The following is a 223,487-nucleotide window of genomic DNA, read 5'->3' on the forward strand; positions in this document are numbered from 1 at the left end:
ATAGCCTGACCTGCGACTTCATCGCCGGCTGCGACGCCGATCACGGGGTCAGCCGCGCCTCGATCCCCGCCGACGTATTGACGACAGTCAGCCACGAATTCGGTTACGCATGGCTGGCGTCGCTGGTCGAGGCCCCGGCCGCCGGCCCTGCGATCATGGGAACGAGCGACAGGGGCTTCGTCTCCCAGATCCCGCGCGGGCCCGAGCGTAGCCGCTACTATCTGCAATGCCCGGTGAGCGATGGGCCCGAAGACTGGCCTGATGAGCGGATCTGGGACGAAATCCGCCTGCGGCTGAATGACGACACCATCAAGACCGCTCCGGTGCTGACGAAGGAGGTCGTGCCGCTACGCTCGGTGATTCATTACCCGATGCAGTATCGCAACCTCTTCCTGGCCGGCGATGCCGCGCATCTCGTCCCTCCCACCGGCGGCAAGGGCATGAACATGGCCCTGTACGACGTGGACGTGCTCGCAGATGCCCTGACCAACGCTGTGAAGGGCGCAAACACCTCCGGGATCGAATGCTACTCGGACACGGTCATGCCGCGCGTCTGGCGGTATCAGGAATTCAGCGCCTGGCTCACCGACACCATGCATGATGGCGGCGATCCCGCGCAGCACGGGGCGTTCCGGCAGATGACGGCTCGCGCTCGACTGGACGAGCTGTTCACCTCACCCGCCGCCGCTCGCCTCCACAGCGATTACCTGCGCGGGCTCGCGTGATCCGGCGGTCGCCAACCTCCTCATACGAATGAGCGCCGGCCAGGCTGGCTCCGGATTGGCCTCATCGCCCATCGGCAGAAGGATAGCGAAATGAGCGAAACCCGAACCAGCGTCATCTTCGGCGGCAGCCTCGGGATCGGCGAGGCCACCGCAGCACTTCTCGCCAAGCAGGGCGACGCGGTGACGATCGTCGGCCGCGATGCCGGCCGCCTCGCCGCCGCGGCAGAGCGGATCGGTGGGGTCAAGACTGCCGTCGCGGACGCGCGCGATCGCGATGCCGTCTCGCGGGTGTTTGAAGCCACTGGGTCGGTTGATACGGTGGTTGTCTGCGTCGGTGGAAGCAAAGGCATCGGCCGCTTCCTCGACATCGACCTGCATGACGTGATGGCGGCGTTCGAGGAGAAGGCGTTCGCCCAGCTCCTAGTGACGCAGGTCGCCGCCAATCATATGAAGCCGAAAGGCTCCATCACCCTCGTCACGGCCGGCTCGGCACGTTCCGTCACGCCGGGTGCCGTTGGTCCCGCCACGGTCAACGGTGCCCTGGAAAGCGCGATCCCGACGCTTGCGGCCGAGTTGGCGCCGATTCGCGTCAACGCGGTCAGTCCCGGCCTGATCGACACTCCTCTGTGGGATTTTATGCCGGACGATGCACGCCAGGCGTTTTTCGATGATGTCGGGTCCAGGCTGCCGGTGGGCCGAGTCGGACGGCCGCAGGAGGTGGCCGACGTGATCGCGCTGGTTGCAAGGAACGCCTTCGTTTCCGGTGCGACCTATGTTGTGGACGGCGGAACCGGGGCTGGATGATCCTCCGTGGCAATGTTGGGTCGTACCTGACAGGCCTCGTGACGGCTGTCTGGGGCGATAGTTTTCGCCCGGCCTGCCCCGCAACGCCCCCGCAGCGCAGTTGGTCAGTGTGGCCTGGGCGCTACAGCGCCGGCCGCGATTTAGGCTAATGTGTGACACGTTCAATCGCGACCCGGGGAGATCACGGTGCGGCAGGCAATCAAATCATTGGTGTTGGGACTGGCCGCGGCATCCGCGCTGGGACTGGCCTCGCCCTCATTCGCCGCCGATCTCGCCGCGCGTCCCTACACCAAAGCGCCGCCGATGCTGGCTGCGGTCTACGACTGGAGCGGCTTCTATATCGGCGCCAATGGCGGCTGGGCCTCGAGCCGGAGCTGCTGGGATTATGTCGGCAGCCCCACCGCGCGCGTCGCGGCGGTTTCCGAAGGTTGTCACGATGCCGACGGCGGCACCGCAGGCGGCCAGATCGGCTATAATTGGCAGACCGGCTCCTGGGTGTTCGGTGTCGATGCCCAGGGCAACTGGGCCGACCTGAAAGGCTCCAACGATCCGGCGGCGCCGCTGCCTGGCACCACCAATCGCTCCAAGGTCGATTCCTTCGGCATGTTCACCGGCCGCATCGGCTATGCCTGGAACAACGCCCTGCTCTATGTGCGAGGCGGCGCCGCGGTGGTGCACGACAAATATGATTTCGGCTTTACCGGAGCTGCTGCGCCGCTGAGCACCGGATCGGAAACCCGCTGGGGCGGCACCGTGGGCGCCGGCGTGGAATATGGCTTCACCCCGAACTGGTCGGCCGCGATCGACTATCAGCATGCCTTCATGGGCAGCCGCGACGTGACCTTCGGCGGGTTCTTCCTGGCGCCGACCGGTGTGGTCGAAAACGTCAAGCAGGACCTCGATGTCGTCACCGCCCGGATCAATTATCGCTGGGGCGGTCCGGCGGTCGCGCGCTACTGAGCGGCTTTGATCTGATTTGAGTGCAGCAGGCCGGCCTCGTGCCGGCTTTGTTGTGTGTGGGGGGCCGAGCGCGCTGGCTCGCGGCTGCCGCTCTGCCCTCGCTTGCGTTCCGCCCAGCCGTCTTGCCAAGAAATGGTTGATGGCTGCGACGCAGCACTGGCAATCGCCTCACGTTCTTCCTATGTTCCAGACTTGAGCCAATTGGCGTCAGCCCCGGTTATCCGGCGATGCGCCCGAATGCGGCGCGTCGTTCGCGTCTGGGAATTCTCATGGACGAAATCATCAAGGCGAAGCGGCAGGCCACTGCGTTGCGCGCGATCACCATCCGCGGCGCCCGCGAGCACAATCTCAAAAATGTCGATCTGGAGATCCCGCGCGACAAGCTCGTGGTGTTCACCGGCCTGTCCGGCTCCGGCAAATCCTCGCTGGCCTTCGACACCATCTATGCCGAGGGCCAGCGCCGCTACGTCGAATCGCTGTCGGCCTATGCCAGGCAATTCCTCGAAATGATGCAGAAGCCCGACGTCGACCAGATCGACGGGCTGTCGCCGGCGATCTCGATCGAACAGAAGACCACCTCGAAGAATCCGCGCTCCACGGTCGGTACCGTCACCGAGATCTACGATTACATGCGCCTCTTGTGGGCCCGCGTCGGCGTGCCCTATTCGCCCGCCACCGGCCTGCCGATCGAAAGCCAGACCGTATCCATGATGGTCGATCGGGTGCTGGCGCTGCCGGAGGGCACAAGGCTCTATCTGCTGGCGCCGGTGGTGCGCGGCCGCAAGGGCGAATACCGCAAGGAACTGGCGGAATGGCTGAAGAAGGGCTTCCAGCGGGTCAAGATCGACGGCGCCTTCCATGAGCTGGCCGAGGCGCCGGTGCTGGACAAGAAATTCCCCCACGACATCGACGTCGTGGTCGACCGCATCGTGGTCCGCCCCGATATCGGCCAGCGCCTGGCCGAAAGCTTCGAGACCGCGCTGAAACTCGCCGAGGGCCTCGCGGTGATCGAATATGCCGACGCGCCGGCGGCTCTTGCTTCACCTCCCCCTGGAGGGGGGAGGTCGACCGCGAAGCGGTCGGGAGGGGGTGAAGCCGCGAGTGCTGCGCACCCCACCCCGGCGCTGCGCGCCGACCCTCCCCCTCAAGGGGAGGGTAACAAGAAGAAGGTCGCCAAGATCCACGACAAGACCGGCGCCGAACGCATCCTGTTTTCGGAGAAATTCGCCTGCCCGGTGTCCGGCTTCACCATTCCGGAGATCGAGCCGCGACTTTTCTCCTTCAACAATCCCTATGGCGCCTGCCCGGCCTGTGGCGGGCTCGGCATCGAGCAGCATATCGACGCCGATCTGGTGATCCCCGACAAGGAGTTGACGCTGCGCAAGGGCGCGATCGCCCCCTGGGCGAAATCGTCGTCGCCCTATTACATCCAGACCCTGACGGCGCTGGCGAAATTCTACAAATTCACCCTCGACACCAAGTGGAAGGACCTGCCCAAGAAAACTCAGAACGCCCTGCTCCATGGCTCCGGCGATGACGAGATCAAATTCTCCTATCAGGACGGTGTGCGCTCTTACGACACCAAGAAGCCGTTCGAGGGCGTCGTCACCAATATCGATCGGCGCTTTCACGAGACCGAAAGCGAATGGGCGCGCGAGGAGCTCGGCAAATATTTCTCCGACGTGCCCTGCGAGGCCTGCCACGGCTTCCGGCTGAAGCCCGAGGCGCTCAGCGTCAAGATCGGCGGCAAGCATATCGGCGAGGTCTCCGAACTGTCGGTGCGCCGCGCCGGCGAATGGTTCGAGGCGGTGCCGAAGGCGCTGAACAAGCAGCAGAACGAAATCGCCGTCCGCATCCTCAAGGAGATCCGCGACCGGCTCTCCTTCCTGCTCGATGTCGGCCTCAACTATCTGACGCTGGCGCGCGCCGCCGGCACATTGAGCGGCGGCGAGAGCCAGCGGATTCGGCTGGCCTCGCAGATCGGCTCGGGCCTCACTGGCGTGCTCTATGTGCTGGACGAGCCCTCGATCGGCCTGCACCAGCGCGACAACGCCCGCCTGCTGGATACGCTGCGCCGGCTGCGCGACCTCGGCAATACGGTGATCGTGGTCGAGCATGACGAGGACGCGGTGCTGGCGGCGGACTATGTCGTCGATGTCGGCCCCGGCGCCGGCACCCATGGCGGCCATATCGTGGCGCAGGGCACGCCGCGCGAGGTGATGGCCAATCCGAAATCGCTGACCGGAAAATATCTCACCGGCGAATTGTTCGTGCCGGTGCCGGATCGGCGGCCGCCGAACCATCGCCGCACCATCAAGGTGATCAACGCCCGCGGCAACAATCTGAAAAACGTCTCGGCCGAAATCCCGCTCGGCCTGTTCACCTGCATCACCGGCGTCTCGGGCGGCGGCAAGTCGACGCTCTTGATCGACACGCTGTACAAGGCGATCGCGCGCAAACTCAACAATGCCAGCGAGGGCGCCGCCCCGCACGACCGCATCGAAGGCCTGGAGCATATCGACAAGATCATCGATATCGATCAGTCCCCGATCGGCCGCACCCCGCGCTCCAACCCCGCGACCTACACCGGCGCCTTCACGCCGATCCGCGAATGGTTCGCCGGCCTGCCGGAATCGAAAGCGCGCGGCTACGAGCCCGGCCGCTTCTCCTTCAACGTCAAGGGCGGCCGCTGCGAGGCCTGCCAGGGCGACGGCGTCATCAAGATCGAGATGCACTTCCTGCCCGACGTCTACGTCACCTGCGACACTTGCAAGGGCAAGCGCTACAACCGCGAAACGCTCGAGGTGCTGTTCAAGGGCAAGTCGATCGCCGACGTGCTCGACATGACGGTGGAAGAAGCCGCCGAATTCTTCAAGGCGGTGCCGCGCGTGCGCGAGACCTTCAAGACTCTGCACCGCGTTGGCCTCGACTACATCCATGTCGGCCAGCAGGCCACGACGCTGTCCGGCGGCGAAGCCCAGCGCGTCAAGCTGGCGAAAGAACTCAGCAAGCGCGCCACCGGCCGCACCCTCTACATCCTCGACGAGCCGACCACCGGCCTGCACTTCCACGACGTCGCCAAGCTCCTGGAAGTGCTGCACGAGCTGGTGGCGCAGGGCAATTCCGTGGTGGTGATCGAGCACAATCTCGAAGTCATCAAGACCGCCGACTGGGTGATCGACCTCGGCCCCGAAGGCGGCGACGGCGGCGGCGAAATCGTCGCCTGGGGCCCCCCGGAGGATATCGTCAAGGCGCCGCGGAGCTACACGGGCAAGTTTCTGGCGCCGGTGCTGGCGAAGGCGGCGGGCGCGGCGAAGAAGAAGCGGAAGGCGGATGCGGCGGCGGAGTGATGCTCACGTCGCAATATTTAATGTGGGATCATCGCGTGTTGAAAATTTACCAACGGTGAATTGCTCGTGGTCCAGATCGGGAGAAATCATTGCCGTCGCGTAGATGATTTGGTGTTCGACCTTGGCACTCTCGGAGATGCGTAATATCTGATTTTGGAAATTGTGACTTCGCTCAGGCTCCATTCCCTTATCCTCTATCGTGTCGATCATTACGAAGCGTGGATGGCGGAATAGAGGGTCTTTGGTCGCTGCAGAAAAGAAGCCGAGGAAGAAGCTACTCTTCAGGACAACGCGCGAGCTGGCAGAAAAATAGGAATGCCCATCTACGCTTATCTTATTGGATGCAAAATCGAACTGAATAGATTGCGCTGCTTCGAACGTATCCTGACGGCGCAGATCATTGTGAAGTAGCTCACGTATTTCATCAGCAATGATCGTATAGGCCTGACTTTTTCGCTTTTCTTGCGATGCCTTTAGGCGATCTGTGTCTGTTTTAAGTCGGTTGATCGTGTCGTTTAACTCGTCCTTCCTGCTGGATAGTTGGTCAATCAGGCCAATGATTTCGGCCTTCTGATTCAGGTCTTCTAGCTGTCGATCTAGGTAACCCGTCTGTCGGTGGAGACTGCGTAGAGCTTCTCGCGCTTCGCTGGATGGAAGTCGTTGCAAAGTAACGAGCCGATCTGACGCGGCCTTCCATTCGCGCTCAAGCATAAGAAGTTTGCGATTCAGATCCCCTGTTCGACTTTCTCGATTCTGTTGCAGTAGCCTCGACTGCTTTAGCTGGAGGGCCACGTCATTGATCATTGCGACGATACGCGCTTTCAACCGTTCGGTGTCAAACGGTGATTTGCAGAGATGGCATATATGTCGATCCAATCTTTCGTCGGCCTCGATCGTTGCGTAGCATGCCGGACATGTTTCGAACTTCACGTCTCCCAGATGCGATGCAACGGATGAGGAGTCGTTTAACGCAGTAAGCTTGTTTTCGAGGGCAGATATAAAGGCGCTCGAATCTGCGATCGATAAATTGAGTGCGTCGCGCTCTTGGCGGACTGTGCCAAGCGCAATCTGTAAGCGCTGCACATCGTCATAAACAGCCTGCTGATTCCTTAGGGTTAACTCGTCTTGGGCTGATTGGGTGAAAAGAGCTTCCTCGGCGGCGTCAATTTTCGCCTGAATGGCGACTGCATCTTGTTCCAGTGATCGCCGCTGCTCAGCTATCCAGTCCAGTGTTAGGCTGTGACCCGTCTTCCCTAAAACAGAGAAAAGACTCTTCAGTTCGCCGCTTTTCGCGTCAAATTCGCGCGTCAACTCTCGAATCTTAACCTCGTTATCGTAGATGGCCGCCTCGTAAGCCCCGCAGAGCAGTCGGCCAATCGCGTCCCGGAGTTGTGGTGGATCGAAGCGGCTTTCAAATCGAAAGAGATCCTCCACGGGGCTCAGTTGATCTGCATATAACAACCTCAGGATTTGATGGATCGTCAAATTGCCAGAAACGTCTGCGGCGACCTCTGGGATCCCTAAGAGGCGAAATAAGGCCTGAGAGAAACTTTCAAAGTTGGCAGAGCGCCGATATGGATAGCGCAGCCAATCGGCATGAGGAGCAAACTTCGCGCTCTCATAGTCGCCACCGAAAATCTCCATCGGTTGACCGGCTTGGCTAGAAATGTCGCGACTTAGAGTGGCCGGATTGCCGTTGATGCGGACTTCAACGACTACACGTGAACACAGCAAGGCCGTCTCGCTCCAAGCTGCCAAGTCGCCGCCAAGGCCGTAAAATATGAAGTTGAGAATTGTGGATTTTCCAGACGAATTCTCACCGCGTATGACGTTCACGCCCTGGTGAAACGTCTCATCGTAGGCGATGAACGAGTTACGCTCGACTACGAGGCGCGTAACCAAAAGCGTGGGCTCATACCGGATCATAGCGATACTCCAGAAGCCCAGTTCGATCTTTCAGACCATCCTTTCCTAAGAGCGTGTAGGTCGATCCCAGCACGGACAGAAAGTTGATGAGATTGGAATCAGCTTGATTGACATCGCTAATTCGTTCGGCGATCCGTAATGGCGGCTCCTTGACCATCGTCATCACTTCGCCCATCGACCAACGTTCGCGAGCTATGAAGTTTTGATCCGCCAATGTGTCCAAGGCCGCAATTTGCATGGGCTCCATACGCGAAAATAGGATGCGGTCCTCTGGTTGTTCACCATAGGGCTTTGAGGCGGCATATGCCTTGGAGAGAGATTTATACTTTCGGTCCTGAGGTTTGAGACGGATGCCTTCGATTCGGAAGGGAAAGAGGAGATAAAAATCCAGCATCCGAGCGAGGTCACGGGGAACGGGGCCAATGCACTCAAAGACATCGCGTAGCCGCAGAAATCGGAATATGGCGTGGAAGGGGTCGAGGGCTGGTTCAAAGGTCAGCTGAATCATTTGTGCCACCGGATAAAGCACTGTTCCGCGAGCCAATAGATCATGCCCATCGCCGTGCTATGATTGATGGTGAAAACTGCTCCTCCACACTCGCCCACGGTAGGAACTACGATGTGTTCTTTCACGATTTGATTAATCTGAATCCTGGTCAGCAACTCGATCTGAGGATGGACGAACTGATTGAATTCATAGTCTGTCTTAGCCAAAAGGTATGCGAATATTTCTTGGGCCGAGGCATAAAGCGACCACTTCTCTAGTAGCTTTGCGAACAGCTCCTTCTTTTCTAGTGCGTCATAATATTCATCGTCGCGGTTCCCGGCCTTAAGCTTGGCCTCCAGACCGTCAATTCCATCCCTAGAGCGGCGCGTATGGAAATGAGCCAAGGCCTCGACGGTGTGGCGGATCTGGCAATTTTGCTCAATTTCGGCCTGCAACTTGGTCAGCAATTCCTCAACGACGCCAAGCCTACGATCCCCATGAAAGTGGTTCTCAATCTTATCCCTGCCGACAATATCGCCGTCCGCTGAAGCATCGCGTTGATCGACGAAAGGTCCCATGATTAAAAGCCAGTTGGAATTAGTCGCGACGTGTAGTGGTGGTCGTCGTTTTGTCTCGGCCCACGAGATCCCCACCTGCGGATGATCTGCGCTGATCAACGTTATTACCGCTGCCGCTAACCCGAATCTTACGAGTTATCCGGAGAGTTAGCAGTGACCCTCCAACTGCACCGCCCACCAAGCCACCTAGGAAACTCCATATTTCAGATGCGTGATTTGTTAAAAGGTCGCCCATTGCCCAACCGATTCGTTAAATAATTTAGAGTGTCGCCATGATGCACTCATGCCCCGGAGCAAGCAAGAGTTCTCCAGCATCTGTCTGCGCAGCCGCGGGTTGCAGATGCTCATTCCGCCGCGATGATCGGATGGTTCGCCTGCCGCGCGGCGAAGGCCAGCACAGCGTCAATGTCGGCATTCTCCAGATAGGGATAGTCGCGCAGGATTTCGTCGCGCGACGCGCCCGCGGAAAGCTGGCCGAGAATGTCGGCGACGCTGATCCGTAGGCCGCGAATGCAGGGGCGGCCGTGGAGCACGTCCGGATCGATCATGATGCGCGAGAGCAGGTCCGACATCGAACACCTCTAAACCAAATACAGCATTTGTCGGCGTGGTTGTCAGCCGGGCCCGGCAGAGCCCAGTCCGCCGGCCTCACCCGCTTCGCGATCTCCGCGCCCTTCTCCCGCTCCACCACGCGGATGCCGTATGAGATGCCGTGGGTTTCGCTGCGCTCAACCCACGCCACCAGCCTGCTTCCACGGACAGGTGAACCAATGCAGGGGCATTGACGACCAAGGTTGCATGGACGGTGGAAAATCTCCGCAGTCCGGGCAAGGTGAATTGCATGGCATTGATGAAAGAGGTCGTCATCCAAACGCCATTGCCCCACGTTTCCCCTCACACCAGCCGTCCGGTTCTACCGCCACGTCCGTCTGACCGTCTCGCCGGGCCTCATTCGCTCGCGCCGGTGTTGCGTTCCATATTGTCGATGCGCCGACCGGAGATCCCCCAATGAAGCTCAAACTTGCCGTCGTGATGCTCGCCGCAAGCCTGCCGCTCGCATCGATGGCGTTGGCCCAGGGCGCCCCGCGAGCCGACGTTGCGGTGATCGATGCCTGTCTGCAGACCGCGGAGGAAACCGGCGGTTTCGGCGGCGCGTGCGTCGGGCTCGTCGCCGACCCCTGTATCAAAGCCGCAGAGGGCGCAAATGACGACGTCGCCAAATGGAAAGCCTGCGCGGCGCGCGAACTCGCCATCTGGACGCAGAAGACCAAAGCTGCGCTCAAGCAGGTTCAGGCCGGCGGGTTCGCCGACGTGACCCAGGCGGTCAAGGAATCCGAGAAAAATTTCGCCGCGTCGCGTGATCGGTTCTGCACGGCCTTCGACAAGATCGAGCCCGGCATGTACCGGGGAAGCGCGAGCTACTGCCGCCTGCGCGAAACCGCGAACCGCGCGCTAAGCCTGATCAAGCTCGGCGCCGCGGTCAACGAGCACTGATCCCTTTGGCGAGCGCGCAGCGCGTAGGATGGGTTGAGCGCTTGCGAAACCCATGCTGCGCAAGCAAACGTAGCAAGCATCAGCGCAGCGACATGCGGGGTTTGGTGGCGCGACGCGGTCCCGCCTATCGCTGCGCTCATGCGGGCTACCGCGCCCCACCAATCGATCTCATCAAAAATCCTGTTTGACAAATCGTCACCATTGATTATATTCCTAGTCGTCCTGTCCGTGAGGGGCGCTGCTCGAGGGCGCTTGGCAAGCGGGACAGAGCGGCGGCCTGGGCAACCAGGCGGGCCGCTGCCCGGCGTAGCCATTTGGCGAAGCCGGGTCGACGCGGCGTCCCGCGCCGGCGTCTCGCAAGCGCCGCCCGGGAGGCTTGGGGTCCCCGTCCGAGCCCACTACGAGGCTCTGCGACTTGTTAGTTCGCTGGACGCGGGGCGGGTGAACGGCGGGAAACCGTCGGGATCAGGCGGTGCAAAGCATCGCGCCCGTCCCCGGAAGCACGGGCCTGAGGCCGAAAATCGCCGCGGTGGGCGCGCCGATCGGGCGACGCGCGGTCGGCTTCGTCGAAGCGGATCGCGAGACACCACCACACCCAGCGCCGGACGGCGCGCCCCCGCCCCTCCTCGCGCAGGGGGTGCAAAACTCGGACTCGATCGAGTCGCGAGATGGCGCAGGCCTGTCCGGAACGGCTTTTGGCGCATCGGGATTTGCCATTGCGGCGGCGGCGCGAAACAGGCCTATTGGCACCATGACGTTGCAGAATCTCACAGCCACCATCCGCGAACTCTATGAAGGCGCCAGTTCGCGCGGCGTCGTATTCCGCTATGCGCTGCTCGGCTTCGACATCGTCACCGTGCTGTTCATCGTCGGCACCTCGTTCCTGCCGTCGCACGACACCGTGGAGGCGCTGGATCTGGTGTTCGGGGCGCTGATCCTGATCGATTTCGCCGCGCGGATGCTGATCAGCCGGCAGCGCTGGCGCGAATTCACCAAGCTGGCGACCTGGACCGATGTGGTGGCGATCATCTCGTTCCTGGCGCCTTTGGCCGGCGAAGGCGGCGGCTTCCTGCGCATCCTGCGCACGCTGCGGGCACTGCGCGACTATCAGATGCTGGTGCGGCTGCGCTCGGACAGCCAGTTCTTCCGGCGCAACGAGGAAGTCATCATCGCCGTCACCAATCTGGCGGTATTCATTTTCGTGATGACGGCGATCGTCTACGAGACCCAGAAATTCCGCAACGGGCAGATCGGCAATTATGCCGACGCGCTGTATTTCACCGTCACCGCGCTGACCACGACCGGCTTCGGCGACATCACCCTGCCCGGCACAACGGGGCGGCTGATCAGCGTGGTGATCATGATCTTCGGCGTCACGCTGTTCTTCAATCTCGCCCGCGCTTTGCTGAGCCCCAGCAAGGTGCGGTTTCCCTGCCCGGTCTGCGGCCTGCAGCGCCACGATTCCGACGCGGTGCATTGCAAGGCCTGCGGCACCCTGATCAATATTCCCGACGAGGGGCTGGATTAGCCGCGGATCGGTCCGGCGTTGCGCGCCGTGGATCAGCGGCCATGATCAACGGCCTTGGGTCAATTGCATGACCGCTGCGTCTTCACGGCAGACACGGCATCAACGCCCTTCTCCCGATTGCTGGTGGTGCTGAATTTCAGGCACAGCTTGGCGACCTTCATGAAACTATACGCCACGCAGGCGCGGTCCGACCCGCAGGAGATCTCGCAGGCTCGCGGCGACGGCACGGAAAACGCCGGCTGTCCCTCGCCGGTAAGCAAGCTGTTGTTATACGCGCAAAACCGTTCGGTGGCGGGGACGCTGCCGGGCGTCTGCTGGTCGGCGCGGATCATCGTCACCGAATGCGGATCGAGCGTCAGGGGAATGACGGTGTCCTTGAGATAGCAGGAATTATTCCAGCGGTCGAAGCTTACCGCAACGCAGTCGCGACGCGCCCGGCATCGTGCCTCGCACTCGCCCTGGCTCGTGTCGCGAAGCATCAGCAGGGATCCAGCCTCGATAATGTCGCCGCCGTCCATGTCGCGGTTGGCGATCGCCATGAAGCTGTTGCGACGGGCCAATTGCGCCAGTTCGCTCGATGTCTCAGTCTTGAATTTGCAGACCACGCAGGTCCGCAGATACGCCTGAAGGCGCGCGGGATCGCCGCGCGCGGCCTGGTAGGACGTCTTTTCCCGCCCGATCACGGAGATCCGGCGTTCGGCCTCCGCCTTCGCCGCGTCGGACCGGCAACTGCGGATACAATGCGTCAGGAGGGCTTCGTCGTAACCGCCCAGCGTCAGCTGCGTCAATTCGATTTGCGACGTCAGCTCCGCCGAGTCGCGTTGAGACGTCGGCGCTTCGGGTTGAGGCAGCGGTGTCGCCGGTTGTGACGCAACCTGCGTCGGCTGCTTGCTGGGGAGTGCATTCGCCGCCGGCAAGATCGGCGGGTCGGGCGGCTGCGGCGTCCGGTTGCCGAAGACGATCCACGCCGCAGCGAGCAAGGCTCCGGAAAACGCTATGGCGGACGGCACAAGCATTCGCCCCGGCCATCGACCACGCCGCGCGCCATCCGATCCCGGGTCTTCCTGAACCTGCGCCGGCGGCTGTTTCGCACTGTCATCCGCCGTCTTGACCGCCGAAGGTTCTGACTCGGGAGGCGGCGCGCCGGATCCCTGCTTCGTCTCCGCGGCGATCGGTGGTGGCGCCTGGGCGGCCGGCGTCTCGGCGAAACCGGGCGGGGTCGCTCTGCCGATCGCGCTTTGCTTAGAGTCCTCGCAATTCAGCACCATCAGCCGGGTCACGATTCGGCCTCGGGCGACGGAGGCCTGATAATCGCGCAGATGCTGCTCCAGCGCCGGCGCGCTCATCCGATCGATCTGCCGCTCCAACAGCAATCGGGCGAGCGGCGCGAAGGTGCCGTCGGGAAATTTCGCCAGGAAGTCCTCGAGCAGCACCGCAGGACAATCATCCGAATTCGAGATGCTCTTCCAATACAAGTGCTCGCTTGCCTTCTGGTCCGGGCTGGAAAGCCAGCCGCCGCCGACCGAGGCCTGGGCGACATAGGCACGGTTGACGAAAAACGCCAGCCGTGTGAGGTCTCCCGGATCGTCGCTCAAATTGGTCAATTTCGGAACCGGCGCGTCGGGACCCAGACGGTCGCGCGTCATCCGCACGATCTCGTCTTTCACATCGAGCCAGGACAGCATCGGCGAATGGCTCTTGTGGTAAACTCCCTCTTTGAGACAGCGGACCAACGCGCCTGTGAACAGCGATAGCCTATCGTCCTTTTTGGCCAGCGCGACGCCGCGACTGCCGGATGAGCTAAGTACCGCGGTGCCGCTCTGGGTTGCCTCAGTCAGGCTGCGATCGATCAGCGCCTCTGTGCAGCCGGCATCCATGGTTTCCTGAAGCTCGGCCACGGCCGTTCCCGAGAAGCAACAATCCAACACGAAATAGACGCGCTTCTGCGCAGCGTTCACCTGCAGATCCCGGATCAATCCCACGATATCGAGCAAAGAGCCGTTCCGGCGGTCGCGTCTGCTGGAGCGCAGGAATATCCGGTAGTCGCCTTCGCGGCGGCCGACGTCGCCATGACCGCAGTAGTAGACGACGTAATCGTGCTTGTCCTGGGCGACAAAATCGTGGATGCGGATTTCCACTTCGCCGGGATTGAGCGGCTGATCGAACAGGTTGAGAACCTCGACCTCGCGATCCGCGACGATCGTCGGATCCGCCAGAATACTTGCCACCTCGCGGGCCGAATTGGCGAACCGCTCGTTGAACAGCTCAGGATGGAATTCATAGGTACTCGCACCAAAAACAACGACCCCCAATTTTGACATGGTCGAATGCTCCCGGGTTGATGGCTTGTATGTCTGGCGTCCTTGCTCTGATAAGTACCTGAATCGATAGATTAGCTACGACCGCTCGGGTCCGGCGACGTCGTCACGAGGTTTCGCCAGGCTGACCTGCAATGCGTTCGCGATGATCTCTGGGTCGATTTTCGACGCCGGGAATTTGGACGTGCCATGCTCCGTGACGATGACGATCGTGCTGTTGTGCTTTGTCACGATTTCGTAGATGCAATTGGCAAAGCAGGCGATGTAGCCAAGTCCGCCGAGAGCATGCGCGACCGCATCGAGGTTGACCGAAAGAATGCTGCCAAGGTCCATGTTCTCTGGCGATGACCGCTTGAGAGCCATGGCGTTTTGTGGGATTCCGTTCCTCTGCAGCAGGAGCTCGAGCTCCTTCGCGAGGAAACTGGCATCTGCGCTATCTCTTTCAGCAAAGGAAAGATCCATTTCCGCCCCCTGCAATTGTTTTATTGAAACGCGATGAGACTAATAACTCTGAGACTAATAGCTCTCCGGCAAGGCATCAAGTAACTATCCGCGCCACAGCGCCCCTCAGTTTCGATTGGCGGCCCATTGCGCGTGTCTGCGTGTCGAACAGCATCGGCCGCGCCGGCAATTGCAAAGGGCAGCAATGTTGCCCTTGTTGCTACGCCGTGCCGGAGCGAGGCCGTGATACGTGCCGGTCATCCGCAGCGGCCTCGTCGGACGGATCAACCGATGATCAGATTACGTCATCGCCGGTGCCGACGGTGTATCGGATTGGACAGCGCGGCGCGGCGACGCTGTGAGGCAAGATGCGCTTTGCAACAGGTCCGGGGCGCAACGTGGCAGCCTGTTGGCGCGCCGCCGCAGCGCCTGGCCGGATGTCGCGGCGTGGAGCACTAGCGCAGCCCGGTGCCCTTGCAGCGCTGGCACTTCACCACCTTGTCGCCCTTCTTCAACAGGCCCTTGCCCTCGCAGTTCTTGCACTTTTGCTTCTTCTTGACGTTGGGGCCTTTTTCGTTGGCCATGGCGGTCTCCAATCGGTGAAGTGAGGGCATCGTTGCGAACGCCGTCGCTGTTGGGGCTGTGGCACGACGCGTGGCGATGTCATAGCATCAATTGTCGCTGGCGCGCGCCAATCGGGCGTACCGGATGGCGTGGATGGCGTGAATCGATCGAGATCACCAAATTGAGGTCTATTATGCTCACCCGACGAAGCTTTGCCGCCGGCGCACTTGTCGCCGTGACCCTGCCGGCGCTGGCCGCGCCGATCGCAGCCGATCCGGTGGCGATCCTCAACGCCATCTATGCCCGCGTCGCGCATGGCAAGGGCGAGGATGGCGGCTTCGTCACTGCCAAGCCGACCCGCGCGAAATATCTGTCGAAATCGCTGGTGGCGCTGTGGGCCAAGGCCGAGGTCCGAACGCCGAAGGACGAGGCCGGGCCGATCGATTTCGATCCGGTGACCAATTCGCAGGATCCCGACGTGACGTCCTTTGACATCGTCGCCGAGAAGCAGGATTCCGGCAGCGCCACCCTCGCGGTGACGTTGACGGGCGCGCGAACGTCCCGCGAAAACCGCGCCGACAATGTGGTGCGCTATGACTTCACACGCGACGGCGGCCATTGGCGCATCGACGACATCCGCTCCACCGTCGACGGCAAGCCATGGTCGCTGCGCGACCTGCTCACGACATCTTTGAAACGCTGAGGCGTGACACGGTTGACGCTGCCGGCGTCATTGGCTCTAAGGTCCGACCGATGCGAGGCCGCGTACCGGCCCCAAGCCAGATAGGAGCCGAACAGCCATGCCCAATGCCACTTCGCAGGTGAGCGACAACAAGGCACAGCAACGCTTCGAATTGGCAGTCGAGGGCAGCATGGTCTTTGCAAAGTATCGCCGCGACGGCGACAAGGTGATCATCACCCACACCGAAACCCCGCCGAGCCTACGCGGCCGCGGCCTCGCCTCGCAGCTGATCGAAGGCGCATTGGCGCTGATCCGCGCCGAGAAGCTCAAGGTGGTGGCGGATTGCAGTTTCGTCGTCGATTATCTCGAAACCCATCCTGAATACGCCGATCTGGTCGGCTGAGCGAGCGGCGACCGCGGCCGCGCGGCGGCATGAAAAAGGCCCCGAGATGCCGGGGCCTTTGATGTGTCGCACGAGCCGGCTGGGCGGGGTGGCGCCTGATCGGGTTAGTGCGCGATCTCCGGCGGCAGCTTGCCGCCATTGGCGGCGAGCTTGGCCATCATCTGCTTGTGCAGCCAGATGTTCATCGTGGCGGAATCGCTGGTGTCACCGGTGTAGCCGAGCTCCTTCGCCAGTTCCTTGCGGGCCGACAGGCTGGAATCGACATCAAGCGCCTTCATCAGGTCGACGATCGAGGTGCGCCATTCCAGCTTCTCGCCCTTGGCGGCGACGGCCTTGTCAAGGATCGGCGCGACGTCGACGGTCTGCGCCGGCGCGCCGGCTGCGGGAGCCGAACCGCCTGCGGGGGCTGCGCCGCCGGCCGGGCTGGCGCCGGGCGTCGCGGCTTCGGCATGGCTGCCAAAAATCGCACCCATCATCTTGCTAAAAATGCTCATTGAATTCTCCAGTGCGTGGAAACGGAGTTAAGGAATCGGGTCGGCGTGAAGGTGACTCGGCACTATCAATCGGCGGGACCGATCGGGCAACACAGCCGAGCTTAGCCGGCGATAACGCCAATAGCCAAATAAGGTTGCAACGCCATCCTCGCCGTGGCGTTTGCTGCGATGCAAGCGCCTAACGCTCGTCATGCCCCGCCGGACCCAACAAGGGCGGACCGCCCCGCCGCGACATATCGCCTCTCACCGAAGCGTGAGCAACCGCATCGGCCATTCAGCGTTAGGCTGAGCTAACAGGTCGCGGCATGTCCAGTTTGTCGGTTTGCTTTCGCGTCTGGCTTGATCGTGATCGTTTCCGCAAAGGACCAGCCTCCGCTCCGATCGGCGAAGGACTCAAGGTCCACCACGAGGGAGAACGACCATGGCGACCCCATATTCTTCTGCCGAGAGCGAGTTTCTTCATTCCGCCGCGCGCCCACGGCATCAAGATGATGCCCCTAGAGACGCGGATGTTGCGGCGCAGCAAATAGCGCCTCCGGTTCCGGCGCCGGTGGTCCGCCACATCACACTATCGGATCTGCGCGACGCGCTGCGGCGCGGCTGGGACGATTTCAAGGCGGTGCCGAGCCACGCCATCATGCTTTGCGTGATCTATCCGGTCGTCGGTCTGGCGCTGGCGCGCGCCGCGTTCGGCTATTCGGTGCTGCCGCTGCTGTTCCCGCTCGCCGCGGGATTCGCCCTGCTCGGCCCGTTCGCTGCGCTGGGGCTCTACGAGCTCAGTCGCCGCCGGGAGACCGGCGAAGACACCTCCGCCTGGCACGCGGTCGAGGTGCTGCGTTCGCCCTCGTTCGGCGCGATGCTGGGACTGGGGGCGATCCTGCTGGCGATCTTCGTGGTCTGGATCGCGGTGGCGCAGTCGGTCTATGTGTCGACCTTCGGCAACGCGCCGGCCGCCGCGATGCCGGATTTCATCCAAAGGGTGCTGACCACGCCGGAAGGCTGGAGCCTGATTGTGATCGGCTGCGGCGCCGGCTTCCTGTTCGCGGTGGCCGCGCTTTGCCTCAGCGTGGTGTCGTTCCCGATGATGCTCGACCGCCGCGCCGGCATGGCCGAAGCGGTGATGACCTCGCTGCGCGCCGTGGCCCGCAATCCGCTGCAGATGGCCGCCTGGGGCCTGATCGTGGCGGCATTCCTCATCCTCGGCTCGTTGCCGGCGTTTCTCGGGCTGGCGGTGGTGATTCCGCTGCTGGGCCACGCCACCTGGCACCTCTACCGCAAGGTGGTGGAGCCCAACCCGAATCCGCCGGTGATTCCCCCCGCGACCAAGATCAAGCGCTCCGCTGCGGATTTTCCTGCCGCCTTGTTCCAGTGGAAGAGCGATAAGAAGTAGCCCCCGGGCCGCGCGTCAGCCCCCGCCATCTTTAGCTCGGGTCTGCCGCGCGCCCATCGTGCTGCGATGCAACAGGTCACTGCACTGAATAATAATTCATATGGCTTCGCATGCGCTCCGCACATGCGAAACTCTCTTATCTATTGTTCAGAAAAGCCAAGCTAAACGTTCGCCCTGGTCTCTACGGCAAAAGACCAACGATGCCGGCTGGCCAAATATTGGCATTATACTGCCAAATCGGCGGATATTCGGCAGTTGAGAGGCAATGGCAATGAATGCCGATGGGTGAGCGCGCCCAACACGGATACAGAAAGCGTTACTCATTCCTTGGGGAAGCTATGCAATGAAGGTCGAGCTGCAGTGCAGCATTTGATGTGCATATCAGCATGAGATTGGCGTATATCCATTTCAACGATTCATCTCGGGCAAGAGATGAATCTGATCTAAGGAGACTTCCCATGTTGCTTTCGCTCATCCGCGCTTTCCGCTCTTTCCGGGATTATCAGCGCAACGTCAGTGAGCTGTCCCAGCTCAGCGATCGCGAACTCGCCGATATTGGCCTCGACCGCTCGGACATTCCGCGCGTTGCGTCCGGTCATTACAACGGCTGATCCCATCAGCACCGACTTGTTCACGGATGTCGCCCGCTTCGCAGCGGGCGCTGTCGTATCAGGGCCTTGCTTCTCGCCATTTTAGGCGGCCGGCCCCACAGCGATACGGATTTCGCCCGGCGCAAAAACGCGCTAGCAGTGGCGCATGATCAACATATCGCAATCGACCCCCATCCATATCATCGGCGCCGGCCTCGCCGGCTCGGAAGCCGCCTGGCAGATCGCCAATGCCGGCCAGCGCGTGGTGCTGCATGAGATGCGCCCCGTCCGGATGACCGAGGCGCATCGCACCGACGGCCTCGCCGAACTGGTGTGTTCCAATTCATTTCGCTCCGACGACGCCGCCAATAATGCGGTGGGGCTGCTGCATGCCGAGATGCGCCGACTGGGCTCGCTGGTGATGCGCGCCGCCGACGCCAATCAGGTGCCGGCGGGCGGCGCGCTGGCGGTGGATCGCGACGGCTTCTCCGCCGCCGTCACCAAGGCGCTGACCGAGCATCCGCTGATCGAGATCAGCCGCGACGAGGTCGCCGGGCTGCCGCCGGCTGATTGGGACAATGTCATCATCGCGACCGGCCCGCTCACCTCGGCGCCGCTGGCCGAGGCGATCCACGAACTCTCGGGCGAAGACGCGCTGGCGTTTTTCGATGCGATCGCGCCGATCGTCCACAAGGACTCGATCGACATGTCGGTGGCGTGGTTTCAGTCGCGCTACGACAAGGTCGGGCCCGGCGGCACCGGCGCCGACTACATCAATTGCCCGATGACCGAGGCGCAGTATCACGGCTTCATCGAAGCGCTGCTGGAAGGCGACAAAATCGACTTCAAGGAGTGGGAGACCAACACGCCGTATTTCGACGGCTGCCTGCCGATCGAGGTGATGGCCGAGCGCGGCCACGAGACGCTGCGGTTCGGCCCGATGAAGCCGGTCGGGCTGACCAATCCGAACGATCCGCAGGTCAAGGCCTATGCGATCGTGCAGCTGCGTCAGGACAACAAACTGGGCACGCTCTACAACATGGTGGGTTTCCAGACCAAATTGAAGCACGGCGCGCAGACGCGGATTTTCCGCAGCATTCCGGGCCTGGAGAACGCCGAATTCGCGCGGCTCGGCGGGCTGCACCGCAATACGTTCCTGAACTCGCCGAAACTGCTCGATGCGCAATTGCGGTTGCGGGCGCAGCCGCGGCTGCGCTTCGCCGGACAGATGACGGGCTGCGAGGGCTATGTCGAATCCGCCTCGATCGGGCTGATCGCCGGGCTCTATGCCGCCGCGGAAGCGCGCGGCACGCAACTTGCGCCGCCGCCAGCGACCACCGCGCTCGGCGCCCTGCTCGGCCACATCACCGGCGGCCATCTCGAGACCATCGATGCCGGGCCGCGCTCGTTCCAGCCGATGAACGTCAATTTCGGACTGTTTCCACCGCTCGCGCAAGCGCCGACCAAAGATGCTGACGGCAAGCGGCTGCGCGGCACCGACAAGACCGTCGCCAAGAAACAGGCGATGAGCGCGCGGGCGCTATCCGACATGGATTCATGGATCGCCGACAATGTGAAGAAGGTCGCCGACGCGGCCTAATCGGGGCTCCGCGTCAGAGCGATGCATTGCCCAACCATGCGGCGCGTCATTCCAGGGCGCGAGGCCGCAGGCCGAGCGAACCCGGAATCTTGCTGAATGGTTTGGCGCTGAGGCTTTAACCGCGAGATTCCGGGTTCGCTCGCCGCTTACGCGGCTCGCGCCCCGGAATGACCGGGTATGATTTCAACGAAACACGCGGGATCTCGACCCGCGCCACAGCGTCCACAGCGTCGCCAGCCGCGAGCGCTGATATGGCGCGAACAGTTTGGTGTCGGCGCGTCCCAGCCGCGCCAGGTCGCGCCGCACCAGCGCCAGTGGCAGGAACGCCGGCCTAGCCGCGGCCGGAATGTCCGCCAGCAAGGTCAGCGCCGCATCGAGATGCGTCTGCGCCGTGCCGCAGAGTTCGTTGAGCGCCGTGCGCAGCGTCGGCGTCTCGGTGCCCGCATAGGCTTCGGCCTCGCCGCTGCCGTGGCTCTGCAGCACTTGCAGCGGCACGAATAATTGCCGCCGTGCGGAGTCGAACGGCAGATTGGCGATCACTTGGGCGATGCCCTGGGCCAGGCCGGCATGGCGGGCGGCGTGATCAATCAGCGGCGAGCGTTGTCCCAGAATTTGTGCCGCCAGGGCGAACAGCGTCGCGACGGTATCGTCGAGATGCGTCTCGAGCGCCGTCAGGCTCGGCATCGGATCGTTATACAGATCGAACAGATGCGCCTCGATCAGCCGCGCCAGCGGCGCCACCGGCAGCGCATGGGATTTGATCGCGCGTTGGAGTTCGACGGCAACCGGATTGCCCTCGACCCCGCCATGCGAGGTGCCGGCCAGCATGTCGCTCCACCATTGCAGCCGGAGCTCGCCTGGTAGCGGCAGGCTCACCTGCTCGCGCACCCGGACGATCTCGACATTGAAGGCGTATAGCGCCAGTAGCGCGCGGCGGCTCGCCGGATCGACGAACAGCGTCGCAGCGTAGCGGTCGAAATCATGGTTGCGCACCAGTTCGGCGCAGAATGCGGCGGCGGCCGATTCGGATCCCGCGTCGCTCATGGCACCGCGATCAGAGCGGCGGCGACCCGCCGGCGTTCGCCGATCATGATGTTGTAGGTGCGGATCGCCGGGCCGGTCTGCATCGGATCCATCACGACGCCGACAGCGCGCAGCGCCTCGCGCAGACGCGGCGTTGGCCGCCAGATCCCGTTCCCGGTGCCGATGATCAGCGTATCGATCTTGGCGGCGGCGTCGAACACCCGCGCCAACGACGTCCGGTCGATCTGCTCAGGGCTGGCCACCGGCCAGGCCCAAACCGCGTCGGGCAGAAACAGCAGCGAGCCCTGATGCGACATCTCGTCGAAATAGAAACCGCCCTTGCCATAGGCCTCGATCGACGCCGATCTGGGAAGATGCGGGGTGTCGGGGCCTAGCGCCAAGGTCAGCCTTTTTTCGACGGCTTGTCCGAGCCGTCCTCGCGGTGCGCACCGACACCGAGATAGATCAGGATCGGGGCTGCGATGAAGATCGAGGTGTAGGTGCCGACCAGCACCACGCCGAACATCATCACCGCGGTAAAGCTGTGGATGGCATTGCCGCCGAACAGCAGCAGCGCCAGCAGTGCCAACGTCACCGTGACGTGAGTGATGATCGAACGCGACAGCGTCGAATTGATCGATTCATTGAGCAATTCCGGCATCGGCATTTTCTTGTAGCGCCGCAGCATCTCGCGGATCCGGTCGTAGATCACTACGGTATCGTTCAAGGAATAGCCGAGAATCGTCAACAGCGCGGCGATCGAGGTCAGATCGAATTCGACCTGGGTGATCGACATGAAGCCGATCGTCAGCACGATGTCGTGGACGTTGGAAATCATCGCCCCGAGCGCGAATTGCCATTCGAAGCGGAACCAGAGGTAAACCAGAATACCGAAGATCGCCAGCATCAGGCCGAGCATGCCGTAGGCCAGCAATTCGCTGGAGACCCGCGGGCCGACCACTTCGACGCGGCGGTAAATGACATTGTCGCCGAGCGCGCCGCGAACCTTCTGCACCGCTTCCTGCTGCGCGGCGTCGCCGCCGGGCTGTTCGGCAACCCGGATCAGCACCTCGGCGGGCCCGCCGAATTGCTGCAGCTGCACGTCGCCGAGCCCCAGCCCGCTGAGCGTTTTGCGCATCCCGGGAATATCGGCATCGCCGGTCTTGGCCTTGACCTCGAGCAGCGTGCCGCCCTTGAAATCGATGCCGAAATTCAGCCCGTGGGTGAAGAACAGCGTAATCGCCAGGATCGACAGCAGCGCCGAGATCGGGAAGCTGATACGGCGAAACTGAGTGAAGTCGAAATGCGTATCATCGGGGACGATGCGCAGCGACGGCAGCCAGCCCATGATGCTGACCACCGTCAGCGCCACGACCACGATACCCAGCCCAATCAATATCCAGTGAGTCACAGCCGGTTCTTTCGGATTGGGGTCATTAGATCGGCACGTGTTGCGGCCGCTTCCACCGTACCCATGTCGCGACGATCAGGCGCGTCAGGGTGAAGGCGGTGAAGACCGTGGTGAGGATGCCGATACCCAGCGTCACAGCGAAGCCGCGCACCGGGCCGGTGCCGATATAGAACAACACGGCGGCGGCGATAAAGGTGGTGATGTTGGAATCCAGGATGGTCGACAGCGCGCGCTTGAAGCCGGCGTCGATCGCCGAGATCGCATTGCGTCCGCCGCGCAATTCCTCGCGGATGCGCTCATAGATCAGCACGTTGGAATCGACCGCGATGCCGACCGTGAGCACGATGCCGGCGATGCCGGGCAGCGTCAGCGTCGCGTTCAACAGCGACAGCACGCCGAAGATCATCGCCACGTTGATCGCAACCGCGATGTTGGCGAACACGCCGAACAGCCGGTAGGTCAGCAGCATGAACACGATCACCAGGATCGATCCGACATAGGCCGCAAGCTCGCCCTTCTCGATCGAATCCTGGCCGAGACCGGGGCCGACCGTGCGTTCCTCGATGATGGTCAGGGGCGCCGGCAGCGCGCCGGCCCGCATCAGGATCGACAGGTCATTGGCCTGCTGCACCGTGAAATTGCCGGAGATCTGCCCGGAGCCGCTGACGATCGGTTCGCGGATCACCGGCGCCGAGATCACCTCATTGTCGAGCACGATCGCGAATGGCTGGCCGACATTGTCGGTGGTGGCGCGGGCGAATTTGCGCGCGCCAAAGCTGTTGAAACGGAAGCTGACGATCGGTTCGCCGGAACGCTGGTCGAAGCCCGGCTGGGCATCGGTCAGGTCGGCGCCGGAGACCAGCACCTGCTTCTTGATCACATAGGGGATTTTCGGGCTTTGCGAACTCATCAGCACTTCTGAATCCGGCGGCACGCCGCCGCGCATCGCCTGGTCGGCCGGCACCGTCGGGTCGACCATGCGGAAATCGAGTTTCGCGGTCTTGCCGAGCAGTTCCTTCAGCCGGGTCGGATCCTGCAGACCCGGGACCTGCACCAGAATACGATCGGAACCCTGGCGCTGGATCAGCGGCTCGACGGTGCCCAACTCGTTGACGCGGCGCTCGACGATCTGGATCGACTGGTCGACCGACTGGCGGATCCGATCGGCGATCGCGGCCGGCGGCACGGTGAGACGGATCAGGCCGTCGCCGGCGTCGGACACATCGAGGCTGCGCTGGCCATTGGCGCCGAGCAAGCCGCCGAGCGGTTGCGACAGTTCGCGCAGCTTGGTCAGCGCGGTCGGCCGTTCATCGTCTTTGCTGATGCGGACCTCGACATAGTCGCCGCGCGCGGTGAGCCCCGTATAGGGAATCTTGTTCTCGCGCAGCACGCGGCGAACGTCGTCGCGGACCTGATCGAGCTTGTCCTTCTTGACCGAATTGGCATCGACTTCGAGCAGGATGTGCGAGCCGCCCTGCAGATCGAGGCCGAGCACCAGATGGCGCTGGGCCCATTTCGGCCAAGTCTTGACGGTATGCTCGGGGAAGAAATTCGGAACGGCGCAAAGGCACACCACCAGCGCAGACAGAATGATCGCCAGCGCCTTCCACCGCGTGAAATAAAGCATCGAGTTGTCCCGTCAGAATCCGATAATGGCGGCGCTTGCAGCGCCGCGAGGCGAACGCGCCGACCGCGTCAGCTTGCGGCTGGATCGTCCTTGGACGGCTCGGCCTTGGCGGCGTCCTTGTCCTTGGCGATCTCCTTGACGGCTTCCTTGGACTTTTCTTTGTCCTTCTCGCGGTCCTTGACAGTCTCCTTGGCGGGCTCACCCTTGGCGCGGACGCCAGTGATCATCTGGCGCATCTGCCGCACCCGCACGCCGTCGGAGACCTCGAACTCGATCTGGTCGTCATCGACCACCTTGGTCACCTTGCCGACCAGGCCGCCCGAGGTGATGATGGTGTCGCCGCGCCGGATGTTCTTCACCAGTTCGGCATGCTCCTTCACCTTCTTCTGCTGCGGCCGCAGGATCAGGAAATACATGATGACAAAGATCAGCGCGAACGGCAGAAGCGACATCAACATCGATTGGGTGTCGCCGCCGGCGCCGGCGGCCTGAGCAAACGCAGGAGTCACAAACATCGAATAATCCTCGTGAAATAGAGCGCGCCGGGCGACGAGGTGATCGTCGGCCGGCCTGGCAAATTCGCGCGGACTATAGCGGCCGCGGTCTCAATTGCAACGTCGCCACCCCCGCTCATTTTTGCCGCTTGCGGCTCCCGCCGGAGCGCAATAAGGCTGCACCTTCAGGAAGTTAAATGATGCCCAAAAAACCCAGCAAAACCGCGTCCCGCGCGGTCGGTAAGGCCGCGCCGTCGAAATCCCGCACCGCCGCGACAAAACGTCCCCGCAAGGCGGCAAAACCCGGCACGCAAGAGCGAATCGCCCAGGCTCTCGAGGCCATTCTGGCGCAGCTGTCCGCGTCGGCCGCGGATCGGCCCGGCGCCTCGCCGCTGGGCAGTGCCGACGCCTTCATCTGGCACCCGGAGGGACGGCTGGCGGGCGTTCCGAAAGTCAGCCGGGTCGACCTTGACCTGCTCCAGGGCATCGACCGGATGCGCGACATCCTGATCGAGAACACCGAGCGTTTCGCCACCGGCCTGCCCGCCAACAACGCGCTGTTGTGGGGCGCGCGCGGGATGGGCAAATCCAGCCTGGTCAAGGCGGCGCATGCCAGTGTCAATGCCCGGCCGGACGTCGCCGGACGGCTGAAGCTGATCGAGATCCATCGCGAGGACATTGAAAGCCTGCCGCTGCTGATGACGCAGCTGCGCGCCTCGAAATTCCGCTTCATCGTGTTCTGCGACGATCTGTCGTTCGACGGTAACGACGCCTCCTACAAATCGCTGAAGGCGGTGCTGGAAGGCGGCATCGAAGGCCGTCCCGACAATGTCATTCTGTACGCGACCTCGAACCGCCGCCATCTGCTGGCGCGCGAAATGGTCGAGAACGAGCGCTCCACCGCGATCAATCCGGGCGAAGCCGTCGAGGAGAAGGTGTCGCTGTCGGATCGATTCGGGCTGTGGCTCGGCTTCCACCGCTGCAGCCAGGATGAGTATCTGGCGATGGTGAAGGGCTATTGCGGCCATTTTGACATCAAGATCGATCAGGCCGAGCTTGAGCGCGAGGCGCTGGAATGGGCCACCACCCGCGGCTCCCGCTCCGGCCGCGTCGCCTGGCAATTTACCCAGGAGCTGGCCGGCCGGCTCGGCGTGCGGATCGGCGCCAAGTAGCGCGGTTTGATCCGCCGAGCCGGCATAGTCAGCCTGCCCGCACTGTGAGCCGCATCGCGACCGGGACGCGTACTACGCGCCGCGCAAACGAAAATGCCCGGCGCGAGGCCGGGCATCGTCGACGGTGATGGGTGAACTCAGCGGCGCTCAGGCGCCGTTGAGGAATTGCAGCGGGTCGACCGGCGACGATCCCTTGCGGATTTCAAAGTGCAGCTGGGGTGAGCCGACTTCGCCGGATTGGCCGGACTTGGCGATGGTCTGGCCACGCTTGACGGTCTCGCCGCGCTTCACCAGCAGCTCTTTGGCATGGGCATAAGCGGTGACGTAGCCGTTGGAATGCCGCACCAGAACCAGATTGCCGTAGCCCTTCAGCTCATTGCCGGCGTAAGCGACCACGCCGTCCTCGGCGGCCTTGACCGGCGTTCCCTCGGGTACCGCGACATTGATCCCGTCATTGGATTTGCCGTTGGTTTTGGCGCCGTAGCTGGTGATCACCCGGCCGCGCACCGGCCAGCGGAAGGTCGGCAACGCGCCGGTGGCTTCGGCGGTTTTCACTGCGGACTTGGTTGCGGTCGTCGCAGCTTCGGGAGTCGCTGTGGCGGTCGCCATGCGCACCTTCTGAACCGGTTCGGGAGCAGCCGCAGCCACCTTTACGGGCGTGCCGGTCGCTGGCGCCGCGGCGGCCTGCGTCGGCGCGGGCGCAGCGGAAGCCGTAGCGGTGCGCCCGGACGGCACCATGATCTTGGTGCCGATCCGCAGCTTGGTCTTGGTGTCCATGCCATTGGCGCGGGCAAGTTCGGAGAGCGGCAGGTGATTGCGGCGCGCAATGCTCATCAGCGTCTCACCGGGATTGACGTAGTGGACACGATTCGCCGCGGCGGGCTGGGCCGCAGCCACAGCGACCGGACGGCTGGCAGGGGCGGCAATCGGAACCGGCGGCTCCGCACTCGCCTGGCGCTGCGGAATGATCAGCGACTGGCCCGGCTGTAGCGAGCGCGGCCCGCGATAGCCGTTGGCGTGCAGAATCTCCGCCGTGCTTACATGATAGCGGCGCGCCAACCCGTCCAGCGTATCGCTGGTGCCGACGATGATCGTGGTGCCGGAGGCGCGAGGCGCTGGTTTGACCGCAGCGACCGAGCGCGGCGCCACGGCGCCGGTGGATTCCATCGGCGCCCTGGCCGGCGGCACATAGGAGCCGACTCCGCGTCCCCCGCCCGACACGCTGCCAGCGCTTGCAACCGGATAGCTGCGCGGCGCCGAGATCGGCGGCGGCAATGCTTGCGACTGATATTGCGGCTGGTATTGGGGCTGATACTGCGGCCGGTTATATTGCGGCAGCTGACGCTGCTCGTCATACACCGGACGCGCAGCCACCGAGCCGGTGGCCTCGCGGGTCGCGAACGGGTTTTCCTGGAAGCGCGTCTGCATATCGGCGCTGCAGCCGCTGAAACCGATCGACATCAACGCCAGCGCCGCGATCTGCGGCGCCCGGCGTGAGCTTAGTAACTCGATTACGCGGGACATGGTTACTCACTCATACGCAACATCAACTGTGATTTGAGTAAACACGTCTCCAGTAAACAAGGCTTTAACCCTGTCGCTCATTCGCCGCAGGAATTAATCGTTAACCATCAATTGGTTACCGGCTTGACGATGGGACAGAATGAGAACATGAGACATCCGGGAAAGTCTCACGTGAGACATTCTTCGTAAACCGACAGCCGCAGCTCCAAAGCTTTTCGCGCCTTTCATAGTCATCGGTGTCATGCCTATCCGGTTTGGACATACGGCCCTAGATGTTGTGGTCATGGCTTCGGCCTCCGTTTTCCTTTTATGGCGCGCGCGGCCTCCGCTTGGATATTCTCGTAGGACATTTCGATTTCTTCGGCGGCGTCCAGGCCGTATTGACCACCACGCTTTCGAAGCTGATCGACGGTCTGATACCCGCGAGCGATCTTCTTTAGCGCATCAAAATAAGACTGCTCGTTGCTCATCGGCGCACCGCTCGAATTGTGTCGCGGTATTCGATGACTGCACCCATCGCTCCAGCGCCGGGAATGTGATCGTGACGCTCTTGGTCGCTCGCTGGATTGATTTGCTCGTGAAGGCCAGCGGCGCGCTCCGTCGCCGCGTTAAAACCAGCCATAAAAGCTGCCCAGAGTGTTCCCTGCGCGCGCCGTTCACGTTGCTCAATGGGGTCCACGCGATTTGCTTCGGGCGCGCTGGCCTCTGCGGCAATCAGAATGGCGCTGGTCGCCCATTTGAACGTGTTCTTGAACTCGTCAGTCTGCTGGTAGGCGGTCCACTCGATCATCAGCGGGTGATCGGCGGGCACAGGTGACATGGCATTCATTGTGATTTCTCCCGTCTACATCTAGTAGGGTTTAGCGTTTGTGTGTGTTAACCGGATAAGCATGATCGGTGTTAAACGACTGTTCGTTGGTTACTCTGCCACACGCAACACACCGGCAGGCGATCGTTGCTGGTCCGCTGTAGCTCATACCGCCAGCCCTTCCCGCTCCATGTAATCCACAAGTTTTTTCACCGCGTTGTCGGCCAACTCGCCGTCCAGCGCGAGGTAATGCTTGAGGATGCCGTAGATCGAGGCCAGCGAGTGGCCGGTGATGCTGGCGATTTCCGGCACGGTGCAGCCGGCGCGGGCGTACCAGGTGACGGCGGTGTCGCGCAGATCCGGAAAGGTGAAGTCCGCCACGCTGGCGCAGCCGGCCTCGACGGCGGCGGCGCGCACCTGCTGGAAGTGGTCGGCGAAGGTGGCGCCGTTATAGGGCAGGCCGAGTCCCTCATTGATCACGATATTGGCGGCGGTGACGCGATAGCCCGCGCGGGCGCGCCGGGCCCTGCCCTGCTCGATCCGCTCCAGCAGCCGCGGCGCCATCGGGATCGACACCCGGGCGCCGGTCTTGCTCTGCACCAGCTCGATCCTGCTGTTGCTCGCGCTGCCCGGGATGAAGTTCAACACGTCCTTCTTGCGCTGCCCGGAAAACAGCCCGGTCAGCACGCCGTCGCCGATCGCCGACAGCACGACGCCGTTGCAGGCGACGGCGTCCGATGCGGCGACCAGCGCGACGATTTCGACGTCGCTGCCGATGCGCAGCCGCACCGGGGCCTGCGGCAGTTTGAGCCGGTTGGCGGGGTTTTCGATGGTGTGGCCCTGCACCTTGGGCAGCCAGCCGCGCAACCGGCCCCAGCTCAGCATCGACTGCAGCACCGCCATCATGCCCTTGGCCATGGCCAGCCCGCGGGCGGCCTGGACGCGCTCGTGCAGCGCCTTGAGGATGATCGGATCGAGGCTGCCGACCGGCGCGTGCCACAGCGGCTCGGCCTGCAGCGGGCGCACCCATTTGCGATAGGTCGCCTGCGAGCTCGGAGCGAGGCCCTTGACGCCGAGGGCGGCATTGCCGCGAAATTCATTGGAGCGGATATAGGCTTCCCACAGATCGGCGACGGTGCGGCCGCGCGGCACCGGCGGGGTTTTCAGCCTGCGCCCGGTGGCGCGCTGGGTGGCGATCTCCTGCTGCCGGGTCAGCGCGAAGCCGCGGGCTTCGTCCAGCGAAAACCAGCGGCCATCATCGTGGCGCAGATCCTGGCCCTTGAAGCCAAGCGCCCGCTCCCGAGCGCCCGGCACGAAGCGCGGTCGCCCGTCGCGCCAGGCGACATAGGGCAGTGAGATTTTCGCCATCGGTCCCTCAACCATCTAGCGACGCGAAGCGGGCAAGCCCGCCGCGCGGTGGTGGAACCGCCAGCCGATCACCGGCTGGCGGGCGGTGTCAAGATGCGTCGTAGTCTTCAAATGTCGGCCAGGCGGTGCTTTCGTAGACCTCCTGGGCCTTTCGCAAGGCAACCTCAGCAGCGCGCATGGCATGGCGCACGCCGCGTGGATCTGCGAAGACCCCGGCGCCGTTGCCCGGGGCCAGCGAGCGCAGCAATTGGTTGAGAGGCGAAACCAGCAGATGGTCGATCTGATTGGTGGCGGCCTGAGCGGTGAGGATTTTGTCGCTCGTGCTCATGCGTCCGCCCCGTAGTGCTGATGCAGGAAACTATTCCACTCGCCGTCGCTGGACGGCGCCGGCGGGGCGATGGCGTCGTTGGCGGCGGCGGGCGGCCGGCGCGGATCGTGGCGGGTCAGCCAGGCTTCCATCCCTGCCCGGTCATAGGCCTGCTTGCCCGTGCGGCTGATCGGCCGCGGCATGCCCTCGATCAGGCTGAGCTTGTGTCGGTTGCGATAAAAGGTGTTGACGTCCTTGTAGCCGAGCCGGGTGGCGATTTCCTCGGCACACATCGGCAGGTTGCGTTCGATTGCCTCGGGGGTCCAGATCACGATCGGCACTCCTTGCAGTTGGGGCAAGCGTGGTTCCAATGGCCGAGCGCGAGATAAGGCTGCCAGCCCTCGCTCTTGGCCTCGCTCAGCGCGGCCTCGAAGCCGCGTTCATTGGTGTCGAGATGTTCGGTGCAGCTGTCGCACTGGAACGACCAGGCGCCGCCATTGCGTTCGGCGCTCATCGCCGGCACCCCGCTTTCAGGGCAAACAGCATCATGGAGATGATGAACAGACCGAACAGAGCGTCGCCGACCGGCACTGAAACACTCATGGCCGCCTCTCAATAGGCGTCGGCGCGGCCGCCTTCTTTGCCGGCCACAGCGCGGCGGCGACGCCGGCGGATAGCGCCAGCGTGGTGAGAATCTGGATCGAGATCAGGATTGATACCATCGACATCGCCGCTACTCCGCGGCCTGTAGCGCCGGCTTGGCCAGCGCGACATTTTCGTCGATCTCGAGGATCAATTCGGCCTGGCGCAGCACCATCAGGCGCAATGTCGGGCTCAAGATGCGGTTGAAGACGCGCGCCAGTTTGACGCCATCCTTGGTTGCCAGCATTGGAACCGAGGCTGGATTGGCGATTTCAGTGGCGCCGCACTCCAGCAGGTCGGTGACAGGGCAATCCAACGCGCGCGCGATCATCACAATCCGGCCAGCGCTGACGCGATTGGCGCCCGTCTCGTATTTCTGGATCTGCTGGAATGTGATGCCGAGGGCTTCGGCGACATTTTCCTGGCTGACGCCCTGCTGCAACCGCGCCGACTTGATGCGGCGGGCGACGGCGAGATCTTCGGGGGTGGTCCGTTTAGGTGATGACATGCTCGGCTCCGTGCAAATCAGTGGAGCCACCACTACTATCTTGCATATAGAAAAATGCAAGCTTGCATTTTTAATCCGGCATCGTTTCACATGAAACGACCTACCGGAAGATTTATCCCCTGCTAGGATAGCCGGATGTTGATCGCGGCTGCGCTTCTCGTCATCAGCGGGGGATTGATCGGGGTCGCGGTTGCGCTCGACGCGCTCGCTCACCCACGGGTTGCCGTGGGTCTCATCACATTTGCTAATGCGGTGACCTGCGGCGCGGTCGCCATTTACCGCGAGCGCTACGATGATTTTTCAGATTTCGTGACGGGAGCGGCCGTTGCCCTGCTGGCCGGCGCAACCTTGAATTATCTGACGGTCAAGATCGGCACGGCAGTGGCAAAAGGCAGCAATCAGCGCATCGTCGACAGAGCGTGCGGCCGATAGCTTTGCTCGATGACACCGGCGATTTTCACCCGATCGCCATCGACCAGCACCGGCTTATAGGCCGTGCGATCATTGGCGGCGCCGACGAGAAACGGAGGGTCGAACACCCGCCATACCGTCTCTGCCGCTCCGTGCTGATAGTCGGTTATATGGGCACAAACGGCGTCTTGCGGCCTTGGCGACTGGCCTTCTTCCAGCATGCGAACGAAGACGATATCGCCGGAAAGATAGCCGACGCCCTCCAAAGCCATAGTTTTCAGGCGCCAGGCATACATATTCGCATGTCCGTGCAGGATAGCTGCGACAATGCGCCCAAGTTCGCCCTTCTCCCTGTGAACATCAAAGCGCGCGGCTTCTGTAAAGCCAATCAGGGGAGACCTACCACTTCGCGAGAACTCCTCCGGGCCCGGAACCTTATAGGCTCCCTTGATCCTCTCGATTGTCTCTGGCGAGAGAGTTCCCGAATAATCCTCGTTATTTAGCATCCGCGTCAAGGTCGTACTGGTGATGTTGGCACCAGCCGCCAGCTGCGTGGGCTTGAGCTGGGTTTTTTCCAGGACCTCGACCAGCCACGCGCGCTGACGTGTCTGCACGGCTTTTTTGGTCTCGCTGCGGCTGTTTTTGGTCGGCAATGTCCGGCTCCGGACGGCGTAAGTGCCTGCCGGAATATGCACGGAGTCGATCGCTGTGCCTTCGAAGAACATTTCGCTTGCCGATGTGCCGCAAATCAGATTTCGGTGTGCAAGTATGCACATTAAGCGGGATCGGTACCCTTGTCCAATCGGCTCCAGGATTTGACCAATCGCATCGCCGCCATCCGGCTGCAACGCAAAGCGATCGCGGCGAAAAGCGGGCTCGATGAAAGCACGATCGGGCGCACGCTCAACGTCGCCACGGTGCCGCTATCGTCGACCCTCGACAGGATCGAGAGCGTGCTGTCAGCCGAGGAAATCCGGCTCGCCCGCCATCTTGCCACCCTGCCCCATGTGCAGGCGGCATTGGCCGCCGATCGAGACGCATCGGAGGCCGCATGAGACCCGATGCCTCATTTGGCCCGCCCAAGGTCAACAGCCGGCCGACGTGGCGCGATGGCGCCGCCGATGAGGCGTTGATCATCATTGCCGGGGACATGTTCGCCGCCGGCTTCGATACGCGCGCGATCGCGGCGCGGCTGATCACCTCCGAGGCCGCGGTAGAGGCGGCGCTGCACCGCGCCCGCGAACGACAGAGGATCGGCGCATGAGCAATAGCGACATCATCAATCTCGGGTCGGTGCGCGCTGATCGAAAAGGCGACGCCCTGGCGTGGACGCCGCTGGAAGCGCTGCGCGACACCGTGGCACGGATCGAGCGCGGCGAGCTCAACCCGACCATGTTGTATATCGCCATGCGCGAATCATCCGGCGATGGCGGGGCAGATCATCCCTTCGTTAACGCTGGCACGAGCAATCTGGATTGTGTCGGCCTGCTGACGCAGCACCTGCATTTCAGGTGTGCTCCATGAGCGACGACGCAACCCTTTTCGGCGATACGCCCCACACCCAGCTCGACGCCGCGACGCGGCGCCAGCGCGGCGATATCGAGCGCGCATGCGGGCTGGATTTTGCCGGCTGCAACGTGGCGACCGCGGTGCTGGCGCTCAACGAATTCGACCTCGCCGCGCTGGGCCGCGGCGAGATCGGCCATCGCAGCGTCACCTGGCCAGCCGAGGCCAACGCCGCGATGGCGCGGGTGGTGGCGGATTTTTCGAGGCGCAATGGCGGCGCCAAGATCGTCGCCGTCACCGAGGCGATCGGCGGCGAGCCGGCCTGTTTCATCATGGCGATCCATTGGAGGGCGAAGTGATGATTGTGGTTCGCGTCGAGCTTCATAGCGCGATCTCTGGAAAGGTGACGGAGATTGCCCGAATGCTGATTTGCAATATCGGCGGTACAAACCGACGCGGCAACTATCAAGTGGAGACATTGCGCGGTCGGGACAAGGAAGCCTTGGATCGCCGCAGCGTCAACCGCAAGGCCGTTGTAACCAACTACCCACGACTTGATCTTCATGTGTGGCACCTGGTTGCAAGAGCATTACTCAACATGAGTTATGCCGATGAAAAATCAGCACTGACAGAGAGCCAAGAACCATGAGCGCGAGCGAACATATCCCGCTGCTGCGGCGGCTGCTGACGATCGCCGACAAGATGGTGGATGACCGCACCATCGACATCAGCGACGCGACGCTGCGGCAATTAAAAGGCGAGATCAAGCTGCAGCGCTTGCGGGTCGACGTGACGCATGGGCTGATCGATTACGAGGCGACCTGCCTGATCGAGACCATCGCCGAACTGGCCTATGCCCGCAGCGAACGCAGCGAGCGGCGGGAACAGCGCGCGATCATGTATATCAACTCGCTGACCTGCTTCATGTGGAGCGATCTTCGTGCCGCCGAAAAACGGTTGGCAGCATCATGATCGGGCAACTCGATCTGATCCGCGATACAGCACTCCGCGCCGATCCGCGGCTGACGACGCACCGGTCGCCCGCGCCAAACACACAATGTCAGGAGCGGATTTTGCGTCCGGATTGCCAAGGCCAAAGCCAACGCGCCTTCGCAGCGACGCGTGATGACGACACACTGGCCTCGACGGCGTTCTGCGGGTTTCTCGCCCTGGTGTGCCATCGCCGCGGGCTCGATTTTTCGCAGGTGATGATGCAATTGGCGCGGGTCGGCGAGCTGACGCGAGATCCCAACTGGCGCCAGGCCAGTCAGGCGCGCGAGATCGCGATCTATCTGACATCGATCATCTGCAACATTCGCAATGCCTCGCTGCATCGCGCGCTCGGCCTATCGCGCGCCGCGGTCTGCCTGGCGCTGCGCCGCGTCGAAGACCACCGCGACGACGCGGCTTTCGACGACGAAATCCGCGCCATCGTGCGCATGATGACAGGGAGGGACGAATGACATTCCGTCACCCGCTGCGCAACGAATGGGATCAGCATCGGGCGGCCTTCGCCGCGATGGCGCCGCAGGGCAATGCGGACGGCGCAATGGCGCGGTGCATGCTCGCTTTGGTGCCGCCATTCCTCGACGTGCTGGAAGTCGAGCGCGACAATCGCACCGATCCCGCGGCGATGTTTCAGGCAGTCGCCGCGGTGTCCGGCCTGCTGATCGAGAACGTGATCGAAACGCAAAACGCCCAGATGCCGCCGCGTGCCGCGCTGGAACGGATGCTGACAACCATTCATCGCGTCGTGGCGCCGAAGGTGACGCGGGCGCGGCGATCACCATTGATCCTGCCGGGGGATGTGTGATGGGCAACGCAACTGCCGAGACACTGCACCGCGTCCGTGTCGCCGCCTCGCGCGATGGCAGCGTGATGATCGTCGGCTACGGCCAGGAGGACGCCAAGATCATGCTGGATTGCCCCGAGGAGATCGCGCGGCAACTCACGCTTGATCTGATCGCAGCGGGTTACGGCCCGTCGCAACGCGGAGGCCAGGCATGAGCACCGCGCAGCTGATTTTGCTTACCACCTCTGACTGCGGGCCGCCAAAATGACCGTCCGCATCGAACCACGCGAGATCCGAGGGCTGCTGCAGCGCGATCTGACGCGGTTGCTCGGTGTGCTGTTTCCGCGGTGGCCGGTGACAACACCGATTTTCACGCCGCTCAATCCGACGCGCGACGACAAGCGGCCGGGCTCCTTTGTGATCTGGACGTCTGGCCCCGCCGCCGGCGGCTTCAATGAATATTCGCCTAGCGGGCCGATCTGCCATGGCGATGTGATCGACCTGATTTCATACGTCAACAAATGCCCCGGAGACCGACGCTTTGCGCTGCGCTGGGCGCGCGATTTTCTCGGGCTGGAAAAGATGGATCCTGCCGAGCTCGGTCGCATCAAGGCGAGCGCGCGCAATCAGGTATCCATCAGCAACGCCGCCGCGTCGCAGACATCCGCCGATCGGCGCAAAAAGGCAATTGCGATATGGCGGCGAACTTTGCCGATCGCAGGCACCGCGGCCGAGATCTATCTGGCTTCGCGGCGGATCGCCTATCAGCTGATCCCTAATCCGGAAGCCGATCTGCGCTTCATTCCGCGGCTCGAACATTGGAAAAGCGCGCAGTGGGATCGCTCGACGACGCCATGGACCAAGCTGCAGGACGGCTATCAAGGGCCGGCGATGGTTGCGGCGATGCGCAACCTGGCCGGCGATATTACGGCGGTGCATTGTACGTTTCTACGCGCCGACGGCAGCGGCAAGGCTGATGTGAGCGAACCGAAATTGATGCGCGGCGACGCCAAGGGATCGGCGATCCGGCTGACGCGCGGATCATCCAACCTGCCATTGGAGGAAGCACTGGCAGACGGCTTGATCGAAGGCCTCGGCACCGGCGAAGGTATCGAGAATTGCCTGAGTTGCGCTTTCGATATCAAGGACAGGATCTGGGCAGCCGGATCATTCGACCTGATGATGGCGCTGCCCGTCGACCACGCGGCATTCGATCCGATCTACTACCTGCTCGACAACGACAACAACGCCCAAGCCCGAGACAAGGTGCAGGACAGGATCGACGAGCTGAACAATCTCGGCAAGGCCGCAACTGCGATCCGCCCGCCGAATGGCGTCAAGGATTTCAACGATCTGATCAAGGGGGATGATGACGATGGCAAATAAACGCGACGCGATCCGCGCTCAACAGCGTAGCGGCTTGAGCAAGGGACTGGAACGGACATTTTCCGACACCGATCCGGCGATCGATGAGATGCAGACCGGCATGGGCAAGCGCTCGGCAATCGTCCGGGCAAAAAAGCAAAGCGACGCCAACAGCATGCCTGCGCTTAACACGCGATCGGAAAGCCCGACCGAAGCGATGAAAAGGCAGTTTTTGGCCCAGAATTCCACCGACCTTCGCGCCAAAAACGGTGCGCCGACGCTGGCACAGCGCGTCGCGGCCGAAGGCGTGCGCGCCTATGGCATCACCCCGCGCAAGAAATCAGATTTGAAATCAAAGAAATGATCGCAGCGGCCCTTTGGGTTGCTTGAGGTAGTACGGCTTTGGCAAAACGACCTGGCGGCAACCGCATTCGCGCGGCCTTTGCGGATGCACGGCAAGATATTGGCCAGCGGCAGGCGGCGGAAGATCCGGCGCCGCTGGAGCCGCGCGATGGCTATGCGGCGGGACATTGGCCCGGCGCTCCGTTCGACAAGCTGCCGCCGCAATGCCCGGTAATTCCGCTTGGTGTCGACGGCAAGACCACATTTTTCATCGACAGCATGGGACAGCTGATCTCCTTCGAGAGCATGAAGGAAGAAGGCCTGATGAAGCTATTCCGGGCCACGCCAAACTACGTCTATTGGGCGTGGCCTCGGTTCGACGCCAAGGCCGCGGCCAAGGGAGCGGTGCGGATCAACGGTTCTGAAGTCAAAAAGGCGATTGCCTGTCTGGAAAAGGGCGCCTCGACGCGCGGGCTTTTCGATCCTGCTAATCGGGTACGCGGCCGCGGCGCCTGGACCGACAAGAGCGGTCGGTTGATCTGGCATAGCGGCGACGCGCTTTACCGTGTCGACGGCCCCGCGCTCGTATCGTCGGCACCGGGAGAGGTCGACGGGGTATTCTATCCGCGGCGGGCCTCGATCCTGACACCATGGCCGGATGCGATCGCGCCTGAACAAAGCCCTGCCCGCGAGATCCTCGCGATGCTGCAGAGCTGGACGTGGGAACGGCCGAAGCTCGATCCGATGATTGTGCTGGGAGGCATCGGCACCATGTTGATCGGCGGCGCGCTGCCCTGGCGCCCGCATGTCGCTGCGATGGGCGACAAGGGCGTCGGCAAATCCGAAATGAACGCGCTGATCAAGGCGATCATGAGTAGCGGGCTGATCGACGCCGCCAACACCACGGAGGCCGGCGTGCGCCAACATATGGGGCTCGACGCGCTGCCGGTCGCGATCGACGAATTTGAGGCTGCTGAAGACAACCGCCGCGTGGTGGCGATTATCGAACTGGCGCGCATCGCCTGCTCGGGCGGCCGGCTGCTGCGCGGCGGCCAGGACCACAAGGGCGTGGAATTCATCGCGCGCAACGCCTTCTTCTGCAGCGGCATCAATCTACCGCCGATGAAGCCGCAGGATTTAAGCCGGTTCGCGGTGTTGAACCTGGGCAAGCTCGAGGTCGGCGACAAGCCGCCGCCGGTGATACAGGAAGAATGGGGCCGCATGCTGCTGCGCGGCCTGATGGATGCATGGCCGCGATTTCACAGCGTGCATGCCGACTGGAAGAACGTGTTGCGATCGGCCGGGATCGACGGCCGCGGCCAGGACACCTATGGCACGCTGTTTGCCATCGCGCAGCTGATGCTGGGCGTCGCCGACATGGAAGATTGCGGGCTGCCTGTGACTGATGAAGCCAGGCTCGGCAAATTGATTGCCGATGCAACGGCCGATGAGCGCGCTGAAAGCGTCGACAACTGGCGGCTGGCCTTTGAGCAATTGATAGCGTCGCCTGTCGAGCTGACGCGCTCCGGCGCCCGCGTAACGCTGGGCGGCGCGATCGAGGACGCGCAGAAGAACGGCGCCAACGGCTTCGACATTGAGAACGCCGATGAAGCCGCACGGCTGGCTGGCTGCAAGTTGATCCGCGAAGCCGATAGCGATGCGCCGCATGGCGCGGTGCGCTGGCTGCTCGCCGTGCCTCCAAAGGGACCGATGCTTGAACGGATGTTCAACCAGACGCGATGGTCACAAGGCGGATGGTTTCGCGCGCTGAAACAGGCACCACCCGATCTGGTGATCCGCGACCGCGGCAATAAGCAGGTGCACAAGATCAGCGGCGCGACGATGCGCTGCGTGCTGGTCGATTTGAAGGCTTACGACGACTACATGGGAGCCAGGTGATGAAGATACGGAGCAGGATTGCGTTGGTTGAAATGGCAAGACATGCAATGCATGAAGCCGCCGCTGATTTTGATCGCGCAGTAAAGGAGTATTTCCCGGTCGGAATAAAGATCGCCTGGCGCATCGGAGGATGCACCGGGAAATGCTGCCATGGAGAGGTGACGGGCGTCGGCTATCAAGATCGGATCAAAGTTCGAAACAGTAAAACAGGAAAAGAGCGTTGGATCAGGGGTTATGATCTCTATGACCCGGACCAAACGTCTTGAGCCGCCGTCGCCAGCCGACCACGATCGAAGACCTACTCGCACCGGACCGCGTGTGGGTGACGCCATGCGGTTGCTGGCTATGGCTCGGTGGTGACGATGGCTCGGGGAATTGGTGGGGTCGCGGCGCCTATGGTCGCATTCTGCGACCCGGCACCCGTCGGGTAATGCCGGTGCACCGCTACGTGTATGAGACCTTCAAAGGGCCGATACCGCCCGGCTACGACGTCGACCACATGTGCGCGCGCTGGGCGCTGGATGTGGCGGTGATCCGCAAATGCGTCAACCCGGACCATCTACAAGCGATCCCGCCGCACCTTAACCAACAACTAAAGTTGCTGCGCCGGCTCGGCTACGGCACCGAGGAAATGGAATTCGACAAAGAAGCCTATGAGGGACTAGAGCCGGCGGCACATCCTGATCCGCTGCTGGCGCCTGGTGAATGCGAAGCTGACGTTGTTTTCTGATCGCGTAGCGCGCGCCGCGCATCGGCGCTGACTTTGAGAGGGCAATAGCCATGAGCGACACCGCAACAGCCCAATTTGCGAAAGATCAGCTGAGGGCGATTATCGAACGCATCGAGCGGCTGGAGGAAAAAAAGAAGACAATTTCTGACGACATCCGCGAGGTCTATGGCGAGGCCAAAGGCAACGGCTATGACGTCGCCGCCCTGCGCGCAGTCGTGAGGATGCGCAAGCAGGACGCCAACGAGCGGGCCGAACAGGAAACCGTGCTCGAGACCTACATGCAAGCGCTTGGCATGCTGTGAGGTGATTGACACCAGCCACAAGCACTGGCTGCCGATCGCGCCCGCGCTCTTGCGCGGATCAGCGCGACGGCATGTCACGCGCTCCGCGCGTGTCCGTAATTTCTACTTCAGAGAGGAAACTACTAATGACAAAGACAGAGCACTCTGATGAAGATAAAGCACATATTGCGCTGGTCGACAGGTATCTAAGACCCGGCGACCTCCTGACCTATACGGTCTGCATGGGGCGGCTACGCGAAGCAATCTATGAGTACCGCGAGGGATATTGGATCATCGGCAAGCCAACACGCGAAACGCGCGACGCCGAGGGTTGGAAAGGTCGAGAATTCAGCGATCACCTAGAGGACATTTCACCGAGACACGTCACCCACATCAACCGCGACCCGGTGGAGGCAATCCCGATGCTGATCGAAATCGATCCCAAGTGGCAACATCGAGCCGAAGCGTAACCGGCCTCGGACGGATCTTTCTCCACTGTGCCACGTAGTTGGGGCCCCAGCTCCTCTAACCCACCGCTTAAGGTCTGACCCATGGCTCACGCGCTTTATCCCGCCACCCGCACCCTCGCGCCCGCGTTCCGCCTTACCCTCGCCCCTTACCCAATTAGCTGCGCGCTTAACACGCGCGGCGATGTGAGAAGGATCAGACATGAGAAGACGCCAAACGCGGCGGTTACAGCGGTTACACAGGGTTACAGGGGCTGTAACCGTGAAATATCAGCAAAATCAAACACTTACGCAAAAAATTACAAGGTTACAGCGTTACGCATCATACGCACATGCGCGCGCGCGCGCGTGTGGTGAGTGTTGTAACCTTGTAACTTTGTAACGGGCATATATAAATGATTGATATTATTGACGAATTGGCGGTTACAGCACGGTTACAAACGGCAAAGCCGTGTAACCGCCGCGGTTCTGTGAGCTCGATCTGCGTGAAAACGCCAATAAACAATGGGGATTTCCGCTCATGAGCGCCGACCGCGAAGCCGATAGGACCGCTAAAGCCGCGGTTGAGGGCACACACGCCGGGTCTGGCTGTGGCAAATCCGCGGCCGCCTCGAGCCGCGCCGACCTGCCTGATGCTGACGCTGGGCTGTTCGGTGGCGCGATCCAAGCTGTGGCGCCACGGGCTCCGGGGAGACCTGAAGGGTCGCAGAACGTCCGCACCAACAAAACCTGGCAGATTGCGGTCAATCGCTACGGCGATCCGCTGATCACCTCGGTCGCGCTCGGCCAGATGAACACGCTGGATCTGATCCGCGAGCTGCGAAAGATCGCCAGCGACGCCGGGATCAAGCTTGGCATGACGGTTGGCGACGTGCTGGCGTTCCAGCGCGCGTGCCGCGTCGATGCGCTGCCTTACGGGCATGCGAAGCGGGTGGCGGTGACCGAAAATGGCGAGGACGCGCTGCCGATGATCGTGATGGGCCACTATCGGCCGACCGCGAATGTGCAGGTCAATGCGCCAGGCGTGAGCCTTGAGGAGGCGCTGGCGGCCCGAACAAATACGCAGATGGATCAATCGCTTAGCCAGATCGATGGCCGCGTGTCTCACGACGGAAAGTCTCACGATGACGCAACCGATTGATATCATACAGCAATCCAGCCACGCGCAGTTAATCGGAACTTACCTCTGCGCGACCGCGCCGCGCGCTGCCTCGGCCGCGCCGATCGCCTGGCCGCGCGCGACCCCCCGGGGGGCCTTCGCCCGCGCCCGCGCCGCCCGGCGGCCCTTAAAATTCAATTCGCCCATCCCCCCCTGGGGGGCAGGTCCTCACACCCGCCGGTCTGCCAGCACTCACTTGTCGCGGAGAAAAAGTTCTGGCGACGGAGGCGCAGGGCGCGGGCCTGGGCCGCGCGTGGGATACGGGATCGGGGGGGCGCGATGACCGACGCTCCGATCGACTGGTCGATCCCGAATGAATTCGAGCTGCCGCCCGGCACCACGCTGCCGCAGATGGCGGGCGCCGAGATCAATCCGATGATGTTCGATCCGCCCGGGTTGGTCGGTGAGAGCTACATGTTCGCGATGGATGAGATCGCCTACATCATGGGGCCGATCGGTTCGGCGAAGACCACCTGCTCGATCTTCAAGATCCTGCTGTTCGCAATGCGGATGCCGGCCTGCGCCGACGGCGTGATCCGGGTTCGCGGCATGGTGCTGCATGCTAATTTCCGCGCGCTGTACCGCACCGCCAAGCCGTCGATCGATCAGTTCTTCAAGCCGGGCTCGCCGGGCGTCAGCTACAGCGGCGGGCAGGATCGGCCGTTTCAATACGTGCTGCGCTTTGCGACGCCGTCCGGCAAGAGCCTGCAGATCGTCCTCGACGGCTTCGGTATCACCAAGGACACCGCCGAAGAATTGCTGCGCGGCTATCAGGCCAATTTCGCCTGGTGCGTCGAGGCCGATCTGCTCGATCCGGAAGTTCCGGAAATGGCCTATTCCCGCGTCGCGCAGGGCCGCTATCCCGGCCGCCATCTGCTCGCCGAACCGGACGCGGATATTCCCGGCGGCGTGTGGGGCGATCTCAATCCGCCGAACATCACCAACTACGTCTACACCGACTTTGTCGAGGCGCCCCGCGCCGGCTACAAATTCTATTGGCAGCCGTCAGGCCTCGCCGAGAACGCCGAGAACCGCAAGTACACGCGGCTTGAGGACTACCAGAAGCTCGACCGCACGCTGAAAAAGGACAAGGCGCGCCGGCTGGTGCGCTCGCAATTCGGCGTGCAGGGCGACGGCGCGCTGGTCTATGGCGAGGAATACGATCACGACATCCACTGCGCCAAGCAGAAGCTCGCGCCGCTCGATCTGCCGCTGGTGCTCGGCGCCGACGCCGGCGGCTCGCCCGCGCTGATCATCGGCCAGGTCACGCCGAAAGGCCACATGCGCTGGATCGACGAGCTGGTGACAGATCCCGGCACCGGCGCCGGCCGCTTCGCCGAAATGCTGATCAACCTGTTGCAGGCGAACTATCGCGGCCTGCCGATCCGCGCCGGATGGGGCGATCCATCAGCGTTTCACGGCGCCGACCGGCTAGCCGGCGAATTGTCGTTCATGGAGATCGTCGGCAAGTCGATCGGCATCCAGATGTTGCCGACCGTGACCAACGAGCCAAGCGTGCGGCAGGAAAGCGTCGCCTGGTTTTTGCGCCAGCGTTGCGACAGCGACGGCGTGCCGTGGTTTCTCTACTCGCCGCACATGAAGGTCACGATGGGTGGCTTCCAGGGCGGCTTCATCATCCGCAAGAACGCGCAGGGCTCGGCCGATACCACGGCCTTCGTCAAGAACAAATTCAGCCACGTGCACGAAGGCGGCCAATATCTCTGCTACGGTTTCCGCGGCCATGCCGGCGTGATCAACGACGCCGCCCGCGCCGGAAGGCCGGGCGACAACGTCATCCCGATCCGCGCGGTGCGGGTCAACAGCAATTTTAGCGCTTACGATACGTGACGGGTCATGATCCGCGCCGTTACGCCCTGCCCGTTCGTCGATGTGGTCGACCTGTATCAAGCGGCCACGCCGATGAAGCCGCGATCCACGGCTGCGGTGCTGTTGCAGGCGGCGCGGTCGGAATCGATCGGCTGGTATGCCGGCGACCGGCTGATCGCCGCCGCGCTGTTTTACCCGATCGATCCGGAGCGACCGGGCGAGGATCTGCGCGAGCTCGTCTTCGTCTGCCTACCCGATCTCGCCCGCCATCTGACGGCCTTCATACGCACCGCGCGCTTAACACGATCCCGGCTCGGGCAGGATGCATCCATTCGGATCAGGGCTCATGTCCGGTCCGGCCACCTTCCCGGCGCTCGCCTGGCGCGGCTATGCGGGTTGAGGTTGGTCGGACCCGCCGGTCGCTTTGATTGCTGGGAAGCCGAGGGACCATTCGATGAACGCATTCGTCAAAGGCGTGCAGAGCCTGTTTAGCGGACCGGACACATCCGCGGCGAAAAAGCAAAGCGAGGAACAATCGCTGGTTTTGGCGAAACAGGCCGAAACCTTGCAAAATCAAGATCAGGAACAGCAAAGCCAGCTTGCCAAGGTGACGCGCGTGCCGCGCGGGCGACGGTTGTTGCTGGCCGCGACCGGCGAACAGGGCGTGTCGTCCACGCTTGGCGGCTGATCAGTGGCGAAGAAACCCCGCAATACCCCGCCGACGACGTCCGATGTGCGGGCTGCTGACAGATCTGGTCAGCAGCCCGCGGCTAGCCCGCCGCGAATTGACCTGGCCAGCCACAAGAAGCGGGCGCAACGGGCGTGGTCCAACCGCGCGTTCTGGGATGGGTTGTATAACGACGCCTACGAATTTGCGATCCCCTACCGCCAGCCGGCGTCCAAAGTCGGCAAGGGATCGCAGCGGGTCGAGCGGGTCTATGATGCGACCGCGATCAAGTCAGCATTTCAGTCCGCGGGGCAGTTACATCAAGATCTGTTTCCGCCCGGTTTTTTCAAGCTCGCGCCCGGCCCGATTGCTAATCTGCGGCTCGACAAGGAAGGCAAGGCGGCGATGGCCGCCAAGCTTGAGGAGATCACCAGCGTCGTTTCGGCGTTCTTCCAGTCCGGCGAATTCGATATGGCGTCGGCGGAAACCTGCCTCGATCTCCTGGTCGGAACTGGCGTGTTATTTCCGCTGGAAGGCGACGACGACAACCCGGTCCGCTTCATCTGCATCCCGTTCGACGAAATTGCAGTGGACAACGACGCCTATGGCAAGGTCAACGCGATATTCTGGCAAACGCGGCTGACGCGCCGGGCAATCTATGATGCTTTTCCTGACGGCACCTTTCCGGCCGACTTCATGGGGCAGCACAATTCCGCACCTGATGAGGAAATGGACCTCGCTCAGGATTTCATCTTTGACCCCAAAGCCAAGCGCTGGATCTTCTGTGCCTACCTCACATCGTCAGAGGTGCCGATCACCGAGGAGGATTATCGCACCCAGCCGATGGCGGTTGGCCGTTATCATCGCGTGCCTGGCGAACCCTATGGCCGTGGTCCGATCCTGCTCGCACTGCCGACGATCAAGACGTTGAATAAGGCCGTCGAGCTGACATTGAAGGCCGCGGCGATCCAGATGCTCGGCATCTGGGGTTATCGTCCCGGCGGCGCGTTCAATCCGGACACGGTGCGGCTCGGCCCCGGCGAGTTCTGGCCGATGCAGGCGACCGGCGGCGTGCTCGGCCCGGATGTCACCCGCCTCGACGTCGCCGCCGGCCGCATCGACGTGTCGCAGCTCGTCATGCAGGAGCTGCGGATGCAGGTGCAGGCGATGCTCGGCGACGACAGCCTGCCCGACAAGGGCGCGACGCCGATCAGCGCCTCGGAAGTCATGGCGCGGATGAAGCGCATTTCGCAGAACTATCTCGGCGCCTATGGCCGGCTGGTCAACGAGATTGTGCCGGTGATCGTGCGCCGCGTCATCGAGATCCTGTACCGCCGCAAGCTGATCGACGTTGATATCGAGATCGACGCGCTGCTGGTCAAGATCGACGTGCTGTCGCCGATCGCCAGCGCCGTGAAGGCGGCGGCGCACAGCCGGATCATCGAATTCATTCAGCTGGTTGTCGCCGTCAAGGGCTCGCCGATGGCTGCGGACCTAATCGTCAAGATCGACGACGCGCTGCGGGCGATCGGCGAAGAACAATTGCCGGCCTCGCTGATCCGCACGCCAGCCGAACAGAAGGCCCTTGAACAGCAAATGGCGGCCGCCGCCGCCCAGATCGCCGCCGCGCAGGCCGGCGGCGGCCAGCAACAACCAGCTGGAGCCGCCGCCGCATGAGTGGACCCGCCGTCAATCCCGCCCATTTTGGGCCGCGCCAGGCGCAGCCGCTCGACGGCCTTTCGCTCGACGCCAAGAGCATCCTCGAAGGCCTGTTCGACGCGCCGAACGCGAAGGACATGCCGGCCTTCGCCCGCGCCGCGATCGAGCAGAACGAGCGCATCCGCAACCTCGCCGCCCGGCTGCTCGGCGAGGGCGACGGCGAAGAACTGATGGAGGCTTTGTGCGACGTTACACTTCGGCGCGCGACCTTTATCACCCAAATGGGAATGCCGTCGGATCAGGTGCTTGCGATGGGCCAGTTCCGCGAAGGCATGGCCGCTACCGTCTACCTGCTGCTGGCATGGATCGCCGAGGGGCGAAGCGAGCAGCAGCCAAACCGAGAGGGAACGATCGATGTCTCGAGAGCCAAGCGCCGCCGCCAGTCCAAGCCCCAGCCTGCAAAACCGCCCGCGAAGCGCGTGGCCCGCAAGCGCTAGCCATATCTCGACGCTGCAGCGGCCCTATGGCGCGCCGCGATTTCTTCTGGATGAGAACGCGCCGTCCGCGTCGCCGCCCGCAGCACCGCCCGTCACGCCGCCGGCCGCGCCGCCGCCGGTCGCCCCCCCTCCGGCGCCAAGTCCCTCTGGCGGCCCGAGCGGGCAGCCCTCCGGCCCGTATCGGCCGGAAGGGCTGCCCGATCACTACGTTGGCAAGGATGAGCGCGAGACGATTGACAAGCTGTTCCGGGCAGTCGACGGCTTCCGCCGCACCGAGGGCGACCGCGGCGTGGTGCCGAAGACGGCAGCGGAATACCAGTTCGAGGCTTCCGACAAACTCAAGCCGTTTATCGGCAATCTCGACAAGGACCCCGTGTTCAACAGCACCCGCGAACTGGCGTTGAAAGCCGGCATTACCGACAAGCAGTTCAAGGCCTTCCTGCCCGCCGTGCTGGAACACTTCGTTGATGGCGGACTGGTCGATCAGCCGATCGACGCCAAGGCCCAGCTGCGCGCCATGGCAGGCCCCAATGCCGCCAATCTCGACGAAGCAGCGAAGGAAGCGGCCGGCGCCAAGCGCGTCAGCAGCAACGTCGCATGGGTCGACGGCGCCAAAGCGCAGGGGATGTTTCCCGATCCTGTCGCGGAGTTTTTTGCCGCTTCGCTGGCGTCAGATCCTCGCGCCCACGAGGCCATCGAATGGCTGCGCGGCAAGAGCGCGGAACCCAAGCCGGCGCTCGGCGGCGCCTCGGGTGGATCTGCGGCGGGCGCCGAAGCGTTGCAGCAGCGCAATCTCGATCCGCGCAACAACCCCAATAGCGCAACCTTCGATCGTGGCTTCGCAGCCGAAACCGATCGGCTGTTTCAGGCGCAATACGGCGCCTAATCGCGAGCCCCGCGCTTAACACGGCTCCACTGGCTGCATGTTCGAAGGCGACCGCGAGGGATGGACCTCCGGTCGCCTTCTGCAATTCGGGGCCGTCTTATGGCGTGCCGGCCGGACCGGACAGGCGACGGGGCAATCGGCCGGCAGCGGATGACCTTGAAACCCTCATCCAGGATTTACGCCATGAGCATCAACGCCCCGAACTGGTATACCATCCAGTACGATCAGAAAGTGAACCACCTGCTGCAGTCGGAAGGCTTCCTGCTGCGCGGCACCACGCAGGCGCCGGTCAATGTGGTCGGAAACACCTTGCAGTTCTTTTTCATCGGTCGCGGCGAAGCGACCGAGATGAGCCAGGCGATCGAAATGATCACCCCGGCCAATCTCGACAAGACCACCAAAGATGTGACGATGAAGGACTACCAGTTCGCCGAATTCATTCGTCACGGCGAAGTGGAGCGCATCAGCGTTGAATTCAAGTCGGCCATTCAGGAGGCCGGCTCGATGGCGCTTGGCCGCAAGTTCGATCGTGTGATCCTGCAGGCAATGGACAATGAAGACACCGCAATCGACACCATCGGCGACGGCTCCGCGGCGATCTCGCCGATCGACGTCTCGACCGGCAAGGCCGAGATCAACGCGCTCGGCATGATGAAGATGAACGAGTTCTATCTGCCGGTGCCGTCGATGAGCTGGGAACAGCTGAAGCTCTACAAGGTGTTCAACAACTCCGACTACACCGGCCCTGACCTCAACTTCAAGAACGGCGTTGAGGCCAAGACGTGGAATGGCGTCCACTTCTTCCAGCTCCCCGATGAGGCATTCACCTCGCCGTCCGCCGGCGTGGTCGACACCTATCTGTGGAACAAGCGGACGGTTGGTTTCGGGTCGAACTACGCGATCAAGACCAACATCACCTACGAGAACCTGTTCACCGCGTGGCTGTACAACTCGACGATGTCGGGCGCCGCCAAGGTGCTGCAGACCGAGGGCGTCAAGCGCCTGCGCATCAAGATCAACGATCCGCTGACGATTGACGGCGGCGCGTAGCCCGCGCCGTCGCTGCCAGCGTCCGTCTTCCGCTCAACAGATCAAGGATCAACGATCATGCCTCTCACCACCGCAAATCCCGAGGTCGCGCGCAATGCGCTGGCGCGGCAGAATGTCGGCTCGCCGTCGGCGGCCGGCGTTCGCAACATCACCCACGAGTTCCTTTACCGCACCACCCACACCCGCGCCCAGGTCGAAGCCGCGGGCTATTTCAACGACACGCGCGACCGGCTGAACAAGGGCACGATCATTCGCGCCGTGCTCGACGTGTCGAATACTCCGATTGTGGTGGACTACGTCGTCACCGATCCGGGCTCGGCGTCGGCCGATACCGTCGTCGGTCGCAGCGACCGCGGCGGCGGCGTCGTCAACCTGACCGCCGGCGCGACGCTGACGGCCGGCGCGCATGCCGACCGTCTCGTGACGCTGAACGCCGCGGCCGGTCAGGCAATCGTCCTGCCCGCCGCGACCGGAACCGGCGACAAGTACGAGTTTTTCGTTGGCACCACGATCACCTCGAACTCGACCACCATCAAGGTCGCTAATGCCACGGACATCATGTCCGGCCTGGCGATCGTAGCGCAGGATGGCGGCGACACCATCGTAGCATTCGAGACGGCGGCCGACAGCGACACCATCACGCTCAACGGTTCGACAACCGGCGGCATCAAGGGCCAGCGGATCGAGCTGCAGGACGTCGCGGCCGGCCTGTGGTCGGTGCGCTCGAGCGGCGCCGCGACCGGCACCGAGGCGACGCCGTTCTCTGCGACTGTGGCGTAACCGCCAACGCGATCGGAACCGCCGCGGTTTCCGGTGTCCTCGCCAGCGGCGGACGTCATCAACCTGCAGGGCGCACGCGCCCTGCCTTTCTTCCGGAGGATGCATGACGACGCCGATCAACCACCTCAACATCATGAACAATGCGCTTGCCCGGATTGGCGGTGGTGCCCTCATGGATGAGGATGAGGACACTGATCTGGCCGCGCAGGTCAAGGCGGTCTATTACGATCGCGTCGATGCAATTTTCGGGCTGCACCATTGGAGTTTCTCCAGCAAAACCTTCAAGCTGGATGCATTGGCCGCGATCTCCGAAAACGGCTATGACGCGACTGCGTCAAAATTCATCACCGGATGGAAATACGCTTTCCAGATGCCGGGCACGCGGCTGTCGGAACCGCGCAAGGTGATGACCGATCCACGCCGGCCGGATGACCCGTTCCGCGATTTTTTCGTCGAAGCCGGCGTGTTGTATGCCGACCGGGCGCCGATATGGGCCTCGTTCACAGTGCGGTCCGATCCGGCAATCTGGCCGCCGCTGTTTCGCCTTGCCGTCACCACGGCAATTGCGGCCGATCTTTGCGTGCCGGTGACCCATGACAAGACCTTGGCGCAGGCGCTACAGGCGGATGCCGAGGGCATGCCCTCCGAAGGCGGCCGCGGCGGCCTGCTCGGCCGTGCCATGGGCAAGGATCTGGCCGGCGCGCCGGTGTCGTCACCGCTCTCAGTCGATCCCCTCACCTCGGCCCGTCACAATGGCGGCGCCTGGCACGGGCGGTTCTGATGGTCGCGCGCCCCGGTACCTATCAGGCTTCGAACAATGCCGGAGAGCTCAAACCGGAATTGCATGGGCGCACCGATATCAAGCAATTCTATGCTGGCCTGGCACGCGCTGAAAATATAGAGCCGGTTCCCCAAGGTGGCTCGCGGTTGGCGCCGCGCACGCGCCACATCGGGGTCATCCGCAACGTGCTGGCGCCGATCGCCGCGGCATCGGCGAGCTCCAACCTCGGTCCCCACACGGTCGGCAATGTCGTAATCGTGCAGGTCAATTTTTCCGGCGCGCCGTTGATTTCGGCAATCACCTGCGCGTCGCTACAATCGACCATCACGATCGGGCAAATTCTTCAATTTGAACGGTTCGATGGCACGGACTGGCATGCATTCGGCGCGGCGTTCTCTTGCGATCCAACGGGGGCCGACCGGGTCGTGGCGATGCCACCGCGAACAACGGTTCAGGCCCGGGCGGTGCGCCTGCGGATGATCTCAGCGCCGCCTGCCACCATCTCCTTTGCGACAACAGGCTGTGTCGCCTCCTACGAAACAGATGCATTATCGGCCGTCAAATTACGGCCATTCACCTTCGCAATCGATCAGAGTTATGTTTCTGTCTATACAAACGGCGTCACTGATTTTTATCGTGGTAATAACTTTTCAGGGATGGCGACAACAGGCATCGTGCAAAGTCAGCTGGCGCTGCTCGACGTCCAGCAGCGTTTCGACACCGTCTTGGCGTTTCATGAGGATATCATCCCGCGGAGGATCAAGCGCAACGGGGCCGACAATGAATGGATCTCCGACACGATCCCGTTGATTGCGATCCCGTCGGTCGATCTAGGCGGAACTTACACCAACGCGGTCGTTGATGTCTGGCAGATCTACCTTCGTTTTCCAAAGTCGACCGAAGACGATTTTGCATCTGGTGTCGGCATCTACCTTTCGATATCGGTCAATGGCGAGGAAACATCGGCGGCTGGACTGCCGACCGGGCCTGACTGGGTATCATTCGTTGCTGCGTTAAAAGCTTTCATTGAGGCCCTCCCGAGCGTCGAGCCCGGCATCACCCTTACCGAAGATCACTCGGTCGACGGTTCAGCAACGCTGAACCTATCCTTCACCGGCGCCGGTAATGTCGGTAATCGCTTTGCGGTAACGGCGCAGGTCGTCAACACCAACAGCGCCGCCGCAACGACCGTACATTCGGTGCTTGGAAGCCCGGGCGGCGAACCGATTATCAGTGTCGGTCGCGGCTGGCCGGCCTGCGCTAATTACTACCAGGAACGGCTTATTCTCGGCGGCTTCAAAGCCAAGCGCGGCGCTTGGATGGCCAGCGTTTCCGGCGAATATTTTACCTTCAACACCGAACAGGTTGCGGCATCAGGCGGCATTCTGGTCAATCTCGACACCGACGGGGCCGAGCGCATCCAACACATCGCCCGATCAAGACACCTGTTATTTTTCACCTCCGATGCAGAATACTTCGTCGCCGATCGGGCATTGTCGCGGGCGGTGGTGCCAACCGTCGTGAACACGTCGCGCAATGGTAGCGCGCCAGGCATCCCGATTGTCGATGCGGACGGTCAGCTGATCTATATCTCGCGCAACAATGCGCTGATCTATTCCGCCAGCTATAACGATGTTTCTCAGGCCTACATCTCCGAGCCGATCTCACTGCTCGCATCGCACATCGCCAGCGATATTGCCGATATGGCAATTCAGAAAGCATCCACTGCGACCGACGCGGCACGGTTATGGATGCCACGCAATGACGGCACGGCGACGCTCGGCATCATGCTGCGCAATCAGGACGTCGTGGCTTTTACCCGTTGGACCACCGACGGCAAGGTCAAGGCCGTCTGCGTTGACGGAACCAACCAAACCTATCTCGCCGTCGAGCGCCAGGTGGGCGGCGCCGCGCAATTGCATCTTGAACGGGCGGAACTCGGCCTGCTGTTTGATGGCACAATCGAGCAGTCCTTCGATGAGGCGGTGACGCACATTCCGAACCTCGGTCCGCACGATGGCTCGGAAGTGTGGGCACAGGCCGATGGCTATATCGTCGGCCCGTTTACCGTCGCGGATAGCGCCATCACGCTGGCGGTCGCTGCAACCCATGTGCTGGTTGGCCGCTGGACGCCGCCGCGAGCTCGCACGCTGCCGCTGCCCTCGGAGGTTGCCGAGCGCATCGTCGTGAAGAAGCCGAAGCGAGTTCATACCGTGCGCCTCGATCTGGTCGACACAAGCTCGGTGGCGATTGGCGCAAATGGCTTTGCGGCAAAGAATGTCGGCCTGGCCCGTGCAGGAGATCAGATCGACGCGCCGCAGGCCGCGATCAGCCGAACCATTGTCGTTTCCGGCCTGTCCGGTTTCACCGATGACGGCCAGGTCGAGATCACCCAAACCAAGCCGGGAACGCTGGCCTGGCGCGGCCTCACGATCGAAGCAACGAGGTAGGAGATGGAATTTGCAGCGGCGGCCTTGAGCGCGATCGGATCGACCTTTGCGGGCGCCGGCACGGTTGCCAATGGCGCGATCGTGCTCGGCGGCGCTGCCGGGCCTGGCGTGTTTGGCGCAAGCGCAGGCCTTGGCGCGAGCCTTGGCGGATTGTCCACAGCCGCGTCCATTCTGTCCGGCGGCGCCACGGTCGCCTCCGTATTGATGGCCAATCAGGCCGGACAGCAACAGGCCGCGGCATTGAACATGCAGGCCAGCGACGCAGAGATGAGCGCGCGGTTGGAACAGGTGCAGGGCTTGCAGCGCCGAAACTCGATCAAGGCGGCGCTGGTCGACGCCATCGGCGAACGCGATGTGGCGGCCGCAGCATCGGGCGTCGACCTGTCATTCGGAACGCCGGCCATCGCCCGCGATCAGGCCCAGATTGAAGGCAGCCGGGCTCTGACGGTCGACCAAAACACCGAAAGTTTTAACAGGTCGCGATTATTCGAGCGCGCCGCCAACTATCGGACAATGGCAAAGCAGGCGTCGGCGGGCGGTCTCGGCAAGGCCGCAACCCTTGCGCTCGAAGGTGGCGCCAAGTTGGCGCGGAGGGGATAATGCCGAACAAATTCGGACGCAGTGTCGGCGCCGTCGATCAACCGAAATTCCGCGGGTTGCTGCCTGAGGGCCTGATCCCGGTGGCGCGCCCTGATGGCTCAATCCAATCGGAAATGTCAGCCGCTAGCGGCAGGATCGCCAACACGTTTGGCGCAATTGCCGACGAAGCGGCAATTGCTGAAGGCGCCGCTGCTGGAAACACCGCCGGACTGCAGTCGGATTATCGGCCCGATGGAGCGTTGACCCTGCGCGGCAAGGCGTTCAATAGCGCCGCCACCAAGACCTATCTGAACAATCTCGACGCCAATCTGCGCAACGATATGCAGGCGACCTTCGAGGGCTCCAAGAATAATCCTGCCGAGTTGAAACAGAACTTCGACGCTCTGCAACAGGACTACCGTGCCAAGCATGTGTTTCCGGAAATCGAGGGGGACTTCGTGGCTTCCTTCGCCCGGCTGCGCATGCCCTACCAGAACAAGGCTCTATCGAATTTCGAAGAAGCGCAGCGGGATCAGGAGCGGGCCTCGACCGTCGACAATCTGTCGGCGACGCAGACGACCATTGCGCGGATTTCTGCTCTCGATCCGACCAATCCGCAGACCGCGCAGACCGTCGCAATCGAACTGGATCGCGCCGACCGTTTGATCGATGCCAGGATTTCATCGCAAGCGATCACTGCGGAGGCCGGCGCAAAGCTAAAGATCAGGTCCCGCGATGACGGATTGACAAACGCAGCACTCGCGCAGGCCTCAACACTGAAAACGCCGGAGGAGATCGCGGCCTATCGCGCCAACGTCAAAGCCAAATTCGCCAAGGGTGAATTCAATGGGTTGAGCGGCGATGGCTATCAATCGCTCGATGCCGGCCTGCATGCGCTGCAGAATGCCCGCCGCACCGAAATCGGCAGCGGCGTCTCTCAATTGACCAAAAACATCGATGATTATGTGGAGCGGGTCGCCAGCGGCTTGCCGACGCCGCCAGACGAGTGGACCCGCTACGCCACATCGGACGCTGCCAAAACTCCGGCCGGCGCCGTCGCGCTGCGGGTCGGAGAGACCAAGGCCAAGATCGCCACGGTGATGAGCAAGATCTCGATCGACGACGCCAGCCGGCTTGTGTCCGGCATGCGCAGTGAAGCCGCCAAGGGCGGCGCCACGGCGCCGGACGCGGCCATCATTGATTTTGCCGAAAAGCAATTGTCGAAACAGCGGACGGCGATCAACACTGATCAGCTCGGGTTCGCAGAACAAAAGCGGTTGATCCAGCAGGTCGCGCCGATCGATTTTCAGGGGTTTGCAACATCGAACGATCCCGCCGCCGCTGGCGCCGTCGCAGCACAATTTCGAGACCGCACGGCTCAGGCCCGCGCGGTCGGCGCTGAACTGTCTCGTGCTCCGCAGTTTCTGCGGCCCGAGGAGAAGGATCGGCTCAAAGACATCGTCAGCCGTGGCGGTCCGAAGGCGCTCGAATTGGCGGCGGCGATCGTCAAGGGAGCCGATTACGACGCCCCGGCGATCTTGCGTGAAATCTCCGGTGATGCGCCGCTGTTGGCACAGGCCGGCAACATCATTGCCAATGGCGGATCACTGGCGGCCGCGCGCGACGCCTTCAATGCCGCCAAGGTCAAGGCTGAAACCGGCAAGGAATTGCCGGGCATATCGTCGACGATCAGCAGCAAGGCAATGCGTGACAGTTTTGGATCTGCATTCATGATGCAGGGAGAGGACGCCGGCAGAATACGCAGCATGGCTGATGCAATTGCCCGAACAAGGTTGGCCTCGGGGAGCGTCGACCCTACCGGATCGGAAGCTGAAACCATCTATAAACGCGCGCTGCAAGAGGCGGCCGGCGCCAGCTTCGTTGGTGGCGTGCAATATGGCGGTGTCGCTGGTTACAAGCCTGGCTATTGGACGAGCTATAAGGTTGCGGTGCCGCCATCTATCAAGGCAGATGCTTTTCGAGATGTCATTCGGGCGATCCGTGATGATGATCTCAGAACCTTGCCAACACCGCCGCTGACGGCTGACGGCAGGCCATATCCGGCGCGCGATATCGCGGCGGCGATCCCGATCGCGGTGCGTGGTGGCTATCGTTTTGCAATGGGCGAGCCGACGTCGGATGATCCGAAGTACATCCGCGGTGCTGACGGCGCGCCGTTCGTGCTGCCGTTTGATGCGCTGCAGCGGATCGCGCCGCGGGTGTCCGGCGCGTTGCTCGGGGGCCGATAGATGTTTCTGTCCGAGCCCCGCGAAACCACTCTGACATTTGGTGAGCCCGGGGGAGATGACGGGTTTGCTACCGTGCTGCGTTCGCTCAGTGACAAGCTTGACGCCTATGGGCGCCGCACCATCGCCGAAGATGACGCGATGGGAGTAGCCTATGCGGCGGATCTGGCAAAGGCCGCGGCCGCCGCCGAACGCCAGACCCGGCTGGTCGACACCATCAACGCCAGGGAAAACGCGCTGGCCGAGGCCGCCGATCACCGCATCCGCACCGTGCGCGAGCAGACCGGGCTGGTGTTGGAAAACCCGTTTTCCGGCGGCTATCTGATTGACGCCAATCGGCGCGTCGATGATGCGCGCGCCAGGGGCGAGACGATCGACAACCGATCCGCGGCGGTGCAAGAACAACAACGCGCGATCTTTACCGAAAAGATTGATGAAGCGGCGCAGAATTTCCCCGACAAGGCGCCGGCGCTCAGTTTCGGGCAATCGCTCGAGGACCAGGCCAGGGCGATTTCGGCTGGCGCCGCCTATGACGGAGAACATGCGCCGGGCGGCGTCGGGCCGTTTCTGGCGTCGATCGCCGGCGGATTGTGGGGATCGCGGCGCGATCCGCTATTCGTCGGTTCGCTGTTCATCGGTCCCGGCCTGTCCGCCGCGCGGAGCGCGCTTGGCGCGATCGGCATGGGAGCCTTGAAACAGGGCCTGTTCAATGCCGGCCTGCAGGCCGCCGCGCAGCCGGCGGTGCAGGATTGGCGCCGCGCGATCGGCGAGAAATCCGGCGTGGTGCCGGCGCTGGAAAATGTCGGACTGGCGTTCCTGTTCGGCGCCATCCCCGGCGCAGCGATCGAAGGCGCGCGGGTGCTGACCGGCGCCCATAAGGCGGCGATCGGCCGGTTGGCCGACGGCACGGCGAACCCTGGCGACGCCGCATTGGCCGCGCAAGGGCTTGGCGTCAAACTCGACGATGAGACGGCGCGCAGCATCAGGACCGGCGAAGCCGACCAGGCCCATGCCGTGGCTGCGGCGGCTGACCGCCCGGCCGATGTCCCGCCGCAGCAGCATGACGAAATTGTCGCGCAGGCGATCCGCCATGCCGAAGATCCTGCCGTCAATCCACCTCCGGACCTGCCGACCGCGGCGCCGCCGCGCGCGGCCGATCAGGCTGCCGTGGTCGACGAAACGATCGCCGCCCGGCTCGGCGATCGTCACACCATCGACGGCAAGCCGGTCACCTTTGCGCGGTTCGACCCGGCGCAACTGACAACCGATGCCGCGGCGTTCCAGTACAAGGGCGGCGGCGACGCCGCCGGCGTCACCGACCGGCTGAAAAACGTCAGCACCTATGACCCTCTGGCCAGCGGCAAGACGCTGGTGTTCGAGCGGCGCGACGGCAGCCAGGTGATCGCCGACGGTCACCAGCGTCTCGGCCTGGCCAAGCGGCTTGGCGCCGACGATGCCAGTATCAAGCTCGACGGCTTCCTGTTTCGCGAGCGCGACGGCTGGACCGCGGAAGACGTCCGCGCGATGGCGGCGAAAAAGAACATGCAGGAAGGATCTGGCGATGCGCTCGACGCCGCCCGCATCCTGCGCGACCGGCCCGACCTGCTCGATGGCTCGATGCCGCTGTCATCGCCGATGATGAAAAACGCCATCGCGCTGTCTCGGCTGTCCGATGAAGCCTTCGGGATGGCGATCAACGGCGTGGTGCCGCCGAATTATGCGGCCGCGGTCGGCGCCATGGTTCCGGACCGGCTGCAGCATGGCAGCGTCGTGGCCGACCTGGCGCGGCTGGCGCCGGAAACCGAGCGCGAGGCCCGGCTGCTGATCGGCGAAATCATGGCGTCTGGGTTCCGCGCCGAGGAACAGATCAATCTGTTCGGCGCCGCGGAGGCGACGCGGTCGCTGATGGGCGAGCGCGTCAAGGTACTGGACGCGGCACTGGTCGGCCTGTCGCGCGACAAGAAGCTTTTCGGGACGCTGGCCGCCAAGGCGGACGCGATCGAGGCCGCCGGCAACCAGCTCGCCCGCGAGGGCAACGACGCGCGCGCCCGCGACGCCGCCCAGCTGCAGGACATGCTGACCAGGCTGGCGCGCCGCACCGGGCCGGTGTCGGACGCGCTCAACCGCGCCGCCGCCCAGATGGCGGACGGCATGAAGCCCGGCAAGGCGGCTGACGGCTTTCTCGAGGACGTCCGCGCCCTGCTCGACCGCGACGGCCTGGCCGGCCTGCTGGCCGATCCTGAGCTGAAACCGCGGCTGACGGTTGAGCCTGGCACCCCTGATGCCCTGGCGGCGGCGGAAACGGCGAATACCGAGCGTCAGGATGGCCCAGATTTGTTTGGCGGCACCGGTCGGACGGCAGAGCCCGCATCGACCAAAACCTCTCCTGAGCCTTCTGTGGCCCGGGAAACGGCCATTCAGGACCAAGGCCGCCAGGCGGTCTTTGAGGATGTGGCATCGCAGCTGCGGGCGGCCGGCATCCAGGCGGACCAGATCGACGCCAATGCGGCGGTATTTGCCGCCCGCTATGCCACAAGGGCGCAGCGATTGGGCGAAGCCTCGGCCTGGGAGGCCTATGTTGCGGACGGGCTGACCATCCGGCGCGGTGAGACCGGCACGGCTAAAGGTGTTGGGGTCTTCCAGCAATCCGACTGGACGCCGCGAATCGTGTCGTCAAAAGAGATGCAGCTGGCGGTGCTGAGGAATGAGTGGCAACGCCACGGTCCCGATCTCGACTATGAGGACGTGCTGGCCGGGCGTAGCGGCGACAAGCTATGGCGCGACGAGGTCAACGCCTGGAACGAGGCGCACGGCACCTCGATCGATCCCGACCCGAACGCAACCTACAAATTCGGCAGCTACCCGGATTTCGAAAAGCATTTCGAGGCAAAGCACCTCGATGGCAAAAAGGCGCCATTCCCTGGCGTCAAGAAAGCCAACGATTATTTCGAATTCAACGGCAACATCGAGCACACCGCCTATCTGCGCGGCCAGGAACCGACCGATTATCAACAGGCTGCCGGCGCGGCGGCGGCGCGCGGCAAGATCACCGTCTTCCGCGACAACAGCGCGATCATCGACCTGTTCGCCCGCGCCGACCAGTCGACCTTCATGCACGAGGCCGGCCATCTGTGGCTGGGCGAACTGGTGCGCGACGCGGAAAAAGCCCCGGCGCTGGCCCGCGATCTCGACGCGGTGCTGCAATGGTTCGGGATCGACGATGCCGGAAAGATCGAATTGAAGCATCACGAGCAATGGGCGCGCGGCTTCGAGGAATATCTGCGCGAGGGCAAGGCGCCCTCTTCCGCGCTGGCCCGGGCGTTCGATGCGTTCAAATCCTGGCTGACGACGATCTATCGCAGCCTGAGCGATCTCGGTCCCGATCGCGCGCCACTGAGCGACGACGTTCGCGGCGTGATGGACCGGCTGCTGGCGAGCGATGCGGAGATCTCCGCGCGGAAGCCGGCCACTCTGTTCGAGGCTCTGGCGGTATCGGAGCGCCCGGATGGCCGCGACACCCGGTTCATCAGCCGCGACGCCGCCCTTGCGGAAGCGGATAAATCCGCCGAACATGCCGATCTGGTGGCGAGCTGTAAGGGCTGAACATGAGCTTTCGCGATTGCCTGTTGTCCGCCGTCGATCAAGGCGCGATTTCCAAGGATGAGGCGGCCGAGCTGCAGCGCCGGTTCGACGACGAATTCGCGCAGGCGCGCCTGGCGCTGGGCGATGACGGCGCCGCGGCAGCGGCCAAGATCAAGCTGGAAAAGGATCTGCGCGCCGAAGGCTTCGAGCGGCGACGACGGGTGTTGCTGCAGGATGCCGTGCAGGATCGGCTGGCCGGATATGTGGCGAGCTATCGCGACCTCAAGGGCGGTCCGGACGTGTTCGGCGCAGTGCTCAATCTGATCGAAAACCACGGCTTCGCCGGCACCTCATCGCTGGCCGGCCGACAGAAGGCGATCGTCTCGCTGGTCCATGGCGAGCTGGCCGACGTGCTGGAGACGTTCCGCAAATCGGCGATCAGCGGCCGCCGCTTCAACAAGCCGATGCTGGATGATGTGGTACGTGACGCGCTGGGGTCGCCCTCCGGAAAGCCCGAAGCCAAGGCGATGGCGGATGCCATCCAAAGCGTGTTCGAGACGCTACGGCAGCGCTTCAACGCCGCGGGCGGCGCGATCGGCAAGATCGAGGGCGGCTATCTGCCTCAGTTTCACGATCCTCGCGCGCTGCTCAATGCGGGCCGTGACCAGTGGAAAGGTTTCATCCGGCCGCTGCTCGATACCGAACGGATGAAAGATCCGCTGACCGGCGACAGACTGACCGCGTCGCGACTCGATCAGGTGCTCGATGCCTCGTTTGATCTGGTGACGACGGATGGCTGGTCGAACCGCCAGGCGCTGCGCACGCCGCAGGGCGGCAAGGGCATGTTGGCGTCGCAGCGGGCCGAGCATCGGTTCCTGCACTTCAAGGATGCCGACGGCTGGCTGAAATATAACGAGCAGTTCGGCAAGGGCGATCCGCTGAAGGCGATCTTCGAACACATCAACGGCATGGCGCGCGACATCGCCGCGATGGAACAATTCGGGCCGAACCCGAACGCGACGGTCGAATGGTTGAAACAAATCGTGCAGGTCGAAGCCGCCAAGTCGATCGCCGGCAAGCCGTCGCTCTACGCCGCCGGAAGCAAGACGGCTGACAGCATCCGCGACAAGATCGACTATCTGCCGTATCGGATCGATGGCGTTTATCAATACGTCCGCGGCCGCAGCGTGGTTTCGGGCAATATGGCGATCGGCTTCGGCAATGTCCGCAACCTGCTGACCTCGGCACTGCTCGGTTCGGCGTCGATCACCGCGGCGATGACCGATCCCTTCGTCGACGCCTCGACCCGCTACCTCAGCGGTCTGCCGATTACCAAGGCGCTGTGGGGCCTGACCAAGACGTTTTCCGAAGGCACCAAGCGACAGGCGGTGCGCAGCGGCATTGTGATGGACGATTTCCTGCACATCCTTGGCGACGAAGCCCGCTTTGCCGGTCAGGTCTGCGGCTCGGAATGGTCGAAATGGCTGGCCGAACGCACCCTGGCGCTAAGCGGTCTGGAGCCGATGACGCAGGCGCGCAAGCACGTCTTCGCGCTGGATTTTCAGGCGGCGATCGCCGATCGCACCGACCGGATATTCGACGCACTCGACCCCTATCTCAAACGCGCGCTGGAAGGTTATGGGATCGATCGCACCGCATGGGATGTGATCCGCGCCACGCCGGCGCATGCGCCAGAGGGCGGCGCCGGCTTCATCCGGCCGATCGATGTGGCCGGCCTAGCTGATGGTCCGGCGCTGCCCAAGGTGCAGCAGCTGCTCGGCATCGACAGCACCGATCAGGCTGTGGCGGCCGCGCAGACGGCGGCGGGCGTGCGGCGGATTGCCGAACAATATCTCGAAGTCATCCTGCAGCAGACCGAGCGCGCGGTGCCGACCTCAACGGCGCGGTCGCGCTCTTTCTTCGTCGGCACTCAGCCGAAGGGCTCGTTCTGGGGGGAGATCGTCGAAAGCGGCTTGCTGTTCAAATCCTTCACGCTGTCGTTCACGACGCTGCAGCTGCAGGCGATCCAACAGGAACTACACCAGAGCGGCGCGCGCGGCGCGGCCTATGCGGGATCGATGGCGCTGGCGCTAACGCTGGGTGGCGGCATGGCGCTGCAGATCAAGAACGTGATCAACGGCAAGGACCCGATGCCGATGGACGATCCGCGGTTCTGGCTGCAGGCGCTGCAGACCGGCGGCGGCGTCGGCCTGCTCGGGGATTTCATGTTCGCCGATGCCAGCCGGCAAAACCAGTCGCTGGCCTCCACCATAGCGGGGCCGACCGTGGGCGCCGCCAACGATCTGATGAAGCTGACGGTCGGCAATGCGCAAGAGCTGCTGCGCGGCAAGGACACCCATGCCGGCCGCGAAGCCGTCAATACGCTGGGCCGCTATATGCCGGTGGCGTCGTCGCTGTGGTATATGCGCACCGCATACCGGCGGGTGATGCTGGATCAGTTGCAATATCTGGCCGACCCGGAGGCGCACAAGAATTTCCGCCAGCAGGAGCAACGGCTGCAGTCGGAAAGTCATCAGGAATTTTGGTGGCGCCCCGGCAACACCAGCCCTAGCCGGGCGCCTCAGATGGCGCGCTAGGGTTCGCCACCACGAGATTATTTCAGCGGCGGCGCTCCGCACCGCTTCTGCTCGGCCAGCATCGCCAGATATTGCTGGCGGTTTTGCAGTGCGGTGATCTCAGTATCGGCGGTGCCCTGAAAATCCATGCCGAACCACAGCACCGGCACAACGAGCCCCGCAACGCCGGCGGCGATATTCTGGGCGACCTTGAGGCCCTTGTCGGAGGCAAGCTGCTGCACTTTGGCGTTATTGGCCTCGACCTCGGACAGGATCGCCGAGCAATCCATATAGCGATCGGTTGGCTGCACCACGGCAACCGGAGCGGGCGCCCGCCCGGCGCATCCTGCAACAGCGACGGCCATCAGCGTTGCCGACCAGATCGTTTTCATCCCAGCCCCCATTCGTGGCCGCAATATTGACGAAATCCGTCAGGCCTGCAATCGCCGAGCGGAAACTATCCCCCGCGCTTAACATGCCCTGCCCTGCCGCACTCTAGCGGACATGAGCACCATTTTTGAAATTCCCCGCGGCACCCGCCAGCAGACGCTGATCACCAGCGGCGCGCAGACCGTTTTTGGCCCGTTCGATTTCATCCTGTTTGATGAGCGCGATCTTGAATTGCGCCAGATGGCCCCGAACAGCACGGCGTTCGCGCTCATTTCACAGGATCAGTACAGCGCGGCACCGGTCGCGCCGGCGACGGGATGGCCTGCATATTTCACCATCACGCTGGCAGCGGCGCTGCCGTCCGGAACTATACTGTCGGTCAAGGGCACCAGGCTCGGATCGCGTACCAGCAATGTGACGCAGGGAGGCGTGGTGCGCTCGGTACCGCTCGAAAAGGAGCTCGACACCCAGGTTGCACAGCTACAGGAATTGCGCCGCGACATTGACGCGATGGTCGCCAGTGGGGCGACTGGCGACCTGATCGCTTCCGGCATTGCCAACAACTCGCCAGCTCCTGGCGGCACCGTTGCCGATGCACTGGAAGATCTCGACATTCGCGCCAGCGAAGCCGAAGCCAAGTTGCTGGCATTACGCGCCGATGTTGATCAGCTCTCGGTTGATGCGGCGCAATTTCCGAATACGGCACGGGTCACCGCGGCCTTCATCGCGGAGAATGCGACCTATCTACGCACCGCAGGTTATGCCACACCCGGCGATTGGGGCGGCGCTCTGTACAAGAAAGTCGCGAGCGAACCGACAACGCTGGACAAGGTCCAATCTGCTGATGGTGCCTGGTGGCAAATCGCCGAACCGGTGCTCGATCCCCGCATGTTCGGCGCGGTCGGAAATGGCATTTATCCCGATATGGCGGCGCTTAACGCATGGTATGCGGCGCTTCGATCGGACGGTCCAGACTTGCGTGTGGGCAGGCTGTCGCCTGGCCGCTACACATTCAGCGCGCCGTTGGTCTGGGCAGGAAAGGATAATATTCAGATCGTCGGCGCCGGCCGCGGCGCATCTGTGCTGGTCTATAATGGCGCCGCAACCGATGTTGATCTGATCACCTTTGGTGATAATTCCGGCAACTACACCAACAACATCTTTTCAGATTTCAGCGTGTCATCGGACACGATGATGACAGGCGGCTACGCATTCCGGCTCAAGGGATTGTCGAATTCGATCGTCAAGCGCGTCAATATGGATGGTCAGCACGGCAGCGGAAAGCTGTGGCACGGGATCTATTTCGACGGCATCCAGATCTGCCGATATGAGGACTACGAGACATATTGCCAGCGCGATGGCGTGTCGGTGTCAGGCACGGTCGGCGCTGGACCAAAAGCCTTGATGCACCTTAAGGAGGGCTGGCAGCTCGGGACCAACTACACCGACGCGGTCGGCATCCGCATCGGTGGGGCATTCGGAGGCGTCTATATCGACGCCGTCGACGTTTCTGGTGCGATGTACGCGGCCTGCATTGTCGACGAAACGTTGAAGGCCGAGCAGAACCGGGAGATTTTTTTCTGGAATGCCGACTTTGATGCTGGCCATACCTATAGCTTGATCGTGCGACATTCGGACACTGAGGCTGGCGTCTACCGCTACAATGGCAGCTTTTTCTTTTCGCCGGTCTTGATCGAGACGGGAGACGTGACAAACCACGTCTTCAACGCCTGTACGTTCTCGCCTAACCTCGGCGGTGACGGCCTGCGGGTCGATGCTGAGGGACTGGTGCTTATAGACGGCTGCCTGTTTGCGTCGGTGGATGGCTACGATCTCAACATCACCACGGCCGCGCACAATGTCATCGAAGGAAATAATTTTTTAGTAGGAGCCGGCCTCGGCGCCCACAGTGCCATCAAGCCGCGCTATCTCGACCGCAAGGAAGTTATGGCGTCGATTGCGAGTGCGACGACGACAGACCTTGGGTCGACCACGTCGCAGTCGATTACGATCTCGGGAACAACGACGATTTCCTCTTTCGGGTCTTCTGCCCCGGCCGGCGCGCTCAAGACGGTGGCGTTCTCTGGCGACATGACGTTGACCCACAATGCAACCTCGCTGATCCTGCCAGGCGCCGCGAACATCGCCGTCATGTCGGGATCTGTCGGCATCTTCCGGCATGAAGGTTCCGGAAACTGGCGTTGCCTGTCATTCACGCCATACGGAACGAAGTATGTAGATAGCGCGGTGACGTTTGATAGTCCGCTCGCACTGACAACCGCAACACCCATCGATATGGCATCGCTTTCCCTTCCGCCAGGCACGTGGGAAATTCGCCTACATATAAACTTTGCTCTCGCCGCGAGCACGAATATCACTCGGCTTGCGGCGTCGATATCGCTTGTGTCGGCGACGCCGGATGGAGCTCCTGGCCACTTTGCGGAAGCCTGCATTCCGGCTGCTGGCGTCGTTCCGAGCAACGGCCCAAGTCTTTCGCTACCGTCCGTCGAGATGACGTTTTCGGAGACCACCTCTGTTTTCGCCATCGCGTTCGCACAGTTCACTGTCAGCACGTGTAGCGCTTGGGGCCTGTTCAGTGCTCGGCGCGTTCCATGATCCGCGCTTAACACTTCTGCGATGCGGGCATTATGAGGCCTTCACAAGTGAGGGCTGACAGATGGCACGGATCAAGTTGACGGCTTCGGACTGGCGCGCAATCTGGCCGCGGGCGCCGCAGCAGCTGATTGACGCCTTCGCCGCCAAACAAGCCGTGCTCGACGCTGCCGGCATCACCGCGAGCAAAGTCCGCCTTGCTTATTTCTGCGCGAACATCGAGCACGAATGCTGCGGCTTCACCATCTCGAACCTGACGGAAAATATCAACTACAGCGCGGCGCGCATGGCAGTGGTGTGGCCGAACCGTTTCAAAAACGCAGGCGACGTCGTCGCCAAATACGGCACCGCTCCTGGATGGCAGCGCCGCGCGTTCGATGAAATTTATGGCAACCGCATGGGAAACCGCGCCGGCACGTCCGACGGCTCGCGCTATATCGGCCGCGGTGGCCCGCAATGGACCGGCCGCGACGGCTACGCGGCGCTGCAGCGGATCACGACGCTGCCGGCTGTCGACAATCCGAATATCGTCTCGCGGCTCGATCTGCAGCCCGAAATCTGCGCTGCGTTTTGGCAGTGGAAAAACCTCAACCGCTTCGCCGATGCAGGTGACTTCAAGGGCTGCGTCCGGGCATGGAACGGCGGCAACAACGGCATGGCAGACCGCCTCGCGCAGATGGCCGGCAACGATCCGATCATCCAGCGCCTGGCGCTGGTCGAGGGCAAGGCCTCGCAAATTCCGGAGCCGGCCAATCCCATGGTGACGGCGGGTGGCGCGGCCAAGGGTGGCGCCGTCGTCGTAGTCGCGGCCGGCGTCGCCGAGGGCGTGCGGCAAGGCTGGGGCGCGCAGCAATGGGTGGTCGCCGTCGTCGCCGTTGCAGGCGCGCTGCTGATCGCGCTGGGCATCTGGCTGGCCCGCAAATATTCGAAGCGCGCCGCCTGAGTGCGGCAACAGGAGGCTACCCATGTGGAATATCGTTTCGTGGACCTTGTCGATCGTGCTGGTCGTGGCCGGCATTTATCTGGTGATCCGGCCGGTGCTGCGCGCGTCGCCGCGCTTTGCAGAGTTTTACGCCGAAGCGGACACCTTCTGGCAGAAGGTTGCGGCCTTCGGCTACAATTCGGCAACTGTGGCTTTGTCCTACGCGCTGTCGGCGATCGGTTTTCTAACGTCGCAGATCGACACGCTGGCAACGCTGCTCGGAGATCCGCAGATTAAGCAGCAGATTGCGGACATGCTGGGCGCCAGCCCGACCGTGCTAGGCTATGTCATGATGGCGATCGGCGTCGTTACCTTCGTGGCGCGGATGCGTTCGATCGTGAGGGGTTGACATGCTGGCCCTCGTTTCCGCGATTGCACCGCTTCTGATCGGCAGGCTCGCCGACGCCTTCACCGCCTATAACAACAAGCAGATCAGCCTTGCGGAACTCAACGCCAAGGTGCAGCAGGCGCTTATGGAGTGCTTCTCCGAGGTGATGAAATCGCAATCCGACGCGCTAGCGAAGACCTTCGCCACGTTCGGGCAGGTGCTGATCAATTCACGCCTGGTCCGCATTGTGTGGGCGATCGTGGTGCTGTCGCAGCTCTGCGTGCTGTTGTGGCTGCAGGTCGGGATCTCCGCGCTGGTCTACGCCTATGGCGGATCATGGCCGAGCGCCGGCGCGACAGGCGATTGGGCCTATCTGCTGATCGCCGGCCTGCTCGGCCTCGGTCCCGTGGTGCTCAATGGCGGCCCCGGCAAAGTCAATCTCGACAGTCTCAAACCGCCAGGGAAATGAGCATGTCCGACGTGTCGACGTCGGAGCGGCTGCAGCTCGACATCCTGCAGACGCTCGGAACCCTGCAACAACAAGTCGGCGTGCTGCAGGCGCAATGCGCCCACATCATCAAATCGCAGGATGAAGCGGATGTGCGCCGCCGCGACATGTACGGCAAGCTCAACCGCATCGACGGCATCCAAGCCGATCTGAACCGGATCACGCCGCTGGTCGAAGCGCACGAACGCAAGCATCAACGCAATATCGGCGCGGTCTGGTTGATGCGCGCGCTGTGGACGATCGGCGGCGGCGCCGCCGGCGCTACGATGGTGTCATGGATCTCGAAACTGTTCGGTGCGCCGCCGCCGCATCCGTGAGACTTTTGCCGGAAAAAGCCTGAAAAAGCACGCCGTGAGACTTGTAAGTTATTGAAATATCATAAGTAAAAGGTATCAAGGCTTTAACCCTGTCGCTCATTCGCCGCAGGAATTAATCGTTAACCATCAATTGGTTACTGCCTTGCGGGTTCCCGAAAAAGTTCCCGTCGAGGAGCCCGGCCGGGCCCGAAGCGCAACCACGAAGACGCCGTCCCCGCCGATCTCGTGCATGGATGGATTGCCGCGCTCAAAGCTCGCGCGCGATGCCGGGCAGCGCCGGCACGAATCGAACATCGACCAGCGGCTTGCGGACGAATCCCGCTTCGGTTCGATTGACCCGAATCAGGGTCTGGGCCTGATGCGGCGGCCCGACCGGCGCGATCAAGATGCCGCCCGGCTCCAGAAGGTTGAGCAGAGCCTCGGGGATTTCCCGCATCGCCGCGGTGACGATGATCCGATCGAACTGCCCTGCCCCGGCCGGCACGTCGAAGCCGTCGCCGAGCAACACCTCAACATTGTCGAAGCGCAGCTGTTCGAGCCGGGCCCGGGCGCTGTCGGCCAAGGTCTTGAACCGCTCCATGGTGATGACCTGCCGGCACAGTCTGGACAGGATGGCTGCCTGGTAACCCGAGCCGGTGCCGATCTCGAGCGTGCGATCGCTGCTGCGGAGCTGGAGTTGCTCGGTCATATAGGCGACCACGAAGGGCTGGCTGATGGTCTGGCCGCAGGCGATTGCCAGCGCGGTATCGCGCCAGGCATGGTCGCGGTCGGTGGCCAGAACGAACTGTTCGCGCGGGATCGCTTCCATCGCCTGCAACACCGCCCGGTCGCTGATGCCGCGCCGCCGCAGACTGAGTTGAAACAGCATTTTCTCGGGCGGCGGCATGATGGCGCTCTGCATAGGTCCTCGCTCCGATGGCAACTTCGCTCCCGATTTCCGGCGCGCCGCTGCCGCTTGCTTGCTTTGAATATCAGCAAATTTCAATAAATTGTTGTTCCAGGGCTGGAACTTGGCAACCTTTGACCGTCACCGCGCTGTGACCCGCCAAGGATAGGATTGCGTCGGGTCAACATTTTTGCGAATTTGATTGTGAAAGCGTCGAACCTGTGTTCGAGCTGCCATGCTTTAGCTTTGGCAAGGACTCCGACAATGACGATAATGCAGCCAACCGGCGGCTCCGTATTCCTGGTCGAAGACGAAGCGATGATCAGGATGATGGTCGCCGACATGCTCGAGGAGTTAGGCTACAGCGTCGCCGCCGAAACCGGCGAGATCAACGAGGCAATCCGGCTCGCCGAAACCACCGAATTCGACATCGCCATCCTCGACGTCAATGTCAACGGCAAGGTGATTTCGCCGGTCGCCGATCTGCTGAAGTCGCGCAACCGGCCGTTCATCTTTGCCACCGGCTACGGCGCGCAGGGCGTGCCGGAAGATCATCGCGACCGCCCGGCCCTGCAGAAGCCGTTCCAGATCGAATCCCTGAAGCAGATGATCAACGCCACGCTGAAGCGCGCGACGGTGTAGAGCAAATCCGGTTCTGATAGATCAGAACCGGACTGCTAAATTCTTGTTTTGACGCGCTTGCTTCACGCGAACCGGCACTCACTTCGCTCGAAACACTCTCGCCGACTATTTCAACGTCGCGGTCAGAGCCGCGGAGAAAGCCTCGTCGGTGCGGTCGAGCCGCAGCGGCGTCACCGAGATGTGGCGCGCCGCCAACGCGGCCAGATCGGTGCCCTCCGCCGGCATGTCGACCACGGCGATGCGCTCGAAGCCGATCCAGAAATACGGATTGCCGCGGCCGTCCTGGCGCTCGTCGACGCGCAAAAACCCCTGATTGCGCTTGCCCTGCCGCGTCACCCTCACGCCTTCGACTTGGTCCGGCGCGCAGGCCGGAAAATTGATGTTGATCACGGTGTTTTTCGGCACCCCGGCGGCGATCACCTTGCGCAAGATGTCGGGTCCGAACTTCACCGCGGTATCCCACAGCGGCAGTTCGCGGGTCGCGGGTGAAAATTCCTGCGACAACGCAAAGGACGGCAGGCCCAGAATGGTGCCCTCGAGCGCGCCGGCGATGGTGCCGGAATAGACCACGTCCTCGGCGACGTTGCGGCCCTTGTTGACGCCGGACAGCACCAGATCCGGCTGCTTGTCGAGCAGGATGTGGCGGGCCCCCATGATCACGCAGTCGGTCGGGGTGCCGCGCACCGCGAAATGCCGTGGCCCGACTTCGCGCAGCCGCAGCGGATCGTTCAGCGACAGCGAATGCGACACGCCGGACTGATCGAGCTCCGGCGCCACAACCCAGACGTCGTCCGACAGCGCCCGCGCAATCTTCTCGACGATCTTCAGGCCGGGAGCGTGGATGCCATCGTCATTGGTGCAAAGAATCCGCATTCGCTCAAACGCCTTTTCGGTCAATCGAGGGGTGAGAGATGCCGTCTTATCCGCCCGGCGCCGCGGAGGCAAATCGCCGCGCGAGCGATGGCCGAAGGGGTTCGTTACATTCGCAGATATTCTGAGTGAGGCCGGTCACAGTCGATTGAACCGGTTTTGGGCATGCTTGGCCATCAACAGCCGCACGGGGCGGCCGATCAGGGAGCCGAACATGACCGCTATCAGCATCAAGCCAGTTCGCCAGATTGGGTTCGCGTTGATCGCCGCCGCCACGCTATTATCGATGGCCTCGACCGCAAGCCACGCCTACAGCGCCGAGGCCGCGCAGCTGTGCACCAACGACGCGTTCCGGCTGTGCAGCTCGGAAATTCCCAACATCTCGCGGATCACCGCCTGCATGCGCCAGCACCGCAAGGATCTTAGCGCCGGCTGCCGCGGCGTGATGGATCGCGATGCCGCCGCCGCCCGCCGTCACAAGGTCGCCGCGGAATAAAGCGACGTCGCCGCTTCAGTGATGAGAGCGGCCGTCATTGCCGCGATCCATCGTCACATGCACAGGCCGAGCAGCTTGATGTGGCAGTCCGGCTTGTGCCTCGGCTTCGATCCCTTGGTCGATCCCTTGGTCGATCCTTTGGCCGAGCCCTTCTGCGCCCCCTTGGCCGGCTTGGCGACCGACGGCTGCGATTGCCGCTTCTTGCCGCGGTCATAGGCGCCGGCGATCACCATCGCCCAATAGGTTTGGCCGTTGGCGCTTTTGGCGCTGGCGACCCCGATCCGCGACGCATCGTGCAACAGCAGGTTGCTGCGGTGGCCCGGCGAGTTGATCCATTGCTGCAGCGTCTTCGGAAAGCTGGCGTAGCCATAGGCGATATTTTCCGCGGCCGCGCCGGCCCTCGCCGGCGCCACTCGCGACGGGAATGATCCCAGCACCTCGTGGTCGAGGACGGCCTTGGCAGCCATCGCATCGGCCTGGGCGCGGGCAATCTGGTTCAGCGTCGGGTCCATGGTGACCCGGCTCTCATGGTGCTGCTGGCGGAACTGCGAAATCATCTCGGCGGGACCGGCCGGCTTCAGCTGTGCCAGCGCCGGAGCTGCGATGATCAGCAAGCCAAGCGCAAGCAGCGCCGCCATTGTGATCGATGCTGGGGTTCGGTTTTTCATCGGCCGCTACGAATTGCCGACCACTTTCAGGCCGCCCATATAGGGCAGCAACACGTCCGGCACGGCGATCGAGCCGTCCTCCTGCTGATAGGTTTCCATCACGGCGATCAGCGCGCGACCGACGGCGGTGCCGGAGCCGTTGAGCGTATGGACGAAGCGCGGCTTGCCGTCCGGGCCGCGATAGCGCGCATCCATCCGCCGCGCCTGGAAATCGCCGCACACCGAGCAGGACGAGATTTCCCGATAGGCGCCGCCCTCGCCTTGCCCCGGCATCCAGACCTCGATGTCGTAGGTCTTCTGCGAGGCAAAGCCCATATCGCCGGTGCACAGCGTCATCACCCGGTAGTGCAGCCCGAGCCGGCGCAGCACTTCCTCCGCGCAAGACAGCATCCGCTCATGCTCGTTCTTGCTCTCCTCCGGCGTGACGATCGAGACCAACTCAACCTTGGTGAACTGATGCTGCCGGATCATGCCGCGTGTATCACGCCCGGCGGCGCCGGCCTCGGCCCGAAAACACTGGGTCAATGCGGTCAGCCGCATCGGCAGTTCTTTCTCGTCGAGGATGCTTTCGCGGACGAGATTGGTCAGCGGGACTTCGGCGGTGGGGATCAACCAAAGATTCTCGAACCTCGGGACGCCAGTTGATTCAATAGATATGTGCTCAAAGTTGCCAACTTGCTCAACGACCTCCTTATTCCCCTGTGCGATCGACCGATCGATCCGGTCTTGAATTTCAAGCTCACGCCAAGCGGAAAATTGATCCTCTTTGAACTTCGGCAACTGCGCCGTGCCGAACATCGCGTCGTCGCGCACCAGCAGCGGCGGATTGATTTCGGTGTAGCCGTGCTCGCCGGTGTGGACGTCCAGAAAGAACTGGCCGATCGCGCGTTCGAGACGCGCCAGGCCCTTTTTCAGCACCACGAAGCGCGCGCCTGACAATTTCGCGGCGGCTTCGAAATCCATCATCTTCAGCGCGGTGCCGAGATCGTCATGCGGCTTCGGCGCAAAGGCGTAGTCGCGCTTGGCGCCGAAATGGTGCCGCACGATATTGCCGTGTTCGTCGGCGCCTTCGGGCACCTCGTCGAGCGGCAGGTTGGGAATTTCCGCCAGCGCCGTCTTCAATGCCTCGTCGGCCTGCTTGGCGGCGGCTTCGAGCTGCGGCATCGTCGCCTTGATTTCGGCCACCTCGGCCATCAACGCGGCGGCGCGGGCCTCGTCCTTGGCCTTCTTGGCGTCGCCGATGTCCTTCGAGGCCGCGTTGCGCCGCGCCTGCGCCTGCTCGGAGGCCAGGATCGCCGCACGGCGGGTCTCGTCGAGATCGATCAGGCTGCCGGCGATCGGCGCCAGCCCACGTCGCGTATAGGCGGCGTCGAACGCTTGCGGATTGTCGCGGATCGCTTTGATGTCGTGCATGATCAGATTCCCGGGAGCTGGCCTGCAAAGGCGGGGATGCTGTACCCCGAAAAGCCGCGATTTGAAATGCCGAGAATCCGTCCGTGACGGTGGGAAATGCAGAGCCCGCCGTTCAAGGCCGTTCAGCCCATCAGCACAGGTCAATGCTGCCGGAGCACCAGTGCCAATACCGCGATGGCAGCCGCCAGCACTCCGACCCCAACCGCGACGATGCCGCCCAGACGCACTGTCAGCCGCAAGGTCTGCGTGTCGATGGCCGCCTGCAACTCCGACTTCACCAGCAGTAGATCCGATCGCACTGCCTGCAGATCAGGTTTGGTCACAAGCTCGGTCATGATGAACTCGCGTGCGGCCTCGGCATGAGCCTCGGCCTGATCGTTCGGTACGCCCGCAATCTTCAAACGTTTGGCATACCCAAAGTATCAAATGCGTAAGCCACCGAGACGCCCCCACGCCCGAACCACAACCCAGGATAGATTGATTTATGGCTCGGCCGGAAGATCGTCGATCAGAGCGGTCGGATTCCACCCTACTCCGCCGGCTTGTCTTCCGGCGGCGCGCTGGCGGCCGAGGCGCTCGCCGCAGCGGCAGCGGCGGCCGTCTTCTTCTGCACCATGCTGACCGCGATGATCGAGCCTTCGTAGAGCAGCAGCAGCGGCAGCGCCAGCGAGGCCTGGCTGATCACATCCGGCGGCGTCAGCACCGCGGCGATGATGAAGGCGACCACGATAAAATAGCGGCGCTTTTCGCGCAGCTGCTTGGCGGTGATGATCCCGATCCGGCCCAGCAGAGTCAAGATGACCGGCAGCTGGAACGCCAGGCCGAAGGCGAAGATCAGCGACATCATCAGCGACAGATACTCGCCGACCTTGGGCAACAGCTGGATCTGCGCGGTTTCGCTGCCGCCGACCTGCTGCATGCCGAGCGAGAACCGCACCAGCATCGGCAGTACGACGAAATAGACCAGCAGCGAGCCCATCACGAAGAACACCGGGGTTGCGATCAGATAGGGCAAGAAGGCGCCGCGCTCGTGCTTGTAGAGACCGGGGGCGACGAATTTGTAGATCTGGGTGGCGATGATCGGAAACGAGATGAAGCCGGCGCCGAACATCGCCAGCTTCAGCTGGGTCAGGAAATATTCCAGCAGCGCGGTGTAGATGAATTTCGAGTTCTCCGCACCCGCGATCCAGACGAAGGGCCAGACCAGGATGTTGTAGATCTGCTTGGCGAAGAAGAAACAGAAGATGAAGGCGACGCCGAACGCCAACAGCGCCTTGATCAGCCGCGAGCGCAGCTCGATCAGGTGATCCATCAGCGGAGCTTTGCTGGCCTCGATGTCGTCGACGCTCATGACGCTTTGGCGTCCTTGATCTGATCCGGGGTGAGGTCGACCGGCGCGGAGGGCGCTGGCTGGTCGGAGGGCGGAGTTTCAGGGGCCGGCAGCGCTGCGCGGTTTTCCTGGGTGACCGCCAGCGGCTCGTTCGCCGTCTCGGTCGGCACGCCGTGGCGCTCGGCCTCGACGAAGGTTTCCGGGGTTGGCGGCTCCGGCGTGGTTGGCGTCACGGGAGGCGTGTCGATGCTCTCGACCTTGTCGATGTTCATCGCCGCGCTGACGTCCTTCTGCAGCGAGGTCATGACGTTGTCGCTGCCGAATTTGGTGGCGGATTCCTTGACCTCGTCGAAGGTCTGTTTGAGGTCGCTCAGCTCGGCCTCGCGCATCGCTTCGTTGAACTGGCCCTGGAAATCCGAGGCCATCCGGCGGGCCTTGCCAACCCATTGGCCGACCATGCGCAGCACGCCGGGAAGTTCCTTCGGGCCAATCGCAATCAATGCGACCACCGCGATCAGGACCAGCTCACTCCACCCGAAGTCGAACATGAATATTTCCGCTCACGCGCTGACGTCACCCGAGCATCGAGCGCGCTGCGTCTGCCTGGGCCGATTGCCACTTGTAGCAGTCCGCCTTTGAGTCGTCGCCAGCCCGCCGCAAAGCCTGATGGTTGTCAAACCACCTTGCTGCCGACGTCGGAACGGTTCTGGGCTTCGGCGGGATTTGCCGTATGATCAATCGACTTGACCGGCTCGGGTGGCTTTTCGGCAGGCTTTTCATCGTCCTGCATGCCTTTCTTGAAGGCCTTGATGCCTTGGGCGACATCGCCCATCAGGTCGGAAATCTTGCCACGACCGAACAGCAGGAGGACGACGCCGATCACGACGATCCAATGCCAAATGCTGAGTGAACCCATCCTGCAACCTCCAAACGTGAGCCCGGCGAACCGATCTCAATCTGCTCGAGAAACTAGGCGCAGGGGGCGGCAAAAACAAGGACTTACCCCGCACCATCCTGCGACTAAAGCATCCGTGCGCGGGCACGGACATGTCGAAGCCGTCTCAGGCGGCGCTGCCGCCGCCATCCTCGGCATCGACCGGCGGCGACAGCGCCAGCTCCAGGTCGCCAATTTCGAGCGGATCCTCGTCCTCGCGCAGCGTCGGATCGTCCGACGGGTTGGGAACGCTGAATCCGGTGGGCAGCCGCGAATCGAGCAAGCCGGTGCCCTTGAGTTCCTCCAGGCCGGGCAGATCACCCAATGCCTCGAGGCTGAATTGCGACAGGAACGCCTCCGTGGTTCCAAAGGTCAGCGGCCGGCCCGGGGTCTTGCGGCGGCCGCGCGGGCGCACCCAGCCGGTCTCCAGCAGGACATCGAGCGTCCCCTTCGAGGTCACCACGCCACGGATGTCCTCGATCTCGGCGCGGGTCACCGGCTGGTGATAGGCGATGATCGCCAGCATTTCGATCGCGGCGCGCGACAGCCGCCTTGTCTCGGTGGTCTCCTTGGTCATCAGCCAGGCCAGATCGCCAGCGGTGCGGAAGGTCCATTTATTGGCAACCCGCACCAGATTGACGCCGCGACAGGCGTAATCGGCCTGCAGCTGCGCCAATGCCGCCTTGATATCGATGCCGTCCGGCATGCGCTTGGCAAGCGCGGCCTGATCGAGCGGCTCGGCGGAGGCGAACAGCAGCGCTTCCAGCAGCCGCAATTCTTCCGGCCGGGCCTGCGGTTGCGCGACGTCCTGGGGGGCGTCCTGGGGGGCGGCTGGCTCGACGATTGCGGCTTCGCTCTGTTCGACGATGTCCTCGAGTTCCACGAGGCGTTTTTCCGCCAGACTGGCCATGGCTCGATCTCCTTCTTCCACTACTCTGCCGGAACGTTCGGCACGGCCGCCGCATCGCTAGTCGGATGCGACGGTCGTTTACGAAAAAACAGCGGCGCAAACGCTTCTGACTGGTGCAGCTCGACCGTCCCCTCGCGCACCAGCTCCAGCGCCGCGGCGAAGCTCGAGGCGAACACCGTGGCCCGCTGCGACGGTTCGAGCACATAGCTGATCAGATAGTCGTCGAGCCGGCTCCAGCCCTCGGCGATCCCGACCAGCCGCTCCAGCGATGCCCGCGCCTCGGCCAACGACCAGACCGTGCGCTTGGCCAGATGCACCGTGGCCAGCACGCCCTGCTGGCGCTGCGCCGCATAGGCGCTGAGCAGGTCGAACAGCGTCGCGGTGAAACGCGGGTGGCGGATCTCGTCGATCGCCTCGGGAATCCCGCGCGGAAAGATGTCGCGCTGCAATTGCGGCCGGGTCATCAGCCGATTTGCCGCCTCGCGGATCGCCTCGAGCCGACGCAGCCGGTTAGCCAGCGAGGTCGCCATCTCCTCGGCGCTCGGTCCATCCGGCGTCGGCGGTTCAGGCAGCAGCAGCCGCGATTTGAGAAAGGCCAGCCACGCCGCCATCACCAGATAATCGGCGGCCAATTCAAGCCGGATTTTGCGCGCCGCCTCGATGAACAGCAGATATTGGTCGGCCAGAGCCAGGATCGAGATTTTGTGCAGGTCTACCTTCTGTTGCCGCGCCAAAGCCAACAGCAGGTCGAGCGGGCCTTCATAGCCCTCGACGTCGACCACCAGCGCCGCTTCCTCGTCGAGCAGTTCGGCGGGGCGGCCGGTTTCGAACGACAATATTTCCGCGCTCATGCGTTCATCCCTGCCCGGCCGATCAGATCGTCGAGTTCGCGCCGCGCCGCGACCCGGTCGAATGGCTGTGGCAGCTTGCGGCTGGCCAGCGCGGCGTCGGCCCGCGCCAGCGCCTTGCCGGCCAGTTCCGGCGTGTTCGCCGCGACGTCGCGCATTTCGCCGAGCTTGCCGTTGCAATGAAGGACGATGTCGCAACCGGCCGCGACGATCGCGCGGGTGCGTTCGGCGATCGTTCCGGCCAATGCATTCATCGAGACGTCATCGCTCATCAATAGTCCTTGGAACCCGATTGCCTTGCGAATCACCTGTTCGATCATTGTCGCAGAAGTGGTCGCGGGTTGGGCGGCGTCGAGCGCGCTAAACACAACATGTGCGGTCATCGCCATCGGCAGGTCAGCCAGCGGCCGGAATGCGGCGAAATCGGTGCGGTCGAGTTCCGCCGCATCGGTATCGACCACCGGCAGCCGGATATGGGTGTCGGCGGTGGCGCGACCATGTCCCGGAATATGCTTGAGCACCGGCAGCACGCCGCCCTGCGCCAAGCCGTCGGACACCGCGCGGGCGATCGCCGCGACCTTGACCGGCTCGGTTCCATAGGCCCGGTTGCCGATCACCGCGTCGGCGCCGGCAACCGGAACGTCGGCCAGCGGCAGGCAGTCGACATCGATGCCGAGTTCGGTCAGATCGGAAGCAATCAGCCGCGCACTCAGTCGCGCCGCGGTCAGGCCCAGCTGCGAATCGATATCGTAGAGCGTGGAGAACACCGCGCCCGGCGGATAGGATGGCCAATCGGGCGGCCCCAGCCGCTGCACCCGTCCGCCCTCCTGGTCAATCAGGACCGGAGCGTCCGCCCGGCCCACGCTGTCGCGCAAATCTGCAACAAGGTGAGAGACTTGTGCGCGATCTTGAATATTTCTCTTGAATAGAATGAAGCCCCAGGGCTGCTCCGCGCGCAGGAAGGCGCGTTCCGGATCAGACAGGCTCAGGCCGGATATTCCAGTGATGAAGGCGCGAATGCTCATAGCGGCCGATTAGCCCGCGCCGACCTCCAGGGTCAAGGAAACCGCCGTTAATTCCTCTGGACGACGCACTGCCCGCCGGCGCTTTTCAGATTACCGCACAGCCGCGAGGCCTCGTCGGAGGATCCGAATGGCCCCACCATGGCACGGTAGTAGACGCCGCGTTGTCCGAGGTCAGCACGCTTGATCACCGCCGATTGCGAGCCCAGCACCGAGGGGAACTTGCCTTGCAACACCCTGAATGAGGTTCGGGCATCGGCTTCGCTGCGTTGCGACGATACCTGAACCAGATACCCCCCGCTCGCGCCCGCGGATTGCAGCGAGGTTGGCGCCGAGGCCATCCGCGTCCGTGGCGACTCGGCGGCCGGTGACAGTGAAAGTGGCGCATTGGCGGAGGCGTTGGCGTTGGCCGTGGCGCTCTGCGCAGGAGGCGTGTGGGACGCAGCGTTATGCGCCGAGGTCGGCCTGGCGGTGGGCGCGGCCGTGGGGGTCGCTGCCGGGTCGGCGCGATCCGGCCGAACCGCGAAAGTCCGGATCTTGCGCGGTTCGTCGCCCGCCAGCGTCCCGTTATTGGGTCGTGCGACGAGTGGCTGCGCGTTCGGAGCCACCGCTGACGGCGACGGCGGATTGGGATTTTGATTCAATTGCTGCAACACCACCCGCGGGCTCGATGTCGCCGGATCGATCGGCTGCTCCTCACGCGACACCAGCATCTCGGTGCCGTTGCCGCCGCCGAGACGATCCTGGATCTGTTTGCTGGAGGCTTCCGCCGACGGCGCCGGCACCACCTTGGTCGGCCCGGCATCGGCCCTGATCACCGGCGGTTCGCCGCTGCGGGTCGATCCCATCAAGGTTCGATAGCCGAACGCCGCCCCGGTTCCGACCACAGCAAGCGCCAGCACGGCGACCACCGTGATCATTCCGCCGCCGCGGCGCGGCTTCTGCTCCTGCGCCCCATCGCCATAGGGGTCCTGGTAGTCATAGGGGTCGTTGGAATAGGCGCCGGGAGGCGGAAAGCCCGACGGATCGAGCGCCGGGTCAATGCGGCCGTAGAGCGTTTCGTCGTAGCGGTCCTGTTCGGCGTATTGCTCGGCATATTGCGGTGGATTGGAGACCGCAAAGGCCGGCGGCTCGCTGTAAGGCGGCTCATTATAGGTTGGCTCGCTATAAGCCGGCGCACTGTAAGGCGGCGCGCTGTAAGGCGGCTCCGGATCGGGCACAGGATCACTCAATCGCCGATGCTGCATCCAGGATGGCAGCGGCGCGATCGGCGGATCGTCATCGAAGGCGGCTGGCGGCAATGGCTCAGCGATCGGCAAGCGAAAGCGGTCATTGTCACGCGGTGGGTCTTGGTCACGCGATCGGTCTTGCTGATGCAATGGCTCGTGGGCGTTGGACGAATCCTGATGGCGCGGCTGCGCAACCACATTGGCTCGGCCAATAGTAGTGAACGGGTCGGTCTGACCGATCAGCCGTGCCAGCTCAGCAAGGGGATCACTCTCGCGTGGCGCATGCTGGTCCGCGTGGTCATACGCGTCGTCCGCAGGGAAAGGTCGGTCCTGATATCGGTTCGTCATCGTGATGTCGCTTCCCCTTCGGGATAGCAGCCAACCCGCCCTTGCAAAGCAAACTTGCAAACGAAATGGCCGCTGTCAAAAGCCGCCGCAGATCCCCATCTGTCCGGCCGTCCGCTATCGCATCTCGTCCGGTGCCTGGACGCCAAGAACGGCGAGCCCAGATGCCAGAACCGAGACGACGCCCTGGACCATCGCCAATCGCGCCTTTGTTATTCCTGCATCATTATTGATAATGAAGCGTAAATGAGGCGCATCCCGGCCCTTGGTCCACAGCGCGTGAAATTCGCTGGCGAGATCATAGAGATAGAAGGCGATGCGGTGCGGCTCATGGGCCAGCGCCGCGGCCTCGACGGTGCGTGGATACAATGCCAGGCGGCGCAGCAGATCGAGCTCGACGGCGTCGGTCAGCCGCTCCACCGGCGCGTCCCGCAGATAAGCGACCCGCGCCTGCGTTTCCTCCGGCAGATCCGGCACCACCTCGCGGGCGTTGCGGAAGATCGAATGGCCGCGGGCGTGGCCATACTGAACGTAGAACACCGGATTGTCCTTGGACTGCTCGATCACCTTGGCGAGGTCGAAATCGAGCACCGCGTCGTTCTTGCGGAACAGCATCATGAAGCGAACGGCGTCGGATCCGACTTCATCCACCACTTCACGTAATGTGACGAAGTCGCCGGAGCGCTTCGACATTTTGACCGGCTCGCCATTGCGCAGCAATTTCACCAGCTGCACGATCTTGACGTCGAGCGCGGCCTGCCCCTCGGTCACCGCCTTGATGGCGGCCTGCATTCGCTTGATGTAGCCGCCATGATCGGAACCCCAGACGTCGACCATGTGGCGAAAGCCTGAGTCGAACTTGGTCTTGTGATAGGCGATGTCGGAGGCGAAATAGGTGTACGAGCCGTCCGATTTCAGCAGCGGCCGGTCGACGTCGTCGCCATAGGCGGTGGCGCGGAACAGGGTCTGTTCGCGGTCCTCATAATCCTCGACCGGGGCGCCCTTCGGCGGCGGCAGCCGTCCCTGATAGACGTCACCCTTGGCGCGCAGGAAATCGATGGTGGCGGCGACGCGGTTGGTTCCGCCGTCGTTCAGCGAGCGCTCGGAGAAGAACACCTCATGGCTGATGTTGAGCGCGGCGAGATCGCTCTTGATCATCTCCATCATCATGGCGATGGCCTTGGCACGGACCAGCGGCAACCATTCCGGTTCGGGCAAGCTCAGCAACCTGTCGCCGTGCTCGGCGGCCAGCGCCTGCCCGACCGGCACCAGATAATCGCCCGGATAAAGTCCCTCGGGGATGGCGCCGATGGCGTCGCCAAGCGCTTCGCGGTAGCGCAGGAAGGCCGAGCGCGCCAACACGTCGACCTGGGCGCCGGCGTCGTTGATGTAATATTCGCGGGTGACGTCGTAGCCGGCAAAATCCAGCAGGCTCGCCAGCGCGTCGCCGAACACCGCGCCGCGGCAATGGCCGACATGCATCGGCCCGGTTGGGTTGGCCGAGACATATTCGACATTGACCTTTTCCCGTGCGCCGACGCCGCTGCGGCCATAGCCCGCGCCGGCATCGAGGATCATCCGCAACGAATCCGCCCAGACCTGCGGCTTCAGCGTGAGATTGATGAAGCCCGGCCCGGCGATCTCGACCGCTTCGATCAGCGGATCGGCGCGCAGCTTCTCGGCGATCTTCTCGGCGAGGTCGCGCGGCTTGGCCTTGGCCTCCTTGGCCAGCACCATCGCGGCATTGCTGGCCATGTCGCCATGCGAGGCGTCCTTCGGCGGTTCCACCACCACGCGCGCCAGATCGATGCCGGCGGGCAGCGCGCCCTCGGCGATCATCGCGGTGCAGACGGCATGGACGCGCGCGAGCACGTTGGCGAACGGATGCAGAGACTGGTTTGAATTGATCATCGACCTAATGGGACCGGGATTGCGCCGAAGCTGCGGCCTTCGGCCGCCGCCTAACGCAAATCCGGGGTCGAGTCAAAAAGCCGCTGGTGTTCGGTGATCGCGAAACGGTCGGTCATGCCGGCGATGAAATTACAGATCCGGCGCAGCCGGTCGGTTTCGGGCTCGGCATCGGCGCCCGGCGCCGGCAGCCATTCCGCCGGCAGATCCGCCGGACAGGCGCGGTAGCGCGCGAACAGGTCGACGACGATCTGCTCGGCATCGCGCATCACCGCCATTACCCGCTCATGACGGTACATCCGCTTTTTAAGGAATGCCTTGATCTGCGCCTCGGCCGCTTCCGCGTCGGGGGGAAAGGCGATCAGCGCCCGGCTGTGGTGGCGGACCTCCTCGACCGATTTCGGACCGGCCTGATCGAGGCGCTGGTGCGCTTCGGCAATCACCGCGCCGATCAGATGGGAGATCAGCTCGCGCACCAATTCGGCGCCGCACCGGCTTGGGTCGAGCACCGGATAGCGCTGAGCGATTCTGTCGATGATGCCCGCGGTCAGCGGCATCGACCTGAGGTCATCGAGGTCGAACAGGCCGGCGCGCAGGCCGTCATCGATGTCGTGGGCGTCGTAGGCGATATCGTCGGCGATCGCCGCCACCTGGGCCTCGAGCGAGGCGAAGCTCCACAATTCGAGATCGAAGCTCTGATTGAACTCCGCAATTCCCAGCGGCACCCCACGGTCGCGATAGTGCGCAAGTGGGGCGCCGTCGCGGTCGGTGAGCGGCCCGTTATGCTTGACCACGCCCTCGAGCGTCTCCCAGCTCAGATTCAGCCCGTCGAACTCCGGGTAGCGGTGCTCCATCGCCGTCAGCACCCGCAGGGTCTGGGCATTGTGGTCGAAGCCGCCATGATCGGTCAGGCAGCGGTCCAGCGCGCGTTCGCCGGCATGGCCGAATGGCGGGTGGCCTAGGTCATGCGCGAGCGCCAGCGCCTCTGTCAGATCCTCGTCGAGGCCGAGCTGGCGGGAGATGGCGCGGGCGATCTGTGCCACTTCGAGCGAGTGGGTCAGCCGCGTGCGGTAATGGTCGCCTTCGTGAAACACGAAGACCTGGGTCTTGTACTTCAGCCGGCGGAACGCGGTGCAATGGATCACCCGGTCGCAATCGCGGCGAAAAGCGCTGCGGGTCTTGCTCGGCTTCTCGTCAAACAGCCGGCCGCGGCTACGGTCCGGGTCGCAGCCAAAGACCGCACGGGGGGCTGCCATTCCAACCGACACGCTGACTTTATCCCCTCTCCAATTGATTCTAGCGTCCGGTGCACTTAACTATGGGTTGCGGGGAATTCAAACCTTCGAGCCACCACCCGCCCGGTTACGGAGCGACCTCATGACCGACAACGTCACCATCATGGACAATGTCACCATCAGCGAGCGGGCGGCGCGCCGGATCGCCGAGATCCTCAAAAGCGAGGGCGACGGCGCAATGTTGCGGATAAGCGTCGAGGGCGGCGGCTGTTCCGGCTTCCAGTATAAGTTCGACGTCGAGCGGGCGAAAGCCGATGACGACCTGGTGATCGCGCGCGACGCCGCCGTGGTGCTGGTCGATCCTGCCTCGGTGCCGTTTTTGGCGGGCTCGGAAGTCGACTTCGTCGACGATCTGATCGGCGCCTCGTTCCGGGTCAACAATCCCAACGCCACCGCGTCCTGCGGCTGCGGCACCAGCTTCTCGATCTAAACCAGCGCAGCGCCGGCCTACTCCGCCGCCACCGCGCGCGGGCGCTCGCCGTCGCCGATCTCGTCGAACTGCGGCTCGAGCCGACGCTTCAAGCGGCGGTCGATCTTGTCGAGATAGATATAGATCACCGGGGTGATGAACAGCGTCAGCAATTGCGAGACGCACAGCCCGCCGACCACGGCGACGCCGAGCGGCTGGCGCAGTTCGGCGCCGGCGCCGGCGCCCAGCGCAATCGGCAGCGTGCCGAAGATCGCCGCGAAGGTCGTCATCATGATCGGGCGGAACCGGAGCAGCGCCGCCTCGCGAATGGCGTGCTCGGCGCTCAGACCGACGCGGCGGCGCTCCAGCGCGAAGTCGACCATCATGATGGCGTTCTTCTTGACGATGCCGACCAGCATCACGATGCCGATCATCGCGATCACCGACAATTCCATGTTGAACAGCATCAAGGTCAGGATCGCGCCGATGCCGGCCGATGGCAGGCCGGAAATGATGGTGATCGGGTGGATGAAGCTCTCATAGAGAATCCCGAGGATCACGAAGGCGGCGAACACCGCGGCGAGGATCAGCACGCCCTGCCCGCGCAAACTGTCCTGGAACACTTGCGCGGTGCCGGAGAAGCCGGTGGCGATCGTCGCCGGCAGGTTGGACTCGGCCTCGATCTTGGTGATGGCGTCGACCGCATAGCCCAGCGAATTGCCGGGCGCCAGGTTGAACGAAATCGTCACCGCCGGCTGCTGGCCCTGATGGTTGATCTGCAGCGGCCCGACGCTCGGCACCAGCTTGGCCACCGCGTCCATCGGAATGGTGCGGTTGTCGGAGGTCTTCAGATAGAGCTTGGAAATGTCCGAGGGGTCGACGCGGAACTGCGGCTGCGCCTCCAGGATGATCTGGTAGTCGTTCGACGGCATGTAGATGGTGCCGATTTGGCGTCCGCCATAGGCGTTGTAGAGCTGGTTGCGAACCTGATCGACGGTGATGCCGTAGACCGCGGCCTTCTCGCGGTCGATATCGACCGTCATCTGCGGGTTCTTGATGTAGAGGTCGGTGGTGACGTCGAGCAGCCCCGGCACCTTGGCGATCTTCTCGCGGATCTGCGGCGCCAGGCGATACAGCGCCTCGGTGTCGCCGCTCTGCATCACATATTGATACTGGCTCTTCGAGATCCGGCCGCCGATATTCAGGTTCTGGATGCTCTGGAAGAAGGCCTGCATCCCCGGCACCTGGGTCGCCTTCTGCCGCAGCCGCGTCACCACCGCGGCGACGCCCTCGCGCTGATCGCGCGGTTTCAGCGCGATGAACAGCCTGGCGTAATTGCCGGTGGGATTGGGACCGCCGGCGCCGACCGTGCTGTTGATGTACTCGACCGCGGGATCCTCCTTGAGAATGTCGGTCAGCGCGTTCTGGCGGGCTTTCATGGCCTCGAACGAGGTGTCGGTCGCGGCCTCGGTGACGCCGATCAGGAAGCCGGTGTCTTCCTGCGGGAAAAACCCCTTCGGCACGATCATGTAGAGATAGATGGTGCCGCCGAGCGTCGCCAGCGTCACCAGCAGCATCAGGAATTTGTGCGCCAGCACATGGTCCAGTGCCCATTCATAGCCGCGGTGCCAGGCGCCGAACATCGCCTCGAACACCCGCAGAACCACATTCTCCTTCTTGTCGGGATCATGCGCCTTCAGCACGCGGGCGCACAGCATCGGGGTCAGGGTCAGCGAGACGAAACCGGACACCAGGATCGCGACCGCGATGGTGACGGCGAATTCGCGAAACACCCGGCCGACGATGCCGCCCATCAGCAGCACCGGGATGAACACCGCGATCAGCGAAAAGGTGATCGAGATAATTGTGAAGCCGATCTCGCGCGCGCCTTTCAGCGCCGCCTCGAACGGCCGCATGCCGTGCTCGATATGCCGCACGATGTTCTCGAGCATGACGATGGCGTCGTCGACCACAAAGCCGACCGACAGCGTCAGCGCCAGCAGCGTCATGTTGTTGATCGAGAAGTCGAGCATATACATCACCGCGCAGGTGCCGAGCAGCGAGATCGGCACCGCCAGCGCCGGAATGAAGGTCGCCGACGCCGAGCGCAGGAACAGGAAGATCACCATGATCACCAGCGCCACGGCGATCAGCAAAGTTTCCTCGACGTCGCTGACCGCCTGGCGGACCGAGGTCGAGCGATCCATCAGCACCTGCATGCTGACCGAGGGCGGAACCTGGGCGCGCAGCGACGGCAGCTTGGCCCGCACGCCGTCGACCACCGCCACGGTGTTGGCGTCGGGCTGCTTCTGGATCGCCAGCACGATCGAGCGTTCGCCATTGAACCAGGTGGCGATCTTGTCGTTCTCGACGCTGTCGTAGATCCGGGCGACCTCGTCGAGCTTGACCGGCGAGCCGTTGCGCCAGGCCACCACGATGTGGCGATAATCGGCGGCCTTGTCCATCTGGCCGGAGGCCTGCAGCGAAATGTCCTGCTTCGGCCCGTTCATGGTGCCGACCGGCGTCGACGAATTGGCCCGCGCCACCGCGGTGCGGATATCTTCGAGCGACAAGCCGCGCGCCGCGGCAGCCTCCGGATCGGCCTGGACTCGGATTGCGAATTTCTGCGCACCGTAGATCGTCACCTGGGCGACGCCCGGGATCTGCGACAACGTCTGGCCGATGGTGATGTCGCCATATTCGTTGACCGCGGACAGCGGCAGCGTCGCCGAACTCAGCGCGATGAACAGCACCGGGAACTCGGCCGGGTTCACCTTGCGGAAACTCGGCGGAGTGGTCATCTCGGTCGGCAGTCGGCGCTGCGCGATGGTCAGCGCGGTCTGGACGTCGAGCGCGGCGGCGTCGATGTTGCGGTTGAGATCGAACTGGATGGTGATGACCGAGATGCCCTGTGAGGAGCTCGACGACATCGACGAGATCCCCGCGATGGTCGACAGCTGACGCTCGATGATGCCGGCGACCGAGGCCGCCATGGTGCTGGCGCTGGCGCCCGGCAGCGTCGCGCTGACCGCGATGGTCGGGAAATCAACCTTGGGAAGCGCCGAGACCGGCAGCAGCCGAAACCCGAAAATGCCAAACGCGATGATCGACGCCGTGATCAGCGTCGTCATTACCGGGCGCCGAATACACAGCTCGGACAGTGTCATGGCTCAGGCCCCGGCCTTGACCGCGCGGGGCTGCACCTCGCTGCCCTCCGACAGCAGCAACTGGCCATCGACCACGACGTCCTCGCCGCCCGACAGCCCGTCAGCGATCACCGACTGGCCGTCGAAGGTGCGCTCGACCTTGACGGCCTGCACATGCGCGGCGCCATCCCTGACCACGAACACGAAATTGCCGGTCTGGCTGCGTTGCACCGCGACCGTCGGCACCACCACGGCATCTTCAGTGCGGATGATCAGTTTGGTGTGGACCAGAATGCCCGGCCACAGCGTCTCGTTGGCGTTGTCCATGATGCCGCGGACGGTGACCATGCCGGTGGTCGAATCCACCGAATTCTCCACCATCGCCACCTTGCCGCGCTCCGATCGGCCGCTGCCCGGAATGGTGGCGACCACCTGGGTTGTTCCGGCCGCGATGGCGTCGCGCAAATCGGCCAGCACCTGCTGCGGCACCGCGAAGGAGATATAGACCGGCGCCATCTGGTTGATGGTCGCCATCGGCACGGTGTCGGCCGGCCGGACGAAATTCCCGATCTTCACATTGGCCGCACTGATCCGTCCGGCGAACGGCGCGCGGATGGTCGCATAGCTTTTCTGAACCTGGAGATTTTCCAGCGCCGACTGATCCGCCTTGATGGTTCCGGTCAGGATGTCGGCCTGGGTCTGGGCATTGTCGAGATTGACCTGGGTGGTGGCGCCTTTGCCGATCAATTCGCTGTAGCGTTTGAGGTCGCGTTCGGCGCCGGCGAGCTGGGCGCGGTCGCGGGCCAGATTGCCTTCGGCCTGGGCGAGCTGGGCGTCGATCTGGCGGGAATCAAGAGTGAACAGCAGATCGCCCTCCTTGACCTTGGCGCCGTCCTGAAAGTGCACGGCCGAGATGGTGGTTTCGATCCGCGACTTCAGCGCGACGCTGGAGATCGGCGTGACCGTACCGATCGAATCGACCTCGACAGGCACCGGCTTGCGCTCGGCCTTGGCCATATCGACGGATACGACCCGAGGACGTTGCGATCCCTTGGCGCCGGGGTCCTTGCCGCTCCATGATGAGCGCGTCACCAGACCCGCCACCACGGCGACACCTAGCAGGCCGGCGAGAACGATAGCGTTGCGCTTTTTCATGTCATCTCACGACGACCGGTCCGGAACCCGGACTGACCGCTTGCTCGCCAGGACGACGTTGCGCCCAACCGCAATGATTTATCACAGCTGCGCCGATCATGGTATGCCACCCATACGAAATTTAAGTAAGCGAGACATGCCATGCGGATTGCAACCTGGAACGTCAATTCGGTCCGACAACGGCTCGACCATCTGTTGACCTGGCTGCGCGACAGTGCCCCCGACGTGGTCTGTCTGCAGGAGATCAAATGCGTCGACGAGGCGTTCCCGCGCGAGGCGATCGAGGCGCTGGGTTACAACGTCGTCACCCACGGCCAGAAGACATTCAATGGCGTGGCGCTGCTGTCGAAATATCCGCTCGAGGAAGCCACCCCCCGGCTGGCCGGCGACGACGACGATGCCCATGCCCGCTTCCTCGAAGGCGTGGTGTCGCTGAAGACCGGCGTGGTCCGCGTGGCCTGCCTTTATCTGCCCAATGGCAACCCGGTCGAGACGGAGAAATATCCCTACAAGCTCAATTGGATGTCGCGGCTTGTTGAATATTCAAAACAGCGCCTGAAGACCGAAGAGCCGCTGATCCTGGCGGGTGATTTCAACGTCATCCCGGCCCCCGAGGATGTCCACAATCCCGCCGCCTGGGCCAATGACGCGCTGTTCAAGCCGCAGACCCGCGAGAGCTTTCAGACCCTGCTCGGGCTCGGCCTCACCGACGCACTGCGCGCCACCACCGATGCGCCGGGGCAATACACGTTCTGGGATTATCAGGCCGGAGCCTGGCAGAAGAACCACGGCATCCGGATCGATCACCTGCTGCTGTCGCCGCAGGCCGCCGACCGGCTGGTCGGCGTCGGCATCGACAAGCATGTCCGGGCCTGGGAAAAGCCGTCCGACCACGTGCCGGTGTGGATAGATCTGGATCTCGAGGCGGCGTGAGGCCGGCCTAGGACGCCGGGCTGAGCCGGCGCAGGGTCTGCGCAAGGTCCTCGGGAAACACGGTTTCATTGGTCTGCGCGAGCTCGTCCGCGGTCCACCACCGGATCGACCGCATCGCCGCGCGCTCGGTCTCGGTGACGCCGCGCAGACAAACCGCTTCGGCTTCGCAACGGCCAACAAAGAAGATGTCGCGGGTTTCGATCACCGCGCCTTCATGCTCGAAACGGTTGGTCGCCGTGTGCACCGGCCCCTGCAGAGGCGTTTGAAGCTGGAGTTCCTCGATCAGCTCGCGCTGCGCCGCAGCCAAAGCAGTCTCGCCGGGTTCGACACCGCCGCCCGGCGTGGCCCAAAAAATGAACTCACCCGAGGCTCGATTAACCACAAAGCGGATCAGCAGAACCCGATCGGTCGGAGATAGCAGAATGACGCGAGCCGACACCCGGCCATTCGGCTCGCCTTGCGCCTCAACCATGGTTAGCCCCTGCGCCAGCCTGGGAAGCAGGAGGCCACGAGGCGACACGGGGCGAGCGCTCAGTCCCGCCTGCCCTGCACCCAATGCTCGAGCATCTGCAGAGCCATGGCGCGGTCGTCTTCTGTGGCCTTGGCGATCGCCTTGTTGTAGCTGTCCTTGATCCAGGTCTCGTCCGGCGTGGCACTGTCGCGTGCCAGCGTCAGCCACATCAGGCCGCGCGCGGCCTGCCGCGGCAGATGGTCGCCGTTGAACAGCATTTCACCCAGCAGGGCCTGGGCCTGATGCTGGCCCTTTTGCGCCGCGAGGCCGAGCCAGCGCGCGCCGTAGCGGGAATCCTGCCGCGCCCCGACGCCGTTCAGATAGAGCCGCGCCAGATCATATTGGGCGTCGGCATTGCCGAAATATGATGCCGCATAGGAGAACATCTCCCGCGCCCGCTCGGTGTCGGCCTTGATTCGCGAATTCGGGATGCCTTCGAGATAATAGCGGCCGAGCGCCACGAAGGCATTGGCGACGATCGCCGCCTGCGGCGCCGACGGACTGTCCTCGGCATGGGCGTTGGCGATCCGGCTGAAATATTCGAAGGCGCGCAGATCGTTCTGGGCGACGCCGTTGCCGTCGGCATACATCCGCCCGAGGCGCCACTGCGCCACCGGGTGGCCGCCTTCGGCGGCATATTGCAATGCAGTCAAAGAGGTTGTCGTGGTCGAAGGCGGGATCGCCTTCTTCAGCGCCGAGGCGGTTCCGGGCTGAGCCGAAGCGACCGGAATCGCCGTCGTTTCCGGGTCGACCGGGGTGCCTTCGAAGGCAAGCGAAGTCCCGGCCGCCGAGGTCACGACCGCAAGCAAAGCAACGAAGATGATACGCTCAGATATCCGCATAATACTGTTTCTCGTAGGCGCCGTCCTGATGTCCAAAGTCGGCAACCGCCGACCCGACCTGCTGGGCGTAGTTCCAAGACTTGTCTGACCTGTCATGGGTCGCGCGCGGGCGGTCTTCAGTCTTGCGCTTGGCCCATTCGGGGTCGGTCAAATTTTCGTAAAGTGTGCCGGCCACGGCATCGATCCCGTTGCTGTCGCCCACCTGCTGCGAAGTGGAAATCGCGCGCGTCAGGTTTGGGGTGATCGTCAGAAATGGTATTTTTGCAGAGTTGATCAGGTCTTTGGCGACAACACGGCCAGCTGGTTTCAAATCCGCGACACAGGGTGTCTTTTTGAAGACATCGTGAGCGAGCAGGCCTAATATTTCATAGACTTGCCGCAAACCGTCAGCCGTCAGATCGCGGCCGGGCGATGTCACCCTGATGCTGGTTCCGATGCTGGCCTTGACGTCCGACAAATTCGTGTCCTGCTCACTGCGTGCTGCGAGAGGAATCCGAAGATAATCCCGCTTCTTTGCACGCGTCACGATCCAGAGTGGATCGACCTTACCGACCGGTAATGATTTCAGGGAGCGGTGTGGCTAAAAAGCGGCGCAGGCAAGAGCCTCCCAAGGTGAGGGGTAAATCTTGAGGAACTGTTGCTGGCACGCAACATTCGTTGCTGCAAGGCACCAGCGTCCTGCCAGATTCCAAGCTCCTGGTAGGTCATGACGTGCTTGTCAGTCGTCGGTGACGCGTTGCGGCACGAGCAAACAGCCTGCTCCAGGTCGCCTTCCGAGGCGCGAGGGGCAGCGAAAGCGGCGAAGTCGTTCGCCGCCGCTCAGGCGTTCAGTACCTGGCCATAGGCGTCCAGCACGGCTTCCTTCATCATCTCCGACAGGGTCGGATGCGGGAAGACGGTGTGCATCAGCTCGGCCTCGGTGGTCTCCAGGTTCATCGCCACCACATAGCCCTGGATCAGTTCGGTGACCTCGGCGCCGACCATATGGGCTCCGAGCAGCTGGCCGGTTGTCTTGTCGAAGATCACCTTGACCAGGCCCTGATCCTCGCCGAGCGCAATCGCCTTGCCGTTGCCGGCGAAGGGGAAGCGGCCGACCCGGATCTCGCGGCCGCCGTCCTTTGCCTTGGCCTCGGTGAGACCGACCGAGGCGACCTGCGGGTTGCAATAGGTGCAGCCCGGAATCAGCAATTTGTCCATCGGGTGCGGATGCAGGCCCTTGATCGCCTCGACGCAGATCACGCCCTCATGCTCGGCCTTATGCGCCAGCATTGGCGGCCCCGCGACGTCGCCGATGGCGTAGATCCCGGGGATATTGGTCTTGCCGAACCCGTCGATCACCACGCAGCCGCGGTCGGTCTTGATGCCGAGCTTGTCCAGCCCAAGGTTTTCGATATTGCCGACCACGCCGACCGCGGAAATCACCCGGTCGAATTCCACCGGCTCGGGCTTGCCCTTACCATCGTCGATGGTGGCGACGACGCTGTCGGCCTTCTTGTCAAGTTTCGTCACCTTGGTGCTGGTGCGGATGGTGATGCCCTGCTTCTCCAGCCGCTTGCGGGCGAGGCCGGCGATCTCGGCGTCCTCGACCGGCAGGATCTGCGGCAGCACCTCGACCACGGTGACCTTGGTGCCCATGGTGTGGAAGAACGAGGCGAATTCGATCCCGATCGCCCCGGAGCCGACCACCAGCAGCGATTTCGGCATCTTCTCCGGAACCATCGCCTCGAAATAGGTCCAGACCAGCTTCTTGTCGGGTTCGAGCCCCGGCAGCACCCGCGGCCGCGCGCCGGTGGCGATGATGATGTGCTTGGCCTGATAGGCGCCGACGCCCAGCGCGCCCTTCGGCGCCTCGGTCTTGGACGCAGTCACCGTCAGCTTGCCGGGTGCATCGATCGTCGCCGCGCCCCAGATGATCGAAATCTTGTTCTTCTTCATCAGGAAGCCGACGCCGTCGGCGAGCCGTTTGGAGACGCCGCGCGAACGCGCCACCACGGCCTTCGGATCATAGCTGATATTGTCGGCCGACAGCCCGAAATCCTTGGCGTGCTGCATGTAGTGATAGATCTCGGCCGAGCGTAACAGCGCCTTGGTCGGGATGCAGCCCCAGTTCAGGCAGATGCCGCCGAGATAGGATTTCTCCACGATTGCGGTCTTGAAGCCGAGCTGGGCGGCGCGGATCGCCGCCACATAGCCGCCGGGGCCGGAGCCGATGATGATGACGTCGAAGGAGGTGTCGGGCATGGGTTAGTCGCTCTTTGCGTCCTTACCCTCTCCCCTTGTGGGAGAGGGTGGCGAGCGTAGCTCGCCGGGTGAGGGGGAAAGCGTTGCAGTGTCGGCAATGACTTCGATGACCGACTGCGACTGCATCAGGATGTCGTTGTTCCAAAAGCGAAGAACCTGGAAGCCTCGACTGGCGAGATCCCGATCCCGCATTCGGTCGTCGTTGCTTTCTGCATGTTGACTGCCATCGGCCTCCACGATCAAACGCCGTTCAAAACAAACAAAATCGACGATCCATGGACCGATCGGCACTTGTCGCCGAAATTTCAACTGCGCCAACCGTCGCGATCTGAGCAGACGCCATAGTGCTACTTCCGCGTCGGTGGCATTGGCGCGGAGGGACTTGGCGAATGACCTCTTCTGACGCGAAACAGGCTGGCGCATACCCCCTCACCCGGCCGCCTGCGGCGGCCACCCTCTCCCACGAGGGGAGAGGGAAGAAACTCACCTACACCACCATCATCACGGGATTTTCGATCAGCAGCTTGGGCACACTGTCGATAGAAACGCGCACCAAGAGAGCTTCCGCCCCATAATCATCTCATTTTGTCTTTGGGACATCTTCCATCAGCTGGGAAAAACGTTTCCAGCTCACATGATGATGCGAGCCCTTGGAGTTCTTTGGATACCATCGGAAACCACCTTGGCTTACGTGTAGATCGCCAAGCTTCGATGTTCCGTCTGTAGCAACAAACACTAAAGCTCGCTCTTCTCTTCCTAGCTCGTGCTCACTCAACGAAACCTTGACTGTCTTCTTTGCCATTGCTTGCTTCCTTACACCACCATCATCACGGGATTTTCGATCAGCAGCTTGAACGCGCCGATCAGTTCGGCGCCGAGCGCACCGTCGACGGCGCGGTGGTCGCAGCCCAAGGTGACGCTCATCATCGTGGCGATCTCGATCTTGCCGTTGACGACGACGGCACGTTGCTCGCCAGTGCCGACCGCCAGAATCGTGGCGTGCGGTGGATTGATCACCGCGGTGAAATCCTTGATGCCGTACATGCCGAGATTCGACACCGCGGTGGTGCCGCCCTGATATTCCTCGGGCTTCAGCTTGCGTGCCCGGGCGCGGGCGGCAAAATCCTTCATCTGCGCGGAAATCGTCGACAGCGGCAAGGTCTCGACGCTGCGGATGATCGGGGTAATCAGTCCGCCCGGCATCGCCACCGCGACGCCGACGTCGGAATGTTTGTGTTTGAGCATGCCGCTCTCGGTCCACGACACGTTGGCGTTGGGAATTCGCTGCAGCGCCACCGCCAGCGCCTTGACGACGAAATCATTGACCGACAGCTTATAGGTCGGCTTACCGTCCTTGTCTTTTGGTGCGGCGGCGTTGATCTGGTCGCGCGCGGCCAACAGCCTCTCGATGTTGCAGTCCATCGTCAGAAAGAAATGCGGAACGGCCTGCGCCGCCTGCGTCAGCCTTTGTGCGATGGTGCGGCGCATGCCGTCATGCGGAATCACCTCGTAGCTGTCCTCGGCAAAGAGCGCGCGGATCTGCTGATCCGACATCGACGGTGCCGTCTGCGGCGCGGTCGACGCAGCTGCGGCCGGTACTTTCAGCCCGCCGCCGGATTTGGCCTGCTCGACGTCGCGGGCAATCACCCGGCCATGCGGGCCGGTGCCGTTGACGCGGGCGAGTTCGATCCCGGCGTCCTTGGCCAGCCGGCGCGCCAGCGGCGAGGCGAACACCCGACCGTTGGACTGCGCCCCCTCACCCGCCCGATCACGCTGCGCGTCGCCGGGCGACCTCTCCCCGGTGGGGGGAGGTGAAGCGGGCTGCGGCGCTGGCTTTGTCTCGGTCGCGGGCTTGTCGGGTTCAGCACTCCCCTTGCCGGCGGCACTGCCGGCTCCCTCTCCCCGTTGGGGAGTGGGTTGGGGGCTCTCGGAGCCAGCCGCCTTCTTGGCGCTTGCCCCCCCTCCTGCGCTCGCACCCGCAGCCTTCACGTCCTCGCCGTCGCTGGCCAGCACCGCGATGATGTCATTGACCGGCACGTCCTGGGTGCCTTCCGGCACCAGGATTTTGGCGATGGTGCCCTCGTCGACCGCCTCGACCTCCATGGTCGCCTTGTCGGTCTCGATCTCGGCGATGACGTCGCCGGACTTGACCGTGTCGCCCTCCTTCTTCAGCCATTTCGAAAGGTTGCCCTTTTCCATGGTCGGCGACAAAGCGGGCATCAGAATATTGATCGGCATTATCAGTGACCTTGTTGCGACCGCGGCGTGGTGCTGCCCGGATCGGTCGAGCGCTCGATCTCGGCCTCGAACATCTCGACGATGCGGCCCAGTGCCTCTTCCTCAGTGTAATTCGTTTCCCGCGCATAGGCGCGCGCGGCGTGTCGGGCGACGTCAACCAGCAGGACGCCCCACATGTCGGGCTCCTCGAAGGCGCGCATGAAGGCGATCGACAAACCGCCGTCGAGCACGAAGGCGCGCAACACCTCGACGGCGTCCTCGCTCGCCATCACATCGGGCGGCAATGGCTGCTGTTTGGGTCCTGTCATGAGCTACCTGTAGCAAACGGCTTTGGCGGCCTCGACCACCTCGGCGACGCTGGGAAGCGCCAGTTTCTCAAGATTGGCGGCATAGGGCATCGGCACGTCCTTGCCGGATACCCGCGCCACCGGCGCATCGAGATAGTCGAAGGCGTGCTCCATGATCCGGGACGCCACTTCGGCACCGACGCCGCTTTGCTTCCAGCCCTCTTCGACCGTCACCGCGCGGCCGGTCTTCTTCACCGAGGCGATGATGGTGTCGGTATCGAGCGGGCGCAGCGTGCGCAGGTCGATCACTTCGGCCTCGATCCCCTCCTTGGCCAATTCCTCGGCGGCCTTCAGCGCATAGCTCATGCCGTTCGACCAGGAAATCAGCGTCACGTCGGAGCCGGCGCGCGCGATCCTGGCCTTGCCGATCGGGATGACGTAGTCGTCGAGCTTCGGCACCTCGCCGGAATGGCCGTACAGCATTTCGTTTTCGAGGAAGATCACCGGATTGGGATCGCGGATCGCGGCCTTCAGCAGCCCCTTGTAGTCGGCGGCGTTGGACGGCGAGATCACCTTCAGGCCCGGGATCTGCGAGTACCACGCCGAATAGTCCTGGCTGTGCTGGGCGCCGACTCTCGCGGCGGCGCCGTTCGGGCCGCGGAACACGATCTGGCAGGTCATCTGGCCGCCCGACATGTACAGCGTCTTGGCGGCGGAATTGATGATCTGGTCGATCGCCTGCATGGCGAAATTGAAGGTCATGAATTCGACGATCGGCTTCAAACCCGCCATCGCGGCGCCGACGCCGACGCCGGCAAACCCATGCTCGGTGATCGGGGTGTCGATCACCCGCTTGTCGCCGAATTCCTGCAGCAAGCCCTGCGTCACCTTGTAGGCGCCCTGATATTCGGCGACCTCCTCGCCCATCACGAACACGTCGGGATCGCGGCGCATTTCCTCGGCCATGGCATCGCGCAGCGCCTCGCGGATCGTCATCGTCACCATCTCGGTGCCGGCGGGGATGTCGGGATCGGCCGCAACCGCGACGTCGGCCTTGGTGTCATGCTCGGCGGATTGATGCGATGGCTCGCGCGGCGGCTCGGCAGCTTTCGCCGGCGGCGCCTCGGCGGGTTTGTCTTGCGCCGTGGGTGGCGGCGCCTTGTCGAGATCGGCGGCGGTTTCGCCGTCGCTCAGGATGGTGGCGATCGGGGTATTGACCGCGACGTCATTGGTGCCTTCGGCGATCAGGATCTTGCCGAGTGTGCCCTCGTCGGTGGCCTCGACTTCCATCGTGGCCTTGTCGGTCTCGATCTCGGCGATGACGTCGCCGGATTTAATCGCCTCGCCTTCCTTTTTCAGCCATTTCGACAGGTTGCCCTTCTCCATGGTCGGCGACAGCGCGGGCATCAGCACTTGAATGGGCATTTTGGCTCCGGAATCATTCCATCAGTTACGCGTCAGGCGTCGTTCGGCGCTCGCGCGTCTAGCGATAGACATCGGTGTAAAGTTCGGAGGCGTCGGGCTCCGAATCGTGCTGCGCGAATTCGGCTGCGCCATTGACGATCTCGCGGACCTCGGCATCGACCGCCTTGAGATCCTGCTCGGTCATCTTCAGCGCCAGCAGCCGGTTGCGCACCTGTTCGATCGGATCCTGATCGTTGCGGACCTTGTCGACTTCCTCGCGGGTGCGATACTTCGCCGGGTCCGACATCGAATGGCCGCGATAGCGATAGGTCTGCATCTCCAGGATGAACGGCCCCTTGCCGGCGCGACACCACGCCACCGCCTTGTCGCCCGCGGCCTTCACCGCGCGGACGTCCATGCCGTCGATCTGCTCGCCCGGAATGTTGAAGGAGATGCCGCGCTTGGAAAAATCGGTCTGCGCCGAGGAGCGCAACACCGAGGTCCCCATGGCGTAGCGGTTGTTCTCGATGACATAGACCACCGGCAGCTTCCACAGCTCCGCCATGTTGAAGCTCTCATAGACCTGGCCCTGGTTCGACGCGCCGTCGCCGAAATAGGCCAGGCTGACATTGTCGTTACCGCGATAGCGGTTGGCGAAGGCCAGCCCGGTGCCGAGCGACACCTGGGCGCCGACGATGCCGTGGCCGCCGAAGAAATTCTTCTCCTTGCTGAACATGTGCATGGAGCCACCCTTGCCCTTGGAATAGCCGCCATGGCGTCCGGTCAGCTCGGCCATCACGCCCTTGGCGTCCATGCCGCAGGCCAGCATGTGGCCGTGGTCACGATAGCCGGTGATGACCTGATCGCCGTCCTTCAACGCCATCTGCATGCCGACGACGATGGCTTCCTGACCGATATACAGATGGCAGAACCCGCCGATCGCGCCCATGCCGTAGAGCTGGCCGGCCTTTTCCTCGAACCGGCGGATCAGCAGCATGTCGCGGAACGCGCGCAGCTCCTGATCCTTGGTGAAGTCAGGGACCGGCGGATGCGCGCCGTTTCCCTTGTCGGGTGCATTCTCTTTCGCGGCGGTCTTCTTCGATGCGGCCATGGCTAGTCCGATGAGAGGATGGGTCAGCCTGTCTACCGCAACTCAAATCGCCATGAAAGGACTGCGTGGTGTCACACAGAAATCGCTATGCCGCAGTGCAATGCGACGCGCAATTTTCGCAATTGTTTCCGTCGGATTTTGGAATTTGCGGGATCAGCGCGGCAGCACGCGCACCAAGTCGGCGGGGCTGACATAATCGAGCTGATAGCGCGCCCGCTCGTCGAGCATGTCGGGATCGATGCGGCTCGAGCGCAGCAGCGAAACCCGCTGCTCGCCGAGGGCGCGCTCCTGCTTCAACCGCGCCAATTCGGAGGTCAGCGAGACGATCTCCTGATCGAGCTCCTGGCGCGCGGTCAGCCCGTATTTTCCGGTGTAAGCGTTGACGCTGAAATAGCCGACCATAGCCGCGGCAATCGCATAGAGGGCGATTCCGGTGAGAATGGATTTGAGTCGGCTGCGGGAGACCATGCCGGATCATGCGGCAGCGCGGTTAAGAGAAACTTAAACGGTGGCTCGACAGCGGACCTGTCAAGCCCCCGTGACGATCAGGCCTTGATGCGCGCGACCCAGACGGCGAAGGCGTCGATATATTGCTGCAACACCGGCCGCAGCGACTCCTTGGTCAGCTCGCCGGCCTCGTCGAAGGCGTCGCCGATCCCGTTGAGATAGGTTTCCGGCTGCTGCATGATCGGCCCGCAGATGCCCGGCAGGATCTGCTGCAGGTGCTTGGCGGCACTGACGCCGCCGAGCGGTCCGGGCGAGTTGCTGATGATGCCTGTCGGCTTGCCGAGGAACGAGCTCTTGCCATAGGGCCTGGAGCCGACGTCGATGGCGTTTTTCAGCACGCCCGGGATCGAGCGGTTGTATTCGGGCGCCACAAAGAGCACCGCATCGGATGCCTGCACCAATTCGCGAAACTTCAGCCAGTCGGCCGGCGGATTGGCTTCCAAATCCTGGTTGAACATCGAGATGTCATGCAGCGTCACGACATTCAACTTCAGCGAGGGCGGCGCCAGCTTGGCCAGGGCTTGGGCGATTCGCAGCGAGAATGCCTGCTTGCGCAGGCTGCCGACGATGACGGCGACGTTGAGCGGGGTGGTCATAGCGATAATTCCTGACAAAGATGAGGCCGAAAGGCTGGGCGGCGGGACGTTACCCCATGGCGGGATAGATGCAAATGCATCAATTGCCTCGCCCGCGCCGCAGTGACGGGATCTTGATCGATTCCGCAGTGTTTGGCTGTGACGTCTCCAACGCCCTGCGGGCGTCGCGCCCGAGTCGCGGCCAGTTCACCGATGCGGGCGATCAGGGGCGCGTCATCTTTCTCGTCAACCGGATCAGCCGGACCACCCTGCCATCGATGACCAGCAGCGCGCTGGCAATAATCAGCCCGCCTGCAATTTCGCGTCCCCGCAGCGTCTCGCCGAGCACGAAATGTCCGAGCAGGATCGCCGTGATGGGAATCAGCAGCGTCACCAACATGACGTTACTCGCGCCGGAGCGGACCAGGATTTGGAAGAAGACCAGATAGGCGAGCGCGGTCGAGAGCAACGCGAAAGCCAGCAGCGCAATCCAGCTCGCCGCCCCCGGCATCGACAGGCCATGCGGCCACTCGATCGATCCGGCGAGAACCAGCATCACCAGGCTGGAGCACGACAACTGACAAGTTGCCGATGTGAGCGGCGAAATCCCCGCCAGCTTGCGGCGTCCCCACAGGCCGGCAAAACCGTAACTAAGTGCGGCGCCAAGGCAGAGCAGAATGCCGAGCGTCGGCCTGTACGATGCATCAATCCCCTGGCCGCGCAGGACAACAACTCCGAACACCCCGAGCAATGCGCCGGCAACGCGACGGGCGCTGAGCGCCTCCTCCCTGAACGCCGCCATGACCAATATGGTGAACAAAGGCGTGGTGGCGTTGAGCACCGAGGCCAGTCCGCTCGGGATCAGCGTCTGGCCGATCACCAGCAGTGTGAACGGTATCACATTGTTCAGCACAGCCATCACCAGGAACGGCCACCAGTCGCGCAGCCGTGGGGGAAAGCCCGCGCCGTAAATCCACATGACCGGAATCAGCACGGCCGCCGCCAGGGCGACCCGCACCAGCACGATCGTCAGCGGCGGCGTGTCTCTCACGGCAACGCCGGTAAAGAAGAACGAGCCACCCCACAATACCGACAATAGCACCAGCAGCAGCCAGTCGCGGGGATCGATTGCCGTCTTGGTGGTCGCCATGCGCTACTCCGATCGCGTGGCAAAGTGGCTCGTTCGGCGTAACCGGACCACCCGATTTCCGGATCGCCTCGCCACCATCGATGGTCGAGCTTGCCGGGGCGACCGCGGGACGGCATTCTGACCGCATTCGGTTCAACGGGAATGTCGATATGAGCCTGGAATTTCTGATCACGTCGCTGATTGTCGTCGCCGCGCCCGGGACCGGCGTGTTGTACACCCTGGCCGCAGGGCTTTCGCGCGGGGGCCGGGCCAGCGCGGTGGCGGCCTTCGGCTGCACCCTCGGCATCGTGCCGCATATGCTGGCGGCGATCCTGGGATTGGCGGCGCTGCTGCACACCAGCGCGCTGGCGTTCCAGACCTTCAAATATCTCGGCGTCGCATATCTGCTCTACATGGCGTGGAATACGCTACGCGAGCGCGGCGCGCTCAAGGTCGACAATGAGGTGAGCGCGCGCTCGGACGTCCAGCTCGCCGTCACCGGCATCCTGGTCAACATCCTCAATCCGAAACTGTCGATCTTCTTCCTGGCGTTCCTGCCGCAATTCGTCAGCGCCGATGAAACCCATCCATTGGGACGGATGTTCGCGCTCAGCTTCGTTTTCATGCTGATGACATTCGTGGTGTTCGTCGGCTACGGGCTGTTCGCCGCCGCGGTCCGCGAGCATGTCATCTCGCGGCCGCGGGTGCTGGCCTGGATGCGCCGCAGCTTTGCCGCGGCGTTCGTCGCGCTCGGCGCCAAGCTGGCACTCGCCGAGCGCTAACGCTCAGCCCTTGCTCGGATCGATCAAGAACTTCTCGCCGGTCGCGCGCTTGTTGTAGATCGCGATATTGTCGAGCGACAAGACCTCCTGCAACGAAACGACGCGCGTGTAGTGGCTGGCGAAGGTGGTCTTGATTTCGGCGGCGACGCGCGCGCGCAGCTTGGCGGCTTCATCCGCACCGATCTTCTGCAGGAAGTTGAACAGCAGCCAGCCGCCGACGCCCCAGGCCATGCCGAAGGCGCGGTTGAGCTCGATCGGCCCGGGATCGAGGCTGCCATAGATATAGACCTGCTTGTGTACGCTGGACCCGTAGCGGCTGTAGATCTTGGCCGATTTGTTGGCGGCGATCTCCATGCCGGTCAGGATCTGGCCGGCCAGCCTGCCGCCGCCGATCGCGTCGAACGCGATAGTGGCGCCGGTCTGCTCCAGCGCCGCGGTGAGGTCGTCGGTGAAGTTCGGCGCGGTCGAGTTGACGACGTATTTGGCGCCGATCTTGCGCAGGATCTCGGCCTGCGCGTCGCTGCGCACGATGTTGACCAGATCGATGCCGTCCTTGAGGCAGATCTTGTTGAGCATCTGGCCGAGATTCGACGCCGCCGCAGTATGCACCAGCGCCTTGTGATCCTCGCGCCGCATCGTCTCGACCATGCCGAGCGCGGTCAGCGGATTGACGAAGCAGGATGCGCCTTCGGCCGGGGTGGTGCCGACCGGCAGCAGCAGGCAGTCGGCGGCATTCATCAGCCGATATTGCGCATACATCGCGCCGCCGATCATCGCCACGGTCTTGCCGAGCAGCTGTTGTGCGGCGACCGACGACCCGGCCTTGATCACGGTGCCGGCGCCCTCATTGCCGACCGGCATCGGCTCGTCGAGCCGGCCGGCCATCGCCTTCATCGCAGCGTCCGGGACCTTTGCGCTGATCACCGGCGCGCCAGCGGTGCCGGACGCCTTCGCGGTGCTCATGTCGGCGGCCCCGAACAGCAGGCCGAGATCGGACGGATTGAGCGGCGTGGCCTCGACTCGCACCAGCACCTCGTCGGCGCCGGGCTCGGGAATTGGCACGGGCGTCAGCGACACTTCGAGTTCGCCGCTCGCCTTGATCAGCGAGCGCAGTTGAAGTCCAGTGTTGCTGTCGGTGCCCACGCGCAATCTCCCTATCGTTGTTCGCGGCCGCACCTTGGTGCAACCGCGCGCAGGGTTCAAGCGGGCGCGATCAATTGATCGTGCGTCAGCGAAACGCCTTCAAGGCCCCTCGCCCGGCGAAGATCGCCTGGCTGCCGAGTTCCTGCTCGATCCGCAGCAACTGGTTGTATTTCGCGGTGCGGTCGGAACGCGCCAGTGAGCCGGTCTTGATCTGCCCGCAATTGCTGGCGACTGCGAGGTCGGCGATGGTGGAATCCTCGGTCTCGCCGGAGCGATGCGACATCACCGCGGTATAGCCGGCCTTGTAGGCCATTTCGATGGCGCTCAGCGTTTCGGTCAGGGTGCCGATCTGGTTGACCTTGATCAGGATCGAATTGGCACGGCCGTTCTTGATGCCGTCGGCCAGCCGCTCGACATTGGTGACGAACAGGTCGTCGCCGACCAGCTGGCACTTGTTGCCAATCAGATCGGTGACCTGCTTCCAGCCGTCGAAATCGTCCTCGGCCATGCCGTCCTCGATCGAGACGATCGGATAGCGCGCCGCCAGCTCGCCGAGATATTTCGCCTGCTCCTCGATCGAGCGGGTCTTGTTCTCGCCCTCATACACATAGGCGCCGTTCTTGAAGAATTCGCTGGATGCCGGATCGAGCGCCAGCGCGATATCCTCGCCGGGCCGATAGCCGGCCTTCTCGATCGCCTTCATCACATAGCTGAGCGCCTCGTCGGCCGATTTCAGGTTCGGCGCGAAACCGCCCTCGTCGCCCACATTGGTGTTGTGGCCTTCGTCGTGCAGCGATTTCTTTAAAGTGTGGAACACTTCGACGCCCATCCGCAGCGCTTCCGAGAAGCTCGGCGCGCCGATCGGCATGATCATGAATTCCTGGAAATCGATCGGATTGTCGGCATGCGCGCCGCCATTGATGATGTTCATCATCGGCACCGGCAACGTGCGGGCCGAGGTGCCGCCGACATAGCGGTACAGCGGCATGTCGAAGGATTCCGCCGCCGCCTTGGCGACCGCCAGCGACACGCCCAGAATCGCGTTGGCGCCGAGCCGGCTCTTGTTCGGGGTGCCGTCGAGTTCGATCATCACCTGGTCGATCTGGACCTGCTGCTCGGCATCCATGCCGCCCAGCGCATCGAACAATTCGCCATTGACGGCCTCGACCGCCTTCAGCACGCCCTTGCCGAAATAGCGGCCCTTGTCGCCGTCGCGCAATTCGACGGCTTCATGCACGCCGGTGGAGGCGCCGGACGGCACCGCGGCGCGGCCCATCGATCCGTCCTCCAGCACCACATCGACCTCGACGGTCGGATTGCCGCGGCTGTCAAGGATTTCGCGGCCGATGATGTCGACGATGGCGGTCATGGGAGCCTCATGGGGAGTTGGGGAAGACGGTTGGCGCTGCTTCTACAGCAAGGCTTCCGGCGGGAAAAGGCCGAGACCGGACCGCGTGACGCGGCCATGACTATTGGCTAAGACGGCAGCAACGGAGACCACGATGTCGAAAACGCCCAGCAAAACCCCGAAACCCGCCAATCTTCAGCTCGGCCGCGCGGTCGAATGGCCCGCCACGCCGGAGGCCGCCCGGCTCGACCGGGTCCCCAACCCGCAGGCCGACACCAATTATCTGGTGCGCTTCACCGCGCCGGAATTCACCTCGCTGTGCCCGGTCACCGGCCAGCCCGACTTCGCCCATCTGATGATCGATTACGTGCCCGGCGCCTGGCTGTTGGAGTCGAAATCGCTGAAGCTCTATATCGCCAGCTTCCGCAACCACGGCGCCTTCCACGAGGACTGCACGGTGGCGATCGGCAAGCGGATCGCCGCGGAGATCAAGCCGAAATGGCTGCGGATCGGCGGCTACTGGTATCCGCGCGGCGGCATTCCGATCGACGTGTTCTGGCAGACCGGCAAATTGCCCAAGGGCATGTGGATTCCCGAACAGGGCGTGGCGCCCTATCGCGGGCGGGGCTAGGCCGCATCCACCGGCCGGGTCGACCGCAGGAAGCGGGCGCAGAACGGGCCCAGCATCGCGATCACGGCGGCCGCCAGCAGCAGCGTCGGCAGCTTGCCCAGATTGGATATTCCCACGCCGTAGGCGATCGGGCCCACGGTCTGGCCCATGAAGAAAAAGAACGAATGCAGCGACATCGCGGTGGCGCGGGCTTCCTGCGACAATTCGCTGGAGAACACCTGCAGTGACCCGTGCAACATGTAGAAGCCCCACCCCATCAGCAGGAAGCTCAGGCACTGGACCTGCCATGGCGGGCCGAAAGCGACGAACGCCACTTGCGCGGCCATCAGCGTGCCGCCTGCAATCATCATCCCGTTGACGCCGATCCGCGGCAGCATCCTGGTGATCGACGCGGTGTAGAACAATCCGCCAAAGGCAAAACACGCCAGCACCAGGCCGGCGATCGACAGGCTGCTGACGCCGAGGTCGAACAGAAACGAGGCAACGTAGGGAAACAGGCCGAGCACGCAGCAGCCCTCGACGAACACCGCCGAGAACACGATCAGCGCATTCGGATTGGCGAAGATGGTGCGATAGCCGTGGCGGAGCACGCCAAGATTGACCTTGCCCGCGGGCTTCGCCAGCGCGGCGCCCTTGAAGCCGACCGACACCGCGACCGAGGCCACGATCGCCAGCCCGCCCATCACCGCCAGCACACCGCGCCAGCCGAGAAAATCGCCGATGATCCCGGACGCCGTGGCGCCGAGCAGCGTTCCGGTCATCGCCCCCGCCATCACCCGGCTGATCGCGACCTGCCGGCGGTCCGGGCCGACCAGATCGCTGGTCAGGCTCAGCGTCACCGGAAACACCCCGCCCGCGCCGATCCCGCCGAGCACCCGGGTCGCCAGCAGCAGCGTATAGGACGACGTCATCGCGCCGAGAATGTTGGCGATCCCGAGCAGGACCAGACAGAACACCATCAGCCGCGCTTTGCCGAACAGATCGGCGGCAGCGCCCAGCACCGGCTGAGTGATCGCAAAGGTGAAGGCCAGCGCCGCCGACAGCCCGGCCGCGGTGGCAATGCTGACCTGAAAATCCTCGGCGACATGGGGCAGCACCGGGTCGAGCGACCGGGTCGAGAGCGACGCCGCAAAAGAAGCCAGGGCGATGATGTAGAGAACCGGCGGCAGGTTTGGCTGGGCGCTGGCGCTTTGCGCCATTACGCCACCCCGAGGCCGGTCGCGTCCTTGGCGATCCGATCGAATGCCATCAGCGTCCGCAGCAGGCCCTCGAATTCGCGCAGCGGCACCATGTTGGGGCCGTCGGAGGGCGCGTGGTCCGGATCGGGATGGGTTTCGATGAATACCCCGGCGACGCCGACCGCCACCGCGGCGCGCGCCAGCACCGGCACGAATTCGCGCTCGCCGCCGGACGAAGTGCCCTTGCCGCCGGGCTGCTGCACCGAATGGGTGGCGTCGAAGATCACCGGCGCGCCGGTGGTGCGCGCCAGGATCGGCAGCGCCCGCATGTCGGACACCAGCGTGTTGTAGCCGAACGAGGCGCCGCGTTCGGTCACCAGCACGTTGCGATTGCCGCTTCCAGTCAGCTTGGCCACCACATTGGCCATGTCCCACGGCGCCAGGAACTGACCCTTCTTGACATTGACCACCTTGCCGGTGGCGGCGGCGGCCAGCAGCAGATCGGTCTGCCGGCACAGAAAAGCCGGGATCTGCAGGATGTCGACGGCCTGCGCGGCGCGGGCACATTGCGCGCTCTCGTGGACGTCGGTCAGCACCGGCAGACCATAGGTCTCGCGGATTTCGGCGAAGATCGGCAATGCCTGGTCGATGCCGATGCCGCGTGCCGCGGCGGCGCTGGTGCGGTTGGCCTTGTCGAACGAGGTTTTGTAGACGAGGCCGATGCCGAGGCGGTCGGCGATCTCCTTCAGCGCCGCGGCGACTTCCAGCGCATGCGCCCGGCTCTCGAGCTGGCACGGCCCGGCGATCACCGCCAGCGGCAGCGCGTTTCCGAACCTGACCTGTCCGGCTTCCACGATCGGTGCCGCGTGCGTGTCGTTCAACTGATCATTCCTTGCTGGCTCGGGCTTCAAAGCGCCAGACCATGCCGGTCGGGCCGCACCGGATCAAGCCTTGCGCATCATGTCTTTGAAGTTTCTCGGCCAGGTTCCCCGGCCGCCCGTTCGAAGATCAACGTCGCGCCGAATGCATCGCAGGGCAACACTACCAGCCGGTCCAGCCGGCTTTGCGCGGCGATCGCACCGCGCGCCAAGGCGCTTTCGACCACGCCCAGATCATCGACCGCGATCCGCAATCCGACGAAGCTGGCGCCCTCGCCCTGCGGCGTGACCACGACGCCGAAGCGGTCGCGAAAGGCGACGGCCTCGTTGATCTCGATGTCGCCGCGGGCGGTGCGTGCGGTGATGCCGGTCGAGGTCGAATGCAGGTCGCGGGAACCGGTGAAGGCTTCGACAAAGACGTGGTGATCGGTGGGATTGTCAGCGACCATCACCACGCCGGCCGCGGCCCGCGCCCCGTTCGGGTGATTCTGAAAATCGGCGTTCCAGAAATTCTGCGGAAAGCGATGCTGGCAGACCGCGAATCCGGCGTCGGGCGACAGCAGGTCGACCGCAAAGGCCAGCGAGAATGCCAGCTCGACCGCGACGCCGTCGGGGCGGCGACCTTCGCGGGCAAAATCGAACACCTTGAAATCGCCGATGCCGGCCGCGGCAAAGCCGCGCGCATCGGCATCGGCGTCGCGGCTGCTCAGCAGCAGCATCGACAGGCCCTGGCGCCGCGCGAGATAATCGCGTTGAAACGCGCCGAATGAGAACGAACCCGGCGCATGCGGCGCGATCTTCTCGGGCTCCGCCACGGTGAGAAGCTCGACAAAGAAATCCTGCAACTGGACGATGCGGTTATGCGTGCCCCAGGGATGGCGGTTGCGGGCGCCGACGGTGAAGCCGGCGCGGCGATAGAACTCCGCGGCGGCATCGAGATCGTGGACCGCATGCACGATGTGGTCGAGTCCGCGCGGAATCATGCTGGGGCTTTCACTGTCGGGGCTTGCAATGCGGCGCGGTGTCACTTCAGCGCGGAGAACGACGTCGGCTGCAGCAGCTGGTTGACGATATTGTCGACGATCTGGCCATCTGCCTCGGTCTTGGCGCGAGCCGCCAGCCATTCCGGATCGGTCGCGAAGGCATTCCACTTCTGCTCGCGCTCGGCCAGCGATTCCCACGCCAGGATGTAGGTCAGCTCCTGGTTCGAGGCGCCGACCAGCGTGGTGAAGAAGCCGACCGGTCTGATTCCGCGCTTCTCCCACAGTTTCAGCGTGATGGTCTCGAAGCGATTGAGCAGCGCCGGCAGCCGCCCCGGCAGGCAGCGATAGACGCGGGTCTCGTAGATCATCGGTTTCCTCCGGTTTGTCGTTGCGGCCGGCTTATAGCCGGTGATTGCACCGCTGTCTTGGTCGCATCGTCGGCTCTCGCGAGGCTTGGCTTGCCCCTTAACCGAACAAATTGTATATACATCAACGGCTGATTTCGATCCGGCCGACGGCGACCGATCAGCCTGCGGCGCGCCCATGCGAAGGAGATGGAACGCCATGCCCCGTAAAATCAAAGAGCCGGTGTTCGACGACGACAATCCGGAATGGACCGAAGCGGATTTTGCCAAGGCGACGCGCCTCGACGGCATTAAGGCCAAGGATCTCACGCCCGAAATACTTGCTCGAATTCCCGGCAGTCGCGGCCCGCAGAAGGCCCCAACCAAGGTCGCGGTCTCGATCCGGCTGAGCCCCGAAGTGATTGCCTTCTTCAAGGCCAAGGGTCCGGGCTGGCAGTCCCGGATCGACGACGCGCTGCCCAAGATTGCCAAGGTCAAGGCCAGTTGAGCTGTCGCGCGAAGCCGCCCGCTCGGTCGGCAAGCCTGCTGGCATCTGTCCTGGCCGTCAGCCTTTGCAGCATCGCCCCTGCCCTGGCGCAGAGCGGCAGTGCCGACACGCTGATCGGCGGCCAGCCGGCGGCTCGGCAAGGTGACACCACCGCGGCCGGATCGGCGTTGGTCGGCGGTTCGCCAAACGTGTTCATCAATGGCAGGCCGGCGGCTGTTCAGGGCGATCGCTCGGGCTGCGGCGGCGTGGTGATCGGCGGCAGCAGCAACGTCTTCATCAACGGCAAGCCCGCCGCCCGCGCCGGCGATTCCGGCTCGGCTTGTCCGGGCAAGTAATCGCCGACTCAGAGCCGCTCGCTCAGCACAGCCGCGCTCAACAAACACTCAAGCGACCGCCCAAATTTGAGGCGATGAACATTGATGACGATCAACACAGTTGGGGCGATTCCCGGTCTGTATCTCCTCAGCAAATAATCAATTACCTTGGCGGTTCCCGTGACTCATCCTCCCGTGTCCAATTCTGCTCTGACCGATCTCGACCAGCGGGTCGCGCGCGTCAAAGCCGCGCAATTGACCTATGCCACCTACTCGCAGGAACAGGTCGACCTCATCTTCCGCAGCGCCGCGCTCGCCGCCTCCGACGCCCGGATCTCGCTGGCGCAGCTCGCCACCGAAGAAACCGGGATGGGCGTGGTCGAAGACAAAGTGATCAAGAACCACTTCGCCTCCGAATACATCTACAACGCCTATAAGGACGACAAGACCTGCGGCATTATCGAGGTCAATGAAGAAGCCGGCATCATGACGGTCGCCGAACCGGTCGGCCTGATCTGCGGCATCGTGCCGACCACCAACCCGACCTCGACCGCGATCTTCAAGGCGCTGATCTCGCTGAAGACCCGCAACGGCATCATCTTCAGCCCACATCCGCGCGCCGCGCGCGCGACCTGCGCCGCCGCCAAGCTGGTGCTGGACGCCGCCGTCGCCGCCGGCGCCCCGCCCGATATCATCGGCTGGATCGACACCCCGACGATGCAGCTGTCCGACGCGCTGATGCATCACCCCGACGTCAATCTGATCCTGGCCACCGGAGGCCCGGCGATGGTGAAGGCGGCCTATTCCTCCGGCAAACCGGCGATCGGCGTCGGCGCCGGCAACACCCCCGTGGTGATCGACGAGACCGCCGACATCAAGCGCGCTGTGGCGTCGATCCTGATGTCGAAGACCTTCGACAACGGCGTGGTCTGCGCCTCCGAGCAATCGATCATCGTCGTCGATGCGGTCTACGACGCGGTGCGCGCGCGGTTCGCCAGCCATGGCGGCTACATGCTCAAGCCTGCGGAACTGAACGCGGTGCGCGGGGTGTTGCTGGTGAACGGCAATGTCAACGTCAACATCGTCGGGCAATCGGCCGCCCGGATCGCCGAACTGGCCGGCATCGCCGTGCCGCACGACACCAAGATCCTGATCGGCGAAGTCGAAAGCACCGACACCGCCGAACCCTTCGCCCACGAGAAACTGTCGCCGACGCTGGCGATGTATCGGCGGGCCGACTACGCGCAGGCGGTGCAGGCGGCCGTGGAACTGGTGGCGCTGGGCGGCATCGGCCACACTTCGGCACTGTACACCGACCAGGATCTGCAGCCCGAGCGCGTGATCGATTTCGGCACCCGGATGAAGACCGCCCGTATCCTGATCAACACCCCCTCGTCGCATGGCGGGCTCGGCGATCTCTATAATTTCAGCCTGGCGCCGTCGCTGACGCTCGGCTGCGGATCGTGGGGCGGCAATTCGATCTCCGAAAATGTCGGTCCCAAGCATTTGATCAACAAGAAGACCGTGGCGAAGCGAGCCGAGAACATGCTGTGGCACAAGCTGCCGAAATCGATCTATTTCCGTCGCGGCGCCACCTCCGAGGCGATCAAGGATCTGGCCGGCAAGAAGCGGGCGCTGATCGTCACCGACGGCTTCCTGTTCAGCAAGGGCTACACCGACGACATCATCCGGCTGTTGAAGAAGAACGGCATGGAGGTCGAGACCTTCTTCCAGGTCGAGGCCGATCCGACGCTGTCGATCATCAACAAGGGCGTCGAGATCGCGCAGGCGTTCAAGCCCGACGTCATCGTGGCGTTCGGCGGCGGCTCACCGATGGATGCGGCCAAGCTGATCTGGGTGCTGTATGAGCATCCCGACGTGCAATTCGCCGATCTGGCGCTGCGCTTCATGGACATCCGCAAGCGGATCTACAAATTCCCCAAGCTCGGCCTCAAGGCGGATCTGGTGGCGATTCCCACCACCTCGGGCACCGGCTCGGAAGTGACGCCGTTCGCGGTCGTCACCGACGACGCCACCGGCGTCAAATATCCGATCGCCGACTACGAACTGACCCCCAGCATGGCGATCGTCGACGCCAATTACGTGATGAACCTGCCGAAATCCTTGACCGCCTTCGGCGGCATCGATGCGGTGGTGCACGCGCTGGAGGCCTATGTGTCGATCATGGCCAGCGAATTCACCGACGGCCAGGCGCTGCAAGCGCTGCGGCTGCTGAAAGACAATCTGCCCGCAGCCTATACAAAGGGCGCCAAGGATCCGGTCGCGCGCGAGCGGGTCCACAGCGGCGCCACCATCGCCGGCATCGCCTTCGCCAACGCCTTCCTCGGCGTCTGCCATTCGATGGCGCACAAGCTCGGCGCGGCGTTCCACGTCCCGCACGGCCTGTCCAACGCGCTGCTGATCTGCAACGTGATCCGGTACAATGCCAACGACAACCCGACCAAGCAGACCGCGTTCTCGCAATATGACCGGCCGAAATCACGCCACCGCTATGGCGAGATCGCAATCGCGCTGGGGCTGCAGGGCGTCAACACCGCCGCGCGGATCGACGCCCTGCTGGAATGGCTCGAGGGGCTGAAGCGCGACTTGGACATCCCGGCCTCGATCCGGGAAGCTGGCGTGTCCGAGGCCGATTTCCTGGCCAAGCTGGATAGCATTGCGGTCGAGGCGTTCGACGATCAGTGCACCGGCGCCAATCCGCGCTTCCCGCTGGTGTCGGAACTCAAAACCATCCTGCTTGACAGCTATTACGGCCGCGCCTTCAGCGAGCGGCACGAGGAGGACGTCCGAATGCTGCCGCCTGCCCCGACGGTGCGGGCAGCGGAGTAACCGCGGTCGGGGCGGGCCACTCCCCGCCCCGGGACTGCGTCGAATGAGTTGAGCTAGACCAGCCGGCTCTGCACCACGGCCGCCTGAACGAACGAGGCGAACAGCGGATGCGGCTCGAACGGCCGCGACTTCAGTTCGGGGTGGAATTGCACCCCGATGAACCAGGGATGGTCCTCATATTCGACAATCTCCGGCAACACGCCATCGGGTGACATGCCGGAGAAGCGCAGGCCGTGCTGCTCGAGTCGGTCCTTATAGGCGGTGTTGACCTCGTAGCGATGGCGGTGGCGTTCGAAGATCTCCAGCGCGCCGCCATAGACCTCGGAAACGCGGCTACCGCGCTTGAGCTCGGCCGGATAGGCGCCCAGCCGCATGGTGCCACCGAGATCGCCGGCCTGCGAGCGTTGCTCGCGTTCATTGCCGCGCAGCCATTCGGTCATCAACCCGACCAGCGGTTCGGCGGTCGGTCCGAACTCGGTCGAATTGGCGTTCTCGATACCGGCGAGATTGCGCGCCGCCTCGATCACCGCCATCTGCATTCCGAAGCAGATGCCGAAATACGGGACGTTGCGTTCGCGGGCGAACCGCGCCGCCTCGATCTTGCCCTCGGCGCCGCGCTGGCCGAAGCCGCCGGGCACCAGGATGCCATTGACGTGCTCCAGGAACGGCGCCGGGTCCTCGTTCTCGAACACCTCGCTCTCGATCCAGTCGAGATTGACCTTGACCTTGTTGGCGATGCCGCCATGCGACAGCGCCTCGGTGAGCGATTTGTAGGCGTCCTTCATCCCGGTATATTTGCCGACGATCGCGATCGTCACCGCGCCCTCGGGATTGCGCACCCGCTCATTGATGACGTGCCAGCTTTGCAGCGCCGGCGTCGCCTTCGGGGTGATGCCGAATGCCGCCAGCACCTCGTCGTCGAGGCCGGCATCGTGATAGGCCTCCGGCACCGCATAGATGTTGTCGACGTCACGCGCCTCGATCACCGCGCTTTCGCGGACGTTGCAGAACAGCCCGAGCTTGCGGCGCTCTTCCTTGGGGATCTCGCGGTCGGTGCGGCACAGCAGGATGTCAGGCTGGATGCCGATCGAGCGCAATTCCTTGACCGAATGCTGGGTCGGCTTGGTCTTCAATTCGCCCGCGCTGGGGATGTAAGGCAGCAGCGTCAGATGCACGTAAATGGCGTCGCCGCGCGGCAGATCGTTCTTGATCTGGCGAATCGCCTCGAAGAACGGCAGGCCCTCGATGTCGCCGACGGTGCCGCCGATCTCGCACAGCACGAAATCATAATCGTCATTGCTGTCGAGAATGAATTCCTTGATCGCATTGGTGACGTGTGGGATCACCTGGATGGTGGCGCCGAGATAATCGCCGCGGCGCTCCTTGGTCAGGATGTCCTGATAGATCCGGCCGGTGGTGATGTTGTCGGCCTTGGTCGCCGGGCGCCCGGTGAAGCGCTCGTAATGGCCGAGGTCGAGGTCGGTCTCGGCGCCGTCATCGGTGACGAACACTTCGCCATGCTGATAGGGCGACATCGTTCCGGGGTCGAGATTGAGATAGGGATCGAGCTTGCGCAGCCGGACCTTATAGCCGCGCGCCTGCAGCAGCGCGCCGAGTGCCGCCGATGCCAAACCCTTGCCAAGCGAGGAGACCACGCCGCCGGTGATGAAGATATACCGCGCCATGGGACTTAACCTTTAAGGCCCCCGGCACCGATTCGCAAAACGAATCGGTGCGGACGGCCGGATGAAGAGATGTCTATGGGTGACTTTGAAACGATATCAGTTTCAAACGGTTGCAAACGAAACCTGATGTAACCCATCAGGTTTCGCAATGCATAGCCGCAAAGTTTATTGCGAACGTGGCGCCTGCGGGACCGCCGGGGCCTGCTGATTCTGTTGCTGATCGGCCTTCTTCAGCGAGTCGAGCAAGCCGCCGCCTTCGGACAGCGGCGGCGCCGGCGTGGCGGGCTGCGATTGCGTCGTCGGGCTCGAGGTGGGGAGAATTGACGTGGGCTTGCGGTCGTAGCTCGCCAGCCATGACAGCAACAGGCTGGTGATGAAAAAGCCGACCGCCAGAACCGCGGTGGTGCGGGTGAGCAGGTTCGCCGTGCCTCGGCTCGACATGAAGCCGCCACCGCCGCCGCCGCCGACGCCCAGGCCGCCGCCTTCGGATTTTTGCACCAGCACCGCGCCGATCAACGTCGCGACGAACATCAGGTGGATCACGGTAATGACAGTCTGCATTGTACCCTTCCGTCGCAAACCCAAGGCCACCAAGGTCCACGCCGGCGGGTGGCTGCTCGACAGGCTTGCGGGATGTTGAAGTCGCGCGGTGTCTACACGATCCAACGGGGGATTGTCACCCCCGCAGGTTCGGCACCGGCTGCCTGTTGTGGTTAATCGCCTCGATACCGAAGGCCAACAGTTAAGGGCACCCGGTGGCGATCGCAAGGAAGTCGACCGCTTTCAGGCTGGCGCCGCCGACCAGCGCGCCGTTGACATGCGGCACCGCCATCAATTCCTTGGCATTGGAGGGCTTGACCGAGCCGCCATACAGGATGCGGATCGCAGTGCCCGCGGCGCCAAACCGCTGTTCCAGACCCGCGCGGATAAAGCCATGGACTTCGGCGACGTCAGCCGTCGTGGGCGTTCGGCCGGTGCCGATCGCCCAAACCGGCTCATAGGCCACCACGACATTGCTGGCAGTGGCGCTATCCGGCAACGATCCGGCAAGCTGGCCCGCGACGACGTCCAGCGTGTGGCCGGCGTCGCGCTCGCCCTGGGTCTCGCCGACGCAGACGATCGCCACCAGGCCGGCCCGCCACGCCGCCTGCGCCTTCAGCCTGACGATGGCGTCGGTCTCGTTATGGTCGGCGCGGCGTTCGGAATGTCCGACGATAATGGTGCTGGCACCGGCATCCGCCAGCATTTCGGCGGAAATATCGCCGGTATGCGCGCCGGAGGCATCGGCATGACAATCTTGCGCGCCGATCGAAAACGGTACCGCACGGGGTTGCGCCAGGCTCGCCAGCTTCTGGGCGAAGCTGGTGACCAGGGTCGCCGGCGGGCAAACCAGCAGTTCGACCGTGTCGGGCAACAGCTTGGCCCCGGTCATCATCGCGTCGAATTCCGACAGCGAGGCGCGCAGGCCATTCATCTTCCAGTTTCCGGCAATCAGCGGACGAATGGCGGGCATGGGATCAACTCTCACTGGGAATGGAACTGCTGCGCTAGCAGAGCCGCTGACGATGCTCAAGGGCGCGGCGCGCGGATATCCCCTTCCCCCAGGCCGAATCAGCGCAGACTTGGTTCGCGCTCTTTCCGGGCTTGGGACGAATCGGGGGTCGCGGGCGCGTCACCATCCCTGCCCTTCGATTTCTCGGCAGCCGGATCAAGCACCGCTTCATAGCGGCGCCTGTCCGACCTTTCCACGCGGACGCTGACCAGGCTACCGCCGCGGCGAATGCTCTTGGCGCAGATTTCAGCCTGATTGGTCGCGATTCCAGCCTCGGCGACGATCCCGATCAAGCCGCCCGCGACACCAACAACCAATGCCCCCGTCGCAGCGGCGGCAAACCAGCCCGCCTCAACCACAGCCTCGAAGCCCGGCACCAGCAGCATCCCCAACCCGGCAAGCATTCCGCCGAACCCGCCGAAAGCGGCTCCCACCGCCGCACCCTTGCCGGCCGCCGAGCCATAATCCGGCGCGAAATATTTCTCGGAATTGTTGGCGACCAGACTAATGTCGGCCTCATCGACACCGGCCTGCTCCAGCCGAAAAATTGCGTGCTGTGCGTCGACGACATTGTCGAACAGGCGCGAAATAGTCACCTTCATCGTCAAATCCTGGGTCTTACCTGATGGCGCGGAAGAAGATTGTGGCGAACCAAGGTTCGCGCGGCAACCAAGGTGGGCGCTGCGAGACAAGGGTCAAGCCACGGAAATAGTTCCGCGATTCGTGCGACGCATTGGCAACTGAACCCATCGGCGGTCGCCGCGCAGGTTGCGACCTGACGGTTGCCACTTTATGATGGTTCCTCAAGCCGGCGACGCCAACTTGCACACTCCGCTTTGGGCGCGGCCGGTTCCCTCCTGCAAAAAAGTGACTCCATGCTTCGAGGAATCCGCAAAGCCTCATCCAATTGGGTTGGCAAGATCATAATGGGCACCGTGATGGGGGTGTTGATCCTCAGCTTCGCGGTGTGGGGAATCGCGGATATTTTCCGCGGCTTCGGGCAGTCGACGCTGGCCAAAGTCGGCGATACGGAGATTTCGACCGAGCAGTTCCGTCAGATCTACACCGATCGGCTGCAGCAGATCGGCCGCCAGTTCGGTCGCCCCCTGACCCAGGATCAGGCGCGCGCCTTCGGTCTGGACCGTCAGGTCCTGCAGCAGGTGATCGCCGAGGCGGCGTTGGACGAGAACGCCCGCAGGCTGGGATTAGGCCAATCCGACGCCGACACCATGCGGACGATTCTGAGCGACCCGAATTTCAAGGGCACCAACGGGGCCTTCGATCCGGCGCGGTTCCAGCAGGCGATTCGGCAATTCGGCTATTCCGAGCAGCGCTATCTCGCCGAGCAGCACAAGGTGGCGCTGCGGCGGCAAATCGCCGGCACCATTCTGGACGGGCTGGAGCCGAGCAAGACCCAGCTTGAAGCGATGAGCCGGTACCAGGACGAACAGCGCAGCATCGCCTATCTGAAGCTTGGCGCCGCCCAGGTCGGTACCATCGAGCCACCGTCGTCAGAGGCGCTGGCCGGCTATTACGACGAGCACAAGGCTCAGTTCCGGGCGCCCGAATACCGCAAGGTGTCCTTCGTCGCCGTGACACCGGAAGCCATCGCGACATGGAGCGACGTGTCCGACGCCGATGCCAAGAAAGTATTTGAGGAGCGTCGCGAGCAGCTGGCAACCCCCGAGAAGCGCGAGATTTCGCAGATCGTGTTTCCGAATGGCGAAGAGGCGCAGGCGGCCCGCACCCGGCTTGATGGCGGCCTGTCATTCGCCGATCTGGCGAAAGAGCGCGGCCTGAAGCCGTCCGACGTCGACCTCGGATTGATCAGCAAGTCCGAAATGCTCGATCCGGCGGTTGCCAATGCGGCCTTCGCGCTTCCCGCCGACGGCATCAGCCAGCCGATCAAGGGTCGCTTCGGCACCGTCCTGGTGAAGATCGGCAAGATCGAGCCGGGCATCCAGCCGAGCTATGAGAGCGTGGCGCAGAAGATCAAGCGCGAGATCGCGATCGATCGGGCGCGCGCCAAAGTCCAGGATCTCCACAACAAGATGGAAGACGCCCGCGGCGGCGGCGCCAGCGTGATCGAAGCCGCAAAGCAATTGGGCCTGACGCCGGTCACCATCGATGCCATCGACCGTTCCGGTCGCGGCCCCGACGGCCAGCCGGTTGCCGCCATTCCGAAGGGGCTTGACCTCGCCACCGCGGCGTTCGCCAGCGATGTCGGCGTCGACAACGAAACGCTGGCGCTGAACGGCGGCTATGTCTGGTTCGACGTGCTCGGCGTGACGCCGTCCCGCGAGCGGCCCCTTGACGAGGTCAAGGACCAGGTCGAGGCGCGCTGGCGCGAAGCCCAGGTGACCAGCCGGCTGCGTACCAAGGCCGCCGAGATCGTGCAAAAGCTCGGCCCGAACGGCAAGCTCGCCGACGCGGCGACCGCCGCCGGCGTCAAGCTCGAGACCGCCACCGGCCTGAAGCGCGAAACCACCGCACCTGGAGTCCCCGCCAGCGTCATCGCGGCCGCATTCCGTACCGCCAAGGACGGCATCAGCCAGACCCAGGGCGATGGTGGCGAGGAGTGGTTCGTATTCCAGGTGACCGACATCGTCGTGCCGCAGGTCGACATGGCCTCCGAAGAGGTGAAGAAGTTGAAAGAGACGTTGATCCGCCGGATGGGCGATGAACAGGTCGGTCAGTATATTGCCCGACTGGAAAACCAGATCGGCACGACGATCAACGAGACCGCGGTGGCACAGGTGACGGGGGCGGCGACCAATTGACGACGGATTGGGTCGTCGTTCCGGTTGCCGAAAGTGGGACATGAAAGACTTCAAAGCGATTATCGGAAAAGTCGCCACCGGGGCGACGCTGTCGCGCGACGAGGCGGCGGGCGCCTTCGACGCGATGATGTCGGGTGAAGCCACCCCATCGCAGATGGGCGCGCTGCTGATGGGGCTGCGGGTGCGCGGCGAGACCGTCGACGAGATCACCGGGGCGGTGTCGGCGATGCGCGCCAAGATGCTGACCGTGGACGCGCCACCCGATGCGGTGGATGTGGTCGGCACCGGCGGCGACGGCTCCGGCTCGGTCAATGTCTCGACCTGCGCCGCCTTCATCCTCGCAGGCTGCGGCGTGACGGTCGCCAAGCACGGCAACCGTGCGCTGTCATCGAAATCCGGCGCCGCGGACGTGCTGAACGCGCTCGGCGTCAAGATCGACATTAACCCGGACCAGGTCGGGCGCTGCGTCGCCGAAGCCGGGATCGGCTTCATGTTCGCACCGACCCATCATCCGGCGATGAAGAATGTCGGCCCGACAAGAGTCGAACTCGCCACCCGCACGATCTTCAATCTGCTCGGTCCGCTGTCCAATCCGGCCGGCGTCAGGCACCAGATGGTCGGGGTGTTTTCGCGCCAATGGGTGCAGCCGCTGGCGCAGGTGCTGAAAAATCTCGGTTCCGAGGCCGCCTGGGTGGTTCACGGCTCCGACGGGCTCGACGAAATCACCCTCTCCGGCCCGACCTTCGTGGCGGCACTTGAGAACGGCAATATCCGCACCTTCGAGGTGACGCCGGAAGACGCCGGGCTGCCGCGCGCCGGCGCCGACGCGCTCAAGGGCGGCGATGCCGAAGCCAATGCGGCGGCATTGCGCGGCGTGCTCGAGGGCAAGCCCAGCGCCTATCGGGACGTCGCGCTATTGAATGCCGCGGCGGCGCTGATCGTGGCCGGACGGGCCAGCGATCTCAAGCAAGGCGTGGCGCTCGGCACCGCGGCGCTCGATGGTGGTGCGGCGGCGGCGCGGCTGCAGCAATTGATCGCGGTCTCCAACGCGCCGGCCTGAGGAGATTGCCTTGTCTGACATCCTGACCCGGATCGAAGCCTATAAGCGCGAGGAAATCGCCGCCGCCAAACGCGCGCGCCCGCTCGCCGAACTCGAGGCCGCGGCAAAGACCGCGTCGCCGCCGCGCGGTTTTGTCAGCGCGATCCGGCAAAAGCTCGCCGCCGGCGACAGCGCTTTGATCGCCGAGATCAAGAAGGCGTCGCCGTCGAAGGGATTGATCCGGGCCGATTTCGATCCGCCGACATTGGCGCGCGCTTACGAGCAAGGCGGCGCAGCCTGCCTGTCGGTGCTGACCGACACGCCGTCGTTTCAGGGCCATCTCGACTTCATGGTGGCGGCGCGCGCGGCCGTCTCGCTGCCGGTGCTGCGCAAGGATTTCATCTACGACACCTACCAGGTGGTCGAAGCCCGCGCCCATGGCGCCGACTGCATCCTGATCATCATGGCGGCACTCGATGATGCCGCCGCGCGCGACATCGAGGATACGGCGATCGCGCTCGGCATGGATGTGCTGCTCGAGATCCATGACCGCGACGAGTTGCAGCGGGCGCTGCAACTTCGCTCGCCGATGATCGGCGTCAACAACCGCAATCTGCGCAGCTTCGAGGTGACGCTCGCCACCAGCGAGGCGCTGGCGCCGTTGATCCCCAAGGATCGGCTGATGGTCGGCGAGAGCGGCGTGTTCACGCCCGACGATCTGGCGCGGCTCGGCCGCGTCGGAATCAACACCTTTCTGGTCGGCGAAAGCCTGATGCGCCAGCAAGACGTCGCGGCGGCGACCCGGGCGCTGCTGGCGCGCCGCGACGGCGTCCGCGCAACCGGAACCTGATAGGCCCATGAGCAAGAAATCCAAGACGACATCCTCGAAAAAATCCTCGAAGACACCCACGCCCGCCCTCACCCATATCGCCAATTCGGGCGAAGCCTGGATGGTCGACGTGTCGGAGAAAGCCGCGACCGAACGGATCGCGGTGGCCGAAGGCCGCGTGGTGATGAGCAAGGCGACGCTGGCCTTGATCGTCAAGGGCAACGCCAAGAAGGGCGACGTGCTGGGAACGGCGCGGATCGCCGGCATCATGGCGTCGAAACGCACCGCCGACCTGATTCCGCTGTGCCATCCGCTGGCGCTGTCGAAGGTCACCGTCGACATTACCACCGACGCCAAGCTGCCGGGCTGCATCGTCCGCGCCACCGCCAAGCTCTCCGGCCAGACCGGCGTGGAAATGGAAGCCCTGACCGCGGTGTCGGTGGCGTGCCTGACGATCTACGACATGATCAAGGCGGTCGAGCGCGGCGTGCGGATCGAAGGCATTCATCTGGTCGAGAAGAAGGGCGGCAAGTCCGGCCACTACATCGCCGACTTGGCCTAGCCGGAGGACATGACGTGAAGGGAACCGGGTTTTTCGCCGACGCGACGCCGTTGAGCGTCGCAGACATCATTGCCATCACCGGCGCGGAAGCGCTGGGCGACGCCGACCTCGGCCGGGTTTTCACCGACGTCGCCCCGGTCGATCTGGCCGGGCCCGACGACCTCACCTTCATCGCGGATTCCAAATTCGCCACTCAACTGCCGGCGAGCAAGGCCGGCGCGGTGCTGACCACGCAACGCTTCGCCGGTCAGGCACCCGCCGGCGCCGTGGTGCTGCAGGTCCGCAAGCCCTATGAGGCCTTCGTCGCGGTGGCGCGCAAACTCTATCCGTCGTCGCTGCGTCCGACCTCGGTGTTCGGCACCGTCGGCATCGCGCCCGGCGCCCATGTGCATCCGTCCGCCAAGCTCGGCGCCGGCGTCACCGTCGACCCCGGTGCGGTGATCGGCCCGCGCGCCGAGATCGGCGCCGGCACGCTGATCGGCGCCAATGCGGTGATCGGGCCGCATGTCCGGATCGGCGTCGACTGCGCCATCGGCCCCTGCTCCACCGTGATCCATTCCGAAATCGGCGATCGCGTCATCCTGCATCCCGGCACCCAGATCGGCCAGGACGGTTTCGGCTACGTCTCCGGCGCCAGCGGCCACGTCAAGGTGCCGCAGGTCGGCATGGTGGTGATCCACAACGACGTCGAAATCGGCTCGGGCACAAGAGTCGATCGCGGCGGCATTCGCGACACCGTGATCGGCGAAGGCACCAAGATCGATAATCTTTGCCAGATCGGCCACAATTGCGTGATCGGCCGCTACTGCATCATCGTTTCGCAGACGGGTCTCAGCGGCAGTGTCACGCTGGAGGATTTCGTCGTGCTCGGCGGCCGCGTCGCGGCGATTCCCCACGTCACCATCGGCAAGGGCGCCAAGCTTGCGGCGCGTGCGTCGGTGATGAACGACGTTCCGCCCGGTTCGGTCTGGGGCGGCTTTCCGGCCCATTCCAAGCGGCAATGGATCAAGGAGATCATCGCGGTGCAGCGACTGGCTCTGGACATGCCGGCACGCGCCGCAGCCGGCGAGTCGACCGAAGCCCCCTCGCCGGCCACGCCGGAGGTCTGATATCCGGGCGGCCGGCGCTACGCCGAGCGCCGTTCCGCCCAGCTCTGCTTGTCGATTACGAAGCGGCTGATATTGGCGCAATCATCGCAACGATAGATGTGGCGTTCGAACTCCTCGAAGCGCCGCACCGGCCGCGCATCTATCCGCGCGAGCCGCATCCGCGCGCCGCAATTCGGGCAGCACAATGGATCGAACGGGATGTCGACGTTTCGCCAGACCATGGCCTCTCCTCGGATACTGATGGATCATCGTCGGCGCGGTGAACTCCTCCGCGCCGGGGTTCGCGCTGCGCAGCCGGATCGCGGCGCCGCCGCGGGGCGGCGGATCGCGCTCGTCGAGGCGCCGCAATGCGTCGAGGATCGCACTCAGCGGCACCGCCTTGCCGGCCCCCGGTATCAACCGCAGCCAGGGCTGCGACTCCACCGCGTTGGCATCACAGGCCCATGAGGCGAGGATGCCGCGCTTCTGCGTAATGGTCAACGCGTCGTCGCGTAGTACCTGATCCGGATGGTCATAAGCCGACACGGCTGGGTCAAGCACGGCATGATCAATCGGTCGTTGCGTCGTCATGATATCCATAGCGGCCTCCCGAACTACTCCTTTCCAAGGGGACGGCGGCAAATTAGGAAGCCGGTTTTTGCGTTTCAAGAGTCGCCGTGAAAATTTTTCACCGCCACGGCTGATCCCGCCACAACGGATCTTGACGGCGCGCCGGTCGCTCCCAAATCAACGGGCGCGCCCGCATGGCGCGGGCCCGCTTTGCAATTTTAACGATTGGAGTTGGAGGCTTCCATGAACATGCGTGACATCATCCCCTGGAGCCGGAATACGCAACCGCTCGCCCGTTATGGCGAAAGCAGCGATCCGTTCCTGTCGCTACACCGCGAAATGAACCGTCTGTTCGACGACGTGTTTCGCGGCTTCGACGTGCCCACCCCGCTTACTCGGCTGGCGCCGCTCGGCACCGGCTGGCCGAAGCTGGAGATCACCGACAACGACAAGGAGCTGCAGGTCTCCGCCGAGGTCCCGGGCCTCGAGGACAAGGATATCGAGGTCCTGCTCGATGACGGATATCTGACGCTACGCGGCGAGAAGAGCTCCGAGACCAGCGACAAGGACCGGCAGTTCAGCGAACGGTTCTATGGCCGGTTCGAACGCCGGATTCCGCTGGACTACCAGGTCGCCGAGGACAAGGTCAGCGCGACCTTCAAGAACGGCGTGCTCACCGTAACCCTGCCCAAGGTCGAGCAGGCGGCCAGCAAGGCGAAGCGGATCGCGGTCGAGAGCAAAGCGTAATCGCGCGTTGACGTGACGTCGCTTCGGGCGTGGGCCGCCGGCCCGCGCCCGAATGCTGCCGGCCATGATATGAGCGCTTCGTATGACTGCTGGTATTACGGCTTCAGGTCGGGCGGCAGCGGCGGATTTTCCCGCATCAGACTGATCGTAACCCGGCGGTTCGCCGCCAGCATCGGCGCGTCGGGAAACAGCGGTTCGCCATCGGCCTTGCCGGCCACCGACAGAATATGACTGGCCGGCAACCCCTCGCGTTTCAAAATCTGGCGCACCGCATTGGCGCGGTTGGTCGATAGATCGAAGCCGTCGTAATCGCTATAGGCGGGCACCAGACCGGCCGCAGTATGCCCGGTGATCGATATCCGCAACGCCGTCGCCCGCAACGGCGCGGCCAGTTTCTGGATCAGCAACGTGGTGCGCGGATAGGGCACGAACGAGCCGTCCGGAAACATCGGACGCCCGTCCTGATCTGTGAGTTCCAGATTAAGCCCGAGCGGGGTTTCCTCGAACATGACGTTCTTGGAGATCTCCGCCAATTCAGGCAGGTCCTGCAAGGCCTGACGCAATGAGGCCGATGCCAGCGCGAATTCGCGGTCCGCTTTCACCTGCGAGGTTGCGCCGGCCGAGCCGCCGCCCTCCTCGAGCCGCGGCGTGTTGCTGGCCTGATCCGGCGAGACCTGAAGCTTGCTCTTGATCGCGCCCTGGACCGGGACGCCGTCGGTCTCGACAACGCCGGCGAACCGCGATTCCTGCTGGACGCCGAACGCGTCCCGCATCGAGCCCGCGACGATCTGCAGCTTCTTCAGATCCTGGGTCGAGAACGATACCAGCATCACAAAGAAGCTGACCAGCAGACCCATCAGATCGGCGAAGGTGACGAACCAGCCATGCGTGGCGTGCTCCTCCTCCGGCTTTCGTTTCGATCTCGATTTCACGATCCCGTTCAGCACCGGATCGTGCCCGGATGTCGACCAGGCCGCAGCGCCATGCCAGCGCGCCGCCGCAGCCACGCCATCGCCGTCATCATGGCGACGGCTGTGCCGAGGAAATTTATCGCTGAGTCGTGATTGACGGACATGGGCGGATCGGCGCTGATGAAACGTGGCGTCGCGGTCCGGCGCATTCGCATGTTGGTCGCACCGCGGCGCTTGCTGTCTTAACCCGTCGGCCATTACCAGCGGTTTAATCAACTTGGTAAGTTCTTTGTCACCATCCGCGCTTCGTCGGTGTCATAGTCTTCGCCGGTTGATCGATACCTTTGATGCAGGATTTATGATGACAATGGATCTCAAGATCGGGGCGGCCGACGCATTGCTGTTCGATCTCGGCCGCGTCGTGATCGATATCGATTTCGAGCGGACGCTGGCGCGATGGGCGCATCATGCCGGCTGTCGTCCGGAAGACCTCGCCATCCGATTTTCCCGCGACGATGTCTATCAGCGTCACGAGCGCGGCGAATTGGACGACGCCGAATTCTTCGCACGGCTGCGCGAGGCGCTCGGACTGACGCTGTCCGACGCACAACTGCTGGACGGCTGGAATGCAACCTTCATCGGCGCAATGCCGGGCATCGTGCCGCTCTTGATGCGCGCGGCCAAGCATGTCCCGCTCTATGCGCTGTCAAACACCAATCCGGCCCATGTCGCGCATTTCTCGCAGCATTTCGCCGATCTGTTGGGACATTTTCGCGACGTGTTCTTGTCGTCCAACATCGGGCTGCGAAAGCCCGATGCGGCGGCCTTCGCCCATGTGGTGGCGGCCATCGGCATCGAGGCCGAGCGCATTGTATTCTTCGACGATCTGATCGAGAACATTGAGGGCGCGCGGGCCTGCGGATTGATCGCCGTGCAGGTCAGGTCGAGCGACGACGTGGCGCGCGCACTGGATGCGTTGGGGTTGTAACCGCCCGGCGACGCTCCGTAGTCGAGACGTGAATGAAGGATCTCATGAGCAGCCCTGCTACCGAATATGACTGGGATTACCCGACCCCCTTCACATTGACGCTGACGCCCGGCGTCGCCGATATCGACGGGCTCAACCACACCAATAATTCGGTCTATGTGCGCTGGTGTGACAGCGTCGGCTGGGCGCATTCGGAAGCACTCGGCCTGAATTTGGCCGACTGGCAGCGGCTCGATCGGGCGATGGCGATCCGTCGCGGCGAATATGACTATCTGCTGCCCAGCGTGCTCGGTGACGAATTGCTGCTCAGCACCTGGATCACGCGCAGCGACGGCCGGCTGATCATGGAACGGCGGTTTCAAATGATCCGGCCGCGCGATCGCGCCACGGTGATGCGCGGCCGCTGGGAATTGGTCTGCATCGAGATCAGCAGCGGCAAGCCGCGTCGGCTGCCGCCGGCGTTCAACGACATCTATCTGCCAGCGATGGTCGCGGTGCCGCCCACGGACCATGCGCCTGACTGAGTGTCCGATCGGCCGCAGCGCGGCTGGCGTCCTGGTATCAAGCCCCCCTGTTATGGGGTCGGCAGACGCTGGCAATCCATCGAATAGACCAATTCGCCCTTGGCGGTGCGTCCGATCGGCTGGCACGGGGCTTGGCCCTGACCGCCGGCACTGGACGTTGCGGCAGGCGCCGTGCCGGCATTCGGCGACGCCGCCACGTCCGCTGGCGCGGCGGCGCTTGCGGCGCGAGGCGCCGCCGCGGGTGCGGCGACAGGCGCCGTCGCGGCGCTGGGCGGCGCGCTGCTTTCCGGCGGGCGATAATCATCGCTGAAGCTCGGCATGGCGCCCTTGCTCCAGTCGTGCCGGATCGAATAGGCGGTGATAAAACCGATCGCCCCGAGGGTGGCGACGATCCGAAACAGCCACTTCGCAAAATTGTCCTGCATCTATGCGCTCCCAATCTTTGCCCGAGAGTTTCAACAGCCGCCGTGACGCTGCTAGAGGGGGCACGCGCCGATCACAATAATGATTTCGTTGGGGATGCGCGACCGCCTCACCATCAGCGCGCGGCGCCTTGCGCAAAGTGCGGCATCGACATAAGCCGGACACCGCGTTACCGCGCCCCACACCATCGTCCCGCAGGCGCGCGAATCCAAACCGGAGACTGACATGGCCCTGATGCCGGTTGCCGACGCCCTGTCGGCGGTGCTCGACGGCGCGCTGCCGCTGCCCGAGGAAAGCGTCGCGCTCGACACCGCGCATCGCCGGGTTCTGGCGCGCGATCTTGCCGCCCTGCGGACCCAGCCGCCACAGCCGATGTCGGCGATGGACGGCTATGCGGTGCGGGCGGCGGATGTCGCCACCGCCGGCGCCAGGCTGCGGGTGATCGGCGAGGTCGCGGCCGGCCGGCCGGCCGATGTGGCACTGCGTGACGGCGAGGCGCTGCGGATCTTCACGGGCGGGGTGATCCCCGCCGGCGCCGACACGGTGGTGATCCAGGAAGACACGCTGCGCGACGGCGACATCGTCACCATCACCGAAGCGGCGCAGCCCGGCCGGCATATCCGCCCGGCCGGAATCGATTTTGAGACGGGCCAGGTGCTGCTGCGCCGCGGAACCAGGCTCAGCGACCGTGATCTATCGCTGGCCGCCGGGATGAACCATCCGATGCTGCCGGTGCATCGGCGCCCATTGGTGGCGATGCTCGCCACCGGCGACGAATTGGTGATGCCGGGCACCGAGCCGGGTCCTGGACAGATCGTCTATTCCAACGGCTATGCGCTGCGGGCATTGGCGCGTGATGAGGGCGCCGAGATCACCGATCTCGGCATCGCCGCCGATACGATGGAGGCCACCACCTCGGCGATCCGGCGGGCACGCGATGCCGGCGCCGATCTGTTGGTCACCACCGGCGGCGCCTCGGCCGGCGACCACGACATGGTCAAACGCGCGCTGGAGGCCGAAGGCGTCGATCTGGCATTCTGGAAGATCGCAATGCGGCCGGGCAAACCGATGATGCATGGCCGGCGCGGGGCGATGGCGGTGATCGGCCTGCCCGGCAATCCGGTGTCGTCCTATGTCTGCGCCTTCCTGTTCATGGTGCCGCTGATCCGGGCGCTGGCGGGACGCCACGAGGTGCACCACGTACCCCAGCCGGCCAAGCTTGGCGGCGACCTTCCCGCCAATGACCAGCGCCAGGACTATGTCCGCGCCCGGCTCGAGATCGACCCGGACGGACAATTGCTGGCGACGCCGGTGCAACGCCAGGATTCCTCGCTGCTGGGCAAGCTCGCCGCGGCGCAGGCCCTGGTGATCCGTTCACCATTCGCCCCGGCGGCCAGCGCCGGTTCGGCCTGTACCATCCTGAAGCTCCCCTTGTAGCAAAAGCTCAAATTGTTACCGGCAAATTATGGGGTTGCAGAACACATATGGAACATATAGTGTTCGTTCATGATTTGTTTCTGGCCGTGCGGTTCTGGCAATCTGCATTTGGGGGCTCTTGTGGCGCCTTGCGGAACATGCGGCGACAGACTGGGGATTGGTCGAGATGCTCACGCGCAAACAATATGAATTGCTGCGATTCATCAACGAGCGGCTGAAGGAAGCCGGCGTCCCCCCCTCGTTCGACGAGATGAAGGATGCGCTGGATTTACGCTCCAAATCCGGCATTCACCGGCTGATCACCGCGCTGGAAGAGCGCGGCTTCATCCGCCGGCTGCCCAATCGCGCCCGCGCCATCGAAGTCATCAAGTTGCCGGAGATGGGCATCAATCCCGGCGGCAACGGCCGTCGCGGCTTCACTCCGAGCGTAATCGAAGGCAATCTGGGCAAGGTTCGCCCCGCCAGCTCCAACCCCGCCGAGGATGATTCCAGCCGCAACGTCTCGGTGCCGGTGATGGGCCGGATCGCCGCCGGCACGCCGATCGAGGCGTTGCAGACCCGCAGCCACACCATCAGCGTGCCGCCCGACATGCTCGGCGCCGGCGAGCACTACGCGCTGGAAGTGCGCGGCGATTCGATGGTCGATGCCGGCATCCTCGACGGCGACATGGCGCTGATCCAGCGCCATGAGAGTGCCGAGACCGGCGACATCGTGGTGGCGCTGATCGACGAGGAGGAAGCCACGCTGAAGCGGTTCCGCCGACGCGGCGCCTCGATCGCGCTGGAGCCAGCCAACGCCTCCTACGAAGTTCGGATCCTGCCGCCGAACCGGGTGCGGATTCAGGGCAAGCTGGTCGGGCTGTATCGTAAATACTGAGGCTGTTCGCGCTCAGTCGGTGTCGCGCTGATCGGTTGGCGCGGGCGTTGCGTCGACCGGCGCCGCGCCCCGCGACGAAGTGCTGATCCGGGCCGTCGTGGCGTTCGGATCGGCCGGCGCCCAGGGCCGATCGGTGCCGCGCGGGCGGACCGCGTCGATTGCCCATCCATCGCCCCCATCGCGGCCGCGCCGCAAGGCCAGCGCGCCGCCGCGGCGCCATTGCTCCGGACCGATCAGCCGCGCCGCGCAATCGTCCGGCGCAGGCAGCGCGCTGACGATCACGGCCGCGCGCGTGCAATCATCGTCCAGCGCCTCCGGGCGCTTCGCCAGCGCCACCAGCGCGCCGTCCGCCAGCGCCGTGACGCAGCCGTCGGCGTCGCAGGATACGTCTTGCGTCAGCGACCCATCGCCGCCCTGGCGCGAATCGCCATCCGCCGCCAGCCATTCCTTGAGCAGGAAGGCGTCGTTGCCGCTCTGCATCAGCCGTAGCCGGCCGTCGGCGCCCCGTACCGCGACTTGCCGGCCGTCATCCGACACCCGCATCGCAGGCTGCGGCTTCAGCAGCGCCCAGCCCGCCGCCACGGCGATCGCCAGCGCACCGGCAAAGCGCAGCGGCGTGCGCAACAGGGCGAGCGCAATCATCCCGATGGTGGCGAGCAGGAGCGCTCCGGTGCCGAACGCCGCGACCCGGCCGATCGCGCCGGGCAGTGCCGCGACCCATTGCGCCACCACGATCATCCAGTCGATGCCGATTTCCATCAGCCGCCAGAACACGCCGTCGAAGCCGAACGGCATCGCCACCAGCCCCAGCAGGCCCGCCGGCATCACCAGGGCCGAGACCACGGGCATTGCCGCCAGATTGGCCAGCACCCCATAGGGGGTGGCGCGGTGGAAGTGAAACGCCGCATAGGGCGTGGTGGCCAGGCCCGCGACCAGCGACGCCAGCGCCAGCATGGCGATCTCGCGGCCGCCCCACAGCGCCGCGCGCGCGGTCGCCGAGTGGTCGGGCGCGGCCAACAGCGCCGGCATCCCAATCTGGACCAGCGCCACCAGCCCCAACGTGGCGGCGAACGACATCTGGAAGCTCGGATGCACCAGGGCTTCCGGCGCGATCAGCAGCACCACTAACGCGGCCACCGCCAGCGTCCGGAAGGTGATGGCGCGGCGATCGACCATCACGGCGATCAGCACCACGGCGGTCATCAAAAACGAGCGCTGCGTCGCCACCTCGGCGCCGGACAGCAGCAGATAGAACGCCGCGGCCGCCAGCGCCGCCGCGGCAGCCGCTTTCTTGATCGGAAACGTCACCGTCAGCGCCGGGATCAGCGCCAGCAGCGCGCGCACCACGAAGAACACCACGCCGGCCACCACCGCCATGTGATAGCCCGAGATCGACAGCACATGGCCGAGCCCGGAGATGAACATCGCGTCGTTGACCGGCGTCGAGATCGCGTCGCGCCGCCCGGTCAGCAAGGCGGTGGCGATCGCGCGCGTGTCGCCGTCCAGCGTCAATCGGATCCTGGCATCGATGGCGTCGCGCAGATTCTGCATCAGGGCGGCGTAGCGCAGCCGCCAGCCGCCATCGCCCGGCGGGTCGCGTGGTGTGATGGCGCCCATCACGAAGCCGGACGCCGCGATGCCCTGGAAATACAGGTCGCGGCCGAAATCGTAGCCGCCCGGTCGCAACGGCGCCAGCGGCGGCTGCAGCCGGGCCTTCAAGGCGACGAAGCTGCCGACCGCGGGCGCGGCTCCCTTCTTCACCGACAGCCGCACCCGTTCGAGTTTGATCGGCCGGCGCGGGCTGTCCATGGTCGCGACCCGCAGCACGAAGCGATCGCTGCGCGTGCGATCCTCACGGGTCTCGACATAGCCCTGCAGCGAAACCGAATAGAGTGGCCTCGACAGCACCTGATGGGCGATCCAGGCGGCCTTGAGGCAGGCGGTGGCAAAGCCGGCGGCGAGCGCCGCGATCAGCACCGCAAGCGGAAAGATCCGCTGCCGGCGCAGCAGCACCGCCGCCGTACCAAAGGCCGCCGCAGTCAGTGCGGCGACCCAGGCGATCGGTTCGTGGTCGGCGGCAAAATACACCGCGATGCCGGCGCCGAACGCGACCGGCACCCATGGCAATAGCCGCCCTGCCCCGGCCTCGGCCCGCACCCAGTTGCTCAGCCGCGCCAGCGCCGGCCACGCAGTGAGGTCCGCCGCGAACCCGCCCGCTGGCGCCGCGTCCCGCACGGGCCAGGTTCTGGCTTTGCTGTCGGTGTCCCGCTTCGCCACCGCGCTCGCTCCTCGACAGGCGCGGCAGCAAGCCTAACCGGAAACCGATCGGGAGCAACTGCCCGAGCTGGCGGCGTGCGCTCAGGCCTTGCCGCCGACCTCCTTGGCGAAAGTGTCGCGCAGCCCGATGGTGCGGTTGAAGATCGGCTTGGCGGCGGTCGAGTCCCGGTCGCGGGTAAAATAGCCCTGCCGCTCGAACTGGATCGGCTCCGACGAATTGGTCTGGGCGATCGCCGGCTCGACCCTGGCGTCGGTCAGCACTTCGAGCGATTGCGGGTTGAGGTCGGCTTTGAAATTGCCGGCGTCCGGCGACGGCGTCGCAAACAGCTGATTGTAGATCCGGATCTCGGCCGGCACCGACTGCGCCGCCGGCAGCCAGTGCATCGTCGCCTTCACCTTGCGGCCATCTAGAGCGTTGCCACCACGGGTTTCGGGATCGTAGGTGCAGCGCAGCTCGACCACCTCGCCCGCATCGTTCTTCACCACCTCGCGGCAGGTGATGAAATAGGCGTAGCGCAGCCGGACCTCGCGGCCGGGCGACAGCCGGAAGAATTTCTTCGGCGGATTCTCCATAAAGTCCTCTTGCTCGACATAGAGCTCGCGGCCGAACGTGATCTTGCGGGTTCCCGCCTCCGGATTGTCCGGATGGTTGATCGCCTCGAGCTCTTCGCTCCGGCCTTCCGGATAATTCTCGATCACCACTTTGAGCGGCCGCAGCACCGCCATCCGGCGCAGCGCGCTCTTGTTGAGCTCTTCGCGAATGCAGAATTCCAGCATGCCGACATCGACGACGCTGTTGGCCTTCGCCACGCCGATGCGCTTGATGAATTCGCGGATCGCCGCCGGCGGCACGCCGCGCCGCTTCAGCCCGGCGATGGTCGGCATCCGCGGATCGTCCCAGCCGGTGACATGGCCGCCGCGCACCAACTCGGTCAGCACCCGCTTCGACAGCAAGGTGTAGGTGATATTGAGCCTGGCGAATTCATATTGCCGCGGCTTCGACGGCACCGGCAGCTTGTCGAGCAGCCATTCATACAGCGGCCGGTGATCCTCGAATTCCAGCGTGCAGATCGAATGGGTAACGCCTTCGATCGCGTCGGACTGGCCGTGGGCATAGTCGTAGCTCGGATAGATCGACCAGGCGTCGCCGGTGCGCGGATGGATGGCGTGCAGGATGCGGTACAGCACCGGGTCGCGCAGATTGATGTTGCCCGCCGCCATGTCGATCTTGGCCCGCAGCACCCGCGCGCCGTTGGGGAATTCGCCGGCTTTCATGCGGGCAAACAGGTCGAGATTGTCGTTCACGGAACGGTCGCGGAACGGGCTGTTCATGCCCGGCTCGGTCAGCGTGCCGCGGGCGATCCGGATTTCCTCCTGGGACTGGTCGTCGACATAAGCGTGGCCGTCGCGGATCAGCTGTTCGGCCCAGCCATACAGGCGCTCGAAATAATCCGAGGCATAGAACAGGTCGGTCCCCCAATCGTAGCCGAGCCAGTGCACGTCGGCCTGAATCGAATCGATATATTCCTGCTCTTCCTTGGTCGGATTGGTGTCGTCGAACCGCAGATGACAACGTCCGCCGAATTCCTGGGCGATGCCGAAATTCAGCGCGATCGACTTGGCGTGGCCGATATGAAGGTAGCCGTTCGGCTCCGGCGGGAACCGGGTCACGATCTGGCTGTGCCTGCCCGAATCGAGATCGGCCTGCACGATGTCGCGAATGAAGTCGCGCCCTGCTTCGGCCGTTGCTGCGTCTACCGTCGTCATAAGATGATTTTCCTGCCTGTCGGAACCGCTGGCGTATCTGCCAAATCCGGCGCCCGCCGCCAAGCCCTGGCTGCGCCAAGGAAGACTTTAGTTATGCGCCGTTCCTGCTATACACCCTCCGCGCCGCTGCGGCGCGCCAATCGTCCGGGCGCCACCGTGGCGCGCCAATCATCCAGGTATCGAATCCCGATCGCATGACCCGTCCCGTCGTCACACGCTTTGCGCCCTCGCCGACCGGCTTCCTCCATATCGGAGGCGCCCGTACCGCTTTGTTCAATTGGCTCTATGCGAAGAAGCATGGCGGCCGGATGCTGCTGCGCATTGAGGACACCGACCGGCAGCGTTCCACAGAGCCGGCGATTGCGGCGATTCTCGACGGGCTGAAATGGCTCGGCATCGACTGGGACGGCGACACCATCTACCAGTTTGAGCGCGCCGCGCGACACCGCGAGGTCGCCGAGCAATTGCTGGCCGCCGGCAAGGCCTACCGCTGTTACGCGACGGCCGAGGAATTGACCCGGATGCGCGAAAGCGCCCGCGCCGAGGGCCGCTCCAAGCTCTATGACGGCAGCTGGCGCGATCGCGATGCCTCCGAAGCGCCACCCGACGTCAAGCCGACGATCCGGCTCAAGGCGCCGCTGACCGGCGAGACCGTGATCGAGGATCAGGTCCAGGGGCGCGTGGTGTGGCAGAACGAGAATCTCGACGACCTGGTGCTGCTGCGCGGCGACGGCAACCCGACCTATATGCTCGCGGTGGTGGTCGACGATCACGACATGGGCGTGACCCACATCATTCGCGGCGACGACCATCTGATCAACGCCGCGCGGCAGAGCCAGATCTACGATGCGCTGGGCTGGGAACTGCCGAGCATGTCGCACATTCCGCTGATCCACGGCCCGGACGGATCGAAGCTGTCGAAGCGTCACGGCGCGCTCGGCGTCGACGCCTACCGGGCATTGGGTTATCTGCCGGAGGCGCTGCGCAACTATCTGGTCCGGCTCGGCTGGAGCCATGGCGACCAGGAAATCTTCTCGACGCAGGAAATGATCGACGCCTTCGAGTTGTCGGCGATCGGACGTTCGGCGGCGCGGTTCGATTTCGCCAAGCTGGAAAACCTCAACGGCCATTACATCCGCCAGGCCGACGATCAATCCCTCGTGACCATGCTGGAAGATCTGCTGCGCTATATCCCACACGGTTCCGAGATCGCCGCCAAGCTCAATGACACCACGCGCGCGCAATTGTTGCGGGCGATGCCGGGGCTCAAGGAGCGCGCCAAGACCCTGATCGAACTGCTCGACAATGCCGGATTCATCATCGCCGACCGCCCGCTGGTGATCGAACCGAAGGGATTGGCGGTGCTGACGCCGCCAACCCGGCAATTGATCGGCCAGTTGCATGACGCGCTCGAAAGCGTCGCGACGTGGACCTCGGAAACCACAGAGGCGGCGATGCGGGCCTTCGCCGAGCAGAGCGGGTTGAAACTCGGCGCGGTGGCCCAGCCGTTGCGCGTCGCCTTGACCGGTCGCACCACTTCACCAGGTATTTTCGACGTTCTGGCGGTACTGGGGCGCGAGGAATGCCTGTCCAGGCTTGCCGATCAGGCGCAGCGCTAGGCTACCGCCGGCCGGTCGGCCCGCCTTGCAGTGCACACGGCAATAAGCTACCCATTTGGCCTGTAGTTCTAATTCATTCCAGCTTCGCTCGGCGTGTCGTCAGGCTGTCGCGCGCGCACTGGTTTCGGCAACGATCTCATCGGGGACCACACGATGGACGCAACAACAACCACTAAATCAGCCACACTCACGGTTGGAAACAACAGCTACGACCTGCCGATCCTGACCGGGACGATCGGGCCCGACGTGATCGACATCGGCAAATTATACGCCCAGGCCGGAATGTTCACCTACGATCCCGGCTTCACCTCCACCGGCAGCTGCCAGTCGAAGATCACCTATATCGACGGCGATGCCGGCATTCTGGAATATCGCGGCTATCCGATCGAGCAGCTCGCCAACAATGGCGACTTCCTCGAAACCTGCTATCTGCTGCTTTACGGCGAACTGCCCAACAAGGCCCAGAAGGAAGATTTCGACGAGCGCATCACGCACCACACCATGGTGCATGAACAGATGGCGCGGTTCTTCCATGGCTTCCGTCGCGACGCCCATCCGATGGCGGTGATGGTAGCGTCGGTCGGTGCGCTGGCGGCGTTTTATCACGACTCCACCGACATCAACGATCCCAAGCAGCGCATGATCGCCTCGATGCGCATGATCGCCAAGATCCCGACGCTGGCGGCGATGGCCTACAAATATTCGGCCGGTCAGCCGTTCGTGTATCCGAAGAACTCGCTCGACTTCGCCGCCAACTTCCTGCGGATGTGCTTCGCGGTGCCGTGCGAGGAATATGTCGTCAACCCGGTGCTGGCCAAAGCGCTCGACAAGATCTTCACCCTGCACGCCGACCATGAGCAGAATGCCTCGACCTCGACGGTGCGGATCGCCGGCTCGTCGGGCGCCAATCCGTTCGCCTGCATCGCCGCCGGCATCGCCTGCCTGTGGGGCCCGGCGCATGGCGGCGCCAACGAAGCCGCGCTGGCGATGTTGTCCGAGATCGGTTCGGTGGAGAACATTCCCGAATTCATCAAGCAGGTGAAGGATAAGAACAGCACCGTCCGCCTGATGGGCTTCGGCCATCGGGTCTACAAGAACTACGATCCGCGCGCCAAGATCATGCAGGATGTCTGCCACCAGGTGCTGGCGGAAACCGGCCATCATGGCGACCCGCTGTTGAAGATCGCCATGGAGCTGGAGAAGATCGCGCTCAGCGATCCGTACTTCATCGACCGCAAGCTGTATCCGAATGTCGATTTCTATTCGGGCATCACGCTGAAGGCGATGGGCTTCCCGACCGACATGTTCACCGTGCTGTTCGCGGTGGCGCGCACCGTCGGCTGGATCAGCCAGTGGAGCGAGATGATCGAGGATCCGCAGCAGAAGATCGGCCGGCCGCGCCAGCTCTATACCGGCGCCGCACGCCGCGACTATGTGGACATCTCGAAGCGCGGTTAATCGGCGCCCGAGTCCAACACACCATCAATCGGCGAACCGCCCCGCGGTTCGCCGATTTGCTCTGAGGCCTGCCGCGCCGCGACGAAGCGGCTCGAACATCAAGTGGACAACAGCCCCAGGACGATGTCGGCGGCGCGGGCGCTCGGCGATTGCTCGCCGGTGGACATGATCACGTCGATCCGCGCAAAGCCGTCGAGCTGGCGCTGCCGCTGCGGGGTGTCGGCGAGCACATCCTGCAACGCCGCCGCCAGCGCTTCGGGCGTACAGGCCTCCTGCAGCAATTCCGGCACCACATTGTCGCCGACCACGAGGTTGGCGAGGATCACCGAGGCCGAGCGGATCACCCGCTTGGCGATCCATGCCTCGATCGCGCCGCCCCGATACGCCGCCACCATCGGAACCCCGGCAATCGCCACTTCGAGCGTGACGGTGCCGGATTTCGCCAGCGCGGCGCGCGCGATCCGAAACGCCGCCTTCTTGTCGTGGTCGCCGACGACGATTCTGGGCTGCACCGGCCAGGTCTTCACCGCGGCAGTGACCGCGTCCTGCAGATGCGGCAGCGTCGCCAGCACCAGATCGATCGGTTGGCTCTTCGCCAGCAGCAGGCCGAGCGCCTCACCGAACACCGGCATCAAATGCGCGATCTCGCTGCGCCGGCTGCCCGGCAGCACCACCAGCACCGGTGGCTGCGCCGCGCGCCGCGCTTGCTCCTGCGAGTTCGGCCGCAACGTATCGATCTGCTCGACCAGCGGATGTCCGACATAGCTGCAAGGCGGACCGCGCAGCTCGCGATAGGCCTGCGGCTCGAACGGCAGCAGCGCCAGCACGTGGTCGATATAACCGCGCATCTTGCGGGCGCGTCCGGGGCGCCATGCCCACACCGTCGGCGACACATAATTGACGATCTGTATCGACGGATCGCGGGCGCGGACGCGGCGCGCCACCCGATGGGTGAAATCCGGACTGTCGATAATCACCAGGATGTCGGGCGCCGCCTGATGGACCGCATCGGTGGTCTCGGCAATCCGGCGCAGGATCATCGGCAGTTGCCGGACCACCGCCGACAGGCCCATGATCGACAATTCCTCGATCGGAAACAGCGAGACCAGTCCCTCGCGCGCCATCGCCTGCCCGCCGACACCCTCGAACCGCACCGCATCGCCCAATCGCTGCCTCACCTCCGTCATCAGCGCCGCCCCAAGCCGGTCGCCGGATTCCTCGGTCGCGATCAGGAACAGCTTACGAACGCCCTCGGGCTTGGTCGGTGCCCCGGCGTCGGATGCGGATGTCGGCGATGTCATGCGGTCAGGCCTGTAATGAACAGGCCTGCTCTGTCGGCGGCCTCGATCGTCATCTGGGAGTCGGCGACCAGCGTATTGCCGGCGACAACGGCGATGCCGGCAAGGCCGGCGGCCGCGACGCCCTCGATGGTCCGCGGCCCCAGTGTCGGCAGATCGAAGCGCAGATCCTGGCCGCTCTTGGGCGCCTTGACCAATACGCCACGGCGTATCCTGGCCTGGATCGCCCCGGATGCACGCAGCCGCGCCACATTGGCCAGCAGCGCGTCGGTGCCGCCAATATCCTCGAGCGCCACCACATGCCCGTCGATCACCACCGCCCCCTGCCCGATATCGAACGGACCCAGCGCCGCCAGCACCGCTCGCGCCTTGGCGATGTCGGCCAGTTGACCGGCATCGGGTGTGGTGTGCGTGAGGCTGCCTGGCGGCATCAGCAAATCGGGAGCGACGTCCTTGATGCCGACCAAGCGAAAACCATCGCGTTCGAAAATCCGGCCGATGCTGGACAGCAGATGATCGTCACCGCCCCGATAGGCCGCCAGAATGCCGCTCAGGACCCGAACCGTTCCCCAGTCGAACCGCACATGCAGCAGCGACGGCCGCACCAGGGAGCCGATGAACACCAGATCGCGGCAGTTTTCGGCGCGCAGCAGCCGTTTCAGCCGACCGAACTGGCCGAGCGAAATCCAGTGGTGCCGAAATCGCGCGACCCGCTCGGGATCGCAAAAGCCGCGCAGCGCGAACAGCGTCGGGGTGATGTCGCGCGCCAACAACGAATCGGCGACCGCGAATGGCAGCACGCCGCCGCCGGCGATCACACCGACCGGCGAGCTTATCGTGCAAACTTGATCGATCATCGGCCGCCTTGCGTTGCGAGGTCAGGCGTCGGCGGCGCCATCCGCCGCCATGCACAGCGGACGCTTGCCGCCACTGATGAAGGTCAATATCTCGGCGATTGCCGGATCCTCGTCGCCGCGATGCTGCACGCTTTGCAGCCGATCCGCAAACAATCCGGGACGGTGGAACAGCTCGTCGAAAAACGCCCTGATCAGCGTCAGCCGCTCGCGGCTGATCTTGCGGCGTCGCATCCCGACAATGTTCAGCCCCTCCAGACGCGCCGGCGCGCCGCGCGCCAGCGCATAGGGGATGACGTCGTCGCGCACACCGCTCAGCCCGCCGATCATCACCTGCGGCCCGATCCGGACGAATTGCTGCAGCGCCGTGACGCCGCCGATAAAGGTGTAATCGCCGACCTCGCAATGCCCGGCCAGCGTCGCGGTATTGGCGAAGATCACGTCATTGCCGACGATGCAGTCGTGGCCGATATGGCTGCCGGTCATGATGAAGGCGCGGTCGCCGAGCCGGGTCACGCCACGGCCGCTGGCGGTACCGAGATTCATCGTCACGGATTCGCGAATGGTGCAGTCATTGCCGATGGTCAGTTTGGTCGGCTCGCCCTTGTAGCCCAAGGATTGCGGCGGCGTGCCGAGCGAGGCGAACGGGTAGATCGTGCAACCATCGCCGATGCTGGTGTGGCCGGTGATGTGGACATGGCCGATCAGCTTGCAATTGGCGCCGATCACGACGTCGCGCCCGATCATGCAATAGGGGCCGACCGATGTGCCGTCGCCGATCGTGGCGCCGTCTTCAACCCGCGCGGTGGGATCAATCTTGCTCATGGCTGCGATCAGTCCGTCAACATTGCGCCGACGTCGGCTTCCGCGACGACCACGCCATTGACCTTGGCTTCGCCGTGAAACCACCACATGTCCTTGCGGCGACCGATATTGCGCATGTGGTACTCGACCGTGTCGCCGGGCAGCACCGGCTTGCGGAACTTGCATTTGTCGATGGTGAGAAAATACACCGCGCCCGGTTTTTCGGTGCCCGACACCGAAAGGATGACGATCACACCGGCGGTCTGCGCCATGCCCTCGACGATCAGGACGCCCGGAAACACCGGGCGTTCCGGAAAGTGCCCCATGAAGGGAGGCTCGTTGACGGTCACGTTCTTGATGCCGATTCCGCTGTAATCACTGCGGACATTCACGATCTTGTCGATCATCAGGAACGGATAGCGATGCGGCAACGCTTTCATGATTGCGTTGATATCGACCGTCTCGAAAGTAACCGCTGCATCCATCAGTTTGATTCCTTGCCTGCCGGATTGCTCCGTGCCGCTACGGCCCCCTGCGGCAGAGGCTGATCGGCGGCTATGTCTTCGTCGATAATGCGTGCCGGCACAACCTTGGCGCCGTCACCAATTCGAACGTGACTGCGGATTTGTGAGGCGGCTCCCAGCTCGACCCCGTCGCCGAGGGTCGTCGAGCCGGCCAGGCTCGCCTGTGCGCCGAGACGGCACAGCCGCCCGATGGCGGCATCGTGCCCGATCCGGACCTGGCTGTCGATCTTGCTGCCTTCCCCGATCACGGTATCCCGCATGCTCCCGCGCTCGATCGTCGCGCCGGCGCCGATCTCGACGTCATTCTGGATCAGCACCCGTCCGAGATGCGGCAACCGCGCCGCGACCTCCGGGGCGAACGCAAATCCGTAGCCGTCCTGGCCGATATGGCATCCCGGCTGCAGCACGACATTGTTGCCGATCAAGGCGGATTGAACGGTGCAGGCCGGTCCGATCCGGCAGCCCCTGCCGATCCGAACATTGGCGCCAATGATCACTCCGGAGCCGATCACACTGTCGGCGCCGATCTCGACGCCCGGTCCAACCACCGCCAACGGATCGATCGCCACGCCGTCTTCCAACCGCGCGGTCGGATCCACCACCGCGGAGGCCGCGATGCCGACAATGCCGAACCAAGATTGCGGTGAAAGCCGCTCGCGATACAGTTCGCCCGCCACGGTGACGAAGGCCAGCAGCGGATCGGCGACGCGCAGCACCGCGACGTGTGGCGGCACAGCCGCCTCGAAGCGCTCGTTGACCAGACAGGCGCCGGCCAGGGTCGCGGCCAGCTGTGCGGCGTATTTGGCGTTATCGAAGAAGGTTAGGTGGATCGGTCCGGCCTCGTCGAGCGAGGCCAGCCCGGTGATGCGCTGACCGCCGCGGGACGCATCGATCAGATGCGCCCCTGCAATCTTGGCCAAATCAGCAAGGCTCATCGGTGGCGGAGGCTTCAAGAAACTCGGCTGTGCCATACCGTCCGTCGCGGCCCGGCCCATCGCCGAGACCTCAGAACGAGGTCCCGCCGCCGAACTTGAACTCCTGCACCCGGTCGTACTTACCCTTGGTGATCGGGATCGCGTAGTCGAACCGCAGCGGGCCGAACGGCGAGGCCCAGATCAGACCGACACCCACCGAGGTCCGAACCACATTGCTGTTGTCATACTGCAAGCCTGCGCAGGTCCCGACCGAGCTCTGGTTGGCCGGAACGCAGCCCGGCGCATTGACTTCGTTGGTGAGCCCCCAGGAGGTCGGGCCCTTGTAGTCGAACAGCGAGCCGGCGTCGGCATAGACCGCGCCCTTTAAGCCGACTTCCTTGGGCAGGAACCAGAACGGCATCTGCAATTCGGCCGATGCTCCCCAATAATTGGTGCCGCCCAGCGCGTCGCCGCCCTCGCCGTTCAGCGCATAGATGCCGATGTCACGCGGGCCGATGCCATTGGGTGCAAAGCCGCGAACCAGGTTCGGCCCCATCTGGAAATGGTCCAGCATGCGCAGCTGATTGCCACCATAGGTCGACAGGTTGCCGCCCTGCAGATGGACCAGGCCGACAATGTCGGACACCAGCGGCGCATAGTATTTCGCGTCGAAGGCCGACTTGATGAACTTCACGTCGCCGCCAAGGCCGGCGAAGTCCTGTTTGAAGTCGATCAACAGGCCGTCGGTCGGGTTCTTGGTGTTGTCGAGCGTGTTGTAGGTCAGGGTATAGCCGATCGACGAGGTCCAGACCGTGCCACCGGCCAGGCCGATGCGAACCGGCAGAGAGGCTTCGCCGTCGCCGTAACAGCCGTAGGCTCCGTAACCGGTGTTGTTCGGATTGCCCGAATTGATGAAAGCGGGGGTCGGGAAGTAGGACGAGCTACCCAGATTGTTGTTACAATTGTTGAGGTAGTTCGGCAGCTCGATGTCCTGCTTGTAGATCGAATAGCGGATCTGCAAGGCCAGATCCTCGCGCAGACCGAAGCCGAGGCGCGGGCTGAAGCCGAGGGTCTTGGTCGTATAGGAAATGTAGCTGTTGGCCTTCTGCTCGCGCTGGTACAGGTCGAGCCCGAGCGCGACCCGATAGTCGAGCAGATAGGGTTCGACCACCGACAGCGAATAGCCGCGGGCATATTGGCCATACTGCACCGTCGCCTTGGCGAACAGGCCGGTTCCCAACAGGTTGCGCTCGGAGATGCTGACTTCGGCCAGCGCACCGTCGCTGGTGGAGTAGCCACCCGAGACCGAGAAGTCGCCGGTGGATTTCTCCTCGAGGTCGACGACCAGGATGACGCGGTCGGTCGACGAGCCGGGCTCGGTGACGATCTTCACAGATTTGAAGAAGTCGAGATTCTTCAGCCGGCGCTCGGCGCGGTCGACCAGCGCCCGGTTATAGGCATCGCCTTCCGAAATATCGAATTCGCGGCGGATCACATAGTCGCGTGTCCGGGTATTGCCGCGGATATTGATGCGCTCGATATAGGTGCGTGCGCCCTCCTCGATCGAATACACGATCGACACGGTATGATCTTGGAAATTCCGGTCGCCGCGCGGGCGCACCGTGGCGAAGGCGTAGCCTCGCCGCGATGCCTCGACGGTCATCTCCTCGACGGACTTCTCCAGCGCTTCGGCGTTGTACAGCGAGCCGACGCTGACGCGCGAGAAGCTGCTCAGCGAATTGCCGTCCAACGTCGGAATGCTCGACTGGAACTCCACCGAACCGACCCGGTACTGCTGACCTTCCTCGATCTTGAAGGTGACCAGGAAGCCCTTGCGCTCGGGATCATATTCGGTCAGCGCGGCGACCACCTGCACATCGGCATAGCCATGCTTGAGATAGAAGCGGCGGATCAGGTCGCGATCAGCCTCGACGCGATCGGGATCATAGAGATCGCCCGACGCCAGGAAGCTGAGGAAATTGGATTCGTGGGTGCGGATGACGTCCTTGAGCCGATAGGACGAATAGGCATTGTTGCCGATGAACTGGATCGACTTGACGCCGGTCTTGGCACCTTCGACGACCGTGAAGACCAGATCGACACGGTTGTTGGGCCGCTCGATCACCTCGGGGGTGACCTGGACGTCGTAACGTCCCGAGCGGCGATAGATTTCGGCGATCCGCAGGGTGTCGGACTGCACCATCGGGCGCGACAGCGTCCCGCGCGGCTTGGACTGGATCTCAGCCGAGAGCTGCTCGTCCTTGATCTTCTTGTTGCCTTCGAACGCCACGCGTCCGATCACCGGGTTTTCCACCACGGAGACGATCAGCCGGCCACCGACCTGGTTGATCTTGACGTCACGGAACAGGCCGGTCTCGATCAAGGCCTTGAGGCCATCATCGATCCGCCCCTTGTCGAGGCGACCGCCCGGACCTGGCTTGAAATAAGAGCGAATGGTCTCGACCTCGACCCGCCGGTTGCCCTCAACCTGGATCGAAGCCGCGGTTTGCGCGGCAGCGGGCGAAGTCACCATCGACGCGGTCGCGGTAACGGCGACCGGAATGGCGAAACCCATCAGAGCGGCAACGAGGCCCCTCTTTAACACTCGCAATCTCACATTCATGCGCCAAGCGCCCTTGTCATTCCAGTGCCGAAGCGAAGCCTGTGCCTCGACAGAATCCCATTCATTGCATTGCTTGTAGACAATTTCGCCGGGAGGGCAAACGACCATTCGCAATGCGATTTCAATTTCATTCCAATACGTTGCCTATCGGCCACGTTCGCCATCAAAGTCACGACGACGCCAGGTGCAAGATGTCATTGTAGGTCGCGAACACCATCAGCATCAGCACCAGTCCGAGGCCGATTCGGAAGCCCATTTCTTGCGCCCGCTCCGACAGCGGCCGGCCGCGCGCGGCTTCGACCGCATAGAACAAAAGATGACCGCCATCGAGCAAGGGCACCGGAAACAGGTTCAACAATCCGATCGAGATCGACAGCACCGCAGCCAGATGCAGCAGCGGGGTGAATCCGATGGTCGCGACCTGGCCGGAAATCTGGGCGATTCGCAGCGGCCCGCCGAGCTGATCGGCGGCCTCACGGCCGGTGAAGATGCCGCCAATATAGGACAGCGTGCGGTCGACCACGAACCACGTCTCCTTAACGCCCATCACGAAGGCCGTGGCTGGATCGACCCGCTCGGTGGTGACTTCGCCGGCCGCGGTGGAGCGGCTGATGCCGAGCACGCCCTGCCGGTGGACATTGCCGAAACTATCCTTGAGTTCCCGCATTTCGGGAGTCGCCCGCAAAGTGACGGTGGAATCGCCACGCTTGACGGTGAAGGTCAGCGGCTCCCCGGCCTCGACGCTGACGGCGCGCTGCATCTCGGTGAAGTTGCGAATCGGATTGCCTTCGATCGCCACGACGACGTCGCCGCTCTGGAACCCGGCGGTCGCGGCCGGACTGCCGGCCTGCACCTTGTCGACCCGCGCCGAGGTGTTCGGCACCCCGAAAAACGTGAACAGGCAGGTGAAAATCACGATCGCCAGGATGAAATTCGCGATTGGGCCGGCGGCGACGATCGCCGCGCGCGGCGCCACCGGCTTGTGGTGGAAGCTGCCGGCACGTTCTTCGGCGGTCATTTTCGCCAGCGATTCGCCGGACGGCGTGCTGGCCTCGCTGTCATCGCCGAAGAACTTGACGTAGCCGCCGAGCGGCACCGCGGAGATCTTCCAGCGGGTGCCGTGGGAATCGTTGAAGCCGATCAGTTCCGGGCCGAAGCCGAGCGAAAAGGTCAGGATCTTGACGCCATTCCAGCGCGCCACCAGGAAATGGCCGAGTTCGTGGAAGAACACCACGATCGTCAGCACGAACAGGAACGGCACCACGTAACCCACGATTCCGTGGCTTAACGTATTGAAACCGTTTAGAAAAATATCGGCCATCCCATTCCCCTCAAGCAGAACCGACGGCTCTGTTCCCCATGCTCTAGGATGCCTTTGCGGCAATTTGAGGCAATAGGGTGGCGGCCATTTTTCTCGCCGCATGGTCAACGCCGATGGCGTCGTCGGCCGAATTCAGGGGCGCGAGATTTCCGGCCCTGATCCAGGCGTTCAACGTGTCTTCCACCAGCCTGGTGATCGCGCCGAAGCGGATCTTCTGGGCGATGAACGCCGCCACGGCGATTTCATTGGCGGCGTTATAGACCGTGGTGGCGCCCTGCCCGGTGCGCAGCGCCTCATAGGCCAGGCGCAGCGCCGGGAACCGGTCGAAATCCGGCGCTTCGAAGGTCAGCTGGCCGATCTTGGCAAGGTCGAGTGTCGCGGCGCGGCCGACGATCCGGTCCGGCCAGCCCAGGCAATGCGCGATCGGAATCCGCATGTCCGGCGCGCCGAGCTGCGCCACCACCGAACGATCGGAAAACTCCACCATGCCGTGGATGATCGACTGCGGGTGCACCAGCACCTCGATCTGCTCGGGCGACAGCGCGAAAAGATACGCCGCCTCGATCACTTCCAGCCCCTTGTTCATCATCGAGGCCGAATCGATGGTGATCTTCTGCCCCATGCTCCAGTTCGGATGCTTCAGCGCCTGCGCCAAAGTGGCCTGTTCGATATCGGCGGCGGCCCAGGTGCGGAACGGGCCGCCCGAGGCGGTGATGATCACCTTGGTCAGCTCGTGACGGTTGCCGGAACTCAAGGCCTGGAACAGGGCGTTATGCTCGGAATCCGCGGGCAGGATATTGGCGCCGGCGGCAAGCGCGCGGGTCATGAAGAAATCGCCGGCGCACACCAGGCATTCCTTGTTGGCCAGCGCGATGGTGGTGCCGCGGTCGACCGCCGCCAATGCGGGCTTCAACCCGGCGGCGCCGCTGATCGCGGCCATGATCCAATCCGCAGGGCGCTCGGCCGCCTCGATGATGGCGCTTTCGCCGGCACCGCAGGCGATGCCGGTGCCATCCAGCGCGTCGCGCAGCTCGCCGAGCAGCGACTCGTCGGCCACCGCCGCGAACTGCGCGCCGAACTCCTTGGCCAGCTTGGCGAGCCCCTCGACGTTGCGATTGGCGGTCAGCGCCTCGACTTGATAACGCTCGGGCGCGGCGCGCAGCAGATCCATCGTGCTGTCGCCGATCGACCCGGTGGCGCCCAGCACGGTGATGGAGCGGACGCCGGCCGCGGTGCTCTTGGCGTTACGTAAAGGGACTGCGCTCATATTTTCACCAAACCATAAGACCGTGACCGACGCCATCCACCCCGCCCCGCAGCGCGCCGAACAGGACGGCGAACACCGCCGCCGCGACGTAGCCGTCGAGCCGATCGAGCAGTCCACCATGGCCGGGAATGATGTGACTGGAATCCTTGACGCCGAACTGCCGCTTTACCGCCGATTCGAACAGGTCGCCGAGCTGTGACACGGTCGAGAGAACCGCGGCAAGTATCAGAAGCGGCGCGAATTTTCCGAATCCGAAGGCGGCGAAGCCGGCCCCGATCGCCAGGCTGGCGACAAATCCGCCAATGGCACCGGCCCAGGTCTTCTTCGGGCTGACCCGGGGCCACAATTTCGGGCCGCCAATGCCGCGGCCAGCAAAGTAGCCGCCGATATCGGTGACCCACACCACCAACAGGATCAGCATCAGCGCGACAAAACCATGGTCCGGATCGTTGCGCAGCAGAATTGAGGCAAACAGCGCCGCAGCGGCGTAGCAAAAGCCGGTCACGGCCCAGCGCCGCGGCGCCGGGGTCGACAATCCGACCGCCACCAGTCCGATGGCGATTGCGGCAAGCGAGGCATCGAGCCGGGCCAGCGCGAGACCGATCCCGCCCCCCGCCAGCGCAAGACTCCCGGTACCGATCAAAGGCCAGTTTTTGCCGGCACCGACCACGGTCAGCCATTCGACATAGAGCCCGATCGCCACCAGCGTCACCAGGATCGCCCAGGGCCAGCCTCCGATATAGGCCAAAGCGACCGACCCCGGCGCCAGCACCAGGGCGGTGCCCACGCGCATCAACAGGTTTCGCGAACCTTGCTCGGCCGCCGGCGCTGGCGCCGCGTTGTCCTGGTTCACGCCCGTCACGATCCTGTTTTCGCGGCCAGCCCGCCGAATCGGCGCTCCCGCCTTGCATATTCGGCGATCGCGCTTTCCAGCGCGGCCTTGTCGAAATCCGGCCAATGAATCGGCACGAACACCAGTTCACTGTACGCCGCCTGCCACATCAGGAAATTCGACAATCGTTGCTCGCCGCTGGTGCGGATGATCAGGTCAGGATCCGGAATCTCCGGCGCATCGAGATATCGCCCCAGGGTTTCGACGTCGATGCTGGCGGGATCGCGCGTTCCCGCCGCGACCTCCCGCGCCAGACGCTGCGCGGCGTTGGCGATCTCCTGCCGCGAGCCGTAATTGAAGGCGACGACGAGATTGAGCTTGGTGTTGTTGCGGGTCAGCTCCTGCGCTTCGTCGAGCAAGGCGCACAAATCGCGCTCCAGCCCCTCGCGTTCGCCGATCACCCGGACTCGCACCCCGTCGCGATGCAACGACGCCAGATCGTTGCGGATGAAGCGCCGCAGCAGGCCGAACAGGTCGCCGATCTCGGTCGCCGGCCGCGACCAGTTTTCCGAACTGAACGAGAAGATCGTCAAATAGCGGATGCCGAGCTCATTGGCGCCGCGGACCACGCGGCGCAGCGCCTCGACGCCGCGGCGGTGCCCCTCGGCCCGCGGAAGACCTCTGGCTGCCGCCCAGCGTCCATTGCCGTCCATGATAATGGCGACATGCGCGGGCGTCTCGGACAGGTCCGATCGGTCAGGCGCGGGCGCGGCAGCGTTCGACATAGGTCAATTCCCAAAGCGTGTTCCCGCGAAGAGGCTTCCCAATGGCCGCAAGAAATAGTCCAGATCAACGGGTTACGGAACTTGTCAGCGCGCCCCATCAGCGCCTTGATGGGCCTGTGAGCCACCCCGCGCGGCCAAGTCTGATTCCAGGCACGCTTAGACTGTATCGATTTCAAATTGCCCAAGCATGCCTTTTTGGGACGAATCGCGCCGCCGTGGCCGATCCCGTCAGTCGCCCAACCTAAACCGTCAGAATTTCCTTTTCCTTGCTCGCGAGCAATTGGTCAATTTCGGAGATCGTGCTGTCGGTCGCCTTCTGCACCTCGCCGTCCAGCCGCTTCTGGTCGTCCTCGGAAATTTCGTGGGCCTTTTCGAGCTTCTTGATGGTGTCCAGACCGTCACGGCGCACATGACGCACCGCAACGCGGGCGGCCTCGGCGTATTTATGGGCGACCTTGACCAGTTCCTTGCGGCGCTCCTCGTTGAGTTCCGGAATCCGCAGCCGCAGCACGGTGCCTTCGGTGGCCGGGCTGAGGCCGAGATTGGAATCGACGATCGCCTTCTCCACCGCCTTCACCATCGACTTGTCCCAGACCTGGACCGACAGCAGCCGCGGCTCCGGCACGCTCACGGTCGCCAGCTGATTCAGCGGCATATGGCTGCCATAGGCCTCGACCTGAACCGGCTCCAGCATCGAGGACGCCGCGCGGCCGGTTCGCAGGCCGCCGAGCTCATGCTTCAGCGCCGATGTGGCGCCGTCCATCCGGCGCTTCAAATCATTGATGTCGAATGGCATCCTACTCTCCTTCACAATTCTTATTCATTGATCGGGGCACGCGGCCACCGATGTCAGCCCGCCACGACGGTCGCGCGGCCTGCTCCACCGAGCACCGCGCCAATCGAACCAGGCTCGGCGATCGAGAACACGATGATAGGCAGCGACGTCTCGCGGGCAAGCGCGAAAGCGGTCGCGTCCATGACCTTGTAGCCGCCTTGCAGCGCCTGGGAATGAGTCAGACTGTCGAACCGCGTCGCGGCGGGATCGAGCTTCGGATCGGCGCTGTAGACGCCATCGACATTGGTGGCCTTGAGCACCGCCTGGGCGCCGATTTCCGCGGCACGCAAGACCGCGGTGGTATCAGTCGTAAAGAATGGATTTCCGGTGCCGCCGGCGAGCAGGACGATCCGGCCCTCGGCGAGATAGCGCGCGGCCGCAGCCTGGGTGAACAATTCGCAGACTTCCGGCATCGACAGCGCCGACAAAGTCCGCGCCGATTGACCGTGCCGCTCCAGCGCTTCGGCGAGCGCCAGGCAATTCATCACCGTGGCGAGCATGCCCATGGTGTCGCCGGTGGTCCGCGAGACGCCACGCGACGAGACTTCGACGCCGCGAAAAATATTCCCGCCGCCGACCACAACGGCGATGTCGACGCCGAGCTGCCGGGCCGCAATCAGATCGCCGGCGACGCGGTCGATGGTGGGCTGGTCGATGCCGTAGGACTGAGCCCCGGCGAAATATTCGCCCGACAGCTTGACCACGACGCGACGATAGACCGGCTCACCCATGATGCGATCGGTTCCGTTCGAAGAGTGCAACTCCCGGCCGCAGCGGCCGGGAGATCGTTTCCGCGATTACTTCTGGCCGCTGACAGCCGCAACTTCGGCGGCGAAGTCGGAGGTCTGCTTTTCGATGCCCTCACCGAGCGCGTAGCGCACGAAGCCGGTCAGCTTGATCGGCGCGCCGACCCTGCCTTCGGCTTCCTTCACCGCCTGCGCGACCGACTTGCCCTTTTCGTCATGGATGAACGCCTGCTCCATCAGGCAGACTTCCTTGAAGTAGGTCTTCAGGCCGTTCTCGACGATCTTTTCGATCATCGCCTCGGGCTTGCCCTGCTGCCGATACTTGTCGGCCATGACGTCCTTCTCGCGGCGCACCAGCTCCGGATCGAGGCCGGACGGATCGAGCGCCTGCGGGTTGGTGGCGGCGACATGCATCGCCAGCTGCTTGCCGAGCGCGTTCAGCTCGTCGGTCTTGCCGGTGGATTCCAGCGCGACGATCACGCCCATCTTGCCGGCGCCATCGATCACCGCGTTATGCACGTAGCTCGCCACCACGCCATGCGTGACTTCGAGTTGGGCGGCGCGGCGCAGCGTCATGTTCTCGCCGATGGTGGCGATCGCGTCGGCGATCGCGGCCGCGACGGTCGACGAGCCGACCGGTGCGGCATTGATCTTGTCGACGTCGGCGCCGACCTTCAGCGCCACCTGCGAGATCATCTTGACCAGGCCCTGGAACTGCTCGTTGCGGGCGACGAAATCGGTCTCGGAATTGACTTCCACGACGACGCCCTTGGTGCGCTCGGTCAGCGCGCCGATGAGGCCCTCGGCGGCGACGCGGCCGGCCTTCTTGGCGGCCTTCGACAGGCCCTTCTTGCGCAGCCAGTCGATCGCGGCATCCATGTTGCCGTCATTTTCGGTCAGCGCCTGCTTGCAATCCATCATGCCGACGCCAGTGGTCTCGCGAAGGTCCTTGACCATCGCAGCGGTAATCGTTGCCATCGCTAATACGTCCTTTGCCTGTCAGGGCGAACCCGGCGCAGCCACGGCCCGCGGTCCACCATCAGGAATTTATAGGAGATTTTGAAGACGGAACGTTGCGGCCGGGGCCCGGCCGCAACGTCGAGCGTTATTCCGCTTCGGCGGTCATCGCCTTGGCCTGGGCAACCCAGGCATCGGCGCGGCTCGGCAGGCCGACCTCTTCGCCGATCTTCTGCGCATTGTCGTGATCCAGTTCGGCCAGCTGCCAGAAATGGAAGATGCCAAGATCGTTGAACTTCTTCTCGATCTCGCCGGACACACCGGTCAGCTTCTTGAGGTCATCGGCGGTGCCGCGCGGACCCGCAAGACCCTGGAACGCGACCGGCTCGGTCGCAACCACCACCGGGACGTCCTCGCGCAGCGGCTGCATCGCCGCGCCGAGATCCATGCCGGAATCGCCCTGGGCGCGCGAAATGCCGTCGATCACCGCGCGGGCGATCAGATCGCAATACAGCGTGATGGCGCGACCGGCATCGTCATTGCCGGGGACCAGATAGGTGATGCCCTTGGGGTCGCAATTGGTGTCGACGATCGCCGCCACCGGAATGCCGAGCCGCTGGGCCTCCTGGATCGCGATGTCTTCCTTGTTGGTATCGATCACGAAGATCAGATCCGGCAGGCCGCCCATGTCCTTGATGCCGCCGAGCGAGCGATCGAGCTTGTCGCGCTCGCGCTGCAACGTCAGTCGCTCTTTTTTGGTGTAGGCGTTGGCGTCGCCGGAATTGAGCACCTCGTCGAGATGACGCAGCCGCTTGATCGATCCGGAAATCGTCTTCCAATTGGTCAGCGTGCCGCCGAGCCAGCGCGAATTGACGAAGTACTGCGCCGAGCGCTTGGCGGCTTCGGCGACGCCGTCCTGCGCCTGACGCTTGGTGCCGACGAACAGCACCCGGCCGCCCTTGGCGACGGTGTCACTGATCGCCTGCAGCGCGCGGTGCAGCAAAGGCACGGTCTGCGCCAGATCGATGATGTGAATGTTGTTGCGGGCGCCGAAGATGTACTCTGCCATCTTCGGATTCCAGCGGTGCGATTGGTGACCAAAGTGAACGCCAGCTTCGAGAAGCTGACGCATTGAAAATTCGGGTAGCGCCATCGTGATATTCTCCGGTTGGTTCCTCCGGAAGCGTGTGAGCAAACAAGCCTTGCTGCAGATAAGCCTGCAGCGCGGCCCGGATGCCACCGGACGGCGGTTAAGCCATGCTTCCGTGTGAGATGGCGCGGTATATAGCTGGATTCTGCGCAGAAGCAAGGCAATCCGGCGTCTGCGCGGGCCGCAGACTCGACATTCACCCTGCCCGGCCGCTCACAGCGATTCGACGTGCTCGACGCCGCTGACCGCCTTGATCGCCCCGGCCACCTGCGGGGAGACCTGGAAGCGGCCCTTGAGCTCGAATTCGACTTCGGTCAGCGGATCGAGCCGCAGCACGATCGCGACATTGCCGCCGGCCCCCATCGCGTCCGGCGCCTGCAAGCGTTTGGCTAGCGAATCCAACGGCTTGGTGTCGCGCAGGAAGATCCGCAACCCCTTCTGGGTCTTGGCCGCGGCAGCATCCAGCGGCTCGGCATGCAGCACCCGGGCGCGAACATCCTCGCCCTGCAATTCGGCGCCGAGCTGCAGCAGCACCGCGGCACCGGGCTCCAGCACGTCGCGATATTGCGCCAGCCCTTCCGAGAACAGCACCGCCTCGAAATGCCCGGTCGGGTCGGACAGGCCCATAATGCCCATCTTATTGCCGGTCTTGGTGCGCCGCTCCATCCGCGACACCACGGTGGCGGCGACCTTGCCGGCGGTGGCGCCGCTTTTCACCGCGCGGCAGAATTCGGCCCAGGACTGCACCCGCAGCCGCTTCAGCGCGGTGGCGTAATCGTCGAGCGGGTGGCCGGATAGAAAGAAACCGATGGCGTCATATTCGCGGCGCAGCTTCTCCGCCGGCAGCCAGGCCTCGATCTGCGGCAGCATGATGGTGGGCGCGTCGGCCATGCCGCCGAACATGTCGTTCTGCCCCATGGTGGCGGCCTGGTGGCCGCGCTGGCAGGCCGCCAGGATCGCCTCGGCGCCGCCAAATACCCGGGCGCGGTTGGAATCCAGCGTGTCGAACGCACCCGCCGCCGCCAGGCTCTCGATCACCCGCTTGTTGATGGCGCGCGGATTCACCCGGGCGGCGAAATCCGCCAGCGAGGTAAAGGCCCCCTTCTCGCGCGCCGCGACGATCAGTTCGACCGCCTGGGCGCCGACGCCCTTCAGGCCGGCCAGCGCGTAATAGATGGTGCCGTTGCTGACCTCGAAGGTGGGGCCCGAATGGCTGACCGAGGGCGGCTCGACCTTGATGCCCAGCCGCTGCGCCTCGGCGCGGAATTCCGACAGCTTGTCGGTGTTGTGAATGTCGAGCGTCATCGACGCGGCGATGAATTCGACCGGATAATGCGCCTTCATATAGGCGGTCTGGTACGACACTAGCGCATAGGCCGCGGCGTGGCTCTTGTTGAAGCCGTAATCGGCGAATTTGGCCAACAGGTCGAAGATGGTATCGGCCTGGGCCTTGGTGACGTCATTCTTCATCGCGCCGGCGACGAAGATGGCGCGCTGCTTCTCCATCTCGGCGCGGATCTTCTTGCCCATCGCGCGGCGCAGCAAATCGGCTTCGCCGAGCGAGTAGCCGGCCATCACCTGGGCGATCTGCATCACCTGTTCCTGGTAGATGATGACGCCGAAGGTTTCCTTCAGAATCGGCTCCAGCATCGGATGCAGATATTCCGGCTCCTCGTCGCCGTGCTTGCGGGCGCAATAGGTCGGAATATTCGCCATCGGGCCCGGCCGATACAGCGCCACCAGCGCGATGATGTCCTCGAAACGGTCGGGCCGCATGTCGACCAGGGCCCGGCGCATGCCCTGGCTTTCCACCTGGAACACGCCGACCACGTCGCCCTTGGCCAGCATCTGGAAGCTCGTCGCGTCGTCGAGCGGCAGTGTCGGCAGATCGACCACGACGCCGCGCTGCTTCAACAGCTTCACAGCGACGTCGAGCACGGTCAGCGTCTTCAGGCCAAGGAAGTCGAATTTGACCAGCCCCGCGGGCTCGACCCATTTCATGTTGAACTGGGTCACCGGCATGTCGGATTTCGGATCGCGATACAGCGGCACCAGCTCGCTCAGCGGCCGGTCGCCGATGACGATGCCGGCGGCGTGGGTCGAGGCGTGGCGGGTCAGGCCCTCGAGCCGCTGCGCGATGTCGAAGGCCCGCGCCACCACCGCGTCCTCGTCGCGAAACGCCTGCAGCTTCGGTTCGCTTTCGATCGCCTGCTTCAGCGACACCGGCGCCGCAGGATTTTGCGGCACCAGCTTGGTCAATTTATCGACCTGGCCATAGGGCATCTGCAGCACGCGGCCGACGTCGCGCAGCACACCGCGGGCCTGCAGCGTGCCGAAGGTGATGATCTGCGCCACCTGGTCGCGGCCGTAGCGCTCCTGCACGTAAGTAATGACTTCGCCGCGGCGGTCCTGACAGAAATCGATGTCGAAATCCGGCATCGAGACGCGTTCCGGATTGAGGAAGCGCTCGAACAGCAGGCCGAAGCGGATTGGATCGAGATCGGTGATGGTCAGCACATAGGCGACCAGCGATCCGGCGCCGGAGCCGCGGCCCGGGCCGACCGGAATGCCCTGGGCCTTGGCCCATTTGATGAAGTCGGACACGATCAGGAAGTAGCCGGCGTAGTTCATCCGGGTGATGACGTCGAGTTCGAACGCCAGCCGGGCGCGGTAGTCCTCCTCGGTCATGCCTTGCGACACGCCATGCACCTTGAGCCGGTTGCGCAGCCCCTCCTCGGCCTGGGCCCGCAACACATCGACTTCGCCGCTCGCGGCAGCCGCGGCGTCGGAATCGGCGCCGACGGTGAAGCGCGGCAGGATCGGCTTGTGGGTGCGCGGCCGGAATGCGCAGCGTTCGGCGATCTCCACCGTGGAGGCCAGCGCCTCCGGCAGGTCGGCGAACAGCACCGCCATTTCGGCCCGGGTCTTGAAGCGATGATCGGGCGTGAGCTGCGGCCGATCGGATTCGGCGACCAGCCGCCCGGCCGCGATGCAGAGCAAGGCGTCATGGGCCTCGAAATCGTCGGCGGCGGCAAAATGCGGCTCGTTGGTCGCGACCAGCGGCAGGCCCTTGGCATAGGCCAGATCGATCAGGCCGGCTTCGGCGCGGCGCTCATTGTCGGTGCCGTGGCGCTGCAACTCGACATAGAGCCGGTCGCCGAACATCTGCGCCAGCCGGTCGCAGCGCAGCGCCGCCAACCCCGCCTGATCGGCATTGAGCGCGAGCGCGATCGGCCCTTCCGGACCGCCGGTCAGCGCGATCACGTCTTCGGCCTCGCCTTGCAGCCACTCGAATTTGATATGCGGCGCCTGATGGATCGGCGTCTCCAGAAACGCCCGCGAATTCAGCTTCATCAGGCTGCGATAGCCACGCTCGCGGGTCGCCAGCAGCACGATGCGCGCCGGTGCCAGCGCATTGCGGGCATTGGGGTCCTGGTCGCCGAAATCGATCGCCAATTCGCAGCCGACGATCGGCTGAATGCCGTAACCGGCGAGCTTTTCAGAAAATTCCAGCGCGCCGAACATGTTGTCGGTATCGGTCAAGGCCAGCGCCGGCTGCCGATCGGCCTTGGCCAATTCAGCCAGCCGCTGAACTTTCATCGAGCCCTTCAGCAGCGAATAGGCTGAATGAACGTGCAGATGGACGAATCCGGCATTGGTCATTGGCGCGACAACGATTTCACGGGATCAGGTTATGGGACCGGCCGGCGCGGAACCCGCAACCGACTCGGCCCCATGGTGCGTCTGACAGCCGGCACTGTCCATGCAGAACTGGCCCGGCGGCCGAACGCGCCGGCTTATCCCCAAGGGGACGCGCCGGGACCTTCCGTCACCTCGCGCTCGAGCGACGGACTTTAGAGCTGTGGAATGACTTGCGCCCAGACTGCGATCATTCCGACGAAAAGCACGATCGACGCCAGCGCCGCCGCTTCTTCCACGAACGTCTTCAACATCTTCCACCTCCCTGGCCTAGAACATAAAGAGAACATTGTTCTCTCTTCGTTCTGGAGTCAAGCGGGCTTTTGGTGCGCGCCGAGAATGGCTGACAAAGTGTAAATCCGGCCGGCGCCAGGCCGATGGCTCCTGCGCGGCGAAGTGAGTTGACGCGGCGCATCAGGCGCGGCTTGGTCGGGTTTGGACGTCAGATTCGGCGATAGCCGAGCGGAGGATAAGATGCGTGCTGCACTTTTTGCGTTGCTGGCGCTCGGCGCCGTTTCGGCGCTGGACACGACGCCGGCCGAAGCAAGGGACTACCCGTTCTGCATCAAGGGACAGAACTATGACCAGACGCTGGGCGACTGCAGCTTCATGACCTATGCGCAGTGTCAGGCGACGGCCTCGGGACGGCTGGCCTATTGCGATGCCAATCCGTATTTTGAGGCTTATGTTGAGCCGGCGCCGCGGATTCGCCACCAGCGTCGGCACCGCCGCGACTGATCCGCAGGATAGTTTGCTTGCGGTTGCGGTTTTCCGGAACGGTGCTGGTTTGTTGGCGTTGCGTCGAGGCGGTGGCCCGACCGAATTGGTCGAATGGAGGTATCAATGCGTATCGCTTTTGTGGTTTTGCTCGGGGTGCTTGCCTTCCCCTCGGCGCTGCTGGCGCGGGACTATCCGGTCTGTCTGCGGATCTATCAGGGCTTCGCCGATTATTACGACGAGTGCGCCTATACCTCGATTCCGCAATGCCAGGCGTCGGCATCCGGGCGAGCGGCGGAGTGCTTGGTCAACCCGTTTTATGCCGGACCCGCGGCACGTTCGCATCGACCGCGGGCGCATCGCTCACGGGCGCATCGGCGAAATCGCCATCATTAAGGGGATGGATGGTCGATCTTCGATCGATCGTTCCGGCCATTCCGGCTGCCCCACTTGATCAGACTCGCGATTATTCCGGGGCACGCAGCGCGGTTCAAGTTCCAGCGTAACGGCGGGCTTCGCCAGCAGCGCGCAAATCGCGAACTATTCCGCGCTTTGCCTAATACAGCCCGCGGCCGGTCAGCAGGTCGCCGATCTGATCCTTCTGCACCGGTGCGTAAGCCGCCGCCGTCACCATCGGGGCGGCCGGCTTCGCCACAAGGCCGACGGTCTGGTAGGACACCGCGCGCGGATTGATCAGCTGGTGACCCGCCGATCGCGAACTGCGCGATGCCGAGATTTCCGAAGTGGCGTTGATCGAGGCCACATCCACGGCGTTATTGCCCAGCGTATAGGGGCGTCCTTCGGGAGTCGGCACGTCGCCGCGCAGCGCCCGTCCCCGGCTCGGGAATTCCGGCACGAACGAGTTCGCCGACGCGACCCGCACGGCCGACGGCGACGGCGCCGGCTGGCCGGTGCGCAAGGTCGCGACCAGCATGCGGTCGTCGGAGCCCTCCAGCGGCGCGCGGCCGACATATTCGACCCGCACATGGGCGATGCCCTTGCCCTTGAATTCGAGCAGAGTCGCGGCGCGGTTGGAGACGTCGATGACCCGGTTGCCATGATACGGCCCGCGATCGTTGACCCGGACGATCAGCGACTTGCCGTTAGCCAGATTGGTGACGCGGGCATAGCTCGGAATCGGCATGGTCGGATGCGCCGCAGTCAGCGACGTCATGTCGAACACTTCGCCATTGGCGGTCAGCCGGCCGTGGAAATCGTCGCCATACCAAGAGGCCAGGCCCTCGGCGCGATAGTTGGGATCTTCCTTGGGGACATAGACCCGCCCGGCCACCGTATAGGGTTTACCGACCCGATAGGTGCCGCCGCCCTTGGGCACCGGCTCGCCGAATCCGACCACACGCGGGCTGCTGGAGACGCCGTATTTCGGGTCGACCCGGCTGAATTGGCCCGATTGCGCGCAATTGGCGAGTGCCAGACAGGCGCCCATCATCGCGACAGCGCGCGCCGCGCGGCCCAACGAGTCTTGTTCGCGAATCCCCATGAATCCCCAAATATCATTCAATCGGTTGGTTGCCCATTGCGGACGAACCAGCCGCAGCCCCGATGCCGCCCACATCGCCACCAAGATCTGAACATATCGCAGCCGGAAGGCGGCGAAAATGGGGTGATGCCCGAGGTGGTGAATCAAACGTTGCGATTTAGTCACCCTGCTCCACCATGATGCGAGCTGCTCGCACCGGCTGGCGCCAGATGCTTGCCCTTGCGGCGCGTTTGACGGAACACTCGCTGCGAATCGAAAAGGATCGCACGTGACCAGTTCAGCACAAGACCGGACCGCGGCTCGCAACGACCTGGCCACGGCGATCGCCATCGGCGGCATCGCCGCAATCTGCTTCGCGGCCTTGCTTTATGCCTCCTGGTATTTCGCCGCCACGCTGTTTCTGATCTTTGCCGGGATCCTGTTCGGGGTGTTCCTGAGCGCCATCACCGAACTGGTCGGCCGCGTGATCGGCGGCCCGCAGGGCTTGCGGCTGGCGCTGGTCGGCGTGCTGCTGACCGGGCTGTTTTCCGGAATCGTGGTGCTGGGAGGCAATACCATCGCCGATCAGGCCGCGCTGCTCAGCACGACGATCAAATCGCAGATCGTCAACGTCAAAGGCTTTCTCGAGCTGCACGGCGTCGACACCAGCTTCCTCGAGCTCGGGACGGCGGCATCGACGACGCCAACCTCGACCGACCATTCCGGCGGCGTTCAGCAGCGTAGCAATCTGCCGAGCGCGGGCGCGATCGCGTCGGGTGGCGGCGCTATCGTCAGCCAGACCTTGAAGCTGATCCTCGGCACCGTGAGCGCGGTGGGCAATTTCTTTATCGTGATCTTCCTGGGCCTATGTTTTGCCGCCCAACCGGGGATCTACCGCGCCGGCCTGATCCGCACCGCGCCGCAGCGGCTGCGGCCGCAGATCTCCGCCATCGTCGACGACACCGGCGAGATGCTGCAGCGCTGGCTGCTGGCGCAGATGATCACCATGTTCGTGGTGTTCGCCGTCACCGCGATTGGCCTCACCATCATCGGCATTCCGGGCGCGTTCATCCTCGGCATCCAGGCCGGTCTGCTGGCCTTCATTCCGACCGTCGGCGCCATCCTGGGCGGATTGATTATCGTGCTGGCCGCGATCGCCTCGGGCTGGATCGCGGTGCTGAGCGCCTTTGCGCTGTTTCTCGGCGTGCACGGGCTGGAAAGCTATATCCTGACCCCGCTGATCCAGCGCCAGGCGATCGATATCCCGCCGGCGACGCTGTTCGCGACCCAGATCCTGCTCGGGACCGTGTTCGGCCTATGGGGCTTGGCGCTGGCGCTGCCGCTGATGGCGATCGCCAAAGTGGTGATCAACCATCTGCGGCCGGCCGAGGAGCCCGACGGCGCCACGGCGTGACGCCGCGCCGTCAGGTCGCCGAGGTCAGCACCGTGTTGGTGTGTTCGACCTCCGGCGGCGCTGCGAAGAACGCGCTGACCAGGCCGCGCCATTCGGCAAAACTTTCCGATCCGCGGAAATCCACCGTGTGGTTTTCCAGCGTCTCCCACTTCACCATCAACCGGTAGCGTTGCGGCTGTTCGATTCCGCGGTGCAATTCGAATCCGCAAAAGCCCTTGGATCGGCCGAACGCGGCGCGGGCCTTGCCGACCGCGGCTTCGAATTCGGCTTCGCTGCCGGGCTTGATGTCGATCTGGGCGATTTCGGTGATCATGCGCGTAGACCTTTGTGCGAGGATCTCGCCTCTTAGCCCATTCCGCCGCACAAATGAAGCAGCCGGCGCCGCGCGCGCCGCCGGCTGCGTCCATGGTCTACTCTTTCGCGGTGTCGGCGATGATCGGCCCGAACCGCTCCCAACCCTCGCCGTTGAACCGCGCCATCTGGAACTGCTTGTTGACGCGATAGTCCGTCGGCGTCGTGGTGATGCTGATGCCCGGCAGCAGCATGTCGAGCGCCACATTGGTCATATGGGTAGCCTGCTTCATCACATTGGCGCGGGTGAGGTCGTCACCACATTGCTGCAGCACATGCACCAGCAACTGCGCGGTGATGTAGCCATAGACGTTGAAGCTGGAACCCGCATCGCCGTCGGGATAGTACTTCGCCATGAAGGCATGATAGCGCTGCGCGCCGGGATCATCCTTCATCGACGGATCGGCCGGATCCTTGACATAGCCGACGCTGATCACGCCCTTGGAGGCCTCGAGCCCGGCCGGCTTCATCACTGCGCCGACCGACGAGGCGTTGATGTCGAGGATGTGCACCGGGTGCCAGCCGAGTTCGGCGATCTTCTTGATCGCCTGCGCGGCCTGCTTCGGCGTCGCGGCGCTGAAGATCAGGTCGGCGCCGGCATCCCGGATCCTGAGGATCTGTGAATCGATGGTCGGCTCGGAAAGCTCGTAGGAGGTCTCCGCGACGATCATCTTGGCGGCCTTGTCGCCGAGGCCGGCCTTGAGACCGTTGAGATAGTCCTTGCCGAGGTCGTCGTTCTGGTAGAGCACGCCGACCTTGGCGTTCGGATGCTCCTTTAGAATATATTGGCCGTAGATCCGGCCCTCGACGAAGTAGCTCGGATTGAATCCCATGGTCCATGGGTAGTGCTTGGGGTCGGTGAATTTTGCGGCGCCGGTGGCGGCGAACAGCTGCGGCACTTTCTTGACGTTGAGATATTTTTGAACCGCGGCGTTGGGTGCGGTGCCGATGATCTGGAACGTCAGCAGCACCTCATCGCTCTCGACCAGCTTGCGCACCTGCTCGACGGTCTTCGGCGGGCTGTAGGCGTCGTCGTACTGGATCAGGTTGATCTTACGGCCATTGATGCCGCCCTGCTCATTGATCATCCTCATATAGGCCGCCTGAGCCTTGCCGATCGTGGCGTAGGCCGAGGCGGGTCCGCTCAGCGGCACCGTCTGCCCCACCTTGATCTCGGTGTCGGTGGCGCCGGGGTCGTATTTTTTCTGCGCAGCTGCGGCCGAAACCGACAGCGCCATCGCCAAGGCGGCAGCCGCCGTCAGATTTAGAAAAGTGCCTCTCATCGCGTTTCTCCTGCTGTTTTTTGTTTTTCCAGTGGGCGTCTGCCGCGGCTAGACGTCGTCGACGAGGCCGCGGATCGTGTCGGCAAGGGCCCGCAGCCGCGGGCCGATCTCGGACTCGAGTTGTCCGGAGCGCAGCCGGTAGGCCGGGATGCCGCAATTGATGGCGAAGGCTTGTTGCTGGCCTCGGGCGTGAAACAGCGGCGCGGCGACCGCGTGAATCGCCGCCATAAACTCACCCGGACAGCTGCAGAAGCCGCGCTGCGCGCATTGGCGAAGGCCGGCGCGGTAGTTGTCGCCGCAGGCCGCCCACAACTCGGCATCGTCGGCCGCCAAGCGTTGCGCCAACAGCACGGCCTCGGCCGCCGGCAAGGTCGCCGCTGCGGCCCGCCCCATCGCGGTTAGGACCACCGGAATCGGCATGCCGATGTCGGGCACATGCGCGCCGAGGTCGCCCGATCGCGCGGTCTCGACATAGATCGCCGCGGTGCCATCGAGCATGCCGATCGACACCGTGCCGCGAACGCTTTGCGCCAGGTCCTGCATCAGCGGTCGGGCAACCTGGCGAAACCGCATCCCGGCGAGCAACGGGTGAGCCATCCGCAGCGCCCGTGCGCCGAGCCGGTATCTGCCAAGCTCGGGATCGTGACGCAAATAGCCGAGTTCGGCCAGCGTATGCGTCAGCCGCGCCACGGTCGGCCGCGGAATCCCGGTGCGGGCGGCGAGTTCCGCATTGCCGAGCAGCGCCGAGCCGGCATCGAACGCCTCAAGCACCACCAGCCCCTTGGCCAGCGTGGTGGCGAAAGCCGCGTCACCGGCCGATTGCGCCAGCACGAGTTCGGCCGAGGGCGGATGCTGAAACGACGCGCGGGCAAAAAAGCTCATAGCCAATAATGAGGCGAGCCACAGCGCTATGTCTAGCTATTATCCAAAATTGTAATATTCGTCCACTATGTGGACGGACCGGTGCCCGAAGCTGGCGCGCTGTGTCGTCTGCGCGCTACGGACAGACCTCGCCCGACACCACGATGCGGCGAACCACCCGCTGCGGCGAGGCACCTATCACCGGAGCCTCCGGCGTCGGTCCGACGGCGGTCGGAGCCAGCTCATCTCCCACCGCCACCACGCGGTTGCGACCGCTGCGCTTGGCCTGGTACAGCCCGGTATCGGCCGCCGCCAGCAATACGTCGAGTTCGGTGAGGGGCGCGGCGCTGGCGACGCCGATGCTGACCGTGGTGGTGATCGGCGTGTCGTCGACGCTGATGCCGCTGGTTTCGAACGCCGCGCGGACGCGTTCGGCCGCGATCACCGCCTCGTCGATCGAACACGGCAGCAACGCCGCGAATTCCTCGCCGCCGATCCGGCCGCACAGATCGGTGGTCCGCAGGGTGTTGGTGACGATCGCCGAGAACATCTTGAGGACTTCATCGCCGGCCGGATGACCGAACCGATCATTGACCGATTTGAAGTGGTCGATGTCGAAAATCATCACCGTCACCGGGCGCCCGGCCTTGGCCTCGCGCGCGATCATCCGCGACGTCGCCTCTGCGAAACCGCGGCGGTTGAACATGCCGGTCAGGGGATCCACCGAGGCCGCGGCCTTGTGCGCCCGCACCGTGCGCTCGGACACCAGCATGAAGATCACGAACACGGTGCCGACCGCGTAGAGAATCAGTTCGATCGCGAACGCCGTCACCCAGGCGCTGCGGGTGAAGCCTTCATCATGCGGCCATAGCAGGTCGCCCAGCAGGATTGGCAATAACAGCACGACGCCGTGCAACAGCGGAACCACGACCGTCAGCCAGCGCCGCCGCATCGCCTTACGGCGTTCGGCGGCAAGCTGGCTCGCCGTCAGTACCACATAGATCGCCACGATCACGGCGCCGATCGTCACCTGCGTTGTCGCCGCTTCGGCCGGCAGGCTCACGATCGCGGCCAGCCAGGCGACGGCGCCGAGAAACAGCCCCGGCCAATTCGGCCGACAGCCGTGGAATACCCGCGCTGCATTCCACACCATTCCGCACGCTACAAAACCGATTGCCAGCGCGATGATGTTGCCGAGCGCGTGACCCAGCACGACCCACAGCGCGATCGAGGCCGAGCCGAGCAGATAGGCGCAGCCCCACCAGGCCAGGGCCAAAATGCGTTCCTGCCGGCCGAAATATAACAGCAGGCAGCCAAGCAGCGCGCCCACCAGCGTCGCGACCAGATAAAGCGTCGAAAGATCAAGCGACATAGCAGTCCCGGCGATTTCCATTGCAGACCGATTCCAACGTCGCGCTGCGGTGGAAGTGCCTTCTGCGAATGATGAAATTACCGGCGACGGATTGAAATCCGGTTGTCGCAAAGCGGCGATTTTTCGAGAAAACTCGCATCAATTGCCGTGCAAATACCCACGAAAAAGGGCGCCCGTGGGGGCGCCCTTTGATAGTCCAGACCAGGCTGATTAGCGCTTGGAGAACTGGAACGAACGGCGGGCCTTGGCGCGGCCGTACTTCTTGCGCTCCACCACGCGGCTGTCGCGGGTGAGGAAGCCGCCCTTCTTCAGAACGCCGCGCAGGTCGGGTTCGAAATAGGTCAGAGCCTTGGAGATGCCGTGGCGCACCGCGCCCGCCTGCCCCGACAGACCACCACCGGCGACGGTGCAGATCACGTCGTACTGGCCGGCACGCGCGGCGGCGACCAGCGGCTGCTGGATCATCATCCGCAGCACCGGGCGGGCGAAGTAGACTTCGACTTCGCGGGCGTTGACCATGATCTTGCCGGCGCCCGGCTTGATCCAGACCCGGGCGACCGCGTCCTTGCGCTTGCCGGTGGCATAGGCGCGGCCGAGCTTATCGACCTTCTTGTCGTATTTCGGAGCGTCGGGCGCGGAAACCTTCAGCGACGACAGTTCCTCGAGGGACTGCATGGTATCGGACATCTTATGCGGCCCTCATGTTCTTGCGGTTCATTACGGCGACGTCGAGTGGTTCGGGCTGCTGGGCCTCGTGCGGATGCTCCGCCCCGGGATAGACGCGCAGATTGCCGAACTGGACGCGGCCGAGCGGCCCGCGCGGAATCATGCGCTCGATCGCCTTCTCGACCACGCGCTCCGGAAAGCGCCCTTCCAGGATCGACTTCGCGGACCGTTCCTTGATGCCGCCGATGAAGCCGGTGTGGTTGTAGTACATCTTGTTGTCGCGCTTGCGACCAGTCAGCACCACCTTGGCGGCGTTGACGATGATGACATGATCGCCGCAGTCGACATGCGGCGTATAGGTCGGAAGGTGCTTGCCGCGCAGTCGGTTCGCGACCAGCGTGGCGAGCCGGCCGACCACGAGGCCCGTGGCGTCGATGACGATCCACTTCTTCGTGACCTCGGCGGGCTTTGCCGAAAACGTCTTCATGTGAGGTTATCCGTGAAAAGGGGGAATTCGGCGCTGACGCACCGGACTAGACGAGCTTTTAGATAAGGCCGCGCCCCGCGTCAATCCCGGAGCAGCCTCTTTAATCTTATAAAATCAAAGACTTGCGATTACGGTAGGATATTACCTCGGAAATCATCCAACGATCGGAATGGAATAGGTGGAAGTCACGTGCGCGATCGGGTCCGCCGACGTGCCCGACAGCAGGGTCACCTCGCCGACCGCTAGCCGCTTGCCAAGTTTGAGCAGCCGCGCCGCCGCCAGCACGTCCTGGCCGGGCAGGCCCTTGCGCAGGAAATTGATGTTGAGATTGGTGGTGACCGCCAGTCCGACCGGCCCGATCGCCGACAACAGCACGACATACATAGCGAAATCCGCCAGTGCCATCAGCGTCGGGCCCGACACGGTGCCGCCCGGACGCAGCATCTGCTCGCTGTAGCGCTGCCGCAGCAGGCTGGTCGAACCGTCTGCGGTCTCGATCGAAATGTCGCCGCTGCTGAAGGCCTGAGGAAACTCGATATGCAAAAACTTCTCGAGTTCGGCTACGCTCATCTTCGCATTCGCCATCGTCTTCACAATGTCCATGTCGCACGCCCCCACGCTCGCCTGATGACGCTTGTTACAATAAGGTGACAGCCGTTCCCAGCATTGGATTCTCGCCCCGGATTGATCATGAATGCCCTGCCCGCCACCGCGACCGCCTCGCAACCTCCGATTCTGCTGCGCGAAACCATCGAAGGTGGCGTCGCGGTGCTCACGCTCAATCGCCCGGCGGCGCGCAATAGCCTGTCGCTGGAATTGATCGGCGAGCTGCACGCCGCGCTGGACCTGATCGGACGTGACGACGGCGTGCGCGCGCTGGTGATCGCCGCCAATGGATCGGCGTTTTCGGCCGGCCACGATCTGAAGGAATTGTCGGCCCATCGCAACGACGCCGACCGCGGCCAGGCCTCCTTCGCCCGGATCATGACTGCCTGCAGTGCGATGATGCAGGCGATCGTCAATCTGCCGGAGCCAGTGATTGCCGCCGTGCAGGGCGTCGCCACCGCAGCCGGTTGCCAGCTGGTGGCCAGTTGTGATCTCGCGCTCGCCTCCGAGCAGGCGACTTTCGCGACGCCCGGCGTCGATATCGGGTTGTTCTGCTCGACGCCGATGGTGGCGCTGAGCCGCAACGTGCCGCGCAAGCACGCGATGCATATGCTGCTCACCGGCGAGCCGGTGAGCGCCGCCACGGCGCGCGACATCGGCCTGATCAACCGCGTGGTGCCGGCCGGCACCGAACGCGACGCCGCAATCGCGCTCGCCCGGACAATCGCCGGCAAGTCGGCCCACACCGTCAAGATCGGCAAGGCGGCGTTCTACCGCCAGGCGGAAATGAACCTGGCCGACGCCTATCTGTATGCCTCGCAGGTGATGACGCAGAACATGATGGCGGAGGATGCCGAGGAAGGCATCGGCGCCTTCATCGCCAAGCGGACGCCGCAATGGAAGGATCGCTGACGCGGCGTCGATACCGCGGCCTCATCCTGAAAGTCTCACTGAAAAAGAAGCTAATGAAAACAACTGGATTTCGTCATTGCGAGCCGAGGACGGCGCATCGCGCCGTCTGAAAGCGAAGCAATCCAGGGGCGCCAGGCACAGACTGGATTGCTTCGTCGCAAGAGCTCCTCGCAATGACGACCTTGAAGGCCTCATTCTATTGATCCCTTTTAGAGTGAGACTCTGAGGAGCGGCCTCTGGCCGCGTCTCGAGGATGAGGGCTCAGCAATTGGATCATCCGATGAACCACGACTCTTATCCCGACGATTACATCCGCGAGATTCTCAGCAGCGTGAAGACCATCGCGATGGTCGGCGCCTCGCCACAGAATGTGCGGCCGAGCTATTTCGCGTTCAAATATCTCGCCGAGCGCGGCTACGACATGATTCCGGTGAACCCCGGTCAGTTGGGCAAGAGTCTGCTCGGCAAACCCTTCGTGGCATCGCTGCGCGACATCGATCGGCCGGTCGACATGGTCGACATCTTCCGCAGCTCCGAACATATCGCGCCGCTGCTCGACGAGGCGCTGACGCTGGCGCCGCTGCCCAAGGTGATCTGGATGCAGCTCGGCGCCCGCGACGACGAAGCCGCCGCCAAGGCCGAAGCCGCCGGCCTCAAGGTGGTGATGAACCGCTGCCCCAAGATCGAATATGGCCGGCTGTCGTCGGAGATTTCCTGGATGGGCGTCAATTCCCGCACCATCAGCGCCAAGCGCGGTCCGGTGCCGACCCAGGGGATGCGATTGTCGCTGAATCGCGCCAGCGTCGCCGGCGGCAACACGGTGATGTCGGATCGTGCGGCGCGCGCGAAGAACGATCCCGTCTGATTGCGCCGATCCGCAGCATAGTCTTGCCGGATGTGACGCGCGCGCAGCAATGCGATTTCTATTGAGCCACGGCGCCGTCGCCCGCTTGACTGCGCAGATCGCTACGATCAGCATCCGCCGCAACGAACCGCTGAATTCTTTCTTTCGATACGGAGCTAAAATGACCGAACGTACCCCCGGCTTTGCCACCCTCGCCGTCCATGCCGGCGCGCAGCCCGATCCCACCACCGGCGCTCGGGTCACGCCGATCTACCAGACCAGCTCGTTCGTGTTCAACGACGCCGATCACGCCGCGTCCTTGTTCGGTCTGCAGGCTTTCGGCAACATCTATACCCGCATCACCAACCCGACCACGGCGGTCTTGGAAGAGCGCGTCGCGGCGCTCGAAGGCGGCACCGCAGCGCTCGCCACCGCATCCGGCCACGCCGCGCAGATGGTGGTGTTCCAGCAGCTGCTCAAGCCCGGCGACGAATTCATCGCGGCGCGCAAACTCTATGGCGGCTCGATCAACCAGTTCAAGCACGCCTTCCAGAGCTTCGGCTGGAACGTGGTGTGGGCCGATCCGGACGATCCGGAGAGCTTCGCCCGCGCGGTGACACCGAAGACCAAGGCGATCTTCATCGAATCAATCGCCAATCCCTCCGGCAGCATCACCGACATCGAGGCAATCGCCGAAGTCGCCCGCAATGCCGGCGTACCGCTGATCGTCGACAACACGCTGGCGACGCCCTATCTGATCCGCCCGATCGACCACGGCGCCGACATCGTGGTGCATTCGCTGACCAAATTCCTCGGCGGCCACGGCAATTCGCTGGGCGGCATCATCGTCGACGCCGGCACCTTCGACTGGTCGAAGGACAACAAATATCCGATGCTGAGCGAGCCGCGGCCGGAATATCACGGCATCAAGATCCAGGAGACGTTCGGCAATTTCGCCTTCGCGATCGCCTGCCGGGTGCTCGGCCTGCGCGACCTCGGCCCGGCGCTGTCGCCGTTCAACGCCTTCCTGATCATGACCGGGATCGAGACGCTGCCGCTGCGGATGCAGAAGCATTGCGACAACGCCAAGGCGGTCGCCGAATTCCTCTCCACCCATGCGGCGGTGGCGGAGGTGAATTATGCCGGCCTGCCGGCGAGCCCCTACAACAAATTCGCGCGCAAATATGCGCCGAAGGGTGCCGGCGCGGTGTTCACCTTCAGCCTCAAGGGCGGCTACGATGCCGGCGTGGCGCTGGTGTCGAATCTGAAGCTGTTCTCGCATCTGGCCAATGTCGGCGACACCCGCTCGCTGGTGATCCATCCGGCCTCGACCACCCACAGCCAGCTCGACGACGCCCAGAAGACTGCCGCCGGCGCGGCGCCCAATGTGGTGCGGCTGTCGATCGGGATCGAGGACAAGGAAGATCTGATCGCCGATCTCGCGCAGGCGCTCGGCGGCTGACCACCAGCGCGGACCGGAACACGGCGATGAGCATCGGTCAGATCGAGCTGCGGCGGTTGGAGCAGCTCAGCAATACCATCTTCGGCGTCGCGATGACGCTGCTGGCCTATCAGGCGCCGCGCGAAAAATTCGTCGGTGCCGATCCGCAGTGGCACGAGCTCTGGCGCGTCTACGGCGCCTTCGGCTCGACCCTGCTGCTCAGCTTCATCGTAGCCGGGATGTTCTGGATGAGCCACCAGCAGCGGCTGGCCTATGCCAGCCATGCCACCCGCGGCGAGGTGATTCTCAATCTGCTCTTCCTGCTGTCGATCGTGCTGCTGCCGGTGACCTGCGGCCTGTACGGCAACAATTTCGAGGCGCGGAATGTCACCATCCTGTACAGCGCCAATCTGTTGCTGATCGCGCTGTTCAACACCACGCTGTGGACCATCGCGGCGGTGCGGCGCCGGGACTGGCCGACGCTGATCACACCGATATTCTCGCTGCTGTTGTTCGTTGTGGCGCTCGGCGTCAGCCTGATCGATCCTCGTTTTCCGAAATTCATATGGCCGATCGCATTCCTGACGCCGGCGCTTGCGGCCTATGTCGAGCGCCGCCGCAGCCGCCCGTCAACGCCGATCCCGGCAGACGCCCCGCCGGACTAGCCCCGCTGCCCCGCCGGCAGCGCCGCGGGCGGCATCGCGGTAGCGGCCTGCGGTGCGCTCAGCCGCTCGACCTGCATCACCGCCAGCGTCAGCACCACGATGCCCATCGCCTGATGCGTCAGCGCCAGGTCGATCGGCACCTGATGCAGCAGCGTCAGGATGCCGAGCACGGCCTGCAGCGTCAGCGCGACGAACAGTGCGATGGCGCCGCGCGCCACCTCGCCGGCATGCGATCGTATGGCATCGATCGCGTGCAGCAGCGCCAAGGTCCACAACGCATAGGCCAGCATGCGGTGATCGAACTGCACGGTGAGATGATTGTCGAACAGGTTCTTCCACCACGGCTGCTCGAACCACAGCCGCGCGGCATCGGGGATCAGCGCGCCGTCGATCTGCGGCCAGGTATTGTACATCCTGCCGGCGCGCAGGCCCGCGACCAGTCCGCCGAAATACAATTGCACGAAGGTCAGCACCAGCAGCGCCATCGCGGTGAATTTCAGCCGTGCCGCGGCGACGATCGGCGCTCGCTCACGCAACCGCCGCAGCGTCCAGACGATCGCGGCGTAAATGAACAGTGCCAGCACCAGATGCGTCGCCAGCCGGACTTGCGACACCTCGACGCGCTGCGACAGCCCGGACGCCACCATCCACCAGCCGACCGCGCCCTGCAGCGCGCCGAGCCCGAAGATCACCCACAGCGCCCGCCTCAGCGAGGTGCCGAGCGCGCCGCGCCAGATGAAGAACAGGAACGGCAGCAGAAACGCGATGCCGATAACCCGGCCGAGCAGCCGGTGGCTCCATTCCCACCAGAAGATGGTTTTGAATTGCGCCAGACTCATGCCGGCATTGAGTTCGCGATATTGCGGAATGGTCTTGTAGGCCTCGAAGGCGTCGATCCAATGTTGCTGGGTCAGCGGCGGCAGCGCGCCGGTGACCGGCTTCCACTCCACGATCGACAGCCCGGATTCGGTGAGCCGGGTGGCGCCGCCGACCAGCACCATCAGGGCGATCAGCGCCGCGACCGTCGCCAGCCAGAACCGAACGGCGCGGACGCGGGAGGTGCGGAGCTCCGCGGCAGCGGTCATAAAGCATACCTTGAATGAATTTCCGCGCACCTTATAGTCCCGCCGTTCCCACGCGCAAGGCGTTGCGAACGCCAGCAACGAGCACGTGAACGGCCATGACCATCCGGACCCGGAAGCTATTTGGAACCATCGCCCTGCTGGTGCTTGTGATCGTGTGGTCACTGGTGGCGATGGCGGTCGCACAGGCCCCGGTCCTGGCGGATTCGGGATGGCTGCAAGCCGCCTATTATGTCATCGCGGGCCTTGGCTGGGTGCTGCCGGCGATGCCGATCATCAGCTGGATGTCGCGGCCTGACGCGCAATCCGAATGACCGATTGAGCCCCGGCGCCGCGCGCTGACGGCGCACACCTCGTCACAGCCCCGACAGCATCACCCGCAACGCGCGCAGCGAGCGCCCTCGCCCGTCCCAGGTCACCCTGGGCAAGGCGTGCAGCTCCACCGGCTTGCGCCCGATCGTGCCGGGCAGCGCGGTGACGGCGCTGGCAAAGCCGGCCTGCGCGACAATGCCGACATGGCGAGCGTTGAACGAACCACGATCGCCGAACGGATAGCCGAAATGGGCGACCTCGCGGCCCAGCGCCGCGCGCGCCACGGCCCGCCCCATGATGATTTCCTTTTGCGCGGCGGAATCGTCCAGATTGGCGAGGATCGGGTAGTTCACGGTGGCGCTGCCGAAGCTGACATTGGGATCGGCGGCCAGCGTCGCAATGTGGTCCCAGTTTAGCGCCGCCTCGCGCGACACTTGCGCCAGATCGACCGCGTAGCGCTTGCACAGATCGTTGATCGCCGCCGACAGCTCGGCCGGCGGCAGCGACCGCAGCCAGCCGTCCAGATAATGATAGGCCTGAACTTTGTCCGCGACCGACGTCGTATCGAACCGCCGTTCGACGTCATCGATCAGCAGCGCGACGCGGTCAGTGGCGGCGATCACCTGTTCGAGCGCGAGCCACCACGCTTCGCCGACCCCGTCCACAAACGCGGTTGGCAGATAGACCGTGAACGGGACGCGGTGCCGCGACAGCACCGGATAGGCGAATGCCATCAGGTCGCGATCAGCGCCGTCGAAAGTGAGGCACACAAAGCGCCCGGCCGGGCCCGGATGCGCGATCCGCGCGCAAACCTCCTCAAGCGGAATCACCTCGCAATGCCAGCGCCTGATCGCCCTGATCAAGCGATCGAGGGCCTGCGGCGTGATTTCGCTGGATTTCAGCGGTTGAAAGCGCTCCTTGCGCGCCGGGCGCACCCGCCGGATTCGGAGGATCGCACCGGCGCCCCCGCCGGCCAGCTCCACCAGGCGCGACACCCCGCTGAAATAGGCCAGCTGCCGCGCAGCGGCCCAGATTCGGTTCCTCAATGCCAACGCCAAGCCCCTCGCGACGCCCCGCGTCGATCCCCGCTGGCGCATTGTCATTACTCTTTGTTGACATTTCTTTGCAAAGGTTCGCCCACCACGAAAAATGTAAATAATATGTGAGTACCGCAATGGCGATGACGGCCACTCTGATCGAGAGCCCGACGGTGGACGCCAATGCTTCATTGTCGGCATCTTCCTTGTCGGCATCATCGTCGCCGCGGATCCGGATTGCGCGCGTCGATATCATTCGCGACCTCGCCGCGGCGGAGCCGATCTGGCGCGCGCTCGAACAGCCCGAGCAACTGTCGACGCCGTATCAGCGCTTTGATCTGCTCAGCGCCTGGCAACGTTACGTCGGCGCCAGCGAGGCGCTGACCCCGTTCATCGTGGTGGCCTCGGACGCCGAAAGCCGGCCGCTGCTGCTGCTGCCGCTCGCACTGCAGCGCCGCCGTGGCGTCGGCATCGCCCGGTTTCTTGGCGGCAAACACACCACATTCAACATGCCGCTGTGGCGGCGCGATTTCGCCCAGTCCGCCAGCTCCGCCGACATCCACACGCTGATCGAGCTGTTGCGCGACCAGGCCGGCGGCGCCGATGTGCTGGCGCTGACCCAGCAGCCGCTGCGCTGGCGCGGGCAACCGAACCCGATGGCGTTGCTGCCGCACCAGGATTCGGTCAATGACTGTCCGGTGCTGACGATGCCGCCTGACGCCCCGGCCACGTCGCTGGTCAGCAATTCGTTTCGCCGACGGCTGAAGGGCAAGGAACGCAAGCTGCAGGCGCTGGCCGGCTATCGCTACTGCGTTGCGGGGGATCAGCCGGATATCACGCGTCTGCTCGACGCCTTCTTCAAGACCAAGCCGCTGCGGATGGCGGCGCAGAATCTGCCCAACGTATTCGCCGACCCCGGCGTCGCGGATTTCATTCGCACCAGCTGCTCCGTGGCGCTGACCAATGGCGGCCGTGCCATCGATATTCACGCGCTGGAATGCGACGACGAGGTGATCGCGCTGTTCGCCGGCGTCGACGACGGTCATCGGTTTTCGATGATGTTCAATACCTACACGCTGTCGGAGAATGCCCGCTACAGCCCCGGCCTGATCCTGATGCGACATATCATCGATCATTTCGCCGCGCGCGGCTACGGCGCGCTCGATCTCGGCATCGGCTCGGACGACTACAAGCTGCTGTTCTGCAAGGATCTGGAGCCGGTGTTCGACAGTTACATCGGGCTCAACATGCGCGGCAGCATCGCCGCCGGCGCGCTCGCCTCCTTTGCCCGCGCCAAGCGGATGGTCAAGCAGACCCCTGCCCTGATGCAGTTCGCCCAGCGCCTACGCACGGCATTGCGGCGCTCAGACGCGCCAAATCGCGCGGCCTCAGAGGCTGACTGAGAAATTCCCTAAATCAGTCCCAAATTCGTCATTGCGAGCCGAAGCCAGCGCGCAGCGCCGTCCGACGGCGACGCAATTGAGACCTGATGCCGAAGCGCTCCTCAGGTCGGGCTCTCAGGCCGCCACGGTCCGGGTTTCCGGCTCGCCCGCGTCGCCCGGCTGCGACGGCTTGCTGATCATCGTCACGCTCGAGAAACCGACCGCCTTGAGCTGCTCGGCCATCTGGTTGCGGGCCTCGTCTTGCATCGCCGGATCCGGCACCACGACGGCGCGGGCTTGGGCGGTCAGCAATTCGGCGGGCAGATCGGCCGCGGTGCCGGCATCGAGCAGCACCAGATCATAGACCCGCTGCAACGCGTCGAGCGCCAGCGTCAGCCGCGGCGATTGCAGCAGCGAGCGATCGAAGCCGGGCCGTCCGGCACCGACCAGATGCAGGCTCGACATCCGGTCCTTGGTGATGACCTGCCCGAACGAAGCTTCGCCTTGCATCAACTCGGCCAGTCCCGGAGCGGTCGAATCCACCGCCACCGCGCTCAGCGTCGCCGAGGATTCCGACAGATCGACCAGCACCACCTTGGCGTGCCGCGCCAGCAGACGCGCCAGGGTCAGCGCGGTCAGGGTGACGTTTTCAGTCGTGCCGGTGCCCAGCACCGTGACCTTGCGTGCGCCGTCGCCCTCGGCGCGCAATTGCTGCGCCAGAATCTCGATTTCACCGACCGGCGCGCCGAGTTCAGGATGGGTGTCGCGCAGCGCGGGCGCGGCGAGTTCCGCCTCGATCTCGGGTGCGACCGGCGGCGCGGCGACGACCGGAGTCGGCGCGAGCGCGACGGCGTTGTCCCCGAGCGGGCGGCCGCGCGGCTGGGTCATGCGCAGCAATTCGCCGGTCGCGATGCTGCCCGCCGTCAGCATCAAGGTGGCCAGCGTGACGATCAGCACGATCGGCAGCTTCTTCGGATAGGCCGGCGTATTGGAGACGATGGCACGGGAGATGATGCGGCCGTCGGCGGGCGCGGCGTCGATGGTCTCGCGGGTGGTCGCCTCGCGATATTTCGCCAGATAGGATTCGAGCAGATCGCGTTGCGCCTTGGCCTCGCGCTCGAGCGCGCGCAGCTTGACGTCGTCGCCGTTGCTCGAGGTCGCCTGCTGCTTCAGCCGATCCAGGCTGGCGCTGAGCCCCTCGACGCGGCTGCCGGCGATCCGGGCGTCATTGTCGAGCGAACGCGAGATCTTGCTGGCCTCGTCGCGCAATTGCCGGTCGAGATTCGCCAGCTGCGCCTTCAGCTCCTTGATCCGCGGATGGCCGTCGAGCAGCGTCGAGGATTGCTCGGCGAGCTGCGCGCTGAGCGTCACACGCTGTTCGGTCAGCCGCCGCACCAGCTCAGAGTTCATCACTTCCGAGGCTTCGATCGGTCGGCCGCTCTGCAACATGCCGCGGATCATCTGCGCCTTGGATTCGGCGTCGGATTTCAGCGCCCGCGCATTGTTCAACTGCGTGTTCAGCTCGCCGAGCTGTTGGTTCGACAGCGAGGTGTTGTTGGTTCCGATGAACAGGCTCGATTTCGAGCGGAAGTCCTCGACCCGCGATTCGGCCTCGTCGACCTTCTTGCGCAGGCTGTCGATCTCGCCCGACAGCCACTGCCCGGCCGCTTTGGCCTGCTCCTGCCGCGCCGCCTGCTGCAGGGCCAGGAAACCATCGGCAATCGAATTGGCGACCTGCGCCGCCAGTTTCGGATCGCGCGACTGGAATTCGACCACCACCACGCGGGATTTATCGACGGCGTAGGCGGTCAAGCGATCGAAATAGGCATCGAGCACCCGCTCTTCCGGCGTCATCGAGAACGGATCACGGCCGATCCCGAACAGCGCCAGCAGCGATTTCAACGGCGAGATTCCCCGCAGCACCGGATCGAATTCCGGACGCTCGGCCAACTTGTTCTTGGCGATGACTTCGCGCGCCAGATCACGCGACAGCAGCAGCTGCACCTGGCTGGTGACGGCTTCCGGGTCCAGCGCGTTGCGCTCGTCATTGCGCTGGCCATTCGGCCGCAGGAACACATTCTCGCGGCCATCGATCAGGATGCGGGCCTCGGATTTGTAGCGCGGCGTGATCAGGTTGACGGCGGCGAGCGAGATCACCAGCGCTAGCAGCGTCGGTCCGATGATCAGATGCTTCTTGCGGGCCAGCGCCTGGGTGATGAGGCGAAGATCGACATCGCCATTGGCGGAGGCGACAGCAGCCGGCACCGCCTTCACGTCGGTCTTCGGCGGCGCCTTCGGTTTCGGTGCTTTCGCGACTTTGCCCTTAGCCTTAGCCGTGGGCGTGACATCGGCGGACGACGCCTTGCGCGGTTCGGAGCTCTCACCTTTACGCCAAAACGCCAACCGCATTGCACACTCCCACTTGACGCGACGATTTCTCCAGCGGGGCCGATTACAAACGATTAAGGTTGCTACCCGGTTAATTTGCTCGCCCATCCAGATGTCATCACACTACCGATCGACAAACTTACTGTTTATTAACGGTAAAACCCTTTAACTGCATCTGTCCTCGTCAGGAAATCCTCGATGCAACGCCACCGCGCCATCATCCTCAGTCTGTTGGCCACGCTGGCGCTGGCCGGCTGCATGCGTTCGGGGCCGACCGCGATGATCTCCCGGCCAGGCGAGCTGGATTCGATGGCCTATGCGGCGAGCCCGCGCCCGGGCGCGGCCTATGGACCGGACTACCAGCTCGACGCCGGCGACCGGCTGCGGGTCGTGGTTTACGGTCAGGAAGGCCTCACCAATACCTACACGATCGGCCCCGGCGGCACGATCACCATGCCGCTGATCGGCGCGGTGCCGGCACGCGGTCGCACCCCTTCGGGCCTCGCCGCTGCGATCACCGGCCGCCTGCGCAATGGCTTCATTCGCGATCCCTCGGTCGCGGTGGAGATCGATTCCTATCGGCCGTTCTTCATTCTCGGCGAGGTCGCCGCCCCCGGGCAATATCCCTATGTGCCGAATATGAGCGTCGAGAGCGCGGTGGCGATCGCCGGCGGGTTCTCGCCGCGCGCCAAGCGTGACAGCGTGATCCTCACCCATCCAGAGGGCGCAAGCTCGGTGCGCGCCGCGGTTCCGCTCGGCACCCCGCTCAGCCCCGGCGACACCGTGATGGTCGGCGAGCGCTGGTTCTGAGCATGAATCCCGATCCCGATACACCGCGTCGCATCCTCCATGCGGTTCGCGCCCCGGTTGGCGGCATCATCCGGCATATTCTCGATCTGGCCAATGGACAGGCCGATCGCGGCCACCATGTCGGAATCATTGCCGACAGCCTGACCGGCGGCGAGCGCGCCGACGCCGCTTTGGCCGAGATTGCGCCGCGACTGTCACTCGGCGTTCACCGGATGCCGATTCTGCGCGAGCCGAGCTTGTCCGACACGCTGGTGTGGGGGCGTTTCGCCCGGCTGATCAACCACCTGAAGCCGGACGTACTGCATGGGCACGGTGCCAAGGCCGGCGTGTTCACACGGCTGATCCCGATCCCGAACGGCACCATTCGGGTCTACACCCCGCATGGCGGCTCGCTGCATTATGCGACCAGCACCCTGAAAGGCGCGCTGTACAGCCGCATGGAACGGCTGCTGATGAACCGCACCGAACTCTTTCTGTTCGAGAGCGCCTTCGCGCTCAACACCTATCAGCGCATGATCGGCTCTCCCGCCGGGCTGGTGCGCTGCGTCTTCAACGGCGTCACCGCCGGTGAATTCGATCCGGTCACGGTCGCGGACGACGCCTCCGACATCGTCTATGTCGGCGAGTTTCGCCAAATCAAAGGCGCCGATATTCTGGTCGACGCGGTGGCGCGGCTGCGCGCCGAAGGCAGGCCGTTGACCTTGACATTGGCAGGCGACGGCGAGGAGTCCGCGGCGCTGAAGGCGCAGGTCGCGCGGCTCGATCTGACCGACGCGGTGCGCTTCATCGGCCACGTCAAGGCGCGCGTCGGATTCTCCCATGGCCGGTTGCTGGTGGTGCCCTCACGCGGCGATTCGATGCCCTATGTGGTGATCGAGGCGGCCGCCGCGGCCATCCCGATGGTGGCGGCCAATGTTGGCGGCATTCCGGAGATCTTCGGCGCCTATGATGACGCCTTGTTCCCGCCCGGCAACCCCGTCGCGATGGCCGGCGCGATCGCCCATGCGCGCGACAATGTGGCCGCCGCGACCGAGCGCGCAGGACTGCTACGCGAGCGGATTTTCCAGAATTTCTCGCAAAGATCGATGGTCGAAGGCGTGCTGGCGGGCTATCGCGACGCCTTCGCAGGACGTTAACCGTTTCTTGCCGCGATAACGCTTTATTGCGATTTTTCCGCTATTCCGCGAGGGCAATCCATTTGACCCGCGGGGCGACATCTCTGCGCGACAACGGTGAGTGACGTGGAACCAATCAACGCGCGCGCCATCATTACGGACGCCTCGACCACCAAAGCCAACCCTCCGATAGTCGAACGGCGCCGGCGCCTGTCGCCGGCAGCGCTGGCCGTGACCAATCAGAAAGTGCGCTCGGCCTATTCGCCGATCGTCATCGGCGGCCTTGTGCGCCTTGCCGATGCCGTGCTGATCGCGTTGATCGGCGTCTCGGTATATCTGGCCTATGTGGCCCGCAACGAAGGCTTCAACTGGAACTACATCGCCGCAATCTTCGGCATGACCGCGACCGCACTGGTGTGCTTCGAGGCCGCCGATATCTACCAGGTTCAGGTGTTCCGCGGCACGCTGCGGCAAATGACGCGGATGATTTCAGCGTGGTCGTTCGTGTTTTTGCTATTCATCGGCGCCTCGTTCCTCGCCAAGCTCGGCGGCGAAATCTCGCGAATCTGGCTGTCGTCCTTCTTCATCGTCGGGCTGGCCGCGCTGATCTGCGAACGGATGGTCCTGCGCGGCATGGTGCGGCGCTGGGGGCGCGAGGGCCGGCTCGACCGCCGCACCATCATCGTCGGCTCCGACGAGAACGGCGAGAAGCTGATCGAGGCGCTCAAGGAAGACGACGATTCCGATCTGCGCATTCTTGGCGTGTTCGATGACCGCAACGATGCCCGCGCGCTCGAGACTTGCGGCGGCGTTCCGAAGCTCGGCAAGATCGATGACATCGTCGAATTCGCCCGCCGCACCCGTGTCGACCTGGTGCTGTTCGCGCTGCCGATCTCGGCCGAGACCCGCATTCTGCAGATGCTGAAAAAACTGTGGGTGCTGCCGGTCGACATCCGGCTCTCCGCCCACACCAACAAATTGCGGTTTCGGCCGCGCGCTTATTCCTATCTGGGCACAGTGCCGACGCTCGACGTATTCGAGGCCCCGATCACCGACTGGGATCAGGTGATGAAGCGATTGTTCGACCACATCGTCGGCGCGCTGATCCTGCTGGCGGTGTCGCCGGTGATGGCACTGGTGGCGCTGGCGATCAAGCTCGACAGCCCCGGCCCGGTGCTGTTCCGACAGAAGCGGTTCGGCTTCAACAATGAGCGCATCGACGTGTTCAAATTCCGCTCGCTGTATCACGACCAGGCCGATCCGCTCGCGGCCAAGGTCGTCACCAAGAACGACAAGCGCGTCACCCGGGTCGGCCGCATCATCCGCAGGACCAGCCTCGACGAACTGCCGCAGCTGTTCAACGTGGTGTTCAAGAGCAACCTGTCGCTGGTCGGCCCCCGACCGCATGCGGTGCAGGGCAAGCTGCAGAGCCAGCTGTTCGACGAGGCGGTCGACGGCTATTTCGCCCGCCACCGGGTCAAGCCCGGCATCACCGGATGGGCCCAGATCAACGGCTGGCGCGGCGAGATCGACAATGAGGAGAAGATCCAGAAGCGCGTCGAGTTCGATCTGTATTACATCGAGAACTGGTCGGTGCTGTTCGACCTCTTCATCCTGCTGAAGACGCCGCTGGCGCTGCTGAAAGGCGAGAACGCTTACTGATCGCCCGCCAAATCAACGTCGCCTGCATCATGAAAAAGCAGCCCCGCTGGCGCGGGGCTGCTTTCGTTTCAGACCGAATTCGCGCTGAAGATTAGCGAATGATCACGGCCGGGCCGCGGTGACGACGACGATCCCAGTCGCGGTTGTGATGGCGGCGACCGCGATATTCGTCGTGGCCGCGACGATGATAGCCGCGGTCGCGATGACCGGAATGTCCGGCACCGACGCGAACGCCATTGCCGTCGATCCGAACCGACTGCGCTGATGCCGGCGCGGCATTCCAAACCACCGCTGCAAAAGCAACCAGCGCAAAAATCTTCAACATCTTGAATTCCTTTCGGGAGTAGAGGCGCTGACCAAGTCGCCGCCCGGCCGAAGGTTCCATCAACGCAGGTCGATATGTTCGAAAGGCACGCGAGTCCGTAAAAGCCTGAGTGCGAAGTCGTAATCGTCGACAGAATATGGAAACGCGCCACGTTCATCTGGATGGGATCCAGATCGGGTCGATGCCCTTCAACTTCTCAATTTTCTGAAGACGCCGCGGGCCGTCCTGAAAGCATGACTCACAACGTGACCGACTGACTCAAGGTCTTCACCTTCGTCATTGCGAGAAGCATGTACGACGACCCAATCGAGGCGGCTCGCACCTGGATTTCTTCGCGTTCGGATAGCGCTGCGTGCCAGCCTCCGCTCGCAATGACGAGACGCCGATAGGTTTCTGCTTGAATCGGTCGTTACCCCGCAAATGCTTAGTTCGCTCCTGTTGCACTGCGATGCCTGTTGCATCGCAAGGCGGTTTCCTGGCGACTTCGGTTCCAGTTTGATTGACGGTCGCCTTTTTGCCGGCCTACCATCGCGGCAGATCCGCTTAGAGATCGTAGGGAGGATAAGAATGTCACGCTCGCCGCGCGTTGAGGCTGCTCGCCCATTTTTTCCAAGCATCGCCCTGCCCCGGTATCATCACAATAGCTTTCGCTATGCCGGGGCGGCCCTCGGACTCGGCCTCGCGATGTCGCTGAGCGGCGCGATCGCCCAGACCGCGCCGACGCCGGACAAGATCAAGGCGGTGACCTCGGCGGTCGACAGCGCTGCGATCGTCGCCAATGCGGCGACCTCGAAAGACTGGCCGACCATCGGCCTCGACTACGCCGAGACGCGTTTCAGCAAGCTCGATCAGATCAACACTGACAACGTCAACAAGCTCGGCCTTGCGTGGAGCTACCCGCTGGAATCCTCGCGCGGCGTCGAAGCAACGCCGGTCGTCGTCGACGGCATCATGTATGTGACCGCGTCCTGGAGCGTGGTTCACGCCATCGACGCGCGCAGCGGCAAGCGGCTCTGGACCTTCGATCCGGAGGTGGATCGCACCAAGGGCTACAAAGGATGCTGCGACGTCGTCAATCGCGGCGTCGGGCTCTACAAGGGCAAGGTCTTTGTCGGCGCCTATGACGGACGGCTGATCGCGCTCGACGCCGCGACCGGCAAGAAGATCTGGGAGACCGATACGGTGCTCAATCACGACCATTCCTACACCATCACCGGCGCGCCGCGGGTGATCAAGGGCAAGGTCGTGATCGGCAATGGCGGCGCCGAATATGGCGCGCGCGGTTACGTCACCGCCTACGACGCCGAGACCGGCGCCCAGGCCTGGCGCTGGTTCGTGGTGCCGGGCGACCCTAGCAAGCCGTTCGAGGACGAGTCGATGGCGGCCGCGGCCAAGACCTGGGACCCTGCGGGCAAATGGTGGATCAATGGCGGCGGCGGCAATTCGTGGGACACCATCGCCTACGATCCCGAGCTCAACATGGTCTACATCGGCACCGGCAATGGCTCGCCATGGAATCGGAATGTGCGCAGCCCCGCCGGCGGCGACAATCTCTATCTCGCCTCGGTGGTGGCGCTGAACGCCGATACGGGAAAATACATCTGGCATTATCAGGAGACGCCCGGCGATCACTGGGACTACACCTCGACCCAGCCGATGATCCTCGCCGACCTCACCATCGACGGCGCGCCGCGCAAGGTGATCCTGCACGCGCCGAAGAACGGTTTCTTCTTCGTGATCGATCGCACCAATGGCAAGTTCATCTCGGCGAAGAACTTCGTCGACGTGAATTGGGCGACCGGTTACGACGCCAATGGACGGCCGATCGAGGTTCCGGCCGCGCGGGCCGACGCGGCCTATGACGCCATCCCCGGGCCGTTCGGCGCGCATAATTGGCATCCGATGTCGTTCAATCCGCAGACCGGTCTGGTCTATCTGCCGGCGCAGGGCGTGCCGCTCAACCTCACCCCGGAAAAGAAGTTCGAACAGAATGCCGCGACACCGGGAAAATTCGGCGGCGCCACCGGCTGGAATGTCGGCTTCATGCTCAACGCCACGCCGCCAAAGTCCCAAGCATTCGGACGGCTGCTGGCCTGGGATCCAGTCAAGCAGAAGGAAGTGTGGCGCGCCGAATACGTGTCGCCATGGAATGGCGGCACCCTGACCACGGCGGGCAATCTGGTATTTCAGGGCACGGCCGATGGCCGCTTCATCGCCTATAACGCCACCACCGGCGAAAAGCTGTGGGAAAGCCCGACCGGCTCCGGCGTGGTCGCGGCGGCGTCGACCTATCTGATCGACGGCAAGCAATATGTCTCGGTCGCGGTCGGCTGGGGCGGCGTGTTCGGCTTGTCGCAGCGCGCCACCGAGCTGCAGAGCCCCGGCACGGTCTACACTTTCGCGGTCGACGGCAAGGCGCCGATGCCGAGTTTCGTCAAATACCAGACCGAGGGCCTGCTGGCGGGTGTCGAGTATGATCCCAAGGACGTCGCCGAAGGCACCGCGCTTTATGTCGCGGCCTGCGCCACCTGCCATGGCGTGCCCGGCGTCGACCGCGGCGGCAATATCCGGAATCTGGGCTATGTTCCCACCAAGCGCATCGAGAATCTCAAGGACATCGTGTTCAAGGGGCCGTTCCGCGGCAAGGGCATGCCCGATTTCACCGGCAAGCTGACCGAGGCCGACGTGGTCAAGATCCAGGCCTTCATCCAGGGCACAGCCGACGCGATCCGGCCGAAGTAATCACCGGGCACGCCGGCCGCGCGCCAGGGCGCGGCCGGTTCATCTTAATGGCGTGAGGCGCATCTGCGTCGATGGCGTCGACGCAGTCGGTTACTTCGCCGCATAGGACACGCCCATGCCGGCGCGGACATCGGCCTGGATGCCATAGGGCGCGATCGGATAGCGCAACCCGTTCTTGGCCAGCGCCTTCATGCCGGCGATCGCCTTGGCGAGCTGCGCAGGGCGCAGCGCCATCAGCATTTCCTCATCGGGCACGCCGCCATAGCGCCGCTCCGCATAGCATGGCAGTGACAGGCTGGGCTCGCCGGTCGCCAGCGCCCTGCCCCATGAATCGGCGCAGGCGGTCTCGCCGACCACGCTCCAGTCGAACTTCTTGTAGCCGCTATATTGCAGCCCGTTGATCAGGATGATCATCTGCCCCGGCGTTGCATAGACCAGGCAGATATCCGGCGGATTGAGCCGCCCGCTGGCCAACGGCGACACCGCCATCGCCTGATATTGCCCGAACGGCACCACATCGAGCGCCTGCTGCCGCTTGCCGGCATCCTCCTGCGTCTCATGCCAGACGCCGACATAGGACCGCCCGGCCAGCCAGGTATCGTCCTGCGGCGCCAGACCGATCACCGCGCGGCATTGCGCGCCGACCAGGTCGTCGGCGGTGATGCCGACGGTCCAGCCCAGCCGCGACGCCATGCTGACGATCTGGTCGGTGGTGTGGATCGCACTCGGCCGCCGGATTTTCGGGATCACCTCCATCTCGGCGATCGACGCAAACATCTTCATCCCGATCACGGTGGTCTTCAGCCGCAACAGCGCGTTGAGGTCGGCGACCATGGTGGCGAGATCAGTCTGGACGTGCGCGATGGCTGGCATGGCGTGGCTCCCTTGGCGGATTTTATTATTGGTTGGCTGTCTGATGGTGCGACGCTATCAGCATCGCACCATGGGATCGCTTACCCCAGCTTCCAGCCAACCTCGGTCGCGAAACTGTGGTAGAAATCGCCGTCATAGGCCTGCTCCGGCGTGGCGCGGACCCGTTGGTCGAGCAGCTCGGCGTCGTCGCCGACCAGGATGCGCCAGCGCTCGGTCCGAACGCCGTCGAGGATGATCCGTGCCGCGGCGGCGGCCGTGGTCGGCGCCTCTTCGAGAAAGCTGCGCGCCCGCTCGTGCACCATCGCCTGGATCTCGTCGTCGGACATCGGACCACTATCAACGCCGTTGGCGTCCAGCCGCCGGCGGGCGGCGGCGATTTCCTCAGCGCTGAGCGCGTCGGCGTCGCTGCCATTCTGGATCTTGCGCGAATTCGCCACGATCGAGGTGCCGATATGGCCCGGCATCACCACCGAACACTTGATATGCGGCGCGTTCAGCTTGAGGTCGCACATCAGCGCTTCGGAAAAACCTTTGACGGCGAATTTCGCCGCACTATAGGCGGTGTGCGGCGTATTCAGCCCGATCGAGGCCCAGAAGCCGTTGACGCTGGAGGTGTTGACGATGTGGCCGGCGTCGGCCTTGAGCAGCATCGGCAGGAAGCAGCGGACGCCGAGATAGACCCCGCCCCAGCAGATATTGAAGGTCTTCTCCCAATGCTCGCGGCTGTTGGCGATCATGCTGCCGCCGCCGCCGATCCCGGCATTGTTGAACAGCAGATGGATCTTGTCGGTGTCGTGCTGGGCGGCGACCTCGTCGCGAAACCGCAGCATCTGCGCCTCGTCGGAGACGTCGACCAGATGCGTCGTGATGCGCAGCCCCTGCGGCAGACGTTCGACCTCGCACAGCCGTTTGGTCTCGGCCATCGCATCGGCGGAGACGTCGCAGATCGCGACATTGCAGCCTTCGGCGATCAGCTGGCGGGCGAGCTCGCGGCCCATGCCGGCGCCGCCCCCGGTGATGACAGCAATCCTGCCGGCAAAATCCCTCATGAGACGCTCGCGTCCTTCCCTGGCTGTTGCTTTTGATAGCGCCGGGTGGTTCGAGCCGCCCGTTGCACCGACCATAGCCCGCGATTCCGGGCCGCGCGAGTCCATCGCAACAGCGCTTTCTCGGCCGGCCTTGCGGCCCGTGGACATTGGTCGTCAGGCGCGATCCGGACAGCGGCGGATCTTCCGCCTGCATCGGAATCATCCTATCGTTGCAAGCCTTACGGACATTCGAGGAGCGTGAGATGCTGGCAGCAACCCTTCAGACCGCGGCGTTTCTGTTCCTGCTGCTGCTCGTAGTGCTGGCCTTCGCGGTATTCGTCGCCTTCATGGCGCCGCCGGCGGCGAAACCCACGCTGCCCGGTTTCACCACGATGGCGATCTATCTCACGGCGGAATTGGCCGCGCTGGTCTGCGCGGTGTGGATCGTGGTCCAGGTCAGCGGCTTCGAGCTGCTGCCGATCCTGATCGCGCTGGCGCTGGCCGCCGTGATCTTCATGCCGCGGCTGGTATCCAGGATCCCGGTGCCTGGCGCTGTCACCGGCCTGCTCGGCAAAAAATAGCTCTCGGGTCTATTCGGTCAGCATTGTCGGGCGATAGCGCAGGCCGCGCTTCAGCGCGCGGCGCGCGATGATGCCGGCGCCGATCTGCATGGCGATGCCGGCCAGCCAGCCCAGCATGATCATCGCGGTCCACAGCAGATACGGCTCGCTTCGCAGCACCACGACGCCGACCGCCACAAAGGCGGTCAGGGACGCCAGAAAGGTGCCGACCGCGCTGAGAAATTCCGCGGTATCGATCCTGCCGAGGGCATCGCCGCCACCCGCGCGCGAGCGAAAATCGAGCCGCGGAATATCGATCCCGAGATAGAATCCGATCGCGCCGCCGGCCATCATCGCCAGCAGAAAACCCCAGGAGGTCAGCCAATGAATGCTGGAGCCAACATGAGCCCCGACAAACATCCCGCTGGCCGCGCCGGCCATCGCCAGTCCACTGCGTTCAAGGAGATGGGCGGCTTTTCTGACGCGGAATCGCATGATGGTCACTCGCATGGCTGAAGCCAGCGAGGCTATGACCTTTTTGCCCGGTTAGGAAGGCCGCGCGGCGACCGGCCCAAGCGTCGGCTGATGACGCCCGGCTCCGGTATTCAGTGATGGGCGGCAGCTCCCGTCCGCTCATTCGTGATAGCTGTCGATCACCGCGTCGGCGACCGCCCGTTTGGTGACGACGCCGACGATATCGGCGACGCGCGGCCGCCGCTCGCCATGGAACACGATCGCGGCGCCGGAGCGGCGGATTTTCAGGCGGCCGAACACCCGGCTGAGCAGATCGACATCGCGGCACAGCACCATGCGGCGCTCGGCAAAGTGGTCGACCAGAATATCAGGATGGTCACGCAATTCCCGCCACAGCCCTGAGCGCGGCGGCACCAAACCGGCGATGCGTCCCTCGCGCTCAACGATGATGGTGGGCAGATCGTCGACATCCGCCTCGCTGAGCGCGTCCTTGAGCGAGGTGCCGGCGGTCACGACGATGTAGCGGCGCTCCATGATGTCCTGCGCCTGCCGCACCAGATACAGATTGATATGGCGCTCCTTCGGGATGCGGTGGCCGCGGTGGCGCAGCTTGACGGTGTAGATGGTCTCGCCGATCAACGTGCGGCGGACGCCGGCGGCGACCGCGACGGCGACGATCACCGGCACGATGATGGCGTAGTCGCGGGTCATTTCGAACACCATGACGATCGCGGTCATCACCCCGCCTGTGCCGGCGCCGACCATCGCGGCCATGCCGACGATCGCCGCCGACGGAATCGTCAGGCCGGCATTGGGCAGCACCATGCCGGCGACCGCCGCAAAAGACCCGCCCAGCGTGGCGCCAAGATAGAGCGACGGCGAGAAGATGCCGCCGGAGGCGCCGCAGCCGAGGCTGATCGTGGTCGCCAGCAGCTTCATCACAAACAGCAGCAGCAACAGGCCGATCCCGGTCATGCTGTGGTCGAGCACCGACTGGATCACGCCGTAGCCGACGCCATCCACATAGGGATGGCCGAAGGTGCGCATCATCACCACCATCATCAGGCCGATCACCGACATGCCGATCAGATTCTGCACGTAGATGCCGCCGGGGATCGTGGGGAACCAATCCTCCATGAACACGAGCAGCCGAATGAACATCCACGCGGCCACGCCGCACAGGATGCCGAGCAGCACGAAAGCCGCCAATTCCTGCAGGTTGAAGGATTGCGCCGCCGGAAACATGATGTCGGGCACGACAAAGGCCGGCGCCGGCCCGATCAGCAACCGTCCCAGCATGGTGGCCGCGCCCGTGGCGATCACGACAGGAAGGAAGGTCCGGTTGGAGACTTCCGGCAGCAGGATTTCCAGCGCGAACAGCACGCCGCCCAGCGGCGTGTTGAAGGTGGCGGCAATGCCCGCCCCGGCGCCCGCCGACAGCAGCGTCACCTTCTGCCAGGGCGACAGGTGGATCGCCTGGGAAAAGGCCGAGCCCAGCGCGGCGCCGATCTGAATGATCGGGCCCTCGCGGCCGACCGCGGCGCCGCTGCCGATCGACAGCGCCGAGGCCAGCGATTTGATTACCGCAACCTGGCCGCGAATATTGCCGCCCTTGTAGAACACCGCGTCCATGACCTCGGGAACGCCGTGGCCCTTGGCCTCGGGAGCAAAGCGTTCCACCAGAAACACGACGATCAGCCCGCCGATCACCGGCGCCAGAAACACCCAATTGCCGTACCAGCTCGGTCCCTCGCTGATATTGGCGTCATACAGAAAGCTGAATGTCCCATTATAGAACAGGTTGTGAAACAGCCCGATCAAATAGCGCAGCGCCACCGCGCCAACGCCGGTCATCACCCCGATCACCAGCGCCAGGCAGCACAGCACCAGCAGATTGACCCGTCTTTCGTCGCGAACGGGCGGCCCTTCGATGGCGAGAGGCTCGGCGATGGCGGCGGACGATTCAGACATTGTGGTCATATTGGCCCATGATATTGCGCAACGGCGCGATCCTAACCATCCAGCCCTGCATATCCAGGGCCAGAGCCACCGGGGCGGTGGTACAGATCGACCTGCCGCTGCCTCGCGGTGGACGCGGCCGTCTCTGCTGGTCTTGATGTTAGCGTCAAAACGACGTCCGCGACTCTACGAACATCCGGTGAAGTCTTTGAGCTACCGCAATTACCGCCGCGACGCCATCCAGCTGGGCGGACAGGAGGCATGCGACGGAACCAGAGCGGAACCGGCAGAGGATTATCGACTACCGATGGACGGGACGCGCCGATGGCAACCGCCGGCCGCAAGCAGGGATTCGATAAATACAAAGGGGTAAATTGGTCGGAGCGAGAGGATTTGAACCTCCGACCCCTTGTCTCCCAGACAAGTGCGCTAACCGGGCTGCGCCACGCTCCGATGTCGTTCCTGTAGCTTCGTTCGGCGCCCGGCGCAAGAAGCCGATCGGCCCGTCATCGCTACAGGGCCGGGTTTTACCGCCGCAAATTGCGCGTCGGCGTCAGCTGTCCTTCATCGCGGCGTCGATCAATTGCCGGCAGGCCACCAGATCTTCCAGCACGCCGCGCAGCCAGATCACGTCGAACGGGTGCGCCGAGGCCTCGACGCCGGGGATCACGTCGCTGTCGTCCTCGGCAGCGTCGGCTTCGACGTCGGCGCCGAACCGCGGCTCGTGCATCGCCGCGTGAAGATCCAGTGCCGCGGGCTCGCTTTCGTAATCATCGTCATCGGCGTCGATGCCCGGTGCCAATTCGTGCACCGGTTCGGAGACGCTGCGCCCGATCGCTTCCTCGACTGCGCCGAAGGTGGCGGTGGTCGAGGCGTCGGCCAGCCGCTGCACCGATTTGATGCCGTGCTCCTTGAGGATCCGCTGCACACCGCGGATGGTGTAGCCCTCGCCATAGAGCAGCCGGCGAATGCCCTTGAGCAGATCAACGTCGTCGGGGCGATAATAGCGCCGGCCGCCGCTGCGCTTCATCGGCTTGATCTGGGTAAAGCGGGTTTCCCAGAATCTCAGCACATGCTGGGGGATGTCGAGCTCGTCGGCGACTTCGCTGATGGTTCGGAATGCATCCGGCGCTTTGTCCAAACGCGGGCTCCTCGTCAGTTGCCGGTGGCTTCCGGTTCGCCTGCGCCGTTGGCGTTGATCCTTTGCTTGAGGATCGCCGACGGCTTGAACACCATGACCCGGCGCGGCGAGATCGGAACTTCAGTCCCGGTTTTTGGATTACGGCCGATCCGCTGGCCCTTCTTGCGCACCATGAACGATCCGAACGAGGACAGTTTCACGGTCTCGCCCTTCTCCAGGCAGTCGGTGATTTCCTTGAGCACCAACTCAACGAACGCCGACGACTCCGTCCGCGACAGGCCCACCTTTTGGTAGACCGCCTCGCACAAATCGACGCGTGTAACTGTCTTGCCGGTTCCGCTCATCGCCTGCCCCGCTCACGGCGAAAAAAATCGAATGCTGAAATTATGAGTTTAACGCTCAGCGGTCAACAGCGCCGGCTGCGAGGCTAACACGGAACTCAATGGAAATGCTGAAATATTTACGCAGTGCACTACCAGCGCAGCAATGCCGAGCCCCAGGTGAAGCCGCCGCCCATGGCCTCCAGCAGCACCAAATTGCCCTTCTTGATGCGGCCATCGGCCACCGCGGCCGCCAGCGCCAGCGGAATCGAGGCCGCCGAGGTGTTGCCGTGGCGATCCACCGTCATCACCACCTTTTGCGGCGCAATATGGAGTTTGTGCGCGGAAGCGTCGATGATCCGCTTATTGGCCTGATGCGGCACGAACCAGTCGATGTCCTCGGCGGTGGTGCCGCTGGCTTCGAACGCATCGACGATCACCCCAGTAATCATGCCAACCGCGTGCTTGAACACTTCGCGGCCCTCCATCCGAAGATGGCCGACGGTCCCGGTCGAGGACGGGCCGCCATCGACATAGAGCTTCATCTTGTGGCGTCCGTCCGAACGCAAATGCGTGGTCAGCACGCCGCGATCGGCGCTGGTGCCCCAGCCTTCCTGCGCTTCGAGCACGATGGCGCCGGCGCCATCGCCGAACAGGACGCAAGTGCCGCGGTCGTTCCAGTCCAGAATCCGCGAAAAGGTCTCGGCGCCGATCACCAGCGCGCGCTTGAACGACCCGCCGCGCAGAAAATTATCGGCGGTGGCGACCGCGAAGACGAAGCCCGAACACACTGCCTGCAGGTCGAAGGCGGCGCCGTGATTGATGCCGAGCGCGGCCTGCACGGCGACCGCGGTGGCGGGAAAGGTGTTGTCCGGCGTCGAGGTCGCCAGCACGATCAGGTCGATCTGCTGGGCGTCGATCCCGGCATCGGCCAGCGCGGCCTTGGCGGCGTTGATCGCCAGATGCGAGGTGAACTCGCCCTCGGCGGCGATGTGGCGCTCCTTGATGCCGGTGCGCTGCACGATCCACTCGTCGGACGTATCCACCTGGGCTGCCAGTTCGGCGTTGGTCAGGACGCGCTCCGGCAGATAAGCGCCGCAGCCAAGCACAACCGAACGTATTGCAGTCACGAGACAGCCTCCTAGGCGGTCGGCGCCAGGGCGCCGCCATCGCGGTTGAGTGTTTGGTTGATCTTAGTCAGCAGATCATAACGAACCATCTCATAACCAACATCCACCGCATAGGCAAAGCCGTCGGCATTGGTTCCGCCATGGCTTTTGACCACGATGCCGTTGAGGCCGAGAAACACCCCGCCATTCGACTTGTTGGGGTCCATCTTGTCGCGCAGCGCCCGGAACGCGCCGCGCGCGAACAGATAGCCGAGCTTCGAACTCCAGGTCCGCGCCATCGCGGCTTTGAGATATTCGCTGATCTGGCGCGCGGTGCCCTCGGCCGCCTTCAGGGCGATGTTGCCGCTAAAACCTTCGGAGACGATGACGTCGGCGGCGCCCTTGCCGATGCCGTCGCCCTCGACGAAGCCGATGAACTCGAATTGCGGTGCCTGCATCGCCCGCAGCAATTCGGCGGCCTCGCGAATCTCTTCGCCGCCCTTGATTTCCTCGACGCCGATATTGAGCAGCCCCACGGTCGGCCGCTCCAGATCGAACAACACACTGGCCATCGCGCTGCCCATCACCGCCAGCGCCTTGAGGTGCTGGGCGTCGCCGCCGATGGTGGCGCCGAGATCGAGCACCACCGAATCGCCGCGGATCGTCGGCCACACCGCCGCGATCGCCGGCCGGTCTATGCCGGGCAGCATCCGCAGGCAGAAGCGCGCCATCGCCATCAGCGCCCCGGTATTGCCGGCCGAGACCGCGACATCGGCCTCGCCCTTCTTCACCGCCTCGATCGCCAGCCACATCGACGAGACCTTGCGGCCACGGCGCAGCGCCTGGCTCGGCTTGTCGTCCATGCTGACGGAGACGTCGGTGTGGATGACGCGCGAGACCTTCTTCAGCGCCGGGTGCAGATCGAGCTGCGTGTTGATCACGGCGCTGTCGCCGAACAGCAGGAATTCGGTGTCGGGATGGCGCGACAGCGAGATCGCCGCGCCGGGAACGACGACCGAAGCACCGACATCGCCCCCCATGGCGTCAAGCGCGATTCGAACCTTCTGAGGCATGGACGTTCCGGAAACCTGATGTGTTGCGGTCGAAAAGCGCTCGGCCGCGGACAAGAAATCGCCTCAGACGAAGCGAGCGGCGAGGCGCAGCTGCGCCCCGGTCGGGCGGGACAATAGCGTTTCCCGGCTCCGATACAACATGCTGACCGGGCAGATTTAAGTCGCAGATGCCGGTGACGCGGCGACGACAGACGCCCTCTCCCCCGATACCGTAACCGCCCGACGAACCCCGGTCAGGTCCTCCCAGCGCGGCTCAATCGCGCTTGGTTTTCCGGGAGCGGGACGGCTTTTCGGGCGTTTTGAGCGCCTTCAGCGCGGCAAACGGATGCTCCTCGGGGGCGATCGGCTCGACGATCGGCTCGAACACGGCGTCAGGCTTGCGCGGATAGGGATCGAGTCCCAAAAACAGCGCGTCGGTCGCCAGCCGGCCGATATCGATGATGCCCTTCTCGATCGGCTCCGGCGGATCGGCAGCCTCGACCTCGGGGCCGTCATCGATCGATTCCGCCAATTCGCGAATCTGCGACGCCGGGGCAAAAATCAGGTCGATCGCCTCGTCGACCTCGTTCTCGACCGGGTCCAGCGTCACCACGCAGGTCTGGCACACCCGCGCCTTGACCCAGCCCTGCACCCTTACCCGGCCCTCACCGACCGGGGTCAGATCGAGTGCCGCCGTCGCCACCAACACCTTCTGCAGGCCGCCGAGCGCCGCGATCGCGTCGCGTTCGCTGGCCTTGGCCTCGATCTCGCGATGCAGCCCGGTCTCGGGAATCTGCATCACCGTGACCGCCACGCTCCAGGGATTGTCGTTGTCCGTCATTGGGCTCACTCTGTTCGTCATACCACCACCGGCTGTTGAAAGCGGAACGACCCGGTGCGCAGATGGGCGCGGTCGATACCGTCCAGCGCCGCCAGTGACCGTATCACATAGGTCGCCAGCCGCTTCGCCTCGTCCGGCCCCGCCCCATTCAGCACATTCTTGTTCAGCGCCCTGGCCAAATCGTCCTCGCCAGCTTCGATCGCCATATCATAGGCCGTCGAGCGGCCATAAAACGCCTCGCCGAACGCTTGCATCCGCTTCGGCACGGTGAGATCGCCGACGCCCAATTCGCGCAGATTGGCATCCAGATCGCTGCAGAAATAGTCGAACAGCGCCTGCGCAAACGGTTTGTTGTCCGGTATCGCCCGGATTCGCCGCAGCACCATCCACAGATGCAGCACGATCATCTCGAACCGCCCGTTGACCGTGTCCGCTACACCGAGATCCTGATAAAACGTGGGCTCTCGCGCTTGCGCCACGATCATGCCATAGATGACCTCAATGGTGCCGCGCGACGGCGTCCGGGGTTGACTGAAGCGATTGAACGGCCAAAACATTGTGGGTTCCAAATGCGAACCCGTGCGGGCCGCGAAGATTGCAATCCGAGCTTCTGCCCGGTACGTCAACGCCTTGCGCGATGCAAGGGGATAGGGCCTACGCTCGTATGAGAATTTCGAAGCAAGACCGCGGACGCGGCAACCCGACGCCCGCGCGCGCGACCAAATGGCGTCGATTGGGCCCTGCCCTCGCCGCCGCATTGATGGTCGCGGGCCTTGGCGGCTGCACCTCCGAAACCTTCCAGAAGGGCTATATCCTGCCGACCGGCGCACTCGAGCAGATCCCGATCGGCGCCAGCCAGGATCAGGTGCTGATCGTGATGGGCACGCCCTCGACGGTGGCGACGCTGAACGGCGAGGTATTCTATTATATTTCGCAGCGCGCCGAGCGCCCGGTGGCGTTCATGCCGCAGAAGGTCGTCGACCAACGGGTCATCGCGATCTATTTCGATCAAAATCGCATGGTCCGGCGAATCGCCAATTACGGGTTACAGGACGGCAAGATCTTCGACTTCATCAGCCGCACCACACCGACCAGCGGCCAGGAAATGAGCTATCTCGGCCCGCTGTTCCGGCTGATCAGTTTCCACTAGAACAATTCGCGGCATAACATTGTCGCCAAAGACAAACCCCGCAGCGCCCGCTGCGGGGTTTTCGATTCGTCCGACCATCGACCGGCTTCGCCGCCGCGCCTATTTGGCCTTGTTGATCTTCTTGAGCTTGGCGTCGGTGTCTTCGATCGATGCCGCCAGTTCCAGGATCGCTTTCGACAGCAGTTCGATCGCCTCCTTCTGATCCTGCGATTTCGACGCGCGCAGCGCGTAGTTCTTGGCAGATGACAGCGACATTGTCGGCCCCTTGTTATCGGTTTCACAGATCCGCGGCGGCGACACGCAGCGCCGTCATCTTGAGGCGCCCGACGTAGCGCGTCGCGCGAAGCCGGGCGTCTCGAAGGATGAGATGTACATCCTCATGGTTCGAGACGCCGCGCAAGCGCGGCTCCTCACCATGAGGCGCTGAGGCATATCGCCAAACAAAACCCCGCGGCTCGCGCCGCGGGGTCTTGCTCTCAATCCGAAGCTTCGAAAGCTCAGTGCGCCAGGATCGCCAGCAGCAGCAGCGCCACGATGTTGGTGATCTTGATCATCGGATTGACGGCGGGACCCGCCGTGTCCTTGTAGGGGTCGCCGACGGTGTCGCCGGTCACCGCGGCCTTGTGGGCGTCCGAGCCCTTGCCACCGTAATGGCCGTCCTCGATGTACTTTTTGGCGTTGTCCCAAGCGCCGCCGCCCGAGGTCATCGAGATCGCCACGAACAGGCCGGTGACGATGACGCCGAGCAGCATCGCGCCGACCGCCGAGAACGCCGCCGACTTGCCGGCCGCGCCGCCGCCGGCGATCGCATAGATCGCGAAGTAGACGAAGATCGGCGACAGCACCGGCAGCAGCGACGGGATGATCATTTCCTTGATCGCCGCCTTGGTCAGCAGGTCGACGGCCTTGCCGTAATCAGGCTTGTCGGTGCCCTGCATGATGCCCGGCTTCTCGCGGAACTGGCGTCGCACTTCCTCGACGATCGCGCTCGCCGCGCGGCCGACCGCGGTCATGCCCATCGCGCCGAACAGATAGGGCAGCAAGCCGCCGAACAGCAGTCCGACCACCACATAGGGGTTGGTCAGCGCGAAGTCCGGCAGCACGCCCTTGAAGTACGGGAACTGCACCGCGTTGGCGGTGAAGTATTTCAGGTCTTCATTATAGGCGGCGAACAGCACCAGCGCGCCGAGACCGGCGGAGCCGATCGCGTAGCCCTTGGTGACCGCCTTGGTGGTGTTGCCGACGGCGTCGAGCGCGTCGGTAGCCTTGCGGACTTCCTTGGGCAGGCCGGCCATTTCGGCGATGCCGCCGGCATTGTCGGTGACCGGGCCGAAGGCGTCGAGCGCCACGATCATGCCGGCCAGCGCCAGCATCGTGGTGGTGGCAATCGCGATGCCGAACAGGCCGGCCAGGCTGAAGGTGACCAGAATGCCGGCGATGATGACGATCGCCGGCATCGCCGTCGATTCCATCGAGATCGCCAGGCCCTGGATCACATTGGTGCCGTGGCCGGTGACCGACGACGCCGCGATCGACTTCACCGGGCGATAATCGGTGCCGGTGTAGTATTCGGTGATCCAGATGATCAGGCCGGTGACGGCCAGACCGACGATGCCACATGCGAACAAGGCAAGGCCGGTATATTCGACCCCGGAGGCGGCTTTGACACCGAGCGGGCCGAAGCCGACCAGCGCGTAGATCACGCCCGCCACCGCGAACAGCGACAATACGCCGGTGGCGATCAGGCCCTTATAGAGCGCGCCCATGATCGACTGGCTGGCGCCGAGCTTGACGAAGAAGGTGCCGATGATCGAGGTGATGATGCAGGCGCCGCCGATGGCGAGCGGCAGCGTCATCATGTTGACCAGCAGCGGCGAGTTGGCGAAGAAGATCGCGGCCAGCACCATGGTGGCGACCGCGGTCACCGCATAGGTCTCGAACAGATCGGCCGCCATGCCGGCGCAATCGCCGACATTGTCGCCGACATTGTCGGCGATGGTGGCCGGGTTGCGCGGATCGTCTTCCGGAATGCCGGCCTCGACCTTGCCGACCAGATCGCCGCCGACATCCGCACCCTTGGTGAAGATGCCGCCGCCGAGACGGGCGAAGATCGAGATCAGCGAGGCGCCGAAGCCGAGCGCCACCAGCGCGTCGACAACGGTGCGGCTGTTGGCCGCCAGATTGAGGTAATGCGTCAGGTAAGCGAAGTAGATGGTGACGCCGAGCAGCGCCAGACCGGCGACCAGCATGCCGGTGATGGCGCCGGCCTTGAAGGCCAGTTCAAGTCCGCCGGCCAGCGAGGTGGTGGCGGCCTGCGCGGTGCGGACATTGGCGCGCACCGAGACGTTCATGCCGATGAAGCCGGCAGCGCCCGAGAGCACCGCGCCGATCACGAATCCCACCGCGACCAGCGCGCCGAGGAAGTAGTACAGCAGCGCGAAGATCACCACGCCGACGAGGGCGATGGTCATGTATTGGCGCTTGAGATAGGCCTGCGCGCCTTCGCGCACGGCGGCGGCGATTTCCTGCATCCTTGCATTGCCGGCGTCGGCGCCCATCACCGATGCCGTCGCCCAGATGGCGTACACAATCGAAAGTGCCCCGCAGAGCACAATCACCCATAAAGCTATCATTGATTTTGCCTCGTCCTTGAATCTGCCCCGCGTCTTTCACCGCAAGGCGCGGAGGACGCACAAAAATAAGGCCGGCCCTGCTCATAGAGTGGCCTCAAATCCGCCGGACCTTGCCAAAATCGTTAACGCCGCGCAACGCTGCGAACGGCGTAACTGTCATTTTTCTGTTTGATAAGGAGCAGCCGGTGTCAAGCCGGCCTTACGACGAAAACTAGAAGTGGCTGTAGGCCAGGTTTTGCAGCGTCATCTCGGCGCCGTCGGGCCCGAGGAATCGCGGCCGCCCTCCCCCGGCGCTCGCCACACCGATGGACGTCACCGCGATCCCGGCCAGCCGCGATGCCGCCGCGAAGGCGGCGAAACGATTCGGCGCAATGGCGCATAGGATCTCGTAATCATCGCCGCCGCTCAGTAGCCGCGCGATCGGAACCGCGCCGGCGGCGACTAGGCCTCGGGCGGGGTCGGACAGCGGGATGGCGCCGACATCGATGGTCGCCGACAGCCCCGACACCCCGCAGAGCTTGGCCAAATCGCCCGCCAGCCCGTCGGAGACATCCATCGCCGCGCGGGCGTGGTCGCGCACCGCCTGCGCCAGAGCGCAGCGCGGCTGCGGCACCCGGTAGCGTTGCACCAGGACGTCGCGCGCAGCGGGGTCGGTGGCCAGCGCAGTGGCCACAACTCCGCCTTGCAGAATATCGAGCCCGAGGGCGGCGTCGCCGATCGTTCCGGTGACGACGATCAGATCGCCGGGCTCGGCGCCGCTTCGCCGCACCATCCGGCCAGGCAAGGTGCGGCCGAACGCCGTCACCGAGATCATCAGCGGCCCCGGCGTCGAGACGGTATCGCCGCCCAGCAGCGGGCAGCCGAATTCAGTCGCGTCCTGACCCAGCGCGCGCGCAAATGGCGCCAGCCACTCTGGGTCCGAGGTACGCAGCGCCAGCGTCAGCACGAAGCCGGCGGGGGTGGCGCCCTTGGCGGCCAGATCCGACAGGTTCACCCGCAGTGCCTTACGGGCGATGGTCTCGGGCGGATCGCCGGGCAGGAAATGCACGCCCTCGACGATGGCGTCGGTAGTCACCACCAGATCGTCGGCGGAAGCTGCCAGGACGGCGGCGTCATCGGTGAGACCGAACGCGCCGAGATCGGTCGCCAGCGGCGCGAAGTAGCGCGCGATCAGGGAGTCTTCACCGGAGGCCATGTGTTGCAGTCCATCATCGGCTGTCATCCTTCGAGGGCTCGCCGAAGGCGGCGAGCACCTCAGGATGACGGCTGGGCGCACCCGAATGCCTAGCGCACAAACTCCTCGGCGCGAAACTGCCGGGCGATCTGGTCCAGCACCGCGTTGACCATGCCGGTCTCGTCCTTCTCGACGAAAGCGTGGGCGACGTCGACATATTCCGAGACCACGACGCGCGCCGGAATGTCCTTGCGGTGCTCGAGCTCATAGGCCCCCGCACGCATCACCGCGCGCAAAATGGCGTCGATCCGCACCAGCGGCCAGCCCTTCGCCAGCGCGTCGTCGATCAAGGGATCGAGCCTGCCCTGGTCGCGCACCACGCCCGATACCACGTCTTGAAAGAACGCCTGCTCGGCCGGCAAATATTGATCGCCCTCGACCTCATTGCCTAGCCAGTGGCTTTCGAACTCGGCGAAGATGTCGTTGATGCCGGCGCCGCCGATATCCATCTGGTACAGCGCCTGCACGGCGGCGAGCCGTGCCGCGCCGCGCCGGTTGGCCTTGCGGTCGCCGGGCTTGGCCGGCGGCCTCCTGTCGAGTGGTTTGTTGATATCAGCCATGACGCCGCTCAGCCCTTCGCCACACGGCGTTTGATCCGCAGCATCGCCAGCGCCGCGCGCGCGGCATCGCCGCCCTTGTTGAGTTCGGAGGCGCGGGCGCGTGCCCAGGCCTGTTCGTCGGTGTTGACGGTGATGATGCCGTTGCCGAGCGGGAATTTCCGCGCCACCGCGAGATCCATCAGCGCGCGCGAGGATTCGATCGATACGATCTCGAAATGCAGGGTATCGCCGCGCACCACGCAGCCGAGCGCGATCGCCGCGTCATAGGGCTTGCCGTTGGCTTCCGCCGCATCGAGCGCGATCGCGATCGCGGCGGGGATCTCCAACGCGCCCGGCACGGTGAGGAGATCGTGCTTGACGCCCGCGGCGCTCAACTCCGCCAGCGCGCCTTCCAGCATCGCATCCTGAATATCGTCATAAAACCGCGCCTCGACGATCAGGACGCGCGCGCCCGTGATGTCGGTCTGATCCTGCAACTGGGCGCGCCGCGCGTCTGCCATTACTTCATTCCGTATCGTTCGATTGGTCGAGCGGTGCAACCGGCACTGCCCTCATCCTGATGAGCGGCCCAAGGCCGCGTCTCGAAGGATGAGCGAGATCATGGCCTCATGGCTCAAACCTGCGCTGACGCGCCTTCTCACCATGAGGAAACCGCGGGCGGTTTTAGGCGCGCGGGCGGCCAAAGCCAAGGAATCAAATCGCCGCTGCGGCTTATTTCATCTCGCTCAGGCGCGCGGCATAGCGCGCCATCAGGTCGACTTCGAGATTGACCTCGCTGCCCGCGCTCCAGCTGTCCAGCGTGGTCACGCTCAGCGTGTGCGGAATGATCGCCACCGAAAACGTCACCCCATCGACGCCGTTGACCGTCAGCGACACGCCATCGAGCGTCACCGAGCCCTTGGTGGCGATGAAGCGCGCCAGGTCGCGGCTGGTGGCGAGGTGAAACCGCGCCATTCCCGGCAATTCCTCGCGGCGCGTGACCTCGGCGATGCCGTCGACATGGCCGGTGACGATATGGCCGCCGAGTTCGTCGCCGATCTTCAGCGCGCGCTCCAGATTGAGCCTGGTGCCGACCGTCCAATGCTTGGCCGAGGTCATCGCCAGGGTCTCCGCCCCGGCGTCGACCTCATACCAGGTCTTGCCACCCTCGCGGCCGGAGCCGACCACGGTCATGCAGATGCCGTTGCTGGCGATCGAGGCGCCATCGGCGATGCTGGCCTGGTCATAATTGCACAGGATGCGCAGCCGGTGCAGGTAGCCCTGCGCGGTCGGCGTGAGGGCGATGATTTCGCCCTGGTCGGTAACGATGCCGGTGAACATAGGATCAGGTCTCGATGCCAAAATTGATTGCAGAAGCGCGCCAACGGAAGCCGAGCTCCCTCTCCCATGGGGAGAGGGTTGGGGTGAGGGGGTGCGGCCTATCGAGAGGGCGAAACCCCTCACCCGGCGCTTTGCGCCGACCTCTCCCTATGGGAGAGGTCGGATCCCGGCGGACGTCACTGTCAAATTTGCGACTCATCGTCTAGCTGCGCTCGTAAATCGTGAGAGTATCGGTTCCGAGCGTCTCGCTAGCACGCATGGTCAGCGTCGGCGATGCCGTGATCGCCGTGAGCGGCATGCCGTCCAGCGCGTCGACGCCGCCCTCGCCGATCGCGGCCGGGCCGCGCAGCAGCCAGACTTCGTCGACCAGGCCGGCTGTGACGAAGGATGCCGCGACCCGCGCGCCGCCTTCGACCAGCAGTCGCGTGACGCCCCTATCGGCCAGCGCGCGCAGCACCGCGGCGAGATCGAGCCCCGGCGGGGTCGCGGCGGTCGCAACGTGGATCACCTGCGCGCCGGCGCCGCCCAATTTGGCGGCCGCCGCCGGCTCGGCGATTTCCGACGCCAGCAGCCACAGCGGCACCTGCCGCGCCGATTGCACCAGCCGGCTGGAGCCGGGTAGCCGCAGCGCCCGGTCCAGCACCACCCGGATCGGCGATTGCTTTTCCATGCCGGGCAACCGGCAGGTCAGCAGCGGATCGTCGGCCAAAGCGGTTCTGATCCCGACAAGGATAGCGTCGGACTGGGCGCGCAACAGATGCACCCGCGCCCGCGCCGCCTCGCCGGTGACCGCTACCGGTTGGCCGCCCGCCGCGCCGATCTTGTCGTCGCTCGACACCGCGAGTTTCAGGATCACATGCGGGCGCCGCTCGCGCACCCGGCGAAAATGCCCGGCATGGTCATGAGCGGCTTCGGCGGCGCACAGCCCGACATCGACCCTGACGCCGGCGGCGCGCAGCCGCGCATGGCCCTGGCCTGCCACCTCCGGATTGGGGTCCTCGATCGCCGACACCACCCGGGCGATGCCGGCGGCGATCACCGCATCGGCGCAGGGTGGCGATTTGCCGTGATGCGAGCACGGCTCCAGCGTCACATAAAGCGTCGCCCCCGGGGCGTCGCCGGCGCGCGCCAGCGCCTCGATCTCGGCATGAGGCCGCCCGCCCGGCTGGGTCCAGCCGCGGCCGAGGATCACGCCGTCCTTCACAATGACCGCGCCGACCGCCGGATTGGGCGCGGTGCGCCCCAACCCGCGACGGCCCAGCGTCAGCGCGAGCTGCATGAAACGCAGGTCGTGCGCTTTGCCGGCTCTGGCCTTATCCGCATACTGATCCTCCAGTATCCGGAAGATCATTTGCGCAGGCTCGCCAGCCGCGCCATCTCGTCACCGGACAATTCGCCGAGCAACGCCTCGAAATCCTTGGCCTCGCGGAAATTGCGATAGACCGAGGCGAAGCGCACATAGGCGACGTCGTCGACCTTGCGCAGATGGTCCATCACGATCTCGCCGATGGTCTCCGAGGAGATCTCCGCCTCGCCGCCGCTTTCCAGCTCACGCACGATCGCCGACACCATCTTCTCGACCCGCTCCGGCTCGACCGGCCGCTTGCGCAGACTGATCTGCAGCGAGCGCACCAGCTTGTCGCGGTCGAACGGCACTCGGCGGCCGTTGCGCTTGATCACGGTCAATTCGCGCAGCTGCACCCGTTCGAATGTGGTGAAGCGGAAATTGCACGCCATGCAGACCCGACGCCGCCGGATCACGGCGGAATCCTCGGTCGGACGGCTGTCCTTCACCTGGGTATCGAGGCTGTTGCAGCTCGGGCAGCGCATCCGTGAGGGTCCTTACTGGTAGATCGGGAAGCGTCCGGTCAGTTCCTTGACCCGCTCCTTCACCGAGGCTTCCACCAAAGGCGCGCCGCCATCCGGCGATTGCGCAATGGCATTAAGCACTTCGGCGATCATATTGCCGACCTGCTTGAACTCGGCGACGCCGAAACCGCGGGTGGTGGCGGCCGGCGTGCCGAGCCGCAGCCCGGAGGTGACGAACGGCTTTTCCGGATCGTAGGGGATGCCGTTCTTGTTGCAGGTGATGGCGGCGCGAACCAGGGCCTTTTCGGAGACGTTGCCCTTGAGGCCCTTGGGCCGCAGATCAACCAGCATCAGATGATTATCAGTGCCGCCCGAAACGATGTCGAATCCCGCTGCGCGAAGCGTTTCCGCAAGCGCCTTGGCGTTTTCGACGACGTTCTTCGCGTAGATCTTGAAGTCGGGCTGCAACGCTTCCTTGAACGCCACCGCCTTGGCGGCGATGACATGCATCAGGGGGCCGCCCTGCAGGCCGGGGAAGATCGCCGAATTGAGCTTCTTGGCCAGCGCCTCGTCATTGCTCAGGATCAGGCCGCCGCGCGGGCCGCGCAGCGATTTGTGGGTGGTAGTGGTGGTGACGTGGGCATAGGGCACCGGCGAGGCATGGACGCCGCCCGCCACCAGACCGGCGAAATGCGCCATGTCGACCAACAGATAGGCCCCGACGCTGTCGGCGATCTCGCGGAAGCGCTTGAAGTCCCAAGCCCGCGAATAGGCCGAGCCGCCGGCGATGATCAGCTTCGGCTTGACCTGCTCGGCCTGCTTGGCCAGCGCATCCATGTCGATGATCTGGTCCTCGCGCCGCACCGTGTAATGCGCCGGCTTGAACCATTTGCCCGACATGTTGACCGCGGAACCATGGGTGAGATGGCCGCCGGCGGCCAGATCCAGACCCATGAAGGTATCGCCGGGCTGCAGCAGCGCCAGGAACACGGCCTGGTTCATCTGGCTCCCGGAATTCGGCTGCACATTGGCAAAGCCGGCGCCGAACAGCTTCTTGGCACGCTCGATCGCCAGATTCTCGGCGATGTCGACGAATTCGCAGCCGCCATAATAGCGGTGGCCCGGATAGCCCTCGGCATATTTGTTGGTCATCACCGAGCCCTGTGCTTCCAGCACCGCGCGGCTGACGATGTTTTCCGAGGCGATCAGCTCGACCTCATGGCGCTGGCGGCCAAGCTCGCCCTTGATGGCGGCGGCGATCTCGGGATCGGCCTGCTCCAGCGAGGCCGAAAAGAAGGAATCGGGGGCAGATTGGGTCGTGGCAGATGTGCTCATGGCAAATGTCTCCACCGCCGCAGCCCTTTGGTCGGGGCGCGCGCGGTCAGCTGATGCGGTCGGAAGCGGCGCGTGCCGCATAGCATATCCGGGCCGGCGGGCCAAGGACGGAGCCAACATTTGCGGCCATGCGTCCCCGTTAGACCCAGATATGGTGGATTTTACCGGTTCCAAGGGGGCGGCGCTGAGGTACCGGCCGTTGCCTTGCGGGCGGAGTCGAATTATGTATATCCCATTTGGATATCCATAGGATCCGTGATGGCCAGTTCAACCGTCTTCACCAGCAACCGCAGCCAAGCGGTTCGCTTGCCCAAGGGCGTCGCCTTCCCCGACGGCGTGCACAAGGTCGACATCATCAAGATCGGCCGCAGTCGCGTCATCGTTCCGCAAGGCCAGCGATGGGACGACTTCTTCCTGAACGGCCCCCGCGCCAGCGACGATTTCCTCCGCGAACGCGAGCAGCCGGCTGCCGAACAGCGCGAGCCGCTGTGATGCTCGCCTACATGCTCGATACCAATATCTGCATCTACGTGATCAAGAACCGCCCGCCGGCGCTGCGCGACAAATTCAATGCGCTGGCCGAGCAGCTGTGCATCTCCAGCATCACGCTCGGCGAATTGGTCTATGGGGCGGAGAAGTCGGCCCGCCGCGTCGACAATCTCAATGCGATCGCGCATTTCACCGCGCGCCTGCAGGTACTGCCCTTAGCCGACAAGGCCGCGGCGCATGACGGCCAGCTCCGCGCCGAACTCGAGCGCGCCGGCACGCCCTGTCGCCCTCACGACATGCAGATCGCCGGCCACGCCCGCAGCGAGGGGCTGATCGTGGTCACCAACAATATGCGGGAATTTGCCCGGATGCCGGGTCTGCGGGTGGAGAATTGGGTGTGAGCGCAAAATCGACATAGGCTAGGCCGGAAACGAATCTCCGCGAGATGCGCTGACAACCAACGCCGCAATCGCCTCACGCCAGCCGATACGCCCCGCCCTTTTCGATCGAGCGCAAGAACGCCGGCCGCGCGTGCATTCGCGCTAGCCAGGCCTCGAATTCCGGATAGGCGGACAGCCGCCCGAAGGATTTCGCGACCTCGGCGACAAAGCTCATCATGATGTCGGCGCCGGTCAGCGCCTCGGCGACGAAGAACGCCCTGCCCTTGAGCGCGCCCTCGACAAAACCGAGATGGTTGGCGATCTCGGCGTCGATCCGCGGCTGCAGCGGCGCCGCCGCGTCTTTCAGCCGGCTGGTGTAGAGCTGCAACATCAAGGGCAGCATTGCCGAGCCCTCGGCGTAATGCAGCCATTCCTGATAGGCCTCGAAATCCGGCGTCGCCTCGGCCGGGCGCATCGCCCCCTTGCCGTAGCGGCGGATGATGTAGTCGACGATCGCCCCGGATTCCGCCAGCGTGATGTCGCCATCGACAATCACCGGCGACTTGCCGAGCGGCTGCACCTGGGCAAGCTCGGGCGGCGCCAGCCGCGTCACCGCATCGCGCTGATAGCGCTTCAATTCATAGGGCGCGCCGAGTTCTTCCAGCAGCCACAAAACGCGCTGCGAGCGGGAGTCGTTGAGGTGGTGCAGCGTGAGCATGGTGGGATTCCTTATGAAGACTTCGAGGCCACGCAATGTCGAGGCTCACGCCTGCGGTGACTTGGTCGCCGATAACCGGCCGCACCTGCGAGTGGGCGATGTGAGCCGCCGATGCGGGCCTCCGATCGCCTCAGATCGTCGCCTGGACCTGGCCGCATTCCTTGCAGGTGAATTTGACCCGGGTCTCGCCTTTTGGCGCGATCACCTTGTTGGGCGCGCCGCATTTGCCGCATGTGGTCATGATGCGGGTGTCGCCCTGCTTCACCGTCAGGTGCTTCTTTTCCATCGCTTCGCGCATCAGCCGTTCGGCCTCCTCGCGCATTGCCTGCTTATCCACCATGCCGCCGCTCCGCCGAATCCGAAATTCCAGATTGGCTTTTAGCGCCGAATTACGATGCGTCTGCAAAAATCGAACGGGAATTTGGCGGGAGGTTTGGTCGCAGCTGCCCCATTTCCGAGGCGTCGGCGCGTCGGAGGACGCTTCCGTGGCGCCAACCGTGAGGGCCGCGACACGCGCCGCTCACATCCCGGTAAAGCCAGCCTTGACCGGGTCGTTGCTGCCATCATGTTCGCGCAGGAACACCAGCCCGCACACTGTCAGCCGGTTGTCGTCGGTTTCGCCGGCCTCGAACAGCATACGGATGTAACTCTCGACGCTGGGCTGGGCCAGTTCGGCGGCTTCGCGGCTGGTCAACAGGCCATAGGTCTGGATCACGCGTTCAACAGCGGCTTTCATGATTATCCTTGTCGGCTCAGGCCGCGAGTTGGGCGGATTCGAATTTAGCGATCGCCCGGTTGGCGAGCCGGATCACATTGGTTTCGCCGCGATGAAACATCTGCACGATGGTCTGCAGCAGCGCATCATTGGTTGTCGCGCTGTCGCTGATGGCGCCACTGCGGCGCAGATAATCCGATGCGATGTCGTAGGACCGCCCGATAATGTCGACGTTCATGACTCTCACTCCGCGCTCGACCAGCATGGTATCCCTCCACTTGCGAACGCTGTGATAAGCGCGGCGCGAGAAGAAAGTTCCATCGCCCGGCGTCGGCGCGCTCGGCTGACAAAAAATCGGCCTCCCGCGAGGAAGGCCGATGCAACGGGGGCGTCTAACGGTCGGAGGTGCGCGGGCCTGCCGCTGGGGCAGCGCCTGGCGGATGTTGCCATCCGCCGGCGATCGTTGGCGCGCTACCGAAAAGCCTGAAGGCTCAGAGCCGGTACAGGATCTGGTCGGTCCAGAACCGCTCCAGCCGATGCAGCGATTTGTTCAGCGTGGCGAACTCGTCATTGGAGATGCCGCCGACCTGCTCCACCGTGCGAACGTGCTTCTGATACAGCGCGTCGACGATGTGGCGGATTTCCTGGCCCTGCGCGGTCAGACGGATCCGCACCGAGCGGCGGTCGACGCGCGAGCGCTGGTGATCGAGGAAGCCGAGCTCGACCAACTTCTTCAGATTGTAGGACACGTTGGAGCCGAGATAGTAGCCGCGCGTGCGCAGCTCGCCCGCGGTCAGCTCCTTGTCACCGATATTGTAGAGTAGCAACGCTTGCACCGAATTGATGTCGGCGCGTCCGCGGCGGTCGAATTCATCCTTGATAACGTCGAGCAGGCGGCGATGCAGCCGCTCCACCAAGGTCAGTGCCTCGAGATAGAGCGGCTGGACCGGCGCTTGTCCGGATGAAGGCGCGGCGACTTCCGCCGCCGTTGCTACGGCTTTGATCATGACGATCCCCTGTTGTCGTTTTTATCGACTTATTCGACGAAACTTGTGTCCCGTCTGATATCGCCAACTTAAGCGGACCGTTTGAACATCAGCTTAAATAAGACAATAAAGAGATCATGAATTTAACACAGTGAACCGCCGATTAAGCCCGCTATTAAAGGGCTTTTCGCAACGTCTGATTCACGTTTGGAGGGCTGTGTTCACGCTTCGTCTAAGGGTGTGTCACGTTTGAGGACAGCATCGTTCGAATTCGAAAGATTCATGTAACAGGTATGACCACCGCGTTAGGGTGACTCAAATCTTACCGCGGCGAATTCCTTTCCGACCGCCCAAAATTGTCGGCGAATTTGACGCAAATTCGCCCGACCTCCCAATGCAATGCCACCCGCGCATTGAAAAGCCTCATGGTGAGGAGCGCGCGGCTTGGCGCGCGTCTCGAACACGAGGCGGGACATCTCCTCATCCTTCGAGACGCGGCCCAGTGGCCGCTCCCTCAGGATGAGGCCTCGAGACGCGGCCCAGTGGCCGCTCCTCGGGATGAGGCTCCGAGCCGCCCGCCTGCGCCTTCCCGGCGCGACGTCCGTTTACGCGACGCCGCGCGTGCGGTTTTCCCAATACGGCGCCCGCAACACCTTGCGGTCGATCTTGCCGAGCCCGGTCACCGGAATGGCCTCGACGAAATCGATCGTCTTCGGCGACCACGGCGCGCCGCGCTTGTGCTTCACATGCGCCTGCAATTCGGCGGCGTCGTTGTTGGCGCCGGCTTTCAGCACCACGAAGGCCTTCACCGCCTCGCCCCATTTGTCGTCGGGCACGCCGATCACCGCGGCGGAGGCCACCGCGTGATGCGCCATCAGCGCGTCCTCGACCTCGCGCGGATAGATGTTGAAACCGCCGGAGATGATCATGTCCTTGGTGCGGTCGACGATATAGAGATAGCCCTCGTCGTCTTTCACCGCGACATCGCCGGTGTGCAGCCAGCCGCCGCGAAATGCCTCCGCGGTGGCCTCGGGGCGCTTCCAGTAGCCATCCATCACCAGCGTGCCGCGGACGCAGATTTCGCCGGGCTCGCCGATGCCGACCTCACGCATCTCGGAATCGAACAGCTTGACGTCGACCAGCGGATTGGGCCGTCCGCAGGAGCCCAGCCGGCCCGGCTTTGAATCATTATGATCGACCTTGCGCATCGAAGTGATGACCTGCGGCGCTTCGGTCTGGCCGTAGAGCTGCACGAAGATCTTGCCGAAGATCGCCATGCCCTCGCGCAGCCGGTCCGGCGACATCGGCGCGGCGCCATAGACGATCATGTCGAGCGAGGACAGATCGTATCTGGCGCGGATCTGCGGCGCGTCGATCAGCGCGTAGATCAGGGTCGGCACCAGGAACGCCGCGGTGATCTTCTCCTCGGCGACCACGGCGCAATAGGCCTCCGCCTCGAAGCCCTGCACCAGCCGAACGAAGCCGCCGCGCATCATCACCGGATAGACCGTGACGCCGGCGGCATGGCTGATCGGGGTGGCGGCGATAAAACGGATCTCGGCCGGCCAATCCCAGTCCGAATAGAGCAGCACCGCCATCGTGGTCAGCGCCCGATGCGGGATCATTACGCCCTTGGAGCGGCCGGTGGTGCCGCCCGTATAGGCCAGCCAGGCGATCTCGGAGGTTGAGCTTTCGTCCACCAGAGGCGCAGCTTCGACCTTGTCGAAGCCGTCCAGCAGGTCGCGCGCGCCGTCGACCGCGCCGAACGACAACAGATGCTTCAGGCCGGGCACGCGGCCGCGGATGGCGAGGCCGCGCGCGGCGAATTTGCCGCTTTCCACGATCAGCGCGTCGATTTCTGCGTCCTCGATGATGAAGGCGTGATCGTCCTCGGCGGCCATCGGGTGCAGCGGCGTGTAGCGCAGCCCCATCACCATCGCGGCCGAAATCGCCGCCCAGGATTCGGCGCGGTTGCCGGACAGGATCGACACGGCGTCGCCCTTGTTCAGCCCGATGCCGCGAAACAAGGTGATGAAACGGCCGACCGCCACGCCGAATTGACGGTAGCTCCAGCGCAGACGGCCATCGGCCAGCGCCGGCCGGTCGCCGAAGCGCGCCACCGCGTTGACGATCAGGCTGCCGCCCGTTCCACCGCTGTGATAGGCATTCATATTGTATCCCCCCTTTGTCGCCGGCCTTCTTGCGGAGGCTTCGGCAGAAACCCGATGTCGATCGATGACAATCGACGGCTATGGCGGCCGTTCGCGCGCTGCCATCCAAGCCAGCGCCAGATACGCCGCCAGCAGCAGCGCTTCCAGCGACACGACGATCAGGCTGCCGCCATAGATCGCCGGAAACATCAATTCGATCACCGCCATCGACACCACGGCCGTCAGCCAGACCACCGCGCCCCATGGCGTCGCCAGCCACAACCCGACAGCCGCGACCAGTTCGATCACCGCGAAATACACCGTGGCGGTCTGCCAGGCCATCGCCTGACCTTCAAAGGCATCGTCCTCGCCGCCGACGAAGCCGGTGATCTGCGCCCAATGGAACAGCCCCTTGATCAAGGACAGCGCCGCCATCACCCGCAGGAACAGCACCAGCCGCCGGGTCCAGTCATTGTCATGGGTGTCGGCGCGCGCCGTCGAGATCGCCGCCACCGAAACCGCATGGTCCCGCGGCGTCTGTTCGCGCGATGGGGTCTCAGACATGGGTTTTTTGGCCCGTCGGGGTGATTTGTGAAAGCATCGCGGAGTCTTGGCCCGGCGGGACGGCGAAATCAATCACCCAGAACAATCCGCCGGATCGGCACCGGCAGCCAGTCGTCGAGCTGGGATCGTGGAGCTGCGGTCGCCGAACTGTGATCGGCCGACAATCGACAGTTGCGCCAAATCAAGACCACGGTGACGCGACACTGACAAAGTGCTAGCTGGAATGAGTCAAAATAGACGGCCTGCGAGGAGTGTTGGCACCATGGCGATCAAATTCGGGCGTCCCATCGAATTGCGAGACACGCGGCCCGCCGCCGCACCGGCGCTTGACCTGGTGGTCCGCCCCCGGCGCAACCGCAAATCGGAATGGGCGCGGCGGCTGATCCGCGAAAACGTCCTGACCACCGACGATCTGATCTGGCCGATGTTCGTCATCGACGGCCACAATCAGCGCGTGCAGGTCGCCTCGATGCCCGGGGTCGAACGGCTCAGCGTCGACCAGATCGTGCGCGACGCCGAGCGGGCGATGAAATTGGACATCCCCTGCATCGCGCTATTCCCCTTCACCGAGCCGTCGTTGCGCGACGAGTTCGGCACCGAAGCCACCAATGCCGACAATCTGGTGTGCCAGACGGTGCGCGCCATCAAGAAGGAATTCCCCGATCTCGGCGTGCTGTGCGACGTGGCGCTGGATCCCTTCACCAGCCACGGCCATGACGGGCTGATCGCCAACGGCAAGATCCTCAACGACGAATCGGTCGAGGTGCTGGTGCGGCAATCGCTGGTGCAGGCCCAGGCCGGCTGCGACATCATCGCGCCGTCGGACATGATGGACGGCCGGGTCGGCGCGATCCGCGCCGCGCTCGATGAGGCCGGCTTCCTCGACGTCCAGATCATGGCCTATGCGGCGAAATACGCCTCGGCGTTCTACGGCCCGTTCCGCGACGCCATCGGCTCCTCCAAGGCGCTGACCGGCGACAAGCGCACCTATCAGATGGACAGCGCCAATTCCGACGAGGCGCTGCGGGAGGTCGAGCTCGACCTCGCCGAGGGCGCCGACATGGTGATGGTGAAGCCCGGCATGCCCTATCTGGACATCATCCGAAGGGTCAAGGACACCTTCTCGGTGCCGACCTTCGCCTATCAGGTGTCGGGCGAATACGCGATGATCGCCGGCGCCGCCGCCAATGGCTGGATCGACGGCGAGCGGGCGATGATGGAAAGCCTGATCGGCTTCAAGCGCGCCGGCGCCGACGGCGTGCTGACCTATTTCGCCCCGCAGGCCGCCGAAAAGCTGCGCACGCTGGCCTGATGGCGGGCCTCGCCCGACGGTTTTGATTGCTTCGAAGTCATCGGCGGCGGGCTTGCAACGGCCCGCCGCCGTCGCCATGTCGAGCCGGATATGGTCTTCGAAGGGAACACAACCATGGCTGATGATGGTCTGCGTGACGGCTGGCGTGGCGAGGATGCCTTTGACCGGCCGCTTCCGTTCGATCCGCGGCTGGAGCCGGAGTTGTTCCAGGGCGTACTCACCAAGCGGGTGTTTTCGTTCCTGATCGACCTGGTGGTGCTGTCGCTCCCGGTGATCCTGGCGGTGGTGTTCATCGCGGTGTTCGGAGTGGTGACGCTGGGGCTGGGCTGGACGCTGTTCTGGCTGGTATCGCCCGCCTCGGTGATCTGGGCGGTGGTCTATTACGGCGCGACGCTCGGCGGGCCCTATTCGGCGACGATCGGGATGCGGGTGATGGGGCTGGAGATGCATACGCGCACCGCTGAACCTGCCTATTTCGTGCTCGGCGCTGTCCATGCGGTGCTGTTTTGGCTGTCGATCTCGATGCTGTCTCCGTTCGTGCTGCTGGTCGGCCTGTTCAACGGCCGCCGCCGGCTGCTGCATGACATCGTTCTGGGAACCGTGGTGATCAATGCCTCGCCCCAGCCCCAGCCGGTCCGGTCGTACTGAGCGATTGACCGCCGCGATTCGCGGGGCGATGCTGTGCCCGGCTGGAGGTTGACGGACCAAACGTGACCCAACACTCGCGCGACACACCGCAATTCTACCTGACGGCGCCCTCGCCCTGCCCGTATCTGCCCGGGCGGCACGAGCGCAAGGTGTTCACCCATCTGGTCGGCAACAAGGCCGGCGAGCTCAACGACCTTTTGACCCATGGCGGATTCCGGCGCAGCCAGTCGATCGCCTATCGGCCGGCCTGCGACCAGTGCCGCGCCTGCGTCTCGGTCCGGGTCATCGCCGACGAATTCCGCACCTCGCGCAATCTGCGCAAGAACCTGACCCGCAATGCCGACATCGTCGGCGAGCTGCGCAGCGCGGTGCCGACCTCGGAGCAATATTCCGTGTTCCGCGCCTATCTCGACCAGCGCCACCGTGACGGCGGCATGGCCGACATGACCGTGCTGGACTACGCGATGATGGTCGAGGACAGCCATGTCGAGACCCGGATCATCGAATATCGCAAGCGCAATATCGACACCGGCATCACCGGCCGCGGCGGCGAGCTGATCGCGGTGGCGCTGACCGACGTGCTCAATGACGGGCTGTCGATGGTGTATTCGTTCTTCGAACCGTCCGAGCAGGCCCGCTCGCTCGGCACCTTCATGATCCTCGACCACATCGCCCGCGCCCGCCGGCTCGGCCTGCCTTACGTCTATCTCGGCTACTGGATCGAAGGCTCCGCCAAGATGGACTACAAGGGCCGCTATCTGCCGCAGCAGCGGCTCGCCCCGTCAGGCTGGCTGCGGGTCGACGCCGATGGCGGCACCGAGACCGAACCGCAAGATTGATCGCCAAGGCTGATCGCAAAAGCTGATCGCCAAAACCTCGTCGATCATGCTGCTATCCAGATCGTGCCGCGCTCCGTCGTCCCACCAGCCCGAAAGATTGCTATCATGTCCGCCCCCGGCAGCACCGCCACGACGACCAGCAGCGCCGAATTCGTGTGGCGCCCGATGCAGGCGGTCGATCTTGCCGCTGTCCAGGCGATCGCCGACCGCGTCCATCGCGACTACCCCGAAGACCAAAGCGTGTTTGCCGAACGTTTGGCGCTGTGTCCCGGCGGATGTCATGTGCTGGAAAGCGCGGATCAGCGCTACGGCTACGTCGTCAGCCACCCATGGCGCTACGCCGACCCGCCCAAGCTGAACCAATTGATCGCGCCGCTCCCCACCCAGCCGTCGACCTATTACATCCACGACATTGCATTTTTGCCGCAAGCCCAGGGCCGCCAGGCCGCGTCCAGGATCGTTCGCGAACTTCTGATGCTGGCCACGCAGGCGGGCTTGCAAAACGCCAGCCTGATCGCGATCAACGGCTCGCAGCCATTCTGGGCGCATCTGGGCTTTCGCGTCGCGGCGCAGGACGCCTTGCGGGACAAGCTCGCCAGCTACGGCGCCGACGCCCGCTTCATGGTTCGGGACCTGCCCGCCTGATCAGCCGATAAAGTAGTCGTGAACCAGCTTCGCATTCAGCGCGATGATGATGACGGCAATCACCGCCGCCGCAGCGGTGACCCAGCGCGGCGCCACGAACACGCCCATCTTGTCGCGGCTGGCGGTGAACATCACCAGCGGCACGATAGCAAATGGCAATTGCAGGCTGAGCACCACCTGGCTGAGGATCAGCAATTGCCCGGTGGCTTTCTCGCCGGCCCAGATCGTCACGCCCACCGCCGGCACGATCGCGATCATCCGGGTGATCATCCGCCGCAGCCATGGCGCGACCTTGATGTTGATAAAGCCCTCCATCACGATCTGCCCGGCCAGCGTCGCGGTGATGGTGGAGTTCAGCCCGCAGGCCAGCAGCGCGATGCCGAACAACGTCGGCGCCAGCGCCGAGCCGAGCAACGGTGCCAGGAAGGCGTGGGCCTGATCGAGCTCGGCGACGTCGGTCTTGCCGGCGACGTGGAAGGTCGCGGCCGCCAGAATCAGGATCGAGGCGTTGATGACGAGCGCCAGACACAGCGCGATCGCCGAGTCGATATTGGCGAATTTGATCGCCTCGCGCTTTTCCGGAATGCTGTCGCCATAGCCGCGGGTCTGCACCAGACCGGAATGCAGATACAGATTATGCGGCATCACCGTGGCGCCGATGATCCCCAGCGCGAGATAGAGCATCGCCGGATTGGTGACGATCTGCGTGGTCGGTGCGAAGCCGCGCAGCACCGCGCCCCAATTCGGATCCGCCATCGCGATCTGGACCGCAAAACACGCCGCGATCACGCCGAGCAGCGCCACCACGAAGGCCTCGATCCAGCGAAAGCCGAAGGCCTGCAGCGCCAGGATCAGGAACACGTCGGCGGCGGTGATGATGACGCCGATCTCGAGCGGAATTCCGAACAGCAGATTGAGCCCGATCGCGGTGCCGATCACTTCGGCCAGGTCGGTGGCGGTGATGGCGATTTCCGCCGAGATCCACAGCGGCCACGAGGTCCAGCGCGGATAGGCGTCGCGGCAGGCCTGGGCGAGGTCGCGCCCGGCGCCGACGCCGAGTCGTGTGCACAAGGACTGCAGCACGATCGCCATGATGTTGGACAACAGCGCGACGGTGAGCAGCGCGTAGCCGAATTTCGAGCCGCCAGCGAGCGAGGTGGCCCAATTGCCGGGGTCCATATAGCCGACCGCGATCAGATAGCCCGGCCCCAGAAACGCGACCAGCTTGCGCCAGAATGATCCGTTCCGAACCGTCGGCACCGAGCCGAACATATCCGCCAGCGACGGCACTCCCCGATCGCTACGCCACCCGCCGGGCGGGCGCTCAGCAGGCTGCGGCGGCGATTCAGGGTCCAAAGTCCGGGTTTTCGCGTCCATTTTCGCAATCTGAATGAAGTCTTGGCTTAATGCAACTAATTTGCATGTGCAGAATGCAGAATTTGCACATCAGTTCCGGGCCGCGCCTTCTTTAACTTTAGATCAAGGACATAGCCCAGCGCTTTGATGTGACGCGCCAAGCGCGCGTTTTTCCGGTGCTCCCGTGTTCCCGGAAAACGGGTGGCTGTCCCCGCCGATCGGTAGCCATGGTGGCTTGAATGCAATCCAGGACCCAGCCATGACGCCGACGCCTCCCGACCTGTTGCCGCCCGGCTTCGCGCGGCTCGCCTGGTCCAATCTGGCGGCGCAATCGGCCGAGCAGATCGCGCTGGCGGCGGCGCCGATCGTCGCGGTGCTGCTGCTCGGGGTCGGCGAGGCCCAAACCGGCCTGCTGCAGACCGCGCTGACCCTGCCCTTCGTGCTGTTTGCGATTCCGGCCGGCCTGCTCGCCGACCGGATCGCGCGGCGCTGGCTGATGGCCGGCGCCGAGGCGTTGCGGGCTGCGGCGCTGCTGACGGTGCTGGTGCTGATCGGGCTCGGCGCGCTGACGCTGCCGCTGCTGGCGCTGCTCGGCTTTGTCGCGGTGTGCGGCACGGTGGTCTACAGCGTCGCGTCGCCGGCTTTGGTGCCCGCTTTGGTGCCGGAGCGCTCGCTGGCCGCCGCCAACGCCCGGATCGAACTGGCACGCACCATTGCCTTTGCCGGTGGCCCGGCGCTCGGCGGCATGCTGGTCGGATGGCTCGGCGCCGCGCCGGCCTTCGGCGTCGCCGCCGCGCTGTCGATCATCGCGGTGGGGCTGCTCGCCGGCATCGCCGAACCGGCGCGTGAACCCGTGCCGCCGCGCCATCCGTGGCGCGACATCGTCGAGGGCGCAGCATTCGTGGCCCACCATCCGCTGCTGCGGCCGGTTTTCGTCACCCAGCTGATCTTCAACACCGCGTCGTTTCTGATCCTCGCCGTGTTCGTGCCCTATGCGGTGCGCCGCCTCGGCCTGTCGGCGACCGGGATCGGCGTCACGCTGTCGATGTATGGCGCCGGCATGGTGGTGGGCGCGCTGCTGGCGACACGGGTGATGCGGCGGCTGGCCTTCGGCACCGTGGTCGGGCTCGGCCCGGTCACCGGCTTCGTCGCCGCTTTGGTGATGGCGCTGACCACGCTGATCCCCTTGCCGGCGCTGGCGGCGCTGAGTTTCTTCCTGCTCGGGGTCGGGCCGATCCTGTGGGTGATCAGCACCACCACGCTGCGCCAGGCGGTGACGCCGCCTTCCCTGCTCGGCCGGGTCTCGGCGATCAACATCATGAGCTATGGCGCGCGGCCGGTCGGCGCCGGGCTCGGTGCCCTGGTCGGAGGCCTGTGGGGCGCCGAGATCTGTCTCTATCTGGCAGTGGTCGGCTTCGCCGCCCAGGCGCTGGTGATCCTGCTGTCGCCGGCGGTCAGCCTGATCGAGCAGCCGGCCGCGGTCGGCGCAATGGCGCTGCCGCGCGGCGCCTGAACGCCCGGTCGCGCGGCAACGTCGGTCTTTACGAACGCTGATTAGATGATGTACATCATCTTATCAGCGGAGCCAGAGCATGACCGACCAGGCCATACCCCCGACCGTAGCAGCCTCCCCCGTGCAGGCTGGCTCGATCCCGTTGCAAATCGCGGTTCTGGCTGCGCTGGCGGCGATGGGAACACTGGCCACCAACATCCTGCTGCCGTCGCTGCCGCAAATAGCGGCGTCGCTGCAGGTCTCGACCGCGTCCGTCACCGCCTCGATCACGGTGTTCCTGGCGGTGTTCGCGCTCGGACAGCTCGCGGTCGGCCCGATCTCGGATCGCTACGGCCGCCGTGTCCCGGTATTGGCCGGCTTTGTCATCTTCATTGCCGGCAGCATCTGGTGCGGCCTGGCGAGCGATCTCACCGGGTTGCTGATCGGCCGGGTGATCCAGGCCGCCGGCGCTTGCGCCACCTCGGTGCTGTCGCGGGCGATCGCCCGCGACCTGTTCAGCGGCCCGGCACTTGGCCGCGCCATGGCGTTGATCATGATCGCGATGGCGGCGGCGCCCGGCTTCTCGCCGCTGCTGGGCGGCGCGCTCGATCATTATTTCGGCTGGCGCGCGGAATTCGTCTTTGTCGCGCTGTTCGCCGCGGTCGCAGCATGCGGCTATGCGGCGGTGCTCGGCGAGACCCATCGCTCAACGCGGATCGCGCTCAATCCTGTGGCGATCACCCGCGCCTATTACGGCCTCGCCACCGACCGCCGATTCCTGGTGCCGGCCGCCACCGTCGGCCTGGTCATGGGCGGGCTGTTCGCAATGTTCTCGGCAGCGCCGCGGGTGCTGATCGAGGGGCTGCGCTTCACCCCGATCGCGCTCGGCCTGTTCTTCGCCGGCACCGTGCTGATCGTGTTCGGCGCCGGCATGCTGGCGACAAGGCTGGCGCCGCGCTTCGGGCTCGACCGCGCCATCCAGGCCGGGCTGTGGCTGGCCGTGGCCGGTGCCGGCGCGATCCTGCTGGTGGCGCTGGTCGACGGTCGCTTCCTGCCGTTCCTGGCGGCGGTCTCGCTTTTCCTGCTGGGGATGGGGATCGTCAATCCGCTTGGCACCGCGCAGGCGCTGTCGCCGTTCGGCGACAAGGCCGGCGCCGCCTCCGCCTTGCTGGGCTTCTGGCAGATGATGGGCGCCGCGGTCGGCGTGTGGCTGGCTGCCGTCATCCATCCCGACGCGATGACCGGGCTCGGGCTGGTGCTGGCCGGCGGCTGCACGTTGGCGCTGCTGCTCTACGCCATGCGGCGTCGCGCGGCATAATCCGAGCCCTTCGATTTTCCCGCTTTCCTTGCCGACGATTTTCGCGCAGAACGCCGCCATGGCAGACGAAAACGGCGACGGAACGGTGCGCGGCTTTGTGCGGTGGGCGATGAAGCCGCCGCAAGCCTATGTGATCTATCTGATCGCCCTGGTGCTGGTCGGCGGGTTGTCGTTCTATGCCGGCTCGCTGAAGCCGAAGCTCGGCGCCTATGTGGTGCCGCAATCGGCCGTCCACCCAGCTGCCAAATAGCTGAGCGAGTTGAGCTGCGTCACGACCGCGTTGCCAGAACGACGCCCGCCAGCGTGAACAGCAAGGCGACGAGCTGGCCCCAGCCCAGAGGCTCGTGCAGCGCGATCGCCGAGGCCACCACACCGATCACCGGCACCGCCATCGTTCCGATCGCCGCCACCGCGGCCGGCAGCCTTGCGAGGGCGGCGAACCAGCAGACATAGGCGATGCAGAACTGCACCAGGGTCATATAGGCCATCAGCGCCCAGCCCATCGCCGACAGCGCCGCGATCCGCGGACTTTCGAATATCAGCCCGGCCAGCGCCACCGGGACGCAGCCGATCCCGATCTGCAGCGCGCTGGAGGAAATCAGCGGCAGGTTCAGCGGCAGCCGCTTGGCGGTGACGGTGCCGAGCGCGAAGGCAAACGCCCCAACCAGCACCATGATGATGCCCGGCAGCTTCGCCATGCTGGCGGCCATGCCGTTGCCGCCCATCAGCGCCGCGATGCCGGCGAACGCCATCAGCATTGCCAGCGCTCGCGTCAGCGACATCCGCTCGCCGAGCATCAGCCAGGCCAGCAGCGAGGCCCACACCGGCATCGTATAGGCGATCACCGCGGCCTCGGAGGCCGGCAGATACAGCAGCGCGATCCCCATCAGCGTCATCCAGGTGGTGACGTTGAGGAACGACGACAGCAGCAACCTGCCCCATTGCCCGCGCGGCACGCGCAGGCTCTGCCCCCGCGCCAGCGCCAGGATGGCGAGCAGCGCGCCGCCGGCGACCCCGGTCAGCCCGCGCGCCGACATGGGCGGCCACTCGGTGAGAATCTCTTTCATCACCGGCCAGTTCAGCCCCCAGGCGACCGAGGTGATGGCCAGGAACGCCAGACCGGCGGGCGCAATTGGCGCTCGCGCGCGTGGCATGTGTTGATCTGTCATGGGAAGCCGGTGCGAGGAACCTGCGCATCATGCCGGTATTGAGATCCGCGCACCACCCGAAAACGAATCGTTGGGCGCCGTTTGCTCCACCGCCCGAACCGGCGAGTCGCCGCCCGGTCGTCTTGGCAGGCCCGACTCGCCGCCATTGCCATGGAAAAACGCGCCGTTCCGCCATGTCTGGCCGCCGCCGTCCTTCCCGGAAAACGATACCGCCGCCTCGCCCGCCTGAGTCGCTCCTTGGCAACCCCGCGCGACGAAAAAATACCTGCCTGTGAACAGCGGGTGTAGGTCGGTTTGGAACCGGCTTTGCGGATTTTTTGCGCTTCCGATTCCATGAGGACTCACCGATACTTGGCCACATCAGGACGCGGCCAGGCCCCCTGTTTTCCCGCACTTTCCACCATATTTAGTATTTGATTCAGAAAGTCGCACTAGTTCTTGACGGGTGCGATGGAGTCGGCCTAGTTTTGGTGCGTCCAACGCGGGTTGTTTTGGGTCCCGCCGGACGTTCCCAGAAGGGTAGCAAACAAGCCAACTCCGTGAGCCGTCGCGGCAACGGAGTGTGGGCTTGTCGTCGCCGCGAAACGGAGTGTTTGAGCCGACAAAAGTGAGCCGGGTAACGGCTCCAAAACGCGTGCAAGGCGTTGAGCAGCATGTCCCCGGACACCCCGAGCCAAGCTCGGGCGGGCGTGCGCCAGAAGAGAAACAGGGCCGGAATACCGGTCAGAGCCGCGAACAGGCGTTCGCGAATTTGAACTCAGCGGGCCGCATATGATGCGGGTCCGATCTATGAATGGGGCACGAGATGAAGATCGAACGGCGCTACACCAAGGACGGCCAGTCACCCTATGCCGAGATCCAGTTTCGGATGACGACCAGCGAGATTCGCAATCCCGATGGCTCGGTGGTGTTCCGCCTTGAGAACGTCGAGGTGCCCGATTCCTGGTCGCAGGTCGCCTCCGACGTGCTGGCGCAGAAATATTTCCGCAAGGCCGGCGTCGCCGCGCGCTTGAAGAAGGTCGAGGAAGAGACCGTACCGTCCTGGCTGTGGCGCTCGGTCCCCGACACCGAGGCGCTGGCGCATCTGCCGGAGAAGGAGCGCTTTGTCAGCGAATTGTCGTCCAAGCAGGTGTTCGATCGCCTCGCCGGCTGCTGGACCTATTGGGGCTGGAAGGGCAGCTACTTCACCTCCGAGGAGGACGCCCACGCCTTCCATGACGAGCTGCGCTACATGCTGGCCAAGCAGATGGTCGCGCCGAATTCGCCGCAATGGTTCAACACCGGACTGCACTGGGCTTACGGCGTCGACGGCCCCGGCCAGGGCCATTTCTATGTCGACTGGAAGACCGGCAAGCTGACCAAGTCGAAATCCTCTTATGAGCACCCGCAGCCGCATGCCTGCTTCATCCAGGGCATCGAGGACGACCTCGTCAATGAGGGCGGCATCATGGATCTGTGGGTCCGCGAGGCGCGCTTGTTCAAATACGGCTCCGGCACCGGCTCCAACTTCTCGCGGCTGCGCGGCGAAGGCGAGCGGCTGTCCGGCGGCGGCAAATCCAGCGGCCTGATGAGCTTCCTGAAGATCGGCGACCGCGCCGCCGGCGCCATCAAGTCGGGCGGCACCACGCGCCGCGCCGCCAAGATGGTGGTGGTCGACGCCGACCATCCGGATATCGAGACCTATATCGACTGGAAGGTGAAGGAAGAGCAGAAGGTCGCCGCGATGGTGACCGGCTCCAAGATCAACCAGAAGCACCTCAAGGCGGTGATGCGCGCCTGCGTCAATTGCGAGGGCTCCGGCGACGATTGCTTCGATCCCGAGAAGAATCCGGCGCTGCGCCGCGAGGTCAAGCTGGCGCGCCGCGCGCTGGTGCAGGACGCGATGATCAAGCGCGTCATCCAGTTCGCCAAGCAGGGCTACAAGGAAATCGACTTCCCGACCTACGACACCGACTGGGATTCCGAGGCCTACCTCACCGTGTCGGGCCAGAACTCCAACAACTCCGTGTCGCTGAAGGATGATTTCCTCCGCGCGGTGGAAACCGATGGCGACTGGGATCTGATCGGCCGCACCAACAAGAAGGTGATGAAGACGATCAAGGCCCGCGACCTGTGGGAGAAGATCGGCTACGCCGCCTGGGCGTCGGCCGATCCCGGCCTGCACTTCAACACCACGATGAATGACTGGCACACCTGCAAGGCCTCGGGCGACATCCGCGCCAGCAATCCGTGCTCGGAATACATGTTCCTGGATGACACCGCCTGCAATCTGGCCTCGGCCAATCTGCTGACCTTCTACGACACCACCGCCAATGTGTTCGACATCGGCGCCTATGAACATCTGTGCCGGCTGTGGACCGTGGTGCTGGAAATCTCCGTCATGATGGCGCAGTTTCCGTCCAAGCAGATCGCGGAGCTGTCGTACGAATTCCGCACTTTGGGCCTCGGCTTCGCCAATATCGGCGGGCTGCTGATGACCATGGGTCTGTCCTACGACTCCAAGGAAGGCCGCGCGCTGTGCGGCGCGCTGTCGGCGATCATGACCGGCACCAGCTACGCCACCTCGGCCGAGATGGCCAAGGAGCTCGGCCCGTTCCCCGGCTACAAGAAGAACGCCAGCCATATGCTGCGCGTGATCCGCAATCATCGCCGCGCCGCGCATGGCGAATCCCGCGGCTATGAGGCGCTGGCGGTGTCGCCGGAGCCGCTCGACCAGCTGTCCTGCCCGCTGCCCGACGCCGTCGAGCGCGCCAAATATGCCTGGGACCAGGCGCTCGAACTCGGCGAATTGCACGGCTATCGCAACGCCCAGACCACGGTGGTCGCCCCGACCGGCACCATCGGCCTCGTCATGGATTGCGACACCACCGGCATCGAGCCCGATTTCGCGCTGGTGAAGTTCAAGAAGCTCGCCGGTGGCGGCTATTGGAAGATCATCAACCGCGCGGTGCCCGCCGCTCTGCGCATCCTCGGCTATCCGGAACACCAGATCGCCGAGATCGAGGCCTATGCGGTCGGCCATGGCTCGCTCAGCAATGCCCCGGCCATCAATGTCGCGACACTGAAGGCCAAGGGCTTTACCGACGAGGCGCTGAAGAAGGCCGAGGCCGCGCTGCCGACCGCCTTCGACATCAAATTCGCCTTCAACAAATGGACTTTTGGCGAAAATTTCCTGCATGACGCGCTGAAGCTCGACCCCGAAGCGATCGCGGCACCGAATTTCGACCTGCTGGCCGCGATCGGCTTCTCCAAGCGCGAGATCGAAGCCGCCAACATCCACATCTGCGGCGCCATGACCATCGAGGGCGCGCCGCATCTCAAGCCCGAGCATTACAGCGTGTTCGACTGCGCCAATCCCTGCGGCAAGGTCGGCAAGCGCTATCTGTCGGTCGAAAGCCACATCCGCATGATGGCGGCGGCGCAGCCCTTCATCTCGGGGGCGATCTCCAAGACCATCAACATGCCCAACGACGCCACGGTGGAGGATTGCAAATCCGCCTATCTGCTGTCGTGGAAGCTGGCCTTGAAGGCCAACGCGCTGTATCGCGACGGCTCGAAACTGTCGCAGCCCCTGAACTCGCAGCTGATCAGCGACGACGACGAGGACGAGGACGGCATCGACGCCTTCATGGAGAAGCCGATGGCGGCCCGCACCGCGGCGCTGTCCGAAAAGGTGGTGGAGCGGCTGGTCGAGCGCATCGTGGTGATGCGCGAACGCGAGAAGATGCCGGACCGCCGCAAGGGCTATACGCAAAAGGCCGTGGTCGGCGGCCACAAGGTCTATCTGCGCACCGGCGAATATGATGACGGCCGGATCGGCGAGATCTTCATCGACATGCACAAGGAAGGCGCGGCGCTGCGCTCCTTCATCAACAACTTCGCCATCGCGGTGTCGCTGGGCCTGCAATATGGCGTGCCGCTGGAGGAATATGTCGACGCCTTCACCTTCACCCGCTTCGAGCCGGCGGGTCCCGTGCAGGGCAATGATTCGATCAAATACGCCACCTCGATCCTGGACTACGTGTTCCGCGAACTCGCTGTGAGCTATATGGGCCGCTTCGACCTCGCCCATGTCGATCCGACCGAGACGCATTTCGACGCGCTCGGCAAGGGCGTCGCCGAAGGCAAGTCGCCGGAGGTGCCGAGCAACAAGTACCTGTCGAAGGGCCTGACCCGCTCGCGCACCGACAATCTGGTGGTGATGCGCGCCGACGCCCGCCCCGCGGCCCCCGCCCCGGCCACGGGCTCCGCCCCCGAGACCAATCGCGGTGGCCTCACCTCGGTCGCCTCCTCGGCCCGCGTCGCCGACCAGGTCGAAGGCGTCACCGCGCTGAAGCAGGAAGCCGACCACGATCTGTCGCCGACCGAAAAGTTGGAAGCCCTGCAATGGAGCCGCACCGGCGCCGCCCAGGCCCAACCCGCCGCCACCAAAGCCACCCGCCGCGCCGAAGCCAAAGCACGCGGCTACGAGGGAGATTCGTGCGGAGAGTGCGGGAATTTCACGCTGGTCCGTAACGGGACCTGCATGAAGTGCGATACGTGCGGCAGCACGACGGGGTGTAGCTGAGCAAAAAGTAATGAGGAAGGCCGCCGCTCGCTTAAAGCAAAGCGAGCGGCGGCCTTCCTCAGAGAGCGAAACGCTGGGGAAAAGTCAAAAAACCAGGTTCCGACATCGAACAAAGGGTGATCAGCGATATATTGTGAGCTAATAGACCAATGATTCGTCCAGACCCAAAAACACCAATGCCGAGGCGCTAACCTCGGCATTGGAACCCGTGAAGCACAGTTGAAGTACTTACGGGGGCACCGAGAAAGCAATCGCTTCCTCTCAGTCGCATGAGCAGTTAAGCGATTCGGTCGTCCGGCGTCTAGCGGAGCTTCAACGTTTTCCAGCGCCATCTGGCGCGAAGGAGCAACGTCTATGCCAAAGTATACCCGCAACTCCGGCAACGATTGGAAGCCCGCCGAAGTCGAACAGCTTCGGCAGGAAGCGAAGCACAATACGCCGACTCGCGTAATCGGTCTCCATCTTGGACGGACTGAAAACGCCGTGCGCAATCGCGCCTCGCAAGAGCGCATCTCGCTGAAGCCAACCAATCAGTCTCCATACAATCGGCAGAAGTAAGAAAGTGGGGGGCACCCGTTGCTCCCCCACTTTTGTTCAAGTCTGCAAACACATGGAGAGATCATGCTTCAGAGATTATTCGGCAACTCCATCGTCCGCGAGATCCAAAGTGACCTTCTTGCCGACAGCACCGTACTTTCGAACGTGCTCAGAAAGGCGCGTTTAGCGGCCCGCAAGTTAGATCTCGCCAAATTTGAAAAGTGGATCGCAAGTGAATCAGATGGATACAAGAACACGACATGGAACGATTTGCCTAAATACAGGACGATCGGGGCAATCCCGCGCTTTTTTAATCCATATAGAGGCTGGTGCCCAATCATTATTGAGGACCCCCAGTTGTATGAACTTTGCCACAGAATTCCACTATTCCAATCAATCGCTGAGTTGGAGTGCCTGCTAGGCACGGATGAGTCTCTTACTTATGCATACCCGCCCGGAATCACCAAAATCCTCCGAGACGGAATGGATATTCAGTTTGACATTCGTGCGATGGTGAGCAGGAACCAACTTGCTGCCCCGATTAATGCGGTAAAGAATATCGTGCTGGATTGGGTTGTGGATCTCGAGAAGGCAGGAATAATTGGCGAAGGATTGGGGTTTTCAACAAGCGATAAGAAGGAGGCCCAGACGGTGACGCAAAACATCTACGCACAGAATATTGGTAACCTTGGAGATGTCAGCGACAAGTCCTCCGTGAACAACAATCTCGTCAACAGCTCCTTTACGATCGGCGACATCGATAGGCACGTTCAACAAATACGCGAATGTCTTCCCGCGCTACCACCCGACGCACGACTGCCGATAGAGGCTGAATTAGATAAGATAGAAGCAAGCAAGACCGCGGAAGACCCGATCGCTGCCCGCAGCGCACTCTTAAATATTCGATCAATATGCGAAAGCGCCACGAGCAATCTTGCGGCGCAAGGCATCATAGCGCTTATCAAGGGCTTGTTTGGATAAAGCAAGCAAGCGTGGCCAGGATGACAATCCGGGTCTCCTTTCTGAAACGCTGTCCCCGGATAGCAAGCGTAGATGGGGTAACGGGCCGGCCGAGCCAGCCGCACGCTCGCTACGGCGCGATTTGAGAGCGCGCTCGCGTGCGGCTTCCCCGGGAGGCGGTCGTCCCTCAAAATGATGGTGTCAATGAACCGGAGTCGGGCAAGCCCGCTCCAAGCATCATCGAGGGACGACCATGTACCACTATGCAGGAATTGACGTGTCTTTGGAACAGTCTGCTGTTTGCATCGTCGACGGCGCGGGCAAGATTTTGCGCGAGGCCAAGGTCGCGAGCGAGCCGGAGGCGTTGATTGCCTGGTTCGGGTCGCAGGGCTGGGCTCTCGAACGGATCGGCCTCGAGGCGGGACCTCTGTCGCAATGGTTATACGCCGGGTTGCGCGGGGCCGGTCTTGCGGTCGAACTACTGGAGACCCGGCATGTCCGCGACGCCTTCAAGGCGATGTCGGTGAAGACCGATCGCAACGACGCCCGCGCCATCGCGCAATTGATGCGGCTGGGCTGGTTCCGGCCGGTTCATTGCAAGTCGATCGAAGCGCAGGAGGTTCGGGCGGTGTTGACCGCGCGCAAGCTGCTGCAGTCGAAGCTGCTCGACGTCGAGAACAGTCTGCGTGGGGTGTTGCGCGGCTTCGGGCTGAAGGTCGGCAGGACCACCGAGCGCAGCTTCGCGGCGCGGATCGAAGAATTGGTCGCCGGACACGCGGCGCTGGCGTCGATTGCGAAGGCGCTGCTCGCGGTTCATGCGGTGCTGCTGCGCGAGTTCAAATGCCTGAACAAACAAGTCGTGCAGCTCGCCAGAGCGCAACCGCAGGCGCGGCTGCTGATGACGACGCCGTCGGTCGGCCCGATCGTGGCGCTGACCTATGCCTGCGCGATCGACGATCCGGCGCGCTTCAACTCGTCGAAGGCGGCCGGCGCGCATTTCGGCCTGACGCCGAAGAAGTATCAATCGGGACAGACCGATTACACCGGCCGCATCACCAAGATCGGCGATGCTTCGGTGCGCGAGGCGCTCTATCAGGCGGCTCATGTCATGCTGACCAAGCCGGTCAAGAACTGCACCGAACTGAAGAGCTGGGCGATGCGGATCGCCCGGCGCGCCGGCCTGCGCAAGGCCAAGGTCGCGCTGGCGCGCAAGCTCGCGGTCGTCCTGCATCGCATGCTCGCCGACACCAAGCCGTTCAACCCCAACGCCAAGGCGCTGGCAGCTTAACAGGGAGAAATCATCGGTTCGGGGAGGCCCACGACACCAGGTCTTCCCCGCGCGAGGTCCCTTCGCCGGGACGATGGATCCGGTCAGGCCGCCATGCGGGAAGTCGGCTCACAACCACGCTTCCGTAGATTGGCCGGCCGGCTCCTCTTACGCACCCCTAAAGGTGACGGCCACCGCGCCGATCCCGGACAGAAGCAAGTCGCCGGCGAGAGGATCACGTAAAAAGGGATTGACTAACCACTGCCCGTTACAGAAGCCCGCATGAGCGCAGCGATATGCGGGGAGCGTCCGGGCAACGACGTCCCGCATATCGCTGCGCTCATGCGGGCTACTCCCTACTGAGCTACTAATCCACAGATGGAAGGGTGGCGACTAGTCGCCGCCTGGGGCAACGGCATAGTTGGTCCCACAAGTTCGTCCCCTATTCAGGGCAAAGTGGGTCCCCTAGCCCAAAAATAGAAAAGGTCCCGCCGGCGACGGCGGGGTTTTTGGCTTCGGATCGAGAGCGGATGAGCGCGGCGCCGCCGGCTTAGCTAGGAGTCGGCGTCGCCCGCGTAAGTTGCTCTTGCTCCGGCCTTCACGCCATCTGGCATCAATTTCCGGGCACCAGTTTTACGCCCGCGGCAGTAGCACCAAGTCGGCCGCTTCCTCTGCATCTCTGAGGAGCGTCTTGCGCGGCGTGCCCATCTGCGCACGCATCGTCAGACCGCGGCCAAGGTCCATGACCTGGCTCGCGCGCACGGCTACGGGAAAGTCAGCCGGTACATCTCCCGCGCTGATCGCGTCGCAGAACCGACGTTTCACCAGCGCCATGCCGCCAGCCACGGCGTCCTTCAGGAACTGCCTGACCTCGGCGTCGTCAACGAGGGGCGCGACGCACACCAGAAGACATCCTGGGGCCGACCCTTCCTCGGTCGCACTCTCTACCGCGTGCCTCAGGAAGCCGACGAGCGAGTCGCGGAGAGCCGGCGGCGAGAAGAGCGCCTTTGCAGCGCGAGCGCCCTTTGCCTCTGCGTACGCCCGAAGGACACGCAAGAATATCGTCCGCTTGTCCCCGAAGACGGAATACAGGCTCGGACGTCCCACACCCATGCCTTCGACGAGATCGTCGATCGTCGTTCCGTCGTAGCCTTTCGACCGGAACACTCGGGTCGCCTTTTCCAGCGCGGCGCTCTCGTCGAAGCTACGTGGGCGTCCACGGGGCCTCTCAGTTTTTTGAAACATTTAGTTCTAAATTCCTTGACCTCGACCTTTTGGCAGGAATATATAACCGAACAGTTCAAAAATGACAAGGAAGCCCCTGCCTCGCGGGGGCTCCTTTGACCTTAGCCCTCACAACGGAGCCGCCCATGAAACAGTCGATCGCTCTCGTCACCGGCGCCACTTCCGGGCTCGGCGATGCGGCAGCTCGCCTGCTCGCCGGACAGGGCTGGCACGAGATCATCGTCACCGGGCGCAGCCTGGCCGCGGCCCAGCAAGCGGCCGCTCGACTGACGGCTGAGAACAAAACAGTGATCATCACGGCGCTGGCGCTGGATCTGGACAAGCCGTCCAGCGTTCAGTCCGCGCTCGCCGAACTCGTCAAGCGAGGTCGGCCGATCGATTTCCTGCTGCTCAATGCAGGGATGGTTCCCGGCAAGGCCCGCGTGATCACTGCGGCGGGCATCGAGGCTTCTCAGGCCCCGCTGATCGGCCATCATCAACTGACTGTCGGCTTGCTTCGCGCCAAACTGCTGAGCCCCAACGCGCGGATCGTTATCGCCAGCGCGGAGCCTGCCCGAGGGGGCGTGCCCATGTTTAAGTACACCGACGTGCCAGCCTTCGCGGCCAAATACTTTCGGGCCGACCAAACCGCCGCTGTTGAAGCCCTGATCCGCAACGGGCCGCACGTGAAGTATGTGCCCAACAATGCCTATGCCGACGCGAAGCTCATTGTCGCTTGGTGGGTCGCGGCGCTCGCTCGCCGGCTACCCTCCGGCATGGCCGTGTACGCTGTCTCGCCCGGTGCGGCGAACGCCACTAATGTGGCGCGAAACGCTGGCCCGTTGTTGAAGTATCTGATGATTCCAATCGTGAACCTCATCCCCGGCATGAATCAGACGCCAGAAACCGCGGCCCGTCGGTACCTCCAGGCGTCGGAGTTAGGAACCGACGTCTCGGGGCAATTCTTCGCCTCGGCTCAAGGGAAGTTCTCAGGCCCAGTTGAGGCGCAGCGCCACCCACACCTCCATGATCGCGCCAGCCAGGAAGCCGCGTGGCAGGCCGTCGTCAAGGTCTCCGGCGTCGACTTGTCTTACCCCGCATCCTTGAGCGCGGTGTCCTGAGGAGCGCTCGTCTCGGCGAAATGGTCGCGGTGACTAGAATCGGCAGGCGAATGCGGTCCTACAGCCCGTAGCCCGTAGGATGGGTTGAGCCCTTGCGAAACCCATCGCTGCATCGACAGCCTCTCGGTGGGTTTCACTTCGTTCAACCCACCCCACCCGGTTCGATTTGTTTTCGGAGGCATCGATGCCTTTGGTGTTTCGGCGCCACGGGTTGCGCTATTACGTCTTTTTCAATGAAGGCTTGCCACCCGAGCCGGCGCATATCCATATCAAGGGCGGCGGCCGCGATGCCAAATCTGGCTGGTGCCGGAGATCGCCCTCGCCGATTCTTGTGGGTTCAATCCGCGCGAATTGTCGGCTATCCTGCGCCACGGACAATCGCGATCTGATCCTGAGAGCATGGCATGACCGTTTCGGCCACCAGCGTCCGCTTTGACGACCACACCATGTGGGTCGAATTGTCCGACGGGCGCACGCTCGGCATTCCGCTGGCCTGGTTTCCGCGATTGTTGCACGCGACCGCTGCCGAGCGCGACAAGGTTGAACTCAGCCGCGTCGGCCTGCACTGGGAAGCCCTCGACGAGGACATTTCGATCGCGGGACTTTTGGCCGGGCGCGGCGACGTCACTCACAGCTCGGAAACCGCAGCGTAGCGACCTCAGCGAGCGTAGCAAGCGTCGCCCGCATGAGCGCAGCGACATGCGGGGTTCGGCCGGGCAACAACGTCCCCCATATCGCTGCGCTCATGCGGGTTACTGCTATTTTGGCAAAGTTTGGAGCTATCAATGAATGAAGCCGGGTCATTCCAAATCAGACATCTCAATCCTGATGGTCTGGCTAAGCCGCCGGGATACTCCCAAATTATCGAGATCGCCAATGCGCGTCTGATATTCATCGCGGGACAAACCGCGACAAACGCGTATGGAGACACCGTCGGGAAGGATGATTTCTCCATCCAGGCAGCTCAAGTCTTTGGCAATTTGGAAACTGCACTCAGGGCCGTGGGATGCGACGCGCGTCATCTTGTGAAATTGACGGTATTCGTGCGTAATATGGACGACCTTTCGGCCTATCGAGAAGCTCGAAACCGTTTTTTCGCGACGGTCACCCCGCCCGCCGCACCAGCCATCACCTTGGTCGAAGTGGCGCGACTTTACGGCTCCGATTTCATGCTGGAAATCGAGGCGATCGCTGCGGCGTAGCAAGCGTAGCCCGCATGAGCGTGGCGACATGCGGGGTTCGGCCGGGTAACAACCTCCCGCATATCGCTGCGCTCATGCGGGCTTCTGTAACGGGCAGTGGTTAGTCAATCCCTTTTTACGTGATCCTCTCGCCGGCGACTTGCTTCTGTCCGGGATCGGCGCGGTGGCCGTCACCTTTAGGGGTGCGTAAGAGGAGCCGGCCGGCCAATCTACGGAAGCGTGGTTGTGAGCCGACTTCCCGCATGGCGGCCTGACCGGATCCATCGTCCCGGCGAAGGGACCTCGCGCGGGGAAGACCTGGTGTCGTGGGCCTCCCCGAACCGATGATTTCTCCCTGTTAAGCTGCCAGCGCCTTGGCGTTGGGGTTGAACGGCTTGGTGTCGGCGAGCATGCGATGCAGGACGACCGCGAGCTTGCGCGCCAGCGCGACCTTGGCCTTGCGCAGGCCGGCGCGCCGGGCGATCCGCATCGCCCAGCTCTTCAGTTCGGTGCAGTTCTTGACCGGCTTGGTCAGCATGACATGAGCCGCCTGATAGAGCGCCTCGCGCACCGAAGCATCGCCGATCTTGGTGATGCGGCCGGTGTAATCGGTCTGTCCCGATTGATACTTCTTCGGCGTGAGCCCGAAATGCGCGCCGGCCGCCTTCGACGAGTTGAAGCGCGCCGGATCGTCGATCGCGCAGGCATAGGTCAGCGCCACGATCGGGCCGACCGACGGCGTCGTCATCAGCAGCCGCGCCTGCGGTTGCGCTCTGGCGAGCTGCACGACTTGTTTGTTCAGGCATTTGAACTCGCGCAGCAGCACCGCATGAACCGCGAGCAGCGCCTTCGCAATCGACGCCAGCGCCGCGTGTCCGGCGACCAATTCTTCGATCCGCGCCGCGAAGCTGCGCTCGGTGGTCCTGCCGACCTTCAGCCCGAAGCCGCGCAACACCCCACGCAGACTGTTCTCGACGTCGAGCAGCTTCGACTGCAGCAGCTTGCGCGCGGTCAACACCGCCCGAACCTCCTGCGCTTCGATCGACTTGCAATGAACCGGCCGGAACCAGCCCAGCCGCATCAATTGCGCGATGGCGCGGGCGTCGTTGCGATCGGTCTTCACCGACATCGCCTTGAAGGCGTCGCGGACATGCCGGGTCTCCAGTAGTTCGACCGCAAGACCGGCACCGCGCAACCCGGCGTATAACCATTGCGACAGCGGTCCCGCCTCAAGGCCGATCCGTTCGAGAGTCCAGCCCTGCGACCCGAACCAGGCAATCAACGCCTCCGGCTCGCTCGCGACCTTGGCCTCGCGCAAAATCTTGCCCGCGCCGTCGACGATGCAAACCGCAGACTGTTCCAAAGACACGTCAATTCCTGCATAGTGGTACATGGTCGTCCCTCGATGATGCTTGGAGCGGGCTTGCCCAACTCCGGTTCATTGACACCATCATTTTGAGGGACGACCGCCTCCCGGGGAAGCCGCACGCGAGCGCGCTCTCAAATCGCGCCGTAGCGAGCGTGCGGCTCCAGCGGCCGGCCCGTTACCCCATCTACTTGCTGGTTACGAAGTCCCGCCATCCGCCCGCTCATATTGCCGCTTTGCCAACCGCGCGGCGGCGACGGTCTGGGCGATCGAGACCGTGACGGTTGCCCAAACAATATCCAGTTCGATGGCGTAATAGCCGTGGCTCAGCTTGTTGCGCGAGCGGTAGGCAAGGCTGAGCTGAAGCGCGGGAAATTCGCGATCCAGCGCGGGGTCCAATTTGCTGAGTTCGTTGGCGGCGAGCCCGATGGATTCCGCGCATTTGGACGCCGCGTCCTGGGTCTTGGCGTCCCTGACGAAGTCGTCGAAGCTCATCCCCGCCAAATGGCTTTCGAGCCCTTCGCTCCAGGCGATGATGTCCGCGAGCCAGTCGACGATCGACCGTTAGCTCACCGGATCGGCACCAGATCGGCCTGTGCGCGCGCCGCGACGTCGGGCGCCAGAAATCCCGCGGTCATCAGCTCGACCTTGCAGCCGAGCAGAGCTTCCAGCGCGATTTCGGCGGCGGCGAGATGATACAATGATGTGTCGGGCGCCGCATCGACCAGGACATCAAGATCGCTGGAATCATGGTCGGCGCTGCGCGCCGCCGAGCCGAACAGCCGCGGATTGGACAGGCCAAAGTCTTGCAGGATCGCCCGCACCTGGTCACGGTGGTTGGCCAAGGAGATCGACGGCTTCATGGGATGGCTCCTCATGATAGCGAATATATGCCGTTTGCCGGGCCGGCGCCATGGGACCGCATGAGCGCAGCGAGATGCGGGGGGCGGTCGAGCAACGATGTCCCGCATATCGCTGCGCTGATGCGGGCCACTGCTGTCCGCCCAAGCCGCCGTCACAAAGGATCAAAGTCCGGGCCACATGCCGCCGTCGAGCCGCAGGTTTGCGCCAGTGATATAGCCGGCGCGTGGACTTGCAAGGAAAGCGATCGCATCGGCGATTTCCTCAAGCGTTCCCACCCTTCCCATCGGAACTTGGGCAAACATCGGCAGCACGGTTTTCTCGATTTCGCTCCATGATGCGTCCGCCGCAAGGCCTTGGCTGGCGGCAACCTTGCGAAAGCCTTCGTCCAACTTAT

General features: G+C 63.9%; 229 protein-coding genes, 1 tRNA gene and 1 pseudogene (2 of these 231 running past the window's edge). 102 read left to right on the forward strand and 129 right to left on the reverse strand.

Annotated features, from left to right (window positions below; all coding sequences use genetic code 11):
* From RBJ75_RS05610 to uvrA, 4 genes are all read left to right on the forward strand, one after another.
* Nucleotides 1-725, forward strand: partial view of a 4-hydroxybenzoate 3-monooxygenase gene (locus tag RBJ75_RS05610; RefSeq protein ID WP_044406497.1) — the 3' portion only. The gene continues 451 nt to the left of window position 1, outside the view; only the last 725 of its 1,176 coding nucleotides appear in the window; the start codon falls outside the window, past its left edge; it ends in the stop codon at nt 723-725.
* Between the two features lie 90 nt (nt 726-815).
* Nucleotides 816-1,529 carry an SDR family oxidoreductase gene (locus RBJ75_RS05615; RefSeq protein WP_044406496.1) on the forward strand — a complete coding sequence of 238 codons (714 nt, stop codon included), beginning with the start codon at nt 816-818 and terminating at the stop codon, nt 1,527-1,529.
* Nucleotides 1,530-1,727: 198 nt separating this feature from the next.
* Nucleotides 1,728-2,489, forward strand: coding sequence for an outer membrane protein (locus tag RBJ75_RS05620; RefSeq protein WP_044406505.1), 762 nt, complete (start codon nt 1,728-1,730; stop codon nt 2,487-2,489).
* 269 nt (nt 2,490-2,758) lie between these two features.
* Nucleotides 2,759-5,839 carry an excinuclease ABC subunit UvrA gene (gene uvrA, locus RBJ75_RS05625; protein WP_044406495.1) on the forward strand — a complete coding sequence of 1,027 codons (3,081 nt, stop codon included), beginning with the start codon at nt 2,759-2,761 and terminating at the stop codon, nt 5,837-5,839.
* 3 nt (nt 5,840-5,842) lie between these two features.
* Here uvrA and RBJ75_RS05630 read toward each other — a convergent pair whose 3' ends face one another.
* From RBJ75_RS05630 to RBJ75_RS05645, 4 genes are all read right to left on the reverse strand, one after another.
* A complete protein-coding gene (locus tag RBJ75_RS05630) occupies nt 5,843-7,765 on the reverse strand; it encodes an ATP-binding protein (protein ID WP_044406494.1) in 1,923 nt (640 codons plus the stop codon).
* Complete coding sequence (locus RBJ75_RS05635) at nt 7,752-8,273, reverse strand: ABC-three component system middle component 5 (RefSeq protein WP_044406493.1); 522 nt, start codon at nt 8,271-8,273, stop codon at nt 7,752-7,754. The genes RBJ75_RS05630 and RBJ75_RS05635 overlap by 14 nt, the downstream gene beginning before the upstream one ends.
* Complete coding sequence (locus RBJ75_RS05640) at nt 8,270-8,830, reverse strand: ABC-three component system protein (RefSeq protein ID WP_044406492.1); 561 nt, start codon at nt 8,828-8,830, stop codon at nt 8,270-8,272. Before RBJ75_RS05640 ends, RBJ75_RS05635 begins: the two co-directional genes overlap by 4 nt.
* Before the next feature lie 344 nt (nt 8,831-9,174).
* On the reverse strand, nt 9,175-9,402 hold the full coding sequence (locus tag RBJ75_RS05645) for a DUF433 domain-containing protein (RefSeq protein ID WP_044406489.1): 228 nt from the start codon (nt 9,400-9,402) through the stop codon (nt 9,175-9,177).
* A gap of 436 nt (nt 9,403-9,838) precedes the next feature.
* Between RBJ75_RS05645 and RBJ75_RS05650 the strand changes: the two genes are divergently transcribed.
* Together RBJ75_RS05650 and RBJ75_RS05655 are read left to right on the forward strand one after the other, a co-directional pair.
* Complete coding sequence (locus RBJ75_RS05650) at nt 9,839-10,324, forward strand: lysozyme inhibitor LprI family protein (protein ID WP_044406486.1); 486 nt, start codon at nt 9,839-9,841, stop codon at nt 10,322-10,324.
* Between the two features lie 751 nt (nt 10,325-11,075).
* Nucleotides 11,076-11,852 carry an ion transporter gene (locus RBJ75_RS05655; RefSeq protein WP_044409681.1) on the forward strand — a complete coding sequence of 259 codons (777 nt, stop codon included), beginning with the start codon at nt 11,076-11,078 and terminating at the stop codon, nt 11,850-11,852.
* A 59-nt stretch (nt 11,853-11,911) separates the two neighbouring features.
* Here RBJ75_RS05655 and RBJ75_RS05660 read toward each other — a convergent pair whose 3' ends face one another.
* The 3 genes from RBJ75_RS05660 to RBJ75_RS05670 form a co-directional block, all read right to left on the reverse strand.
* Nucleotides 11,912-14,173: a PAN domain-containing protein gene (locus RBJ75_RS05660; RefSeq protein WP_044409684.1), complete on the reverse strand. Its 2,262-nt coding sequence runs from the start codon at nt 14,171-14,173 to the stop codon at nt 11,912-11,914.
* Nucleotides 14,174-14,248: 75 nt separating this feature from the next.
* Nucleotides 14,249-14,632, reverse strand: coding sequence for a hypothetical protein (locus RBJ75_RS05665; RefSeq protein ID WP_044409687.1), 384 nt, complete (start codon nt 14,630-14,632; stop codon nt 14,249-14,251).
* A gap of 434 nt (nt 14,633-15,066) precedes the next feature.
* A complete protein-coding gene (locus RBJ75_RS05670) occupies nt 15,067-15,195 on the reverse strand; it encodes a hypothetical protein (RefSeq protein WP_276156263.1) in 129 nt (42 codons plus the stop codon).
* Nucleotides 15,196-15,368: 173 nt separating this feature from the next.
* Here RBJ75_RS05670 and RBJ75_RS05675 point away from each other — a divergent pair, with 173 nt between their 5' ends.
* Nucleotides 15,369-15,878 carry a DUF3828 domain-containing protein gene (locus tag RBJ75_RS05675; RefSeq protein WP_044409690.1) on the forward strand — a complete coding sequence of 170 codons (510 nt, stop codon included), beginning with the start codon at nt 15,369-15,371 and terminating at the stop codon, nt 15,876-15,878.
* A gap of 97 nt (nt 15,879-15,975) precedes the next feature.
* Entirely contained in the window at nt 15,976-16,260 is a 285-nt protein-coding gene (locus RBJ75_RS05680) for a GNAT family N-acetyltransferase (protein WP_044409692.1), read from the forward strand.
* Nucleotides 16,261-16,364: 104 nt separating this feature from the next.
* Here the strand turns inward: RBJ75_RS05680 and RBJ75_RS05685 are convergent, their stop codons facing one another.
* Nucleotides 16,365-16,754: a DUF3597 domain-containing protein gene (locus RBJ75_RS05685; protein ID WP_044409695.1), complete on the reverse strand. Its 390-nt coding sequence runs from the start codon at nt 16,752-16,754 to the stop codon at nt 16,365-16,367.
* A 421-nt stretch (nt 16,755-17,175) separates the two neighbouring features.
* Between RBJ75_RS05685 and RBJ75_RS05690 the strand changes: the two genes are divergently transcribed.
* The 3 genes from RBJ75_RS05690 to trmFO all read left to right on the forward strand — a co-directional run bounded on the left by RBJ75_RS05690 (nt 17,176) and on the right by trmFO (nt 20,334).
* Nucleotides 17,176-18,144, forward strand: a complete 969-nt coding sequence (locus RBJ75_RS05690; RefSeq protein ID WP_080900987.1) for a DUF2189 domain-containing protein — start codon at nt 17,176-17,178, stop codon at nt 18,142-18,144.
* 458 nt (nt 18,145-18,602) lie between these two features.
* Nucleotides 18,603-18,755: a DUF1127 domain-containing protein gene (locus tag RBJ75_RS05695; protein ID WP_080900988.1), complete on the forward strand. Its 153-nt coding sequence runs from the start codon at nt 18,603-18,605 to the stop codon at nt 18,753-18,755.
* Nucleotides 18,756-18,900: 145 nt separating this feature from the next.
* Complete coding sequence (gene trmFO, locus RBJ75_RS05700; protein WP_044409698.1) at nt 18,901-20,334, forward strand: methylenetetrahydrofolate--tRNA-(uracil(54)-C(5))-methyltransferase (FADH(2)-oxidizing) TrmFO; 1,434 nt, start codon at nt 18,901-18,903, stop codon at nt 20,332-20,334.
* Nucleotides 20,335-20,517: 183 nt separating this feature from the next.
* Here trmFO and RBJ75_RS05705 read toward each other — a convergent pair whose 3' ends face one another.
* The 5 genes from RBJ75_RS05705 to yajC all read right to left on the reverse strand — a co-directional run bounded on the left by RBJ75_RS05705 (nt 20,518) and on the right by yajC (nt 24,910).
* Nucleotides 20,518-21,378, reverse strand: a complete 861-nt coding sequence (locus tag RBJ75_RS05705; protein WP_044409701.1) for a phytoene/squalene synthase family protein — start codon at nt 21,376-21,378, stop codon at nt 20,518-20,520.
* A complete protein-coding gene (locus RBJ75_RS05710) occupies nt 21,375-21,758 on the reverse strand; it encodes an Mth938-like domain-containing protein (protein ID WP_052628894.1) in 384 nt (127 codons plus the stop codon). The genes RBJ75_RS05705 and RBJ75_RS05710 overlap by 4 nt, the downstream gene beginning before the upstream one ends.
* A 2-nt stretch (nt 21,759-21,760) precedes the next feature.
* Nucleotides 21,761-22,768, reverse strand: coding sequence for a protein translocase subunit SecF (gene secF, locus RBJ75_RS05715; protein ID WP_044409708.1), 1,008 nt, complete (start codon nt 22,766-22,768; stop codon nt 21,761-21,763).
* A 25-nt stretch (nt 22,769-22,793) separates the two neighbouring features.
* Nucleotides 22,794-24,395 carry a protein translocase subunit SecD gene (gene secD, locus RBJ75_RS05720; RefSeq protein ID WP_276156261.1) on the reverse strand — a complete coding sequence of 534 codons (1,602 nt, stop codon included), beginning with the start codon at nt 24,393-24,395 and terminating at the stop codon, nt 22,794-22,796.
* Between the two features lie 68 nt (nt 24,396-24,463).
* Nucleotides 24,464-24,910, reverse strand: a complete 447-nt coding sequence (gene yajC / locus RBJ75_RS05725; RefSeq protein WP_044415405.1) for a preprotein translocase subunit YajC — start codon at nt 24,908-24,910, stop codon at nt 24,464-24,466.
* 179 nt (nt 24,911-25,089) lie between these two features.
* Here yajC and RBJ75_RS05730 point away from each other — a divergent pair, with 179 nt between their 5' ends.
* The gene (locus RBJ75_RS05730; RefSeq protein ID WP_044415407.1) at nt 25,090-26,061 is read left to right on the forward strand and encodes an ATP-binding protein; all 972 of its coding nucleotides are present in this window, start codon (nt 25,090-25,092) and stop codon (nt 26,059-26,061) included.
* Between the two features lie 147 nt (nt 26,062-26,208).
* On the opposite strand, the gene RBJ75_RS05735 is transcribed toward RBJ75_RS05730, so the two are convergent.
* The 9 genes from RBJ75_RS05735 to RBJ75_RS05775 all read right to left on the reverse strand — a co-directional run bounded on the left by RBJ75_RS05735 (nt 26,209) and on the right by RBJ75_RS05775 (nt 31,218).
* Complete coding sequence (locus tag RBJ75_RS05735; RefSeq protein WP_044415403.1) at nt 26,209-27,585, reverse strand: peptidoglycan DD-metalloendopeptidase family protein; 1,377 nt, start codon at nt 27,583-27,585, stop codon at nt 26,209-26,211.
* A 281-nt stretch (nt 27,586-27,866) separates the two neighbouring features.
* A complete protein-coding gene (locus tag RBJ75_RS05740; protein WP_044415481.1) occupies nt 27,867-28,055 on the reverse strand; it encodes a hypothetical protein in 189 nt (62 codons plus the stop codon).
* Nucleotides 28,052-28,414 (reverse strand): hypothetical protein, encoded by a 363-nt coding sequence (locus tag RBJ75_RS05745; RefSeq protein WP_044415479.1) that lies wholly within the window; start codon nt 28,412-28,414, stop codon nt 28,052-28,054. Before RBJ75_RS05745 ends, RBJ75_RS05740 begins: the two co-directional genes overlap by 4 nt.
* Nucleotides 28,415-28,558: 144 nt before the next feature.
* Complete coding sequence (locus RBJ75_RS05750) at nt 28,559-29,761, reverse strand: tyrosine-type recombinase/integrase (protein ID WP_044415477.1); 1,203 nt, start codon at nt 29,759-29,761, stop codon at nt 28,559-28,561.
* 88 nt (nt 29,762-29,849) lie between these two features.
* On the reverse strand, nt 29,850-30,089 hold the full coding sequence (locus RBJ75_RS05755; RefSeq protein ID WP_044415475.1) for a hypothetical protein: 240 nt from the start codon (nt 30,087-30,089) through the stop codon (nt 29,850-29,852).
* Nucleotides 30,086-30,400: a hypothetical protein gene (locus tag RBJ75_RS05760; protein ID WP_152647817.1), complete on the reverse strand. Its 315-nt coding sequence runs from the start codon at nt 30,398-30,400 to the stop codon at nt 30,086-30,088. The genes RBJ75_RS05755 and RBJ75_RS05760 overlap by 4 nt, the downstream gene beginning before the upstream one ends.
* Nucleotides 30,397-30,582, reverse strand: a complete 186-nt coding sequence (locus RBJ75_RS05765; protein WP_044415471.1) for a hypothetical protein — start codon at nt 30,580-30,582, stop codon at nt 30,397-30,399. The genes RBJ75_RS05760 and RBJ75_RS05765 overlap by 4 nt, the downstream gene beginning before the upstream one ends.
* Nucleotides 30,583-30,667: 85 nt before the next feature.
* Complete coding sequence (locus RBJ75_RS05770; protein ID WP_276156260.1) at nt 30,668-30,796, reverse strand: hypothetical protein; 129 nt, start codon at nt 30,794-30,796, stop codon at nt 30,668-30,670.
* A gap of 5 nt (nt 30,797-30,801) precedes the next feature.
* Entirely contained in the window at nt 30,802-31,218 is a 417-nt protein-coding gene (locus RBJ75_RS05775) for a helix-turn-helix domain-containing protein (protein WP_044415470.1), read from the reverse strand.
* Nucleotides 31,219-31,353: 135 nt separating this feature from the next.
* Here RBJ75_RS05775 and RBJ75_RS05780 point away from each other — a divergent pair, with 135 nt between their 5' ends.
* Nucleotides 31,354-31,650: a hypothetical protein gene (locus RBJ75_RS05780; RefSeq protein WP_044415468.1), complete on the forward strand. Its 297-nt coding sequence runs from the start codon at nt 31,354-31,356 to the stop codon at nt 31,648-31,650.
* Here the strand turns inward: RBJ75_RS05780 and RBJ75_RS05785 are convergent.
* Nucleotides 31,617-32,354, reverse strand: coding sequence for a helix-turn-helix transcriptional regulator (locus RBJ75_RS05785; protein WP_044415467.1), 738 nt, complete (start codon nt 32,352-32,354; stop codon nt 31,617-31,619). The genes RBJ75_RS05780 and RBJ75_RS05785 overlap by 34 nt on opposite strands.
* A gap of 69 nt (nt 32,355-32,423) precedes the next feature.
* On the opposite strand from RBJ75_RS05785, the gene RBJ75_RS05790 reads away from it, so the two are divergent.
* The 31 genes from RBJ75_RS05790 to RBJ75_RS05940 all read left to right on the forward strand — a co-directional run bounded on the left by RBJ75_RS05790 (nt 32,424) and on the right by RBJ75_RS05940 (nt 60,771).
* Complete coding sequence (locus RBJ75_RS05790; protein ID WP_044415465.1) at nt 32,424-32,684, forward strand: hypothetical protein; 261 nt, start codon at nt 32,424-32,426, stop codon at nt 32,682-32,684.
* The gene (locus RBJ75_RS05795; RefSeq protein ID WP_044415463.1) at nt 32,681-32,893 is read left to right on the forward strand and encodes a hypothetical protein; all 213 of its coding nucleotides are present in this window, start codon (nt 32,681-32,683) and stop codon (nt 32,891-32,893) included. Before RBJ75_RS05790 ends, RBJ75_RS05795 begins: the two co-directional genes overlap by 4 nt.
* The gene (locus RBJ75_RS05800) at nt 32,890-33,153 is read left to right on the forward strand and encodes a hypothetical protein (protein WP_044415461.1); all 264 of its coding nucleotides are present in this window, start codon (nt 32,890-32,892) and stop codon (nt 33,151-33,153) included. Before RBJ75_RS05795 ends, RBJ75_RS05800 begins: the two co-directional genes overlap by 4 nt.
* A complete protein-coding gene (locus RBJ75_RS05805; protein ID WP_044415459.1) occupies nt 33,150-33,494 on the forward strand; it encodes a hypothetical protein in 345 nt (114 codons plus the stop codon). The genes RBJ75_RS05800 and RBJ75_RS05805 overlap by 4 nt, the downstream gene beginning before the upstream one ends.
* Complete coding sequence (locus tag RBJ75_RS05810) at nt 33,494-33,784, forward strand: hypothetical protein (RefSeq protein WP_044415457.1); 291 nt, start codon at nt 33,494-33,496, stop codon at nt 33,782-33,784. Before RBJ75_RS05805 ends, RBJ75_RS05810 begins: the two co-directional genes overlap by 1 nt.
* Nucleotides 33,781-34,107 (forward strand): hypothetical protein, encoded by a 327-nt coding sequence (locus tag RBJ75_RS05815; protein WP_044415455.1) that lies wholly within the window; start codon nt 33,781-33,783, stop codon nt 34,105-34,107. The genes RBJ75_RS05810 and RBJ75_RS05815 overlap by 4 nt, the downstream gene beginning before the upstream one ends.
* Nucleotides 34,104-34,598, forward strand: a complete 495-nt coding sequence (locus RBJ75_RS05820) for a hypothetical protein (RefSeq protein WP_044415453.1) — start codon at nt 34,104-34,106, stop codon at nt 34,596-34,598. Before RBJ75_RS05815 ends, RBJ75_RS05820 begins: the two co-directional genes overlap by 4 nt.
* Nucleotides 34,595-34,948 carry a hypothetical protein gene (locus RBJ75_RS05825; protein WP_044415451.1) on the forward strand — a complete coding sequence of 118 codons (354 nt, stop codon included), beginning with the start codon at nt 34,595-34,597 and terminating at the stop codon, nt 34,946-34,948. The genes RBJ75_RS05820 and RBJ75_RS05825 overlap by 4 nt, the downstream gene beginning before the upstream one ends.
* The gene (locus RBJ75_RS05830) at nt 34,948-35,142 is read left to right on the forward strand and encodes a hypothetical protein (RefSeq protein ID WP_044415449.1); all 195 of its coding nucleotides are present in this window, start codon (nt 34,948-34,950) and stop codon (nt 35,140-35,142) included. The genes RBJ75_RS05825 and RBJ75_RS05830 overlap by 1 nt, the downstream gene beginning before the upstream one ends.
* 49 nt (nt 35,143-35,191) lie before the next feature.
* Nucleotides 35,192-36,313 carry a toprim domain-containing protein gene (locus tag RBJ75_RS05835; RefSeq protein ID WP_044415447.1) on the forward strand — a complete coding sequence of 374 codons (1,122 nt, stop codon included), beginning with the start codon at nt 35,192-35,194 and terminating at the stop codon, nt 36,311-36,313.
* Nucleotides 36,303-36,656: a hypothetical protein gene (locus RBJ75_RS05840; protein WP_276156259.1), complete on the forward strand. Its 354-nt coding sequence runs from the start codon at nt 36,303-36,305 to the stop codon at nt 36,654-36,656. The genes RBJ75_RS05835 and RBJ75_RS05840 overlap by 11 nt, the downstream gene beginning before the upstream one ends.
* Before the next feature lie 38 nt (nt 36,657-36,694).
* Nucleotides 36,695-38,533: a hypothetical protein gene (locus RBJ75_RS05845; protein ID WP_044415443.1), complete on the forward strand. Its 1,839-nt coding sequence runs from the start codon at nt 36,695-36,697 to the stop codon at nt 38,531-38,533.
* Nucleotides 38,533-38,799, forward strand: coding sequence for a hypothetical protein (locus RBJ75_RS05850; RefSeq protein ID WP_152647814.1), 267 nt, complete (start codon nt 38,533-38,535; stop codon nt 38,797-38,799). The genes RBJ75_RS05845 and RBJ75_RS05850 overlap by 1 nt, the downstream gene beginning before the upstream one ends.
* A gap of 170 nt (nt 38,800-38,969) precedes the next feature.
* The gene (locus tag RBJ75_RS05855; protein WP_160297908.1) at nt 38,970-39,263 is read left to right on the forward strand and encodes an HNH endonuclease; all 294 of its coding nucleotides are present in this window, start codon (nt 38,970-38,972) and stop codon (nt 39,261-39,263) included.
* A 50-nt stretch (nt 39,264-39,313) separates the two neighbouring features.
* A complete protein-coding gene (locus RBJ75_RS05860) occupies nt 39,314-39,565 on the forward strand; it encodes a DUF2312 domain-containing protein (RefSeq protein ID WP_044406265.1) in 252 nt (83 codons plus the stop codon).
* A gap of 125 nt (nt 39,566-39,690) precedes the next feature.
* Entirely contained in the window at nt 39,691-40,014 is a 324-nt protein-coding gene (locus RBJ75_RS05865) for a hypothetical protein (RefSeq protein WP_044406268.1), read from the forward strand.
* 517 nt (nt 40,015-40,531) lie between these two features.
* Nucleotides 40,532-41,152, forward strand: a complete 621-nt coding sequence (locus RBJ75_RS05870) for a hypothetical protein (RefSeq protein ID WP_044406270.1) — start codon at nt 40,532-40,534, stop codon at nt 41,150-41,152.
* 297 nt (nt 41,153-41,449) lie between these two features.
* Nucleotides 41,450-43,018 (forward strand): hypothetical protein, encoded by a 1,569-nt coding sequence (locus tag RBJ75_RS05875; protein ID WP_044406273.1) that lies wholly within the window; start codon nt 41,450-41,452, stop codon nt 43,016-43,018.
* A 6-nt stretch (nt 43,019-43,024) separates the two neighbouring features.
* Entirely contained in the window at nt 43,025-43,489 is a 465-nt protein-coding gene (locus tag RBJ75_RS05880) for a hypothetical protein (RefSeq protein WP_044406276.1), read from the forward strand.
* A complete protein-coding gene (locus RBJ75_RS05885; protein ID WP_044406279.1) occupies nt 43,452-43,685 on the forward strand; it encodes a hypothetical protein in 234 nt (77 codons plus the stop codon). The genes RBJ75_RS05880 and RBJ75_RS05885 overlap by 38 nt, the downstream gene beginning before the upstream one ends.
* Nucleotides 43,686-43,847: 162 nt before the next feature.
* Complete coding sequence (locus tag RBJ75_RS05890) at nt 43,848-45,341, forward strand: portal protein (RefSeq protein ID WP_044406282.1); 1,494 nt, start codon at nt 43,848-43,850, stop codon at nt 45,339-45,341.
* Nucleotides 45,338-45,820: a hypothetical protein gene (locus RBJ75_RS05895; RefSeq protein ID WP_044406285.1), complete on the forward strand. Its 483-nt coding sequence runs from the start codon at nt 45,338-45,340 to the stop codon at nt 45,818-45,820. The genes RBJ75_RS05890 and RBJ75_RS05895 overlap by 4 nt, the downstream gene beginning before the upstream one ends.
* Nucleotides 45,738-46,706 carry a hypothetical protein gene (locus RBJ75_RS05900; RefSeq protein WP_080900883.1) on the forward strand — a complete coding sequence of 323 codons (969 nt, stop codon included), beginning with the start codon at nt 45,738-45,740 and terminating at the stop codon, nt 46,704-46,706. Before RBJ75_RS05895 ends, RBJ75_RS05900 begins: the two co-directional genes overlap by 83 nt.
* A gap of 183 nt (nt 46,707-46,889) precedes the next feature.
* A complete protein-coding gene (locus RBJ75_RS05905) occupies nt 46,890-47,756 on the forward strand; it encodes a phage capsid protein (RefSeq protein WP_044406290.1) in 867 nt (288 codons plus the stop codon).
* A 57-nt stretch (nt 47,757-47,813) separates the two neighbouring features.
* Complete coding sequence (locus RBJ75_RS05910; protein ID WP_152647603.1) at nt 47,814-48,536, forward strand: hypothetical protein; 723 nt, start codon at nt 47,814-47,816, stop codon at nt 48,534-48,536.
* Nucleotides 48,537-48,639: 103 nt separating this feature from the next.
* A complete protein-coding gene (locus RBJ75_RS05915; protein ID WP_044406293.1) occupies nt 48,640-49,317 on the forward strand; it encodes a hypothetical protein in 678 nt (225 codons plus the stop codon).
* The gene (locus RBJ75_RS05920; RefSeq protein WP_044406296.1) at nt 49,317-51,767 is read left to right on the forward strand and encodes a hypothetical protein; all 2,451 of its coding nucleotides are present in this window, start codon (nt 49,317-49,319) and stop codon (nt 51,765-51,767) included. Before RBJ75_RS05915 ends, RBJ75_RS05920 begins: the two co-directional genes overlap by 1 nt.
* Before the next feature lie 81 nt (nt 51,768-51,848).
* Nucleotides 51,849-52,367: a hypothetical protein gene (locus tag RBJ75_RS05925; RefSeq protein WP_152647604.1), complete on the forward strand. Its 519-nt coding sequence runs from the start codon at nt 51,849-51,851 to the stop codon at nt 52,365-52,367.
* A gap of 320 nt (nt 52,368-52,687) precedes the next feature.
* The gene (locus tag RBJ75_RS05930) at nt 52,688-54,595 is read left to right on the forward strand and encodes a hypothetical protein (RefSeq protein ID WP_152647605.1); all 1,908 of its coding nucleotides are present in this window, start codon (nt 52,688-52,690) and stop codon (nt 54,593-54,595) included.
* A 72-nt stretch (nt 54,596-54,667) separates the two neighbouring features.
* Nucleotides 54,668-58,195 carry a hypothetical protein gene (locus RBJ75_RS05935; protein WP_044406305.1) on the forward strand — a complete coding sequence of 1,176 codons (3,528 nt, stop codon included), beginning with the start codon at nt 54,668-54,670 and terminating at the stop codon, nt 58,193-58,195.
* A gap of 2 nt (nt 58,196-58,197) precedes the next feature.
* Nucleotides 58,198-60,771: a hypothetical protein gene (locus tag RBJ75_RS05940; RefSeq protein WP_044406308.1), complete on the forward strand. Its 2,574-nt coding sequence runs from the start codon at nt 58,198-58,200 to the stop codon at nt 60,769-60,771.
* Nucleotides 60,772-60,788: 17 nt separating this feature from the next.
* Here the strand turns inward: RBJ75_RS05940 and RBJ75_RS05945 are convergent, their stop codons facing one another.
* A complete protein-coding gene (locus tag RBJ75_RS05945; protein ID WP_052628823.1) occupies nt 60,789-61,142 on the reverse strand; it encodes a hypothetical protein in 354 nt (117 codons plus the stop codon).
* A 112-nt stretch (nt 61,143-61,254) separates the two neighbouring features.
* Between RBJ75_RS05945 and RBJ75_RS05950 the strand changes: the two genes are divergently transcribed.
* From RBJ75_RS05950 to RBJ75_RS05970, 5 genes are all read left to right on the forward strand, one after another.
* Nucleotides 61,255-63,756, forward strand: coding sequence for a right-handed parallel beta-helix repeat-containing protein (locus tag RBJ75_RS05950; RefSeq protein ID WP_044406313.1), 2,502 nt, complete (start codon nt 61,255-61,257; stop codon nt 63,754-63,756).
* Between the two features lie 61 nt (nt 63,757-63,817).
* Complete coding sequence (locus tag RBJ75_RS05955; RefSeq protein ID WP_052628824.1) at nt 63,818-64,696, forward strand: glycoside hydrolase family 19 protein; 879 nt, start codon at nt 63,818-63,820, stop codon at nt 64,694-64,696.
* A gap of 22 nt (nt 64,697-64,718) precedes the next feature.
* Entirely contained in the window at nt 64,719-65,084 is a 366-nt protein-coding gene (locus RBJ75_RS05960) for a hypothetical protein (RefSeq protein ID WP_044406316.1), read from the forward strand.
* A gap of 1 nt (nt 65,085) precedes the next feature.
* The gene (locus RBJ75_RS05965) at nt 65,086-65,532 is read left to right on the forward strand and encodes a hypothetical protein (protein ID WP_044406318.1); all 447 of its coding nucleotides are present in this window, start codon (nt 65,086-65,088) and stop codon (nt 65,530-65,532) included.
* A gap of 2 nt (nt 65,533-65,534) precedes the next feature.
* The gene (locus tag RBJ75_RS05970) at nt 65,535-65,888 is read left to right on the forward strand and encodes a hypothetical protein (RefSeq protein WP_044406319.1); all 354 of its coding nucleotides are present in this window, start codon (nt 65,535-65,537) and stop codon (nt 65,886-65,888) included.
* A 247-nt stretch (nt 65,889-66,135) separates the two neighbouring features.
* Here the strand turns inward: RBJ75_RS05970 and RBJ75_RS05975 are convergent, their stop codons facing one another.
* Complete coding sequence (locus RBJ75_RS05975) at nt 66,136-66,789, reverse strand: protein-L-isoaspartate(D-aspartate) O-methyltransferase (RefSeq protein ID WP_044415762.1); 654 nt, start codon at nt 66,787-66,789, stop codon at nt 66,136-66,138.
* Nucleotides 66,790-67,038: 249 nt separating this feature from the next.
* Between RBJ75_RS05975 and RBJ75_RS05980 the strand changes: the two genes are divergently transcribed.
* Entirely contained in the window at nt 67,039-67,416 is a 378-nt protein-coding gene (locus RBJ75_RS05980; protein ID WP_044415764.1) for a response regulator, read from the forward strand.
* Nucleotides 67,417-67,521: 105 nt separating this feature from the next.
* On the opposite strand, the gene surE is transcribed toward RBJ75_RS05980, so the two are convergent.
* Nucleotides 67,522-68,289, reverse strand: coding sequence for a 5'/3'-nucleotidase SurE (gene surE, locus RBJ75_RS05985; protein WP_044415766.1), 768 nt, complete (start codon nt 68,287-68,289; stop codon nt 67,522-67,524).
* 211 nt (nt 68,290-68,500) lie between these two features.
* Here surE and RBJ75_RS05990 point away from each other — a divergent pair, with 211 nt between their 5' ends.
* Nucleotides 68,501-68,782, forward strand: coding sequence for a hypothetical protein (locus tag RBJ75_RS05990; RefSeq protein ID WP_044415768.1), 282 nt, complete (start codon nt 68,501-68,503; stop codon nt 68,780-68,782).
* A gap of 53 nt (nt 68,783-68,835) precedes the next feature.
* On the opposite strand, the gene RBJ75_RS05995 is transcribed toward RBJ75_RS05990, so the two are convergent.
* The 10 genes and pseudogenes from RBJ75_RS05995 to RBJ75_RS06040 form a co-directional block, all read right to left on the reverse strand.
* Nucleotides 68,836-69,420, reverse strand: a complete 585-nt coding sequence (locus RBJ75_RS05995; RefSeq protein ID WP_234707500.1) for a CAP domain-containing protein — start codon at nt 69,418-69,420, stop codon at nt 68,836-68,838.
* Nucleotides 69,421-69,456: 36 nt separating this feature from the next.
* The gene (gene serS, locus RBJ75_RS06000) at nt 69,457-70,863 is read right to left on the reverse strand and encodes a serine--tRNA ligase (protein WP_044415772.1); all 1,407 of its coding nucleotides are present in this window, start codon (nt 70,861-70,863) and stop codon (nt 69,457-69,459) included.
* Between the two features lie 140 nt (nt 70,864-71,003).
* The gene (locus tag RBJ75_RS06005; protein ID WP_234707501.1) at nt 71,004-71,264 is read right to left on the reverse strand and encodes a hypothetical protein; all 261 of its coding nucleotides are present in this window, start codon (nt 71,262-71,264) and stop codon (nt 71,004-71,006) included.
* Nucleotides 71,265-71,392: 128 nt separating this feature from the next.
* Nucleotides 71,393-72,214, reverse strand: coding sequence for a twin-arginine translocase subunit TatC (gene tatC / locus RBJ75_RS06010; protein ID WP_044415774.1), 822 nt, complete (start codon nt 72,212-72,214; stop codon nt 71,393-71,395).
* The gene (tatB, locus tag RBJ75_RS06015; protein WP_044415776.1) at nt 72,211-72,741 is read right to left on the reverse strand and encodes a Sec-independent protein translocase protein TatB; all 531 of its coding nucleotides are present in this window, start codon (nt 72,739-72,741) and stop codon (nt 72,211-72,213) included. The genes tatC and tatB overlap by 4 nt, the downstream gene beginning before the upstream one ends.
* Before the next feature lie 125 nt (nt 72,742-72,866).
* Entirely contained in the window at nt 72,867-73,109 is a 243-nt protein-coding gene (locus RBJ75_RS06020) for a twin-arginine translocase TatA/TatE family subunit (RefSeq protein ID WP_044415778.1), read from the reverse strand.
* Nucleotides 73,110-73,257: 148 nt separating this feature from the next.
* A pseudogene (scpB, locus tag RBJ75_RS06025) lies at nt 73,258-74,037 on the reverse strand (SMC-Scp complex subunit ScpB); the annotation flags it as partial.
* Nucleotides 74,038-74,057: 20 nt separating this feature from the next.
* Nucleotides 74,058-74,888 (reverse strand): segregation and condensation protein A, encoded by an 831-nt coding sequence (locus tag RBJ75_RS06030; protein ID WP_044415782.1) that lies wholly within the window; start codon nt 74,886-74,888, stop codon nt 74,058-74,060.
* Nucleotides 74,885-75,910 (reverse strand): beta-N-acetylhexosaminidase, encoded by a 1,026-nt coding sequence (gene nagZ / locus RBJ75_RS06035; RefSeq protein ID WP_044415784.1) that lies wholly within the window; start codon nt 75,908-75,910, stop codon nt 74,885-74,887. The genes RBJ75_RS06030 and nagZ overlap by 4 nt, the downstream gene beginning before the upstream one ends.
* Nucleotides 75,911-75,957: 47 nt before the next feature.
* Nucleotides 75,958-77,139 carry an SPOR domain-containing protein gene (locus RBJ75_RS06040; RefSeq protein ID WP_317528781.1) on the reverse strand — a complete coding sequence of 394 codons (1,182 nt, stop codon included), beginning with the start codon at nt 77,137-77,139 and terminating at the stop codon, nt 75,958-75,960.
* 6 nt (nt 77,140-77,145) lie between these two features.
* Between RBJ75_RS06040 and RBJ75_RS06045 the strand changes: the two genes are divergently transcribed.
* On the forward strand, nt 77,146-77,511 hold the full coding sequence (locus tag RBJ75_RS06045; protein WP_317528782.1) for a hypothetical protein: 366 nt from the start codon (nt 77,146-77,148) through the stop codon (nt 77,509-77,511).
* A gap of 87 nt (nt 77,512-77,598) precedes the next feature.
* On the opposite strand, the gene argS is transcribed toward RBJ75_RS06045, so the two are convergent.
* Together argS and RBJ75_RS06055 are read right to left on the reverse strand one after the other, a co-directional pair.
* Nucleotides 77,599-79,392 carry an arginine--tRNA ligase gene (argS, locus tag RBJ75_RS06050; RefSeq protein ID WP_044415788.1) on the reverse strand — a complete coding sequence of 598 codons (1,794 nt, stop codon included), beginning with the start codon at nt 79,390-79,392 and terminating at the stop codon, nt 77,599-77,601.
* A gap of 50 nt (nt 79,393-79,442) precedes the next feature.
* A complete protein-coding gene (locus RBJ75_RS06055) occupies nt 79,443-80,657 on the reverse strand; it encodes a deoxyguanosinetriphosphate triphosphohydrolase (protein ID WP_152647827.1) in 1,215 nt (404 codons plus the stop codon).
* Nucleotides 80,658-80,766: 109 nt separating this feature from the next.
* On the opposite strand from RBJ75_RS06055, the gene erpA reads away from it, so the two are divergent.
* Nucleotides 80,767-81,114 carry an iron-sulfur cluster insertion protein ErpA gene (gene erpA / locus RBJ75_RS06060; RefSeq protein WP_276156258.1) on the forward strand — a complete coding sequence of 116 codons (348 nt, stop codon included), beginning with the start codon at nt 80,767-80,769 and terminating at the stop codon, nt 81,112-81,114.
* Nucleotides 81,115-81,131: 17 nt separating this feature from the next.
* Here erpA and RBJ75_RS06065 read toward each other — a convergent pair whose 3' ends face one another.
* Nucleotides 81,132-84,260, reverse strand: a complete 3,129-nt coding sequence (locus RBJ75_RS06065; RefSeq protein WP_044406366.1) for an efflux RND transporter permease subunit — start codon at nt 84,258-84,260, stop codon at nt 81,132-81,134.
* A gap of 3 nt (nt 84,261-84,263) precedes the next feature.
* Nucleotides 84,264-85,394, reverse strand: coding sequence for an efflux RND transporter periplasmic adaptor subunit (locus RBJ75_RS06070; protein WP_044406369.1), 1,131 nt, complete (start codon nt 85,392-85,394; stop codon nt 84,264-84,266).
* 141 nt (nt 85,395-85,535) lie between these two features.
* Between RBJ75_RS06070 and xth the strand changes: the two genes are divergently transcribed.
* A complete protein-coding gene (gene xth / locus RBJ75_RS06075; RefSeq protein WP_044406372.1) occupies nt 85,536-86,327 on the forward strand; it encodes an exodeoxyribonuclease III in 792 nt (263 codons plus the stop codon).
* 7 nt (nt 86,328-86,334) lie between these two features.
* Here the strand turns inward: xth and RBJ75_RS06080 are convergent, their stop codons facing one another.
* The 13 genes from RBJ75_RS06080 to RBJ75_RS06140 form a co-directional block, all read right to left on the reverse strand.
* Nucleotides 86,335-86,883: an NUDIX hydrolase gene (locus RBJ75_RS06080; RefSeq protein ID WP_152647608.1), complete on the reverse strand. Its 549-nt coding sequence runs from the start codon at nt 86,881-86,883 to the stop codon at nt 86,335-86,337.
* Entirely contained in the window at nt 86,859-87,680 is an 822-nt protein-coding gene (locus RBJ75_RS06085) for a tetratricopeptide repeat protein (protein ID WP_044406379.1), read from the reverse strand. The genes RBJ75_RS06080 and RBJ75_RS06085 overlap by 25 nt, the downstream gene beginning before the upstream one ends.
* The gene (locus RBJ75_RS06090; RefSeq protein ID WP_044406382.1) at nt 87,667-88,137 is read right to left on the reverse strand and encodes a hypothetical protein; all 471 of its coding nucleotides are present in this window, start codon (nt 88,135-88,137) and stop codon (nt 87,667-87,669) included. Before RBJ75_RS06090 ends, RBJ75_RS06085 begins: the two co-directional genes overlap by 14 nt.
* Before the next feature lie 362 nt (nt 88,138-88,499).
* Complete coding sequence (gene lpdA / locus RBJ75_RS06095) at nt 88,500-89,921, reverse strand: dihydrolipoyl dehydrogenase (RefSeq protein ID WP_044406385.1); 1,422 nt, start codon at nt 89,919-89,921, stop codon at nt 88,500-88,502.
* 3 nt (nt 89,922-89,924) lie between these two features.
* Nucleotides 89,925-90,344: an endonuclease domain-containing protein gene (locus RBJ75_RS06100; RefSeq protein WP_276156256.1), complete on the reverse strand. Its 420-nt coding sequence runs from the start codon at nt 90,342-90,344 to the stop codon at nt 89,925-89,927.
* A gap of 157 nt (nt 90,345-90,501) precedes the next feature.
* Nucleotides 90,502-90,723 carry a hypothetical protein gene (locus RBJ75_RS06105; RefSeq protein WP_152647893.1) on the reverse strand — a complete coding sequence of 74 codons (222 nt, stop codon included), beginning with the start codon at nt 90,721-90,723 and terminating at the stop codon, nt 90,502-90,504.
* 11 nt (nt 90,724-90,734) lie between these two features.
* Nucleotides 90,735-92,159 carry a pyruvate dehydrogenase complex dihydrolipoamide acetyltransferase gene (locus tag RBJ75_RS06110; RefSeq protein WP_044417971.1) on the reverse strand — a complete coding sequence of 475 codons (1,425 nt, stop codon included), beginning with the start codon at nt 92,157-92,159 and terminating at the stop codon, nt 90,735-90,737.
* A gap of 2 nt (nt 92,160-92,161) precedes the next feature.
* Nucleotides 92,162-92,467, reverse strand: coding sequence for a DUF5076 domain-containing protein (locus RBJ75_RS06115; protein WP_044417969.1), 306 nt, complete (start codon nt 92,465-92,467; stop codon nt 92,162-92,164).
* A gap of 3 nt (nt 92,468-92,470) precedes the next feature.
* Nucleotides 92,471-93,871, reverse strand: a complete 1,401-nt coding sequence (locus tag RBJ75_RS06120; protein WP_044417967.1) for a pyruvate dehydrogenase complex E1 component subunit beta — start codon at nt 93,869-93,871, stop codon at nt 92,471-92,473.
* A 58-nt stretch (nt 93,872-93,929) separates the two neighbouring features.
* Nucleotides 93,930-94,961, reverse strand: a complete 1,032-nt coding sequence (pdhA, locus tag RBJ75_RS06125; protein WP_276156255.1) for a pyruvate dehydrogenase (acetyl-transferring) E1 component subunit alpha — start codon at nt 94,959-94,961, stop codon at nt 93,930-93,932.
* 153 nt (nt 94,962-95,114) lie between these two features.
* Nucleotides 95,115-95,429 (reverse strand): FtsB family cell division protein, encoded by a 315-nt coding sequence (locus RBJ75_RS06130; protein WP_044417880.1) that lies wholly within the window; start codon nt 95,427-95,429, stop codon nt 95,115-95,117.
* A gap of 77 nt (nt 95,430-95,506) precedes the next feature.
* Nucleotides 95,507-96,064, reverse strand: coding sequence for an NADPH-dependent FMN reductase (locus tag RBJ75_RS06135; protein ID WP_044417878.1), 558 nt, complete (start codon nt 96,062-96,064; stop codon nt 95,507-95,509).
* Nucleotides 96,065-96,266: 202 nt separating this feature from the next.
* Nucleotides 96,267-97,193: a DMT family transporter gene (locus RBJ75_RS06140; protein ID WP_044417876.1), complete on the reverse strand. Its 927-nt coding sequence runs from the start codon at nt 97,191-97,193 to the stop codon at nt 96,267-96,269.
* A 149-nt stretch (nt 97,194-97,342) separates the two neighbouring features.
* Between RBJ75_RS06140 and RBJ75_RS06145 the strand changes: the two genes are divergently transcribed.
* Complete coding sequence (locus RBJ75_RS06145; protein ID WP_044417884.1) at nt 97,343-97,954, forward strand: LysE family translocator; 612 nt, start codon at nt 97,343-97,345, stop codon at nt 97,952-97,954.
* 3 nt (nt 97,955-97,957) lie between these two features.
* Here RBJ75_RS06145 and RBJ75_RS06150 read toward each other — a convergent pair whose 3' ends face one another.
* Both RBJ75_RS06150 and eno read right to left on the reverse strand, forming a co-directional pair.
* A complete protein-coding gene (locus tag RBJ75_RS06150) occupies nt 97,958-99,097 on the reverse strand; it encodes a zinc-binding dehydrogenase (RefSeq protein WP_044417874.1) in 1,140 nt (379 codons plus the stop codon).
* Between the two features lie 85 nt (nt 99,098-99,182).
* On the reverse strand, nt 99,183-100,466 hold the full coding sequence (gene eno / locus RBJ75_RS06155; RefSeq protein ID WP_276156254.1) for a phosphopyruvate hydratase: 1,284 nt from the start codon (nt 100,464-100,466) through the stop codon (nt 99,183-99,185).
* A 133-nt stretch (nt 100,467-100,599) separates the two neighbouring features.
* Between eno and queF the strand changes: the two genes are divergently transcribed.
* A complete protein-coding gene (gene queF, locus RBJ75_RS06160) occupies nt 100,600-101,076 on the forward strand; it encodes a preQ(1) synthase (protein ID WP_044410168.1) in 477 nt (158 codons plus the stop codon).
* On the opposite strand, the gene RBJ75_RS06165 is transcribed toward queF, so the two are convergent.
* The 4 genes from RBJ75_RS06165 to RBJ75_RS06180 all read right to left on the reverse strand — a co-directional run bounded on the left by RBJ75_RS06165 (nt 101,073) and on the right by RBJ75_RS06180 (nt 104,483).
* Nucleotides 101,073-102,275, reverse strand: a complete 1,203-nt coding sequence (locus tag RBJ75_RS06165) for an MFS transporter (RefSeq protein ID WP_044410172.1) — start codon at nt 102,273-102,275, stop codon at nt 101,073-101,075. The genes queF and RBJ75_RS06165 overlap by 4 nt on opposite strands.
* Nucleotides 102,275-103,135 carry a 3-deoxy-8-phosphooctulonate synthase gene (gene kdsA, locus RBJ75_RS06170; protein ID WP_044410175.1) on the reverse strand — a complete coding sequence of 287 codons (861 nt, stop codon included), beginning with the start codon at nt 103,133-103,135 and terminating at the stop codon, nt 102,275-102,277. The genes RBJ75_RS06165 and kdsA overlap by 1 nt, the downstream gene beginning before the upstream one ends.
* Nucleotides 103,136-103,212: 77 nt before the next feature.
* Nucleotides 103,213-104,115: a VOC family protein gene (locus tag RBJ75_RS06175; RefSeq protein ID WP_044410178.1), complete on the reverse strand. Its 903-nt coding sequence runs from the start codon at nt 104,113-104,115 to the stop codon at nt 103,213-103,215.
* A 41-nt stretch (nt 104,116-104,156) separates the two neighbouring features.
* Entirely contained in the window at nt 104,157-104,483 is a 327-nt protein-coding gene (locus RBJ75_RS06180; protein WP_044410181.1) for an NIPSNAP family protein, read from the reverse strand.
* 196 nt (nt 104,484-104,679) lie between these two features.
* Here RBJ75_RS06180 and RBJ75_RS06185 point away from each other — a divergent pair, with 196 nt between their 5' ends.
* From RBJ75_RS06185 to adhE, 3 genes are all read left to right on the forward strand, one after another.
* On the forward strand, nt 104,680-104,967 hold the full coding sequence (locus tag RBJ75_RS06185; protein WP_044410185.1) for a BrnA antitoxin family protein: 288 nt from the start codon (nt 104,680-104,682) through the stop codon (nt 104,965-104,967).
* The gene (locus RBJ75_RS06190) at nt 104,964-105,302 is read left to right on the forward strand and encodes a PAAR domain-containing protein (protein WP_411194495.1); all 339 of its coding nucleotides are present in this window, start codon (nt 104,964-104,966) and stop codon (nt 105,300-105,302) included. Before RBJ75_RS06185 ends, RBJ75_RS06190 begins: the two co-directional genes overlap by 4 nt.
* Nucleotides 105,303-105,461: 159 nt before the next feature.
* Nucleotides 105,462-108,131, forward strand: a complete 2,670-nt coding sequence (gene adhE / locus RBJ75_RS06195) for a bifunctional acetaldehyde-CoA/alcohol dehydrogenase (protein WP_276156253.1) — start codon at nt 105,462-105,464, stop codon at nt 108,129-108,131.
* A 53-nt stretch (nt 108,132-108,184) separates the two neighbouring features.
* Here the strand turns inward: adhE and RBJ75_RS06200 are convergent, their stop codons facing one another.
* The 4 genes from RBJ75_RS06200 to RBJ75_RS06215 form a co-directional block, all read right to left on the reverse strand.
* Nucleotides 108,185-109,816, reverse strand: a complete 1,632-nt coding sequence (locus tag RBJ75_RS06200) for a CTP synthase (RefSeq protein ID WP_044410193.1) — start codon at nt 109,814-109,816, stop codon at nt 108,185-108,187.
* Nucleotides 109,817-109,981: 165 nt separating this feature from the next.
* On the reverse strand, nt 109,982-110,377 hold the full coding sequence (gene secG / locus RBJ75_RS06205; protein WP_044410195.1) for a preprotein translocase subunit SecG: 396 nt from the start codon (nt 110,375-110,377) through the stop codon (nt 109,982-109,984).
* 181 nt (nt 110,378-110,558) lie between these two features.
* Nucleotides 110,559-111,329 (reverse strand): triose-phosphate isomerase, encoded by a 771-nt coding sequence (gene tpiA / locus RBJ75_RS06210; protein WP_044410198.1) that lies wholly within the window; start codon nt 111,327-111,329, stop codon nt 110,559-110,561.
* 98 nt (nt 111,330-111,427) lie between these two features.
* The gene (locus tag RBJ75_RS06215; RefSeq protein ID WP_044410201.1) at nt 111,428-111,970 is read right to left on the reverse strand and encodes a hypothetical protein; all 543 of its coding nucleotides are present in this window, start codon (nt 111,968-111,970) and stop codon (nt 111,428-111,430) included.
* A gap of 273 nt (nt 111,971-112,243) precedes the next feature.
* Here RBJ75_RS06215 and RBJ75_RS06220 point away from each other — a divergent pair, with 273 nt between their 5' ends.
* Genes RBJ75_RS06220 through lpxD (RBJ75_RS06240) form a run of 5 tightly spaced genes read left to right on the forward strand, consistent with a single transcriptional unit; the run spans nt 112,244 to nt 117,687 of the window.
* On the forward strand, nt 112,244-114,148 hold the full coding sequence (locus tag RBJ75_RS06220) for a SurA N-terminal domain-containing protein (RefSeq protein ID WP_044410204.1): 1,905 nt from the start codon (nt 112,244-112,246) through the stop codon (nt 114,146-114,148).
* 40 nt (nt 114,149-114,188) lie between these two features.
* On the forward strand, nt 114,189-115,208 hold the full coding sequence (gene trpD, locus RBJ75_RS06225) for an anthranilate phosphoribosyltransferase (RefSeq protein ID WP_044410207.1): 1,020 nt from the start codon (nt 114,189-114,191) through the stop codon (nt 115,206-115,208).
* A 10-nt stretch (nt 115,209-115,218) separates the two neighbouring features.
* Nucleotides 115,219-116,037: an indole-3-glycerol phosphate synthase TrpC gene (gene trpC / locus RBJ75_RS06230; protein ID WP_044410210.1), complete on the forward strand. Its 819-nt coding sequence runs from the start codon at nt 115,219-115,221 to the stop codon at nt 116,035-116,037.
* 7 nt (nt 116,038-116,044) lie between these two features.
* A complete protein-coding gene (gene moaC / locus RBJ75_RS06235) occupies nt 116,045-116,578 on the forward strand; it encodes a cyclic pyranopterin monophosphate synthase MoaC (RefSeq protein WP_044410213.1) in 534 nt (177 codons plus the stop codon).
* A 14-nt stretch (nt 116,579-116,592) separates the two neighbouring features.
* Nucleotides 116,593-117,687 (forward strand): UDP-3-O-(3-hydroxymyristoyl)glucosamine N-acyltransferase, encoded by a 1,095-nt coding sequence (gene lpxD / locus RBJ75_RS06240; RefSeq protein WP_276156252.1) that lies wholly within the window; start codon nt 116,593-116,595, stop codon nt 117,685-117,687.
* An 81-nt stretch (nt 117,688-117,768) separates the two neighbouring features.
* Here lpxD (RBJ75_RS06240) and RBJ75_RS06245 read toward each other — a convergent pair whose 3' ends face one another.
* Nucleotides 117,769-118,266: a hypothetical protein gene (locus RBJ75_RS06245; RefSeq protein ID WP_080901205.1), complete on the reverse strand. Its 498-nt coding sequence runs from the start codon at nt 118,264-118,266 to the stop codon at nt 117,769-117,771.
* Nucleotides 118,267-118,479: 213 nt separating this feature from the next.
* Here RBJ75_RS06245 and RBJ75_RS06250 point away from each other — a divergent pair, with 213 nt between their 5' ends.
* On the forward strand, nt 118,480-118,983 hold the full coding sequence (locus RBJ75_RS06250) for an Hsp20/alpha crystallin family protein (protein WP_044416440.1): 504 nt from the start codon (nt 118,480-118,482) through the stop codon (nt 118,981-118,983).
* Nucleotides 118,984-119,078: 95 nt separating this feature from the next.
* On the opposite strand, the gene RBJ75_RS06255 is transcribed toward RBJ75_RS06250, so the two are convergent.
* Nucleotides 119,079-119,927, reverse strand: coding sequence for a flagellar motor protein MotB (locus RBJ75_RS06255; RefSeq protein WP_152647849.1), 849 nt, complete (start codon nt 119,925-119,927; stop codon nt 119,079-119,081).
* A gap of 325 nt (nt 119,928-120,252) precedes the next feature.
* Here RBJ75_RS06255 and RBJ75_RS06260 point away from each other — a divergent pair, with 325 nt between their 5' ends.
* Nucleotides 120,253-120,882 carry an HAD-IA family hydrolase gene (locus RBJ75_RS06260; protein ID WP_044416438.1) on the forward strand — a complete coding sequence of 210 codons (630 nt, stop codon included), beginning with the start codon at nt 120,253-120,255 and terminating at the stop codon, nt 120,880-120,882.
* A 44-nt stretch (nt 120,883-120,926) separates the two neighbouring features.
* Nucleotides 120,927-121,406, forward strand: a complete 480-nt coding sequence (locus tag RBJ75_RS06265; protein WP_080901203.1) for an acyl-CoA thioesterase — start codon at nt 120,927-120,929, stop codon at nt 121,404-121,406.
* A 50-nt stretch (nt 121,407-121,456) separates the two neighbouring features.
* Here the strand turns inward: RBJ75_RS06265 and RBJ75_RS06270 are convergent, their stop codons facing one another.
* A complete protein-coding gene (locus RBJ75_RS06270; RefSeq protein WP_276156251.1) occupies nt 121,457-121,831 on the reverse strand; it encodes a hypothetical protein in 375 nt (124 codons plus the stop codon).
* A gap of 223 nt (nt 121,832-122,054) precedes the next feature.
* Here RBJ75_RS06270 and glp point away from each other — a divergent pair, with 223 nt between their 5' ends.
* Entirely contained in the window at nt 122,055-123,266 is a 1,212-nt protein-coding gene (glp, locus tag RBJ75_RS06275; protein WP_044413315.1) for a gephyrin-like molybdotransferase Glp, read from the forward strand.
* A gap of 166 nt (nt 123,267-123,432) precedes the next feature.
* Nucleotides 123,433-124,143, forward strand: a complete 711-nt coding sequence (lexA, locus tag RBJ75_RS06280) for a transcriptional repressor LexA (protein ID WP_044413312.1) — start codon at nt 123,433-123,435, stop codon at nt 124,141-124,143.
* Between the two features lie 12 nt (nt 124,144-124,155).
* On the opposite strand, the gene RBJ75_RS06285 is transcribed toward lexA, so the two are convergent.
* Together RBJ75_RS06285 and RBJ75_RS06290 are read right to left on the reverse strand one after the other, a co-directional pair.
* Entirely contained in the window at nt 124,156-126,420 is a 2,265-nt protein-coding gene (locus RBJ75_RS06285; RefSeq protein WP_044413310.1) for a ComEC/Rec2 family competence protein, read from the reverse strand.
* Nucleotides 126,421-126,501: 81 nt separating this feature from the next.
* Complete coding sequence (locus RBJ75_RS06290) at nt 126,502-128,187, reverse strand: glutamine--tRNA ligase/YqeY domain fusion protein (protein ID WP_044413308.1); 1,686 nt, start codon at nt 128,185-128,187, stop codon at nt 126,502-126,504.
* Between the two features lie 194 nt (nt 128,188-128,381).
* Here RBJ75_RS06290 and gltX point away from each other — a divergent pair, with 194 nt between their 5' ends.
* Nucleotides 128,382-129,806, forward strand: coding sequence for a glutamate--tRNA ligase (gene gltX / locus RBJ75_RS06295; protein ID WP_044413305.1), 1,425 nt, complete (start codon nt 128,382-128,384; stop codon nt 129,804-129,806).
* 153 nt (nt 129,807-129,959) lie between these two features.
* Nucleotides 129,960-131,264 (forward strand): citrate synthase, encoded by a 1,305-nt coding sequence (gene gltA, locus RBJ75_RS06300; protein ID WP_044413302.1) that lies wholly within the window; start codon nt 129,960-129,962, stop codon nt 131,262-131,264.
* 98 nt (nt 131,265-131,362) lie between these two features.
* Here gltA and lpxB read toward each other — a convergent pair whose 3' ends face one another.
* The 15 genes from lpxB to dnaE form a co-directional block, all read right to left on the reverse strand.
* Nucleotides 131,363-132,565 (reverse strand): lipid-A-disaccharide synthase, encoded by a 1,203-nt coding sequence (gene lpxB, locus RBJ75_RS06305; RefSeq protein ID WP_044413299.1) that lies wholly within the window; start codon nt 132,563-132,565, stop codon nt 131,363-131,365.
* Nucleotides 132,562-133,419 (reverse strand): LpxI family protein, encoded by an 858-nt coding sequence (locus RBJ75_RS06310; protein ID WP_044413297.1) that lies wholly within the window; start codon nt 133,417-133,419, stop codon nt 132,562-132,564. The genes lpxB and RBJ75_RS06310 overlap by 4 nt, the downstream gene beginning before the upstream one ends.
* 21 nt (nt 133,420-133,440) lie before the next feature.
* A complete protein-coding gene (lpxA, locus tag RBJ75_RS06315; protein ID WP_044413295.1) occupies nt 133,441-134,241 on the reverse strand; it encodes an acyl-ACP--UDP-N-acetylglucosamine O-acyltransferase in 801 nt (266 codons plus the stop codon).
* Between the two features lie 8 nt (nt 134,242-134,249).
* A complete protein-coding gene (gene fabZ / locus RBJ75_RS06320; RefSeq protein ID WP_044413292.1) occupies nt 134,250-134,705 on the reverse strand; it encodes a 3-hydroxyacyl-ACP dehydratase FabZ in 456 nt (151 codons plus the stop codon).
* Nucleotides 134,705-135,715: a UDP-3-O-(3-hydroxymyristoyl)glucosamine N-acyltransferase gene (gene lpxD, locus RBJ75_RS06325; RefSeq protein ID WP_080901085.1), complete on the reverse strand. Its 1,011-nt coding sequence runs from the start codon at nt 135,713-135,715 to the stop codon at nt 134,705-134,707. The genes fabZ and lpxD (RBJ75_RS06325) overlap by 1 nt, the downstream gene beginning before the upstream one ends.
* A 34-nt stretch (nt 135,716-135,749) precedes the next feature.
* Nucleotides 135,750-138,281, reverse strand: a complete 2,532-nt coding sequence (gene bamA / locus RBJ75_RS06330; protein ID WP_044413321.1) for an outer membrane protein assembly factor BamA — start codon at nt 138,279-138,281, stop codon at nt 135,750-135,752.
* Between the two features lie 169 nt (nt 138,282-138,450).
* On the reverse strand, nt 138,451-139,602 hold the full coding sequence (gene rseP, locus RBJ75_RS06335) for an RIP metalloprotease RseP (RefSeq protein WP_044413290.1): 1,152 nt from the start codon (nt 139,600-139,602) through the stop codon (nt 138,451-138,453).
* A 43-nt stretch (nt 139,603-139,645) separates the two neighbouring features.
* Entirely contained in the window at nt 139,646-140,869 is a 1,224-nt protein-coding gene (gene dxr, locus RBJ75_RS06340; RefSeq protein ID WP_044413288.1) for a 1-deoxy-D-xylulose-5-phosphate reductoisomerase, read from the reverse strand.
* Nucleotides 140,870-140,873: 4 nt separating this feature from the next.
* On the reverse strand, nt 140,874-141,722 hold the full coding sequence (locus tag RBJ75_RS06345) for a phosphatidate cytidylyltransferase (protein WP_276156248.1): 849 nt from the start codon (nt 141,720-141,722) through the stop codon (nt 140,874-140,876).
* A gap of 5 nt (nt 141,723-141,727) precedes the next feature.
* Nucleotides 141,728-142,486, reverse strand: coding sequence for an isoprenyl transferase (locus RBJ75_RS06350; protein ID WP_044417673.1), 759 nt, complete (start codon nt 142,484-142,486; stop codon nt 141,728-141,730).
* A 241-nt stretch (nt 142,487-142,727) separates the two neighbouring features.
* A complete protein-coding gene (gene frr / locus RBJ75_RS06355) occupies nt 142,728-143,282 on the reverse strand; it encodes a ribosome recycling factor (protein WP_044417671.1) in 555 nt (184 codons plus the stop codon).
* 53 nt (nt 143,283-143,335) lie between these two features.
* Nucleotides 143,336-144,052, reverse strand: a complete 717-nt coding sequence (gene pyrH / locus RBJ75_RS06360) for a UMP kinase (protein ID WP_044417669.1) — start codon at nt 144,050-144,052, stop codon at nt 143,336-143,338.
* A gap of 66 nt (nt 144,053-144,118) precedes the next feature.
* Complete coding sequence (tsf, locus tag RBJ75_RS06365) at nt 144,119-145,045, reverse strand: translation elongation factor Ts (protein ID WP_044417667.1); 927 nt, start codon at nt 145,043-145,045, stop codon at nt 144,119-144,121.
* A 127-nt stretch (nt 145,046-145,172) separates the two neighbouring features.
* A complete protein-coding gene (locus RBJ75_RS06370; RefSeq protein ID WP_044417665.1) occupies nt 145,173-146,177 on the reverse strand; it encodes a 30S ribosomal protein S2 in 1,005 nt (334 codons plus the stop codon).
* A 210-nt stretch (nt 146,178-146,387) separates the two neighbouring features.
* A complete protein-coding gene (gene dnaE, locus RBJ75_RS06375) occupies nt 146,388-149,837 on the reverse strand; it encodes a DNA polymerase III subunit alpha (RefSeq protein ID WP_276156193.1) in 3,450 nt (1,149 codons plus the stop codon).
* A 510-nt stretch (nt 149,838-150,347) separates the two neighbouring features.
* Here dnaE and RBJ75_RS06380 point away from each other — a divergent pair.
* Together RBJ75_RS06380 and RBJ75_RS06385 are read left to right on the forward strand one after the other, a co-directional pair.
* On the forward strand, nt 150,348-150,611 hold the full coding sequence (locus RBJ75_RS06380; protein WP_044416667.1) for a DUF3551 domain-containing protein: 264 nt from the start codon (nt 150,348-150,350) through the stop codon (nt 150,609-150,611).
* Nucleotides 150,612-150,716: 105 nt separating this feature from the next.
* Entirely contained in the window at nt 150,717-150,986 is a 270-nt protein-coding gene (locus RBJ75_RS06385) for a DUF3551 domain-containing protein (RefSeq protein ID WP_044416669.1), read from the forward strand.
* 160 nt (nt 150,987-151,146) lie between these two features.
* On the opposite strand, the gene RBJ75_RS06390 is transcribed toward RBJ75_RS06385, so the two are convergent.
* Nucleotides 151,147-152,091, reverse strand: a complete 945-nt coding sequence (locus RBJ75_RS06390; RefSeq protein WP_052629035.1) for a septal ring lytic transglycosylase RlpA family protein — start codon at nt 152,089-152,091, stop codon at nt 151,147-151,149.
* A gap of 268 nt (nt 152,092-152,359) precedes the next feature.
* Between RBJ75_RS06390 and RBJ75_RS06395 the strand changes: the two genes are divergently transcribed.
* A complete protein-coding gene (locus tag RBJ75_RS06395; protein WP_044416671.1) occupies nt 152,360-153,484 on the forward strand; it encodes an AI-2E family transporter in 1,125 nt (374 codons plus the stop codon).
* A 10-nt stretch (nt 153,485-153,494) separates the two neighbouring features.
* Here RBJ75_RS06395 and RBJ75_RS06400 read toward each other — a convergent pair whose 3' ends face one another.
* The 7 genes from RBJ75_RS06400 to RBJ75_RS06430 form a co-directional block, all read right to left on the reverse strand.
* The gene (locus RBJ75_RS06400) at nt 153,495-153,797 is read right to left on the reverse strand and encodes an antibiotic biosynthesis monooxygenase family protein (protein ID WP_044416673.1); all 303 of its coding nucleotides are present in this window, start codon (nt 153,795-153,797) and stop codon (nt 153,495-153,497) included.
* A 97-nt stretch (nt 153,798-153,894) separates the two neighbouring features.
* A complete protein-coding gene (locus RBJ75_RS06405; protein ID WP_276156192.1) occupies nt 153,895-155,118 on the reverse strand; it encodes an ABC transporter substrate-binding protein in 1,224 nt (407 codons plus the stop codon).
* 48 nt (nt 155,119-155,166) lie between these two features.
* Entirely contained in the window at nt 155,167-156,000 is an 834-nt protein-coding gene (locus tag RBJ75_RS06410; protein ID WP_044403769.1) for an IclR family transcriptional regulator, read from the reverse strand.
* A gap of 115 nt (nt 156,001-156,115) precedes the next feature.
* Nucleotides 156,116-157,351: a sensor domain-containing diguanylate cyclase gene (locus RBJ75_RS06415; protein ID WP_044403772.1), complete on the reverse strand. Its 1,236-nt coding sequence runs from the start codon at nt 157,349-157,351 to the stop codon at nt 156,116-156,118.
* Between the two features lie 210 nt (nt 157,352-157,561).
* Nucleotides 157,562-158,038, reverse strand: a complete 477-nt coding sequence (rpsI, locus tag RBJ75_RS06420; RefSeq protein WP_044403776.1) for a 30S ribosomal protein S9 — start codon at nt 158,036-158,038, stop codon at nt 157,562-157,564.
* 1 nt (nt 158,039) lies between these two features.
* Complete coding sequence (rplM, locus tag RBJ75_RS06425; RefSeq protein WP_044403779.1) at nt 158,040-158,504, reverse strand: 50S ribosomal protein L13; 465 nt, start codon at nt 158,502-158,504, stop codon at nt 158,040-158,042.
* Between the two features lie 153 nt (nt 158,505-158,657).
* Entirely contained in the window at nt 158,658-159,089 is a 432-nt protein-coding gene (locus tag RBJ75_RS06430; RefSeq protein ID WP_044403787.1) for a PaaI family thioesterase, read from the reverse strand.
* A 105-nt stretch (nt 159,090-159,194) separates the two neighbouring features.
* Between RBJ75_RS06430 and RBJ75_RS06435 the strand changes: the two genes are divergently transcribed.
* The 4 genes from RBJ75_RS06435 (at nt 159,195) to RBJ75_RS06450 (ending at nt 162,972) form a co-directional block, all read left to right on the forward strand.
* A complete protein-coding gene (locus RBJ75_RS06435) occupies nt 159,195-160,022 on the forward strand; it encodes an enoyl-CoA hydratase (RefSeq protein ID WP_044403782.1) in 828 nt (275 codons plus the stop codon).
* A 280-nt stretch (nt 160,023-160,302) separates the two neighbouring features.
* Nucleotides 160,303-160,887: a CoA-binding protein gene (locus RBJ75_RS06440; RefSeq protein ID WP_044413773.1), complete on the forward strand. Its 585-nt coding sequence runs from the start codon at nt 160,303-160,305 to the stop codon at nt 160,885-160,887.
* Between the two features lie 160 nt (nt 160,888-161,047).
* The gene (locus RBJ75_RS06445) at nt 161,048-162,328 is read left to right on the forward strand and encodes an O-acetylhomoserine aminocarboxypropyltransferase (protein WP_044413776.1); all 1,281 of its coding nucleotides are present in this window, start codon (nt 161,048-161,050) and stop codon (nt 162,326-162,328) included.
* 26 nt (nt 162,329-162,354) lie between these two features.
* Nucleotides 162,355-162,972 carry a TMEM175 family protein gene (locus RBJ75_RS06450; RefSeq protein ID WP_044413770.1) on the forward strand — a complete coding sequence of 206 codons (618 nt, stop codon included), beginning with the start codon at nt 162,355-162,357 and terminating at the stop codon, nt 162,970-162,972.
* On the opposite strand, the gene RBJ75_RS06455 is transcribed toward RBJ75_RS06450, so the two are convergent.
* On the reverse strand, nt 162,969-164,057 hold the full coding sequence (locus RBJ75_RS06455) for a COX15/CtaA family protein (RefSeq protein ID WP_044413767.1): 1,089 nt from the start codon (nt 164,055-164,057) through the stop codon (nt 162,969-162,971). The genes RBJ75_RS06450 and RBJ75_RS06455 overlap by 4 nt on opposite strands.
* 95 nt (nt 164,058-164,152) lie before the next feature.
* On the opposite strand from RBJ75_RS06455, the gene RBJ75_RS06460 reads away from it, so the two are divergent.
* A complete protein-coding gene (locus RBJ75_RS06460; RefSeq protein WP_044413764.1) occupies nt 164,153-164,368 on the forward strand; it encodes a DUF2842 domain-containing protein in 216 nt (71 codons plus the stop codon).
* Nucleotides 164,369-164,410: 42 nt separating this feature from the next.
* Here the strand turns inward: RBJ75_RS06460 and RBJ75_RS06465 are convergent, their stop codons facing one another.
* The gene (locus RBJ75_RS06465) at nt 164,411-165,412 is read right to left on the reverse strand and encodes a polysaccharide deacetylase family protein (protein ID WP_044413761.1); all 1,002 of its coding nucleotides are present in this window, start codon (nt 165,410-165,412) and stop codon (nt 164,411-164,413) included.
* A gap of 128 nt (nt 165,413-165,540) precedes the next feature.
* Here RBJ75_RS06465 and RBJ75_RS06470 point away from each other — a divergent pair, with 128 nt between their 5' ends.
* Entirely contained in the window at nt 165,541-166,806 is a 1,266-nt protein-coding gene (locus RBJ75_RS06470; protein WP_044413758.1) for a GNAT family N-acetyltransferase, read from the forward strand.
* Between the two features lie 114 nt (nt 166,807-166,920).
* Here RBJ75_RS06470 and RBJ75_RS06475 read toward each other — a convergent pair whose 3' ends face one another.
* Nucleotides 166,921-169,194 (reverse strand): GumC family protein, encoded by a 2,274-nt coding sequence (locus RBJ75_RS06475; protein ID WP_044413756.1) that lies wholly within the window; start codon nt 169,192-169,194, stop codon nt 166,921-166,923.
* Between the two features lie 177 nt (nt 169,195-169,371).
* Between RBJ75_RS06475 and RBJ75_RS06480 the strand changes: the two genes are divergently transcribed.
* The 3 genes from RBJ75_RS06480 to RBJ75_RS06490 all read left to right on the forward strand — a co-directional run bounded on the left by RBJ75_RS06480 (nt 169,372) and on the right by RBJ75_RS06490 (nt 172,760).
* Entirely contained in the window at nt 169,372-169,983 is a 612-nt protein-coding gene (locus tag RBJ75_RS06480; RefSeq protein WP_276156190.1) for a polysaccharide biosynthesis/export family protein, read from the forward strand.
* A 2-nt stretch (nt 169,984-169,985) separates the two neighbouring features.
* Nucleotides 169,986-171,119, forward strand: coding sequence for a glycosyltransferase family 4 protein (locus tag RBJ75_RS06485; protein WP_044416189.1), 1,134 nt, complete (start codon nt 169,986-169,988; stop codon nt 171,117-171,119).
* Between the two features lie 105 nt (nt 171,120-171,224).
* Nucleotides 171,225-172,760, forward strand: coding sequence for an undecaprenyl-phosphate glucose phosphotransferase (locus RBJ75_RS06490; RefSeq protein WP_044416187.1), 1,536 nt, complete (start codon nt 171,225-171,227; stop codon nt 172,758-172,760).
* A gap of 102 nt (nt 172,761-172,862) precedes the next feature.
* On the opposite strand, the gene RBJ75_RS06495 is transcribed toward RBJ75_RS06490, so the two are convergent.
* Nucleotides 172,863-172,997: a hypothetical protein gene (locus RBJ75_RS06495; protein WP_276156189.1), complete on the reverse strand. Its 135-nt coding sequence runs from the start codon at nt 172,995-172,997 to the stop codon at nt 172,863-172,865.
* Nucleotides 172,998-173,769: 772 nt separating this feature from the next.
* On the opposite strand from RBJ75_RS06495, the gene RBJ75_RS06500 reads away from it, so the two are divergent.
* A complete protein-coding gene (locus RBJ75_RS06500) occupies nt 173,770-175,827 on the forward strand; it encodes a PQQ-dependent dehydrogenase, methanol/ethanol family (protein WP_080901191.1) in 2,058 nt (685 codons plus the stop codon).
* A 90-nt stretch (nt 175,828-175,917) separates the two neighbouring features.
* Here RBJ75_RS06500 and RBJ75_RS06505 read toward each other — a convergent pair whose 3' ends face one another.
* Both RBJ75_RS06505 and RBJ75_RS06510 read right to left on the reverse strand, forming a co-directional pair.
* Entirely contained in the window at nt 175,918-176,700 is a 783-nt protein-coding gene (locus RBJ75_RS06505; RefSeq protein ID WP_044416183.1) for a DUF169 domain-containing protein, read from the reverse strand.
* An 80-nt stretch (nt 176,701-176,780) separates the two neighbouring features.
* Entirely contained in the window at nt 176,781-177,749 is a 969-nt protein-coding gene (locus RBJ75_RS06510) for an SDR family oxidoreductase (protein WP_044416181.1), read from the reverse strand.
* A 242-nt stretch (nt 177,750-177,991) separates the two neighbouring features.
* Between RBJ75_RS06510 and RBJ75_RS06515 the strand changes: the two genes are divergently transcribed.
* Nucleotides 177,992-178,309: a hypothetical protein gene (locus RBJ75_RS06515; RefSeq protein ID WP_044416179.1), complete on the forward strand. Its 318-nt coding sequence runs from the start codon at nt 177,992-177,994 to the stop codon at nt 178,307-178,309.
* 9 nt (nt 178,310-178,318) lie between these two features.
* Here the strand turns inward: RBJ75_RS06515 and RBJ75_RS06520 are convergent, their stop codons facing one another.
* The 9 genes from RBJ75_RS06520 to RBJ75_RS06560 all read right to left on the reverse strand — a co-directional run bounded on the left by RBJ75_RS06520 (nt 178,319) and on the right by RBJ75_RS06560 (nt 185,741).
* On the reverse strand, nt 178,319-178,783 hold the full coding sequence (locus RBJ75_RS06520; protein ID WP_044416193.1) for a hypothetical protein: 465 nt from the start codon (nt 178,781-178,783) through the stop codon (nt 178,319-178,321).
* A gap of 138 nt (nt 178,784-178,921) precedes the next feature.
* Nucleotides 178,922-180,733, reverse strand: a complete 1,812-nt coding sequence (locus RBJ75_RS06525) for a chloride channel protein (protein ID WP_044416191.1) — start codon at nt 180,731-180,733, stop codon at nt 178,922-178,924.
* Nucleotides 180,734-181,096: 363 nt separating this feature from the next.
* A tRNA-Pro gene (locus RBJ75_RS06530) sits at nt 181,097-181,174 on the reverse strand.
* A gap of 100 nt (nt 181,175-181,274) precedes the next feature.
* A complete protein-coding gene (locus RBJ75_RS06535) occupies nt 181,275-181,862 on the reverse strand; it encodes a MerR family transcriptional regulator (protein ID WP_044416178.1) in 588 nt (195 codons plus the stop codon).
* A gap of 14 nt (nt 181,863-181,876) precedes the next feature.
* A complete protein-coding gene (locus RBJ75_RS06540; RefSeq protein WP_044416176.1) occupies nt 181,877-182,206 on the reverse strand; it encodes an integration host factor subunit alpha in 330 nt (109 codons plus the stop codon).
* 128 nt (nt 182,207-182,334) lie between these two features.
* Nucleotides 182,335-183,312: a beta-ketoacyl-ACP synthase III gene (locus RBJ75_RS06545; protein WP_276156188.1), complete on the reverse strand. Its 978-nt coding sequence runs from the start codon at nt 183,310-183,312 to the stop codon at nt 182,335-182,337.
* Between the two features lie 11 nt (nt 183,313-183,323).
* A complete protein-coding gene (gene plsX / locus RBJ75_RS06550; RefSeq protein ID WP_044404665.1) occupies nt 183,324-184,364 on the reverse strand; it encodes a phosphate acyltransferase PlsX in 1,041 nt (346 codons plus the stop codon).
* A 253-nt stretch (nt 184,365-184,617) separates the two neighbouring features.
* The gene (locus RBJ75_RS06555) at nt 184,618-185,184 is read right to left on the reverse strand and encodes a YceD family protein (protein ID WP_044404668.1); all 567 of its coding nucleotides are present in this window, start codon (nt 185,182-185,184) and stop codon (nt 184,618-184,620) included.
* A 17-nt stretch (nt 185,185-185,201) separates the two neighbouring features.
* Nucleotides 185,202-185,741 (reverse strand): ubiquinol-cytochrome C chaperone family protein, encoded by a 540-nt coding sequence (locus RBJ75_RS06560; protein ID WP_044404672.1) that lies wholly within the window; start codon nt 185,739-185,741, stop codon nt 185,202-185,204.
* A 107-nt stretch (nt 185,742-185,848) separates the two neighbouring features.
* Here RBJ75_RS06560 and RBJ75_RS06565 point away from each other — a divergent pair, with 107 nt between their 5' ends.
* A complete protein-coding gene (locus tag RBJ75_RS06565) occupies nt 185,849-186,334 on the forward strand; it encodes an outer membrane protein assembly factor BamE (protein WP_044404675.1) in 486 nt (161 codons plus the stop codon).
* Between the two features lie 99 nt (nt 186,335-186,433).
* Here RBJ75_RS06565 and RBJ75_RS06570 read toward each other — a convergent pair whose 3' ends face one another.
* The 9 genes from RBJ75_RS06570 to glyA all read right to left on the reverse strand — a co-directional run bounded on the left by RBJ75_RS06570 (nt 186,434) and on the right by glyA (nt 195,225).
* Nucleotides 186,434-186,589, reverse strand: coding sequence for a hypothetical protein (locus tag RBJ75_RS06570; protein ID WP_173427308.1), 156 nt, complete (start codon nt 186,587-186,589; stop codon nt 186,434-186,436).
* Between the two features lie 242 nt (nt 186,590-186,831).
* Nucleotides 186,832-188,967: a sodium-translocating pyrophosphatase gene (locus RBJ75_RS06575; protein ID WP_044404681.1), complete on the reverse strand. Its 2,136-nt coding sequence runs from the start codon at nt 188,965-188,967 to the stop codon at nt 186,832-186,834.
* 211 nt (nt 188,968-189,178) lie between these two features.
* Nucleotides 189,179-190,162, reverse strand: coding sequence for a thiamine-phosphate kinase (gene thiL / locus RBJ75_RS06580; protein WP_044404684.1), 984 nt, complete (start codon nt 190,160-190,162; stop codon nt 189,179-189,181).
* An 89-nt stretch (nt 190,163-190,251) separates the two neighbouring features.
* Nucleotides 190,252-190,761, reverse strand: a complete 510-nt coding sequence (nusB, locus tag RBJ75_RS06585; RefSeq protein ID WP_044404687.1) for a transcription antitermination factor NusB — start codon at nt 190,759-190,761, stop codon at nt 190,252-190,254.
* 8 nt (nt 190,762-190,769) lie between these two features.
* Entirely contained in the window at nt 190,770-191,261 is a 492-nt protein-coding gene (gene ribH / locus RBJ75_RS06590; protein WP_044404690.1) for a 6,7-dimethyl-8-ribityllumazine synthase, read from the reverse strand.
* A gap of 211 nt (nt 191,262-191,472) precedes the next feature.
* Nucleotides 191,473-192,081 (reverse strand): riboflavin synthase, encoded by a 609-nt coding sequence (locus tag RBJ75_RS06595; RefSeq protein ID WP_044404693.1) that lies wholly within the window; start codon nt 192,079-192,081, stop codon nt 191,473-191,475.
* A 202-nt stretch (nt 192,082-192,283) separates the two neighbouring features.
* Nucleotides 192,284-193,432, reverse strand: a complete 1,149-nt coding sequence (gene ribD, locus RBJ75_RS06600) for a bifunctional diaminohydroxyphosphoribosylaminopyrimidine deaminase/5-amino-6-(5-phosphoribosylamino)uracil reductase RibD (protein WP_044404696.1) — start codon at nt 193,430-193,432, stop codon at nt 192,284-192,286.
* Nucleotides 193,429-193,911, reverse strand: coding sequence for a transcriptional regulator NrdR (gene nrdR, locus RBJ75_RS06605; RefSeq protein ID WP_044404699.1), 483 nt, complete (start codon nt 193,909-193,911; stop codon nt 193,429-193,431). Before nrdR ends, ribD begins: the two co-directional genes overlap by 4 nt.
* A gap of 12 nt (nt 193,912-193,923) precedes the next feature.
* Complete coding sequence (glyA, locus tag RBJ75_RS06610) at nt 193,924-195,225, reverse strand: serine hydroxymethyltransferase (RefSeq protein ID WP_044404702.1); 1,302 nt, start codon at nt 195,223-195,225, stop codon at nt 193,924-193,926.
* 258 nt (nt 195,226-195,483) lie between these two features.
* Here glyA and vapB point away from each other — a divergent pair, with 258 nt between their 5' ends.
* Both vapB and vapC read left to right on the forward strand, forming a co-directional pair.
* The gene (gene vapB, locus RBJ75_RS06615) at nt 195,484-195,717 is read left to right on the forward strand and encodes a type II toxin-antitoxin system VapB family antitoxin (RefSeq protein WP_044404705.1); all 234 of its coding nucleotides are present in this window, start codon (nt 195,484-195,486) and stop codon (nt 195,715-195,717) included.
* On the forward strand, nt 195,717-196,115 hold the full coding sequence (gene vapC, locus RBJ75_RS06620; protein ID WP_044404708.1) for a type II toxin-antitoxin system tRNA(fMet)-specific endonuclease VapC: 399 nt from the start codon (nt 195,717-195,719) through the stop codon (nt 196,113-196,115). The genes vapB and vapC overlap by 1 nt, the downstream gene beginning before the upstream one ends.
* A 73-nt stretch (nt 196,116-196,188) precedes the next feature.
* Here vapC and RBJ75_RS06625 read toward each other — a convergent pair whose 3' ends face one another.
* From RBJ75_RS06625 to RBJ75_RS06655, 7 genes are all read right to left on the reverse strand, one after another.
* A complete protein-coding gene (locus tag RBJ75_RS06625; RefSeq protein ID WP_044404710.1) occupies nt 196,189-196,812 on the reverse strand; it encodes a glutathione S-transferase family protein in 624 nt (207 codons plus the stop codon).
* Between the two features lie 130 nt (nt 196,813-196,942).
* Complete coding sequence (locus tag RBJ75_RS06630) at nt 196,943-197,149, reverse strand: hypothetical protein (RefSeq protein WP_044404756.1); 207 nt, start codon at nt 197,147-197,149, stop codon at nt 196,943-196,945.
* Nucleotides 197,150-197,332: 183 nt separating this feature from the next.
* Nucleotides 197,333-197,548 carry a hypothetical protein gene (locus RBJ75_RS06635; RefSeq protein WP_044404713.1) on the reverse strand — a complete coding sequence of 72 codons (216 nt, stop codon included), beginning with the start codon at nt 197,546-197,548 and terminating at the stop codon, nt 197,333-197,335.
* A gap of 16 nt (nt 197,549-197,564) precedes the next feature.
* The gene (locus tag RBJ75_RS06640; protein ID WP_044404715.1) at nt 197,565-197,792 is read right to left on the reverse strand and encodes a hypothetical protein; all 228 of its coding nucleotides are present in this window, start codon (nt 197,790-197,792) and stop codon (nt 197,565-197,567) included.
* Between the two features lie 226 nt (nt 197,793-198,018).
* Nucleotides 198,019-198,534 carry a transcriptional regulator LdtR gene (gene ldtR, locus RBJ75_RS06645; RefSeq protein ID WP_044404718.1) on the reverse strand — a complete coding sequence of 172 codons (516 nt, stop codon included), beginning with the start codon at nt 198,532-198,534 and terminating at the stop codon, nt 198,019-198,021.
* Nucleotides 198,535-199,118: 584 nt separating this feature from the next.
* Nucleotides 199,119-200,684 carry an AMP-binding protein gene (locus RBJ75_RS06650; protein WP_044404723.1) on the reverse strand — a complete coding sequence of 522 codons (1,566 nt, stop codon included), beginning with the start codon at nt 200,682-200,684 and terminating at the stop codon, nt 199,119-199,121.
* Between the two features lie 78 nt (nt 200,685-200,762).
* Nucleotides 200,763-201,227, reverse strand: coding sequence for a DUF6163 family protein (locus RBJ75_RS06655; RefSeq protein ID WP_044404727.1), 465 nt, complete (start codon nt 201,225-201,227; stop codon nt 200,763-200,765).
* Nucleotides 201,228-201,489: 262 nt separating this feature from the next.
* Between RBJ75_RS06655 and hemB the strand changes: the two genes are divergently transcribed.
* From hemB to RBJ75_RS06675, 4 genes are all read left to right on the forward strand, one after another.
* Nucleotides 201,490-202,539 carry a porphobilinogen synthase gene (hemB, locus tag RBJ75_RS06660; RefSeq protein WP_044404730.1) on the forward strand — a complete coding sequence of 350 codons (1,050 nt, stop codon included), beginning with the start codon at nt 201,490-201,492 and terminating at the stop codon, nt 202,537-202,539.
* A 114-nt stretch (nt 202,540-202,653) separates the two neighbouring features.
* The gene (locus tag RBJ75_RS06665; RefSeq protein ID WP_044404759.1) at nt 202,654-203,187 is read left to right on the forward strand and encodes an RDD family protein; all 534 of its coding nucleotides are present in this window, start codon (nt 202,654-202,656) and stop codon (nt 203,185-203,187) included.
* Between the two features lie 62 nt (nt 203,188-203,249).
* Nucleotides 203,250-204,026, forward strand: coding sequence for an arginyltransferase (locus RBJ75_RS06670; protein WP_044404733.1), 777 nt, complete (start codon nt 203,250-203,252; stop codon nt 204,024-204,026).
* Nucleotides 204,027-204,131: 105 nt separating this feature from the next.
* Nucleotides 204,132-204,671, forward strand: coding sequence for a GNAT family N-acetyltransferase (locus tag RBJ75_RS06675; protein WP_044404735.1), 540 nt, complete (start codon nt 204,132-204,134; stop codon nt 204,669-204,671).
* Here RBJ75_RS06675 and RBJ75_RS06680 read toward each other — a convergent pair whose 3' ends face one another.
* Nucleotides 204,672-206,048, reverse strand: a complete 1,377-nt coding sequence (locus RBJ75_RS06680) for an Nramp family divalent metal transporter (protein ID WP_044404738.1) — start codon at nt 206,046-206,048, stop codon at nt 204,672-204,674.
* Nucleotides 206,049-206,286: 238 nt separating this feature from the next.
* On the opposite strand from RBJ75_RS06680, the gene RBJ75_RS06685 reads away from it, so the two are divergent.
* The 3 genes from RBJ75_RS06685 (at nt 206,287) to RBJ75_RS06695 (ending at nt 209,087) form a co-directional block, all read left to right on the forward strand.
* Nucleotides 206,287-207,540: an MFS transporter gene (locus tag RBJ75_RS06685; protein ID WP_044404741.1), complete on the forward strand. Its 1,254-nt coding sequence runs from the start codon at nt 206,287-206,289 to the stop codon at nt 207,538-207,540.
* A gap of 79 nt (nt 207,541-207,619) precedes the next feature.
* Nucleotides 207,620-208,837, forward strand: coding sequence for a multidrug effflux MFS transporter (locus RBJ75_RS06690; protein WP_044404744.1), 1,218 nt, complete (start codon nt 207,620-207,622; stop codon nt 208,835-208,837).
* Nucleotides 208,838-208,895: 58 nt separating this feature from the next.
* Complete coding sequence (locus RBJ75_RS06695) at nt 208,896-209,087, forward strand: hypothetical protein (protein ID WP_044404762.1); 192 nt, start codon at nt 208,896-208,898, stop codon at nt 209,085-209,087.
* Nucleotides 209,088-209,106: 19 nt separating this feature from the next.
* On the opposite strand, the gene RBJ75_RS06700 is transcribed toward RBJ75_RS06695, so the two are convergent.
* Entirely contained in the window at nt 209,107-210,006 is a 900-nt protein-coding gene (locus RBJ75_RS06700) for a DMT family transporter (protein ID WP_044404747.1), read from the reverse strand.
* Between the two features lie 805 nt (nt 210,007-210,811).
* Between RBJ75_RS06700 and RBJ75_RS06705 the strand changes: the two genes are divergently transcribed.
* From RBJ75_RS06705 to RBJ75_RS06720, 4 genes are all read left to right on the forward strand, one after another.
* A complete protein-coding gene (locus tag RBJ75_RS06705; protein WP_317528813.1) occupies nt 210,812-214,573 on the forward strand; it encodes a vitamin B12-dependent ribonucleotide reductase in 3,762 nt (1,253 codons plus the stop codon).
* A gap of 354 nt (nt 214,574-214,927) precedes the next feature.
* Nucleotides 214,928-215,131: a hypothetical protein gene (locus RBJ75_RS06710; RefSeq protein ID WP_044418688.1), complete on the forward strand. Its 204-nt coding sequence runs from the start codon at nt 214,928-214,930 to the stop codon at nt 215,129-215,131.
* 63 nt (nt 215,132-215,194) lie between these two features.
* Nucleotides 215,195-216,091 (forward strand): hypothetical protein, encoded by an 897-nt coding sequence (locus RBJ75_RS06715; RefSeq protein ID WP_044418686.1) that lies wholly within the window; start codon nt 215,195-215,197, stop codon nt 216,089-216,091.
* A 232-nt stretch (nt 216,092-216,323) separates the two neighbouring features.
* On the forward strand, nt 216,324-217,358 hold the full coding sequence (locus RBJ75_RS06720) for an IS110 family transposase (RefSeq protein WP_317528816.1): 1,035 nt from the start codon (nt 216,324-216,326) through the stop codon (nt 217,356-217,358).
* Between the two features lie 612 nt (nt 217,359-217,970).
* On the opposite strand, the gene RBJ75_RS06725 is transcribed toward RBJ75_RS06720, so the two are convergent.
* Entirely contained in the window at nt 217,971-218,582 is a 612-nt protein-coding gene (locus RBJ75_RS06725) for a TetR/AcrR family transcriptional regulator (protein WP_044410425.1), read from the reverse strand.
* 125 nt (nt 218,583-218,707) lie between these two features.
* Between RBJ75_RS06725 and RBJ75_RS06730 the strand changes: the two genes are divergently transcribed.
* The 3 genes from RBJ75_RS06730 to RBJ75_RS06740 all read left to right on the forward strand — a co-directional run bounded on the left by RBJ75_RS06730 (nt 218,708) and on the right by RBJ75_RS06740 (nt 220,884).
* Nucleotides 218,708-219,682, forward strand: a complete 975-nt coding sequence (locus RBJ75_RS06730) for an SDR family NAD(P)-dependent oxidoreductase (RefSeq protein ID WP_044410428.1) — start codon at nt 218,708-218,710, stop codon at nt 219,680-219,682.
* A 404-nt stretch (nt 219,683-220,086) separates the two neighbouring features.
* Nucleotides 220,087-220,335 (forward strand): DUF2442 domain-containing protein, encoded by a 249-nt coding sequence (locus RBJ75_RS06735; RefSeq protein WP_044410431.1) that lies wholly within the window; start codon nt 220,087-220,089, stop codon nt 220,333-220,335.
* A 132-nt stretch (nt 220,336-220,467) separates the two neighbouring features.
* Nucleotides 220,468-220,884, forward strand: coding sequence for a RidA family protein (locus RBJ75_RS06740; protein WP_044410434.1), 417 nt, complete (start codon nt 220,468-220,470; stop codon nt 220,882-220,884).
* Between the two features lie 337 nt (nt 220,885-221,221).
* Here the strand turns inward: RBJ75_RS06740 and RBJ75_RS06745 are convergent, their stop codons facing one another.
* From RBJ75_RS06745 to RBJ75_RS06760, 4 genes are all read right to left on the reverse strand, one after another.
* Nucleotides 221,222-222,256, reverse strand: coding sequence for an IS110 family transposase (locus RBJ75_RS06745; RefSeq protein ID WP_276156421.1), 1,035 nt, complete (start codon nt 222,254-222,256; stop codon nt 221,222-221,224).
* Between the two features lie 171 nt (nt 222,257-222,427).
* Nucleotides 222,428-222,724, reverse strand: coding sequence for a HepT-like ribonuclease domain-containing protein (locus tag RBJ75_RS06750; protein WP_052628942.1), 297 nt, complete (start codon nt 222,722-222,724; stop codon nt 222,428-222,430).
* A 74-nt stretch (nt 222,725-222,798) separates the two neighbouring features.
* Nucleotides 222,799-223,092 (reverse strand): nucleotidyltransferase family protein, encoded by a 294-nt coding sequence (locus tag RBJ75_RS06755; protein ID WP_044411896.1) that lies wholly within the window; start codon nt 223,090-223,092, stop codon nt 222,799-222,801.
* A 162-nt stretch (nt 223,093-223,254) separates the two neighbouring features.
* Nucleotides 223,255-223,487 carry the final stretch of an SDR family NAD(P)-dependent oxidoreductase gene (locus RBJ75_RS06760; RefSeq protein ID WP_044411899.1) on the reverse strand. It continues 577 nt past the right edge of the window, so 233 of the gene's 810 nt are visible here — the last part of the coding sequence; the start codon falls outside the window, past its right edge; it ends in the stop codon at nt 223,255-223,257.

Source organism: Rhodopseudomonas sp. BAL398, assembly GCF_033001325.1.
In the GTDB taxonomy this organism is placed as follows: domain Bacteria; phylum Pseudomonadota; class Alphaproteobacteria; order Rhizobiales; family Xanthobacteraceae; genus JARJEH01.

Bases quoted from the DNA above. Each gene is read 5' to 3' on its own strand.
- RBJ75_RS05615 (WP_044406496.1), top strand. From the start codon at position 816: ATGAGCGAAACCCGAACCAGCGTCATCTTCGGCGGCAGCCTCGGGATC.
- uvrA (WP_044406495.1), top strand. From the start codon at position 2,759: ATGGACGAAATCATCAAGGCGAAGCGGCAGGCCACTGCGTTGCGCGCG.
- RBJ75_RS05630 (WP_044406494.1), bottom strand. From the start codon at position 7,765: ATGATCCGGTATGAGCCCACGCTTTTGGTTACGCGCCTCGTAGTCGAG.
- RBJ75_RS05635 (WP_044406493.1), bottom strand. From the start codon at position 8,273: ATGATTCAGCTGACCTTTGAACCAGCCCTCGACCCCTTCCACGCCATA.
- RBJ75_RS05640 (WP_044406492.1), bottom strand. From the start codon at position 8,830: ATGGGACCTTTCGTCGATCAACGCGATGCTTCAGCGGACGGCGATATT.
- RBJ75_RS05645 (WP_044406489.1), bottom strand. From the start codon at position 9,402: ATGTCGGACCTGCTCTCGCGCATCATGATCGATCCGGACGTGCTCCAC.
- RBJ75_RS05650 (WP_044406486.1), top strand. From the start codon at position 9,839: ATGAAGCTCAAACTTGCCGTCGTGATGCTCGCCGCAAGCCTGCCGCTC.
- RBJ75_RS05655 (WP_044409681.1), top strand. From the start codon at position 11,076: ATGACGTTGCAGAATCTCACAGCCACCATCCGCGAACTCTATGAAGGC.
- RBJ75_RS05660 (WP_044409684.1), bottom strand. From the start codon at position 14,173: ATGTCAAAATTGGGGGTCGTTGTTTTTGGTGCGAGTACCTATGAATTC.
- RBJ75_RS05665 (WP_044409687.1), bottom strand. From the start codon at position 14,632: ATGGATCTTTCCTTTGCTGAAAGAGATAGCGCAGATGCCAGTTTCCTC.
- RBJ75_RS05670 (WP_276156263.1), bottom strand. From the start codon at position 15,195: ATGGCCAACGAAAAAGGCCCCAACGTCAAGAAGAAGCAAAAGTGCAAG.
- RBJ75_RS05675 (WP_044409690.1), top strand. From the start codon at position 15,369: ATGCTCACCCGACGAAGCTTTGCCGCCGGCGCACTTGTCGCCGTGACC.
- RBJ75_RS05680 (WP_044409692.1), top strand. From the start codon at position 15,976: ATGCCCAATGCCACTTCGCAGGTGAGCGACAACAAGGCACAGCAACGC.
- RBJ75_RS05685 (WP_044409695.1), bottom strand. From the start codon at position 16,754: ATGAGCATTTTTAGCAAGATGATGGGTGCGATTTTTGGCAGCCATGCC.
- RBJ75_RS05690 (WP_080900987.1), top strand. From the start codon at position 17,176: ATGGCGACCCCATATTCTTCTGCCGAGAGCGAGTTTCTTCATTCCGCC.
- RBJ75_RS05695 (WP_080900988.1), top strand. From the start codon at position 18,603: ATGTTGCTTTCGCTCATCCGCGCTTTCCGCTCTTTCCGGGATTATCAG.
- trmFO (WP_044409698.1), top strand. From the start codon at position 18,901: ATGATCAACATATCGCAATCGACCCCCATCCATATCATCGGCGCCGGC.
- RBJ75_RS05705 (WP_044409701.1), bottom strand. From the start codon at position 21,378: ATGAGCGACGCGGGATCCGAATCGGCCGCCGCCGCATTCTGCGCCGAA.
- secD (WP_276156261.1), bottom strand. From the start codon at position 24,395: ATGCTTTATTTCACGCGGTGGAAGGCGCTGGCGATCATTCTGTCTGCG.
- yajC (WP_044415405.1), bottom strand. From the start codon at position 24,910: ATGTTTGTGACTCCTGCGTTTGCTCAGGCCGCCGGCGCCGGCGGCGAC.
- RBJ75_RS05730 (WP_044415407.1), top strand. From the start codon at position 25,090: ATGCCCAAAAAACCCAGCAAAACCGCGTCCCGCGCGGTCGGTAAGGCC.
- RBJ75_RS05735 (WP_044415403.1), bottom strand. From the start codon at position 27,585: ATGTCCCGCGTAATCGAGTTACTAAGCTCACGCCGGGCGCCGCAGATC.
- RBJ75_RS05740 (WP_044415481.1), bottom strand. From the start codon at position 28,055: ATGAGCAACGAGCAGTCTTATTTTGATGCGCTAAAGAAGATCGCTCGC.
- RBJ75_RS05745 (WP_044415479.1), bottom strand. From the start codon at position 28,414: ATGAATGCCATGTCACCTGTGCCCGCCGATCACCCGCTGATGATCGAG.
- RBJ75_RS05750 (WP_044415477.1), bottom strand. From the start codon at position 29,761: ATGGCGAAAATCTCACTGCCCTATGTCGCCTGGCGCGACGGGCGACCG.
- RBJ75_RS05755 (WP_044415475.1), bottom strand. From the start codon at position 30,089: ATGAGCACGAGCGACAAAATCCTCACCGCTCAGGCCGCCACCAATCAG.
- RBJ75_RS05765 (WP_044415471.1), bottom strand. From the start codon at position 30,582: ATGAGCGCCGAACGCAATGGCGGCGCCTGGTCGTTCCAGTGCGACAGC.
- RBJ75_RS05770 (WP_276156260.1), bottom strand. From the start codon at position 30,796: ATGTCGATGGTATCAATCCTGATCTCGATCCAGATTCTCACCACGCTG.
- RBJ75_RS05775 (WP_044415470.1), bottom strand. From the start codon at position 31,218: ATGTCATCACCTAAACGGACCACCCCCGAAGATCTCGCCGTCGCCCGC.
- RBJ75_RS05780 (WP_044415468.1), top strand. From the start codon at position 31,354: ATGTTGATCGCGGCTGCGCTTCTCGTCATCAGCGGGGGATTGATCGGG.
- RBJ75_RS05785 (WP_044415467.1), bottom strand. From the start codon at position 32,354: ATGTTCTTCGAAGGCACAGCGATCGACTCCGTGCATATTCCGGCAGGC.
- RBJ75_RS05795 (WP_044415463.1), top strand. From the start codon at position 32,681: ATGAGACCCGATGCCTCATTTGGCCCGCCCAAGGTCAACAGCCGGCCG.
- RBJ75_RS05800 (WP_044415461.1), top strand. From the start codon at position 32,890: ATGAGCAATAGCGACATCATCAATCTCGGGTCGGTGCGCGCTGATCGA.
- RBJ75_RS05805 (WP_044415459.1), top strand. From the start codon at position 33,150: ATGAGCGACGACGCAACCCTTTTCGGCGATACGCCCCACACCCAGCTC.
- RBJ75_RS05810 (WP_044415457.1), top strand. From the start codon at position 33,494: ATGATTGTGGTTCGCGTCGAGCTTCATAGCGCGATCTCTGGAAAGGTG.
- RBJ75_RS05815 (WP_044415455.1), top strand. From the start codon at position 33,781: ATGAGCGCGAGCGAACATATCCCGCTGCTGCGGCGGCTGCTGACGATC.
- RBJ75_RS05820 (WP_044415453.1), top strand. From the start codon at position 34,104: ATGATCGGGCAACTCGATCTGATCCGCGATACAGCACTCCGCGCCGAT.
- RBJ75_RS05825 (WP_044415451.1), top strand. From the start codon at position 34,595: ATGACATTCCGTCACCCGCTGCGCAACGAATGGGATCAGCATCGGGCG.
- RBJ75_RS05830 (WP_044415449.1), top strand. From the start codon at position 34,948: ATGGGCAACGCAACTGCCGAGACACTGCACCGCGTCCGTGTCGCCGCC.
- RBJ75_RS05835 (WP_044415447.1), top strand. From the start codon at position 35,192: ATGACCGTCCGCATCGAACCACGCGAGATCCGAGGGCTGCTGCAGCGC.
- RBJ75_RS05840 (WP_276156259.1), top strand. From the start codon at position 36,303: ATGGCAAATAAACGCGACGCGATCCGCGCTCAACAGCGTAGCGGCTTG.
- RBJ75_RS05850 (WP_152647814.1), top strand. From the start codon at position 38,533: ATGAAGATACGGAGCAGGATTGCGTTGGTTGAAATGGCAAGACATGCA.
- RBJ75_RS05860 (WP_044406265.1), top strand. From the start codon at position 39,314: ATGAGCGACACCGCAACAGCCCAATTTGCGAAAGATCAGCTGAGGGCG.
- RBJ75_RS05865 (WP_044406268.1), top strand. From the start codon at position 39,691: ATGACAAAGACAGAGCACTCTGATGAAGATAAAGCACATATTGCGCTG.
- RBJ75_RS05870 (WP_044406270.1), top strand. From the start codon at position 40,532: ATGAGCGCCGACCGCGAAGCCGATAGGACCGCTAAAGCCGCGGTTGAG.
- RBJ75_RS05875 (WP_044406273.1), top strand. From the start codon at position 41,450: ATGACCGACGCTCCGATCGACTGGTCGATCCCGAATGAATTCGAGCTG.
- RBJ75_RS05880 (WP_044406276.1), top strand. From the start codon at position 43,025: ATGATCCGCGCCGTTACGCCCTGCCCGTTCGTCGATGTGGTCGACCTG.
- RBJ75_RS05885 (WP_044406279.1), top strand. From the start codon at position 43,452: ATGAACGCATTCGTCAAAGGCGTGCAGAGCCTGTTTAGCGGACCGGAC.
- RBJ75_RS05895 (WP_044406285.1), top strand. From the start codon at position 45,338: ATGAGTGGACCCGCCGTCAATCCCGCCCATTTTGGGCCGCGCCAGGCG.
- RBJ75_RS05900 (WP_080900883.1), top strand. From the start codon at position 45,738: ATGTCTCGAGAGCCAAGCGCCGCCGCCAGTCCAAGCCCCAGCCTGCAA.
- RBJ75_RS05905 (WP_044406290.1), top strand. From the start codon at position 46,890: ATGAGCATCAACGCCCCGAACTGGTATACCATCCAGTACGATCAGAAA.
- RBJ75_RS05910 (WP_152647603.1), top strand. From the start codon at position 47,814: ATGCCTCTCACCACCGCAAATCCCGAGGTCGCGCGCAATGCGCTGGCG.
- RBJ75_RS05915 (WP_044406293.1), top strand. From the start codon at position 48,640: ATGACGACGCCGATCAACCACCTCAACATCATGAACAATGCGCTTGCC.
- RBJ75_RS05920 (WP_044406296.1), top strand. From the start codon at position 49,317: ATGGTCGCGCGCCCCGGTACCTATCAGGCTTCGAACAATGCCGGAGAG.
- RBJ75_RS05930 (WP_152647605.1), top strand. From the start codon at position 52,688: ATGCAGGCGACCTTCGAGGGCTCCAAGAATAATCCTGCCGAGTTGAAA.
- RBJ75_RS05940 (WP_044406308.1), top strand. From the start codon at position 58,198: ATGAGCTTTCGCGATTGCCTGTTGTCCGCCGTCGATCAAGGCGCGATT.
- RBJ75_RS05945 (WP_052628823.1), bottom strand. From the start codon at position 61,142: ATGAAAACGATCTGGTCGGCAACGCTGATGGCCGTCGCTGTTGCAGGA.
- RBJ75_RS05950 (WP_044406313.1), top strand. From the start codon at position 61,255: ATGAGCACCATTTTTGAAATTCCCCGCGGCACCCGCCAGCAGACGCTG.
- RBJ75_RS05955 (WP_052628824.1), top strand. From the start codon at position 63,818: ATGGCACGGATCAAGTTGACGGCTTCGGACTGGCGCGCAATCTGGCCG.
- RBJ75_RS05960 (WP_044406316.1), top strand. From the start codon at position 64,719: ATGTGGAATATCGTTTCGTGGACCTTGTCGATCGTGCTGGTCGTGGCC.
- RBJ75_RS05965 (WP_044406318.1), top strand. From the start codon at position 65,086: ATGCTGGCCCTCGTTTCCGCGATTGCACCGCTTCTGATCGGCAGGCTC.
- RBJ75_RS05970 (WP_044406319.1), top strand. From the start codon at position 65,535: ATGTCCGACGTGTCGACGTCGGAGCGGCTGCAGCTCGACATCCTGCAG.
- RBJ75_RS05975 (WP_044415762.1), bottom strand. From the start codon at position 66,789: ATGCAGAGCGCCATCATGCCGCCGCCCGAGAAAATGCTGTTTCAACTC.
- RBJ75_RS05980 (WP_044415764.1), top strand. From the start codon at position 67,039: ATGACGATAATGCAGCCAACCGGCGGCTCCGTATTCCTGGTCGAAGAC.
- surE (WP_044415766.1), bottom strand. From the start codon at position 68,289: ATGCGGATTCTTTGCACCAATGACGATGGCATCCACGCTCCCGGCCTG.
- RBJ75_RS05990 (WP_044415768.1), top strand. From the start codon at position 68,501: ATGACCGCTATCAGCATCAAGCCAGTTCGCCAGATTGGGTTCGCGTTG.
- RBJ75_RS05995 (WP_234707500.1), bottom strand. From the start codon at position 69,420: ATGGCGGCGCTGCTTGCGCTTGGCTTGCTGATCATCGCAGCTCCGGCG.
- serS (WP_044415772.1), bottom strand. From the start codon at position 70,863: ATGCACGACATCAAAGCGATCCGCGACAATCCGCAAGCGTTCGACGCC.
- tatC (WP_044415774.1), bottom strand. From the start codon at position 72,214: ATGAGCGTCGACGACATCGAGGCCAGCAAAGCTCCGCTGATGGATCAC.
- tatB (WP_044415776.1), bottom strand. From the start codon at position 72,741: ATGTTCGACTTCGGGTGGAGTGAGCTGGTCCTGATCGCGGTGGTCGCA.
- RBJ75_RS06020 (WP_044415778.1), bottom strand. From the start codon at position 73,109: ATGGGTTCACTCAGCATTTGGCATTGGATCGTCGTGATCGGCGTCGTC.
- RBJ75_RS06030 (WP_044415782.1), bottom strand. From the start codon at position 74,888: ATGAGCGCGGAAATATTGTCGTTCGAAACCGGCCGCCCCGCCGAACTG.
- nagZ (WP_044415784.1), bottom strand. From the start codon at position 75,910: ATGAGCATTCGCGCCTTCATCACTGGAATATCCGGCCTGAGCCTGTCT.
- RBJ75_RS06045 (WP_317528782.1), top strand. From the start codon at position 77,146: ATGCTGCATCCAGGATGGCAGCGGCGCGATCGGCGGATCGTCATCGAA.
- argS (WP_044415788.1), bottom strand. From the start codon at position 79,392: ATGATCAATTCAAACCAGTCTCTGCATCCGTTCGCCAACGTGCTCGCG.
- erpA (WP_276156258.1), top strand. From the start codon at position 80,767: ATGACCGACAACGTCACCATCATGGACAATGTCACCATCAGCGAGCGG.
- RBJ75_RS06065 (WP_044406366.1), bottom strand. From the start codon at position 84,260: ATGACACTGTCCGAGCTGTGTATTCGGCGCCCGGTAATGACGACGCTG.
- RBJ75_RS06070 (WP_044406369.1), bottom strand. From the start codon at position 85,394: ATGAAAAAGCGCAACGCTATCGTTCTCGCCGGCCTGCTAGGTGTCGCC.
- xth (WP_044406372.1), top strand. From the start codon at position 85,536: ATGCGGATTGCAACCTGGAACGTCAATTCGGTCCGACAACGGCTCGAC.
- RBJ75_RS06085 (WP_044406379.1), bottom strand. From the start codon at position 87,680: ATGCGGATATCTGAGCGTATCATCTTCGTTGCTTTGCTTGCGGTCGTG.
- lpdA (WP_044406385.1), bottom strand. From the start codon at position 89,921: ATGCCCGACACCTCCTTCGACGTCATCATCATCGGCTCCGGCCCCGGC.
- RBJ75_RS06100 (WP_276156256.1), bottom strand. From the start codon at position 90,344: ATGCGCCAGCCTGTTTCGCGTCAGAAGAGGTCATTCGCCAAGTCCCTC.
- RBJ75_RS06105 (WP_152647893.1), bottom strand. From the start codon at position 90,723: ATGGCAAAGAAGACAGTCAAGGTTTCGTTGAGTGAGCACGAGCTAGGA.
- RBJ75_RS06110 (WP_044417971.1), bottom strand. From the start codon at position 92,159: ATGCCGATCAATATTCTGATGCCCGCTTTGTCGCCGACCATGGAAAAG.
- RBJ75_RS06115 (WP_044417969.1), bottom strand. From the start codon at position 92,467: ATGACAGGACCCAAACAGCAGCCATTGCCGCCCGATGTGATGGCGAGC.
- RBJ75_RS06120 (WP_044417967.1), bottom strand. From the start codon at position 93,871: ATGCCCATTCAAGTGCTGATGCCCGCGCTGTCGCCGACCATGGAGAAG.
- pdhA (WP_276156255.1), bottom strand. From the start codon at position 94,961: ATGGCCGCATCGAAGAAGACCGCCGCGAAAGAGAATGCACCCGACAAG.
- RBJ75_RS06130 (WP_044417880.1), bottom strand. From the start codon at position 95,429: ATGGTCTCCCGCAGCCGACTCAAATCCATTCTCACCGGAATCGCCCTC.
- RBJ75_RS06135 (WP_044417878.1), bottom strand. From the start codon at position 96,064: ATGACCACCCCGCTCAACGTCGCCGTCATCGTCGGCAGCCTGCGCAAG.
- RBJ75_RS06140 (WP_044417876.1), bottom strand. From the start codon at position 97,193: ATGGCGACCACCAAGACGGCAATCGATCCCCGCGACTGGCTGCTGCTG.
- RBJ75_RS06145 (WP_044417884.1), top strand. From the start codon at position 97,343: ATGAGCCTGGAATTTCTGATCACGTCGCTGATTGTCGTCGCCGCGCCC.
- eno (WP_276156254.1), bottom strand. From the start codon at position 100,466: ATGACCGCCATCGTCGACATCATCGGCCGCGAAATCCTTGACAGCCGC.
- queF (WP_044410168.1), top strand. From the start codon at position 100,600: ATGTCGAAAACGCCCAGCAAAACCCCGAAACCCGCCAATCTTCAGCTC.
- RBJ75_RS06165 (WP_044410172.1), bottom strand. From the start codon at position 102,275: ATGGCGCAAAGCGCCAGCGCCCAGCCAAACCTGCCGCCGGTTCTCTAC.
- RBJ75_RS06175 (WP_044410178.1), bottom strand. From the start codon at position 104,115: ATGATTCCGCGCGGACTCGACCACATCGTGCATGCGGTCCACGATCTC.
- RBJ75_RS06180 (WP_044410181.1), bottom strand. From the start codon at position 104,483: ATGATCTACGAGACCCGCGTCTATCGCTGCCTGCCGGGGCGGCTGCCG.
- RBJ75_RS06185 (WP_044410185.1), top strand. From the start codon at position 104,680: ATGCCCCGTAAAATCAAAGAGCCGGTGTTCGACGACGACAATCCGGAA.
- RBJ75_RS06200 (WP_044410193.1), bottom strand. From the start codon at position 109,816: ATGGCGCGGTATATCTTCATCACCGGCGGCGTGGTCTCCTCGCTTGGC.
- secG (WP_044410195.1), bottom strand. From the start codon at position 110,377: ATGCAGACTGTCATTACCGTGATCCACCTGATGTTCGTCGCGACGTTG.
- tpiA (WP_044410198.1), bottom strand. From the start codon at position 111,329: ATGCCCGCCATTCGTCCGCTGATTGCCGGAAACTGGAAGATGAATGGC.
- RBJ75_RS06215 (WP_044410201.1), bottom strand. From the start codon at position 111,970: ATGAAGGTGACTATTTCGCGCCTGTTCGACAATGTCGTCGACGCACAG.
- RBJ75_RS06220 (WP_044410204.1), top strand. From the start codon at position 112,244: ATGCTTCGAGGAATCCGCAAAGCCTCATCCAATTGGGTTGGCAAGATC.
- trpD (WP_044410207.1), top strand. From the start codon at position 114,189: ATGAAAGACTTCAAAGCGATTATCGGAAAAGTCGCCACCGGGGCGACG.
- moaC (WP_044410213.1), top strand. From the start codon at position 116,045: ATGAGCAAGAAATCCAAGACGACATCCTCGAAAAAATCCTCGAAGACA.
- RBJ75_RS06245 (WP_080901205.1), bottom strand. From the start codon at position 118,266: ATGGATATCATGACGACGCAACGACCGATTGATCATGCCGTGCTTGAC.
- RBJ75_RS06250 (WP_044416440.1), top strand. From the start codon at position 118,480: ATGAACATGCGTGACATCATCCCCTGGAGCCGGAATACGCAACCGCTC.
- RBJ75_RS06260 (WP_044416438.1), top strand. From the start codon at position 120,253: ATGATGACAATGGATCTCAAGATCGGGGCGGCCGACGCATTGCTGTTC.
- RBJ75_RS06265 (WP_080901203.1), top strand. From the start codon at position 120,927: ATGAGCAGCCCTGCTACCGAATATGACTGGGATTACCCGACCCCCTTC.
- RBJ75_RS06270 (WP_276156251.1), bottom strand. From the start codon at position 121,831: ATGCAGGACAATTTTGCGAAGTGGCTGTTTCGGATCGTCGCCACCCTC.
- glp (WP_044413315.1), top strand. From the start codon at position 122,055: ATGGCCCTGATGCCGGTTGCCGACGCCCTGTCGGCGGTGCTCGACGGC.
- lexA (WP_044413312.1), top strand. From the start codon at position 123,433: ATGCTCACGCGCAAACAATATGAATTGCTGCGATTCATCAACGAGCGG.
- RBJ75_RS06290 (WP_044413308.1), bottom strand. From the start codon at position 128,187: ATGACGACGGTAGACGCAGCAACGGCCGAAGCAGGGCGCGACTTCATT.
- gltX (WP_044413305.1), top strand. From the start codon at position 128,382: ATGACCCGTCCCGTCGTCACACGCTTTGCGCCCTCGCCGACCGGCTTC.
- gltA (WP_044413302.1), top strand. From the start codon at position 129,960: ATGGACGCAACAACAACCACTAAATCAGCCACACTCACGGTTGGAAAC.
- lpxB (WP_044413299.1), bottom strand. From the start codon at position 132,565: ATGACATCGCCGACATCCGCATCCGACGCCGGGGCACCGACCAAGCCC.
- RBJ75_RS06310 (WP_044413297.1), bottom strand. From the start codon at position 133,419: ATGATCGATCAAGTTTGCACGATAAGCTCGCCGGTCGGTGTGATCGCC.
- lpxA (WP_044413295.1), bottom strand. From the start codon at position 134,241: ATGAGCAAGATTGATCCCACCGCGCGGGTTGAAGACGGCGCCACGATC.
- fabZ (WP_044413292.1), bottom strand. From the start codon at position 134,705: ATGGATGCAGCGGTTACTTTCGAGACGGTCGATATCAACGCAATCATG.
- lpxD (WP_080901085.1), bottom strand. From the start codon at position 135,715: ATGGCACAGCCGAGTTTCTTGAAGCCTCCGCCACCGATGAGCCTTGCT.
- bamA (WP_044413321.1), bottom strand. From the start codon at position 138,281: ATGAATGTGAGATTGCGAGTGTTAAAGAGGGGCCTCGTTGCCGCTCTG.
- rseP (WP_044413290.1), bottom strand. From the start codon at position 139,602: ATGGCCGATATTTTTCTAAACGGTTTCAATACGTTAAGCCACGGAATC.
- dxr (WP_044413288.1), bottom strand. From the start codon at position 140,869: ATGAGCGCAGTCCCTTTACGTAACGCCAAGAGCACCGCGGCCGGCGTC.
- RBJ75_RS06350 (WP_044417673.1), bottom strand. From the start codon at position 142,486: ATGTCGAACGCTGCCGCGCCCGCGCCTGACCGATCGGACCTGTCCGAG.
- frr (WP_044417671.1), bottom strand. From the start codon at position 143,282: ATGCCATTCGACATCAATGATTTGAAGCGCCGGATGGACGGCGCCACA.
- pyrH (WP_044417669.1), bottom strand. From the start codon at position 144,052: ATGGGTGAGCCGGTCTATCGTCGCGTCGTGGTCAAGCTGTCGGGCGAA.
- tsf (WP_044417667.1), bottom strand. From the start codon at position 145,045: ATGGCAACGATTACCGCTGCGATGGTCAAGGACCTTCGCGAGACCACT.
- RBJ75_RS06370 (WP_044417665.1), bottom strand. From the start codon at position 146,177: ATGGCGCTACCCGAATTTTCAATGCGTCAGCTTCTCGAAGCTGGCGTT.
- dnaE (WP_276156193.1), bottom strand. From the start codon at position 149,837: ATGACCAATGCCGGATTCGTCCATCTGCACGTTCATTCAGCCTATTCG.
- RBJ75_RS06380 (WP_044416667.1), top strand. From the start codon at position 150,348: ATGCGTGCTGCACTTTTTGCGTTGCTGGCGCTCGGCGCCGTTTCGGCG.
- RBJ75_RS06385 (WP_044416669.1), top strand. From the start codon at position 150,717: ATGCGTATCGCTTTTGTGGTTTTGCTCGGGGTGCTTGCCTTCCCCTCG.
- RBJ75_RS06390 (WP_052629035.1), bottom strand. From the start codon at position 152,091: ATGGGGATTCGCGAACAAGACTCGTTGGGCCGCGCGGCGCGCGCTGTC.
- RBJ75_RS06400 (WP_044416673.1), bottom strand. From the start codon at position 153,797: ATGATCACCGAAATCGCCCAGATCGACATCAAGCCCGGCAGCGAAGCC.
- RBJ75_RS06405 (WP_276156192.1), bottom strand. From the start codon at position 155,118: ATGAGAGGCACTTTTCTAAATCTGACGGCGGCTGCCGCCTTGGCGATG.
- RBJ75_RS06410 (WP_044403769.1), bottom strand. From the start codon at position 156,000: ATGAGCTTTTTTGCCCGCGCGTCGTTTCAGCATCCGCCCTCGGCCGAA.
- RBJ75_RS06415 (WP_044403772.1), bottom strand. From the start codon at position 157,351: ATGTCGCTTGATCTTTCGACGCTTTATCTGGTCGCGACGCTGGTGGGC.
- rpsI (WP_044403776.1), bottom strand. From the start codon at position 158,038: ATGTCCGATACCATGCAGTCCCTCGAGGAACTGTCGTCGCTGAAGGTT.
- rplM (WP_044403779.1), bottom strand. From the start codon at position 158,504: ATGAAGACGTTTTCGGCAAAGCCCGCCGAGGTCACGAAGAAGTGGATC.
- RBJ75_RS06430 (WP_044403787.1), bottom strand. From the start codon at position 159,089: ATGGCGAATGCGAAGATGAGCGTAGCCGAACTCGAGAAGTTTTTGCAT.
- RBJ75_RS06435 (WP_044403782.1), top strand. From the start codon at position 159,195: ATGAATGCCCTGCCCGCCACCGCGACCGCCTCGCAACCTCCGATTCTG.
- RBJ75_RS06440 (WP_044413773.1), top strand. From the start codon at position 160,303: ATGAACCACGACTCTTATCCCGACGATTACATCCGCGAGATTCTCAGC.
- RBJ75_RS06445 (WP_044413776.1), top strand. From the start codon at position 161,048: ATGACCGAACGTACCCCCGGCTTTGCCACCCTCGCCGTCCATGCCGGC.
- RBJ75_RS06450 (WP_044413770.1), top strand. From the start codon at position 162,355: ATGAGCATCGGTCAGATCGAGCTGCGGCGGTTGGAGCAGCTCAGCAAT.
- RBJ75_RS06455 (WP_044413767.1), bottom strand. From the start codon at position 164,057: ATGACCGCTGCCGCGGAGCTCCGCACCTCCCGCGTCCGCGCCGTTCGG.
- RBJ75_RS06460 (WP_044413764.1), top strand. From the start codon at position 164,153: ATGACCATCCGGACCCGGAAGCTATTTGGAACCATCGCCCTGCTGGTG.
- RBJ75_RS06470 (WP_044413758.1), top strand. From the start codon at position 165,541: ATGGCGATGACGGCCACTCTGATCGAGAGCCCGACGGTGGACGCCAAT.
- RBJ75_RS06475 (WP_044413756.1), bottom strand. From the start codon at position 169,194: ATGCGGTTGGCGTTTTGGCGTAAAGGTGAGAGCTCCGAACCGCGCAAG.
- RBJ75_RS06480 (WP_276156190.1), top strand. From the start codon at position 169,372: ATGCAACGCCACCGCGCCATCATCCTCAGTCTGTTGGCCACGCTGGCG.
- RBJ75_RS06485 (WP_044416189.1), top strand. From the start codon at position 169,986: ATGAATCCCGATCCCGATACACCGCGTCGCATCCTCCATGCGGTTCGC.
- RBJ75_RS06495 (WP_276156189.1), bottom strand. From the start codon at position 172,997: ATGGCGTTCGCGTCGGTGCCGGACATTCCGGTCATCGCGACCGCGGCT.
- RBJ75_RS06500 (WP_080901191.1), top strand. From the start codon at position 173,770: ATGTCGCTGAGCGGCGCGATCGCCCAGACCGCGCCGACGCCGGACAAG.
- RBJ75_RS06505 (WP_044416183.1), bottom strand. From the start codon at position 176,700: ATGCCAGCCATCGCGCACGTCCAGACTGATCTCGCCACCATGGTCGCC.
- RBJ75_RS06510 (WP_044416181.1), bottom strand. From the start codon at position 177,749: ATGAGGGATTTTGCCGGCAGGATTGCTGTCATCACCGGGGGCGGCGCC.
- RBJ75_RS06515 (WP_044416179.1), top strand. From the start codon at position 177,992: ATGCTGGCAGCAACCCTTCAGACCGCGGCGTTTCTGTTCCTGCTGCTG.
- RBJ75_RS06520 (WP_044416193.1), bottom strand. From the start codon at position 178,783: ATGCGATTCCGCGTCAGAAAAGCCGCCCATCTCCTTGAACGCAGTGGA.
- RBJ75_RS06525 (WP_044416191.1), bottom strand. From the start codon at position 180,733: ATGTCTGAATCGTCCGCCGCCATCGCCGAGCCTCTCGCCATCGAAGGG.
- RBJ75_RS06540 (WP_044416176.1), bottom strand. From the start codon at position 182,206: ATGAGCGGAACCGGCAAGACAGTTACACGCGTCGATTTGTGCGAGGCG.
- plsX (WP_044404665.1), bottom strand. From the start codon at position 184,364: ATGCCTCAGAAGGTTCGAATCGCGCTTGACGCCATGGGGGGCGATGTC.
- RBJ75_RS06555 (WP_044404668.1), bottom strand. From the start codon at position 185,184: ATGACGGACAACGACAATCCCTGGAGCGTGGCGGTCACGGTGATGCAG.
- RBJ75_RS06560 (WP_044404672.1), bottom strand. From the start codon at position 185,741: ATGTTTTGGCCGTTCAATCGCTTCAGTCAACCCCGGACGCCGTCGCGC.
- RBJ75_RS06565 (WP_044404675.1), top strand. From the start codon at position 185,849: ATGAGAATTTCGAAGCAAGACCGCGGACGCGGCAACCCGACGCCCGCG.
- RBJ75_RS06570 (WP_173427308.1), bottom strand. From the start codon at position 186,589: ATGTCGCTGTCATCTGCCAAGAACTACGCGCTGCGCGCGTCGAAATCG.
- RBJ75_RS06575 (WP_044404681.1), bottom strand. From the start codon at position 188,967: ATGATAGCTTTATGGGTGATTGTGCTCTGCGGGGCACTTTCGATTGTG.
- thiL (WP_044404684.1), bottom strand. From the start codon at position 190,162: ATGGCCTCCGGTGAAGACTCCCTGATCGCGCGCTACTTCGCGCCGCTG.
- nusB (WP_044404687.1), bottom strand. From the start codon at position 190,761: ATGGCTGATATCAACAAACCACTCGACAGGAGGCCGCCGGCCAAGCCC.
- ribH (WP_044404690.1), bottom strand. From the start codon at position 191,261: ATGGCAGACGCGCGGCGCGCCCAGTTGCAGGATCAGACCGACATCACG.
- RBJ75_RS06595 (WP_044404693.1), bottom strand. From the start codon at position 192,081: ATGTTCACCGGCATCGTTACCGACCAGGGCGAAATCATCGCCCTCACG.
- ribD (WP_044404696.1), bottom strand. From the start codon at position 193,432: ATGATCTTCCGGATACTGGAGGATCAGTATGCGGATAAGGCCAGAGCC.
- nrdR (WP_044404699.1), bottom strand. From the start codon at position 193,911: ATGCGCTGCCCGAGCTGCAACAGCCTCGATACCCAGGTGAAGGACAGC.
- glyA (WP_044404702.1), bottom strand. From the start codon at position 195,225: ATGAGCACATCTGCCACGACCCAATCTGCCCCCGATTCCTTCTTTTCG.
- vapB (WP_044404705.1), top strand. From the start codon at position 195,484: ATGGCCAGTTCAACCGTCTTCACCAGCAACCGCAGCCAAGCGGTTCGC.
- vapC (WP_044404708.1), top strand. From the start codon at position 195,717: ATGCTCGCCTACATGCTCGATACCAATATCTGCATCTACGTGATCAAG.
- RBJ75_RS06625 (WP_044404710.1), bottom strand. From the start codon at position 196,812: ATGCTCACGCTGCACCACCTCAACGACTCCCGCTCGCAGCGCGTTTTG.
- RBJ75_RS06635 (WP_044404713.1), bottom strand. From the start codon at position 197,548: ATGAAAGCCGCTGTTGAACGCGTGATCCAGACCTATGGCCTGTTGACC.
- RBJ75_RS06640 (WP_044404715.1), bottom strand. From the start codon at position 197,792: ATGCTGGTCGAGCGCGGAGTGAGAGTCATGAACGTCGACATTATCGGG.
- ldtR (WP_044404718.1), bottom strand. From the start codon at position 198,534: ATGATCAAAGCCGTAGCAACGGCGGCGGAAGTCGCCGCGCCTTCATCC.
- RBJ75_RS06650 (WP_044404723.1), bottom strand. From the start codon at position 200,684: ATGAATGCCTATCACAGCGGTGGAACGGGCGGCAGCCTGATCGTCAAC.
- RBJ75_RS06655 (WP_044404727.1), bottom strand. From the start codon at position 201,227: ATGTCTGAGACCCCATCGCGCGAACAGACGCCGCGGGACCATGCGGTT.
- hemB (WP_044404730.1), top strand. From the start codon at position 201,490: ATGGCGATCAAATTCGGGCGTCCCATCGAATTGCGAGACACGCGGCCC.
- RBJ75_RS06665 (WP_044404759.1), top strand. From the start codon at position 202,654: ATGGCTGATGATGGTCTGCGTGACGGCTGGCGTGGCGAGGATGCCTTT.
- RBJ75_RS06675 (WP_044404735.1), top strand. From the start codon at position 204,132: ATGTCCGCCCCCGGCAGCACCGCCACGACGACCAGCAGCGCCGAATTC.
- RBJ75_RS06680 (WP_044404738.1), bottom strand. From the start codon at position 206,048: ATGGACGCGAAAACCCGGACTTTGGACCCTGAATCGCCGCCGCAGCCT.
- RBJ75_RS06685 (WP_044404741.1), top strand. From the start codon at position 206,287: ATGACGCCGACGCCTCCCGACCTGTTGCCGCCCGGCTTCGCGCGGCTC.
- RBJ75_RS06690 (WP_044404744.1), top strand. From the start codon at position 207,620: ATGACCGACCAGGCCATACCCCCGACCGTAGCAGCCTCCCCCGTGCAG.
- RBJ75_RS06695 (WP_044404762.1), top strand. From the start codon at position 208,896: ATGGCAGACGAAAACGGCGACGGAACGGTGCGCGGCTTTGTGCGGTGG.
- RBJ75_RS06700 (WP_044404747.1), bottom strand. From the start codon at position 210,006: ATGACAGATCAACACATGCCACGCGCGCGAGCGCCAATTGCGCCCGCC.
- RBJ75_RS06705 (WP_317528813.1), top strand. From the start codon at position 210,812: ATGAAGATCGAACGGCGCTACACCAAGGACGGCCAGTCACCCTATGCC.
- RBJ75_RS06710 (WP_044418688.1), top strand. From the start codon at position 214,928: ATGCCAAAGTATACCCGCAACTCCGGCAACGATTGGAAGCCCGCCGAA.
- RBJ75_RS06715 (WP_044418686.1), top strand. From the start codon at position 215,195: ATGCTTCAGAGATTATTCGGCAACTCCATCGTCCGCGAGATCCAAAGT.
- RBJ75_RS06720 (WP_317528816.1), top strand. From the start codon at position 216,324: ATGTACCACTATGCAGGAATTGACGTGTCTTTGGAACAGTCTGCTGTT.
- RBJ75_RS06725 (WP_044410425.1), bottom strand. From the start codon at position 218,582: ATGTTTCAAAAAACTGAGAGGCCCCGTGGACGCCCACGTAGCTTCGAC.
- RBJ75_RS06730 (WP_044410428.1), top strand. From the start codon at position 218,708: ATGAAACAGTCGATCGCTCTCGTCACCGGCGCCACTTCCGGGCTCGGC.
- RBJ75_RS06735 (WP_044410431.1), top strand. From the start codon at position 220,087: ATGACCGTTTCGGCCACCAGCGTCCGCTTTGACGACCACACCATGTGG.
- RBJ75_RS06740 (WP_044410434.1), top strand. From the start codon at position 220,468: ATGAATGAAGCCGGGTCATTCCAAATCAGACATCTCAATCCTGATGGT.
- RBJ75_RS06745 (WP_276156421.1), bottom strand. From the start codon at position 222,256: ATGTACCACTATGCAGGAATTGACGTGTCTTTGGAACAGTCTGCGGTT.
- RBJ75_RS06750 (WP_052628942.1), bottom strand. From the start codon at position 222,724: ATGAGCTTCGACGACTTCGTCAGGGACGCCAAGACCCAGGACGCGGCG.
- RBJ75_RS06755 (WP_044411896.1), bottom strand. From the start codon at position 223,092: ATGAAGCCGTCGATCTCCTTGGCCAACCACCGTGACCAGGTGCGGGCG.